Source organism: Methylobacterium mesophilicum SR1.6/6 (assembly GCF_000364445.2).
Taxonomy (GTDB): domain Bacteria; phylum Pseudomonadota; class Alphaproteobacteria; order Rhizobiales; family Beijerinckiaceae; genus Methylobacterium; species Methylobacterium mesophilicum_A.
The window spans coordinates 2,150,197-2,368,779 of the sequence record NZ_CP043538.1 but is presented as its reverse complement, the minus strand read 5'-3'; the positions used below and the strand labels follow the sequence as shown (position 1 = coordinate 2,368,779).

The 218,583-nt window shown below is 68.6% G+C and carries 235 protein-coding genes, 5 tRNA genes, 1 other RNA gene and 7 pseudogenes (1 of these 248 only partly in view); 124 read left to right on the top strand and 124 right to left on the bottom strand.

Features of this window, described 5'->3' with window-relative positions; genetic code table 11:
* Nucleotides 1–45 precede the first annotated feature (45 nt).
* Nucleotides 46–1,191: a Hint domain-containing protein gene (locus tag MMSR116_RS11330; protein WP_010683052.1), complete on the bottom strand. Its 1,146-nt coding sequence runs from the start codon at nt 1,189–1,191 to the stop codon at nt 46–48.
* A 461-nt stretch (nt 1,192–1,652) separates the two neighbouring features.
* On the opposite strand from MMSR116_RS11330, the pseudogene MMSR116_RS11325 reads away from it, so the two are divergent.
* Nucleotides 1,653–2,064, top strand: a pseudogene (locus MMSR116_RS11325) (efflux RND transporter permease subunit); the annotation flags it as partial.
* 112 nt (nt 2,065–2,176) lie between these two features.
* Here the strand turns inward: MMSR116_RS11325 and MMSR116_RS32375 are convergent.
* Nucleotides 2,177–2,311 carry a hypothetical protein gene (locus tag MMSR116_RS32375; RefSeq protein ID WP_348529358.1) on the bottom strand — a complete coding sequence of 45 codons (135 nt, stop codon included), beginning with the start codon at nt 2,309–2,311 and terminating at the stop codon, nt 2,177–2,179.
* An 81-nt stretch (nt 2,312–2,392) separates the two neighbouring features.
* On the opposite strand from MMSR116_RS32375, the pseudogene MMSR116_RS31840 reads away from it, so the two are divergent.
* From MMSR116_RS31840 to MMSR116_RS11295, 7 genes and pseudogenes are all read left to right on the top strand, one after another.
* Nucleotides 2,393–2,540: pseudogene (locus MMSR116_RS31840) on the top strand (alpha/beta hydrolase); the annotation flags it as partial.
* 587 nt (nt 2,541–3,127) lie between these two features.
* On the top strand, nt 3,128–4,414 hold the full coding sequence (locus tag MMSR116_RS11320) for an ABC transporter substrate-binding protein (RefSeq protein WP_010683055.1): 1,287 nt from the start codon (nt 3,128–3,130) through the stop codon (nt 4,412–4,414).
* A 4-nt stretch (nt 4,415–4,418) separates the two neighbouring features.
* On the top strand, nt 4,419–5,387 hold the full coding sequence (locus MMSR116_RS11315; RefSeq protein ID WP_010683056.1) for a carbohydrate ABC transporter permease: 969 nt from the start codon (nt 4,419–4,421) through the stop codon (nt 5,385–5,387).
* Nucleotide 5,388: 1 nt separating this feature from the next.
* Entirely contained in the window at nt 5,389–6,249 is an 861-nt protein-coding gene (locus MMSR116_RS11310) for a carbohydrate ABC transporter permease (RefSeq protein ID WP_010683057.1), read from the top strand.
* 9 nt (nt 6,250–6,258) lie between these two features.
* The gene (locus MMSR116_RS11305) at nt 6,259–7,422 is read left to right on the top strand and encodes an ABC transporter ATP-binding protein (RefSeq protein ID WP_010683058.1); all 1,164 of its coding nucleotides are present in this window, start codon (nt 6,259–6,261) and stop codon (nt 7,420–7,422) included.
* Nucleotides 7,419–8,426: a Gfo/Idh/MocA family protein gene (locus MMSR116_RS11300; RefSeq protein WP_010683059.1), complete on the top strand. Its 1,008-nt coding sequence runs from the start codon at nt 7,419–7,421 to the stop codon at nt 8,424–8,426. The genes MMSR116_RS11305 and MMSR116_RS11300 overlap by 4 nt, the downstream gene beginning before the upstream one ends.
* Nucleotides 8,423–9,196 carry a GntR family transcriptional regulator gene (locus tag MMSR116_RS11295; RefSeq protein ID WP_010683060.1) on the top strand — a complete coding sequence of 258 codons (774 nt, stop codon included), beginning with the start codon at nt 8,423–8,425 and terminating at the stop codon, nt 9,194–9,196. The genes MMSR116_RS11300 and MMSR116_RS11295 overlap by 4 nt, the downstream gene beginning before the upstream one ends.
* Here MMSR116_RS11295 and MMSR116_RS11290 read toward each other — a convergent pair.
* From MMSR116_RS11290 to MMSR116_RS11275, 4 genes are all read right to left on the bottom strand, one after another.
* A complete protein-coding gene (locus MMSR116_RS11290; protein WP_010683061.1) occupies nt 9,191–9,736 on the bottom strand; it encodes a peptide deformylase in 546 nt (181 codons plus the stop codon). The two genes, MMSR116_RS11295 and MMSR116_RS11290, sit on opposite strands and share 6 nt — an antisense overlap.
* 90 nt (nt 9,737–9,826) lie before the next feature.
* Nucleotides 9,827–10,717 (bottom strand): LysR family transcriptional regulator, encoded by an 891-nt coding sequence (locus MMSR116_RS11285; RefSeq protein WP_010683062.1) that lies wholly within the window; start codon nt 10,715–10,717, stop codon nt 9,827–9,829.
* 105 nt (nt 10,718–10,822) lie between these two features.
* Nucleotides 10,823–12,886 (bottom strand): pyridoxamine 5'-phosphate oxidase family protein, encoded by a 2,064-nt coding sequence (locus MMSR116_RS11280; RefSeq protein ID WP_010683063.1) that lies wholly within the window; start codon nt 12,884–12,886, stop codon nt 10,823–10,825.
* 58 nt (nt 12,887–12,944) lie between these two features.
* Entirely contained in the window at nt 12,945–13,562 is a 618-nt protein-coding gene (locus MMSR116_RS11275; RefSeq protein WP_010683064.1) for a glutathione S-transferase family protein, read from the bottom strand.
* Between the two features lie 361 nt (nt 13,563–13,923).
* Between MMSR116_RS11275 and MMSR116_RS11270 the strand changes: the two genes are divergently transcribed.
* The 3 genes from MMSR116_RS11270 (at nt 13,924) to MMSR116_RS11260 (ending at nt 15,950) form a co-directional block, all read left to right on the top strand.
* The gene (locus tag MMSR116_RS11270) at nt 13,924–14,247 is read left to right on the top strand and encodes a hypothetical protein (protein ID WP_051072128.1); all 324 of its coding nucleotides are present in this window, start codon (nt 13,924–13,926) and stop codon (nt 14,245–14,247) included.
* 715 nt (nt 14,248–14,962) lie between these two features.
* Nucleotides 14,963–15,391: a helix-turn-helix domain-containing protein gene (locus tag MMSR116_RS11265; RefSeq protein ID WP_010683066.1), complete on the top strand. Its 429-nt coding sequence runs from the start codon at nt 14,963–14,965 to the stop codon at nt 15,389–15,391.
* A 283-nt stretch (nt 15,392–15,674) separates the two neighbouring features.
* The gene (locus tag MMSR116_RS11260; protein WP_158168850.1) at nt 15,675–15,950 is read left to right on the top strand and encodes a hypothetical protein; all 276 of its coding nucleotides are present in this window, start codon (nt 15,675–15,677) and stop codon (nt 15,948–15,950) included.
* A 116-nt stretch (nt 15,951–16,066) separates the two neighbouring features.
* Here the strand turns inward: MMSR116_RS11260 and MMSR116_RS11255 are convergent, their stop codons facing one another.
* The gene (locus tag MMSR116_RS11255) at nt 16,067–16,408 is read right to left on the bottom strand and encodes a DUF1236 domain-containing protein (protein WP_010683068.1); all 342 of its coding nucleotides are present in this window, start codon (nt 16,406–16,408) and stop codon (nt 16,067–16,069) included.
* Nucleotides 16,409–16,479: 71 nt separating this feature from the next.
* Nucleotides 16,480–17,343 carry a formyltransferase family protein gene (locus MMSR116_RS11250; RefSeq protein ID WP_010683069.1) on the bottom strand — a complete coding sequence of 288 codons (864 nt, stop codon included), beginning with the start codon at nt 17,341–17,343 and terminating at the stop codon, nt 16,480–16,482.
* 114 nt (nt 17,344–17,457) lie between these two features.
* On the opposite strand from MMSR116_RS11250, the gene MMSR116_RS11245 reads away from it, so the two are divergent.
* Together MMSR116_RS11245 and MMSR116_RS11240 are read left to right on the top strand one after the other, a co-directional pair.
* The gene (locus MMSR116_RS11245) at nt 17,458–18,192 is read left to right on the top strand and encodes an SDR family NAD(P)-dependent oxidoreductase (RefSeq protein ID WP_010683070.1); all 735 of its coding nucleotides are present in this window, start codon (nt 17,458–17,460) and stop codon (nt 18,190–18,192) included.
* A 4-nt stretch (nt 18,193–18,196) separates the two neighbouring features.
* On the top strand, nt 18,197–19,774 hold the full coding sequence (locus MMSR116_RS11240) for a cryptochrome/photolyase family protein (protein ID WP_010683071.1): 1,578 nt from the start codon (nt 18,197–18,199) through the stop codon (nt 19,772–19,774).
* Here the strand turns inward: MMSR116_RS11240 and bcsS are convergent.
* Nucleotides 19,741–20,457, bottom strand: a complete 717-nt coding sequence (bcsS, locus tag MMSR116_RS11235; RefSeq protein WP_010683072.1) for a cellulose biosynthesis protein BcsS — start codon at nt 20,455–20,457, stop codon at nt 19,741–19,743. The genes MMSR116_RS11240 and bcsS overlap by 34 nt on opposite strands.
* 303 nt (nt 20,458–20,760) lie before the next feature.
* Between bcsS and MMSR116_RS11230 the strand changes: the two genes are divergently transcribed.
* Nucleotides 20,761–21,363 carry an exopolysaccharide biosynthesis protein gene (locus MMSR116_RS11230; RefSeq protein ID WP_432419893.1) on the top strand — a complete coding sequence of 201 codons (603 nt, stop codon included), beginning with the start codon at nt 20,761–20,763 and terminating at the stop codon, nt 21,361–21,363.
* 7 nt (nt 21,364–21,370) lie between these two features.
* On the opposite strand, the gene ldtR is transcribed toward MMSR116_RS11230, so the two are convergent.
* Both ldtR and MMSR116_RS11220 read right to left on the bottom strand, forming a co-directional pair.
* Nucleotides 21,371–21,883, bottom strand: a complete 513-nt coding sequence (gene ldtR / locus MMSR116_RS11225) for a transcriptional regulator LdtR (protein ID WP_010683074.1) — start codon at nt 21,881–21,883, stop codon at nt 21,371–21,373.
* 161 nt (nt 21,884–22,044) lie between these two features.
* Nucleotides 22,045–22,485, bottom strand: coding sequence for a DUF6163 family protein (locus MMSR116_RS11220; protein WP_010683075.1), 441 nt, complete (start codon nt 22,483–22,485; stop codon nt 22,045–22,047).
* Between the two features lie 229 nt (nt 22,486–22,714).
* On the opposite strand from MMSR116_RS11220, the gene hemB reads away from it, so the two are divergent.
* From hemB to MMSR116_RS11175, 9 genes are all read left to right on the top strand, one after another.
* Nucleotides 22,715–23,773 carry a porphobilinogen synthase gene (hemB, locus tag MMSR116_RS11215; protein ID WP_010683076.1) on the top strand — a complete coding sequence of 353 codons (1,059 nt, stop codon included), beginning with the start codon at nt 22,715–22,717 and terminating at the stop codon, nt 23,771–23,773.
* Nucleotides 23,770–24,138, top strand: coding sequence for a hypothetical protein (locus MMSR116_RS11210; RefSeq protein ID WP_039892439.1), 369 nt, complete (start codon nt 23,770–23,772; stop codon nt 24,136–24,138). Before hemB ends, MMSR116_RS11210 begins: the two co-directional genes overlap by 4 nt.
* Nucleotides 24,139–24,225: 87 nt before the next feature.
* Entirely contained in the window at nt 24,226–24,717 is a 492-nt protein-coding gene (locus MMSR116_RS11205) for an RDD family protein (protein ID WP_010683078.1), read from the top strand.
* Nucleotides 24,718–24,842: 125 nt separating this feature from the next.
* On the top strand, nt 24,843–25,589 hold the full coding sequence (locus MMSR116_RS11200; protein WP_010683079.1) for an arginyltransferase: 747 nt from the start codon (nt 24,843–24,845) through the stop codon (nt 25,587–25,589).
* Between the two features lie 104 nt (nt 25,590–25,693).
* Nucleotides 25,694–27,001: an adenylosuccinate lyase gene (gene purB / locus MMSR116_RS11195; RefSeq protein ID WP_010683080.1), complete on the top strand. Its 1,308-nt coding sequence runs from the start codon at nt 25,694–25,696 to the stop codon at nt 26,999–27,001.
* A 54-nt stretch (nt 27,002–27,055) separates the two neighbouring features.
* Nucleotides 27,056–27,913 carry a D-amino-acid transaminase gene (locus MMSR116_RS11190; RefSeq protein ID WP_010683081.1) on the top strand — a complete coding sequence of 286 codons (858 nt, stop codon included), beginning with the start codon at nt 27,056–27,058 and terminating at the stop codon, nt 27,911–27,913.
* Nucleotides 27,914–28,192: 279 nt separating this feature from the next.
* A complete protein-coding gene (locus MMSR116_RS11185) occupies nt 28,193–28,462 on the top strand; it encodes a hypothetical protein (protein ID WP_010683082.1) in 270 nt (89 codons plus the stop codon).
* Nucleotides 28,463–28,604: 142 nt separating this feature from the next.
* Nucleotides 28,605–29,897 carry an adenylosuccinate synthase gene (locus MMSR116_RS11180; RefSeq protein WP_039892720.1) on the top strand — a complete coding sequence of 431 codons (1,293 nt, stop codon included), beginning with the start codon at nt 28,605–28,607 and terminating at the stop codon, nt 29,895–29,897.
* A gap of 270 nt (nt 29,898–30,167) precedes the next feature.
* Nucleotides 30,168–31,571, top strand: a complete 1,404-nt coding sequence (locus MMSR116_RS11175; protein ID WP_010683084.1) for a signal transduction histidine kinase — start codon at nt 30,168–30,170, stop codon at nt 31,569–31,571.
* A 57-nt stretch (nt 31,572–31,628) separates the two neighbouring features.
* Here MMSR116_RS11175 and rpoH read toward each other — a convergent pair whose 3' ends face one another.
* Together rpoH and MMSR116_RS11165 are read right to left on the bottom strand one after the other, a co-directional pair.
* Nucleotides 31,629–32,522, bottom strand: a complete 894-nt coding sequence (rpoH, locus tag MMSR116_RS11170) for an RNA polymerase sigma factor RpoH (RefSeq protein ID WP_010683085.1) — start codon at nt 32,520–32,522, stop codon at nt 31,629–31,631.
* A 259-nt stretch (nt 32,523–32,781) separates the two neighbouring features.
* A complete protein-coding gene (locus MMSR116_RS11165) occupies nt 32,782–33,876 on the bottom strand; it encodes an RluA family pseudouridine synthase (protein ID WP_010683086.1) in 1,095 nt (364 codons plus the stop codon).
* Between MMSR116_RS11165 and MMSR116_RS11160 the strand changes: the two genes are divergently transcribed.
* Together MMSR116_RS11160 and MMSR116_RS32520 are read left to right on the top strand one after the other, a co-directional pair.
* A tRNA-Glu gene (locus MMSR116_RS11160) sits at nt 33,869–33,944 on the top strand. The genes MMSR116_RS11165 and MMSR116_RS11160 overlap by 8 nt on opposite strands.
* Nucleotides 33,945–35,222: 1,278 nt before the next feature.
* Entirely contained in the window at nt 35,223–35,498 is a 276-nt protein-coding gene (locus MMSR116_RS32520; RefSeq protein WP_432419892.1) for a PilZ domain-containing protein, read from the top strand.
* 362 nt (nt 35,499–35,860) lie between these two features.
* On the opposite strand, the gene MMSR116_RS11150 is transcribed toward MMSR116_RS32520, so the two are convergent.
* The gene (locus MMSR116_RS11150) at nt 35,861–36,178 is read right to left on the bottom strand and encodes a hypothetical protein (RefSeq protein WP_158168846.1); all 318 of its coding nucleotides are present in this window, start codon (nt 36,176–36,178) and stop codon (nt 35,861–35,863) included.
* A gap of 206 nt (nt 36,179–36,384) precedes the next feature.
* Here MMSR116_RS11150 and MMSR116_RS11145 point away from each other — a divergent pair, with 206 nt between their 5' ends.
* Nucleotides 36,385–36,642: a hypothetical protein gene (locus MMSR116_RS11145; protein WP_010683089.1), complete on the top strand. Its 258-nt coding sequence runs from the start codon at nt 36,385–36,387 to the stop codon at nt 36,640–36,642.
* A 106-nt stretch (nt 36,643–36,748) separates the two neighbouring features.
* A complete protein-coding gene (locus MMSR116_RS11140) occupies nt 36,749–37,015 on the top strand; it encodes a hypothetical protein (protein ID WP_010683090.1) in 267 nt (88 codons plus the stop codon).
* 219 nt (nt 37,016–37,234) lie between these two features.
* Here MMSR116_RS11140 and MMSR116_RS11135 read toward each other — a convergent pair whose 3' ends face one another.
* Nucleotides 37,235–37,390 (bottom strand): hypothetical protein, encoded by a 156-nt coding sequence (locus MMSR116_RS11135; protein WP_158168844.1) that lies wholly within the window; start codon nt 37,388–37,390, stop codon nt 37,235–37,237.
* 678 nt (nt 37,391–38,068) lie between these two features.
* Here MMSR116_RS11135 and MMSR116_RS11130 point away from each other — a divergent pair.
* Both MMSR116_RS11130 and MMSR116_RS11125 read left to right on the top strand, forming a co-directional pair.
* Nucleotides 38,069–38,389 carry a Rap1a/Tai family immunity protein gene (locus MMSR116_RS11130; RefSeq protein WP_039892450.1) on the top strand — a complete coding sequence of 107 codons (321 nt, stop codon included), beginning with the start codon at nt 38,069–38,071 and terminating at the stop codon, nt 38,387–38,389.
* Between the two features lie 828 nt (nt 38,390–39,217).
* The gene (locus MMSR116_RS11125; protein WP_158168842.1) at nt 39,218–39,367 is read left to right on the top strand and encodes a hypothetical protein; all 150 of its coding nucleotides are present in this window, start codon (nt 39,218–39,220) and stop codon (nt 39,365–39,367) included.
* Between the two features lie 460 nt (nt 39,368–39,827).
* Here MMSR116_RS11125 and ssrA read toward each other — a convergent pair.
* Nucleotides 39,828–40,000, bottom strand: a transfer-messenger RNA (tmRNA) gene (gene ssrA, locus MMSR116_RS32515).
* 213 nt (nt 40,001–40,213) lie between these two features.
* Entirely contained in the window at nt 40,214–40,456 is a 243-nt protein-coding gene (locus tag MMSR116_RS11115; RefSeq protein WP_158168840.1) for a hypothetical protein, read from the bottom strand.
* Between the two features lie 1,043 nt (nt 40,457–41,499).
* Between MMSR116_RS11115 and MMSR116_RS11110 the strand changes: the two genes are divergently transcribed.
* The 8 genes from MMSR116_RS11110 to MMSR116_RS11075 all read left to right on the top strand — a co-directional run bounded on the left by MMSR116_RS11110 (nt 41,500) and on the right by MMSR116_RS11075 (nt 47,599).
* Nucleotides 41,500–42,960 (top strand): PAS domain S-box protein, encoded by a 1,461-nt coding sequence (locus tag MMSR116_RS11110; protein WP_010683096.1) that lies wholly within the window; start codon nt 41,500–41,502, stop codon nt 42,958–42,960.
* 95 nt (nt 42,961–43,055) lie between these two features.
* Nucleotides 43,056–43,229, top strand: a complete 174-nt coding sequence (locus MMSR116_RS11105; RefSeq protein WP_085988021.1) for a CsbD family protein — start codon at nt 43,056–43,058, stop codon at nt 43,227–43,229.
* 66 nt (nt 43,230–43,295) lie between these two features.
* Nucleotides 43,296–43,736, top strand: a complete 441-nt coding sequence (locus MMSR116_RS11100) for a CsbD family protein (protein WP_010683098.1) — start codon at nt 43,296–43,298, stop codon at nt 43,734–43,736.
* 60 nt (nt 43,737–43,796) lie between these two features.
* Entirely contained in the window at nt 43,797–44,720 is a 924-nt protein-coding gene (locus tag MMSR116_RS11095) for a hypothetical protein (RefSeq protein WP_010683099.1), read from the top strand.
* A gap of 101 nt (nt 44,721–44,821) precedes the next feature.
* Nucleotides 44,822–45,025, top strand: a complete 204-nt coding sequence (locus tag MMSR116_RS11090; protein ID WP_010683100.1) for a CsbD family protein — start codon at nt 44,822–44,824, stop codon at nt 45,023–45,025.
* Nucleotides 45,026–45,109: 84 nt separating this feature from the next.
* Nucleotides 45,110–45,493 carry a CsbD family protein gene (locus MMSR116_RS11085; protein WP_010683101.1) on the top strand — a complete coding sequence of 128 codons (384 nt, stop codon included), beginning with the start codon at nt 45,110–45,112 and terminating at the stop codon, nt 45,491–45,493.
* 143 nt (nt 45,494–45,636) lie between these two features.
* Complete coding sequence (locus tag MMSR116_RS11080) at nt 45,637–47,046, top strand: TAXI family TRAP transporter solute-binding subunit (protein ID WP_010683103.1); 1,410 nt, start codon at nt 45,637–45,639, stop codon at nt 47,044–47,046.
* A gap of 67 nt (nt 47,047–47,113) precedes the next feature.
* A complete protein-coding gene (locus tag MMSR116_RS11075) occupies nt 47,114–47,599 on the top strand; it encodes a YidB family protein (protein ID WP_039892455.1) in 486 nt (161 codons plus the stop codon).
* 408 nt (nt 47,600–48,007) lie between these two features.
* On the opposite strand, the gene MMSR116_RS11070 is transcribed toward MMSR116_RS11075, so the two are convergent.
* The 6 genes from MMSR116_RS11070 to MMSR116_RS11045 all read right to left on the bottom strand — a co-directional run bounded on the left by MMSR116_RS11070 (nt 48,008) and on the right by MMSR116_RS11045 (nt 55,546).
* Entirely contained in the window at nt 48,008–48,994 is a 987-nt protein-coding gene (locus MMSR116_RS11070) for an ABC transporter substrate-binding protein (protein ID WP_010683105.1), read from the bottom strand.
* Nucleotides 48,995–49,103: 109 nt separating this feature from the next.
* Entirely contained in the window at nt 49,104–50,369 is a 1,266-nt protein-coding gene (locus tag MMSR116_RS11065) for an adenylate/guanylate cyclase domain-containing protein (protein WP_010683106.1), read from the bottom strand.
* Complete coding sequence (locus MMSR116_RS11060) at nt 50,366–50,764, bottom strand: response regulator (protein WP_010683107.1); 399 nt, start codon at nt 50,762–50,764, stop codon at nt 50,366–50,368. Before MMSR116_RS11060 ends, MMSR116_RS11065 begins: the two co-directional genes overlap by 4 nt.
* Nucleotides 50,761–52,791, bottom strand: a complete 2,031-nt coding sequence (locus MMSR116_RS11055) for a sensor histidine kinase (protein WP_051072130.1) — start codon at nt 52,789–52,791, stop codon at nt 50,761–50,763. The genes MMSR116_RS11060 and MMSR116_RS11055 overlap by 4 nt, the downstream gene beginning before the upstream one ends.
* Nucleotides 52,788–53,765 (bottom strand): ABC transporter substrate-binding protein, encoded by a 978-nt coding sequence (locus MMSR116_RS11050; RefSeq protein WP_039892456.1) that lies wholly within the window; start codon nt 53,763–53,765, stop codon nt 52,788–52,790. Before MMSR116_RS11050 ends, MMSR116_RS11055 begins: the two co-directional genes overlap by 4 nt.
* A 146-nt stretch (nt 53,766–53,911) precedes the next feature.
* Nucleotides 53,912–55,546: a long-chain-fatty-acid--CoA ligase gene (locus tag MMSR116_RS11045; RefSeq protein WP_010683110.1), complete on the bottom strand. Its 1,635-nt coding sequence runs from the start codon at nt 55,544–55,546 to the stop codon at nt 53,912–53,914.
* 537 nt (nt 55,547–56,083) lie between these two features.
* Here MMSR116_RS11045 and MMSR116_RS11040 point away from each other — a divergent pair.
* The 8 genes from MMSR116_RS11040 (at nt 56,084) to MMSR116_RS11005 (ending at nt 60,307) form a co-directional block, all read left to right on the top strand.
* Nucleotides 56,084–56,341 carry a hypothetical protein gene (locus tag MMSR116_RS11040; RefSeq protein ID WP_010683111.1) on the top strand — a complete coding sequence of 86 codons (258 nt, stop codon included), beginning with the start codon at nt 56,084–56,086 and terminating at the stop codon, nt 56,339–56,341.
* Nucleotides 56,338–56,526, top strand: a complete 189-nt coding sequence (locus tag MMSR116_RS11035; RefSeq protein WP_010683112.1) for a hypothetical protein — start codon at nt 56,338–56,340, stop codon at nt 56,524–56,526. Before MMSR116_RS11040 ends, MMSR116_RS11035 begins: the two co-directional genes overlap by 4 nt.
* Nucleotides 56,527–56,535: 9 nt before the next feature.
* Nucleotides 56,536–56,781, top strand: coding sequence for a hypothetical protein (locus tag MMSR116_RS11030; RefSeq protein WP_010683113.1), 246 nt, complete (start codon nt 56,536–56,538; stop codon nt 56,779–56,781).
* Between the two features lie 2 nt (nt 56,782–56,783).
* Nucleotides 56,784–56,990: a hypothetical protein gene (locus tag MMSR116_RS11025; RefSeq protein WP_010683114.1), complete on the top strand. Its 207-nt coding sequence runs from the start codon at nt 56,784–56,786 to the stop codon at nt 56,988–56,990.
* Between the two features lie 459 nt (nt 56,991–57,449).
* A complete protein-coding gene (locus MMSR116_RS11020) occupies nt 57,450–57,863 on the top strand; it encodes a hypothetical protein (protein ID WP_158168838.1) in 414 nt (137 codons plus the stop codon).
* Nucleotides 57,864–58,225: 362 nt separating this feature from the next.
* Nucleotides 58,226–58,426 (top strand): hypothetical protein, encoded by a 201-nt coding sequence (locus MMSR116_RS11015; RefSeq protein WP_158168836.1) that lies wholly within the window; start codon nt 58,226–58,228, stop codon nt 58,424–58,426.
* Entirely contained in the window at nt 58,389–59,249 is an 861-nt protein-coding gene (locus tag MMSR116_RS11010; RefSeq protein WP_010683117.1) for a hypothetical protein, read from the top strand. Before MMSR116_RS11015 ends, MMSR116_RS11010 begins: the two co-directional genes overlap by 38 nt.
* A gap of 449 nt (nt 59,250–59,698) precedes the next feature.
* Nucleotides 59,699–60,307 (top strand): hypothetical protein, encoded by a 609-nt coding sequence (locus tag MMSR116_RS11005; RefSeq protein ID WP_158168834.1) that lies wholly within the window; start codon nt 59,699–59,701, stop codon nt 60,305–60,307.
* Between the two features lie 325 nt (nt 60,308–60,632).
* Here the strand turns inward: MMSR116_RS11005 and MMSR116_RS11000 are convergent, their stop codons facing one another.
* The 17 genes from MMSR116_RS11000 to MMSR116_RS10920 all read right to left on the bottom strand — a co-directional run bounded on the left by MMSR116_RS11000 (nt 60,633) and on the right by MMSR116_RS10920 (nt 69,377).
* Nucleotides 60,633–60,917: a hypothetical protein gene (locus MMSR116_RS11000; protein WP_010683119.1), complete on the bottom strand. Its 285-nt coding sequence runs from the start codon at nt 60,915–60,917 to the stop codon at nt 60,633–60,635.
* Complete coding sequence (locus MMSR116_RS10995) at nt 60,914–61,273, bottom strand: hypothetical protein (protein ID WP_010683120.1); 360 nt, start codon at nt 61,271–61,273, stop codon at nt 60,914–60,916. The genes MMSR116_RS11000 and MMSR116_RS10995 overlap by 4 nt, the downstream gene beginning before the upstream one ends.
* A 2-nt stretch (nt 61,274–61,275) precedes the next feature.
* Nucleotides 61,276–61,659, bottom strand: a complete 384-nt coding sequence (locus MMSR116_RS10990) for a hypothetical protein (protein WP_010683121.1) — start codon at nt 61,657–61,659, stop codon at nt 61,276–61,278.
* Nucleotides 61,656–62,144, bottom strand: coding sequence for a hypothetical protein (locus MMSR116_RS10985; protein WP_010683122.1), 489 nt, complete (start codon nt 62,142–62,144; stop codon nt 61,656–61,658). Before MMSR116_RS10985 ends, MMSR116_RS10990 begins: the two co-directional genes overlap by 4 nt.
* A gap of 19 nt (nt 62,145–62,163) precedes the next feature.
* Nucleotides 62,164–62,355 (bottom strand): hypothetical protein, encoded by a 192-nt coding sequence (locus MMSR116_RS10980; RefSeq protein ID WP_010683123.1) that lies wholly within the window; start codon nt 62,353–62,355, stop codon nt 62,164–62,166.
* On the bottom strand, nt 62,352–62,600 hold the full coding sequence (locus MMSR116_RS10975; protein ID WP_010683124.1) for a hypothetical protein: 249 nt from the start codon (nt 62,598–62,600) through the stop codon (nt 62,352–62,354). Before MMSR116_RS10975 ends, MMSR116_RS10980 begins: the two co-directional genes overlap by 4 nt.
* On the bottom strand, nt 62,600–63,163 hold the full coding sequence (locus MMSR116_RS10970; protein ID WP_010683125.1) for a hypothetical protein: 564 nt from the start codon (nt 63,161–63,163) through the stop codon (nt 62,600–62,602). Before MMSR116_RS10970 ends, MMSR116_RS10975 begins: the two co-directional genes overlap by 1 nt.
* Before the next feature lie 80 nt (nt 63,164–63,243).
* On the bottom strand, nt 63,244–63,384 hold the full coding sequence (locus MMSR116_RS10965) for a hypothetical protein (RefSeq protein ID WP_158168832.1): 141 nt from the start codon (nt 63,382–63,384) through the stop codon (nt 63,244–63,246).
* Nucleotides 63,384–64,280, bottom strand: coding sequence for an HK97 family phage prohead protease (locus tag MMSR116_RS10960; RefSeq protein ID WP_010683126.1), 897 nt, complete (start codon nt 64,278–64,280; stop codon nt 63,384–63,386). The genes MMSR116_RS10965 and MMSR116_RS10960 overlap by 1 nt, the downstream gene beginning before the upstream one ends.
* Nucleotides 64,280–65,710, bottom strand: coding sequence for a phage portal protein (locus MMSR116_RS10955; protein WP_010683127.1), 1,431 nt, complete (start codon nt 65,708–65,710; stop codon nt 64,280–64,282). Before MMSR116_RS10955 ends, MMSR116_RS10960 begins: the two co-directional genes overlap by 1 nt.
* Before the next feature lie 36 nt (nt 65,711–65,746).
* On the bottom strand, nt 65,747–66,835 hold the full coding sequence (locus MMSR116_RS10950; RefSeq protein WP_010683128.1) for a terminase TerL endonuclease subunit: 1,089 nt from the start codon (nt 66,833–66,835) through the stop codon (nt 65,747–65,749).
* A 10-nt stretch (nt 66,836–66,845) separates the two neighbouring features.
* Nucleotides 66,846–67,316, bottom strand: coding sequence for a DUF2312 domain-containing protein (locus tag MMSR116_RS10945; RefSeq protein WP_010683129.1), 471 nt, complete (start codon nt 67,314–67,316; stop codon nt 66,846–66,848).
* A 79-nt stretch (nt 67,317–67,395) separates the two neighbouring features.
* The gene (locus MMSR116_RS10940; protein ID WP_010683130.1) at nt 67,396–67,860 is read right to left on the bottom strand and encodes a MucR family transcriptional regulator; all 465 of its coding nucleotides are present in this window, start codon (nt 67,858–67,860) and stop codon (nt 67,396–67,398) included.
* A 47-nt stretch (nt 67,861–67,907) separates the two neighbouring features.
* Nucleotides 67,908–68,141 (bottom strand): hypothetical protein, encoded by a 234-nt coding sequence (locus tag MMSR116_RS10935; RefSeq protein WP_010683131.1) that lies wholly within the window; start codon nt 68,139–68,141, stop codon nt 67,908–67,910.
* Nucleotides 68,138–68,434 (bottom strand): hypothetical protein, encoded by a 297-nt coding sequence (locus MMSR116_RS10930; RefSeq protein WP_244625641.1) that lies wholly within the window; start codon nt 68,432–68,434, stop codon nt 68,138–68,140. Before MMSR116_RS10930 ends, MMSR116_RS10935 begins: the two co-directional genes overlap by 4 nt.
* 370 nt (nt 68,435–68,804) lie before the next feature.
* Nucleotides 68,805–68,984, bottom strand: a complete 180-nt coding sequence (locus MMSR116_RS10925) for a hypothetical protein (protein WP_158168830.1) — start codon at nt 68,982–68,984, stop codon at nt 68,805–68,807.
* A gap of 120 nt (nt 68,985–69,104) precedes the next feature.
* The gene (locus tag MMSR116_RS10920; protein WP_244625640.1) at nt 69,105–69,377 is read right to left on the bottom strand and encodes a hypothetical protein; all 273 of its coding nucleotides are present in this window, start codon (nt 69,375–69,377) and stop codon (nt 69,105–69,107) included.
* A gap of 64 nt (nt 69,378–69,441) precedes the next feature.
* Here MMSR116_RS10920 and MMSR116_RS10915 point away from each other — a divergent pair, with 64 nt between their 5' ends.
* The 14 genes from MMSR116_RS10915 (at nt 69,442) to MMSR116_RS10850 (ending at nt 76,740) form a co-directional block, all read left to right on the top strand.
* A complete protein-coding gene (locus MMSR116_RS10915; RefSeq protein ID WP_010683136.1) occupies nt 69,442–70,050 on the top strand; it encodes a LexA family transcriptional regulator in 609 nt (202 codons plus the stop codon).
* Nucleotides 70,051–70,552: 502 nt separating this feature from the next.
* The gene (locus tag MMSR116_RS10910) at nt 70,553–70,702 is read left to right on the top strand and encodes a hypothetical protein (protein WP_010683137.1); all 150 of its coding nucleotides are present in this window, start codon (nt 70,553–70,555) and stop codon (nt 70,700–70,702) included.
* Complete coding sequence (locus tag MMSR116_RS10905; protein ID WP_010683138.1) at nt 70,702–71,037, top strand: YdaS family helix-turn-helix protein; 336 nt, start codon at nt 70,702–70,704, stop codon at nt 71,035–71,037. The genes MMSR116_RS10910 and MMSR116_RS10905 overlap by 1 nt, the downstream gene beginning before the upstream one ends.
* The gene (locus MMSR116_RS10900) at nt 71,037–71,273 is read left to right on the top strand and encodes a hypothetical protein (RefSeq protein ID WP_010683139.1); all 237 of its coding nucleotides are present in this window, start codon (nt 71,037–71,039) and stop codon (nt 71,271–71,273) included. The genes MMSR116_RS10905 and MMSR116_RS10900 overlap by 1 nt, the downstream gene beginning before the upstream one ends.
* Nucleotides 71,273–71,575 carry a hypothetical protein gene (locus tag MMSR116_RS10895; protein ID WP_010683140.1) on the top strand — a complete coding sequence of 101 codons (303 nt, stop codon included), beginning with the start codon at nt 71,273–71,275 and terminating at the stop codon, nt 71,573–71,575. The genes MMSR116_RS10900 and MMSR116_RS10895 overlap by 1 nt, the downstream gene beginning before the upstream one ends.
* Complete coding sequence (locus MMSR116_RS10890; RefSeq protein WP_010683141.1) at nt 71,572–71,991, top strand: helix-turn-helix domain-containing protein; 420 nt, start codon at nt 71,572–71,574, stop codon at nt 71,989–71,991. Before MMSR116_RS10895 ends, MMSR116_RS10890 begins: the two co-directional genes overlap by 4 nt.
* A complete protein-coding gene (locus MMSR116_RS10885) occupies nt 71,988–72,422 on the top strand; it encodes a hypothetical protein (protein ID WP_244625639.1) in 435 nt (144 codons plus the stop codon). Before MMSR116_RS10890 ends, MMSR116_RS10885 begins: the two co-directional genes overlap by 4 nt.
* Before the next feature lie 5 nt (nt 72,423–72,427).
* A complete protein-coding gene (locus tag MMSR116_RS10880) occupies nt 72,428–73,150 on the top strand; it encodes a lambda exonuclease family protein (RefSeq protein WP_010683143.1) in 723 nt (240 codons plus the stop codon).
* The gene (locus MMSR116_RS10875) at nt 73,147–73,800 is read left to right on the top strand and encodes a hypothetical protein (RefSeq protein WP_010683144.1); all 654 of its coding nucleotides are present in this window, start codon (nt 73,147–73,149) and stop codon (nt 73,798–73,800) included. The genes MMSR116_RS10880 and MMSR116_RS10875 overlap by 4 nt, the downstream gene beginning before the upstream one ends.
* Nucleotides 73,800–74,138, top strand: coding sequence for a hypothetical protein (locus MMSR116_RS10870; RefSeq protein WP_010683145.1), 339 nt, complete (start codon nt 73,800–73,802; stop codon nt 74,136–74,138). The genes MMSR116_RS10875 and MMSR116_RS10870 overlap by 1 nt, the downstream gene beginning before the upstream one ends.
* Before the next feature lie 280 nt (nt 74,139–74,418).
* The gene (locus MMSR116_RS10865; protein WP_039892462.1) at nt 74,419–74,697 is read left to right on the top strand and encodes a hypothetical protein; all 279 of its coding nucleotides are present in this window, start codon (nt 74,419–74,421) and stop codon (nt 74,695–74,697) included.
* Nucleotides 74,698–75,343: 646 nt separating this feature from the next.
* Entirely contained in the window at nt 75,344–75,544 is a 201-nt protein-coding gene (locus MMSR116_RS10860; RefSeq protein ID WP_010683148.1) for a hypothetical protein, read from the top strand.
* Nucleotides 75,537–75,947 carry a hypothetical protein gene (locus MMSR116_RS10855; RefSeq protein ID WP_010683149.1) on the top strand — a complete coding sequence of 137 codons (411 nt, stop codon included), beginning with the start codon at nt 75,537–75,539 and terminating at the stop codon, nt 75,945–75,947. The genes MMSR116_RS10860 and MMSR116_RS10855 overlap by 8 nt, the downstream gene beginning before the upstream one ends.
* A gap of 571 nt (nt 75,948–76,518) precedes the next feature.
* Nucleotides 76,519–76,740: a hypothetical protein gene (locus MMSR116_RS10850; protein WP_010683150.1), complete on the top strand. Its 222-nt coding sequence runs from the start codon at nt 76,519–76,521 to the stop codon at nt 76,738–76,740.
* A 9-nt stretch (nt 76,741–76,749) separates the two neighbouring features.
* On the opposite strand, the gene MMSR116_RS10845 is transcribed toward MMSR116_RS10850, so the two are convergent.
* Complete coding sequence (locus MMSR116_RS10845) at nt 76,750–77,001, bottom strand: hypothetical protein (RefSeq protein WP_158168828.1); 252 nt, start codon at nt 76,999–77,001, stop codon at nt 76,750–76,752.
* A 111-nt stretch (nt 77,002–77,112) separates the two neighbouring features.
* On the opposite strand from MMSR116_RS10845, the gene MMSR116_RS10840 reads away from it, so the two are divergent.
* The 3 genes from MMSR116_RS10840 (at nt 77,113) to MMSR116_RS10830 (ending at nt 78,882) form a co-directional block, all read left to right on the top strand.
* On the top strand, nt 77,113–77,538 hold the full coding sequence (locus tag MMSR116_RS10840) for a hypothetical protein (protein ID WP_039892464.1): 426 nt from the start codon (nt 77,113–77,115) through the stop codon (nt 77,536–77,538).
* Between the two features lie 124 nt (nt 77,539–77,662).
* Entirely contained in the window at nt 77,663–77,815 is a 153-nt protein-coding gene (locus MMSR116_RS10835) for a hypothetical protein (RefSeq protein WP_158168826.1), read from the top strand.
* The gene (locus MMSR116_RS10830) at nt 77,812–78,882 is read left to right on the top strand and encodes a tyrosine-type recombinase/integrase (RefSeq protein WP_010683153.1); all 1,071 of its coding nucleotides are present in this window, start codon (nt 77,812–77,814) and stop codon (nt 78,880–78,882) included. Before MMSR116_RS10835 ends, MMSR116_RS10830 begins: the two co-directional genes overlap by 4 nt.
* A gap of 36 nt (nt 78,883–78,918) precedes the next feature.
* Here MMSR116_RS10830 and MMSR116_RS10825 read toward each other — a convergent pair.
* Nucleotides 78,919–78,992, bottom strand: a tRNA-Gln gene (locus tag MMSR116_RS10825).
* Between the two features lie 177 nt (nt 78,993–79,169).
* Between MMSR116_RS10825 and MMSR116_RS10820 the strand changes: the two genes are divergently transcribed.
* From MMSR116_RS10820 to MMSR116_RS10810, 3 genes are all read left to right on the top strand, one after another.
* Nucleotides 79,170–79,259: transfer RNA gene (locus MMSR116_RS10820), tRNA-Ser, on the top strand.
* 76 nt (nt 79,260–79,335) lie between these two features.
* On the top strand, nt 79,336–79,593 hold the full coding sequence (locus tag MMSR116_RS10815; RefSeq protein WP_010683154.1) for a hypothetical protein: 258 nt from the start codon (nt 79,336–79,338) through the stop codon (nt 79,591–79,593).
* A gap of 481 nt (nt 79,594–80,074) precedes the next feature.
* Nucleotides 80,075–80,323 (top strand): hypothetical protein, encoded by a 249-nt coding sequence (locus MMSR116_RS10810; RefSeq protein ID WP_158168824.1) that lies wholly within the window; start codon nt 80,075–80,077, stop codon nt 80,321–80,323.
* Between the two features lie 68 nt (nt 80,324–80,391).
* Here the strand turns inward: MMSR116_RS10810 and MMSR116_RS10805 are convergent, their stop codons facing one another.
* From MMSR116_RS10805 to MMSR116_RS10790, 4 genes are all read right to left on the bottom strand, one after another.
* Nucleotides 80,392–80,832, bottom strand: coding sequence for a hypothetical protein (locus MMSR116_RS10805; RefSeq protein ID WP_158168822.1), 441 nt, complete (start codon nt 80,830–80,832; stop codon nt 80,392–80,394).
* Nucleotides 80,833–80,969: 137 nt separating this feature from the next.
* Nucleotides 80,970–81,197 (bottom strand): hypothetical protein, encoded by a 228-nt coding sequence (locus tag MMSR116_RS10800; protein WP_244625638.1) that lies wholly within the window; start codon nt 81,195–81,197, stop codon nt 80,970–80,972.
* A gap of 91 nt (nt 81,198–81,288) precedes the next feature.
* Complete coding sequence (locus MMSR116_RS10795; RefSeq protein WP_010683158.1) at nt 81,289–81,615, bottom strand: Arm DNA-binding domain-containing protein; 327 nt, start codon at nt 81,613–81,615, stop codon at nt 81,289–81,291.
* A gap of 260 nt (nt 81,616–81,875) precedes the next feature.
* Nucleotides 81,876–82,067, bottom strand: a complete 192-nt coding sequence (locus MMSR116_RS10790) for a hypothetical protein (RefSeq protein ID WP_010683159.1) — start codon at nt 82,065–82,067, stop codon at nt 81,876–81,878.
* Between the two features lie 92 nt (nt 82,068–82,159).
* Here MMSR116_RS10790 and MMSR116_RS10785 point away from each other — a divergent pair.
* Nucleotides 82,160–82,273: pseudogene (locus tag MMSR116_RS10785) on the top strand (IS5/IS1182 family transposase); the annotation flags it as partial.
* A gap of 209 nt (nt 82,274–82,482) precedes the next feature.
* Nucleotides 82,483–83,184, top strand: coding sequence for a peptidase inhibitor family I36 protein (locus tag MMSR116_RS10780; protein ID WP_244625637.1), 702 nt, complete (start codon nt 82,483–82,485; stop codon nt 83,182–83,184).
* A gap of 419 nt (nt 83,185–83,603) precedes the next feature.
* Here MMSR116_RS10780 and MMSR116_RS10775 read toward each other — a convergent pair whose 3' ends face one another.
* Together MMSR116_RS10775 and MMSR116_RS10770 are read right to left on the bottom strand one after the other, a co-directional pair.
* A complete protein-coding gene (locus MMSR116_RS10775) occupies nt 83,604–83,855 on the bottom strand; it encodes a hypothetical protein (protein WP_158168820.1) in 252 nt (83 codons plus the stop codon).
* Nucleotides 83,856–83,930: 75 nt separating this feature from the next.
* Nucleotides 83,931–84,875 (bottom strand): alginate O-acetyltransferase AlgX-related protein, encoded by a 945-nt coding sequence (locus MMSR116_RS10770; protein WP_158168818.1) that lies wholly within the window; start codon nt 84,873–84,875, stop codon nt 83,931–83,933.
* A 356-nt stretch (nt 84,876–85,231) separates the two neighbouring features.
* On the opposite strand from MMSR116_RS10770, the gene MMSR116_RS10765 reads away from it, so the two are divergent.
* Nucleotides 85,232–85,411 carry a hypothetical protein gene (locus tag MMSR116_RS10765; RefSeq protein WP_158168816.1) on the top strand — a complete coding sequence of 60 codons (180 nt, stop codon included), beginning with the start codon at nt 85,232–85,234 and terminating at the stop codon, nt 85,409–85,411.
* A gap of 8 nt (nt 85,412–85,419) precedes the next feature.
* On the opposite strand, the gene MMSR116_RS10760 is transcribed toward MMSR116_RS10765, so the two are convergent.
* The gene (locus MMSR116_RS10760; protein ID WP_158168814.1) at nt 85,420–85,710 is read right to left on the bottom strand and encodes a PilZ domain-containing protein; all 291 of its coding nucleotides are present in this window, start codon (nt 85,708–85,710) and stop codon (nt 85,420–85,422) included.
* A 341-nt stretch (nt 85,711–86,051) separates the two neighbouring features.
* On the opposite strand from MMSR116_RS10760, the gene MMSR116_RS10755 reads away from it, so the two are divergent.
* Complete coding sequence (locus MMSR116_RS10755) at nt 86,052–87,086, top strand: hypothetical protein (RefSeq protein ID WP_158168812.1); 1,035 nt, start codon at nt 86,052–86,054, stop codon at nt 87,084–87,086.
* Nucleotides 87,087–87,469: 383 nt separating this feature from the next.
* Here the strand turns inward: MMSR116_RS10755 and MMSR116_RS10750 are convergent, their stop codons facing one another.
* Together MMSR116_RS10750 and MMSR116_RS10745 are read right to left on the bottom strand one after the other, a co-directional pair.
* Complete coding sequence (locus MMSR116_RS10750; RefSeq protein WP_158168810.1) at nt 87,470–89,920, bottom strand: bifunctional diguanylate cyclase/phosphodiesterase; 2,451 nt, start codon at nt 89,918–89,920, stop codon at nt 87,470–87,472.
* Between the two features lie 296 nt (nt 89,921–90,216).
* The gene (locus MMSR116_RS10745; protein WP_158168808.1) at nt 90,217–90,612 is read right to left on the bottom strand and encodes a helix-turn-helix domain-containing protein; all 396 of its coding nucleotides are present in this window, start codon (nt 90,610–90,612) and stop codon (nt 90,217–90,219) included.
* Between the two features lie 999 nt (nt 90,613–91,611).
* On the opposite strand from MMSR116_RS10745, the gene MMSR116_RS10740 reads away from it, so the two are divergent.
* Nucleotides 91,612–93,000, top strand: a complete 1,389-nt coding sequence (locus MMSR116_RS10740) for a hypothetical protein (protein WP_244625636.1) — start codon at nt 91,612–91,614, stop codon at nt 92,998–93,000.
* Between the two features lie 75 nt (nt 93,001–93,075).
* On the opposite strand, the gene MMSR116_RS10735 is transcribed toward MMSR116_RS10740, so the two are convergent.
* The gene (locus MMSR116_RS10735; protein ID WP_158168804.1) at nt 93,076–93,381 is read right to left on the bottom strand and encodes a hypothetical protein; all 306 of its coding nucleotides are present in this window, start codon (nt 93,379–93,381) and stop codon (nt 93,076–93,078) included.
* A 157-nt stretch (nt 93,382–93,538) separates the two neighbouring features.
* On the opposite strand from MMSR116_RS10735, the gene MMSR116_RS10730 reads away from it, so the two are divergent.
* Entirely contained in the window at nt 93,539–94,126 is a 588-nt protein-coding gene (locus MMSR116_RS10730) for a PAS domain-containing protein (protein WP_244625635.1), read from the top strand.
* Between the two features lie 50 nt (nt 94,127–94,176).
* Here MMSR116_RS10730 and MMSR116_RS10725 read toward each other — a convergent pair whose 3' ends face one another.
* From MMSR116_RS10725 to MMSR116_RS10705, 5 genes are all read right to left on the bottom strand, one after another.
* Nucleotides 94,177–94,497 carry a hypothetical protein gene (locus MMSR116_RS10725; RefSeq protein ID WP_158168800.1) on the bottom strand — a complete coding sequence of 107 codons (321 nt, stop codon included), beginning with the start codon at nt 94,495–94,497 and terminating at the stop codon, nt 94,177–94,179.
* Between the two features lie 551 nt (nt 94,498–95,048).
* Entirely contained in the window at nt 95,049–96,728 is a 1,680-nt protein-coding gene (locus tag MMSR116_RS10720; protein WP_158168798.1) for a TadG family pilus assembly protein, read from the bottom strand.
* Complete coding sequence (locus tag MMSR116_RS10715; RefSeq protein WP_158168796.1) at nt 96,725–97,171, bottom strand: TadE/TadG family type IV pilus assembly protein; 447 nt, start codon at nt 97,169–97,171, stop codon at nt 96,725–96,727. The genes MMSR116_RS10720 and MMSR116_RS10715 overlap by 4 nt, the downstream gene beginning before the upstream one ends.
* 441 nt (nt 97,172–97,612) lie before the next feature.
* Complete coding sequence (locus MMSR116_RS10710) at nt 97,613–98,167, bottom strand: PAS domain-containing protein (protein ID WP_158168794.1); 555 nt, start codon at nt 98,165–98,167, stop codon at nt 97,613–97,615.
* 310 nt (nt 98,168–98,477) lie between these two features.
* Entirely contained in the window at nt 98,478–99,086 is a 609-nt protein-coding gene (locus tag MMSR116_RS10705) for a PAS domain-containing protein (RefSeq protein ID WP_158168792.1), read from the bottom strand.
* 372 nt (nt 99,087–99,458) lie between these two features.
* On the opposite strand from MMSR116_RS10705, the gene MMSR116_RS10700 reads away from it, so the two are divergent.
* A complete protein-coding gene (locus tag MMSR116_RS10700; protein ID WP_158168790.1) occupies nt 99,459–100,403 on the top strand; it encodes a DMT family transporter in 945 nt (314 codons plus the stop codon).
* On the opposite strand, the gene MMSR116_RS10695 is transcribed toward MMSR116_RS10700, so the two are convergent.
* The gene (locus MMSR116_RS10695; protein ID WP_158168788.1) at nt 100,360–100,647 is read right to left on the bottom strand and encodes a hypothetical protein; all 288 of its coding nucleotides are present in this window, start codon (nt 100,645–100,647) and stop codon (nt 100,360–100,362) included. The two genes, MMSR116_RS10700 and MMSR116_RS10695, sit on opposite strands and share 44 nt — an antisense overlap.
* Before the next feature lie 327 nt (nt 100,648–100,974).
* Here MMSR116_RS10695 and MMSR116_RS10690 point away from each other — a divergent pair, with 327 nt between their 5' ends.
* A complete protein-coding gene (locus MMSR116_RS10690; protein WP_158168786.1) occupies nt 100,975–102,009 on the top strand; it encodes an alpha/beta fold hydrolase in 1,035 nt (344 codons plus the stop codon).
* A gap of 135 nt (nt 102,010–102,144) precedes the next feature.
* Nucleotides 102,145–103,175: pseudogene (locus tag MMSR116_RS10685) on the top strand (aldo/keto reductase).
* A 228-nt stretch (nt 103,176–103,403) separates the two neighbouring features.
* On the opposite strand, the gene MMSR116_RS10680 reads toward MMSR116_RS10685, so the two are convergent.
* The 4 genes from MMSR116_RS10680 to MMSR116_RS10665 all read right to left on the bottom strand — a co-directional run bounded on the left by MMSR116_RS10680 (nt 103,404) and on the right by MMSR116_RS10665 (nt 108,522).
* Entirely contained in the window at nt 103,404–104,462 is a 1,059-nt protein-coding gene (locus tag MMSR116_RS10680; protein WP_158168784.1) for an SLAC1 anion channel family protein, read from the bottom strand.
* A gap of 159 nt (nt 104,463–104,621) precedes the next feature.
* Complete coding sequence (locus tag MMSR116_RS10675) at nt 104,622–106,904, bottom strand: xanthine dehydrogenase family protein molybdopterin-binding subunit (protein WP_158168782.1); 2,283 nt, start codon at nt 106,902–106,904, stop codon at nt 104,622–104,624.
* A gap of 10 nt (nt 106,905–106,914) precedes the next feature.
* Nucleotides 106,915–107,361 carry a (2Fe-2S)-binding protein gene (locus MMSR116_RS10670; RefSeq protein WP_158168780.1) on the bottom strand — a complete coding sequence of 149 codons (447 nt, stop codon included), beginning with the start codon at nt 107,359–107,361 and terminating at the stop codon, nt 106,915–106,917.
* 204 nt (nt 107,362–107,565) lie between these two features.
* Nucleotides 107,566–108,522 (bottom strand): GlxA family transcriptional regulator, encoded by a 957-nt coding sequence (locus tag MMSR116_RS10665; protein ID WP_158168775.1) that lies wholly within the window; start codon nt 108,520–108,522, stop codon nt 107,566–107,568.
* 268 nt (nt 108,523–108,790) lie between these two features.
* Between MMSR116_RS10665 and MMSR116_RS10660 the strand changes: the two genes are divergently transcribed.
* A complete protein-coding gene (locus MMSR116_RS10660; RefSeq protein WP_158168773.1) occupies nt 108,791–109,573 on the top strand; it encodes an SDR family NAD(P)-dependent oxidoreductase in 783 nt (260 codons plus the stop codon).
* A 16-nt stretch (nt 109,574–109,589) separates the two neighbouring features.
* On the opposite strand, the gene MMSR116_RS10655 is transcribed toward MMSR116_RS10660, so the two are convergent.
* From MMSR116_RS10655 to MMSR116_RS10640, 4 genes are all read right to left on the bottom strand, one after another.
* Complete coding sequence (locus tag MMSR116_RS10655) at nt 109,590–110,165, bottom strand: PilZ domain-containing protein (protein WP_244625686.1); 576 nt, start codon at nt 110,163–110,165, stop codon at nt 109,590–109,592.
* Nucleotides 110,166–110,593: 428 nt separating this feature from the next.
* Entirely contained in the window at nt 110,594–112,264 is a 1,671-nt protein-coding gene (locus MMSR116_RS10650; RefSeq protein ID WP_158168769.1) for a putative bifunctional diguanylate cyclase/phosphodiesterase, read from the bottom strand.
* Between the two features lie 2 nt (nt 112,265–112,266).
* Nucleotides 112,267–114,033 carry an ATP-binding protein gene (locus tag MMSR116_RS10645; protein WP_432419905.1) on the bottom strand — a complete coding sequence of 589 codons (1,767 nt, stop codon included), beginning with the start codon at nt 114,031–114,033 and terminating at the stop codon, nt 112,267–112,269.
* A 339-nt stretch (nt 114,034–114,372) separates the two neighbouring features.
* Nucleotides 114,373–114,564 carry a hypothetical protein gene (locus MMSR116_RS10640; RefSeq protein WP_158168767.1) on the bottom strand — a complete coding sequence of 64 codons (192 nt, stop codon included), beginning with the start codon at nt 114,562–114,564 and terminating at the stop codon, nt 114,373–114,375.
* Nucleotides 114,565–114,737: 173 nt separating this feature from the next.
* On the opposite strand from MMSR116_RS10640, the gene MMSR116_RS10635 reads away from it, so the two are divergent.
* The 3 genes from MMSR116_RS10635 (at nt 114,738) to MMSR116_RS10625 (ending at nt 116,573) form a co-directional block, all read left to right on the top strand.
* Nucleotides 114,738–114,980: a hypothetical protein gene (locus MMSR116_RS10635; protein ID WP_158168765.1), complete on the top strand. Its 243-nt coding sequence runs from the start codon at nt 114,738–114,740 to the stop codon at nt 114,978–114,980.
* Nucleotides 114,981–115,005: 25 nt separating this feature from the next.
* Complete coding sequence (locus MMSR116_RS10630) at nt 115,006–115,221, top strand: hypothetical protein (RefSeq protein WP_158168763.1); 216 nt, start codon at nt 115,006–115,008, stop codon at nt 115,219–115,221.
* 71 nt (nt 115,222–115,292) lie between these two features.
* Nucleotides 115,293–116,573 (top strand): O-acetylhomoserine aminocarboxypropyltransferase, encoded by a 1,281-nt coding sequence (locus MMSR116_RS10625; RefSeq protein WP_158168761.1) that lies wholly within the window; start codon nt 115,293–115,295, stop codon nt 116,571–116,573.
* Between the two features lie 67 nt (nt 116,574–116,640).
* Here MMSR116_RS10625 and MMSR116_RS10620 read toward each other — a convergent pair whose 3' ends face one another.
* Nucleotides 116,641–118,428 (bottom strand): acyl-CoA dehydrogenase C-terminal domain-containing protein, encoded by a 1,788-nt coding sequence (locus tag MMSR116_RS10620; RefSeq protein ID WP_158168758.1) that lies wholly within the window; start codon nt 118,426–118,428, stop codon nt 116,641–116,643.
* A 296-nt stretch (nt 118,429–118,724) separates the two neighbouring features.
* Between MMSR116_RS10620 and MMSR116_RS10615 the strand changes: the two genes are divergently transcribed.
* Together MMSR116_RS10615 and MMSR116_RS10610 are read left to right on the top strand one after the other, a co-directional pair.
* Nucleotides 118,725–122,000 (top strand): SEL1-like repeat protein, encoded by a 3,276-nt coding sequence (locus MMSR116_RS10615; RefSeq protein WP_158168756.1) that lies wholly within the window; start codon nt 118,725–118,727, stop codon nt 121,998–122,000.
* Between the two features lie 148 nt (nt 122,001–122,148).
* Nucleotides 122,149–122,586, top strand: a complete 438-nt coding sequence (locus tag MMSR116_RS10610) for a DUF3429 domain-containing protein (protein ID WP_158168754.1) — start codon at nt 122,149–122,151, stop codon at nt 122,584–122,586.
* Nucleotides 122,587–122,606: 20 nt separating this feature from the next.
* Here MMSR116_RS10610 and MMSR116_RS10605 read toward each other — a convergent pair whose 3' ends face one another.
* Nucleotides 122,607–122,837 (bottom strand): hypothetical protein, encoded by a 231-nt coding sequence (locus MMSR116_RS10605; RefSeq protein ID WP_158168752.1) that lies wholly within the window; start codon nt 122,835–122,837, stop codon nt 122,607–122,609.
* A gap of 150 nt (nt 122,838–122,987) precedes the next feature.
* Between MMSR116_RS10605 and MMSR116_RS10600 the strand changes: the two genes are divergently transcribed.
* From MMSR116_RS10600 to MMSR116_RS10590, 3 genes are all read left to right on the top strand, one after another.
* Nucleotides 122,988–123,716 (top strand): LuxR family transcriptional regulator, encoded by a 729-nt coding sequence (locus MMSR116_RS10600; RefSeq protein ID WP_158168750.1) that lies wholly within the window; start codon nt 122,988–122,990, stop codon nt 123,714–123,716.
* A 175-nt stretch (nt 123,717–123,891) separates the two neighbouring features.
* Nucleotides 123,892–124,515, top strand: a complete 624-nt coding sequence (locus MMSR116_RS10595) for an acyl-homoserine-lactone synthase (protein WP_158168748.1) — start codon at nt 123,892–123,894, stop codon at nt 124,513–124,515.
* Nucleotides 124,516–124,517: 2 nt separating this feature from the next.
* Nucleotides 124,518–124,697 carry a hypothetical protein gene (locus MMSR116_RS10590; protein ID WP_158168746.1) on the top strand — a complete coding sequence of 60 codons (180 nt, stop codon included), beginning with the start codon at nt 124,518–124,520 and terminating at the stop codon, nt 124,695–124,697.
* A 77-nt stretch (nt 124,698–124,774) separates the two neighbouring features.
* Here the strand turns inward: MMSR116_RS10590 and MMSR116_RS10585 are convergent, their stop codons facing one another.
* Nucleotides 124,775–125,989 (bottom strand): NADP-dependent isocitrate dehydrogenase, encoded by a 1,215-nt coding sequence (locus MMSR116_RS10585; protein ID WP_158168744.1) that lies wholly within the window; start codon nt 125,987–125,989, stop codon nt 124,775–124,777.
* A 206-nt stretch (nt 125,990–126,195) separates the two neighbouring features.
* Here MMSR116_RS10585 and MMSR116_RS10580 point away from each other — a divergent pair, with 206 nt between their 5' ends.
* A complete protein-coding gene (locus MMSR116_RS10580; protein WP_158168742.1) occupies nt 126,196–126,969 on the top strand; it encodes an RNA methyltransferase in 774 nt (257 codons plus the stop codon).
* On the opposite strand, the gene MMSR116_RS10575 is transcribed toward MMSR116_RS10580, so the two are convergent.
* A complete protein-coding gene (locus tag MMSR116_RS10575) occupies nt 126,970–127,155 on the bottom strand; it encodes a hypothetical protein (protein WP_158168741.1) in 186 nt (61 codons plus the stop codon). It abuts the gene before it with no gap.
* 126 nt (nt 127,156–127,281) lie between these two features.
* Between MMSR116_RS10575 and ccmA the strand changes: the two genes are divergently transcribed.
* The 7 genes from ccmA to MMSR116_RS10540 all read left to right on the top strand — a co-directional run bounded on the left by ccmA (nt 127,282) and on the right by MMSR116_RS10540 (nt 134,200).
* The gene (gene ccmA, locus MMSR116_RS10570) at nt 127,282–127,920 is read left to right on the top strand and encodes a heme ABC exporter ATP-binding protein CcmA (RefSeq protein WP_158168739.1); all 639 of its coding nucleotides are present in this window, start codon (nt 127,282–127,284) and stop codon (nt 127,918–127,920) included.
* Nucleotides 127,917–128,585 carry a heme exporter protein CcmB gene (gene ccmB, locus MMSR116_RS10565; protein WP_158168737.1) on the top strand — a complete coding sequence of 223 codons (669 nt, stop codon included), beginning with the start codon at nt 127,917–127,919 and terminating at the stop codon, nt 128,583–128,585. Before ccmA ends, ccmB begins: the two co-directional genes overlap by 4 nt.
* A 785-nt stretch (nt 128,586–129,370) precedes the next feature.
* Nucleotides 129,371–129,526, top strand: coding sequence for a hypothetical protein (locus MMSR116_RS10560; RefSeq protein ID WP_158168735.1), 156 nt, complete (start codon nt 129,371–129,373; stop codon nt 129,524–129,526).
* A 321-nt stretch (nt 129,527–129,847) separates the two neighbouring features.
* Nucleotides 129,848–130,114 carry a 30S ribosomal protein S20 gene (gene rpsT, locus MMSR116_RS10555; protein WP_007561677.1) on the top strand — a complete coding sequence of 89 codons (267 nt, stop codon included), beginning with the start codon at nt 129,848–129,850 and terminating at the stop codon, nt 130,112–130,114.
* A 486-nt stretch (nt 130,115–130,600) separates the two neighbouring features.
* The gene (dnaA, locus tag MMSR116_RS10550; protein ID WP_010681825.1) at nt 130,601–132,094 is read left to right on the top strand and encodes a chromosomal replication initiator protein DnaA; all 1,494 of its coding nucleotides are present in this window, start codon (nt 130,601–130,603) and stop codon (nt 132,092–132,094) included.
* Nucleotides 132,095–132,365: 271 nt separating this feature from the next.
* Nucleotides 132,366–133,574 carry an acetyl-CoA C-acetyltransferase gene (locus MMSR116_RS10545; protein WP_010681826.1) on the top strand — a complete coding sequence of 403 codons (1,209 nt, stop codon included), beginning with the start codon at nt 132,366–132,368 and terminating at the stop codon, nt 133,572–133,574.
* 119 nt (nt 133,575–133,693) lie between these two features.
* The gene (locus MMSR116_RS10540; protein ID WP_010681827.1) at nt 133,694–134,200 is read left to right on the top strand and encodes a hypothetical protein; all 507 of its coding nucleotides are present in this window, start codon (nt 133,694–133,696) and stop codon (nt 134,198–134,200) included.
* A 112-nt stretch (nt 134,201–134,312) separates the two neighbouring features.
* Here MMSR116_RS10540 and MMSR116_RS10535 read toward each other — a convergent pair whose 3' ends face one another.
* Entirely contained in the window at nt 134,313–134,609 is a 297-nt protein-coding gene (locus MMSR116_RS10535; protein WP_010681828.1) for an EAL domain-containing protein, read from the bottom strand.
* A 177-nt stretch (nt 134,610–134,786) separates the two neighbouring features.
* Here MMSR116_RS10535 and MMSR116_RS10530 point away from each other — a divergent pair, with 177 nt between their 5' ends.
* Nucleotides 134,787–136,988, top strand: coding sequence for a 3-hydroxyacyl-CoA dehydrogenase NAD-binding domain-containing protein (locus MMSR116_RS10530; RefSeq protein WP_010681829.1), 2,202 nt, complete (start codon nt 134,787–134,789; stop codon nt 136,986–136,988).
* A 161-nt stretch (nt 136,989–137,149) separates the two neighbouring features.
* Here the strand turns inward: MMSR116_RS10530 and MMSR116_RS10525 are convergent, their stop codons facing one another.
* From MMSR116_RS10525 to MMSR116_RS10515, 3 genes are all read right to left on the bottom strand, one after another.
* Nucleotides 137,150–138,019: a 3'-5' exonuclease gene (locus MMSR116_RS10525; protein ID WP_010681830.1), complete on the bottom strand. Its 870-nt coding sequence runs from the start codon at nt 138,017–138,019 to the stop codon at nt 137,150–137,152.
* Between the two features lie 72 nt (nt 138,020–138,091).
* A complete protein-coding gene (ligA, locus tag MMSR116_RS10520; protein ID WP_010681831.1) occupies nt 138,092–140,542 on the bottom strand; it encodes an NAD-dependent DNA ligase LigA in 2,451 nt (816 codons plus the stop codon).
* Nucleotides 140,543–140,606: 64 nt separating this feature from the next.
* Complete coding sequence (locus MMSR116_RS10515) at nt 140,607–141,902, bottom strand: MFS transporter (RefSeq protein WP_010681832.1); 1,296 nt, start codon at nt 141,900–141,902, stop codon at nt 140,607–140,609.
* 190 nt (nt 141,903–142,092) lie between these two features.
* On the opposite strand from MMSR116_RS10515, the gene MMSR116_RS10510 reads away from it, so the two are divergent.
* From MMSR116_RS10510 to MMSR116_RS10500, 3 genes are all read left to right on the top strand, one after another.
* Nucleotides 142,093–142,791, top strand: a complete 699-nt coding sequence (locus tag MMSR116_RS10510; protein WP_010681833.1) for a 4'-phosphopantetheinyl transferase family protein — start codon at nt 142,093–142,095, stop codon at nt 142,789–142,791.
* A gap of 84 nt (nt 142,792–142,875) precedes the next feature.
* Nucleotides 142,876–142,952, top strand: a tRNA-Pro gene (locus MMSR116_RS10505).
* 127 nt (nt 142,953–143,079) lie between these two features.
* Nucleotides 143,080–144,132, top strand: coding sequence for a hypothetical protein (locus MMSR116_RS10500; RefSeq protein WP_010681834.1), 1,053 nt, complete (start codon nt 143,080–143,082; stop codon nt 144,130–144,132).
* A gap of 6 nt (nt 144,133–144,138) precedes the next feature.
* Here MMSR116_RS10500 and tgt read toward each other — a convergent pair whose 3' ends face one another.
* Complete coding sequence (gene tgt / locus MMSR116_RS10495; protein ID WP_010681835.1) at nt 144,139–145,284, bottom strand: tRNA guanosine(34) transglycosylase Tgt; 1,146 nt, start codon at nt 145,282–145,284, stop codon at nt 144,139–144,141.
* A complete protein-coding gene (queA, locus tag MMSR116_RS10490; protein WP_010681836.1) occupies nt 145,281–146,345 on the bottom strand; it encodes a tRNA preQ1(34) S-adenosylmethionine ribosyltransferase-isomerase QueA in 1,065 nt (354 codons plus the stop codon). Before queA ends, tgt begins: the two co-directional genes overlap by 4 nt.
* 98 nt (nt 146,346–146,443) lie before the next feature.
* Between queA and MMSR116_RS10485 the strand changes: the two genes are divergently transcribed.
* The 3 genes from MMSR116_RS10485 (at nt 146,444) to MMSR116_RS10475 (ending at nt 147,940) form a co-directional block, all read left to right on the top strand.
* On the top strand, nt 146,444–146,692 hold the full coding sequence (locus MMSR116_RS10485; protein WP_010681837.1) for a hypothetical protein: 249 nt from the start codon (nt 146,444–146,446) through the stop codon (nt 146,690–146,692).
* 5 nt (nt 146,693–146,697) lie between these two features.
* Complete coding sequence (locus MMSR116_RS10480) at nt 146,698–146,955, top strand: hypothetical protein (RefSeq protein WP_010681838.1); 258 nt, start codon at nt 146,698–146,700, stop codon at nt 146,953–146,955.
* Between the two features lie 97 nt (nt 146,956–147,052).
* Entirely contained in the window at nt 147,053–147,940 is an 888-nt protein-coding gene (locus tag MMSR116_RS10475) for a cation diffusion facilitator family transporter (RefSeq protein WP_010681839.1), read from the top strand.
* A gap of 37 nt (nt 147,941–147,977) precedes the next feature.
* Here MMSR116_RS10475 and MMSR116_RS10470 read toward each other — a convergent pair whose 3' ends face one another.
* The 10 genes from MMSR116_RS10470 to coxB form a co-directional block, all read right to left on the bottom strand.
* The gene (locus MMSR116_RS10470; RefSeq protein ID WP_010681840.1) at nt 147,978–149,234 is read right to left on the bottom strand and encodes an SfnB family sulfur acquisition oxidoreductase; all 1,257 of its coding nucleotides are present in this window, start codon (nt 149,232–149,234) and stop codon (nt 147,978–147,980) included.
* 44 nt (nt 149,235–149,278) lie between these two features.
* Nucleotides 149,279–150,394 carry a dimethylsulfone monooxygenase SfnG gene (gene sfnG / locus MMSR116_RS10465; protein ID WP_010681841.1) on the bottom strand — a complete coding sequence of 372 codons (1,116 nt, stop codon included), beginning with the start codon at nt 150,392–150,394 and terminating at the stop codon, nt 149,279–149,281.
* Between the two features lie 212 nt (nt 150,395–150,606).
* Nucleotides 150,607–151,371 (bottom strand): SURF1 family cytochrome oxidase biogenesis protein, encoded by a 765-nt coding sequence (locus MMSR116_RS10460; RefSeq protein WP_010681842.1) that lies wholly within the window; start codon nt 151,369–151,371, stop codon nt 150,607–150,609.
* Nucleotides 151,368–151,742 (bottom strand): DUF983 domain-containing protein, encoded by a 375-nt coding sequence (locus tag MMSR116_RS10455; RefSeq protein WP_010681843.1) that lies wholly within the window; start codon nt 151,740–151,742, stop codon nt 151,368–151,370. Before MMSR116_RS10455 ends, MMSR116_RS10460 begins: the two co-directional genes overlap by 4 nt.
* A gap of 148 nt (nt 151,743–151,890) precedes the next feature.
* On the bottom strand, nt 151,891–152,754 hold the full coding sequence (locus tag MMSR116_RS10450; RefSeq protein WP_010681844.1) for a cytochrome c oxidase subunit 3: 864 nt from the start codon (nt 152,752–152,754) through the stop codon (nt 151,891–151,893).
* A gap of 147 nt (nt 152,755–152,901) precedes the next feature.
* Entirely contained in the window at nt 152,902–153,513 is a 612-nt protein-coding gene (locus MMSR116_RS10445) for a cytochrome c oxidase assembly protein (protein WP_010681845.1), read from the bottom strand.
* A gap of 10 nt (nt 153,514–153,523) precedes the next feature.
* The gene (locus MMSR116_RS31350) at nt 153,524–153,688 is read right to left on the bottom strand and encodes a hypothetical protein (protein ID WP_010681846.1); all 165 of its coding nucleotides are present in this window, start codon (nt 153,686–153,688) and stop codon (nt 153,524–153,526) included.
* 4 nt (nt 153,689–153,692) lie between these two features.
* A complete protein-coding gene (locus tag MMSR116_RS10440; protein WP_010681847.1) occupies nt 153,693–154,643 on the bottom strand; it encodes a heme o synthase in 951 nt (316 codons plus the stop codon).
* Between the two features lie 212 nt (nt 154,644–154,855).
* A complete protein-coding gene (gene ctaD, locus MMSR116_RS10435) occupies nt 154,856–156,484 on the bottom strand; it encodes a cytochrome c oxidase subunit I (RefSeq protein WP_010681848.1) in 1,629 nt (542 codons plus the stop codon).
* A gap of 50 nt (nt 156,485–156,534) precedes the next feature.
* On the bottom strand, nt 156,535–157,374 hold the full coding sequence (coxB, locus tag MMSR116_RS10430; RefSeq protein ID WP_010681849.1) for a cytochrome c oxidase subunit II: 840 nt from the start codon (nt 157,372–157,374) through the stop codon (nt 156,535–156,537).
* Nucleotides 157,375–157,671: 297 nt separating this feature from the next.
* On the opposite strand from coxB, the gene fdhD reads away from it, so the two are divergent.
* Nucleotides 157,672–158,514, top strand: a complete 843-nt coding sequence (gene fdhD, locus MMSR116_RS10425) for a formate dehydrogenase accessory sulfurtransferase FdhD (protein ID WP_010681850.1) — start codon at nt 157,672–157,674, stop codon at nt 158,512–158,514.
* Between the two features lie 2 nt (nt 158,515–158,516).
* On the opposite strand, the gene MMSR116_RS10420 is transcribed toward fdhD, so the two are convergent.
* A complete protein-coding gene (locus MMSR116_RS10420) occupies nt 158,517–159,392 on the bottom strand; it encodes a hypothetical protein (protein WP_191991891.1) in 876 nt (291 codons plus the stop codon).
* A 541-nt stretch (nt 159,393–159,933) separates the two neighbouring features.
* Between MMSR116_RS10420 and gltB the strand changes: the two genes are divergently transcribed.
* Both gltB and MMSR116_RS10410 read left to right on the top strand, forming a co-directional pair.
* Entirely contained in the window at nt 159,934–164,649 is a 4,716-nt protein-coding gene (gltB, locus tag MMSR116_RS10415; protein ID WP_010681852.1) for a glutamate synthase large subunit, read from the top strand.
* Nucleotides 164,650–164,750: 101 nt separating this feature from the next.
* Nucleotides 164,751–166,184 carry a glutamate synthase subunit beta gene (locus MMSR116_RS10410; RefSeq protein ID WP_010681853.1) on the top strand — a complete coding sequence of 478 codons (1,434 nt, stop codon included), beginning with the start codon at nt 164,751–164,753 and terminating at the stop codon, nt 166,182–166,184.
* A 16-nt stretch (nt 166,185–166,200) separates the two neighbouring features.
* Here MMSR116_RS10410 and MMSR116_RS10405 read toward each other — a convergent pair whose 3' ends face one another.
* The 3 genes from MMSR116_RS10405 to galE all read right to left on the bottom strand — a co-directional run bounded on the left by MMSR116_RS10405 (nt 166,201) and on the right by galE (nt 169,918).
* On the bottom strand, nt 166,201–167,634 hold the full coding sequence (locus MMSR116_RS10405; protein ID WP_010681854.1) for a DUF459 domain-containing protein: 1,434 nt from the start codon (nt 167,632–167,634) through the stop codon (nt 166,201–166,203).
* 84 nt (nt 167,635–167,718) lie between these two features.
* The gene (locus tag MMSR116_RS10400; RefSeq protein WP_010681855.1) at nt 167,719–168,921 is read right to left on the bottom strand and encodes a lytic murein transglycosylase; all 1,203 of its coding nucleotides are present in this window, start codon (nt 168,919–168,921) and stop codon (nt 167,719–167,721) included.
* 4 nt (nt 168,922–168,925) lie between these two features.
* Complete coding sequence (gene galE, locus MMSR116_RS10395; RefSeq protein WP_010681856.1) at nt 168,926–169,918, bottom strand: UDP-glucose 4-epimerase GalE; 993 nt, start codon at nt 169,916–169,918, stop codon at nt 168,926–168,928.
* Between the two features lie 175 nt (nt 169,919–170,093).
* Between galE and galU the strand changes: the two genes are divergently transcribed.
* Complete coding sequence (gene galU / locus MMSR116_RS10390) at nt 170,094–170,963, top strand: UTP--glucose-1-phosphate uridylyltransferase GalU (protein WP_010681857.1); 870 nt, start codon at nt 170,094–170,096, stop codon at nt 170,961–170,963.
* 243 nt (nt 170,964–171,206) lie between these two features.
* Here the strand turns inward: galU and MMSR116_RS10385 are convergent, their stop codons facing one another.
* Nucleotides 171,207–172,109, bottom strand: a complete 903-nt coding sequence (locus tag MMSR116_RS10385) for an N-formylglutamate amidohydrolase (RefSeq protein WP_010681858.1) — start codon at nt 172,107–172,109, stop codon at nt 171,207–171,209.
* A 206-nt stretch (nt 172,110–172,315) separates the two neighbouring features.
* Between MMSR116_RS10385 and cpdR the strand changes: the two genes are divergently transcribed.
* The 4 genes from cpdR to MMSR116_RS10365 all read left to right on the top strand — a co-directional run bounded on the left by cpdR (nt 172,316) and on the right by MMSR116_RS10365 (nt 174,406).
* A complete protein-coding gene (gene cpdR / locus MMSR116_RS10380; RefSeq protein WP_003603128.1) occupies nt 172,316–172,672 on the top strand; it encodes a cell cycle two-component system response regulator CpdR in 357 nt (118 codons plus the stop codon).
* Between the two features lie 138 nt (nt 172,673–172,810).
* Entirely contained in the window at nt 172,811–173,080 is a 270-nt protein-coding gene (grxC, locus tag MMSR116_RS10375; RefSeq protein ID WP_010681859.1) for a glutaredoxin 3, read from the top strand.
* Nucleotides 173,073–173,930 (top strand): carbon-nitrogen hydrolase family protein, encoded by an 858-nt coding sequence (locus MMSR116_RS10370; protein WP_010681860.1) that lies wholly within the window; start codon nt 173,073–173,075, stop codon nt 173,928–173,930. Before grxC ends, MMSR116_RS10370 begins: the two co-directional genes overlap by 8 nt.
* A 20-nt stretch (nt 173,931–173,950) precedes the next feature.
* On the top strand, nt 173,951–174,406 hold the full coding sequence (locus tag MMSR116_RS10365) for a DUF1178 family protein (protein ID WP_010681861.1): 456 nt from the start codon (nt 173,951–173,953) through the stop codon (nt 174,404–174,406).
* Nucleotides 174,407–174,443: 37 nt separating this feature from the next.
* Here MMSR116_RS10365 and MMSR116_RS10360 read toward each other — a convergent pair whose 3' ends face one another.
* Nucleotides 174,444–174,932 carry a disulfide bond formation protein B gene (locus MMSR116_RS10360; RefSeq protein WP_010681862.1) on the bottom strand — a complete coding sequence of 163 codons (489 nt, stop codon included), beginning with the start codon at nt 174,930–174,932 and terminating at the stop codon, nt 174,444–174,446.
* A gap of 2 nt (nt 174,933–174,934) precedes the next feature.
* The gene (locus MMSR116_RS10355) at nt 174,935–175,516 is read right to left on the bottom strand and encodes a YqaA family protein (protein WP_010681863.1); all 582 of its coding nucleotides are present in this window, start codon (nt 175,514–175,516) and stop codon (nt 174,935–174,937) included.
* A gap of 294 nt (nt 175,517–175,810) precedes the next feature.
* Between MMSR116_RS10355 and MMSR116_RS10350 the strand changes: the two genes are divergently transcribed.
* Nucleotides 175,811–175,895: transfer RNA gene (locus MMSR116_RS10350), tRNA-Leu, on the top strand.
* 256 nt (nt 175,896–176,151) lie between these two features.
* Here MMSR116_RS10350 and MMSR116_RS10345 read toward each other — a convergent pair.
* Entirely contained in the window at nt 176,152–176,904 is a 753-nt protein-coding gene (locus MMSR116_RS10345) for a Crp/Fnr family transcriptional regulator (RefSeq protein ID WP_039892098.1), read from the bottom strand.
* A 370-nt stretch (nt 176,905–177,274) separates the two neighbouring features.
* Here MMSR116_RS10345 and MMSR116_RS10340 point away from each other — a divergent pair, with 370 nt between their 5' ends.
* The gene (locus MMSR116_RS10340; protein ID WP_010681865.1) at nt 177,275–178,264 is read left to right on the top strand and encodes a phosphoribosylaminoimidazolesuccinocarboxamide synthase; all 990 of its coding nucleotides are present in this window, start codon (nt 177,275–177,277) and stop codon (nt 178,262–178,264) included.
* Nucleotides 178,265–178,307: 43 nt separating this feature from the next.
* On the opposite strand, the gene MMSR116_RS10335 is transcribed toward MMSR116_RS10340, so the two are convergent.
* The 3 genes from MMSR116_RS10335 to MMSR116_RS10325 all read right to left on the bottom strand — a co-directional run bounded on the left by MMSR116_RS10335 (nt 178,308) and on the right by MMSR116_RS10325 (nt 181,275).
* Nucleotides 178,308–178,589, bottom strand: a complete 282-nt coding sequence (locus MMSR116_RS10335; RefSeq protein WP_010681866.1) for a DUF2312 domain-containing protein — start codon at nt 178,587–178,589, stop codon at nt 178,308–178,310.
* 55 nt (nt 178,590–178,644) lie between these two features.
* Nucleotides 178,645–179,823, bottom strand: a complete 1,179-nt coding sequence (locus MMSR116_RS10330; protein ID WP_010681867.1) for an alpha/beta hydrolase — start codon at nt 179,821–179,823, stop codon at nt 178,645–178,647.
* An 84-nt stretch (nt 179,824–179,907) separates the two neighbouring features.
* Nucleotides 179,908–181,275 carry an MFS family transporter gene (locus MMSR116_RS10325; RefSeq protein WP_010681868.1) on the bottom strand — a complete coding sequence of 456 codons (1,368 nt, stop codon included), beginning with the start codon at nt 181,273–181,275 and terminating at the stop codon, nt 179,908–179,910.
* Nucleotides 181,276–181,576: 301 nt separating this feature from the next.
* On the opposite strand from MMSR116_RS10325, the pseudogene MMSR116_RS32510 reads away from it, so the two are divergent.
* Nucleotides 181,577–181,811 (top strand): annotated as a pseudogene (locus tag MMSR116_RS32510) (A/G-specific adenine glycosylase); the annotation flags it as partial.
* On the opposite strand, the pseudogene MMSR116_RS10315 reads toward MMSR116_RS32510, so the two are convergent.
* Nucleotides 181,794–181,922: pseudogene (locus MMSR116_RS10315) on the bottom strand (GTP-binding protein); the annotation flags it as partial. The pseudogenes MMSR116_RS32510 and MMSR116_RS10315 overlap by 18 nt on opposite strands.
* A gap of 312 nt (nt 181,923–182,234) precedes the next feature.
* Between MMSR116_RS10315 and MMSR116_RS10310 the strand changes: the two are divergent.
* Nucleotides 182,235–183,083, top strand: a complete 849-nt coding sequence (locus tag MMSR116_RS10310; protein WP_158168733.1) for an outer membrane protein — start codon at nt 182,235–182,237, stop codon at nt 183,081–183,083.
* Nucleotides 183,084–183,172: 89 nt separating this feature from the next.
* Here MMSR116_RS10310 and phnN read toward each other — a convergent pair whose 3' ends face one another.
* The 8 genes from phnN to phnG all read right to left on the bottom strand — a co-directional run bounded on the left by phnN (nt 183,173) and on the right by phnG (nt 189,558).
* A complete protein-coding gene (phnN, locus tag MMSR116_RS10305) occupies nt 183,173–183,703 on the bottom strand; it encodes a phosphonate metabolism protein/1,5-bisphosphokinase (PRPP-forming) PhnN (RefSeq protein WP_191991890.1) in 531 nt (176 codons plus the stop codon).
* Nucleotides 183,703–184,839: an alpha-D-ribose 1-methylphosphonate 5-triphosphate diphosphatase gene (locus MMSR116_RS10300; protein WP_158168731.1), complete on the bottom strand. Its 1,137-nt coding sequence runs from the start codon at nt 184,837–184,839 to the stop codon at nt 183,703–183,705. The genes phnN and MMSR116_RS10300 overlap by 1 nt, the downstream gene beginning before the upstream one ends.
* A gap of 11 nt (nt 184,840–184,850) precedes the next feature.
* Entirely contained in the window at nt 184,851–185,558 is a 708-nt protein-coding gene (phnL, locus tag MMSR116_RS10295; protein ID WP_158168729.1) for a phosphonate C-P lyase system protein PhnL, read from the bottom strand.
* Nucleotides 185,555–186,328, bottom strand: coding sequence for a phosphonate C-P lyase system protein PhnK (gene phnK / locus MMSR116_RS10290; RefSeq protein ID WP_158168727.1), 774 nt, complete (start codon nt 186,326–186,328; stop codon nt 185,555–185,557). Before phnK ends, phnL begins: the two co-directional genes overlap by 4 nt.
* Nucleotides 186,325–187,116 (bottom strand): alpha-D-ribose 1-methylphosphonate 5-phosphate C-P-lyase PhnJ, encoded by a 792-nt coding sequence (locus MMSR116_RS10285; protein ID WP_158168725.1) that lies wholly within the window; start codon nt 187,114–187,116, stop codon nt 186,325–186,327. Before MMSR116_RS10285 ends, phnK begins: the two co-directional genes overlap by 4 nt.
* Before the next feature lie 268 nt (nt 187,117–187,384).
* Nucleotides 187,385–188,503 (bottom strand): carbon-phosphorus lyase complex subunit PhnI, encoded by a 1,119-nt coding sequence (locus MMSR116_RS10280; RefSeq protein WP_158168723.1) that lies wholly within the window; start codon nt 188,501–188,503, stop codon nt 187,385–187,387.
* 3 nt (nt 188,504–188,506) lie between these two features.
* Entirely contained in the window at nt 188,507–189,094 is a 588-nt protein-coding gene (phnH, locus tag MMSR116_RS10275) for a phosphonate C-P lyase system protein PhnH (RefSeq protein WP_158168721.1), read from the bottom strand.
* 2 nt (nt 189,095–189,096) lie between these two features.
* On the bottom strand, nt 189,097–189,558 hold the full coding sequence (gene phnG, locus MMSR116_RS10270; RefSeq protein WP_158168719.1) for a phosphonate C-P lyase system protein PhnG: 462 nt from the start codon (nt 189,556–189,558) through the stop codon (nt 189,097–189,099).
* Between the two features lie 79 nt (nt 189,559–189,637).
* Here phnG and phnF point away from each other — a divergent pair, with 79 nt between their 5' ends.
* Entirely contained in the window at nt 189,638–190,381 is a 744-nt protein-coding gene (phnF, locus tag MMSR116_RS10265) for a phosphonate metabolism transcriptional regulator PhnF (protein WP_158168717.1), read from the top strand.
* Nucleotides 190,382–190,551: 170 nt separating this feature from the next.
* On the opposite strand, the gene phnE (MMSR116_RS10260) is transcribed toward phnF, so the two are convergent.
* The 7 genes from phnE (MMSR116_RS10260) to MMSR116_RS10230 form a co-directional block, all read right to left on the bottom strand.
* Nucleotides 190,552–191,421, bottom strand: coding sequence for a phosphonate ABC transporter, permease protein PhnE (phnE, locus tag MMSR116_RS10260; RefSeq protein ID WP_158168715.1), 870 nt, complete (start codon nt 191,419–191,421; stop codon nt 190,552–190,554).
* On the bottom strand, nt 191,418–192,296 hold the full coding sequence (gene phnE / locus MMSR116_RS10255; RefSeq protein WP_158168713.1) for a phosphonate ABC transporter, permease protein PhnE: 879 nt from the start codon (nt 192,294–192,296) through the stop codon (nt 191,418–191,420). The genes phnE (MMSR116_RS10260) and phnE (MMSR116_RS10255) overlap by 4 nt, the downstream gene beginning before the upstream one ends.
* Nucleotides 192,297–192,323: 27 nt before the next feature.
* Nucleotides 192,324–193,250, bottom strand: coding sequence for a phosphonate ABC transporter substrate-binding protein (gene phnD / locus MMSR116_RS10250; protein ID WP_158168710.1), 927 nt, complete (start codon nt 193,248–193,250; stop codon nt 192,324–192,326).
* Between the two features lie 82 nt (nt 193,251–193,332).
* The gene (gene phnC, locus MMSR116_RS10245) at nt 193,333–194,181 is read right to left on the bottom strand and encodes a phosphonate ABC transporter ATP-binding protein (RefSeq protein ID WP_158168708.1); all 849 of its coding nucleotides are present in this window, start codon (nt 194,179–194,181) and stop codon (nt 193,333–193,335) included.
* 89 nt (nt 194,182–194,270) lie between these two features.
* On the bottom strand, nt 194,271–194,924 hold the full coding sequence (locus MMSR116_RS10240) for a chloramphenicol acetyltransferase (RefSeq protein WP_158168706.1): 654 nt from the start codon (nt 194,922–194,924) through the stop codon (nt 194,271–194,273).
* Nucleotides 194,917–195,615: a DUF1045 domain-containing protein gene (locus MMSR116_RS10235; RefSeq protein WP_158168704.1), complete on the bottom strand. Its 699-nt coding sequence runs from the start codon at nt 195,613–195,615 to the stop codon at nt 194,917–194,919. The genes MMSR116_RS10240 and MMSR116_RS10235 overlap by 8 nt, the downstream gene beginning before the upstream one ends.
* Before the next feature lie 24 nt (nt 195,616–195,639).
* The gene (locus tag MMSR116_RS10230; RefSeq protein WP_158168702.1) at nt 195,640–196,788 is read right to left on the bottom strand and encodes a ceramide glucosyltransferase; all 1,149 of its coding nucleotides are present in this window, start codon (nt 196,786–196,788) and stop codon (nt 195,640–195,642) included.
* Nucleotides 196,789–197,039: 251 nt separating this feature from the next.
* Between MMSR116_RS10230 and MMSR116_RS10225 the strand changes: the two genes are divergently transcribed.
* The gene (locus MMSR116_RS10225; RefSeq protein WP_158168700.1) at nt 197,040–198,668 is read left to right on the top strand and encodes an inorganic phosphate transporter; all 1,629 of its coding nucleotides are present in this window, start codon (nt 197,040–197,042) and stop codon (nt 198,666–198,668) included.
* A gap of 82 nt (nt 198,669–198,750) precedes the next feature.
* Here the strand turns inward: MMSR116_RS10225 and MMSR116_RS10220 are convergent, their stop codons facing one another.
* Together MMSR116_RS10220 and MMSR116_RS10215 are read right to left on the bottom strand one after the other, a co-directional pair.
* Nucleotides 198,751–198,996 carry a hypothetical protein gene (locus MMSR116_RS10220; RefSeq protein ID WP_244625634.1) on the bottom strand — a complete coding sequence of 82 codons (246 nt, stop codon included), beginning with the start codon at nt 198,994–198,996 and terminating at the stop codon, nt 198,751–198,753.
* A gap of 6 nt (nt 198,997–199,002) precedes the next feature.
* Entirely contained in the window at nt 199,003–199,410 is a 408-nt protein-coding gene (locus MMSR116_RS10215) for a MucR family transcriptional regulator (RefSeq protein ID WP_158168698.1), read from the bottom strand.
* Between the two features lie 573 nt (nt 199,411–199,983).
* Here MMSR116_RS10215 and MMSR116_RS10210 point away from each other — a divergent pair.
* On the top strand, nt 199,984–200,196 hold the full coding sequence (locus tag MMSR116_RS10210; protein ID WP_158168696.1) for a hypothetical protein: 213 nt from the start codon (nt 199,984–199,986) through the stop codon (nt 200,194–200,196).
* A 6-nt stretch (nt 200,197–200,202) separates the two neighbouring features.
* The gene (locus tag MMSR116_RS10205) at nt 200,203–201,159 is read left to right on the top strand and encodes a helix-turn-helix domain-containing protein (protein WP_158168694.1); all 957 of its coding nucleotides are present in this window, start codon (nt 200,203–200,205) and stop codon (nt 201,157–201,159) included.
* A gap of 36 nt (nt 201,160–201,195) precedes the next feature.
* Here MMSR116_RS10205 and MMSR116_RS10200 read toward each other — a convergent pair whose 3' ends face one another.
* The 5 genes from MMSR116_RS10200 to MMSR116_RS10180 all read right to left on the bottom strand — a co-directional run bounded on the left by MMSR116_RS10200 (nt 201,196) and on the right by MMSR116_RS10180 (nt 206,488).
* On the bottom strand, nt 201,196–202,524 hold the full coding sequence (locus MMSR116_RS10200; RefSeq protein ID WP_158168692.1) for an MFS transporter: 1,329 nt from the start codon (nt 202,522–202,524) through the stop codon (nt 201,196–201,198).
* 176 nt (nt 202,525–202,700) lie between these two features.
* The gene (locus tag MMSR116_RS10195) at nt 202,701–203,627 is read right to left on the bottom strand and encodes a hydroxymethylglutaryl-CoA lyase (RefSeq protein ID WP_158168690.1); all 927 of its coding nucleotides are present in this window, start codon (nt 203,625–203,627) and stop codon (nt 202,701–202,703) included.
* A complete protein-coding gene (locus tag MMSR116_RS10190) occupies nt 203,624–204,817 on the bottom strand; it encodes a CaiB/BaiF CoA transferase family protein (RefSeq protein WP_158168688.1) in 1,194 nt (397 codons plus the stop codon). The genes MMSR116_RS10195 and MMSR116_RS10190 overlap by 4 nt, the downstream gene beginning before the upstream one ends.
* A gap of 341 nt (nt 204,818–205,158) precedes the next feature.
* On the bottom strand, nt 205,159–206,088 hold the full coding sequence (locus MMSR116_RS10185; RefSeq protein WP_158168686.1) for a LysR substrate-binding domain-containing protein: 930 nt from the start codon (nt 206,086–206,088) through the stop codon (nt 205,159–205,161).
* A gap of 25 nt (nt 206,089–206,113) precedes the next feature.
* Nucleotides 206,114–206,488 carry a hypothetical protein gene (locus MMSR116_RS10180; protein WP_158168684.1) on the bottom strand — a complete coding sequence of 125 codons (375 nt, stop codon included), beginning with the start codon at nt 206,486–206,488 and terminating at the stop codon, nt 206,114–206,116.
* 239 nt (nt 206,489–206,727) lie between these two features.
* On the opposite strand from MMSR116_RS10180, the gene MMSR116_RS10175 reads away from it, so the two are divergent.
* From MMSR116_RS10175 to MMSR116_RS10145, 7 genes and pseudogenes are all read left to right on the top strand, one after another.
* Nucleotides 206,728–207,318 (top strand): LemA family protein, encoded by a 591-nt coding sequence (locus tag MMSR116_RS10175; protein ID WP_191991950.1) that lies wholly within the window; start codon nt 206,728–206,730, stop codon nt 207,316–207,318.
* Between the two features lie 33 nt (nt 207,319–207,351).
* Entirely contained in the window at nt 207,352–208,131 is a 780-nt protein-coding gene (locus MMSR116_RS10170) for a TPM domain-containing protein (protein WP_432419904.1), read from the top strand.
* Nucleotides 208,121–208,753, top strand: a complete 633-nt coding sequence (locus MMSR116_RS10165) for a TPM domain-containing protein (RefSeq protein WP_158168678.1) — start codon at nt 208,121–208,123, stop codon at nt 208,751–208,753. Before MMSR116_RS10170 ends, MMSR116_RS10165 begins: the two co-directional genes overlap by 11 nt.
* Nucleotides 208,754–209,069: 316 nt before the next feature.
* Nucleotides 209,070–210,397 (top strand): annotated as a pseudogene (locus MMSR116_RS10160) (nucleotide disphospho-sugar-binding domain-containing protein).
* A gap of 35 nt (nt 210,398–210,432) precedes the next feature.
* Entirely contained in the window at nt 210,433–210,645 is a 213-nt protein-coding gene (locus MMSR116_RS10155) for a ferredoxin (protein WP_158169401.1), read from the top strand.
* Nucleotides 210,642–211,967, top strand: a complete 1,326-nt coding sequence (locus tag MMSR116_RS10150; protein WP_158168676.1) for an NAD(P)/FAD-dependent oxidoreductase — start codon at nt 210,642–210,644, stop codon at nt 211,965–211,967. The genes MMSR116_RS10155 and MMSR116_RS10150 overlap by 4 nt, the downstream gene beginning before the upstream one ends.
* Nucleotides 211,960–213,198: a cytochrome P450 gene (locus MMSR116_RS10145; protein ID WP_158168674.1), complete on the top strand. Its 1,239-nt coding sequence runs from the start codon at nt 211,960–211,962 to the stop codon at nt 213,196–213,198. Before MMSR116_RS10150 ends, MMSR116_RS10145 begins: the two co-directional genes overlap by 8 nt.
* 244 nt (nt 213,199–213,442) lie before the next feature.
* Here the strand turns inward: MMSR116_RS10145 and MMSR116_RS10140 are convergent, their stop codons facing one another.
* Nucleotides 213,443–214,555, bottom strand: a complete 1,113-nt coding sequence (locus MMSR116_RS10140) for an alkene reductase (protein WP_158168672.1) — start codon at nt 214,553–214,555, stop codon at nt 213,443–213,445.
* A gap of 277 nt (nt 214,556–214,832) precedes the next feature.
* Between MMSR116_RS10140 and MMSR116_RS10135 the strand changes: the two genes are divergently transcribed.
* Entirely contained in the window at nt 214,833–216,005 is a 1,173-nt protein-coding gene (locus tag MMSR116_RS10135) for a zinc-dependent alcohol dehydrogenase (RefSeq protein ID WP_158168670.1), read from the top strand.
* A 216-nt stretch (nt 216,006–216,221) separates the two neighbouring features.
* Entirely contained in the window at nt 216,222–216,890 is a 669-nt protein-coding gene (locus tag MMSR116_RS10130; protein WP_158168668.1) for an SOS response-associated peptidase, read from the top strand.
* A gap of 19 nt (nt 216,891–216,909) precedes the next feature.
* On the opposite strand, the gene MMSR116_RS10125 is transcribed toward MMSR116_RS10130, so the two are convergent.
* The 3 genes from MMSR116_RS10125 to MMSR116_RS10115 form a co-directional block, all read right to left on the bottom strand.
* Nucleotides 216,910–217,662, bottom strand: a complete 753-nt coding sequence (locus MMSR116_RS10125; RefSeq protein WP_158168666.1) for a lytic transglycosylase domain-containing protein — start codon at nt 217,660–217,662, stop codon at nt 216,910–216,912.
* A gap of 97 nt (nt 217,663–217,759) precedes the next feature.
* Nucleotides 217,760–218,020 carry a hypothetical protein gene (locus tag MMSR116_RS10120; protein ID WP_158168664.1) on the bottom strand — a complete coding sequence of 87 codons (261 nt, stop codon included), beginning with the start codon at nt 218,018–218,020 and terminating at the stop codon, nt 217,760–217,762.
* A 57-nt stretch (nt 218,021–218,077) separates the two neighbouring features.
* On the bottom strand, nt 218,078–218,383 hold the full coding sequence (locus MMSR116_RS10115; RefSeq protein ID WP_244625633.1) for a hypothetical protein: 306 nt from the start codon (nt 218,381–218,383) through the stop codon (nt 218,078–218,080).
* Nucleotides 218,384–218,508: 125 nt separating this feature from the next.
* Between MMSR116_RS10115 and MMSR116_RS10110 the strand changes: the two genes are divergently transcribed.
* Nucleotides 218,509–218,583, top strand: the 5' portion of a protein-coding gene (locus MMSR116_RS10110) for a hypothetical protein (protein ID WP_158168662.1). 177 nt of this gene lie beyond the right edge of the window; the window shows 75 of its 252 coding nt (coding positions 1–75); it begins with the start codon at nt 218,509–218,511; the stop codon falls past the right edge of the window.

The following is a 218,583-nucleotide window of genomic DNA, read 5'->3' as shown; positions in this document are numbered from 1 at the left end:
GCTGACGCGGCCCCCATCGACGCTGACGACCGCGGCAGGTGTGACTCAGGCCGCCAGTAACGGCGTCCATGCGCCCGCCGCATCGATCTGCTTGGCGCAGACCAGGGCTCCGTCGGCGGACCGCCGCACCTCGACGACGTGCGACATCCCGGGAGACAGCCTGACATCCACGCCGAGGTCGAAGCCGTGGCTGCCATCGCCCATCCCGGCGGCGGCGAGGTCGGCCCGGAGCTCGTTCGCCACGGTGAACGCGACGATTGCCCCGTCGACCACGAGATCCAGGCACACCGGGACATTGGGTCGGGTCACATCCTGCGCCCAGCCGCCCATGTGCAGCACGTCGTCGGCTCCGATCAGGCACCGGTCCAACCATGCCCGTACGGGGCCGAGGTCGCTGGCCTCCCGCGCGGCGGTGGCGCGACGGGCGAGCCGTCCGCGCAGTGCCGCGAGTTCAGGACCGAGCCCTGCCCGCATGGCATAAGCCTTGGGCGCCGAGCCCGCATCCGAGGTCTGCACCGCGTCGAAGCCCGCTCGCACGCCCGGGGATGCTAGGAAGCTCTCGGCCGGCATGTTCTCGGCCAGAAGGAGGTCGTGGCTGTCCAACTCGATGTGCCAGTAGGTCAGGTCCGCCATCGCCTCGCCGCGCGTGATACTCGTGCCGTTGACCAGGTGCCCGGCGGCCGCGAGCAGACCGTCGACGAACAGCGCGTGATCGGGCGAGACCAGCAGATCGCGACAGGGCACGCCATCGGCAATGGCGTTCGCCCGGACACGCACGGGTCGGTCAGCGGCCGGCGCAGAAAGCCCCCTATAGTGCCTCGAGCCGATCCAACGGATGGGACGAAACTCGCCGGCTTGCGTGACGACCATGTCTCCGACTGCCATGCGCTCTACGGCGAACGGTCCGCCATGCGTCGAGATCGATGTCCCCGCGACAAAGCAAGGAACTCTGCCAACAGGATCGATCCCGGCAGCGTCCGACGCCGCTCTTGTTTCCGTGACCGTAAGTTCTCGATTGAAGGTCTGGGAGACCGTGAAAATGTCGTTGGATCTCGGCAAAAAAGCGATGCCGATCGTGTTCGGGTCGTTCTGGCTCAGCGGGGACGTGGAGAACTCCGCCCGGAATTCCGTCGATGGCGGATAGAAATTGGCACTCTCGGGTGCGCGGAAAGCCAAAACGCCCCCCGGCATGAGCTTGGTCCGGTCTATAATTTCGTCGCCCCGACTTATCTGTATGTAGATATCGACGGGAGAATTATTAAAGAATCTTGTGTCATCCATAGCGCGCCCCGCAGAATAATTTGTTACAATCCCGTCGTCGATTGAATTTGGCCAGAGATCTGGAAGGCGACATATATGGGTTTGTTTGTGAACTAAGTCTACACAATAAGAAATCGCAGCTTTAACGAAGATCAGTAAAGTGTCCGGCTGTGATATAATTGACAGCCGGCGCGCCGTATCGGGTGGGTAGCCAGCGAGCAGGCCGAGAGGAAGGTTCTGCCGCCGGGCCCTCGCGAGCCGTTTGCGACCGGCCCTTCGATTTCAGCTCGGCCCATGGGTGCGAGGCCGATGCTGGTTCGATCGTCGCTGCGCCGTTGAACCAAGAGCGGAACTCAAAGCATCGATCGTCCTTCGGCTGCACGCCTGCCACCCAGATCGGCCTGTCCGTGCTGGTCGGCCTCTCGGCCAAGAACGCCATCCTGATCGTGGATATTCGCCCGCGAGCTGGAATTCGCCGGCCGGAGCCCGATTCAGGCGGCCATCGAGGCGAGCCGGCTGCGGCTGCGGCCGATCCTGATGACCTCGATGGCCTTCATCATGGGCGTGCTGCCGCTAATCACCGCCACCGGGGCCGGCTCGGAGATGCGCAGGGCCATGGGTGTCGCGGTCTTCTCCGGCATGATCGGCGTGACTGCCTTCGGCCTGTTCCTCACCCCGGTTTTCTACGTGCTGCTGCGCCGCCTTTCGGGCAACCGGCCGCTGAAGCAACATGGCGGCGCGTCGATCGGCTCTGAAACCACCATCGCGCAACCTGCTGCTGTCGCTGTCGCGCATAGTCATTGAAGGCTGCAGCACGGTGCGTGCGGAGCGCCGCGATGCAGACGCGCCCTACGTCCCCGCGATCGGGATGGGCTGATGCGGAGGCGTCCTGAACGTCACCGTCGAACCGGCCGGATCAGAGGTGGGCGCCCGTAACCGCGTCGACGCACTGCCCGACGATGCGCAACCGGTCGCCGCTGCGGCGTGCATCGCCCTCAAGCACGTCGCCGACGCCGAGCCTCGCGCCGACGCGGCGCACGTCAATCGCCAAGCCTTCGTCTGTGAACGCGGAGTCCCGCGATAACGAACAGGCCGGTCAGGCGCGTGAGCGCCGTGACGATCTCCTTGCACAGGCGATCCGCGAAGGCTTTCACTTCCGGCCGCCAAGATGTTCCCCGGGCGGGCTCAGCACCGCATGATTTCCATTGGCATCGGTCACAACCTTCCGCAGGAGGCCCCCGCAGGCCTTCGCGCAGGCCATGGTGGTTGTCGATGCCCTTTCACTGACGCCTCCGCGGGCGTCGCGGTTTTCTCCTGTCATGCGCCGCCCCACGCCTTCCCGTCGCGGCCGCCTGGGCGGCGGGGGAGACGGGAAATCGGTCGCGCCGATCTTCGGCATCACCAGTCCCGATGGTTGTCGCGACCGGTCGCGGGGGCTTCTGCCGTATCGGCAACGGTGTAGCGGTAGACGAAGCGCAGCACCGAACCTGCTTCGCCTGCCATGAGGCGCGCGTCGGGAGCCGGGATATGTCTTCACGCGGGACACACCCTGAGGTGCGGACGAAGCCCTAGGGCTTACGGCCTCATGAAGCGGCGCGGATGATCGCAGCATCCGTCGATGGTCGCCCACGGCGTTTGTCCGCAATGGCTCGATGATGCCCAACGGGGCTCCGCGTCCGATCAGGCCGGAGCCCTGGCTCAAGAGTGGCTGGCAGCCGCGGATCTCGGCCCGTGGCCCGATTATCGATAAAATGCGGGAAACAGGGGCCTGCATCGGTGAGTCCAGCCCGCGAGTCCGCATTTTTATTGACAACCTTCAACCGGTCGCGGACCATCCGGCACAACAACGACACGGGAGGAAGGTGTGATGCGCAGAGCGGGCACCGGGATCGCGGCCCTGTTCGGCCTGAACCTCATGGCGGCCGGGTCTGTCGCGGCGGCGGAGCCCGTTCAGATCACGATGTGGTCGAACTGGCCCGACGAGCCGGCCAAGAAGGAGTGGGTGACCGCACGCGTCCGAGACTTCGAGGCCGCGAACAAGCAGTGCGCGGTCAAGCTGAGCTTCATCCCGAAGGCCGACATCTACACGCAGGCCAAATCCGCCGTCCGCACCGGCCAGGCACCCGACGTTTTCTATCTGGAGCCCGACCAGCCCGAATTCCTGGCGGGCGGCTTCCTCGAACCGCTCGACAACTATGTCGATCTGGCAAAATTCGAGGACTGGGCCAAGCCGGCCTGGACTTCGAAAGGCAAGATCTACGGCCTACCAGTCGAGGCTTACACGGTCGAGTTATACTACAACAAGGATCTGGTCAAGAAAGTCGGGGTCGAGGTCCCGCCCTCGTTCCAGCTCACGCAGTCCGACTTCGCGGACTTGGTCAGGAAGGGTGCCGCCGCCGGCATTACGCCTGTATCGCAGGGCGTCGGCGACCGGCCATTCCCCGGCGGGTTGCTGCTCTTCGAGTCCCTCCTGCGCAAGCTCGGCACGGAGGATTACGGCAAGCTCCTGAACGGGACGCTGCCTTTCAAGGACCCGCGCGTCCTGGAGGTGATGACCTGGTTCAAGGGGCTGGTGGATGCCGGCGCCTATCCGAAGAGCTTCGCGACGCTGAAGCTCGGCGAGTCCCACTACTATTTCTACCAGAAGCCGGGAGCTCTGACATTCCCGGATCCGAGCTGGTTCACGGGCCGCGCCTTCGCGTCACCCGAGAGCGGGGGCATGCCGGCTGACTTCCCGCTCGGGATCATGCAGTTCCCGGCCATGGACCAGGGCCAGTGCCCCACCTGCAAGACGCTGGCGGTGGCCGGCAGTTTCGTGATGTACGCGCGCGGGAAGAACAAGGCCTGTGCGGGCGCGCTGCTCGACTCCATGGCCACGGCCGGCAACGGCGACAAGTGGGTCGAGCAGGTCTCCCTGCAGACCGGCCTCAGATCCGATCCGACGAAGATCAGATCAAGTCATGCGGAGTATTTCGCCGAGCTGAATGCCCGCAACAAGGGCGCCACGTACTTCTTCGGCACACCGCTCATGTACTATCGCTCCAAGTGTGCCGAGACCTACACGCAGGTCATGAACAACGCCTTCCCGGCCGGCCTGATCGGCGTGAACGAGGCCGCCGACAAGATGGATGCGGCCTGCCGCAAGGGGAGCTGACGCGGTGGCGGGCAGTGTGGCCGGCACGTCGGCCCTCGCGGCGAAGACGGGGTTGCCGGAGAGCGTGCCGGCCTCAGGTCGCGTGTCGGATCCGCGGCGGGCCTCCTGGCCGGTTCTGCTGGTCTTCCTCGCCCCCGCGCTCGTCGTCTATCTCGGCCTGACGGCTTATCCGGCCTTCCGGACGATCTACGACAGCCTGTTCACGATCGAGGAGGCGGAGCGCACCTACGTCGGGCTCGCCAACTACCGCGACCTCCTCAGTGACGAGACCTTCTGGATCGCGGTCCGCAATACCTTCGTGTGGGCCTTCGTCGCCCCGATCCTGGACGTGGCGACGGGCCTCCTTCTGGCGCTCGCCCTCTATGCCGGGGTCCCCTTCGCGCGGTTCCTCCGGGTCGCGTGGTTCACGCCCGTGCTGCTCTCCTACGTTGTCGTCGCGATCCTCTGGATGTGGATCTACAACTACGACTGGGGGGTGGTGAACGAGGGCCTCCGGGCCGTCGGGCTCGGCGCCCTGGCCCGCTCCTGGCTCGGCGACCCGAACACGGCGCTGGCGTCCCTGATCGTGACGCATGCCTGGAAGTGGGCCGGGTTCAACATGGTGGTCTGCCTCGCGGCGATCCACGCCCTGCCGTCCGAGGTGCTGGAGGCGGCCGAACTCGACAATTGCGGCTGGGCCGCGAAGCTGCGCCACGTCATCGTGCCGATGCTGCGGCCCACGCTGCTCAACCTCTACGTCCTCGCCTTCATCGGCAAGATGAAGGTCTTCGACCTCGTCTGGATCATGACCGGCGGGGGACCGCTCTGGGCGACCGAGACGGTCTCGACCTACGTCTACAAGCGCGCCTTCAACTGGAACACGTTCGATCTCGGCTACCCGTCGGCGATCGCGACGGTCTGGTTCGGCGTGGTCTGCGCCGCCGTCATCGTCCTCAACCGGATCTTCAAGTCCCGCGAACGGCTGGAGTACTGACGTGAGCGCCGACGCGACGCTGCCCAGGGCCGCCGGGCGCGGCGGCTTCCTGGCGAGCCGGACCGCCCTCGCGGTCGCCATCGCCGCCTACACCGCCTACACGCTGGGGCCGTTCCTGTGGCTGGCCACCATGTCGGTCCGAACCACGGGCGAGATCTCGGCCGACCATTACGCCTGGCCCCGCCCGTTTCACTGGGAGCAGTTCCGGATCGCCTGGGTCGATTCCGACTTCGCCACGTATTTCTGGAACTCGACCGTGGTCGTGGTCGCCGCGGTCGCGGTGGTGACGCTGGTCGGCGCCGCGGCCGCCCACGCGCTGGCCCGCTACCGCTTCCGCGGCAACCGGCTTCTCTACGGCATCCTGTTCTCGTCGATCATCTTCCCGCCGCAGATCACCCTAATCTCGCTCTATCAGATCCTGGTCGATTACGGGCTCTACAACAGCCTCCTCGGGCTGACCCTCGTCTACGTCTCGCTCCAGCTGCCGCTGACGGTGTACCTGCTGGAGGGATTCTTCGCCCGGATCCCGCAGGACCTCTTCGACGCCGCCAAGATGGACGGCTACGGCGACATCGAGATCTTCCGCCGCATCGTCCTGCCGATCGGCATGCCGGCGATCGCCACAACCCTGATCCTGAACTTCATCCAGCTCTGGAACGAGTTCCTGTTCGCGGTGGTGCTGATCACCGATCCGGACAAGCGCACCCTGCCGATCGGCATCCGGGCCTTCATGGGCGACCACTTCCAGGACATCGGCATGATCGCGGCCGGGGTCATGATCTCGGTGGTGCCGGTGATCGTCGCCTACGTCTTCTTCTCCGAGAAGCTGATCCGCGGCATGACCGCGGGCGCCGTCAAGTAAGGGGCCGGCATGGCCGTCGTTCAGCTCTCGAAGATCTGCAAGCGCTACGGCTCCGGCGGGCCTGTCGTGGTCGACAACGTCGACGTCACGATCGGGGACGGCGAGTTCATGGTGCTGCTCGGCCCGTCCGGCTGCGGCAAGTCCACGACCCTGCGCATGATCGCGGGCCTTGAGACCATCTCGTCCGGCACGCTCTCGATCAACGGGCGGACGATGAACGACGTGCCCGCCAAGGACCGCGACATCGCGATGGTGTTCCAGTCCTACGCCCTCTACCCGCACATGACGGTCGCCGAGAATCTCGCCTTCGGCCTGAAGCGCCGCAGCACGGCACCCGCCGAGATCAAGCGGCGGGTCGGCGAGACCGCGGCGATGCTGGGGCTCGTGCCCTACCTCGACCGCAAGCCCCAGGCCCTGTCGGGCGGGCAGCGCCAGCGCGTCGCCCTGGGGCGCGCGATGGTGCGCGAGCCGATGGTGTTCCTGTTCGACGAGCCTCTGTCGAACCTCGACGCGGCGCTGCGCGTCAACACGCGCAACGAGCTGATCAAGCAGCATCACCGGCTCGCCTCCACGATGATCTACGTGACCCACGACCAGGTCGAAGCGATGACCATGGGGACGCGGATCTGCGTCATGAACGGCGGGCGCGTCGCCCAGGTCGGCAGGCCGCTCGACGTCTACTGGAACCCGGCCGACACCTTCGTGGCCCGCTTCCTCGGTTCGCCGCCCATGAACCTGTTCACCGTGCCGCTGCCCGCCGGGGACCGGATCCGCACACCCGCGATCGACACCGCGCTCACGCGCTGGACGCCGGCCGCGCTGGCTCCGCTCGCCGGCCAGGAGGTCGTCCTCGGCGTCCGGGCGGAGGACCTGCACCTCGTGGCCGCCGCCACCGGAAGCGCGGAGGCGGGCCGCATCCGCGGACGGGTCTTCGCCGTCGAACCGCTCGGCGCGGAGACGCTCCTCGCCGTGGAGACGGAGGGCGGAGCCGAATGCACGGCGCGCCTGCCGCGGGACACGCGGGCCGACGTGGGCGCGGTCGTCGACCTGTTCTTCCGGCCCGACGCCGCCTTCCTGTTCGACGCGCGGACCACCGCGGCCATTCCCGCGCAGGTCATGCCCGCCGGCACCGTGCCGGCGGGCGGGCCGGCGTCTGCCGGAGCGATGCCGTGAGCGCCGTCCGGCGGATCGGCCTGATCGGGGCCGGATGGGTCGCGCAGCATCATCTGGCGGGCTGGGCTACCCTGAGGGGGCGCGCCGTGGTCGTCGCGATCGCCGACCCGTCGGCCGAGCGGCGCATGGATCGAGCCCAGGCGTTCGACATCCCGAACACCTACGCGGACGCGGGCGCGATGCTCGACGCGGGCGGGCTCGACGCGATCGATGTCGCGGCGCCCCGGGCGGTGCATGCCGAGCTCGTCCGATTGGCGGCCGAGCGCGGTCTGCCGATCCTGTGCCAGAAGCCCCTGGCCCCGACCCTCGCGGAGGCGCGGGCGCTGGTCGCCGCGGTGGAGGGCCGGGCGCGCCTGATGGTGCACGAGAACTGGCGGTTCCGCGCCTACTACCGGGAGGCCGCGGCGTGGCTGCGCGCGGGCTGCATCGGGCAGCCCTTCGCGGCGCGGCTGGAACTCGTGACGAGCGGTACCCTTCCGGATGAGGCGGGCCTGTTTCCCGCCCTGGAGCGTCAGCCGTTCATGCGCGACGAAGCCCGGATGCTCGTCGCCGAGGTCCTGATCCACCACCTCGACACGCTGCGCCTTCTGCTCGGGCCGCTGCGGGTCGTCGCCTGCGCGACCAGCCGCACTTGTTCGGACCTCGCCGGCGAGGACACGGCGCTGATCCAGCTTGCCGGCCCCGATGGGGTCGCCGTGCAGGTGTTCGCGACCTTCGCGGCTCATGGCGCTCCGCCCGCGTCCCTCGATCGCCTCGAGATCCTGGGCCGGGACGGCGCGATCCGCCTTCAGGGAGCCGAACTGTCGATGACGGGGCGGGAACCGCGGACGCGGACCTTCGACCTCGCCGCCGCCTACACCGACTCCTATGCGGCCGCGATCGCCCACTTCATCGATCGCCTGGACGACGGCGCGCCGTTCGAGACGGCACCGGCCGACAATCTCGAGACGCTGCGGCTCGTGGAGGATTGCTACCGGCTCGCGGGCCGGGCGGAGGCGCGATGACCGGCGATGGGACAGGAGATCCCGTACCGCTTCTCCGGCGCGAGGGCATCGGCGTCATCCTGGCGCGTCTGGAGGAGGACATCATCTTCGGGCGGCTGGCCCCCGGCGCCCGCCTGACCGAGGACGCCCTGATGGCCCGCTTCGGGACGTCTCGCCACTTCATCCGACAGGCTCTGGTCGAGATGGAGCGTCGGGGCGTCGTACGGCGGGAGCGGAACATCGGCGCGACGGTCCGTTCCTACTCCGCCGCGGAGGTGCGGCAGATCTACGAGGTCCGGGAGATGCTGACGCGGCAGGCGATGCTGATGATCGCGCTGCCGGCCGAGCCCGCGCTGATCGCCCAGCTGGAAGCGCTCCAGCACGCCTACCGCGACACGGTGGAGAAGCGCGACCTGCGCGGCATTCACGAGGCGAACGACGCCTTCCACGTCGCCCTGTTCGAGGCGTGCGGGAACCCGTACCTCGTGCGGACGCTCATCGACTACATGGGCCTGACCCTGGCGATGCGCGCCAAGAACCTGGCGGATGCCGAGGGTCTTCGCGTCTCCATCGATCATCATCGGACCATGATCGACCTTCTTGGCGGGCGCGACCGCTGGGCGCTCGCGCAGCTCTGCGTCGAACACATGCAGGCGAGCAAGGTCGATTACCTTGCGCGCATCGCTGACGACGCGTGCGGGCGCGCCCGGTCATCGACGCCCCCGTCGCGTGGGGCGTCCTCGACTGCGCCCGCGCGGAAGCAGTCATCGATGGTGACCCAAACCTCATGATCCGGTTTTGAGCCGTTCTCCTCCGGCTTCGAATGACCGTTCCATACTCGGTCGCACCTTGCTGAACCGCTTCAGCAGTCGCTCGCGCTTCAGGCGGGACAGGCGGTCGATCCAGAAGATGCCGTCGAGCTGATCGATCTCGTGCTGGACGACCGCAGCCAGAAATCCGTCCGCCTCAGCCTCGTGGACGGATCCGTCGAGGTCGCTGTAGCCGAACCTCACGGCGGCGGGGCGCGTGATCCGTTCACGCATGCCCGGCATGCTGACGCTGCCCTCTTCGTGCGTGGCCGTACCGGCGGACGTCCAGAGGAGCATCGGGTTGACGTAACAGTGCGGGCGCTCCTCAGGGGACATCCGGATCACCACGACACGGGCCGGAACGCCGATATGCGGGGCCGTAAGACCGATGGCGCTCGCGGCACGGAGCGTGTCCGACACATCCTCGACGAGCGCCTTCAGGCCTGCCCCGAACGTCTCAACGGGATCGGCGGGGCGAGACAGACCGGGATCGGGATAGAGAACGAGGGGGCGGGCCGGCATGGTCGGTCAGTCCAACGGCGGTGAGGCGGGATTCCGCCACTCTTATCGCAGTCCGAGGCCGAAGCGATGCCGCGCTTCCTGCTTCTCCGGTCAGTTGAGCAGAGAGCTCGCACGAAGCCGCGCAACGGCGAGGTCGACGAAGGTCCTGACCTTCGCGGGTGCCCGCCGTCCCTCCGGATACACCACGTGAATGGGCAGCGGCGGCTCCTCGAAGTCGGCGAGCACGATGCGGAGGCGGTCGTCGAGCAGATCGGACCCGATCTGGTAATGCAGGACCCGTGTGAGGCCCCAGCCGGCGCGCGCGGCCGCGATGCCGGCCTCGTTGGTGTTGCTCTGCAGGGCAGGGCGGATGGCGACGCGCTCGTCATCCGCGAAGCGCCACTCCGACGACGCGAAGGCGCCGGTCGAGACCGCGATGCGGTGATCCTTCAGGTCCGCCGGCCGTTTGGGAGTTCCGAGCCGATCGAGATAGGCGGGCGCGCCGCAGATGACGCGCCGCACGGCGCCGACCCGTACGGCGGTGAAGCCGGAATCCGAGAGATGGCCGATGCGGACGGCGACATCGATGCCTTCCTCCACGATGTTGACCTGACGATCAACGAAGAGCGTCCGCGCCGTCATGGTCGGGTAGGCGTCCAGATAGTCGATCACGATCGGCAGCACGTGGATGCGGCCGAACAGAAGTGGCGCTGTTACGGAGAGCGTTCCGGACGGCGTGGTGTAGGAACCGGCGGCCGCGGCCTCGGCCTCGGCGATATCGGTGAGGATACGCCGGCAATCCTCGTAATAGCGCCCGCCCGCCTCGGTGAGCTTCACGGACCGTGTGGTTCGAACGAACAGCCGTGCGCCAATAGCGTCCTCGAGCGCCGCCACCGCGCGCGTCACGGCCGGCGGACTCATGTGCATCAGGCGCGCAGCCTCGGCGAAACTCGCCGTCTGGGCCACCTTCGCGAAGATCCGCATGGCCTGCCAGCGGTCCATGATCGCGCTCCTGTCGGCGTCTGCTGTTCGAAGATGACGCCGTCATGTCTCTGTCGGGCTGCGGGTCAAAGGGCTAGCTCACTTCGCTCCCCGGAATGCCGGACGTCAGAGGTCGAGATGGACAGGTCCGGAGCCCTTGGCCGGAACGGCGCTGCAGATCAGCACGTCGTCCGGTCCGACCGGCGCCGTGGGCTCTCGCACGTAGGCAACCGCCCCGGCCGAAAGCTTCGTCCTGCACGTCCCGCAGCTGCCGGTCCGGCAGCTGAATTCCGGGCTGAGGCCGCGGGCCTCGGCGAGTTCCAGCAGCGTTCCGGCGTCCGGTGTCCAGCGCGCCTCCTTCGATGACTTCAGAAACGCGACCGGAATCGGCTCCTCCGACGCGGGAGGTCGCTTCGGTGCCGTCTTGGCAGCTTCCACCCGGCGCACGAGGGAGGCGGGGCCGAACGCCTCCGCGTGAATCCGGTCCTCCGCGATGTTGAGCCCGCGCAGGCCCTCGTAGAGCGCCTGCGAGAAGGTCGGCGGCCCGCAGAGATAGAAGTCGTAATCGCCGAAGGGCAAGATGCGCGCGAGCAGCGCCATGTCGACGTGTCCGGCGGTGTCGTAGTCGACGCCCTCTACGGCATCGCCCGGTCGACTCAGCACGCGCACGATCCGGACGGCGCCGCCGGCGGCCGCCGCACGTTCAGCCAATTCATCTCGGAAGGCCATGTCCTTCCCGGTGCGGGCGGCCTGGATCAGGATTGTCGGCCTGACGCGCCGGGTCCGGAGGCCCTCGTAGACGATGTGGCGCAGCATCGCGAGCAGCGGTGTGATGCCGACTCCTCCGGCGAGCAGGACGGCCGGACGCGCCGTTCGCGCGTCGATGGTGAAGGCACCGGCCGGCGCCCGCGCTTCGATCACGTCGCCGACCCGGACCCCGTCGTGCAGATGACCGGACACCACGCCGTCGCGCCTGATGCTGATCCGGTACACGGCGTCGGACGGCGCGACCGACAGGGTGTAGGTCCGGATGACCGGCGCATCGGACCCCGGCAGCGTGACGCGGATCGGCAGATGCTGCCCGGCGCGGTGCGGGATAAGACCGGAACCATCCGCCGGCTGGAGGTAGAGGGATCGAATGGATCGGCTCTCATCCACGATCCTGGTCACCCGGAGCGGACGCCATTGCGTGGCAAGGTCGGCGGCGCGCACGCGTTCGGCTGCCTGCTGCCAGTCGCCGGTCATCAGGGCGTTGGGCGACCAGCCATCCGCCCGGAAAGTCCAGCGCACCGGCAGCGCGTCCCGCCGCCGCACCACCCGGCGCGGCTTGAACGTCCAGAGTCGCTCGGCCCCCTGGAAGGCAGCGATCTCAGGCGAGGACAGGATGACCTGCGCGTCACCCGTCATTTGAAGCAGGTCGCCTGTGCCGAAATCGGCGAAGACCAGACCCGCTCGGCCGTTCGACAGGATGTTGCCCAGCGTGGCGAAGAAGAGGTTGCCGGCGAAATCCGGGACCGTGAGCGTCCCGTCGGCGGCGACGCGCACGAAGCCGGTCTTTCCGCCCCGATGGGAGACGTCGACTTGGCGCCGATCGTCGCGCTCGGCGTAGGAGGCGACGAAGAACGTGTCGGCGGCCTCGATCATGGCTCGTGCCGCCCCGTCGAGGCCGACGCTCTCTTCGACGGATCCCGCACAGGGCAAATGCGGCTCGCGGACGAAGGCGAAATCGCGCAGCTGGATGTATTGCGGACAGTTGCCGAAGCTCTGATCGACCGCGACGTGGAGGTTGCCGCCGTCCGACGCGCGGATGAGGCCGTTGACGCGGTTGCGGCGGCGCGTGTGCAGCTCGATGCCCAGAAGCCCGAGCGCATCGCCGTCGGCCATCCCCGCGCGCGCCGGGTCACCCGGATCGGGCTGGACTGCGATATCCAGTTCCCTGGAGGTCGGCGCGCGGATGAAGCCCGGCGTGCCGGCGATCAGCGTCGCCCAGGGATCGCCCTGAGGATCGACGCTGCCGGCCACGATGAAGGAGATCTGCTCATAGAATGCCCGATGCTGGTCGGGCATGTAATCCCGAACCACGCGCCGGCCGACCTCCGCCATCCGCGCGGACACGCCGACCTGCTCCTGGATGGCCGTCTCGCCCGGGTGCCACGTCGGGAGCTTCGACAGCGTCAGACCTTCGCTCATGATGCTCTCCCATCCTGCTCGGTCGGGCCGGCCGTTCGGCAGACCCGGACTCGCTCGGTCACGCGGCTGCCGTGAGCCCGGCGGGCGTCTGCGCGAAGGGCACGAAGCCCGGCAGACCTTCGATCCGACGAAGGAAGGCCTTCACGTTGGGGTAGGGCGAGAGGTCGACGTTGCCCTCGGGCGCCCGCGCCAGATAGCTGTAGAGCGCGACGTCCGCGACGGTGGGCCGCTCGGCCACCAGCCAGTGACGGCCGGCGAGATGGCTCTCCAGGCGGCCCAGCAGCGTATGCGCCCGGCCGATCACCTCCGCGGGCCGGAAATCGGCGTCGAACACCGTAACGAGTCGCGCGGCAGCCGGACCGTAGGCCAGTTCGCCGGCCGCGACGGAGAGCCAGCGCTGCACGGCCGCCGCGTCGGCCGCATCCTCCGGCAGCCAATCGGTTCTGCCGAGCTTGCGGGCGACGTAGACGAGGATCGCGTTCGAGTCGGAGACGACAGTGCCGTCGTCGTCGAGCACCGGAACTTGGCCGAACGGATTGAGCGCCAGGAATTCCGGACGCTTATGAGCGCCGGCCTTTAGATCGACCTCGATCGCGTCGTGCGGCACGCCAAGCAGCGACAGGAACAGCCGGGCCCGGTGGGCGTGGCCCGACAGCGGATGGTGATAGAGTTTCATGATCGTGCTCCCTGACGCGCCGGCCGTGATCCGTCCCGAACCGCCGTCATAGAGTGACCTTGCCGGACAAGCGGTGGAATGCTCCTTCTCGACAGTTCATTGTTGTCGACGGCGGAATAATCGTCCGTGCCGGACCGCGTCGTTGCAGGCCGATCACCCTTTCAAAGGCGCCATGAGCGGTCAGCTCTGTGCGTCCGCGGCACGACCCGGCATTTCGGAGGCGCGCCGCGCGCGTGGCCATGCTACTTGAGTTGAGTGGGTCTAAGTAATTGCAACCCTGGCGTGTGGCGCGCGATCAATTAGGACGCGAGCGAAGTTCGCTCTCGCGGGAGGCGATCACGCGCGTCCGAACGGGGGTTCCATGATGTCGAAGTCTCCGCCCCCGATCGAGTTGGACGCTGCTCGGCCGGAGGACGAATTTCCGGGCAGCGAAACCGCGCCGGCCCGCTCATCGGCAAGGCGTCTCGTGAGCCGCATCGCGAAGGTGCTGCAAGTCCCGGAGGCCGCGCTCTACGACTTGCCGAACGCGCGCCCGTCGGCTCGGTCGTCGGCGCCTGATGCGTCAGAGAGCGCCGAACGCGAGAACGAAGGCATCGCCTTGCTCGAGGCCTTTCGACGTATCGGCGACCCTGAGACGCGTCAGCGCATTTTGCGCCTCGCAGAGGCGGCAGCCGATCAGGCCTAGGCCAAACGTCAGGGAGACCGCGCGCACATTACTGTCGAGCGGAATTTTGGAGGTAGGGTCGCCTAATAACGACGACGTTTCGACTTGAAATTGCCTTCACGGCCTGTTGCTCTCTTGAACATCGAGGTGCTCAAACCGAAGAACTTCCTGCGCGGTTGTCTTTGAAATTCCGAGGCACCTGAATCCGGGCGTGATGATTCATATACTCGACATCTCTATCCCGATCGATTACCCGACCACTTGGAAACATCGGTTGGACAGCACCAATACCTGCTCGCAGCGATGCCGCTGAGTGGGAGACCCCCGTCCCGCGTCGGCCTGCCGGTCAGCCACGTCTGCAACGATTCAGCCCTGAGCGTACGCGTGCGACGGATCTTCGCCGCGCCCGGACGCGGCCCGGACATACCGTTCCTTTACCCGAATGGTGCACATGCGCCCGGAGCCTCGTTCTGGTTGGAAATCACCAACTCCGCAGCCGGCCTGCCGATGGGCTGACAGATCTGGGAGAAGCCCGGCGTCGGTCGTGCCTGCGGTGAGCCTACGAAATGGCGGATCGGAGACCGACAGGCACGGACGGATTGTGGGTAGAGGATACTTAAGCTACCTTGCTGGCGCATCTTAGGATTGTTGTGTGGTGCACAGCACAATCGCATGTTATTGAGCGTGGCCTTTCTCGACCGCGAGACGAGCCTTCTTGCAGGAAGCCTCACCCGACATGACGACGACTAATAGCCCGAAGCTCACCACCGAGGCCGACCGCACGATTGGCGGCCTGGTCGCCGCGCTGCGCAAGGCTCAGGGTCTCAGCCAGTCCGCGCTGGGTCAGGCGCTGGGCGTCAGCTTCCAGCAGGTCCAGAAGTACGAGAAAGGCCGCAACCGGATCGGGGTCGGCCGGCTGCAGGCGATCGCCGACGTGCTCCACGTGCCGGTGGAGACGTTCTTCGTCGGGCAGGCGGGGTCGGACTCCGAGGAGACGGGGACGCGCACGTTCTTCGAGGACCCGCAGGTCATGGAACTCGTCATGGCGTTCACCAGCATCGCCGACGAGACGACCCGGGCCAGCGTCCTGTCCATCGTCAAGATGGCAGCGACGCTTCGGAACGGCAGCCCCGATCCGGCGCCCGCGAACCGTTCCCTGGCCTGAACCTCGACGCGCCGTAGGTCGGTCGCGGGTCGTCCCCCTATCATCGGAACGCGTCTCCCGTGCCGCATCATAAGGATCGGCTTCGGGCAGGCCGCATTCGCGGGCAGTCAGTCGGAATGCGCAGGCAACCGCAGTTTATCAAATGATGGGTTGACACCGCGCTGCAACCGAACGCCTAGTGAAACATTCTCGCACAGGTGCTCGCAAAAGTTGTGAGCGCCGGATGGTGGGACACCGGGTGGTGTCCGTTCACATACCTCTTGCAGGTCCGGAAGTTCGTTTCGTGCCCTTTGAGCGGTCGCGTGCCTATGTCCGAACCTATACGGTCCGGAGCGCGCGGATGACCGAAAATCGAGATGGGGCCCGTAAAATCCTGCAACGCATCGCCGACGCCCTCGGAACAGACGTGGCGACGCTCTCAGATCGGCGCGCAGGCGACAGTCCCCTGCACGAGACGCTCGACCTGCTGGCAGCCTTCGACCGCGTCACTGACCGTCAGGATCGGCGCGCTTGCGTCGATTACGTCCGCTCGCTCGCCGGGCGGCAGCACCGGAACTGACGGAACACACGCGCACCGCCAGGTATGATCACGCCATCACCGGGTCTGGGTTCGTAACGCCGTCAGCGTCGAGGCGCGGCCGCGTCTCGGGACCGCCACCGACGCGCTTCAGGGCACTACCGGTCCAGGATTCGCACGACAGCTCTCGTCGCAGGGTCGACAACCACGATCTTGTCGCCGGGTGCCACGAAGTAGCCAAAGCGGCGCAGGCGCGGGTTGGGCGCTTCTGTGAAGGGGGCCAGCGCCACGTCGGCCGGCACGATGCTGCCGGGGCGCAGTGGGATCGATCCGACGATCGGCCCGGGTCCGACCGGACGGCGTACGATATAGTCGCGCACCACGACGTCGTCGTCGGGACCGAAATCGTCGGGTTCCACGATGACGGCTTGCGCCAGGGCGGAGCCGGTGAACAGCGCGGCGAACCCGAGGGCTGCGGCGAGACTTGCGCGTTTCGACATGTCGGGCTCCAGGACGTCCAAGGCCGCCGGAAACACCGCCGCGCCCGGATCGGTTCCCGGATCCGCTTCGATCAGCGCCCGATCTGCCCCACCTCCGTCAGAGCGACGGGCGACCAGCGCGTGATCTGAACATATCCGTCCATGGCGGCGATCACGACGTGCCGGCGATGGCGATGCACGACGGCGCCGGGACTGTGCTGGTGACGCTCCCGCCAACCATTGGCCTCCGACACGAACACCCGGGCGTCGCCGAGTCGTGCGATGGTCTCGACGGTCCCGAAGGCCCGCACACGCCTCAGGATGGTGTCGACCTCCTGCCGAAAGTCCAGGGTCCGATCGGCATCGCTGGCGCGCGGCCAGTATGACCCGTCGCCCTGCGGCTCGGCCCGCCGCCATCGGCTGGGTAGATCCCGCCCGAGCGGTCCCGCAGCGAGGCGTCTCGCCGCCATCTGGCACTTCGCCAGGAGCGTCTCGTGGTCCTCCTGCGGGCTCAGCGCGAACATGTCCTGGGCCAGAAGGTGCCCCGTATCGAATCCGTCAGCGAGGACATGGGCGCTGACCCCCCAGGTCTCGTAGCGGTCCAGCACGGCACGGAACAGCGGGTAGGGGCCGCGCCCGATCGGGAGCGGCGAGGGGTGGATGTTGAGGCCGTAGGCAGCCCGTCCGCGCCAGCCCCGGATCAGCCAGGGGTAGCCTGCCACCACCAAGGCCCAGTCCTTGCCGTGCTCCGCCTGAAGCGCCTCGATGTCGCGCTCGCGCATCCGCGATAGCTGGATCGGCAACCGGAGTGCGCGTGCCCGGGCGACGATGACCTCGTTGTGGTCGTAGATCCCGTCGCAAGGCCGGGTGAACAGCTTCACCGGCGTCCAGCCGGCATCCAGCAGTCCCTCGAAGACGCCGCCCAGGAAATCGATTCCGGCGAACGCGAACTTCATGCTTGCCGCCTGCGACCTTGTGGACGTGGAGGGCAGGGGCCTGCCGCCTGCCCGCCGGCGCCACCGGCCTTACCTTGATCGGGTGCGAAAGGGTAGCGGCGGGGGACGTTCCACGTGCGACGGGTGATCATCTACGGTGGGACCGGCGGCATCGGCCTCGCGACCGCGCGGGCGCTGCGGAGCCGGGGCTATGCCCTGCACCTTGTCGCGAGGGATGCCGGGCGTCTCGCCCGGGCCGCCGAAGAGCTGGGCGAGACCACGTTCAGCGCCGGCGACGTCACGGAGGCCGATCTTTTCCCGATGGCGACCGAGGCAGCGGGGTCGGAACTCGCCGGGCTCGTCTACGCGGTCGGCACGATCAACCTGCGCCCGCTGGGCCGCCTGACGCCGGGGGACGTCGAGAGCGACTTCCGGATCAACGCGCTGGGGGCCTTCATGGCCGTGCAGGCCGCCGCGAGCGCGCTCAAGGCCGGTGCCGGCGCGGCCGGCGCCGGGGTCGTGCTGTTCTCCACCGTCGCGGTGGCGCAGGGCTTCGCCGCCCACGCCTCGGTGGCGATGGCCAAGGGGGCCATCGAGGGTCTCGCCCTATCGCTTGCCGCCGAACTCGCCCCGCATGTTCGGGTCAACGTGGCGGCGCCCTCGCTGACCCGCACGCCGCTCGCCGCCGCGATCACCGGCAACGAGACGCTGGTTCAGGGCATCGCCGCCATGCACGCCCTCCAGAGGCTCGGACGGCCGGAGGATGTCGGCGCGCTCGCGGCCTTCTTAATCTCCGACGAGGCGGCCTGGATCACCGGCCAGGTGATCGGCGTTGATGGCGGCCGTTCATCCCTGCGCACGAAGGGCTGACGCGATGCCGGCGAAACGGCGGGTGCTGCGCTTCATCCTCGGTGACCAGCTCACCCGGCGGATCTCCAGCTTGGGCGATATCGATCCCGAGCACGACATCGTGCTGATGGTCGAGGTCCGGAACGAGGCGACCTACGTCCGTCACCACAAGCAGAAGATCGCATTCCTGTTCGCCGCCATGCGGCACTTCGCGGCCGAACTGGACGGCGAGGGGATCACGGTCGCGTATGTCCGTCTGACGGATCCGGACAACACGCATAGCTTCACCGGCGAGCTGGAGCGGGCGGTCGCGCGGTATCGACCCGACCGGGTGGTGGTCACGGAACCCGGCGAGTGGCGGGTCTGGCAGATGATGCAGGACTGGCGCGAGACCTTGTCGGCGACCGTGGAGATTCGCTCGGACAACCGCTTCCTCTGCCCCCGGGAGGAATTCTCACGCTGGGCCGCAGACCGCCATCATCTCCGGATGGAAACCTTCTACCGCGGCATGCGCCGCCGCACGGGCCTCCTGATGGAGGCCGGCGAGCCTGAGGGCGGCCGCTGGAACTTCGATGCCGAGAACCGGAAGCGCCTGCCCAAGGGGCACCGGCCGCCCGATCGGATCGGCTTCCAGCCGGACGCCCTGACCCGGGAGGTCATCGCCCTGGTGAATGAGGAGTTCGACGGGCATTTCGGCGATCTCGCCGGATTCTCCTGGCCGGTCACCCGGACCGATGCCCTCGCGGCCCTCCGGCACTTCATCGACCACTGCCTCCCGACATTCGGCGACTTCCAGGACGCGATGAAGACCGGCGCGCCGTTCCTGTATCACGCGCTCCTGTCGCCGGCGCTCAATGCCGGGCTCCTCACGGCGGAGGAGGTCTGCCGGGCCGCCGAGCGTGCCTATCGCGAGGGCGCGGCGCCGCTCAACTGCGCCGAAGGGTTCATCCGGCAGATCCTCGGCTGGCGGGAATATGTCCGTGGCGTCTACTGGGCGCGGATGCCGGATTATCGGGAGACCAACGCCCTCGAGGCCGGGCGCGACCTGCCGTGGTTCTACTGGTCGGGCGAGACCGCGCTCAACTGCATCGCGCAGGTCGTGGCGGATACCCGCGCCCATGCCTACGCGCACCACATCCAGCGCCTGATGGTGACCGGAAATTTCGCGCTGATCGCGGGACTGTATCCGGCGCAGGTCGAGGAATGGTACCTGATCGTTTTCGCCGACGCCTACGAGTGGGTGGAACTGCCCAACGTGCACGGCATGGTGCTGTGGGCCGACGGCGGCGTGATGGGCTCGAAGCCCTACGCGGCGTCGGGCGCCTACATCGACCGGATGTCCGATTACTGCGCCGGGTGTGCCTATGACGTGAAGCTCAAGTCGGGGCCCGACGCCTGCCCGTTCAACTATCTCTACTGGAACTTCCTCATCGAGAATGAGGATCGGCTCGTGGGCAACCAGCGGATGGCCATGCCTTACCGGACCCTGCGCGGCATGGGCGACACGCGGCGGGCGGAGATCCGCAGCGACGCTGCCACGTTCCTGGACTCGCTCGCGGGACAGTGGGCTCACCAGGGCGTCCAGGCGGAGAGCGACACGTAGGGGGCGGCCGTGCGCCGGCCGCTCTCCGTCTGCAAACCCACGGATAGGCGGGCGCTGAAGCGGCTGACGTCGAAGTCGGTGCCGTGGAGTCCGAGGGCCCACTTCCGGTAGCCGGTAGCGTCGCCATAAGCGCCCACCTCGGGACCGAGATAGGCCCCCCAGAGCCGGTAACCCCAGGCCACCCGAACCCATAGGCTGTCGCGCGCCGATCCTGCCACGGCGCTCCCCTGGACAAGCGTCGCCTCACTGGGACGCACCCAGATCTCGCCCTGCAGGCGCAGGCCGGCGTAAGGCGATGAAGGTATGAAGCCTTTCACGCCGACCAGCATGTCGGCTGTGACCTCGGGACCCGCATAGGCGGCGATCACGCCCCAGTCGAAGAACCATTGATACCCGAAGACGGCGGCCGAGCCCGCCGTATAGCGTTGGCGCGGACCTTCGGTGACACGCTCGACGCGTCGCCCCCCGCCGACACTCGCCAGGGCGACGAAGCCGTCGCGATCCAGCGAGTCGAGACCCAGTTTGGCCCCAAGGGTCAGGTACTGGGCCGCGCCGGCGTCGAGGCTGCCGAACAGCAGGGCATCGACCTCCCCAGCAGAGACGGCTTCGTTGACGGATGCGCAGGCGATAGCCTCGATCGCGATGAAGGTCGCAAATCTCCAGATCTGGGGACGGCTTGCCAAGAGATGCGCGACTCCGCCTCTGCGTGGAAGGCAGGATCGCAGATTTTATCCGGGCAATCAGCGTGTTTTAATTCATTGCTAACCAGAAAAATCTTCCGGTTTCACGGATCGTAGCGTGGCGTGGCGTACCTGACCGGATCGGAGGGTATTTTTACTTGAGATTATCTTGGGATTTTGATCGTAACCTCAGGTGCTTCGACGGTCTCGCGGTGGCCGCAGCGCGCTGTCGCAAGCCTGCCGTGCTTGGCGTGCCAGATGTTCTCGTTTAGAGCCCCCGGCAGGACAGCGAAGGTTGGCGGATCCTTGACCTCCGGTGCACGAACGTCGGACGTCCTCACGGTGCTGGCGAGCCAGGAGGGTGATCGCCTCACCGTGGGGGACATCGTCGCGGTCCTGCGGGATCGTGCCTTCGCGCTGCTCGTCGTGCTGCTCGGCTTGCCGAACTGCCTGCCGATGCCGCCGCCGATCCCGCTCATCTGCGGCCTGCTGCTGCTGCTCGTCGCGATCCAGATTGCGGCCGGGATGTCGGCGCCGTGGCTGCCGCGGATGCTGCTCGGCCGTTCCATCGCCCTGACGGATGTCCGCCGGGCCGTGACCCGCGCGGTGCCGATCCTGCGGCGGCTGGAGCGCTGGTCGCGCCCCCGTGTCAGCGTGTTCGAAACCGCGCTCGGCATGCGCGGGATGGGAATCGCCCTCCTGGCCCTCTCTCTGGCGCTGATCGTGGCCGCGCCGATCGTGGGCCAGATTCCGCTCGGGCTTGCGGTCTGTCTCGTGGGTCTCGGACTCGTCGAGCGGGACGGGCTCGTGGTGATCGGCGGACTCGTGATCGGCCTGTTCGGCGTCGCCATCAACGCCGGCTTCGCCTATGCGGTGATCGCCGGGATCGCGGGGCTCTTGAACCTCTGAGCGGCGTTCAGAGGCGGTAGCGGATCTGGTCGGTCCAGAAGCGCTCGAGGCGGCCCAGGGCCTGATTGAGCCGACCGAAATCGTCGTCCGAGATGCCGCCGATCGGCGCGATCGTCCGGGCATGCTTGTCGTAGAGGCCCTGGATGATCTCGTGCACCTGGCGGCCCTTGTCGGTCAGGCTGATTCGCACCGAGCGGCGGTCCGTCTTCGAGCGGGCGTGATGCAGGTACCCGGCCTCGACGAGTTTCTTGACGTTGTAGGAGACGTTCGAGCCGAGGTAGTAGCCCTTGGTCCGCAGCTCGCTCGCGGTGAGCTCCTTGTCGCCGATGTTGTAGAGCAGGAGCGCCTGCACGCTGTTGACGTCCTCGCGGCCGCGCCGCTCGAACTCGTCCTTGATCACGTCGAGGAGCCTGCGGTGCAGACGCTCCACCAAGTGGAGCGCTTCGAGGTAGGAGCCTTTTGCGGCTGAGGCCTCTTCGAGGGTCTCGACGTTCGCGGTTCGGGCGCTCTGGGTCTTCATCTCTGCCTCGCCATCCGATGCTGCCGTCTCCGTACAATGCGGGGCGGCTGATGTTGGTGAAGCTACGGCTCGGGAATGAAAGGCGATTTAAGCGACAGGATGAATTCGCGATTTACTCTTCGCGGTAAAGACAAACTGAAGCGAAGATGAGAAGAGTTCGTTCACCGTGCTTCCTGCGCTGCCAACCAGGACAGCAGGAAGTACAGCGCGACGACGCAGATCCCGAATACGAGGAGCGGTACCGGCATCGGCAGGAGTTGTGGTGTGAGGACCGCGAGCGTCAGCGCGGAAGTCACGGCCAGCAGCCAGATCACGCCGCCCCACGCGCTGGTCAGCCACAGCCCGATGGCGGCCGCCGCGTCGATGACGGCGAAGTACACGATCGCCGCTTGCCGGCCGAACGGTTCGACCTCGAACGGCCGGGATCCCGGCAGCACGTCGAGGATGGTCGCCCAGGCCAGGACGCTCTTCAGCAGCCACACCAGGGCGGTGAGCCGCATGAACCAGATGAGCACCGTGTCCCAGGTGCCGGGAGCCGGGCCCTGGACGCGCTCGATCCGGTCGGATGGGATCTCGCCGGGCCGCGGGCCCTTGCGCCGCATCGGAAGGTAGCCGGGCACTAAGTCGCGCTCATGGGAAGGACGATCCAGGTCACAGGCAGAAGCCGGGATCCCGATCCGGGCCCCAGGGTCGCGCCGGTTTGAAGCGGTTCCGCCCCGTCACGTCAACGGTCGGGTTTCGCCGCGCCCGCCCGGTGTGCTAGTTGGAGAGCTCCGGCGCCCGGCGCCGCGCGATCCGCGGCGACCGCCGCGCGAACGGTAGCGAACCCGCATGTCAGACACCTTGCCAGAGCCGCGCCCCATCGCCCGGGAGGCCGCCCGCGAGGGCGCCCGCGTCGAGGGCCTGAAGATCACTCAGCGCCCGCGCCGCAACCGCAAGGCCGAGTGGTCGCGCCGGCTGGTCCGCGAGCACACGCTCACGGTGGACGACCTGATCTGGCCGATGTTCGTGATCGAGGGCGAGGGCCGCAGGGAGCCGATCACCTCCATGCCGGGCGTCGAGCGGCTCTCGGTGGACGAGATCGTGCGCGATGCGGAGCGCGCGGCGCGGCTGGGCATCCCGGCCGTGGCGTTCTTCCCCTTCACCGAGGTCGCCCTGCGCGATCCGACCGGGTCGGAGGCGCTCAACGCCAACAACCTCGTCTGCCGCGCGGTGCGCGCCGTGAAGCGGGCGGTGCCCGAGGTCGGGATCATGACCGACGTGGCGCTGGACCCCTACACCAGCCACGGCCACGACGGCCTGATGAGGGACGGCGCGATCCTCAACGACGAGACGGTGGCGGTCCTCGTCGAGCAGAGCCTGATCCAGGCGGAGGCCGGGACCGACATCATCGCGCCCTCCGACATGATGGACGGACGCGTCGGTGCGATCCGTGCCGGCCTCGACAAGGCCGGTTTCCTCGACGTGCAGATCATGGCCTACGCGGCGAAGTACGCCAGCGCGTTCTACGGACCTTTCCGGGACGCGATCGGCACCAAGGCGGCCCTCGTCGGCGACAAGCGGACCTACCAGATGGATCCGGGCAACTCGGCCGAGGCGCTGCGCGAGGTCCGCCTCGACCTCGACGAGGGCGCCGACTCGGTGATGGTGAAGCCGGGACTGCCCTATCTCGACATCATCCGCCGCGTGCGGGACGAGTTCCAAGTGCCGACCTTCGCCTATCAGGTCTCCGGCGAGTACGCGATGATCGAGGCCGCCGCCCGCAACGGCTGGCTCGACGGCGACCGCGCCATGGTCGAGGCCCTGCTCGCCTTCAAGCGCGCCGGGGCCGACGGCGTCCTGACCTACCATGCTCCCCGGGTCGCCGAGCGTCTGCGCAGACAGCCGTGAGGCCAATCCACCGCTGGCTCCTGGCGGCGGCGGTGACGGCGGGGTTCCTGGGAGGTCTCGGCGCTTGCCAGGACACGCTGCGGCGGGAGCGGGTCGCCACCTGCCGTCGCGCCCTCCCGGCCGTGGCGCCGCAGGCGGATGTCCGCCTCCTGCGGGCGGCGCCAGGTCCGGCGGCCAACACGGTGCGGGTCGACTACGCCGAGGGGGATAGGCAGCGCTGGCTGACCTGTCGCTTCGATGCCGGGGCGACGCTCGTCGCCCTCGCCGCCGAGGGTTCCAACCTGTCGGGGCCCTCGCTGTACATGCTCAAGCGTTTCTATCTCGACACGCCGGACGCCGCCGCCGCCGATCCCGCCCGGCACTGAAGACCCCGGCGGGCCGGCATCCCCTTGCGAGCGCCGCCGACGGCCCCCACCTCTGCGACCGCAGCCTCGCTTGCAGGACGCGACACCATGCAGAACACCCAACCCGGTTACGCGCAGCAGCGCTTCGACATGCCCGGCTACGCGTCCGCGCTGCCGGTCCCGTTCGTGCGCGCGAGCCTCGGCGGCCGTACGGTCGCCTACCTCCTCGACATCCTGTTCATCTTCGGCTTCACCGTGCTGCTGACGCTGATGATCACGGTGGTGGGCGTCGTGACGTTCGGGCTCGGCTGGACCTTGTTCGCGATCCTGCCCGCGAGCGGCATCATCTACAGCGCCATCACGGTGGGCGGCCCGCGGCAGAGCACGATCGGCCAGCGGCTGATGGGCTTGCGCACCGTCGCGCCCGAGAGTGGCGCGCGGGTCGACATCATCACGGCGGCCGTCCACGCGCTGCTGTTCTACGTCGCGATCTCGACCTTCCTGCTCTGGTGCGTCGACATCGCCTTCGGCATCATGCGGTCGGACCGGCGGCTCGGACACGACCTGCTGCTCGGCCTCGCGGTCGTGCATGCCCGCTGAGGCGTTCAGTCACGCGTTGAAAATCGCGCGCGGGGCGACGCCGGGGCATTGAGCCCGGGCGCGCCGCCTGTACACTGGCATGCCGCGGCCGAAAGGATTGAGCCGGCCCAGGGTCAAACAAACGCGTGACCAGCCATCCCCGCGATACGCCGCAATTCTACCTCACCGCGCCCTCGCCGTGCCCCTACCTTCCGGGCCAGGAGGAGCGGAAGGTCTTCACCCATCTGGTCGGGCGCCGGGCCCGCGACCTCAACGAGATCCTGACGCAGGGCGGCTTCCGCCGATCGCAGACCATCGCGTATCGCCCCGCCTGCGAGACGTGCCGCGCCTGCGTCTCCGTGCGCGTCGTCGTTGACGAGTTCGTGCCGAGCGCCAGTCAGCGCCGCATCCTGGCGCGCAACGAGGACTGGATCGGGACGCCGGAGCCGAACCGGCCAGCCTCCGAGCAGTACGCGCTCTTCCGCCGCTACCTGGACGCCCGTCACGGCGATGGTGGCATGGTCGACATGACGGTGCTCGACTACGCCATGATGGTCGAGGACAGCCACGTGGATACGCACCTCGTGTCCTATCGGCGGCACGGGCCGGACTCGGCGATCACCGGGCGCGGCGCCGGTCCGCCATTGGCCTTCTGCCTGACGGATGTCCTCGCGGACGGTCTATCGATGGTCTACTCGTTCTACGATCCGGTCGAGGCCGGCCGCTCCCCGGGGACCTTCATGATCCTCGACCACATCCGCCGGGCCCGGCAGCTCGGGCTGCCGTACCTGTATCTCGGCTACTGGGTCGAGGGCTCGCGCAAGATGGATTACAAGTCCCGCTTCCGGCCGCAGGAACGGCTCATGGGCCAGGGCTGGGTGCGGGCCGACTGAGGCGGGGTACACCCTGTCGCACGGGCATGGCCGTTGCGCATTGAGCCGCCGGGTCGACGCATGCTACCGGCCTCGCACGCAGTTCAGCCCGTGCCGAGGCCCCGATGATCCCCCGCTACAGCCGCCCCGCGATGACGGCGATCTGGTCGCCCGAGAGCCGGTTCCGGATCTGGTTCGAGATCGAGGCGCACGCCACCACGGCGCTGGCCGAGATCGGCGTGGTGCCGAAAGCGGCCGCCGAGACGGTCTGGGCCAAGGGCAAGAATGCGGTCTTCGATGTCGCCCGCATCGACGCGATCGAGGCGGTGACCAAGCACGACGTCATCGCCTTCCTCACGCACCTCGCCGAGATCGTCGGCCCCGAGGCACGCTTCGTCCACCAGGGCATGACCTCGTCGGACGTCCTCGACACCTGCCTCAACGTGCAGCTCGTCCGTGCCGCCGACATCCTGATCGCAGACGTCGACGCGCTGCTCGGCGCCCTGAAGAATCGGGCCTTCGAGCACAAGCTCACGCCCACGATCGGGCGCTCGCACGGGATCCATGCCGAGCCGGTGACCTTCGGGCTGAAGCTCGCCCAGGCCTACGCCGAGTTCGAGCGCAACCGCGGCCGCCTGGTCGCCGCGCGGGAAGAGATCGCCACCTGCGCGATCTCGGGGGCTGTCGGCACCTTCGCCAACATCGACCCGCGCGTCGAGCAGTACGTCGCCGAGCAGATGGGCCTGACGCCCGAGCCGGTCTCCACGCAGGTCATCCCGCGCGACCGGCACGCGATGTTCTTCGCGACCCTGGGCGTCGTCGCCTCATCCCTGGAGCGGCTGGCCATCGAGATCCGCCACCTTCAGCGCACCGAGGTGCTGGAGGCGGAGGAGTTCTTCTCCGAGGGCCAGAAGGGCTCTTCGGCCATGCCGCACAAGCGCAACCCGGTGCTTACCGAGAACATCACGGGCCTCGCCCGCATGGTCCGCGGCTACGTCACGCCGGCGCTTGAGAACGTCGCACTCTGGCACGAGCGCGACATCTCGCACTCGTCCGTGGAACGGATGATCGGGCCCGACGCCACCGTGACCCTCGATTTCGCGCTGGCCCGCATGACCGGCGTCATCGAGAAGCTGCTGGTCTACCCGGCCAACATGCAGAAGAATCTCGACCGGCTCGGCGGCCTCGTCCACTCGCAGCGGGTGCTCCTGGCACTGACCCAGGCGGGCGTCTCGCGCGAGGATTCGTACCGTCTGGTCCAGCGCAACGCGATGCCGGTCTGGCGCGGGGAGGGGGACTTCCTGGCGTTGCTCAAGGCCGACCCCGAGGTGACCGCAGCGCTGTCACCGGAGCAGATCGAGGAGTGCTTCGATCTCGGCTACCACTTCAAGCACGTGGATACGATCTTCGCGCGGGTCTTCGGCGCGGCCTGAACCCTCGCCGCACGATTCCTGCTTGGGCCCGCGATGAACACAGGAAGGCAATCCGTGACCGCTTCCCGCATCGTCTACCTCAACGGCGAATTCCTCCCCTACGAGGAGGCGCGCGTGCCGATCATGGACCGCGGATTCCTGTTCGCGGATGGGATCTACGAGGTCTCGGCGATCCTCGACGGCAAGCTCGTCGACAACGCCGCCCACCTCGCGCGCCTCGACCGGTCGCTCGGCGAGATCGGCATCCGCAATCCGCACGATGCGGTTGGCTGGGAGCGCCTCCAGACCGAACTCGTTGCCCGCAATGGCGTGACCGAGGGGCTCGTCTACATGCAGGTGACCCGCGGCGTCGCCGAGCGCGACTTCGCCTTCCCGAAAGGCGACGTCGCTCCCACGGTCATGATGTTCACGCAGGCCAAGACCGTGTTGGCCAATCCTCTGGCTGAGACCGGCGCCCGCGTGATCACCGTCGAGGACCTGCGCTGGAAGCGCCGGGACATCAAGTCGGTGGCGCTCCTCGCCCAGGTGCTCGCCAAGCAGCAGGCGGCCGAGGCCGGCGTCGCCGAGGCCTGGATGGTCGAGGACGGGGCGGTGACGGAGGGCTCGTCCTCCACGGCGTTCATCGTCAGCCGCGACCGCGTGCTGGTGACCCGGCCGCTCTCGACCGCATTGCTGCCGGGCATCACCCGGGCCTCGGTGCTGCGCCTCGCCCAGGAATCGGACCTGCGAATCGAGGAGCGCCTGATACCGGTCGATGAAGCCTACGCGGCGCAGGAGGCGTTCTACACGAGCGCCTCGGCCTTCGTGATGCCGGTGGTGGAGATCGACGGGCGCAGGATCGGCGAGGGCCGACCGGGTCCGATCACCCGGCGCATGCGCGAATTGTATGTCGAGGCGGCGCGCCGGGGTTGAGGAATCCTGCAGGCGTCTGAGCGGTTTCCGGCTTGCGGGAGATCCGTGCCGCTTCACTGCTGCTGTGCGGGAAAAGGGCGGTGCAAAAGGAAGCTGAACCTTTTCCCGGGCGCGTGCAGCGTCAGCGGACGGCGACCGGGGATCCAGCGCACGATTCGCCGCGAGAGCGGCAGCCTTTGCAACCTTTGCCCGCGCTTTCGAACCGGACCGGCGCAGGAACGGATCCGATCGCCGGCTGTTCCCTCCCGAATTCGTGTCCCGAACCGGGGGAGGCCCGTCGTGCCGACTAAACTTCTGCTCGCCGCGCTCGCGGCAACCGCGCTGGCGGTGCCCGCCTGTGCCCAGACCTCCGACAAGACGCCGCCTTCGACGCAGGCTTCGCCGAAGGACCAGTCGCTGAGCGACAAGCTCCAGCAGAACGACGGGGTCATCAAGCCGCCGGACTCCGGCACGACCGGCACCGTGGTGAAACCGGATCAGTCCGGCTCCATGCCGGTGATCAAGCCGCAGGAACTACCCGGCCGGGCGCCCGGCACCGAGGCGAAATAGCCGCCTCGCGCCGGCCGAAGGGCGGCAATGCGGGCGGATTGCTTGATTTCGCTGCCCGGATCGCGGAAACGGCTCACGACGTACGCCGCCTGCACCCGTGGGCGTCGGCGTCCCGGTTTCCGTCGCGGGTAAGCAGGCAGGCATGGCCAACGTCGTCGTTGTGGGCGCCCAGTGGGGCGACGAGGGCAAGGGCAAGATCGTCGACTGGCTCTCCGAGCAGGCCGACATCGTCGTCCGCTTCCAGGGCGGACACAATGCCGGTCACACGCTCGTCATCGATGGAAAGACCTACAAGCTCGCGCTTCTGCCCTCGGGCGTCGTGCGCGGCGGCAAGCTGTCGGTGATCGGCAACGGCGTCGTGGTCGACCCGTGGCACCTCGTCGACGAGATCGAGCGCATCAAGGCGCAGGGCGTCGACGTCTCGCCCGAATCCCTGCGGATCGCCGACAACGCCACGCTGATCCTGCCGCTCCACCGCGAGCTCGATCATTTCCGCGAGACCGCCAATGCCGGCCTCAAGATCGGCACCACCAAGCGGGGCATCGGCCCGGCCTACGAGGACAAGGTCGGTCGCCGGGCGATCCGCGTCGTCGACCTCGCCGACCCTGACGCGCTGCCCGCCAAGATCGAGCGGGTGCTCACCCACCACAACGCCCTGCGGCGCGGCCTCGGGATCGACGAGGTGAACGCCGAGGCGCTGCTCGCCGAACTCAAGGCCATCGCCCCGAAGATCCTGCCCTTCGCCGACACCGTCTGGGCGCTGCTCGACGAGGAGCGCAGGGCCGGAAAGCGGATCCTGTTCGAGGGCGCGCAGGGCGCGCTCCTCGACGTCGATCACGGCACCTATCCCTTCGTCACCTCCTCCAACATCGTGGCGGCGCAGGCCGCGACGGGATCCGGCCTCGGCCCGGGGGCGATCGGCTACGTGCTGGGCATCGCCAAGGCCTACACCACCCGGGTGGGTGAGGGGCCGTTCCCTACGGAGCTGTTCGACGAGATCGGCGAGACCATCGGCAGCCGCGGACGCGAATTCGGCGTCAATACCGGCCGCAAGCGCCGCTGCGGCTGGTTCGACGCCGTGCTTGTGCGCCAGACGGTGCGAACCTCCGGCATCCACGGCATCGCGCTCACCAAGCTCGACATCCTCGACGGCTTCGAAGAGATCCGCGTCTGCACCGGCTACAAGCTGGACGGCGAGACCATCGACCACCTGCCGGCGAGCCAGGCCGCCCAGGCTCGGGTCGAGCCGATCTACGAGGTGATCCCCGGCTGGTCCGAGACGACCGCGGGCGCGCGCTCCTGGGCCGATCTGCCGGCGCAGGCGATCAAGTACGTCCGCCGGATCGAGGAGTTGATCGGCGCACCGGTGGCGCTGTTGTCGACCTCACCGGAGCGCGACGACACCATCCTCATGCACAACCCCTTCGAGGATTGACGCCGCGCGCTCTATCCCGTTGACGACACATCGTCTTGACCCATCCGCCCATATCCAGCCCGCACAAGCTTGATCTAGAAGGGGGATGCGGCCGGGCTCGCCCATGCGCCGTCATCAGGACGATCACCGGAAGGCTACGGCTCCGGACGGTGGACCAATGACATCATCGGCCGATGGCTGTGACCGACCCGACCGGGCGAACGCAGCCCTCGGTCTCCGGCCGCCGACCGGTCAGGCCGGACGGCGGTCGAAGGGGCGGACCAGGGCACGATGGCCGATTACTACCCTCTTCTGGCACGCGCGCTCGATGCGCTGCCCGATCGCACGCCTGCCTTGCGCAAGGCGGTTTACGACCGCGCGCGCAATGCCCTGATCGGCCAGCTCCGCTCGCTCGATCCGCCGCTTTCCGAAGCCGATATCGACCTTGAGCGGCGTGCCCTCGATGCGGCCATCGAGCGCCTCGAGGTGGATTACGGTGGCCTGCCCGCACCCGCCAACGACGCCGCGAACGGCGCTGAGCCGCCCAAGCCGCCAGTCAGCCCGGCCGCCGAAATCCCCGAGCCGTCACCGCCCGAGCCGGTCCTGCCGGCGGCCAAATCGCCTTTCGAGCCGCCGCGCACGCCTGACCCGAAGTCCGAGCCAGCCGTCGATGCGCGCCCGGGGCCGGAGCCGGAACCCCGCGAGGCGACGATACCCATCGCGCCCCGCCGTCCCGGCCCTGTTCCGGCCGCGCCACCCGTTGAGCCGGAGGCGCCCGGCGCCATGCCGGCTCCCGACGATACCGACCTCGCCGGTTCGACGGAGGCCGGCAACGGGCGGCAGCGGCCGCGCATCGAGGTGGTGCCGCCGCGCACCGGCCGTTCGCGCATGCTGCGCAACGTCTTTGTCGGCAGCATGCTGGCGGTGGTGATCGGCCTGATCGCGGTGGCGGCGTTCCTCCTCCGTGACCGGCCGCAGATCCTGCCCTCGACCGGAACCGAGACCGCCGACACGCAGCAGCCTGAGGGGGAGACCAAGTTCGGAGACCGCGTCGGCGGCGATGCGGCGCCGGCTCCGAAAGCCGCACCGCGCCCAGAGGGCAGCGCGCCCCCGAGAGCCGCCGCCGCGCCGTCCGATCCGAGCATAGCGGTCGCCCAGCGCGCCGAGCTGATCGAGGAGACGGCCGGGGCCGATGGCGGGCAGCCGACGAGCAGCCCGGGTCGGGTGACGTGGCGCCTAGACACGGTGAACGGCGAGCAGGGACAGCCGCTCCAGAATGCCGTGGTGGCGACGGTGACCATTCCTGAGGCGGGGCTCACGCTGGTCATGACGATCCAGCGCAATCTCGATGCGACGCTTCCGGCCTCGCATACGGTCAGCCTGGCCTTCAGCCAGACCGGCGGCACGGATCCGGTCCGCACCGTTCAGGATGTCGGGTTGCTGCAGGCGAAGGATGAGCAGAACGCCCGCGGATCGCCGGTTTCGGGACTGCCGGTCCGCGTCCGCGACAACTTGTTCCTGATCGGCCTGTCGTCCCTTCAGAACGACGTGGAGCGCAACACGGACCTGCTGCTTCACAGGAACTGGTTCGACTTGGCCCTGCGCTACACGAACGGCCGCCGGGCGGTCCTGACCTTCGAGAAGGGCTCCGCAGGCGCCCAGGTGATGCAGAGCGCCTTCGACGCGTGGCAGTGACCGCCTCCATGACCGACCGCCCGCAGGCCGACGCGCGAATGCGCGCCGGTCCCGCGTTCAGCGGGCCTCAATTCCGGCCCGGGGCAGCTCGCGGCTGGCGATGTTGCGCTTGACCGCTTCCTGAACCTTCTCGAAGGCCCGCACCTCGATCTGCCGGACGCGTTCGCGGGATACCCCGAACTCACCCGAGAGGTCTTCGAGGGTGATCGGATCTTCCGCCAGGCGGCGAGCCTCGAAGATGCGGCGCTCCCGCGGGTTCAGCACGCTCAGCGCGTCCCGCAAGGCGGAGAGGCGATTCCGGCCCTCCTGCTCGCGCGCCAGCACGGTCTCCTGGCTCGGCGCGTTGTCGACGAGCCAGTCCTGCCACTCGCCCTCGCCCTCTTCGCGCAGGGGCGCGTTGAGCGACGTGTCGCCGGACAGGCGCCGGTTCATGTCGATGACGTCCTGCTCCGGCACGCCGAGGCGGGTGGCGATCTGCTTCACCTGATCGGGCTTGAGGTCGCCCTCGTCGAGTGCCGAGATCCGACCCTTGGCTTTGCGCAGGTTGAAGAACAGCTTCTTCTGATTCGCTGTGGTGCCCATCTTCACGAGGGACCACGAGCGCAGGATATACTCCTGGATCGCGGCCTTGATCCACCACATGGCATAGGTGGCCAGCCGGAAGCCCTTGTCGGGATCGAAGCGCTTGACCGCCTGCATGAGTCCGACGTTGCCCTCGGAAACGACCTCGCCGATCGGCAGTCCGTAACCGCGGTAGCCCATGGCGATCTTGGCGACGAGGCGCAGATGCGACGTCACGAGGCGATGCGCCGCCTCGCGATCGCCGGCGTCGCGCCAGCTCTTCGCGAGGGTGAACTCCTCCGTGGGTTCCAGCATCGGAAACTTGCGGATCTCATCGAGGTAGCGCGAGAGGCCACCTTCGTTGGCGAGCACGGGAAGCGTACCGGCCATGGCATTCTCCTGGACCTAGGTCCCCCTGACGGGCGGACGCGACGGGCAACAGTGCCGTCCACTCGGGCCGCTCTTGAGCCGACCCTGCCGGCCACCCATGTCATACAGGTAAGCCGGTTGAGCCGGTAGCGATCGAGGACACTCACGTCGTCATAAACGCGCCACCGGCCGAATAGGTCGTACCATGTCACGAAGTGACGCGGTCCGCGGTGACCTTTCGCACGCGTTCAGGCCTCGGTTACAGCCGGCGGCCGACCATTCAGCCCGCCTGCAAAGCTGCGATCAGCGCGGCCATGTCGGCGGGGATGGAGCTCTCGAAGCGGAGCGTTTCACCGGTGCGAGGATGGCTGAACCCGAGCAGTTCCGCGTGGAGGGCCTGCCGGCCTAGCGTCGCCAGCGCGGCCCGCGCCGTCGGTGTGAGCCGCGCGGCCTTGGTGCGGAAGGCGCCGCCGTAGACGGCATCGCCGAGCAACGGATGGCCGCGATGGGCGAGATGAACGCGGATCTGGTGCGTCCGGCCGGTCTCCAACCGGCACCGCACCAAGCTGGCTTCCGGGTAGGCCTCTGTCACGCTGTAATGGGTGACCGCGTGCCGACCGGCCTCATCGGAGACGACCGCAATCTTCTCGCGTTGATAGCGGGAGCGCGCCAAGTTTGCCCGTATGCTGCCGGACCGAGGTTGCGGCAGCCCCCAGACGAGCGCCGCGTAGGCCCGTTCCAGGGGACCAGTGCGGCCGTGGTCGGCGAACTGGGCGGTCAATCCCTGGTGTGCCGTATCGTTCTTCGCGACGACGATGAGGCCGCTCGTGTCCTTGTCGAGGCGGTGGACAATGCCGGGTCGCCGAACACCGCCGATCCCCGACAGGCTGGCCCCGCAATGGGCGATGAGCGCGTTGACCAGGGTGCCGCTCTCGTGGCCGGGCGCCGGATGAACGACCAAGCCGGCCGGCTTGTCGATGACGATGAGGTCGTCATCCTCATAGACGATCGGCAGTTCCGCAGGCTCGGCGGCCGGAGCGGCGGGCGCTGGCGGCGGCACGCTCAGCGCGATCCGGGCTCCCGCCCCGATCTTCAGGGCCGGATCGCGAACCGAAATGCCGTCGCGCTGGACCCGTCCCTCGCGGACGAGGCTCTGCAATCGCGCACGGGAGAGATCCGGGAACAGCGCGACCAGGGCGCGGTCGAGCCGCGCGCCCCCCTCTTCCACGATCCCGAAGCGTTCTTCGGCGTCCCTGTCCACCCTGACCTCTGCACGCACGCGATCTGACCCGGCGAAGCGGATTTCCCCGCGAAGGCCCTTGCTCCTCCGGCGGGTCGTGGCTATAGCACCCCCGCGCCGCCGGAAAGCTCCCATCGTCTAGCGGTCTAGGACGTCGCCCTCTCACGGCGAAAACAGGGGTTCGATTCCCCTTGGGAGCGCCACCGGCGCATTTTTTTCAAGCTTTGACACTGTCCAGGCGCAAGTGAGTTCCGGACCCCCTTTGCGGTGAGTCCGCCGTGCCGCTTAACGAAGCGCCTCACGGCCTTGTCGACGAACCCTCCGCGCTGCGCTTCCCAGGTACACGGCTTTACCTCCTCCAGCGTCTGGCGGCCGGTGACATCCATGAGCTCATGCGGCAGGCAGCCTCGTTCCGCGAGGCGCGCAGCAGTTGCTTTGCGCAGTCGCTGCGCCGATCGATCCGACGACCCGGTCTGAGCGCATCAGTCGCTGCGCTCTCGGATCACCGGCCAAACGAAGCGCGGACGCTGCCGTGCCGATCCGCTTCGGCATCCGACCGTCGCGCACCATCTCGTCGAGCTTGGACGGGCTGACGCCGACATGGGCAGCCGCTCCGTTGCGGCGCAGCCCGCGGCGTTCCTCTCCGGGGCGGCCCGGATCCTGGCCAGCAAGGCCAGGTGCATGAAAAAGGCGTTTTGCGCCTCCCTGGAGGTACTCGCGCCGCGGCGTCTGGCGTTAGACGATCCGCAGACGATAGCCTCGGCGGCGGCGACGGGACGCTCGCGAGGGCAACCGAACCTGCAACCAGTCCTCACCGTCGTCAGTCTGCGGCAGGACGCCGGCGAAGATGCGGATCGTCCCTGGGCCCGGGCGAGCCACAGGCTGACGCGTGCCGTGCTCATATCGCCCTCGCGACGTCGTTCTGACGCCGGCGCCGGCGGCTGCCAGCGGATCGGGACGGCCCTCGAACCGGTCCGTGCCCGGATGCCCGGCTCGCCCGAAGGCAACCATCTTGAACCAGTCGCGGAAGACATCGTCTCGCGTGGACGTATCCACGTCGCAGATTCTTCGACTGCAGGCGCTGCCCCGACGAACGGCCCTTAGCGGGATGTCGCTCTGGTTATGCGCGACCTTGTCACGCCGCGCTCACACGGCCGGCGTCAGTGTCTTGTTCGCATGCCGGTGATGAGCAGCAAGAGCTTGCCCGTCCGGGCGTGACGCTTCCGGTCAGCCCGGATCGACGGCGCCGTGGTGCCCTTGAGGATCGGGACGGCCGAGCGGGAACTGCAGCCGTGGGTGATCAAAATTGCTTCCCTCCGTCGGAGTGAAAACCTGCCATTCTTGAAGACGCTGTGCGCCTGCTCTGGTGGATTTCGTTTCTTCAGCTCCCAGAAAAATCCTGGTTACTGCAAGACGTCGATGATCGATTTATGGAATCATTAGACGGTGTTTTTATATTTTAGAACCCACAGGCAGTCGCCGTGGAGGTATTGGTGGTCGATCTGAGGAGGCAGTGGCGCGTCGCGACTAGTGCGATGGTCGAGATAGTGCCGACATGCGGGCCGCCGATACCATGCAAGTTGGCGGATCTATCCGCGAACGGAGCGCGGCTGCATGTGAACAGCGTCCTCGGCATCCCTGATGTTTTCCAGATCAGGTTCATGACGACCGACGAAATACTATCGGCGCGCGTCGTCTGGAGGCGACCGAATCAAATCGGATTTGTTTTCGCTCCAGACACTGCGCTCGCGAGCTGACGTCACCACAGAACCACCGGTCTGGTCGGTCAGACGCGGACGCTTCCGTTTGCGAGGGCGGCTTGCCCGGTTTCGGCGACGATGGCGCAGCGGTCACGCATCGGGTCGTCCGGGCATCGCCGCGGAAGGCTCGCTCCGCCGTCGGCCGCATGAGGCCGCCGACGACGGCCACAGGCGTGTCGAGCACACGCCAGGTCAAGCGGAGCGTCTGCCCAACCGTCCGCGCCCCCTCCGTCTTGGCGAAGAAGGTGAGCACGCGCCGGTCGTGCTTCGCTGCGCGCCCTTTCCCACGCTTGATGGTTCGAGTCGGCCATGGCGCTCCTCGGCTCCGATACGGAGAGGCTGGAGGGGACCGCTCGAGATCACCGCATCGAGCGGTCCGTCCGCTGCCTGTTCGTCGCCGGTCGGCTTCTGCGGCCGGATCCATGGGACGTGGGCGAGCCGTGCCCTGACGTCGGCCGCGGCGATCGCGAGCGGAGCCAGCTCCCGACGGGTGTCGGCAAAGGGGACGATCGCGACATCGGCAGCGCGAGCCGGCCGGCGACGATCAGATGGTCGGTCAGCGTCGGCGTCACGGCCGGCTCCTCGCCGCCGGACGAGGCCATGGCCCGGTGCTCTTGCGCTGGGCCATTTTCGGCAAGCGACATCAGGGTCGTCTCGACGGCGTCGTCGTAGGCCAAGCGCGTTGCGGTCCGCGCGAACAAGTCGAGCCGCTTCGATCCGCCCAGAATCAAGGCGGGCATGCTCCTACCGTCGTGTCCGGCGCTGGTTCTGTGGTGAGGGAGCTGGGGGCACGGCCCGTGGCGGAGCGGCGTGAGATTTGACGCCGGTCAAAGACGCGGCTTCGGGCCGTTGAGAGCATCGGATTCTCAGCGAGGATCGAGTCATGAGCCTGAATGATCTCATCGGCCCAGCCTGCGCGGCCGCAGTCTTCACGCTTGGCGGCTATGCTGTCGTGAACGCCAATCGCAAGCACGCGGATGCGATCAGTCAAGTTCTTTGGACGGTCTTATGTATCTGCGCCTCTTTGATCCTCCTGGGTGGGCTCGCACAGATCCCGCCGAAAAGTCCACAAGAAATCCGCGGCTTTCAGAAGAGCACTGATCAACCGCCGCTGGTCTTCGCACGCGGCAGCATCGATTAGGATCGTTATTGCGTCGGCCCGCATCGCCGCTCTCCGGGACGAGCGCGGCGAGCGGCCGCTGAAGTCGATCGGCGCTCATGCCGTTGATGATGCGATGTCTGATCCGATGGTCCCGTTGATCTCGGCTGCTGCGTTCGTCGGCGTGGGATGGCTGATCATCCATGCCGGGCGCCAGTACGATGACGCGATCCGGCATACGCTGACTGTCTTCGCGCTGGTGATCGGGCTGCTGGTGACGATCGGCGTCACCGCGAAGCTGCGATCCATGATGGGCGTCGGCCGGATGTCCCACCGGATCGAGGCGCGGTCGCAGGCCGAGCGCGAAAGCCCGGTCCGCGCGGTGCGAAAGCTCGATGCGGGGCTCAACCCTTAGCGCGGCGCGTCGATGCTGCGGCTCCCGATGCTGTGTCCGTGAGCATGTGAGCCCGGGTGAGGACTGAGCCGCGGCTACGGAGAGTCGCCACGCGTAGGGGGACCGTCACCGTGCGCATGGCCCTCGTCCGCTGGTTGGCGAGGAGCGCGAGGGCCAAGCCGGCCATAATCGCGACGGCGTAGGCGGCGAAGAGCGCGCTGGAGAGGGCTGAGGCACCCATTACGCCGCTGCCATGCCCGCGATCGCTATCGCGATCTGCCAAGTGACCCACAGCATGAACCCGATCCAGCCTATCGTCGCGAGGCCGCCGATGGCCAAGCATGAGATCACCAGATGATCTCGGCCGGGACGGGTGTCCCGCTGCTGGATCGGCATCGTCTCAATCTGACCAATCATCGTGCCCGCCTCCGACCCGCAGACCAGTTCTGCGCAAGTTACGAGCCGGATCAGATCTGCTTTTAGGGCGCGCGGACGTGTCGCTACACACACGCAAACGGGGGACGCGGCGGCGACGCTCCGAAGGCTGGACGGGCTGTGTGCGTTGGCGCTCGTCGCGGCGCCCTGCGATGCGGCGTCCCGCGCGCGAGCACCGTCCCGATCAAGCGCCGCGATCCTCCTGGCTGCGTCGCCGATTGCACCGAACGGCAGGCCCAGCGGACGCCAGCAGCGCCGGCTCGCTGCGGGGAGATGGGACCGCGCAGGTAAGGCCGGCTCTCTCGTACGCCGCACCACCTCGGCGCCGCGGCTTCGGCCGGAGCGCCTTTCGTTTCCGGTGCCGGCCGGCTTAAGCCGCCGCGGCGCGCCTTCGAATTTTGGACGCACATCTTAGCCCCGCCGGCGCAGCTGCGCGGGGCTTTTTTGTAGTCCTCGGTCGCGGTAATTCTGCATTGGATCTGGCGCCCAATCCCCCCTCAGGGCACCGATCTGGGAAAGCCCGCCCGGTCCGCCGCGGCGGGCTTTTTCGGGCGCGCCGGTCACGGAACAGTTACCGCAACAGTTGCGCGTCGCACGCCATCGGCTGCCCCGCAGATGGGGGCGTGCTACAGCAGAGCTATGAAGCCCCTGGCCGCCGTTCTCGCTCTCGCTCTCCTCACGACCCCAGTCGACGCCAAAAATTTGGATGGCGAGAGGCTGCACGAGATGTGCGCGTCTCCTGACCTCAGCCTATACGTCGCCTACTACGCGGCAGGTTTGGCCCAGGGCGCGGCGCTGGCAAAACAAAATAATTTCTGCATTCCGACAACTGTGAACATGCAGCAGATGGCAGACGTCGCCTGCAAGTTCGTCGCTCTCAACCAAAATACTTGGCAGCACTCTGCCGGGACTGTTGTGACGAACTCCTTCAGCAATGCTTGGCCCTGCCCGAAGCGTTGACGGGATCATCGAGACTGCTGTCGCCCACGCGGCCGGACAAGCAGGGACCCGCGTGACGGCGCGCGACGTGACGGGCGGCAGCGGCAGGCGCGGTGTAGTCGGGTCCTTCCAGTAGAAGCGCCGCTGATCGCGGGCCATGGCTTCGGCAATGTCTTCAGCAGCCGCTGCAAATCCCGCCGATCGTCTTCTTCATCCTAGCCTCCGAAGCGCCTTGGCGCTGCATGAACGCTTTCCGGTCCCGGATCCGGGCTCGCTCGGCCGGAGATCCTTCTTCCTGGGACTCCGTGCTGGCGGGACGGGCTGGATCGGCTTTCGACTGATCGACAGTCGCAGGTGTGGGCTGCCGGTGCGCGGGAGCGGCGACAGCCGGGGTGACTAGGAGCGCCATCACGAGGGCGGATCGGATCATCGAGCTTCCTCCGGTACAAAAGCGGAAGATAGCATGCAGAATGAACAGGATTGATGATCCGCGAACACGCCGCGCAAGTCGGCCCATGCGGCGGTATGGAACGCCCGCTCTTCGACAGAGCAACGCCGGCCAAGAACAGGGTCGGTCCTGGTGCGGGTCCGCCGTCGCAATCGCATCCAAGAGCGCACGCTCGCCGCGACGGGCTTTGTCGTGACCGGTCCCGACCCGGGACGATCACCGCCGGGACGCCGCCACCGGCCGCTAACCCGCCGCGGTCATCCTGTCTCTGAGCCGCGTTGCGTATCGGCTCGGCTCACACGCTGGTGAGATCGGACGCTCCCCCGCCCCGTGAACAGATCGGGGCGGGGCCGAGCGGCTGATGTGCGTTTCCGCAACCAATCGGCCGCACCCCGCCGGCCATGTCAGACCCCCCGCCGGCCGTCGCCTGGGGGCGCGATCCAATCGAGCGCCTGTCCGAGCACGCCCTGCCGTGCCGGTATCACGCGCCGGCCGAATGGGCGGCGATCCGGACGAACGCCCTGACCTTCATCGAACGGCAATGGCGCTGAGGCGCACCGACTCGGCTGGACCGCGCCCGAGCTGTTCGGCGTGCACCCGTCGAGCGGGGCACTGCGCGGCGATTCCGACGGCGTGTTGATCCTGGGACCCGGCGCGGCCGAGACGGTTACCGCCGATCGAATCGGCTTCGGCCAGATGGCCGGCTATCACGCTACCGCGCGCCAGACGCCGACGTGCCGGTGTGGGCCTTCGCGGCTCGGGGACGCTGACCATCACCCGCAGGCTCGGCCGCGTGTGCCGATAGGCGGGCCCCGAGGCCGAAGCCTCGGGTTCTGTTGCTAGGCGTGCCCACGCCCCGGAAGATTACGCCGCGAGGCGCATCTCCATGCCGACGTTGTCGTTGGCATTTAGAGTTTTGGTCAGGTGCTCGGAACGGGGGTTGCCCGCGCCGAACCGGTCGAGTCCTTACCGAAAGCCGCATCTTACCCTGCCGGAGCAGGACAGAACTCGCGATCCCTTTACCGCCCAGTCGAACCTGTTTCGCCCCCAGCAGAAGCACCCTGGCAGCGGGCTGTCCGCAACGCCGGACGCTCGCCCTCGTCCCCGTGCGGTATCCGGGGCAGGATGCTTCTGGTGGAGGCGCCGGGTACCGCCCCCGGGTCCTGAAGCGTTATTATGAACCGGTCATCAACCTCGTGGCCACCTTACCCCGAAAGCGACGCTCTGGTCCACCGGTTACATGCGGGGCTGCGCCCCGGGGGGTGATCGAGAAGCCGAGCTTCCTCCGCGGGCACCCAGCGCAACGCCGCTCGACACGGGTAAGCTTCGCTTTCAGGAAGCGCGTCTCCTTGGAACGAAGCCGGGTCCGGCCTTCGCGCGTGCCCGGCCAATGCTCTTCAGCGATGGCGCCGATGATCGCGAAATGACGAAGGACCGTTGTTGCGGTCGCAGCCGATGCAGACGCGCGGATCCCACGGCAGATCGACGCCGAGCGGCTTCACGCTCAGTGCTTTAAGCGTCACGGAGCCCGTGTGCTCGACTGGAGCCTGGGCCATATGCGCCTCGGACGCCGGCGGGTTCGCGGGTGCCGTGGGCATCTCGTTCCCGAGGGTTGCGCAGCACGTCGCGAGCAGGACCAAGCTGCACGTCGACCAACCCGCAATCTTGCGCCGAGACGCCATCGGCTTCCTTCCGCAACCGTGGTCGTTTTTGCTCCTACAACCGGCGGGCGTACAGAGGCCCTAAGCAGTCCTCGCTGTTCAGCCCTCTCGTGCGGTTATCCGGCAACACTGATCTCGGAACACGATTTCGGCTTCTGCTCAGCCCGACCGACCCCCGTTCGACCCGATCTCGGCCAGGAGCTCGCGCCCGCCTGCCGTCAGGAACCACACGGTACGTGTTCAAGACGGCCGTGCGCGGCCTGGAGGCGGTGGAGTGGATAGCCATGGAGATCCGACCGCGAGAGGGTAGGGGACGTTGGACCGGTGCGACCTCAGAGGCAAAAAGCTGACTGATCGCCCGGACCTTAGGGGTCCCAAAGCCTCCTCAGCCACGGGTCCGTCGCGACCGGTGCAGGTTCTTGGCACAGCCAACGCGTTGATAATTCGCCTCCATCAGCTTCCGAACGGCAGCTGGGCACTACCCGCGAGGGGAGGGGCAAAGCAGTGGCTGATCCCGTATTTCCGGACCGGCGACGTCGACCAGCACACCAGGCGAGAGCGCACGGCAAGCGGCGCCCTGTCTGCACATCCCAATGGCGTGGCTTCCCGCGAAACGCATCTGTGCTTCGCCGTGCTCAGCAGCCGATCCTGCAGACCGGCATGCAGCGATCCGACATCAAATCCTTGGGTGCATAGGGCACAGTCCAACACTACTTCTGAGTAGTGTTGACGTTGGTGCGTTGGCGTCCCCCGCGTGCGCTCGCCCAGTGACCGCGCCGGGCAGCTTCGGCTCGCCCAGAGAACCGCATGGGTAGCCCGTTCCCATCGACTGAGAAGTCGGAGCCGGACACGCCCGAAGCCCGTCGGCGCCCGGGCAGCGACTTGTGGTTGGTCGTTTTCGATAGCGGCGCTGGTGCAGGTATACCAACGAAAATTCTATTTCTCACGGAACTCGCTTGCGCACGATCCGTTTGTGCCGCGCTGCCGAATGAACGGCAGCGGTGCAAAAGGACGAGGCAGGCGTGACGGCGGGCGTCGACAGGCATGAACTTCGGCAGATCATCGCCGGATTGAGCGAGGGCGTGATCCTGGTCGAGCCCGACCAGACCATCGCCTACGCCAACGAGGCCGCGCTCGCGATGCACGGCGCCGAAAGTCTCGACGAACTCGGTCAGACCGTCGACGCCTATCGGGAACGTTTCGCCCTGCGCTACCGCAACAACGTCACGCCCAACCACTATCCGATCGAGCGCGTCGTGGCGGGCGAACGGTTCCACGACGTCGTGGTCGAGGTCCGCCGCGCCGACAAGCCCGATCAGGACTTCGTGCACTCCCTGCGCAGCCTCGTGGCCACGGATCGCGAGGGCAATCCGAGCTGTCTGGCGCTGATCCTCAAGGACGTCACCGACCAGTTCGAGGCCGAGGAGCGCTTCGAGGCGACGTTCAACGCCAACCCCGCGCCGGCGGTGATCACGCGACTCTCCGATCTGCGCCACGTCAAGGTCAACCACGGCTTCCTGGAGATGACCGGACACACGCGCGATGCCGTCATCGGCCGCAGCGTCTACGAGGTCGATGTCCTGGCCGCGGCCCGGAACCGCGACCTCGCCGTCTCGCGCCTCAACGAGGGCGGCACGATCCCGCAGATGGAGGCCTGTCTCGAACTCCCCGATGGCGGTTCACGCTTCGTCATCGTGGCCGGACAGCGCATCGAGATGGGCGACGAGCCCTGCATGCTCTTCACCTTCGCCGACCTGGATCTGCGCCGGAAGGCAGAGACGGCCTTGCGCCAGAGCGAGGAGCGCTTCGCGAAGGCGTTCCGGATGACGCCGGTGCCGACCGTGCTGGCGCGCGCCGAGGATTTCCACGTCACCGGCGTCAACGAGGCGTTCAGCCGGATTTTCGGACTCGGCGAGGATCGGATCGTCGGGCGCAGCCTCACGGAGGCCGGCTTGTGGGTCTCGGATACGCAGCGCCTGCAATTCGAGGCGGCGCTGGAGCGGCACGGCTACGTCTTCGGCGTGGAGGTCTGCCTGCGCCATGACGGGGGCGGAAACCTCGACTGTTTGGTCTCGGCCGAGCGGGTCAGCATCAACGACTCCGACTTCGTCCTGCTGGTGCTGCAGGACATCACCGCCCGCAAGCACACCGAGCGCGAGCTGTTCGACGCCATCGAGGCGGTCATGGCTGACACATCCTGGTTCAGCCGTGGCCTCATCGAGAAGCTGGCCAATCTGCGCCGTCCCGGGCGGGAGCACGCGGACGGTTCGGTGCCGAACCTCACGGTGCGCGAGCGGCAGATCTTGAACCTGATCTGTTCCGGCCTCGACGACGACGCCATCGCGCGCAAGCTCGGCCTGTCGCGCAACACGGTGCGCAATCACGGCGCCGCGCTCTACCGCAAGCTCGGTATCCACAAGCGCAGCGAGGCTGTGGTCTGGGGCCGCGAGAACGGATTTCCGCTCAACCTCACAGACGCATAAAGATCAACGTACCGGTATATATGAACCATTGATAGCGCATGCTCAGCGCACATCTTCCGGTCAGTGAGGGTTTTCTCAGAAACGACGAGGCGCCCGTGACCGACGACAAATCTTCAACTTCCGTCGATCGCCGCAAGGGATCGATCAAGGAAGCCATCGGGAAGCTTACCGGCGATGTCCGGGCGGAGGCCGAGGGCAAGCGCCAGAAGCGCGCTTCCGGTCCGTCGCAACCCGCTGAGACCGAGCCCGGCGGCCGCAAGCGCGGCTGACCGAAACCTGCGGCGCCTCGCGGCGCGGCGCCACACACGTCCCACAACACATCAGAGGAGTACGACATGGTGGACACCGATCGGATCACGGGCGCGGCCCGGGAACTCGGCGGCAAGGTGCAGGGTGCGGTCGGTGACCTGACCGGCTCGAAGCGGGATTCGCTGGAAGGCCGTGCCCGCGAGGCCGCTGGACAGGCCGAGAACCTCTACGGGCGGGCCAAGGACACCGTGCGTGACACCGGCGACAGAATCCGCGACGCCGCGGGCGACGTCATCGGATCTGGCGATATCGAGGACCGATACGTGCGTGCCGAGCGTTCCGTCCGCCGAGCCGCGGATGAAGCCTACGACTACGCCGAGGACGCCTACGAGCGGGGTGGGCACTACCTGCGCCGTGGCACCCGCGAGGTCAGCCATCAGGTCGCCGAATACCCGCTCGCCTCTCTGCTCATCGCCGGCCTGGCCGGGTTCGGCCTCGGCCTGCTCGTCAGCGCCAAACGCGACTGAGCCGCGGCTGAGCCGCCACAGATCCACGACCACGAACGATTTACCAACCGGAGTGACAGCGTGACCATCCAGACGACGACCACCCCCCTGGCGACCGGAACGGCCCAGGCCGACACGCGGGCCGTGCTGCTCAACGAGGTGTCCTGGGGCGCCATCTTCGCCGGCGCCGTCACAGCCCTCGTGACCCAGGTCATCGTCAACCTCGTCGGCGTCGGGGTCGGCCTCGCCTCGGTCGGCACCACCGCCGCCGACAACCCGTCCGCCTCCACCGTCTCGATGGGCGCGGGTATCTGGTTCGTGGCCTCGGGCATCCTCGCCTCGCTGGCCGGCGGCCTGATAGCCGGACGGCTCTCGGGCAAGCCGCTGCCTGGCGCGGCCGCCCTGCACGGTCTGGTGTCCTGGGCGGTGACCACCCTCGTGGTGCTGTACCTGCTGACGTCTGCCACCAGCGGGCTGGTCGGCGGGACCTTGAGCACCGTCTCCGGCGCCCTGGGCGGGGCCGGCAACCTCGTGGGCGGCACCGTGCAGACGGCGGCCCAGGCGGCAGCGCCGTCGCTCTCGAAGATCTCGAACCCGCTCGACGGCATCGAGCAGAAGGTGCGGGAGCAGGCCGCCGGCCAGGATCCGCAGGCGGCGCGCGACGCGGCCGTAGCGGCCGTGCGCGCCGTGCTCACCGGTGACCCGGCCCAGAAGGAGCAGGCCAAGACCCGCGCCGCCGACGCACTGGCCAAGGCCCAGGGCATCGCGCCCGACCAAGCCAAGGCGCAGATCGACGACTACCAGAAGCAGTACGAGCAGGCAGTCGCCACCGCCAAGCAGAAGGCCGAGGCCGCGGCCGTGACGGCCAAGTCGGCCGCCACCCAGGGTGCGTTCTATGCCGCGCTCGCGCTGGTCCTGGGCGCCCTGGCAGCCTTCCTCGGCGGCCGCCTCGGCGCTCCGAAGCCCGCGACCCTGCTCGGCGCCTACGAGGCCCGGCGCGCCTGAGCGCCCTCACCGTTCCAACACCCGTTCATCGACCCCCGCCGGGTGGCGGGGGTCACCACCGGCCGGGGCATCCGGTCTCACGCGAAGCAGGAGTGCACACGATGAGCAGCACCACCGACAAGCTCAAGGGTCTGGCCAACGAGGCGGTTGGCAACGTGAAGCAGGCGGCCGGCAAGGCGACCGGCAACGACAAGCTCGTGGCCGAGGGCAAGGCGCAGGAGCTGAAGGGCGAGGCGCAGAAGACGGTCGGCGACGTCAAGGACGGCGCCAAAAACCTCGCCGACAAGATCACCGGCAAGCACTGAGGTGTTCCCGCGGCGTCGATCCACGCGCCGCCGCGGGAGCCGTCTCTTTCCTCTCAACCGAGCATCATCACGCAGGAGATCCGTATGAACCGCGACCAGATCCGCGGCGCGTCCCGCCACCTGAAGGGTCGCGCGCAGACCGCGCTGGGCGGCCTGACCGGCGATCCGGCCCGCCAGGTCCGCGGGGCGGTGAATCAAGTGGCCGGTGGCGCGCAGTACGCCTACGGCCGCGCCCGCGGCCGCGCCGAGACCTTCGCCGACGACGGGCGCCATCTCGCTCACGAGGCGCGGAACCGCGCCGACCACCTGATCGACGACGGACGTCACTTGGTCCGCGGCGTCGGGCGTCGCGGCGCGGATTATGGCCGGCGGGCCATGCGTTCGGTCGATGGCAACCGCACGCGCAGCCTGATGGGCCTCGCCGCGTTAGCCTTCGCGACAGGTTGGCTGGTCCGCCGCACCCGCTGAGAGGAGAAACAATCATGCTGCGCAAAATTATTGCGGCCTACATCGTGCCGAAGCTCATCGCCTATGTCGGCCGCCGCTACGGCCGCGCGCGCGGGCCCGGCCGGCCGTAAGCGCCGCCTCGTCGGCGCTCCGAGATCGCCGCGGTGAAGCCCTTCGCCGGGCTCCTCCTGCGCTGGGAGTTCATCTTCCTGGCGCTCGCCATCCTGCTCGGCGCGGGCGCCGCGGTGGCCTACTGGGCCTCGCGCGCCACGGTGCTCACGGTCGCGGTCGCGCCGCGCGACGGGACCGAGCCCGCCCTGATCCAGGCCTACGCGGATGCCGTGGCCAAGCGCCACAAGGAGATCCGCCTGCGGATCCTGCCCTTCGACGACGTGCGCGACAGCGCCGAGGCCCTGCGCGACGGCCGCGCCGACCTCGCGGTGGTGCGGCCGGACGTGGACTTACCCGACAACGGGCTGACGCTGGCCATCCTCCGTGATCAGGCGATGATCATCGCGGCGCCGGAGGTCTCGGGGATCGATCGGTTTCCCGATCTCGACCGGAAGCGTCTGGCGATTCTGGCGCACCGGGACGCCGACGAGGCGCTGATCCGCGCGCTTCTCGGCCATTACGGTTTGACGCTGGTCACGATCGATCCCGAGGCCCCGCTGGGGCTCCGCCAGGTCGCCCTAGTGGAGATGGCCGAGGCCGACCTCGCCGCCGCCTTCGCCCGCAAGCGCGTCGACGCCGTGATCTCGGTGATCGCGCCGACCGCGCCGACGGCGCAGCGCATCATCGAGACCGTCCAGGCGGCGAGCCGGAACCGGAAGGTATCGTTCGTCGACATGGAGAACGCCGACGCGTTCGTCGCCCGCATGCCGCGGCTCCAGGCCGTGACCATGCCGGCCGAGACCTTCGGCGGCAGTCCCAAGGTTCCGGAATCCGATGTCCGGACGGTCGGAGCGTCCTACCGGCTGATGGCGCGCGCGAACCTGCCGCGGTCGGTGGCGGCCGACGTGACCCAGCACCTGTTCGAGCTGCGCAGCGGCATGGCGAACGTCACGCCGGCGGCCGACTACGTCGTGGCGCCCGCCTACGACAGCACGGTCGGCGCGACGAGCGCCCGGCTTCCGATCCATCCGGGGGCGGTCGACTATTTCGAGCGCGAGCAGCAGAGCTTCATCGAGCGCTACGAGACCTGGATCTACCTGCTCGCCTTCCTGGGCGGCGGCATCGGCTCGGCCCTGGCGTGGATCGGCCAGCGCCTGTCCCGCCTGCGCCGGGAGCGCGTCGAGGAGGCGACCGACCGCCTGCTGGCGATCCGGCACGAGGCCCAGAACACGGAGGACCGCGACCGGCTGCACGCCCTGGCGCGGGAGATCGACGACTTGGCCGGGGATATCGCCAAGCACGCCCTGGAGCGCCCGACCGAGGCCCGGACCATGTCGGCCGCGTCCATCGCCATCGACGCGTCCCGCTCGACGGTCAAGCGCGCCATCGCGACCGGTCGGCACGACGACGCGTCGTCATCGGCCGAGGCGGTGGCGGCAAAGATCTCCGCGGCGGCGGAGTAATGGAGCGGCGATCGGTCGACCGCTGCGTCACCTCGGGCCGGAGAGCCCGTTCAGGGAAGGGCATACGATGAGCAAGGGATACCCCTCGATGACCGCGCTGCTGGGTCTGCTGGCCGTGGCCGGTTACCAGAACCGCGACAAGATTGCCGAATGGCTCGGCTCCCACGGCAAGGAGCCCGGCCGCTCTCCCGTGCCGCAGGTCCCGGCAGGCTCTCCGGGTGCCGGTCCGGCAATCCCGGCCAACCTCGAGCGGCTGCTCGGCGGTGCCGGCGGCGCCGGAGTGGGAGGCCTGATCGCGGGCGGTCTCGGCGAGCTGATCGAGCACTTCACGAAGGGCGGCCACGCCGAGACGGCGCAATCCTGGATCGATCACGGGCCGAACCGTGACATGCCCACCACCGACCTGGAGCGCGCCATCGGTCCCGAAACCCTAGCCGTCCTCGAGCAGCGGACCGGCCTGAGCCGCACGGAACTGCTGACGCGGCTCTCGCGCGATCTCCCCGCGGCCATCGACCGCTACTCGCCGGATGGCCGTCTCCCGGCCCTCGGCTGACGTCACCCCCGGTCGCGGCGACGTCGTTCGCCGCGACGCCCCGGTCACAGTACGCGACAGCGCCTCAGCCTTCCACGGGATGAGACGGGCTTACACCGTTCGCCGGGTTGCGCTGCTCTCCCCGCGCCCGCTTCGTCATTCCGGCGTGCCGAAGGCAAGCCCGGAAACCAGAACCGCTGACGGTTCACAGCTTTGGCGCTCGGCGGCTCTGGATCCCGGGTTCCGCTGCGCGGCCCCGGGATGACTGGGCGGGGGTCGAAGGATCAGCGTTCCCCGACCGAGATGCATGACATCCCCACGACGGCACGCGGGTGGCCTGAATTGTGGTCGTTGCTGAGGGGCGTGGCCTGAAACCGTTGCTGTGATGCCTTCCCCACGCCACGCCGATCTCCGCCTCCACGGTGCGCGCTAATCGACCAGCTCGTCAGCCTTGGCCAGCAGCGAGGGCGAGATCGTGAGCTTCAGTGCGGCGGCCGTGTGCAGGTTGATCACGGTGAGGAAGCGGTCGCTGGCCTGAACGGGCAGATTGCCGGCCGCGGCGCCCCGCAGGATCCGGTCGAGATAGCCGGCCGCCCGCTGGACGTCCTGCACGACGCTGGTCGTATAGGCGGCGAGCCCGCCCATGCGCACCTGCGCCGCGTAGGCGTAGACCGCCGGCAGCTGACAGGAAGCCGCCAGGGCGATGATCTGGGCGCCGTAGACGCCCGTGACGGCGTCGGGCAGCACGATCAGCCCCCCATGGGGCTCCCGCGCGAAGGCCGTCACAGCCTGCTCGATCTCGGCGGCGTCGTGCACGCCCGCAATTTGCGCGACCAGACCCAGCTCCGGGGCGATCCGGGCGAGTTCGACCGCGTAGCCCGCCAGCCGCGCGGGATAGTCCGGATTGATCAAGGCCAGCGCCCGGGTGACGCTCGGGCTGAGTTCCTTCAGGAGCTGCAGCCACTTCCCGACCAGCGTGAAGTCGAAGTTTGTCACGCCGGTGAGGTTGCCGCCCGGGTGTGCCAGGCTGGAGACGAAGCCGGCACCCACCGGATCCTGCAGCATCATGAACACGATCGGCGTGGTTTTCGTCGCCTGCTGGAGCGCGGTGGCGCCGACGACGCCTTGTGCCAGGACGACGTCCGGCTTTCCCGCGAGGATGGCGTCCGTCTCGCGGCGCATCCGATCCGCGTCGCCGTCGCCGAAGCGCAGGTCGACCGCGAGGTTCTCGCCCCAGATCCAGCCGGTCCGGCGCAGGCTCTCCTTCAAGGTTTCGACGATGACCGGCGTGTCGGGGTGCGTCGCGCCGTAGACCAACAGGATTCCGAGCCGACGCTGCCCGCCGGCCTGCGCCCGGCCGGCGGCAGGCCACGCGGCGGCGCCGCCCAGGCCGGCGATGACGTCGCGCCGCCTCATGCCTTCGTCTCCTGCCCGCGGGACGGCCGGGGCCCCCGCCCGGGATCGCCAACCGAGGTTCCCATCTTTCGATCATCGAGGCCTGCGGGTCGAGGCGGTCGAGCCGGTCTCAGCGGACTTCGATTCGCGTCCCGCTCGATCCATTGAGGAGGCGCTTCAGGTGGAAGGCCGCGACGCCGTCGTCGGGACGCAGGCCCACGAGGCCGGCGAAGGCCGGAAGGGCGCCGGCTTCGCCCGCTTCGAGCCGGTTGAAGGCCTCTCGGTAGCGGCCCAGCGCGTCGTCGTCGTAAGAGGCCTCGGCCAGCGGCTCGAACGCGCGCAGCGCCTCCTGCTTGCCGCGCAGGAGGAGATCGCCGAGGGGACGGCCGCGGAATTCTCCCGCACGGATCACCACGCTCTCGCTCACGCAGATGCGGGTGCCGAAGGCCTTGTTGGCGTTCTCCAGGCGGGCCGCGGTGTTGATGGTGTCGCCGTAGGCCGTGTAGTCGAAGTAGCGGCCGCCGCCGAAATTCCCCACGATCGCCGGCCCGGCATGGACGCCGATCCGAGTGGCGCCGATCTCGATCCCGCGCTCGCGCCACCGCGCCCGAAAGGCCTCGGCGGTCTGATCCAGGGCCAGGGCGCAGACCACGGCCCGGGCGGCATGGTCCGGCTGGTCACCCGGCGCCCCGAACAGGACGTGGATGGCGTCGCCCACGATCTTGGCGACCGTCCCCTCGTGGAGGAAGACCAGATCGGTAATCTCGGCGAAATAGCCGTTCAGGATCTCGGCCAGGAGTGCCGGATCGAGACTCTCGACCAAGCTGGTGAAGCCCGCGATGTCAGTGAACAGGGAGGCCACGTCGCGCCGGTGGCCGCCGAGTTCGAGGCCCGACGCGTCGCCGGCCAGCTGCTCGGCAAGGTTCGGCGAGAAGTAGCGCGCGAGGGATGCGTGCGCGCGCTCCGCCAGCGTCTGCCGCCGCCGCCCCTCGCGCAGCGCCTCCACGTGCCGCAGGGTCCGCTCGATGGTGGTCTCCAGATCGGCGAAGTCGATGGGCTTCGTCAGGAAGTCGAAGGCGCCGCGGTTCATCGCCGTGCGGATATTGGCCATGTCGCCGTAGGCCGAGACGATGATGGTCGAGGGCCTGTCCGCAAGGTCCTGGAGCTTGGCGAGCAGCGTCAGCCCGTCCATGCGCGGCATGTTGATGTCGGACACCACCAGATCGACGTCACGATGCTCGGCGAGGCGCTCCAGCGCCTCGTGCCCGTCATGCGCGAAGACGAACGTCACGAGGTTCTGGCGGATCTGACGGCGGAATTTCTGTGTGATGAGGGCTTCGAGGTCGGGCTCATCGTCGACCACCAGGATCTTGGCACTCGGCAGTCCGGGGATCATGCGGACCCCGCGATCGTTGCCAGCCGCCGGTCGATCTCGGCCTTGAGCAGGGCGAAGTCGATGGGCTTGGTGATCAGGTTGGCCGCCCCGGCGGCCCGGACCTTCTCCCGCGTCTCGGCGTCGCCGTAGGCCGTGATCATGATGACCGGCACATCGGGCCGGGCGGCGCGGACGAGCGGCAGGAGTTCCAACCCGGTCATGCCCGGCATGTTGATGTCCGAGAACATCAGGATGAGGCTCGCGCCGTCCGAGGCATTGACGCAGGCGAGCGCCTCCGGCGCCGAGTGTGCGAAGGCCATCTCGAAGCGGCCGGCACGCAGCTCGCGGCGGAACTGCTGCCGGAACAGGTCGGTCACGTCGGGTTCGTCGTCGACGACGAGGATCAGCACGGTCATGGCGGGCTCCCGGACTCGGTCGAGGTGCCCTGCTCCGGCTCAAGTACCTTGGCGCCCCGACGCGGCAGCGTCATCGTAAATTCGGTGAACGCGTTCGGCTCGGTGGTGACGTCGATCGTCCCGCCGTGCTGCTTCACCAGGATGTCGTGGCTCAGGGAGAGGCCGAGACCCGTGCCTTCGCCGGCCGGCTTGGTGGTGAAGAACGGGTCGAACATCCTGGCCTTGACGCCCTCGGGGATGCCGGTCCCGTTGTCGCGCACGCGGATCTCGACGCTGTCGCCGCGGTCCAGCGTGGCGACCGACAGGGTCGGCGCGTAGCCCGGCTCGGCGCCGGCAACCCGCTTCTCGGTCGCGTAGAACCCGTTCGACATCAGGTTCAGAAGCACCCGCGTGACCTCCTGCGGATAGATGTCGGCGATCCCGGCGGCGGGATCATAGTCGCGGACCAGGGTCACGTTGAAGCCGGGCTTGGCCGCCCGGGCCCCGTGATAGGCCAGGTTGAGGCTCTCCTCGACCAGGGCATTGATCTCGACGGGCCTGTGTTCCCCCGATCCGGTTCGCGAGTGCAGCAGCATGTTCTTGACGATCGAGTCGGCGCGCTTCCCGTGCTGGACCACCTTGTCGAGGTTGCTCTTCAGGAGGCCGGCCAGCTCGTCGACCTCCTCGCGGGTCCCAGGGTCGAGCGCTGTGGGCTTGAGCACGTCCTGCAGCTCGTCCACCAGCTCGCTCGAGAGGGACGCGAAGTTATTCACGAAGTTCAGGGGGTTCTTGATCTCGTGGGCGATGCCCGCGGTGAGCTGGCCGAGCGAGGCGAGCTTCTCGGATTGGACGAGGCGGCTCTGCGCTCTCTGGAGATCGTCGAGCGATCTGTTGAGGTCGCGGGTGCGCTCCTCGACCTTCGCTTCCAGGGTCTCGTAGGATTCCTGCACCCGGCTGGCCATGAGGTTGAACCGGCGCGCCAGGGTCTCGATCTCGTCACCGGTCCGGATCTCGATCCGCTCCGACAGGTCGCCGGCGCCGAAGCGCTCCGCGCCGTCCTGCAACTGGCGGATCGGCACGACCATGCGCCGCGCCAGGAAGGTGCCGGCAATCGCCGCCATGAGCACGCCGAGGCCCATCAGGGAGACGGTCTGGATGATGGAGTCGATCAGCGGCTCCATCGCCTCCCGCAGCGACAGCTGCACGAAGACGATCCAGTCGACCCGCGGGATAGTGGCGTGCGCGGCCAGTATCAGCCCGCCGTCGATCCCCCGGGTGATCCCGTAATCCTGGTTCCGGGCACTGCCCGGCAGGGCGGCGGCGACCTCGGGGAGGCTGGACAGGTCAGTGTCGCGGAGGACCAAGCTGAGATCGGGATGGGCGATCAGCCGACCGGTCGCCGTGGTCACGAAGGCGTAGCCGTCCGCGCCGTTCCGGATCGCACTGACAACGTCCCAGATCAGTTTCAGGTTGACCTCCGCGACGGTCACGCCCGGATCCCGCCCGGCATGCGCCACCGAGACGGTCATGTACGGCTCCGAGCCGCGCCGGAAATAGACCGGGCCGAACCACGTCTTGTCCTTGATCGCCTCGGTGAAGCGCGGCGCCGTCGCGAAATCCTTGCCGCTCGCGACCACATCGGGCTCGAGCCGCGACACGCGCAGCTGTTCCTTGCCCTGCGGATCGATATAGGCGACCTCGGTGATCGCCGGGGCCTGGCGCAGGAGCCGGATGAAATCGTAGCGCTGCTGCTCCGGCGAGACGCGGCGCCATTCGGCCCGCGTGGTCCAGCCGATCTGGTTCTCGATCTCGGAGAGGAACGCCTCGACGCGCTCGGCGGCGGCCCGGGCCTTCTCACGCTGCACCTCGATGGCGTTCCGGCGCGCCTCCTCGAAATTGAGGGTGAGGTCGACGGCGCCGTTGATGAGCAGGACGAGGGTCACCAGCCCGACGAAGGCCACGGCGAACTTCCCCGACAGCCGCAGGCGCAGCCATCGCGACGTCCTGTTCGCCTCCGGAGGCGCGGCCAAAGTGCGGGCCGCGGTCATTCCACGACCTCGTCCGCCTGCGCGAGGAGCGCCGACGTGATCGCGATGCCCAGGCTCCGCGCGGTCTTGAGATTGACGATGAAGTCGAACTTGGTCGGCGCCTGCACGGGCAGGGTCGCGGGATTGTCGCCGCGGACGATCCGATCGACGTATCCGCCCGCGCGGCGGACCGCCTCGGCCGGATCGGGGCCGTACGACATCAGGCCGCCGCGATGGGCAAAACGCCGGATGGCAAAGACCGTCGGGATCCGGTGGCTTGCGGTGAGCGCGACGATCCGGTCGCCGTTGGCCTCGCTGAAGGTGCCTGGCGCCACGATGAGCCCCGCATCGTTCAGGCTGGCCAGATCCCTGACGACCGGATCGATGGCGGCGGCGGTGTCGACCGTGACGATCGCGGAGCGAACCCCGAGGGCGGTCGCGGCGCCGGTGAAGGACGCCGCGTAGAAATTGGCGCCCGGTCCGCCGCTGCTCGGGTTCGCCAGGAGGGTGACGTGCCGGATCGACGGCACGGCCTCCTTGAGGGCCGCCAGCCACTTCCCGCCCAGGGGCGGCTCGTAGAGGGTGAACCCGGTGATGTTGCCGCCCGGGCGCTGCAGGCTCGCCACGACGCCGAATCCGACAGGGTCGGACGCGCCCACGAACACGACGGGGATCTCGCGCGTCAGCTCCGAAACGGCCGCGAGCTGGGCGCTGAGATAGGTCAGGATCGCCCGCGGCTTCGCGGCGACGAGTTCCGCCGCGAGGGCACGCGTGCGTGCGCGATCGGCCTCGCCCCAGCGGTCGTCGATTCGGAGATCGGCCTGCCCGTGCTCGCGCAGCGCAGAGCGAAACGCCGCCGCGAGGGCCCGCCCCTCGGCGTCCGCCGCGGCGAAGGGCCAGAGCGCCGCGACATGGCTCGGCGCCTGGGCGTGCGCGGCCATAGGCCGGCCCGCGAGCATCCAGGGCAGCCCAGCGATTACGGTGCGACGCCTCATCCGTTCCGAGCCCGTCCCGCCGCGATCGGCCCTGGCTGCGCGGCGCGGCGCGGCCACTCGGCTCGACCGGGCGCGTTCTGCGACGAGCTTACCGCAAGCTCGGCCTTTCCACCACGCCGAGCCGGGGCGGCGGTTATGGCGGGGTGTCAGCTCGATCCCGCGCCCGGCCATTGATAGTCGCGGAACTGCTCCCGCAACGCCGTCTTCTGGATCTTGCCCGTCGCCGTGTGGGGGATCTCCTGCACGACGACGATGTCGTCGGGCAGCCACCATTTGGCGATGCGCGGACGCATGTAGTCGAGGAGATCGGCCTTGTCCGGCGTCCGGCCATCCTTCGGCACGATGACGAGCAGCGGGCGCTCATCCCACTTGGCGTGCGCGATGCCGATCACCGCCGCCTCCGCCACATCGGGATGCCCGACCGCGAGATTTTCAAGCTCGATCGAGGAAATCCATTCGCCGCCCGACTTGATCACGTCCTTGGCCCGGTCGGTGACCGTCATGTAGCCGTTCGAATCGATGGTGGCGATGTCGCCGGTGTCGAAGAAGCCGCTCTCGTCGAGGATCGGATTCGCGTCGCGGAAGTAGGCATTGGCCACCGCTGGGCCGGCCACCTTGAGGCGACCGAATGTCGTGCCATCCCACGGTACATCCCGGCCCGCATCGTCGGTAAGGCGGAACTCCACGCCGAAGGGCGGGTAGCCCTGCTTCACCTTGAGGTCGATGCGTTCCGAGCCCTCCAGATCCGAGACTTCGGGCTTCAATGCGCAGAACGAGCCGATCGGGCTCATCTCTGTCATCCCCCAGGCATGAACCACCGTGACGCCGTAGTCGCGCTCGAAGCGCTCGATCATGGCGCGCGGGCAGGCTGAGCCGCCGATAAGCACGCGCCGCAGGCAGGTCAGTTTCGCCCCCGTGGCGTCGAGGTGCTGGAGCAGTCCCAGCCAGACGGTCGGCACCGCCGCCGTCATGGTGACGCCGGTCTCCTCCAAGAGCGCATGCAGCGATGCGCCGTCGAGACGGGGACCGGGCAGCACCAGCCCGGCACCCGCCATCGGGGCCAGAAAGGCCAGCGACCAGCTGTTGGCGTGAAACAGCGGCACGACCGGCATCGCGACGTCGCTGCTCTTGAGCCCCAGATAATCCGCGCCGTTGTTCACCAGGGCGTGGAGCACGTTCGAGCGGTGCGAGTAGAGCACGCCCTTCGGATTGCCGGTCGTGCCCGACGTGTAGCAGAGGCCCGCGGCAGCATTCTCGTCGAGGCGTGCCCAGGTGAAGTCCGCATCCGCCTCGGCGATCCACTCCTCGTACGGCACGGCGTTGCGCAGGGGCGTCGCGGGCATATGCGCGGCGTCGGTCAGGATGACGAAGCGCTCGATGCTCGGCAGGGCCGGCGCCATCCGCTCGATCAGCGGCAGGAAGGTGAGGTCGAGGAGGAGTATCCGATCTTCCGCGTGGTTGATGATGTAGGTGATCTGCTGTTCGCTCAGGCGCGGATTGACCGTGTGGTAGATCGCGCCGATGCCGGTAATTCCGTACCACGCCTCCAAGTGGCGCCACGTGTTCCAGGCCAGCGTCGCGACCCTGTCACCCGGCCGGATGCCGTCGCGGTCCAGCCGCTTCGCGAGTTGCCGCGCCCGGGCGTGGATCTGGGCGTAGGTCGTGCGATGCATCGGCCCTTCGACGGAGCGGGAGATCACCGCCCGGTTCGGGTGCTGGGCCCTGGCATAGTCGATGATGCGGTGGATGAGCAGCGGCCAGTCCTGCATCAGGCCGATCATGGCGCATTCCTCAAGTGATCAATTCTGCTGGCGACCGGTCTTCATGCCGGTTCGGCTCGGGCGCTACGCCCGTCAATGTCGAGCTTAGGCCATTTTCATGCGGCGGGGAGGGGGCGTTCGCGGGCGATGGTGTCGCCGAGCCGCGACCCTCGCCGTGAGAGGCCTCGAAAGCGCCGAGTGATGGTCTCACGAACGCGCGGACCTACATCGCGAGATGAGTACGCCGCGCCGGCCCGGATCGGCAGCCGCCGTGTCTAAACGGCACAGGCAATGAAAAACCCGCCGAGTCAGAGACTGAGCGGGCCATGTCCGGTGGCTGGGGGACCTGGATTCGAACCAGGACTAGAGGAGTCAGAGTCCAGTGTCGAAGCCAATGTTTTCAGCTACTTGGCTCGAAAAACAGCGGCAAACCGGTCACTGACAGATAAGGGTTTTCTCCGCTTTTCGACAAACCCTCCGGAGCCTAAAATAGCGCAAATCAGGGGGAGGGCGCTACCTCGCTGAATCCGTTAGATCTCGCGCGATACGCAGGCGGGCATGGCCACCAACCCCACCGTCTCCGAGCTGCGCAAGGCCGCCGAGATCTCCGATGAGGAGATCGATGCCGCGGTCGACGCGGTGCTGGCCGATCTTGCGGCCGAGGCCTATCCGCTCGCGAAGGGTTGGACCCTCGACCTCGTCGAGATGCTCCGGACGAACGAGCGCGCGGCCGAGGCGCTGAAGACCGACAACGCGGCCTGGAAGCGGAACATGGTCCGGACCGCGGTCCTGCTGGCGCACCCGGTGAAGGGATGAGCACGGACGAGCCCGACCCGGTCCCTGAGGCCGCGGAAGCGCTCCGGCTGCTCGGAAAGAAGGTCGAGCCCTGGAGCGACGATTTCGCGCTCTGGCTGGTCGACGGCGAGACGCTGACCGACAGCGACCTTTTGGCTCTGGCTATCCGTCTGGGCGTGATGGACTCGCCGGGGACGCTGCAATAGCCCGCCGGCATGCCTACCGAACCGCACGCTCCGGTCCGAGGCCTCGCGCTGAAGGCCCTACGCGCGGTGGCGGCCAATCCCGGCGGCCTCCGGCTGCAGGCTCACCCGTCCGTCATGCCGATGCTGGTCGAGATGGGGCTGGTTGAGTCGCGCGTGACCCGCGGCCCAGGACGCACGCGGTCGGCGTGGTACTTGACGCACGCCGGTCGCTACCTGCTGTCCCAGCTCGGGCGGCATGAGGTGCGGGCGGATTAGCTGTGACCGATGAGCAGAAGGGCTACCTGCAGGCGCTTTCGGATGTACGCGCCTGGCACCGCTGGCAGATCGGGCAGGCGCTCGGCGACGTCAGGGCTACGCTCGCCCACGAGAGCGCGATCGCGTGGCTCGACGAGTTGGTCGCCACGAAGAAGCGGCGCGCGGTGGAGGATGAAGCGGAGAGATGTGGGGGCAGGGCGCAATTTTGAAACTCGGCAGGCTAGGCGTCCGGCCCCTCAGGCGGCTGAAGCAAGCTCGCCCAGCACGCAACTTCAGCCTGTATCAAACTAGCATCACGGTCTCGATAACTCGCTCGGGAACCTTGCCGAACTAACGCCGCCTCGCCTAATTTAATCCCCACAGATTTACGCCAGGTGAGACGATGTCCATACCATCTGAGACAATGCCGGCATTTTTTGTTGATCTGGCGACAAATTGTTCCAGCACGAATAACATATCAAAATTGACTTTCGTTAGGACAGTTTTTGACACCGATCCAACAGGTGTTTCAACGAACCAGCCGACGGTTCAGCTCGTGATGGGCAACGATGTGCTCCTGAATTTGTACGCTTTCCTCGAAAGCAATGTGCAAAGACTTCTCGGGGATGGGGTGTATTCTCAATCCGATATTGACAATGCGCGAAAGGCAGCTGGCACTGGTGGGCCGCATGCCAACTGATATCCCGAATAGATCAACAGGCGGCGCCAACTATTCTAGCTCGTCTACGCAGCAAGGCGGGTTTAAACCCTATACAACAATATCTTCGCGGGCATCTTCCTCGTATCTCGGGAGCCAGGACGCAATGCCATCACGAGCGGGCGACGGTGATACTGGCCGCTTTAGCGTATCGGGAGTGATAGTCGCAACGGCAGGCTTATTAATTGCCGGCTTGGTGGGTGTAGTTTGGAGCAACCTATCGGGCGATGTAGGAGAGCTAAAAAAAGACCAGAAAGAAATTGTCCATTCGATTTCTGAAAGTAAGATTGATATCGTCAGAAGCGTTACTGGAGTTGAGAAACAAATCGTGCAAACCAATCAGAAACTAGACGATTTCATTGCTGAGATGCGAAAGCGGCGTTGAAAAAGGCCCCCGCTGCGGTGAACGGGTCCAGCTCTTCGGATGCGGCGCCTGGGGGAGAGCACGGCCACCTGAAGAACGAACCTTGACGCCACTGGGCAGAGAAAGGCGCCGCGCGACGGTGCCGGCACGGCGAGGTGCGTCCGGGCAGACGCTCGACTTGGCCGTGCCAGGAGGTGACGGTGGGCACGAGGTTGGCGGGTGAGGGGATGGCTGGAATAGGCAGTCCGCTTAAGGCAACGCTCGCAAAGCTCTGTGCTCAGATGTATGCAAGCGGTATGCAACATTGAGACTAATCGCCCTGCATGGCGAGATACGCTCGACGCGAGCAGTGCGGAAATGAAGGGTGGAATGGGAGCGAGCCGATGACCGAACGTGCTGGTCCGTTCGATCGCCTTTTTTCGCACTTGCTCGGCCGGGCAAGCGATGGGGCAGAAGGCTCGCCGGACAAAACGACCTTGAACGAACTCAAGAAGATTGATCGCGACGATATAAATCGCCGATCTGAGGTCAGGAAGGAGCTGGAGGATGGCGCAAGGCCAAAGCGAAGAAAATTCCGTTTATGATTTTTTTTACGTTGACACAAGAAGAATTGCTCAGTTCTCAAGCCAGTTCAATCAATATGGGCATCTCACTGGTCTGACACGTAGTGTTGCGGAAACCTCCTCTGGTGGTGGTAGTGTTGGAGTTTCAAATACTAAAGTAGATAAGTCCAAATCTGAGCAGGTCGGACAGACAAGGCAATTTGATCCACAATGGCTAAATCCATTGTCGTTTTTGGAGGAAGCCGAAGAAAGAGGCTTGGTCAATCGCGGCCTCGATGAAGCTCAGATGGGCAAGTTCGTTATTACACAAGGTCAGATGCTTATATATGATGTTGAGATGCTCCGACACTCTTGGGAAAAACCTGCCATCAAGAAACTGATGAAGAGCTCGATGGATGACGAGCCACAAGGCAATCGATCAGAAAGGCGTGCTGCCGCAAGGAATCAGTCAAACGCCACGGCATCGAATCTTGACGCTCTTCTAGAATTATTGAGCATCATGCCGCATGGTTTACAAATGAGAATGTTGGGCACCGATGTAAACGTTTGGTGCAGTCTTGAAAGTCAATTTGTCACTGGAAAAACATCTGATCTAATATTGAAGCACGGAGCTATCATAAACGGCGAATGGAACATGCTAGGTATCTATGATGCCTACCCGCATGACCCGGATCAAAAATACGACAACGATCGCGAAGAAGCAGATATCGCCGGAGATGTGGCAGGCAGCTTTGTCGGTCAGCTGGCAGCCCGTATTGGAATCATGGCGCGCAATATGGGCGGCCGACCAGGGGGTGCTCACGGCATAACTCCTCTTCTAATCTTTCGAGAAGTCACCGCCTGACCGCCGCCCGGCCCCGCCCCGATCTGCTCACGGGGCGGGGGAGCGTCCGATCTCACCAGCGTGTGAGCCGAGCCGATACGCAACGCGAGTAGCGGATCAGGATGCCCAATAGTCACGATATTTCCCGCACCTGGTCTGCCAATCCGCAGAGGCTGCCCTGCAACTTCTCGCCGTGGCTACCTCCCCAATCCGGTCATTGGTCTTCGTACAAGATCGCAGACACGCATATTCAGGTTAAGCCCAATTTTGCAGCTATTTGACATCTATAGAATTCATCTTCGTACAGGAAAATCCGAGCTTGTCAGTGCTCCGTAGGCAACACACTGCGTAGTAATTACTTATCATGAACGGAGAAGCATCATTTATCGTGCTTGGCAGGTAATTGGAGCTCTGATATCGCTCAGATCAGTGTAGGCGCGCCGTATAAGCGTCTCATTGGGGGCGAGGTGATGATTAAGTACAAAAAGGCGATATGTGCGGCTATTGGGGCAGTCATACTTAGCCTTCCGTCTGCAGCAAGGTCCGACGACACTTATAATTTCAGCATTACGACATTTGACGGTGGAAATATTTCCGCCTTCGGCAGTTTCGTTTCCAACGAGAATTCGGTAATTACGTCTGTAAATGGCACGGCAATTCTTGGATCCTATACATTTAGCTTGGGGAATGTGGCTTTTGGTAATATTTATAATTCTGGGTCGTCTGGATCAAGCTCAATGCTTGCTGGGTTTGTGACAAATGGGATTAGCAATCCTGGAGCGACCGGCGGAAACATTGTAATTCAGTCGGACACTATCAATGTTTCTCAAAATTCAATTAGCGGAAACATCAATATTCAGCAAGCATACCATCAGACCAACGGCGTCGAGGATGGGTATGTGACCGACATCGCCGGTTTCTTCCAAGCGGTGCTGGCTCCGACCGGCGGTAGCGGCTCAGGGGGTGGCGCCAACAGCGGTGGCGCTCCATCGCCAGAGGTGAACGCCTTCCTCGGCCTCGCCTTGGTCGGTGGCACTGTCGCCTTCCTGCGACGCAGGCGGACTGAGTCTGCGGCTTAACGCGAACTAGCTACGGAGGAGCACGAAAGAGCCCGCCGCGGCGAACCGGGCGGGCTGAGGTAGTCTCGTCTTGGGAATGACTTAGCAGGGATTATCGCCCGGCTGCCGCTGAATCATCCCGCAAATGGGGGATGATTTGCACGAAAAAGCCCCGCGCGGCGGTGCCGGCGGGGCGAAGTGGCTCAGGGAGGAAGACTGGGCTGTCGCAAGCGGCGGGCCAGCTACGGTGGCCCCTGCATCTGCTGCGCAATCCCCGCGATGATGACGCCGATCAGCACGCCGATCCCGACGTACATCAAGGTCTCGCCGGTATGGGTCCAAAGCATCAGGCGCCTTCGTCTGGCGCGGGTGGCATGGCGATGCCGTGCTGCAGGCAGAGCCGTTCGAGCTGCTCCGCGTAGGCCATCCACCGATCGCGGTCCCGTTCCGCTTCAGCAAGGCGCTCGCCGCTTCGACCGGCGCGGTCGGCCAGTTGAGCGAAGTCTTCCGCGCGTTTCTCCCGAAACTCTTGAAGCACGTTGGCCAGATCGGATGCGGTCTGCTGTGCCGCCGAGATCCCGGCGGGCGCAGCCGGCATGAACGCATAGATCGCCTTGCTCAACAGGTTCATGCGCGGTTACCCCTCGGCTTCGGAGGCGGGGCAGGCTCCCCGCGACGCCAGGCTGCAAGCGCATCGTCCAAGTCGCTCCGGAGATTCGAAACCACGCCCCGCAGCTTTGCGATTTCCGCGCTCTGCTTCTCGATCTGACCACCCTGTTTCTCGATCACCTGGATGAGCTGAACGCGCTCGGCCTGGAGCTCACGCACCAGGATCTGGAAGCCGGAGATGCTCGTCAGCTCCGTCTGCGCCTCGACCGCGTTGGCCTCAGCCTTGTTCTTCGGCCGGGTCGCAAGCCACGTGAAGAAGGCCCCGACGATACCCGCGAACGCCGAGATGGCAGTCGTGACGAGCGGTCCCCAATCCACAATCAGCCCCTGTCATCGCGTGCCGCACCGAAGATTCGTGTGATGGTGAGGATGGCCACCGTGGTCGTGACGGCGGCGGTGAGGCCGAGGATCACCACCTTCAGGCGGTAGATCGCGATGAACACGGTGGCGGCGCTCACCAGGAAATCGACGCCGATCAGTAGGAACATCGCCCCGTAGATCGAGCAGGCGTTGGCGCTCATCGTGAGATGCGACCAGCGCCGCCACATCAGGGTCACGCCGATCGCCAAGCAGGCCACGGACGTCGTGGACCATGCCGAGACGAAGAGCATCATCATGATGGGGTCGGAGGCGAGCGCGTAGGCGCTGGGTCGGTAGTGCCCGACGCCGAGCGCGCCGAGGATCCAGGTCAGCCAGTCGCTCATGATCCGGACACCTCGATGTCGAACTCCGCCACCGGATCCGTCCACTCGCGATTGGCGCAGTGGGAGACGATCGAGACGGAGACGTGCCAGAGGCCGGCGCGCACGGAATCGGGCAGCGGGTTGTCGGGCGCGACGTTCGGGTAGGCGCGGACCTCGTCGAGCACGGTGGGCCGGCGCACGGTGACCACGGCTGGCGACACCGGGTCGGCGCTCTCGAAGACGGTCACCACCTCGCCCGCGCAGGCCTCGTGGCGCTCGAAATCGTACACGTACCGATACCGGCCCTTGTAGGGGACACGCATCACTGGATGCGGCGGGCCCTGGCCCTCGATCCGGACGTTGCTCGCAGTGATCACCGCGTTGCGGCCGGACAGAGCCTGCACGACGACGACACCCACGCCGAGCGCGATGATGCTGATGCCGGCAACGTTGGCCCAGATCGCCCAGGCCTTCGCCAGGAACGACAGGATGCGATCTCGCGGCATTGACCGGTTCCGATGGTGATCAGCGGGCGCCGCAGGCGGAGCGGATGGCGGCGTTGTGATAGCGGAGCTGCCGACGGGTCTCCGCCGTGTCCTGACGCGAGTAGAGGATGACCTTGGCCACCTCGCACAGGCGGGCGACCGGCACGGCGGAAGCGGGCGGCAGATCGCAGTGCAGGATCGCGAGCCCAAGGGCGAAGCCGACGCAGGTCATGTCCCGTCCTCGGGTCTCAGGTCGCGGGGATCGTCGTCGTTGTCGGCGGCGGCATCGCCGGCGGCCCGGGCCTTCGCCTCGGCAGCCTCGGCCGCGGCGGTGGAGGCGTTCGCCTGCCTGGACGCGCCGAGATCGCGCTGATCCTGATCGTGACGCAGGCTGTCGACCTCCTTCACGATGACGTCCGAGAACGTCCGCGCTAGGAGGCCGAGCAGCGCACTCAGCAGGGCTGAGAAGCTGAACATCACCCGATGAGCCGGACCGGATCAGCGGTGGTCGCGCCGATCGCCGTGGGCGTGGTGTGCGCCAGCGAGGCGTCAGCATCTTGCGGGAGCAGCGCGATGATGTGGTCGCGGATCGCCGACGTGCCGCCCACCCACTTGATGAACCATTCCGGCGCATGGGCAACGGCATAGTTCAGGGCGTTGGCCAGCACGGTGCTGCGCACGTCGACCGACAGCTTCATGCCCTCGGCGGCGCCCTGGACCGTGTTGAACCCGAAGGCGATGGCGCGCTCGACGAGCTGCTGGGTGAGGATGCCCTTGATCACCGAGCCGACGGCGGCGGGCAGGCGGCGGCAGGCGAAGGCGATCAGGCCCATCACCAGCGAGACAACGATTTCCTGGATGCCGGCGGCGTAGGAGGCCAGCCACGTGCCGAGCGGCACGGTGACCACCGCGGTGTCGGTCGCGGGCTGGGCGACCGTGGCGGAGGCCTCGGCGGCATGGGCCGCCAGCGGGATCAGGGCCGGCATGGAGGCGAAGGCGAGCGCGCATGCGAGCGCGCCGCTGCGGAGGAAGCGGGTCATGTCGGGACTTTCGTTTCGGGATGCGCGGCGGGCCCGGCCGGCTCGGGTCGAACTCATTCCGGAATGGAATGGGTTGGTCGTCAGCCTCCGAAGAACGGGGCGACGAACTTGCGCCAGATCCAGTTGCCGATGCTGAAGCCGGCTGGCTGGCGGTACTTCACCGGCGGCAGCTCGGGCCGCGGCGGCAGCGGGCGTGGCTCGACGGGCTTCTCGTCATCCATCACGCCACCTTGTCGTGCGCGCCGCACTGGCAGCCGCCCGGGTGCAGCTCGCCCATCCGTGCGGTGATGGCCTTGATCCAGTCCGCCTTCACGCCCGCGTTCCTGCCCGGGCAGCGCTTATGCGTCGTCTTCGGATCGCCCGCAGCGTCCTTGAAGGCCACGAAGCGCTCGCCGCCCATCACGAACGTCTTGCGCTCGGATCCGGACTGCTGATGAGCGTCCTCGAACGCCTTGCGCGGGACGATAACGCCCTTCTCCAGGGTCCACGTGTCGAGCACATGCTCGATCGTCTCCCGGGCCAGGACGTCGCCCTCGGCCGCGGCCTTGGCCAGCGCGGCGGGATTCGCCGGCACGCAGCAGGGCGAGCACTCGTACAGCTCGGCCTCGTGGATCATGTAACCGGGGAAGAAGTAGCCGCCCTGCTGATCGTCCGGCACCTCTCGGCGCTCGATCGACAGCGGCATGAAGCCGATGGAGCAGGCGCGGATGCTGCCGGCCTGGAAGTGCACGTCAAGGCGGTCGGCCATGACGTCGCCCTTCACCAGGGTCAGCGTCCCCTCGGTGCGCTTCGGCCGGCCGCCGAGCGACTTCTCCAGATCAGACCACGTGCCCACCGGCGGATCCCCGGCGCGATGTGACCAGGGCGCGACCGGATTCTTCTCGAACTCGGAGGTGTTCAGCCCGGCCTGCACGACGATGTCGCGATCGCGGTCCTCGACCTCGGCCGACATCACGAAGCGCATGGTGCGCGCCTCCTTGTCGTACCGAGCCTTCGCGAGGCCGGACGGCGCAGCCTTGATGATCACGCCCGAGTCCCGGGCGAACTGCTTGCGCTCGACGCCGCCGTAGCCGCGCGAGTTGAGGTATTCGTCGATCGAGACGTTCTTGCTCGCCATCAGGCCGCTCCTGTCGCGTCGTAGGCGAGCCGCAGGGCGGCGCCCTTGCCCGCGTTGTTGTCGGGGCTCTCGCCCTGTCCTGCGCCCGGCTGCGTGGGGTTCTGGCCAGTGCCGGCCTGGATGACCCGGCCGTCCGCGTCGATCAGGCTCATGTTCACCGGCACCATCCGCTGGTCGCCGCCGGCCTTCAGCGGATTCCAGCGGAACGGCAGCACCTCGCGCAGCTCGTCGAAGGTGCCGAGTCCGTTCTTGGCCGCCATGTCGACGAGCTTCGACAGCGCCTCCAGATCGGTCGCCATGAGCGCGACCTGGTCAAACTGCGGCGTGTACTTCGGCCACTCGGCGCGCGGCAGCAGCGAGAGCCGGAAGCTCTCCTGGATCCCGTGCGACATTGGGTGGAGACAGTCGCTGTAATACTGGCGGTTCATCGCCGCCATGTTGTTGTAGGCGACGGCCTCTAGAGCGAAGATCTTGTGCGGCGGGCAATTCATGAGCCCGCACACGCGCATGATCTGCTGGTTGAAGCTGTCCTTGCTCTCGGCCTGCTGCGCGTTGATGGCGATCGTCTTCGCCTTCAGTCCCGCCTCCAGCAGGATCGGGTCACCGTTGGCGGTGGCCTTGCGCACGCGGTCGCTGAGCTGCTGCTTCAGGCGCCGGAACGCTGCGTCGCTCTTCTCGCCGGTGTCGAACGCCGTGTCGGTCTCGAACACGATCGGCTGCTTGCCGTCGTTGCCGAAGATGTTGGCTTGGAACTCCGCGATCGCCGAGACGAGGTCGAAGATCGGCGAGCCCAGCGCGAGGTTCGAGAGGCCATAGAGGCCGTCCCAGAGCCGCCCGCGCAGGTGCACGATCCGGTCGGCCGGCACCACCATGTAGGCGTCGCCGAGCTGCGCCTCCTCGAACATCGTGCCGGCGGAGATCTCGTAGAAGAGCTTCCCGCCGGTCGAGATCCGAGCCCGGCACCGCGCCGGCTGGATCGGGATGAGCTGCCGGACCGTGCCGTCGGTGGCGATGTCCTTGTAGGCGTAGGCGTTCTGCGCGAGCTCCAGGTGGAGCCCCATCATCCGCCAGAACTCGGACCACGTGTGCCACTCGTTCGGCCGGGTCATGAGCAGCATCGCGAACCAGTGCTGATCCGCGTCGACCATCGTCCAGCCGCGGCCGGCCCGGCGCCACAGCAGCATCTCGGCCTTGGACAGGTCGCGGGCCTTCACGTCCGCGCACTGGATCGCCAACGCGATGCCGACCGCGTCCCGGCCGTAGAAATAGCGGCCGCCGCGCGTGCCGAGGCCCAACAGGTCGCTGACATCGGACCAGCCGATCTCGTCCCAGCCCTCGGCGCTATCCGCGCGCACGGGCCCGGAAACGGTGGCCAGGTCCTGGGCAGTCATGCCCGATCGCTGCCACATCTCGGCTTCGGTCTCGGCCATCGGCGACCAATCGTTCAGAGGGTGGCGAGGCAACGGTCAGTTCGCGCCGGCGAGGCCGCGCGCGAGGTAGGGATTCGGCTTCTCGACCTTGATGCCGCCGCCGATCACGCCCGACTCGTGCGCGAGCTGCGCGGCGTTGGCATTGATCAGCGCGTCCATGCCGTCGATGGAGGCCTTCGAGCCCTTCTGGGCCTTCTTCGGCAGGACGTTGTCGTTCTCGTCGTATCGGCCGACCACGTTGCCAGCCATCCACGAGGTGATCGGGTTGGCGTCGTGCTGCAGCCGTGCCGGATCCTGATGGCGGGCAACGAGGTCATCCGTCGCCCGCGTCACGTGCGCCGCGGTCTTGGCCACCGAATAGGCCGTGTGCCCGCGCTCCTCGACCGCACCCATGATGTAGTCGGCCTGGAACCGGTCGCAGGCGAAGGCGGCCACGTTGTGCCCCTCGACCATACCGAGGATGTCGGCGAGGATCGTCGGGTGGTGGACGTGGCTGCCGCGCGTCGTCGTCAGGTGCTTCGCCCGCTCCCAGGCGATGAACTGGTCCGCGTACCGGTCGTCTTGGAACCGCGGCGAGCGTTCCGGCAGCCAGTAGCGGAACACCGCGTACATCACGTCGCCCACCACGATGATGAAGGCGGCTGCGTTCAGATCCGAGGCGCTCGCGAGGTCGACCCCCACGAACATCGGGTAGCCCTTCAGCGCGTCGAGCGTCAGCTTCGGGTCCCCGCAGGCGTCCCAGCGTTCGGTCGAGAACAGGTTGCCGGCGGCCCTGCTCCAGATGTTGAGCCGGGTGCGCTTGTACTCCTGCAGCTTCGCCTCGGACCGGCGCGCCTCCCGCGCCTCCGTCTCCAGCGAGGTCGGGTTGAGCGACACCCCGAAGAGCGGGTTCAGCTTCTCGACCACGCCCGGATCGAAGCGATTCTCCTCGTCGTCGCTGTCGCCCGCGTACATGGCGAGCCGATCCGCGATCCAGCTGACCGCGCGGCCCCAGGTGTCCTCCCAGTCGTCACCTTCGCGACGCAGCTCGGCGTCGTAGAGCCGGGGGACACCACCTGGGCGGCCCTCGCCCACTCCGGCGTTGCCAGCGAGGTCGAGCGACATGATGATGCCGGAGTAGGTCACGGCCGCCGGCTCAGTTCAGCTTGCTGATGCCGGTCGCGAGCTTCTCAGCCCCGTTCCCGGTTGAGACCGCATCCAGGGCGGCGTTGCGGTCCTTGCGCGATTGCCGGCCGGCCTTGCCGTCCTTCGATTCATCCGAGCCGGACAGGGCGGCATCGCCGAGCGGTGTGTCGGCCAGACCACCCAGCGCATGCCGGATCTGGTCGAAGCTCTCGCGATCGACAAGGTCCAGATCGTTGCGCATGTCTTCGAGCTTCCGCTCGGTGGCGCGCGCCTTGATGACCGTCCTCAGCGCCTTCTTCGGGATGTGCCAAGCGGTCTTGGCCTCCTCGTAGACGTCACCGATGTCCTCGTTGATGACCGCGCATTCGGCCATGTACGTCATGTGCAGGGCGGTCTTCTTCGCAGCGAGCGCCTCGATGCGGTCGACGCATTCCTTGGTCCGTTTCGGATCGAACCCGTTTCCGTGCTGAGCTGCAGCCATTACGCACTCCACTCGCCCGGACGCGCCCCGGGCCGGCGCCCAACCCGCAGGTGCGGGGTGGGATCAGGTCGGGGTGGGATCAGGCGACGGCGTGAAGCGGCTTGCGCTGCGCCTGACCGCCGTGCTGTCCGAGGCCGATGGCCTTGGCGAGGGCAGAGCGCTTCTCGGCGTAGCTCGCGGCCACCATCGGATAGTCGGAGGGCAGGCCGTAGCGCTCGCGGTAGGCCTTCGGGTCGAGGCCATTCGCCGTGAGGTGTCGCTTCATCGACTTGTAGGGTCGGCCGTCGATGAAACTGACGATCGCGTCCGGGCTCACGGACTTGCGGATCTGCGCCGTGGTCGGCTTGTCGAGCGCATCAGCACCGGCCGCGCGCGGCTCCGCGGCCCGGGTGAGGCCGGAAATCGCGGCGTGCACCGCGCGGATCAGGCCCGGCACGTCGGCCGCCGGCACATGATTCACCCGCAGGTAGTTCGCGACGATGTTGACGGTGTAGTCGACCGCCGTGTCGATGCCGGGCGTGAGGTCGTAGATCTCTTCGGACATGGTGCTCTCCTGGGAACAGAGCGGTGGGGAAGGGGTGGTGGGGCGCGTCACGGCCGGCGCTCCAGCGTGTCGCTGCGCGGATCCTGGCCGCGATCCCAGCGGCGCGGGTCCCACTCGGCCGGCGGGCAGATCTCATCAGCGGCGGCGCCATAACGCTGGGCGGCGGCCGCGCGGCGATCCCGGTAGGCGATCAGCGACCGGATCCGTGCGTTGGCCATCGCCTCGTCGAGCTGAGCGAGCCATTCCAGCATGCGCAGGCAATGGAAACGGAGCGGCCTCATGCGCCGGTCCTCCGCTGCCAGTCCTCAGCCAGCATGGCGTCGATCGCCTGCCGCTCGGCCAGCAGCTTCAGCTTCCGCTCTTCCCGCGCGAGGTTGTCGAGCCAGGGCAGCGGCGCCGCCATCGCGCCGACGATGAAGCCGAGCCCGTAGCGGTTCAGGATCGGGCCGACGTAGTCGACCGAGGGCTTGGCCTCGCCGCTGAACCACTTCTCGACCGTGCGCGCAGGGGCGTTGATCGATTCAGCGACGCATTGCGCAGTTTTAACCGGGTGAATCTGCCGCCACTGCGCCACCCACCTTTGGGGCTTAATCACCCATCCTTGGGTATCGTCGGACCCAGACTTCCGCATGTCGTTCCCCGATGCTGTGTGCATCGGGGGTCCGACGGAGAGACCTGTGGACATGGAGGTAGCAACCGACATCAGCAGGCCTCACAACGAGGCGAGCAGCATCCAACCGAGAGGATCAGCAGATGCAGGGGGATGCGGTACGCAGAACAATCATCCGCATTTACAGGCGCGCGCACGTCTTCGACTTGGCGGAAGAGCGACGTGTGCGTGCGAAAGGCGACCCCGCGGTGGGTCATTGCGATGACACCGCGGGGCGCTCGAGCCCCGGCGGGTCTGCCGGTGCCAGGGCGAGCTGAATGGAAAGCGGCGACGCTCACGGCCACACCGCGACGACGCATGGCGGCACGTCGCGCTCGATCATCTGACCGACAACAACGCCGGCGCCGAATACGGACAGCGCCAGGATACAGCCGAGCAGTGCGAGCGACAGGCGCCAGTCACACAGACCGCAGACGACCGCGGCTTGCGGCCCGGCACTCATCGCGAGGACCAAGGCATAGCGGGCAGCTCGCCGCGATGGGCGGCGCCACGCAGGAGGCCAAGGCCGAGGATGATCGCGGCCCAGAGGGGCACCGAGAGGGTCAAGCCAACGAGGAGGCCGCGCGTGAACATGTCAGGCGGCCGCTTCTTCGATCGAGGCGACTGAGCGGTCAGGCCGCTCGCGCATCAAGTGAGCCTGCACCAGCACGTCGTTGTCGATCGCCAGGCCTCTAGCCTGCGCGGCCTCGACGATCCTCGGCCAATAGATGACCGGAATGGACTCGCGCTGGCGCATGTCACTGCCGCGCGCAGCAGGGTTCTTGGTGAACCCGCAGATCACACCGAAGGCCGTGGGGCCCCCGAGTGCAGCGATGATTTCGGCGACGGATTCCATGGCGACGAGCAAGCTACGCCTGATGCGTAGCGCCTGTCAACGCACAATGCGTAACCCCTTGTGCGAAGCGCCGATCATGGATTCGATCGCTGAGCGCCTGCAGTACCTCCGAAAGAAGGCTGGGTTCGACACAGCCACCGATGCAGCGCGCGCGTTCGGATGGGCGGCATCTACCTACCTCGGCCACGAAAACGGAGACCGGAATCCGAGCCGGGAGACGGCAAAGCGCTATGCCGCGGCCTACAAGACCAGGTGGGAATGGATCTTGGAGGGCGGCCCTCGGCTGGACGCACCGAAGGATGACACCGTGCCGATCGTCGGCGATGTCGGGGCCGGCGCTCGCATCGTATTCAACGGAGAACCGCAAGGCGGCTATGATCGGGCCCCGCGCCCGCCTGGTTCATCCCCCGATACGGTTGCCGCTCGAGTGCGGGGCGATTCCATGCCCGGCCTCGCCGAGGACGATTGGCTCATCTACTACGACGATCGCGTGCGTGGCCTTCCCGACGAGTGGATCGGTCAGCTCTGCGTCGTGTGGATCTCCGAAGACGAGGTCTACGTGAAAAAGGTGTTTCGCGGCCGCGATGGAGGGCCATACCTCCTCGTCTCGACCGGCGGATTACCGCCGATCGAAATCGACGCCATCGAATGGTCCGCAAAGGTGGCCTGGATCAAGCCGCGCTAATAATCGTCAGTCTCCGGCACATCGCCGATCCGCGCTAAAAACGTCGGTGCTGAAAATTCATCAGCGCTGCTCGGGCCTGGGCAAGAATATGCTAGAGCGCCATCGGCCTTATGTTCTGTAACGAGGCGTTCTGCTAGGCGCTTCGCGGCATCAGCGCTTGGGCATTGCCGGATGGGCGATGCGGTAAGTGCGCCTCGGTTTCCGCGGACGAACGGTTGTACAGCATGATACTGCATGTGCGCCATCACTATACCTTGTTCCAGTCCTGACGATCAGAACCTGATCTCGAAATTAGAACACAACCAGAACAAATCTACGCCGATCTGATGCAATCGGAATCTGCGTGACTCCACCGTGGGTTGGGCTGTGCGTGTCTGTGGACAACGCCTTTTGCGCGACCGGCGGAAACCCTTATCAGGTCGCTACGCAATATGCGTTGACAATCGTTACGCACGATGCGTAGTATTAGCCATCGTCGCTCAACGAGCCGATGGAGCCGCAGATGCTCACCGCCCTCGACATCTACCTCTCGCACGCATCGACGACCTCGCTGGTCGTCTACGGATCGCTCGGCGTCCTCGGGCTGTTCGGCGCGCTCTTCAGCGCCGGTAGCCTGGTCGATCACGTCGCCGCCTACCGGGCCGCCCGCTGATGGCCGCTCGCCCCCGCTTCTCCTCGACCGCCCAGGCGGTGCGTGCCTCGGCCGCCATGCGCCGCGCCATCGCCGTCGCCGGTGGCGCCGCCCGGCTCGGTCATCAGCTCGGCCTGCACGCCGTTTCGGTGAATGCCTGGACGTTCTGCCCGGCACAGCACATCAACGCGGTGGCCGTCGCAACCGGCGTGGCGCGCAGCGACCTGCGGCCAGACCTCTTTCCGCGTGCTGACACTGCCCGGCCGCTGACGCCTGATCAGGCGATCGCCGCGCATCTTGCCGCCGGCGCGCACTTCGCCCGGACCGGCCGCTGCCTCTCGGCGGAGGTGGCGTGATGTCGGACGCGCCGCAGGGGCCGAACCAAGCTGCCCACGACCTCATCCTCCGCGCGGCTCGCGAGTCGGTGCGGGTGCAGCAGTCCGTGATCAAGCGGGCCGGGACCGCAGACACGCTGACGATCCGCGATCAGGTCCGTCGCGCCCTGGCCGACGACACGATCACCGAAGCCGCCGTCGATCGCATCCTGTCCGCGCACCGCGAGGTGCAGCGGCAACGTCGAGGAGCCGCCTGATGAACGCGCCGCACCCGATCCGCGTCCAGTACGGCGCGCTCGCTCTCGCACCCGATCCCGAGCCGCTGCCGAGCATGTCCGAGGCGATCGGGCGCTTGGAGACCTCGCTGGCGATCCTCGACCAGATCGCCGAATCCGCGCTCTCCGCGGTTCACCACCTAGGTCGCGCCACGATGGCCGGCGCCGGCCTGCGCTCTGACTGCGCGCGCCTGGAGGACGTCGCTGCAAAGCTGGCGGACGTTGCGCGGCGTACCGAGGCCGCGCGGGCGCGGGTCTCCGGAAAGCTGATGGGCGTGCCATGAGCGCCGCCTCTCGCTACGCGCAGACGCTGGACGTCGCGGCCCGGCAGCAGCTCGGCATCCGACTGCGGGATGCTCGCGAGGCAGCGCGCCTTATTGGCCGGCAGCAGTCGCCAGCGTTGCGCCGGGAGATCGGCGCCGTGCTGAAGGCCGCCCGGGACGCAGCCGGCCTGTCGCAGACCTTCGTGGCCCGTCACCTCGGCATCTCGGCGGCGATGGTCTGTTTCTTCGAGACCGGGCAGCGGCGCGTGCCGCTTGAGCGGCTCGGTGAAGTGGCCAGCATCTACGGTCTGACGCCAGAGCAGCTCGAGCAGCCGCCGGTCGTCACGCGCGACACGGACGAAGCGCAGATCGTCCTCGCGTTCCGCCACCTCGCTGATGCCGACCGCCGCGCCCTCCTGGAGCTGCTGCGGCCATGAGCAACGCCGTCTCACCGTCCCGCAACGCGTCCTTCGGAGCGACGCCCGTGCACTTCCCGCCCTTCATCCCCGCCGAGGTCGTCATGGCTCGCGCCGTCATGCCCGCTGATCACCACGTGCGTCCCGAGCCGATGTCGGCCGAGCGCGCAGCCCGGGCCCTCTACGACGCGGGCCACCGCGCCATCATGGCGAGCGCCTCCGACAGGGATCTGAGCATCGCCATCGTGCGAGCCTTCCCGCCGACCGAGCGCTTCGGCGACGCGCTGAACACGCGGTCGGCCATGCAGGCTGTCCGCTACCACCTACAGCAGATCTGCGCGGCGGCCCAGGCCGACAAGCTGGATCCGGAGCACCTCGATGCGGTGAAGCGGGAGACGGCGCGCTGCGCCCGTCAGATGGGCGACAAGCCCGCGGCCGAGGCAGCTGAGTAAGCGACATGACCCTGCTCGCCCCCGACACCATCGAGCGCTCGTCCACCGTGCGCGTTCACGCCGACCTCTACCAAGGCACGGACGAGTGGATCGCGGCCCGCTGCGGGATGCTCACCGCCAGCGAGATGTCGCTGATCCTGACCCCGACCTTGAAGGCGGCGAAGAACGAGAAGGAGCGCTCGCACCTATACGAGCTGCTCGCCCAGCGGATCACCGGCTTCGTCGAGCCGCGCTTCGTCAGCGACGACATGCTGCGCGGTCGGGATGACGAGGTCGAGGCGCTCACCCTCTACGCGCGGCACTACGCCGAGACCGAGCACGTCGGCTTCATCACCAATGACCGGTGGGGCTTCACGCTCGGCTACTCGCCGGACGCGCTGGTCGGCCGCGACGGCCTCGTGGAGTGCAAGTCTCGCCGGCAGAAGTACCAGGTCGAGACGTTCCTGGTGCACGTCGTCGAGGGCACAATCCCGTCCGATTACCTGCTTCAGATCCAGACCGGGCTCCTCGTGTCCGAGCGGTCCTGGTGCGACCTCGTCTCGTATTCCGGCGGCCTGCCCATGGCGGTGATCCGGACCTACCCGGACGAGAAGGTCCAGCAAGCGATCGTCGAGGCGGCCGGCGACTTCGAGCGCCGCATCCGGGAGGCGATGGACCGCTACCGGGCCTCCGTCGCGACCTCCGGCGCCATCCCGACGATGCGCATATTCCGGGAGATCCAGGCATGACGGACCTGTCGCAAACCATCGCGCCGAAAAGCGACCAGCTGAACGCCGACGACCTGATCGGCGGCCCGCGCACCATCAAAGTGACGCGCGTCTCCGCGATGAAGGAGCCGGATCAGCCGATCGCGATCTACTTCGAGGGCGACAACGGCAAGCCGTACAAGCCGGGCAAGTCCATGCGCCGTGTGCTGGTGCGGATCTGGGGCGTCGATGGCAGCGCCTACGCTGGCAGGCGCATGACGCTCTACCGGGACGACGCGGTGCAGTTCGGCGGCGTGGCGGTCGGCGGGATCCGGATCAGCCACATGTCCGGGCTTTCATCGGCGGTGACGATGCCGCTCACCGAGAAGCGCGCAAGCCGCCGGCCTTTCACGGTCAAGCCGCTGCCGGAGGAGCAGGCCTCGAAGCGCGAGGACGATCGCCAGCAAGGCTCGAAGCGGACGCTGGAGGACGTGGCGCGCGAGAAGGCTCGGAGCGGCCAGGAGGTCTACGATGAGTGGACCGCCCGCCTGAAGCCGGAGCAGGCCGAACGGCTCGTCGACATCCAGGACGACATCAACCGGCTTCTCGACGAAGCGGATGAACGCCGACGCGAGGAAGTCGGAGCCGACGGCTTCCCAGGCGATACGCCGGCCACCGAGAGAGCCGCGTGATGGGCGCGGACACGAGGGCGACCCTCGACCTCTCCACCATCGACCCGCTGCATCTCGCTCTGGCGGCCGAGACGGCGGCGCGAGCCAGCCTCGACGCCGCTGGCATCTTCGGCGCGTGCAGCGAGCGGCCCACCGCCCGACCGACCGTCCGCATGATCGAGCACGGCCAGGCCATGGCAACCCTCGCGCGGCTCATGGCCGTGCTGGGACAAAACTGGGAGGTGATCGAGCCGGTGCTGGAGGCCTGCCTGCGGGGCGACATCGTCGCCATCGAGGAAGCCGCGCCGGTGCGCGCTGGAAGGGACGAGCGGCCCGCGCTCGCGCTGGTGGCACGATGAGTCTCCGCTCGGCCACACTCCACGACCCCTACCTCGTCGGCAACGGCGCATGGTGCTCGTCGTGCTGCCCGGATGGGGCGCCAGCTGGCTTGGACCGGACCCGATTCCGCCGCGGCTGCAACAAGTGCGGCGGAAACGGCCGCGTCGCTTTCTCCGCCGAGATCATCGTCCGGATGACGCGCTCCGGTGGCGTCCAGCCCTATCCGCCGATCATCGCCCGCAAGTCCGGACCTGCGCGGCGCCTTGAGCGAGTGCGGCCGGTGCTGCGCAGGAGACCAGCATGAGCGCTTTCGGATGCCCCCACTGCACCCGCACGTTCGCCGACACCAACGGCCTGTTCTGCCACGTGAATGCTCGCCACGGCCGAAGGGCGGCCCGAGCTGCCGTCCCCAAGCACCCCTCTGTGATCGCCGAGAACGTCCGCACCCGCAACGCGGCGCATCGGGCGGCCAACCGCAAGGCTGAGCCCAGCATGGCCGACCTTGTGATCGAGGCGCACCTCGACCGGGCGATGGGCCTGCCCGTCGATCGCGACATCGCGGAGATGTTCGATGTCTGAGGGCCCGACCTCGCACCTCCCATGCCCCCGCTGCGCCGGCACTGGCTGGGACAGCCACGACGACCGGCGCGTCGAGATGGCCGCTGCGTGGTCTCACACGAAGTGCGGCGGCAGGATCATGGCCTGCGCTTGCACGACCAAGCTGAACGCCATGGCGGCCGTCACGACCGCGTCGACGAGGCGGCTACGCACGGTGGCTGGCTTGGTCATCGGAAGCTCCCTCGTTGCGGCCGCCGGTGATCAGCTCCGTTGGGACAGCCTTATGGCTAAGCTCAGTATCGCTAAGATTTCGTGGATTGTTGCATCGGCCGTGGCGCCTCGCACCACACCCGCCGCCGCGTTCGGGGAGCGGGTGAGCGCGGGGGAGCGGGGATGAAGCCTAACGCTTGCCACATGCTGGCCCCGGTCCCCCGCTCCGAGGCCGAGATCTACCGAAGCCTCCGCAGCACGCTCAGACGCTCACACGATCATCGCGAGCACCACCGCCACCAGGATCAGCAGCGCTGCACCAATCCAGGGCGCCCAGCGCCGAAGCTTATCCTCGCGCATAAAGCCCTCGATCTCGCCCGGCCCTGTCTCTCGCAAGCCGAGTGCCTAGCAGCGCACCGGGCTGGGCGCATCGCCTCTCGAACCGCGGAGTAGCCCCATGGCCGAAACCACAATCACGCGCGAGATGATCGAGGCGGCTGCTGCAGCGATCGCCAATGCCCGGGGCGGCCGACTCGGCGCTCCCGAGATCGTCAACGTCCTCGACATCCTGCCGGAGAAGCTCCTGGCGGAGGTCCTGGAGGATGCCGAAGCCGCTCTGAAGGCCGCCCTCGCGACGGGAGGCGCCCGTCATGGCTGAGCCTGTCAACCAGAACACCGAGCGCACAGACGGTGAAACCGGCTTAACCCAGGTTGCGCAGGTTCCAGCAGGGCCGCGCGGCTACGTGCTGGTGCCGTGCCACCCGCTGCCGGAGATGCTCGGCGCCTTCTGGCGCACGAAGAACACCGGTACGACAGAGATCGGCGGCGAGCACCAGGACAGCAGCGACGTGGCGGCCTACCGCGCCATGCTCGCCGCGGCGCCGCGGCTCGACCCAGCTTCGATCGCCGCCGCCCTCGACGCGGCAGCCGACGCAGCCGGGAAGGACGCCGTCTGGTGCTCATCCGACGAGCGCGCGATCGCACAGGCTCAGCGCGCGGCTACATACCGCCGCCTCGCCGCCGTGCTGCGCGAGCCGGGCTTCGGGGACGGGCGGTCGTGAAGCGCTATGCGAACATCACCCCGATTGAATCACGCTGTCGCCATGTCACTTGGACATCCCGGATCTCGCCGCTGTGTTTCACAACAAGAGTGAAAGTCTCGGGAATATCGTGTGGGTTTAAGACCTTGAGCTCCGCGCCTCCTTCAGAGCGACCGACCATCGTGCACGGCATCCGTCCCCTAGTCGTGAGAACATACACCAGCAAGATCGTTGCTTCACGTCGGCTGTCTGTGAAATCCTGCGTCACAATTCGATCCTATGAAGACATGGTTATATTAAATCAATACATCGACGACTCGAGCGGCCCGAGCGCTGACATTCTGCGTCGCGGGTGGGGGCGCGTGCTCCTCAATGGCGACGGGGACGAATCGCCGGCTATTGCTGGGCAGCCCTTCCCGCGCCGCCTGCAGCTGTGCCGCGCGAAGCATCGTAAAATAGTTGTCAGTCGAAACGCTGATCATGAATTGCGCCTCCACTCAAAGGCATTATTACTTTCGAGGATTAAAAGGAGCTTAAAGCCAAATTTTGACTGTAATAATGTATGTAGAGGCATAACGGCGCAGGTGCGTCGATGATCGGCCGCGCATACCTCGAAGCGGGCTCGCTCGTCCGCGTGCTGATCCGCTGGGGCAAGACCGGCGCCGGTCCGTCCGCGCCGATCGGCAAGTTGGACGGCTCCAGCTGGGGCCGCCGACGCGCCCCGCACAACGTCCTGATCGAGCGCCAGGATGGCAGCCGGGTGGTCCGACCGTTCCGTGGCCTGCGCAAGCTGCCGGAGGTTCGCCTTGGCTGAGCCCGACATTCAGGTGGCGAATTTCAGGCCGAGCTTGCGATCTTCGCGCCAAAGCACCAGGCAACGCTCGTCGAGGCGTAGCCCCTCTGAGATCAACCTAAATGTACCTGGAAGTGCCGTATCTGGGCCAATCTCGATCGTTGCTATGGATCTACCCAGATCCGAAACGAGGCAATCGCAGAAATCCTGCGGCTCACCGAAGAGTATTCTGCCGGTCTCCAATGCGGATCCGTGCCGCTCGAATCTTCGATGTTCGGCCATGACGCTCCTCCCTGGCGTCGGATCTAGCATCATCGGCGCGGGGAATAAATCTGTGTTGGCTTTGAATACATTACTCTCTACGGCCGACGCGCTCGACATCGCGGGGGCGGCATGAGCGCAGAACGCGATGAGAAGCTCGCCGAGGCGCTGGACTACCTGCGCATGCCCGAGGTGACCAAGGCCAAGTATGCCGTCGTGCCGGTGCAGGGCGATCGCCAGGCCGTGGCCATCATCGAGGGAGTGATCGCCGACATGCGGGCCGATCGCGCCCGCCTCCTCATCGCCTTCCACGACGCGATCCGCCGACCGCTCGGCGTCACGCCGGACAGCGGCGCCGAGTTCTACGATCCGCGGATGGCGGATGAGGCGGAGGGACGCCGGCGGCTCAAACAGGCCGGCGGCCGCCATGCGTACCGGCCGCACAAGCTCTACCCGCATTTCTGCGCGCAATGCGGCTACGCGCAGCGCGAGGCGCTGATGCATCTGCCGGCTGACGACGCCGGGCTGAACGAGCGGGGAGGGGGCAGTGCCGCGTAGCGTCCGTGCCTCGGAGGAAGGGAAGGGGAGAGCCGTGCCTTTGCCTGCGAGCCGATTGCTCACGCTGCCTGAGGCGGCGGCCTACTGCCGGCTTTCGGCGCCCGCCTTCGAGCGAGCCTGCCCGGTGACCCCTCTGTCGCTGTCGCCCGACGCGCGTCTCGACAAGCGGCTCCTGCGCTACGACCGCAAGGCGCTCGACCGGTGGCTCGACGGGCTGTCCGGACTCACGGACGATGCTGCAGATCCAACCGACTGGGGCGCGAAGGTATTCGGGTGACGACACGACACAAGATCGCGGGCGTGAAGCGGTTCTGGTCCGCGAAGGCCGGGAAGACCTATTACTACCACCGAGCGAGCGGTGCCCGCATCCATTCCGAGCCGGGCACGGCGGCCTTCGTTAGTGAGGTTGACCGGCTCAACCAGGCCTGGAAGGCGAAGGCCGTCGCCAAGAACACGCTGGGCCACCTTATCGCGGAATACCGGAAGACGCCGGAGTACCTGCGGCTGAAGCCCATCACGAAGGCCGACTACGAGCGCGTCCTGATTATGTTCGAGAAGGCCGGCGGCATGCCGCTCTCGGCGATCACGCGGGCGCAGGTATTCACATGGCGGAATCAGGCGTTCGCCAAGCACAAGCGTCGGTTCGCGAACTACGTGGTGCAGGTTCTCTCCCGCATGCTCGGCGTCGGCGTGAACCTCGGCCTGTTGGAGACGAACCCGGCGCTGCGCGTGGAGAAGATCCGCAAGGCGACCGGCGAGAAGCATCGGAACAGGCCCTGGACGAGCGACGAGCGTGAAGCCGTGCTCTCGGCCGCGCCGATCCAGTTGAAGGCACCGCTCGCCTTCATGCGCTATCTCGGCGCGCGATTGGGCGATGTGCGCACGATGCCGGCGGCCGCGTATCAGGACGGGATGATCACCTTCCGGACGGGGAAGGGCGACGTCGAGGTGTGCGTGCCGTGTCCGGCGCCGCTCGCTGCGATCCTCGACCAGCGCCTCCCGAGCCGGACGCACCTGTTCGTGACGTCTGAGGGCACGCCCTGGACCGATGGCGGTTGGAACGCCTCGTGGCGCAAGCTGCGCACGCGACTGGAAGATGCGGGCAAGGTGCGTCCCGGCCTCACGGCGCACGGGCTACGACACAGCGTCGCGACTGATCTGCGCGAGCTGGGAAAAACGGATCGGGAGATCGCCGACATCCTCGGCCAGCGCACAACCTACGCCACGCCGGTCTACCACCGGACCGCCGACATGAAGCGCTCAAATGCGCGCGTGATGGGCGAGTTGCACGGGGATGACCGTTCCGACGAAAAGTCAAACTCGGTGGCAAACTTGCCGAGTTGAGCAGCGGTCGATCTAGCTAAGTTATTGATTTATCGGTGGCTGGGGGACCTGGATTCGAACCAGGACTAGAGGAGTCAGAGTCCACCGTTCTACCGTTAAACTATCCCCCAAGCTATGTTCTGGCTGAGCCTTCTGACAAGCTGATCGCCAGGCACGACCCGCGTTGCATGAGCAGCCCGCGGCGTGGGCGGTGGGATAAGCGGAATGTTCCGGCAGGTCAACCGGTCGTTCAGTGGTTGACGCGGGAACGAACACGGCCCTAACCATCGCCTTGTGGATCCCGCGAAGGAAGGGTGGCCGAGTGGTTTAAGGCAGCGGTCTTGAAAACCGCCGTGGGGGCAACTCCACCGTGGGTTCGAATCCCACCCCTTCCGCCAAATTTCGTTGTTTCGACTGCATAATTCCCGGACCTGGCGCCTGTAACCCACCATCTACCCCACCAGCGTGGATTCGATGGCCACCAACCCCTCCGTCTCCGAACTGCGCAAGGCCGCCGAGATCTCCGACCAAGAGATCGATGCTGCTATCGACGCGGTGCTGGCCGACCTCGCCGCCAATGCCTATCCGCTCGCGAAGGGCTGGACGCTCGACCTAGTCGAGATGCTGCAAACAGACGAGCGCGCGGCCGATGCACCGAAGACCGACAAGGCGGCCTGGAAGCGCGACATGGGCCGGACCGCGATCCTGCTGGCGCATCCCGTGAAGGGGTGAGCGCGGACGAGCCCGACTCGATCCTTGAGGCTGTCGAAACATCGCGAGCCGCCGGGCGCAGACCCAAACCGTGCCCATGCGTTCGAGGTAAACCGTCACGCACGCGATGCGGCGGCGGTGTCGGGCCTCAGCCACGCTCGACCACAGGAGCGCACAGGCGAGCGCCAGCGCCGCGAAACAGCGGGTCATCATAGATCTCTTGGCTACACGAAGGCGATTTTACCAGCAATTCCACGCGCGAAGTGCTAAATAAGGCGGGATTATTGATTTTGTTGGGGCGATACATATTCGCCATCAGACGAGAGCCACTTGCGCAATGGAGATGTTGGTAGTTAAGGCCGGCAGCGATCGCACGCGGGGTTTTATCTACGTAAACGATGCGGATACGCTAGCGCGCATAATATATTGATCGGATCTAAACATTAGGTACCGTGTATGTTGTCTCGATTTATCGATCGCAGATTCGTTTGGGAGTCGTGAAATGAATTCGGCAAAAAAATCTTTGAGCGCCATGTCGTTCTTGGGTTTGGCCCTCTTCTCGATGCCCTCCAGCGCTCACGCCTCCTTATTGGATGTACTTTTCGGTAGTGGGGGTGGCGGTGGTCAGCAAGGAGGCGGCAATACGGGCGGAGCCCCGTCTCCAGAAGTGAATGCTATGCTCGGGTTAGTGCTGGCTGGTGGTACGGTCGCCTTCCTCAAGCGCCGGAAGAGCAAAGCCAAGGCTGAGTGAAGCGGCGCAAGAGGGGTGCGGGTCATTATCCTTGCTGATGTTCCGCAGCCCTATGCTGGCGGCGCGCATCAGTCGCTCTCCTCGGCGGAGAGGTGCAGGGTCACTGCCGAGGAAGTCGCCTGGAATGGGTCGTAGTTAGCCAGCGTGCTCAGCAGCGAGATGACCGCCGGGTTCGTGCGGCTCTCGCGGACCAAACCCGTGACGGTGATCGTCTTGTCGGCGTTCAGCGTGAGGCCGGAAAGGCGGAAGACGTAGTCCCTCGTCCCGGCGGCTTGGATCGCGTGCCGGATTACCGGCAGCACCGCGAAGTACCCGGCAGGGATGGTCGCTGAGACCACGCCGCCCACCGGCACGTTGACGGCCTTCGCCCAGGAGCCCGCCGTGATGCCTGCCGAAATGCACGCTCCAGTCCGGGGGCTGGCGCTGAAGGCTCTACGCGCAGTCGCGGCGAACCCCGGCGGCCTCCGGACGCAGGCTCGCCCGTCCATCATGCCGATTCTGGTCGACATGGGGCTGGACGAGTCGCGCGTTACCCGCGGCCCAGGGCGCGCGCGGTCGGCGTGGTACTTGATGCACGCCGGTCGCCAGCTGCTGTCCCAACTCGGGCGGCACCGAGGTGCGGGCCGACTGAGCAGCGGGTGTCCGGCTACGTGCTGGCGGTCTGCGACGGCCGCTCCCGCTTCCGCACGATCCGAGCCCGGTCGCGCGGTGTGACCATGTGCGTCGGCCATTCCTGGCACGCGGCCTCAAACGCCGCGAGCGCGAGGGCCAGCGGGTAGATCGTGGCGAGGTGCAGCTCGATGTTGCCGCCGACCTCCTTCCAGACTTCGATCGTGTAGGGCACGCCCGGCGGCACTGGCGGGATCTGCTTCACCGGCGGCGGCAGCGTGATCGCGGCGAGGCACAGGTGCTCGTATTTGCGCGCGGTGCGCAGCGTTCCGCCAAGCCCTTTCCCGGTCGGCCATCTAGGTCACGGCCACGTCGGCGAACGTGACCGGTGCCGGCAGGGGCGGGGGCGCGACCGCCGCAGCCTTCGCGTCGATCGGGTCGATGCCCTCGGCGATCTGCGCACGGGCGTCCGCGGCCATCTCGGGTGCCCGGGCCAGGGACACCGCATTTCCGGAGCCGAAGCCCCTCTCGCGACGGTTGCCTCGCACTTGGTAGAGCATCGCCCAACGCCTCGATCCGCTAGGCTCGATTACGAGGTCGAGGCCGCCGCCGTCGGCGTGCCGGCCGGGCTCGTTCAGCGTCTGGACCCTGCGAGCCGAAAGGCGGTTGAGCTCGCGCGCCATGTACCCGACCAGCTACCCCACCATTCGACGCCGATTGGCTCGGATCGTAGCGGACACCCGTGGAATTTTTTCCCGTGAGCGGCTTGCTATCGCAAGGGAAAATCGACAGTGGCGGACGTTGATGGATCGGACTTCGGCAGACACCCCTTCCGCGAGCTGGAGGTGTTCAGTCAATCAATCCGAATATCTAAAGGCTCACTACCTGTCAGAATCGACCCTATCGAAACGGTCTGAATTCTGGCTCCGTTATTTGGCGTATTCTAGTGTTTCAACAGCCTCTTTTTCGCCGGCACATGCTCGCGAACAGGCTTTGGGTCCACATATTTTACTCCCTCGGCAGGATCGAGATGGAACGATGCGCCGATGCAGTCTCGGCGGCGGTGATGATCCGCACGCGCGCAGCCAATAGAGATCATCGTCGCGATGGACTTGCCTGCCGCGCCCTCCGTCATGCTATGACCGTCCCGATACACGGCCGCGTCCGAGTTGCATGCGCGTGAGGCCACACACCGATGAGTAGGCGTCTGGCGGCGATCCTCGTGTCAACCGCTTCCGCCGCCTGCCCATCCGCTACGAGCGGCGCGGCGACATCTACGAGGCCTTCACAACCCTGGCCGCGAGCCTCATCACCCTCAAGCAGATCAAACGGTTCTGTTAGGCGCTCTTAGAAACCCGCTTCAGTAAGGCCTCGTCACGCGCGTCGTGGCGGGGCCTTGCCCGTTCCCTGACACTGGATTTTCCTCACTTCCCGATCTGATGCCGTGGCATTCGCCTCCGCCGATTGACGGAAGCGCCGCCTGTTAACTCGGTGTTAACCATTCGCGAGACGGTAATCGGTGGCTCAACACAGCAACGTTGAGTAGCGGATTGCAGCAATTCGTGATGTGGCGCCCGCGCTGCCAGCAGCAGGGGCGCGACGGGACGATCGGGGAGGACGAGATGGCGGCGGGAGCCTTGGCCGATCCGGCCGTCGATCCTCAGGTCGAAAGCCGACGCGCGCTCGCTCCGCCACTTCTGCTTGCCGTCGGGTGGATCGGCCTCTTCGCCTATTGTGCGGCTTACCTGACCGAGGATATGCCGTTCCGGAAGACGGCGACCCCGATGGTCGGTGAACCGCTGATCGACCAGACCGAGGATCTGCCGCGCCACATGATCGCGGTCGCGGCTCCCGAACCGGCCGTGCCTGCGACCCCGGCCGCGGCGACACCACCAAGCTCACAGGCCGTGATGGCGCAGGCCGCGGTGCCGGCGGCTCCGATTCGGCCGGCCCTCGCGGCAGATTATGTCGGAACCTGGGGCCCGACCGCGGAGGCCTGCGGCCTGCCCTCGCGGCGTCATGGTTACATCCAGGCGACGATCACCCCCGACCGCGCCAAAGCAGGCGACACCGTCTGCAGCTTCCGCGAGACCCACCGCGCCGGCAGCGGATGGACGATGGCGGCCGATTGCAGTGACCGCGACAAGCGCTGGTCCTCCCAGGTTCGGCTGATGGTGGATGGCGACCGCCTGACATGGTCGAGTGCCTGGGGGACCTCGGCCTATGTTCGCTGCAACCGCCGTTCCGGCTGAGCGACGGGCGCGGGGCTGCGCGAACAAGCGATACGCCGGAGGCACTCAAGCGGTCCGCGCCGCTGGGTCGTTCCTGAAAACGGACCAGTAACCTCGGCTCTTCTAAGATCCCCGCAGGATACCGTTCCCGGTCGATGCCTCCGCTGCCGCCGTCAGGGCCACACTGCGGGCGTCACGATCGGAAGGGCGAGCCGTAGCATCGATCCACAGTGCCGCCTCGCCGCGCCCTGACGAAAACGGTCGGCCGCCTTCCGGGAGCGGTGGGTCCGGGTGTCCCCTGCGTGCGGCGGTGCGAGAGGAGCCTCGACGGCTGATCGACGCGGATGCTCACGCGGCGCCGGAAGCGGCCCTGGCGGATCGTGCAGATTGTCCCGCATGATAGGCGGCTGCAGTCGTCACGCCGGGCCACGGGCTGCCTGTCAGCGGAAGCCCTGCGCCATCCTCTCGAGAGGGAGCGTCATGACCGAGACCATGAAGGGGCAGTCTGCGAACGACGCCCCGAGCTGGTGCAGCGGCCGTGTCGGGATTCCGGCTCGCGAATCCTGCGTCCGTCCGACCAGGCGCTGAACCGCGAGCCCGAGGGTGTCCTCGTAGGTCGTCCCTCCCGCGTCGCCCGCGGGCGCGTCGGCGCACAGCCTGGCGAATTCGGCGCGAAGATCGAGGTCGGGCATGGGCTCACCCTGAAAGGCTGTCGAGACCAGGGGACGCCGCCGTGGTTAACAAAGTCTTAAGCGCGCGATCGCCGCCTACCGAAGCCAGCGCTTGAGACGCTCGCGCAGGGGCGGCGTGACGGCCCGTCGCGCACGCGCTGCCGCAAAAGCGTCGATGCGGATCCGATCCGTGGGGACTTGGCGCAGGAACCGCTCGGCGATCTCGAAGAGAAACGCGTCCGGGTGCACCGCCTCGACATAGGCCCAATCGATATTCGCCGACCAAATCGCGTGCACTTCGGCGAACGTCTCCGCCAGCATGGCGGTGAGGCGCGCACCCGGGTTGTAGATGTACGAGTCGCCGAACAGCACCAACCGGCGGGGATCGGCGGCCTGAGGGTTGCGCAGCACGACCCGGGAGCCGACGAACAGCCCCCGGGGCCTGACCGTTCGACCGCTCTCACGGACATGCACCAGGGCGTTCGCGTCGATCCGTCCGGCACGCCTTGGGAAGTCGTAGGCGACGTAGTCCTCCGCGACCGCCGGGCTGAGCTTCTCGCCGAGGTCGAAGGTGAAGCGCTCCCGCGCATGTGTGCCCGCGAACACATGCTCGGCAACCGGGGCATCCAGGGCCTCGCAGAGAGCCCGGTAGGCGACGAGATACCCGCGATAGGACCAATGGGTATCGGTGCGCAGGTAGACGGGCTCTTCCGCCCGGGCTGCCAGGAGCGGCGCCATCAGGTCAACCATCGGGGTCTGCGTCAGCCGCGCCAGCCGGACCCCCGGCGGATCGTCGACACCGGGGAAGGGACGACCGAGCAGGTCCGGGTAGACCGCGAGCTTGTCGGGAACCACGGTGTGCGCGTGGCGGATCCCGAGCCGGTCCAGCCGGCGCGCGCGCCCGTCGATCAGGCGCGCCCAGCGCTGAAGGATCCGGCGGGAGGTGACGGTGTCGCCGTAGAAGGTTTCGACCTCCCGGGCCCGTCCGACCCAGTAAAGCCAGCCATCCTGCCCGACCGCTACGCCGTTGCCGCTCGTCATTCCGGGTCCATGCCTCCCGCCACTCGGCGACGCGTCGCGCGCCGGAGATCGGCCGACGGCCTCACCGGATCGCGACGGGATTGCAAGCTTAGACGGACAATGTGCGGGTGCGTCGGGCGGCGTGGAAAGGCGTCGTGCAGCACGGAAACGGATGGCGCTCATCGGTGGAGCGACGCGGGGCCGCGCCGGAAGAGACGCCATCAAAATCGGCCCCTGCGGAGTGCCAGCCCGCCCGCCGATCGCGCTGGTAGGGCGTTTTCCGGTCGCGTCCTTGCAATCCCGGGAAACCATATCGCGGTCCGCCGGGTAGTTCAGATCAGGCGCCGGGCTTCTGCGTCGCGAACCGGAGAGGGCACATGTCCGCGCTTTCGACCTTCATCGGCTGCATCCTCGTGCTGGGCGGCTTCGCGGCGGAGAAATTTGCCGAGCACCGATGGCTCGCCGCCGGCAGGCCCGCACCCCTCGACACGTTCGCCGTCCTGGCTCTGGCACTGCCTGCCGTCGGACTGACGCTGATGGCGACCCTCGCGGTCTGAGCCGTCCGTCACTCGGGCTCGGGACAGAACACGACACCGGCCGTTCGCTCCTTCCGCCAGATGAGCTTGACCGAATAGCGCGTCTCCGCGTTGGCCAAGACCAAGTCGAACGCGTCCTCCAGCATCACCGCCTGCGTGCCGAGAAATTCCAGCATCGCGCCACGATCGGAGATGTTCTTCACTTGGCAGGGAAAGCGCCACCCGTTCGCATGCTGCGCGAAAGCCAGCAGGGCGGTCGGCTTCCGCTCGGACGCGCGTCGCTCGACGAAGGTGCCGATGGACCTGCTGCTGTGGGACATGGCCGATGTTCCTGCCCCTTCCGACCAACGTGACGGGATCCCAGTCAATTTCTACTGGATTTACTAATACTTATTTTATGCTGTAGTTGGGACGAATTATTATTTTAGCGACATCGTCGAGGGGCGCCGAAGCGTCGAACTGGAACACGCGGCGAGTCCCGGCCGGTATCGGCGGCGGCCTACGAAGCGCATCGAAAGCCCGGCGCCGCCCGCGATCGCTGAATGCCTGCAGCCCGGGCGGCGCGCTCGTCCGCCCCGAAGACCGGCCTATCTTGCCGCGGGCCGGTACTTGCCGAGCCGGCGCGGGGGCTCGCGCTCCTGCAGGACATCCGGAGACGACCATGCGCAGCCGCCGAGGCCGGACGCTTCTGCCGCTTTTCGTGCTCGGGCTGGCGCCCGGCCTAGCGGTTCCCGCAGCTGCGGAGGCTCCTGGGCGGCCGCCGGACTCGGCGTCGACACCGCCATGGCCGCCAAACTTCTCCCGCGATGTCCAGGGCACCGGTCTGCCCGGACTCGACGGGGGCCACGTCTTCCTGTGGAACCGGCCACAGGTTTTCGACCCGGCCGCGACCCTGCGGGTCGACCGGCATGTGCCGGAGGGATCGGGCGAAGCCACGCACACCTACAAGGCGATCTGGGCGCTCGGCTCCACCGGCCCGCACAACGCGGGATACGAGTGGACGATCACGGGCGAGCTCCACAACCGCGCCCTCGCCAGTACCGGCGCGCAGAACGTCGCCGTCAACGGCACGATCTTCAAGGAAGCCAACGGGATCGGACCGGTCGGGCCGTCCTGGGCCGGCAACTTCAACTGCGTGGACACGACCGACGAGGCGGATCCGGTCGCCTCCTGCATCGGTGCCGAGATCGACGTCTCCGCGCAGTCGCCGACGACCGATCGCAACCGCCAGCGGGTCGGCCTGCAGATCTCCACGGGTGGCGTCGCGGGCGCCCATACCGGATACGGCATCCTGATGGGCAACCTCGCCGGCTCGATCACCGACCGCGGCCTCTCGTTTCAAGGAGAAGGAGTCTACGGCATCGGGATCGACGCCGCCGCGGCCCGTTTCACCGGCGTGCCCATCCTGCTGGGGCCGGGACAGGCGATCGGCCTCGACGGCTCGAAGGAGGGAGGCTTCTCCCGCAGCCTCGGTTTCGACGGGCGTGATCTGGTCTACGGGACGGGCGGTGGCCCGGTGTTCCGGGTGAGCGATGCCGGAGATGTCGAAGCGGCGTCCGTGCGCGAGACGCAGCCGCGGCCACCCCGCAGCAGCCGCGAACCCTGCGTGGCCGGCGACCATGCCTGGGACGAGGCCTACGAGTATCGCTGCGTCGCCACCGACCGGTGGAAGCGCGCCCCGCTCAGCGACTGGTGAGCGCCCCGAACCGCCAACCCGGCCGGGTCCCTCTGCCCGCCGGTGAGCGGCCTCGGCCGGCCGCCTCCTCGGGCCTCCAACGGTCTGGCGCCGATCCTGTGTCCGAAGCTGCAGGATGCTTTCGCGCAGCTGCGCCACACCGTCAGCCGTGCGATCGCTGCTGAAGTTCGCACCAGACGGGGGCGGGGCCGCGCGCCTTGGGTAGAGACCGGGCCGGGACGCGGTGAAGGGCGCACCGAGAGATTGGCGGTGCGGGCCGGAACAGCACTTCGGCGTGGCCTCCCTCCGATCCACGGCCAACGTCGCGGCATGTCCCGCCGTCGGGATCTGATCGGAGGCAGGGCTTCTCGCGCCACCCCCTTCGATCACGCGGCAGGTGACGCTCAGGCGACCTTGGCCGCCGGACCGGCCGGCCCGCCGCACAGGTCCGGAGCGCTGAGCATCGCCGCATAGTCGCTGATCGGACCGGGCTTGCCGAAGAGGTAGCCCTGCATCTCGCCGCAGGCTTCATCCGCCAGGAATCGGCGCTGCGCGGGGGTCTCCACGCCCTCGGCGACGACGCTCATCCGCAGGCTTCGCCCCAGGCTGAGCACGGCCCGCACGATCACCGCGGCCTGCGGGTCGGATTCGAGCTGTGCGATGAACGAGCGGTCGATCTTCATCTTGTCGAACGGGAACGCCTGGAGCGTCGCGAGCGAGGCGTAGCCGGTGCCGAAATCGTCCATGCTGATGCGGATCCCGAAGCTCTTCAGGCGGCGCAGGATTCCGATGGCCCGCGACATGTCGTTGATGATCACGCTCTCCGTGACCTCGAGCTCGAGCCGGTCCGGCGACAGCCCGGTCTCCGCCAGCACCGCCAGCACGGTCTCGGGCAGATCGGGCTTCAGCAGCTGGCGCGGTGACAGGTTCACCGAGACCTTCAATTCGGAAGCCCAGGATGCCGCCTCCCGGCACGCTTCGCGCAGCACCCAGTCACCGAGGGCGACGATGAGGCCGCTCTCTTCCGCCAAGGATACGAACACGGTCGGCGCGATCGGGCCGCGCACCGGATGGAGCCAGCGGACGAGTGCCTCGAAACCCAACAGCTTGCCCGACGCACCATCCACCTGCGGCTGGTAGTGCAGGTCGAGCGAGCCGTCCGCCAGAGCCTGCCGCAGATCGCTCTCGAGGGCATGGCGCTCTTCCGCCTCCTCGTCCATGTCGGTCGCGAAGACACGGTATGTGCCGCGGCCCTCGGCCTTGGCGCGGTACAGCGCGAGGTCGGCGCGCCGGTAGAGACATTCGGGGCTCGTCCCGTGCTCCGGCGCCAATGCGATACCGACGCTCAACCCAACGCCGATGCGAATCTCGCCGACCTGAATCGGCGCCTCGAACAGCGCGACGAGCTGCGCGGCGACATCGGCGGCTTCCTGTCGTCCTCCGGCGAGGAGGACGGCGAACTCATCGCCGCCGAGCCGCGCCACCACGCCGTCGCCGACGGCGATGCGCAGCCGGTCGGCCACGGCACACAGCAATATGTCGCCCACCTGATGGCCGAGGGTGTCGTTCACACCCTTGAAACCGTCGAGGTCGATGTACAGCACGGCGGCGGCCCCGCCCTTCGAGGCGATTTCGGACAGCCGGCGGTCGAGATGCTCGCGGAACAGGCCGCGGTTCGGCAAGCCGGTGAGGATGTCGTGCCGCGCCAGCCGCGCGATCTCCGCCTCCGCCTTCTTGCGCTGCGTGATGTCGGTGAAGGTCCGGACGAAGCCGCCCTCCGGCAGCGGGACGGTGCGGATCTCCAGCACGATGCCGTTCGGGCGCAAGCGCTCGTGGACATGCGCCTGTTCAGCGCCGCCGCGCTCGATCCAGTCTCGGAACGATCGGTCGGTCCGAATGCGCTCACGGTGACGGAGCTGGTGGCGCAGGACGGCCTTGTAGCTCGGACGATCCTGCATCATGGCGCGCGGCAGATCCAAGAGGGCCAAGGCGCGCTCGTTGCACACCTGAACGACCCCTCGAGCGTCCACCATGATGAGGCCCTGGTCCATGTTGTCCAGGGTCGCGTCCAGCAGCAGGGTCTTCTCGCGCAAGACGGTACTTTGGCGTGCCAGGGCGGCGTTGATCGTGCGCAGGTGGTCCAGCATGAGGGCGAGGGCGGCGAAGGCCAAAATCACCGCCATCAGGATCGCGATGCCGAGCGCCAGCGCACCGCGCGCAAGGCCGAGGTCCGGCGTCACCACCGCGGGATCCGGAACGGCGCGGGCCGCAGCCATGGCGAGGAAGTGCAGGCTGGCGATGGCGCCCGTGAGAACGGTGGCGGCGATGATCCGCGAACGCGCCTCCGCTCGGCGGATGTGGATCGCCAGGGCAGCTGCCGACAGGCCGCAGCCGCACAGTAGCGCCGCGCTGACCAGCGCCGGATCCCACGCGAAATGTCCTGGCAGCACCACGCCGGCGATGCCCAGGAAGTGCATGCAGGCAATGCCGCCGCCGAGGAGCAGGCCCGCGATAATCCCGGCCCAGGCCGCCCCGTGCGGAGCGGCGCGCATCAGCGCGAACGCCACCAGAGCGGCCGTGAAGGCTACGATCAGTGAGAGGAGCGTCGTCGCGGCCTCGTAGCCGATGACGACCCCTGGATCGTATCCGAGCATCCCGATGAAATGCGTGCTCCAGATGCCTGCACCGGCCGAGAAACTGGCGGCGAGGAGCCATGCCGTAGCCCAGGAGCCGCCTGACCGGACGCGCTGCTCAAGCTGGAGGGCGACACAGCAGGAGATCCAGCAGACGCAGGCCGCCAGCGGCAGCACCCACAGGGTGTGCTCGTCGGTCAGACAGGCAAGAGCGCGGTACATCGGGGGCCTCGCCGAGCGCCAAAACGCCCGGACGATATCGCCATCATACTAATTAGAAGTTGCATGTTGCTGGCGAGTTTCGCGCGGGCAGGATCCGCCGCTGTCTCATGGCGCCGGCGCGGCGCGCGTGACATTCCAGATCTCACCGAGAGCCCTGCTCCGCGCGGCACTCTCGAAACCACCCGTGCTTGGACCTACGATCCGAGGAATCCTGTCACAGCGGCGAACCACCGGCGACGGCAGATGCTGAAGCCAGATGCGATCAAGCGGGTTCGGTCAACGACGGACCGGAGGGCTCAACGCCCGGCCCGAAGGGTTGCGGCCGCCTTGACGATGGACAGGACGCTGGCCCGGGTCGTCTCGTCGGCGATGCTGGTGAACGCCATGACGAGTTCCATGACCTGCGGGTCCTCGAAGAACGTCCGCGTCAGCGTCTCCTCGGAGTCCGGCCCCGCCTGCCCGACGAAGAACGTCTCCACCGGCACGTGGAGCACGTCGGCGATCGCCTGGAGCCGGCCGACCCCGATCCGGTTGCGGCCCTTCTCGTACTTCTGGACCTGCTGGAAGCTGACGCCCAGCGCCTGACCCAGCGCGGACTGGCTGAGACCCTGAGCCTTGCGCAGTGTGGCGACCAAGCCGCCGATCGTGCGGTCGGCCTCGGTGGTGAGCTTCGGGCTGATGGTCGTCGTCATCTGGGTGAGCGCCTTCGCGTGGTCGAGGTTGCCTCATGTCAGGCGCTGTCTAACCCAATTGCGGTCAACTCAGTTTCGCACAATAGAACAACCCGAGCGTGCACCCAAGACATGCCTCCACCAGTTTGCCTGGAAATTGGGTGGAACGGTCTGCCCATCTCAGTAGTCTGCGCGGGAATGAACAATCGAGCGACAGGCGGTCGCGCCATCGACACAGGATGAAGCGAACTGTGCCGACCAATCGAAGCGAGGGGTCGCCGAACCGGACGCGCGTGATCGACGAAGCCTGTGGATCCATTTGGTGTCTGCTCCACGATACTCCGCGTGCCGATACTGTGCAGCGGGACGATTGCGCGAAAGGGACATGCTCACGCAATCCGACCGGATACAGCGCAAACAGTACGCAACCATCGATTGCAATCGAGTGACAATCCTGTCGGTCTTCGGACGAGGATGACGGCCGTGCAGAAGCAGAAACTCGATCACAGGGACCTGACGGCGATCGCGATTGCAATCGAGTGACAATCCTGTCGGTCTTCGGACTGACGGCCGTGCAGAAGCAGAAACTCGATCACAGGGACCTGACGGCGATCGCGGCCGGCGCCGCTCGTGTCGGCATCTCCCGCTGCGGCAACAGGGGCGCCGGTCGGCCGAGGGGCTGCCGGTTGTTGCGACATCGGGCTGGTTTTGCAGGGGCGCGTGACAAGGTTGGCGCACGACTGCCCGCTGCGCGCCAGCAGAGATGGTGATGCCCTCCGCCGCGCGTCCTCCGGCGCTGCGAGACGGCGAGGGCAGCGGTTGAGTAAACTCTCCGAGTACAACTTTAAGATACAATCAACCTTTCAATCAGAAGCTGTGCGCATCGGAAGTCTCTGGGCACCGGAGGCTTCACACCCAACCTCAGTAGAGGAGTTGCAGATGCGTGAAGTCGCCATCGCGTTGATGGAAGCATCGACACGAAAGAAGAGACCGATCCGCCCTCTTCGTGCTGCAGCTTATTTGGTTTGCACCGGGCTCTCGGGAGGTCTGTTCACGTCCCCAGCCCAAGCCCAGCTTCTGCGGGGCACCCTTGATACGTCCGGCGGCGGCATCCTCGGGACCGGGCTTGGGATCAGCACGAGCGCGCCGGGAAGTGGCCTTCTGGGCACTGGCCTGCAGGTCAGCACCGGTGGGACGGGACTTCTGGGTACGGGTTTAGGACTGGGCACCACTGCGCCGGGCAGCGGTGTACTCGGCACAGGCCTGCAGGTCGGCACGAGCGGGACAGGGGTTCTCGGAACCGGGCTGCTGGTCGGTACGACGGGGCCGGGCGACGGTCTGCTCGGTACGGGCCTCACGCTCGGAACCGCCGGCACGGGCGGCGGGTGCGGTACCTGCGGCGGTGGCGGGACCGGCGGTGGCGGGACCGGCGGCGGCCAGAACGTCTTCATCCTGACCGGAAACGTCACGCAGTCTCAAGGTCAGACCGTCGTGTCCGACCTGCGTCTGACCTCGTTCTCGGAGATCAGCGGCGTCGCGGCCAACAACACCAGCGGCCAGGCGGGCCCGAGCGCCACCGGCGGCGACGCGCTGGCCGTCGGATACGGCGCGAGCGCGTCCGGCACGGCCGCGACCGCCGTCGGAACCGGTGCGAGCGCGTCCAATACCGGCAGCGTCGCCCTCGGCTATGCCGCGGCCGCACAGGGCGTCGGCAGCACGGCGATTGGAACGGCCTCCGCGGCGCTCGGAGATGGGAGCACCGCCCTGGGCTTCGCTGCCGGAGCGACCGGCTCGGGATCCACGGCGATCGGCGCGGCCGCGTCGGCGGCCGGGAACAGCAGCGTCGCCCTCGGCAACGGTGCCGGCGCCGATCAGGGGAACGCGATCGCCATCGGCGCCAACGTGAAGACCACCCGGGCTGGCCAGGTCGCGATCGGCAACGCCGGCAACACCTACACGCTGGCCGGCATCGCCTCCCAGGCGAGCGCCGCGGCTCAGAGCGGTCCGACCAACTTCGTGACGACCGACGCCAACGGCAACCTCGCGGCGTCTGCCTACGGACCCTCCACCATCGCAGGATTGGGCAGCCGCATCGACTCGGTCCAGTCGCAGGTCAACAATCTGGAAGCCAAGACGGACGCCGTGCAGCGCTACGCCATCCAGACCCGCAAGGAGGCCCGGCAGGGAGTCGCCATGGCGATCGCCATGGCCACGGCCCCGATGCCCTCGGCCCCCGGCAAGACGACCTGGGCGACCAACGGGGCGACGTACCGCGGCGAGTGGGCAGGCGGCGTCGCGATCGCGCACCGGCTGCCGACCTGCTGCGTCCCGATCGCCGTCACCGCGGGTGTGGCCTATGGCGGCGACAACGCCCTCGGTGCCCGGGCCGGCCTCGCCGGCGAGTTCTGAGACGACCGTCCTGTCGCCCTGGCCCGCAGCGCTGTGGGATCGTGAGGCTGCGACAGGCCGTGCGGTGCGACTCGTTCAACCCCGCTCGGCGGTCGCCTGCACGAGTTCGAGCAGGCGACGTCGCTCGGCGGGATCCTGAATGCGGCGATAGGCGCGCAGCAACGCTGCGCATTGGCGCTCGCGGTCTTCGTCGGTGGCCGATGATCCATCTTCGGGTGGGAGCGGCCCGCGAACCGTATCGTACAGGCTGGACTCGGGCACCTGCAGTGCATCGGCGACCCGCCTCAACAACCGCACCCGGCGCGCCCGCTCGGACGCCGCGGTCCCGGTCGCCGCAACGAAGTCGGCGGCGCGCACCTTGCCGTCATCGTGCTTCGCCATTCCGGGTCCGCCGCTGGCCGTCATTGCTCGGATCGGATACCGTGGTGGCGAAGTCGCGCAAAATTGTGTTCGTGTCCTCACGTTGAACTGCGAGACAGCCGGACGGTGCATGTCCCGGAAGACACCCGGAATTACTCTGTGGTCACGGCCGCTGCCTGTGGCTTCGCTCAGCATCGGCGTCTGGGAGGCCGATCTGGAGGCGGATCGAACGCGCGGCGACGTCGTCATGGCCCGCCTGTTCGGCCTGTCGGAGGAAGAGGCTGCGGAGGGCGTCACGATCGCGCGTCTCCTGTCCGCGTTCCATCCGGACGATCTGATGCGGGATATGGAACGCCGTCGCCTCGTGCTGGAACAGGGCGGCGTCTTCGTCTGGGAACACCGGGTGGTGCCGGCGCCGGGGATCGTCCGGTGGGTCCTGGCGCGTGGCCACTACGCTCGGGATCCGCGTGGCCGGATGTTCGGGCGCGGCATCGTCATCGACGTCACCGACAGCCGGAACGACGGGCATACCGATGGGCCGGCACGCTTCCTGACCACACCGGAGCATCCGGGATCGAACTTGGAGCGCATGACCGAGCGCGCGCTGGAGATCGAGCGGATCATTCGTGATCTCGACGTCCAGGCTGCCAAGGCGCTCCGGCCGCTCATCGAGCCTCTGCTGCGCGAACTGGGTCGGCAGATTGCGGCCTCGCTGGCGGAGTCATCGATGCTGGCCGAGCCGGTGCCGGATCTCACGGTGCACTGACCGCAGCGTTCAGGCCGCATGCCTGACCTCGTCCGCAGCGGAGAAGCGTCTCAGGCTTCTTGACCGGCGGCCTCTGCGAGGGTGAGAAGGCGCTGTCGCGTCTGCGGATCACGGATACGCCTGTAGGCGTCCAGCAGAGCCAAGCAGTCATGATCGAGGTCGATGTCGGGGCTGAAGTCGTCGTCGCGGTTGGCCCGCCTGAATGACGTGACAGCCGTGGCCGGTCCGTACAGCACGACCGGCGGGACTTGAAGCGCTTCCGCGATCCGGCCCAGAAGTCGACCGCTCGCCGAATTCTTGGTCGTGACCGGACTGTGTTGGACCTCGTCCTGCCGGTGTTCCTTGTGCTCGGAGTGGGCGGACGACTGCATTTTCGACTCCACCGCGGCCTCCGTTCGTATACCCGACAACGCCACGAGGGAGCATCACCGGGCATGGTGCGATCCGCTCACTAGCGTATAACACGCCTAGGTTGCAAGTCCAAGACATCGACCACTGTGGATTTCAAAGTAACTGTCGGTACAAGGGACTGATCTGCTTTAGGGGCGCCATTCTCAGGCTCCTGAGTGTTGAAAATATTCGGGGCGCTGCGACCCGCTCAATGCGGAGCTTTCCTCAGTCATCGAGCGATAACGATAAGATCAATGGCTCGCTTCGGTGCGATGCGCGGCGATCGGGACTATTACGTTCGCGCGCTCGCGAATGGCTGCGTGAAAAAGGCGCCTTACGCACCCCTGAGACCGGCAGGACCGTTGCCCGATCGCGCCTTCATCGGATTGCTTCACGACGGACCGCCAACCTCGCCAGTCGAGAGCGGGACACCGACCCACCCTCCGGCCAGGGCATGTGCGCTCGGGTTGCGCGGGTGCAAGCGGCGGGACTGGCGCATACCGTTCGGCGCATCGTGTCGTCGCCCGCCGCTTCACTGCACGAGGACAGCCTGATCGCACCGGGTACCGTCGACCGTCACGTCTACGTAACCCAGACGGACGCCGAGCAGCTTCAGCACATTGTCGAGGATGAGGTCGAGCGTCGGCGTCACTGCCGAGAGCACGGGGAGGAGCAGCGGCTTCAGAAGCGTCAGGAGCACCAGATCCTGGCCGTCGACGCTCAGGTTGAGGCTCTGGATCAGGCTGCCGGTCAGCGACGTGGTGAGGCCGGTCGAAGTGACGGTGCGGGTGACTTGGTTGGCGATGTCGATATCCGAGAAGGTGAGGGTCTGCGGGTTCGCCGGCGCGACGGTCGTTCGCGCCAGTGCCTTGACCCAGATCAACGGCAGGTTGATCAGGGGCGCGGGTTGGGACAGGTCCGGCGTGGCTGCCCCGACCGCGATCGCGGAGTAGGGCACTTTGGCGACCGCCAGCGTGAGAAGACCCGGCTGAGCGTCGATCGTCACCTTGCGCTGGCTCGGATCCGACCAGGGGCAGGTCACCGATTTCAGCGTGGCCGTCGCTGGAGCGACCTCGGCGTAGATGGGCAGGTTGATGGTGCCCAGGCCCAGCGGCGCCGTGATCGTCACCTCGATCAGCAGGCGCGTCTGCGCGGTGTGGATGGTGGCGTTGCTGGTACCGGGCTGGACCCAGCTCGAACTCTGCCGGCGCTCGCCGACGGCGAGCGTCACCCGCGCGGAGAGAAGCCCGGCGAGGCTGGCACCGAGATCGACCGAGATCTGGCGCTGCCCGTTGGCCACTGAAGCGGCGTCGGTGATGAGGTTGAGCAGCGGGACCTTGGGGCCCGCGCTGCCGCGTGCCGGCCCGAGATTGGCGGCGTCGCCCAGGTCGACGATCTGCGCGAGCGGCACTGTCGCTCCGGCGCCTGCCGACCCGGTCAGGTTGCCGAGCAGCGTGCCGAGCGCGCTGAGGACCGGCGCCGCGTTCAGTTCGCCGCGGGCCGCGACCTGGAGAGCCGATACGACCTGACCAACACTGGCGTTCGACTGGAGGATGTCGTTGTAGCTCGCTGCCTGCAGGTTGAGGCTGGTGGCGAGCGCGTCGAGGAAGCGGAACGCATCCACGCGCGCGCCCGCGAGGGCGTTGTAATCCATCACGCTGAGCGACAACCGCGTGCCGAGCAGGGCGCCAAGCAGGGCGTTGGCGATGCCGCCGTTCAACGCGACCGTGCCTGACCCGATCGAGAAGGTGGCGAACTGCGCTTGAGCCGCCGTGCCGGTGACCCGGATCGGCACGACGGGCGCAAGGCCGAGCACGCGCGCGAAGTGGGTGCGCGCCGAGGTCTGGAGCGCCACCCGGACGGCGTTGGCTGGCGATGCGCCGGATTGGAAGCGATCGGCGGGTGCGACTTGAGCCCTCGCGGCATAAGCACCCGCCGTCACGGCGATGGGACTGCCCGTACTGTAGCCGTTGTCGGAGAGCGACTGCCGGGCCAGCGTGTCGGCCCGAGCGGGATTGGCTGCGGCAAGCATGGCGGCGACGTCGACGGCACCCTGTGCCTTGCGCCGAGCCTGGAAGACGATGCCGAGATCGATGCCGATCGCGCCCGCGCCCATCAGCAGCGCGCTGCCGAGGGCGATCAGGATTGCAACGTTGCCACCGCGCTCGGCTCCGAACCGCCAAAACCTGCGCTGCGGCCGCGCTCTGCTCATAGGCCTCCCTTCCGTACGCTCACCGTGCTGCGCAGCAGGGTGGGCAGCATCGGGAGCAGGCGCGAGAAGGCGTTGATTCCCAGGCTTGTCGTGTCGAGCGTGATGGTGACGGTGTAGATCGTGGCGTCGTTGGGATCCGGTCCGACCTGAACGGCCACGCTGCCCGGCCGGAACATCGCCCCGGAGGCGAGGTTCCGATCGACCGTGTTCTGGGCCAGGGTCGCGCGTTCCGAATCCGTGACCCCGGCCACGGAAGCACGCGCCGCCTCGGCAGCGATCTGCCGCAAGTTGTTGGCGGCCCCGAGGCAGATCCCGAACACCGTGATACCGGCGAAGAGGAGCAGGACTACGGGGGCGATCAGGGCGAATTCCACCGCCGAGCCACCCCGGTCACAGAGCCACGCCGAACGCAGGCCGCGCCGAAGCAAACGCCGCAAAGCCATGGGCCGCCCTCCGCGAATCGCGCAGCCTGCGGGCTGCACAACCCATGGTGGCGTTCAGATGCTAATCAAAAGTTGCATCAATTGACAGAAAGACAACTATTGAGCAAAGTTTTGCGAGAGCGCTCGGCTTCGGGAGCGCTCATTCTCGGGGGGCAGTACCGGTGCTGTCTCAACGCGAATTCGGCATGCATGGCACGAACATGCTCACCAATCAGAACCCGAGGATGACTGCGATTGCTGCTGCGCTTCCAGCGAGCCGGCTGAGCAGCAACGCCGTCGACACCAGTTGCTGCCACAGCAACGCGACCGCGATGAATCAGCCGACGACGGCTGCCATCGCGACGGGGATGATGCTGCTCGGGGCTCCTGCACTCGCAGGGCGTTCGAGGGGGCCAACCGACCCGAGCGAGGCGACGGGCGCGAGGCAGACCGCGATCAGCTTCAGTGGATGCGATCACTCGGGACGTCTGCGGTCATACCACGTGCCAGCAGGCGACCGGCCACCGCCAAGGCCTGTCGCAGGGTTGGCAGCAGCTCCTTGGCGCCGTCTTCCTCGATCAGCCCGTGTGCCATCAGGAGATGGTCCGCAACAGCCTCCAGGACGGAACCCGGCGGTGTCGCGGGATTCATCGGAGGCGGAACGAACCGTGCGAGTGTCCCACGGACGGTTGGAGGCATGGTGGTGTCGTGAGCCACCTCGGTGATCGAGCCGAGAAACCCGAGGAATGTCCGCGCGGGCGGCCCGTAGGACGGAACAGCCCCGATCACCACCCAGGTGTAGCTCCCATCGGTACGGCGAAGGCGGGCGTTGAGGGTGTACTCGCTCTGCTGATCGAGGGCCGTCCGCAGGAAACTCGTGGCGCCCGCGAAGTCGTCGGCGTGGAGGCAGCGAGACCAGCCATGCTCCACCGCCTCGGCGGCCGCTTGGCCCGTGAAGGCGCTCCATTCGGGGCTGACGTAACTTACTCCGCCATCGGCATTCGCCACGAAAATCATCCGGGATACTCTCGGGCGCCCAGCCGAATTGTCTGTGATCGGTCCCGCGCGCGATTGCGCTTGGATACCGTCCCTTTCAGTCTTGGACGGATGAAAAGCTTCGCCCGTTCGCCGTTCAGAACGAGGCTTGTCGGGATCGTGCGAGCCGCGTTGCAGCGACGGGCTACGATGACCTGTCGTCTACATGCGTCAAGTTCCACTGACGGTGCGTCCGCTGGCTGACCAATCGGGACGGCTGCCGGCGCACGGTCCGCGCGGGATGCGCCCTGACGATTTCTGGCGAGGCCGCTTCCTGTCGGTCGAGACGCGCTCAGTTCATGTGCCGGCGTCGGTCCTGAACCGCCCGCTGCGCCAACTTGCGGCCCAAGGCGATCAGCAGCGCATCTGCCAAGACCTTCAAGGCCGGATCCGACATCTCGGCGATCGACTGTTGTGCGGCGATGGCGTGATCGGCGGCACGATCGAGGGGCGCCTCCTCCGGAACGCTCTCCGCCTCGTTGAACGTCCCCTCGCTCATCCGCATCCGGCTGATGTCGACGAGGATCCCGCTGCCGACCAGGGGCCTGCCATCCGCATCGCTCGTGAAGCGCCCGCGCGCCAGCACCCACCGGGTGCGCCCGTCGATCGAGTTCACGCGGTACTCCGTGAGATACGTGCTCCCCTCTTGCGCGCTTCGCCGAACCAGTGCGAGGACCCGGTCTCGATCATCGGCATGGATACCATCGACGAACGACGACAGCGGGACACCATCCTCGGCTTCCTCGGGGAGCAGGTTGAACAGCAGCGCGACGAACGCATCCGAACGCACGCGATCCGTCGCGGCATCCCACGCCCACCGTCCGATGACATCGAGGGCATCGAGCGCGTGCTGGAACGTGTCCGGACTAGGCTGAACTCCGAGGGATCTGGTTTTCGGCATTGCGCCACCTGCGTCAGTCGGAAGGCCGGGATAGGTAACGGATGCGCGTTTGAAACCTCAAGAAGAAACTATGATTTATTGCAACTGTTGCGTGTGGACCACTGCCATGCGATCGCGGCGCCCATGCGCATGATCATGGCCGATGCGGCATGCGCCGTCGCCGATCTCTGCGAAGTGCACGCATCCTGCGATCGCGGAGCGCGGAACCGGTCAGGTGGTCGAATGCCGGGCATCTCCGAGGTCGGCGAGCGGCGAGCGCCCGATCCGGCGCAGCGCCGGTGGTCCGGCGGGCCGCAGACGGCCCCCGGCAGTGGCCGCAGCGCGTCGAGCCGCAGGCCTGCTCTGCTCACGTCGCGACGCTGAAGGGCGCGCATGGTCTATCGTCGACCTCCGTCGATCAAGTCGGCAGAAGGCTCTGCCGATGCGACACGCGCCTACGTGCTTCTGACGTTGACCGCCTTGGTCTGGGCTGGAAATGCCGTCGCCAGCAAATGGGCTGTCGGCCAGGTGTCACCGTTGGCACTCACGGGTTTGCGCTGGCTCGTCGCCTGCCTCGCGCTTGTCCCGCTCGCCGGTCGACGCGTTTCCCGCGAGTGGCGGATTCTGCTGCCGAGCTGGCGCCGGATCCTCCTCATGGGCGGCTGCGGCTACACCGCGTTCAACGCCCTCTTCTACGTCTCCGGGACCTACACGAGCGCGGCCAATCTCGCTCTCATCCAGGGTGCAATTCCCGTCCTTGTCTTGATCTGCAGCCGTTTCGTGTACCGGACACCGGTCGGATCCATGCAGATCGTCGGTGTCACGGTCACCCTCCTCGGGGTCGTCGTCGCAGCGTCCCACGGCGACCTTGGCGTGCTGCGCACGATGGCCTTCAACACGGGCGACGTCTTCATGCTCGTCGCCTGCGTCTTCTACGCGGGCTACACCGTGGCGTTGCGCGGTCGGCCCGCAGTCTCCGGGATCACCTTCTTCGCCGCCATGGCGGCGGTGGCGTTCGTGACGTCACTGCCCCTGGTGGCGATCGAGTGGGCTCGCGGTCACTTGGTGGCGCCGACGGCGCTGGGCTGGGTGATCGTCGTTTACGTCGGCCTCGGACCGTCACTGATCTCTCAGCTCTGGTTCATGCAAGGCGTCGAATTGATCGGTCCAAATCGAGCTGGGATCTTCGTCAACCTGCTGCCAGTCTTCGGCGCAATCCTCGCCGTCGCCCTTGTCGGCGAACCGTTCCGACTGGACAACGCCGTGGCCCTCGCGCTCGTTCTCGGCGGGATCTTCATCGCGGAACGGCAGGGACGGGGGAAGCCGCAGGCGCCCTGATGCGGCTCTGCGCAGTCGCCGCCACTCGGCCGGCCGGATCCTTCACCTCGGCGGACGGACGTGCCGCCCACCCGACATGCGATGTCGCGATCATCCGCACGCGCAGGGCGAGCAGCAGCGCCGCCGAGACGACGGCCAGATTGCCGCCCAGGGGGGCTGCTGCGAGAGCCAGAACGAAACCGTGATGCCAGCGCGCGCTGAGCGCCACGGCGCCCCCGAGAGACGCGCGCGCGATCAGGATCATGATGCGGCTCGACCGACCAGGCATCATGCAACGCCTGTCACAGGTATCACCTGCAAGTTGTAAATTGCTCGCGCAGGGCGGCGGTGCTTCCACGCCGCGGCGATCGGCTGACGGAGTCGCGCGATGAGTGAGGCGGCGTGACCTGACCAGACCGCGCCCCTTGACCGGGGTGCGTCAGCAGGCGCTCATTGAGACGATGCGCACGCGCCCCACGCTCCCCGACGACGCTCCACGCCCGACCTACCGGCTGGCGGACGCGGCACGGCGCACACGCCCCGCGGGGCGTTCGGTCTCCGGCTTCTGGGGCTCGATCCCGGGGTCGAGCCTGTGACCGGCTGGGCGACGGCGACCGGGACGTTCGACCTCGGCGATCTGCCCCTTCAATCGGGTGCGGTGTTGCCGGGCGCGCATCTGCGGTGGAAGACGCACGGGACGCTGTCCCCCGCCCGCGACAACGTCGTGCTCTACCCGACGAGCTACTCGGCCCAGCATCCGGATCTCGAATGGCTGATCGGGCCCGATGGGGTGCTCGATCCGGGTCGCTGGTTCATCGTCATCCCGGATATGTTCGGCAACGGATTGTCGTCGAGCCCGTCGAACACGCCGGACTGGCCCGGCCTCGTCACCGCCTGGGACAACGTCCACGCGCAGCGCCGCCTGCTCGCGGAGGTCTGGGGGATCAAGCGCCTGCACGCCGTCTACGGCTGGTCCATGGGGGCACAGCAGGCCTACCATTGGGCGGCCCTGTTTGCCGACGACGTCGCCCGCGCGGTGATCAACTGCGGCAGCGCCCGCACCGCCACCCACAACCGGGTCTTCCTGAAGGGGCTGATGGCGGTTCTGGAAGGGGCACCGGAGCATCGCGGCGCCGGACGCTTCGCGGCCGAGCCCGTGGCCGCGCTGCGGGCCTTTGCGCGCATCTACGCGGGCTGGGGGCTCAGCCAGGATTTCTACCGGGCGGACCTGCACCGCACCGCCTGCGGCGCGCCGGACCTCGACACCTTCCTCCGCACCGACTGGGAAGAGCGCTTCGCCCGCCGCCGCGCCGCCGACCTGTACGCGCAGCTGTGCACCTGGGAAGCGGGCGACATCAGCCGCGACCCGCGCTTCGGCGGCGACCTGACGCGGGCGCTCGGCGCGATCGCGGCCCGGCTGCTGCTGATGCCGGGGGAGACCGATCTCTATTTCCGCGTCGCCGACAACGCCGCCGAACTCCCGCACCTGCGCGATGCCATCCTGCGGCCGATCCCGAGCATCTGGGGCCACCGGGCGGGCAACCCGTCGACCAATCCGGTCGATGCCGCCTTTCTCCGCGAGACCGTGCGGACCTTCCTCGATGGGTCTGCCGGGACGGCAGACTGATCATCGGGGCTGCGACGGTGCCGGCAGCCTCCCGCGCACGGCAGGTCTGCCCCCGGCTGGGAAAACCGGGGCCTGTGACCGTGTTAGACCGTCTTGCGCACCATCCGCGGCGCGCGTGATCGCTCGGAGGACCTGATGGAATACAGGCAGTTCGGACGTTCCGGCCTCACCGTGCCGGTGCTCAGCTTCGGCACCGGCACCTTCGGCGGGACGAATGCGTTCTTCGAGCGCTGGGGCCAGACGGACGTGGCCGAGGCGACCCGCATGGTCGACCTCTGCGTCGATTCCGGCGTCAACTTCTTCGACACGGCCGACATCTACTCGGGTGGCGCGTCGGAGGAGATCCTGGGGCAGGCCCTCAAGGGAAAGCGCGAGCGGGCGCTGATCTCCACGAAGGCGACCTTCCGGTTCAGCGACGACCTGAACCAAGTGGGCTCCTCGCGCTACCATCTGGTCCGCGCCTGCGAGGCCAGCCTGAAGCGGCTCGGCACCGATCATATCGACATCTACTTCATGCACGGCTTCGACGCGGTGACCCCCGTGGACGAGACCCTGCGGGCGCTCGACGATCTCACGCGGGCGGGCAAGATCGGCTACATCGGCGCCTCGAACTTCTCGGGATGGCAGCTCATGAAGGCGCTCGCCACCTCAGAGCGCTACGGGCTGGCCCGCTACGTGGCCTATCAGGGCTACTATTCGCTGATCGGCCGCCACTACGAGTGGGAGCTGATGCCGCTCGGCATCGACCAGGGCGTCGGCCTGATGGTCTGGAGCCCGCTCGGCTGGGGCCGCCTCACCGGCAAGATCCGTCGGGGACAGGCCAACCAGAGCGGCCGCATCGCCGCCGGGGGCGCCGAGGGCGGACCGCCGGTCTCCGACGAGGCCCTTTTCAGCGTGGTGGACGCCCTCGACGCCGTGGCGGCCGAGACCGGCAAGACCGTGGCGCAGGTGGCGCTCAACTGGCTTCTGGCTCGTCCGACCGTGTGCAACATCGTGGTCAAGCCCGGACGGAGGAGCAGCTGAAGCAGAATCTCGGCGCCCTCGGCTGGAGGCTGACGCCCGAACAGGTCGCCCGCCTCGATGCGGCAAGCCAGGAGACGCCGATCTACCCCTACTGGCACCAGAAGGGGTTCGACGAGCGCAACCCGAAGCCGACGACCTGGTAGGCGCTCGACCGGGTCGCAGCGCGCCCGGAGATCGACATGCGAGCCCGCGGCGCGATCATGCGCCGTAGGCTGGTGCCGCGACCAAGCTCCGCCCGACAGCGCTGCACCTCGGAGGAGCAGACAGTCAGTGCGGGACTGCGATGCTTGCAGGCTACGGAGCTGTCGACGGTTCCTGATCCCAGGCTCGTCTTTGGGAGTTCGGAACGGAGGCTCGGGCGCGACCCGCCTCTACTGGGCCAGCGTACGCAGCTCGCCGCGGGCGAGGCCGAGCACCGTCCTGGCGAACAGCCAGAGGATGACCAGGGTGGCCAGCCCCAGCAGGGCCAGCGCGGCGGCATCCGCCAGAAGCCCCGGCATGGCGTTCGCCACGCGCAAGGCCGCCACCGATGCGGCGGCGAGGGGGAAGCTCACGCCCCACCACGACACGCGGAACGGGCAGGCCCAGCCCAGCCGGGCGAGCTTCGGCAGCAGCACCGCGAGCAGGAACAGAGCGACCGCGAAGAGCGCCTCCGCGAAGGTGTCGATCGCGCCCGTGGTCGCCACGTAGGCCGAGAACCCGACCGCGAAGGGCGCGACGAGGATCAGCAGCGACGGCTGCAGGCCGGCGGGCAGGGGCGCCTCGAACAGGAGCCGGGACAGGATCAGCGTGAACAGCGGCAGCGCGAAGAACAGGCCGACGGCGAGACCGAACATCATCACGCCGTGCATCGGCGGCAGGCCGAGGCTCGGGAGCGCCAACGGGACGTCGAGGAGGCCGACCACCGGTACGATCCAGGCCGGCGTGGCGTGGGCGACCTGCTGCCGGTCGCTCAGCCACCGCGTCACGATCAGCCACGCGAACACGCTCATGCCCACCGCGCCGACGACCCAGACAGCCTGCGCCAGGGTAAGGTTCACCCGCGCCAGCGGGATCGGCAGGAGCAGCAGGCTGATCAGCGGCGTGCCGAACAGGTTGCCGGCGATCGGGTGCTGGAACTCGGCGCGCACGGCCCGAGGCGCGATGGCGATCTTAACGGCGTAGCCCGCGGCGATCAGGACGAAGGCGGCGGAGGCGGTCAGGCCGACGACCGGCCCGATCCAGGCGGGCGCGCCGTAACGCGTCTGCGCCAGCGTCCAGGCGACGCTCAGGCCCGTCAAGCCCATGACGGCGGCGAACAGGCCGACCGGCAACGCTTCGAGCTGCCGCCATCCGCCGGGCGGCGGCGTCGCCGGGCTCGGGTCGCGATGCGCCGTCAGCGCGGCCTCGGATGCGGGGGCGCTCGGCTCGTCCCGGACGACATCCAGCATCCACGGTCTCCAACTCACGATTGCGCGGGTGCGTCCTTGCAACAGGGGCGCACTCGGATAAGGGGCGCAAAATGCTGGCGACTGCAACTTCCACGCGCCGGCCCGCGCTGCTCCGGCCGGGACCGCAACCCTCGGGCGGGCAGCCGTCCCCCCGGGCGGTCAGGCGGAGCCGAGCTTGGTGTTGGCGACTGGAAGCGCGCGGATCCGCTGGCCGGTGAGCGCCGCGATCGCGTTGAGGATCGCGGGCGGGACGCCGGGCAGCCCCGGCTCGCCGACGCCTCCCATCGGCGCGCCGCTCTCGACGATGCGCACGTGGACGGCCGGCATGTGCTCGCGCCGCAGGATCGGATAGGTGTCGTAGTTCTGCGATTGCCGGACGCCGTCGCGGTAGACGATCTGCTCGAACAGGACCGACGAGACGCCGAGCGCCGCGGCCGACTCCACCTGCGCCTTGACGATCGCCGGATTCACGACGCTTCCGGGGTCGAAGGCGATCCAGAGGTTGTGGACGCGGGCTTCTCCGCCCTCCACCGAGACCTCGGCGATCGTCGCGGTCTCCGACCCGAACGGCGAGGCCATGGCGATGCCGCGGGCCCGCATCCCGCCCTCGGCCCGGTAGGGGCCGCGCTGCCAGCCGCCCGACATCTCGGCCGCCGCCGACAACAGCGCGGTGTGGCGCGGGCTGGCCTTCACCAGAGCCATGCGCAGCGCGAAGGGATCCTGCCCTCCGGCCTGGGCGATCTCGTCGAGGAAGCTCTCGTAGAACGCGTCGTTCATCGAGTGTCCAACGGAGCGCCAGAACGCGATATTCACCGGGTGCGCGACCTTCGCGAAGGTCATGCGCCGGTTCTGGACGGCGTAGGGCTTCTCGACGATGCCCTCCACCGCGGAGGGGTCGACCGGCGTCTTCATCATCATGCCGAAGTAACGGCCGATCGGCCCCTCGCCGACGGTGCGCACGTCGATCGCGGTCGGCTGGCCGGCGGCGTCGAGGGCCGCGCGGAAGCGGCTGAAGCTCAGGGGCCGCACCGCGTCGCGGCTGAATTCCTCCTCCCGGGACCACAGGACCTTCACGGGGCGACCGGTGGCCTTCGCGAGCAGGATCGCCTGCGGGAACGGGTTGCCGGCATCGTAGGTGAAGTGCCGCCCGAAGAAGCCGCCGAGCATCGGCGAATGGATCCGCACCTGCGCCGGCTGCAGCCCCGCGACCTTGGCCGAGACGGCTTGGAAGATCTCGGGCATCTGGTTCGGCAGCCAGACATCGAGGGTCCCGTCGTCGTTGAAGCGCGCGATCGAGGAGGGCGGCTCCAGCTGCGCGTGCGCCAGATACGGGGCCTCGTAATCCGCCGCCACGACCTTGGCGGCCTTCGCGAAGGCGCCGGCCACGTCACCCTCTTCCTCGGCCACATGGCCCGGATCCGTCGAGCCCTTCAGCGCCGCGAGCATGCCCTCGGACGAGAAATCCGCCGCGACCGTGTCGATGCCGCCCGGCTTCGGCGCCGACCAGTTCACCTGGAGGGCTTCGACCGCCTTCCGGGCCCGCCACCAGCTGTCGGCGGCCACGGCCACCGCGCCCGGCAGGCGGTGCACGGAATGCACGCCCGGCAGGGTGCGGATCTCGGCCTCGTTCCTCAGCGACTCCGGCTCCGTCCCGAGATGGGGGGCGTGCTGCACGGCGGCGTAGAGCATGCCGTCCACCTTCTGGTCGATCGCGTAGATCGCCCGCCCGGTGGACTTGTCGCGCACGTCGAGGCGCGGGACGGGTTGGCGGATGTAGCGGAAGGTCTTCGGATCACGCAGCGGTACGGATTCGTTCGGCTTCAGCTTCAGCGCGTCGGCCGCCAGGTCGCCGTAGGCGATGGCGCGGTTCGTGGCCGCGTGCAGCACGACGCCGTCGCGGGTGGTGAGTTCGCCGTCCTGCACCTTGAGCCGGGCCGCCGCGGCGCGGATCATCATGTCGCGCGCGGTGGCGCCGAGGCGGCGCATGACCTCGTAGCTCGACCGCGTGGAGAAGCTGCCGCCGGTCATGCGGAGGCCGTTGACGACGGCGTAGTCGGGTCCGGGCGGCGCGCATTCCACGACGAAGCGAGACGGCGGCACGTCGAGCTCCTCGCCGACGATCTGCGCCATGCCGGTGGCGATCCCCTGGCCGCCCTCCACGAAGGGGCTCAGGAGCTTGATGGTGCCGTCCGGGTGGATCTCCAGGAAGGCGGGGACGCGCGTGCCGGGCTTGGGGGCAAGGGCGCCCGCGCCCTCCGCGGGGCCCTGGGCCTGGGCGCGGGCGCCGCGGACCGGCAGGGCGGCGCTGAGGATAAGGGCGCCGCCGGCGGTGAGCAGGCCGCGCCGGGACGGTGCCGAAAGGCCAGAACCGCCGGGGGCCGCCGTGCGGCTCGGATCGACGACGGCGATGCCGTGAGCAGCGCGTTCGAAATGCAGGTCCATGGCGGCGGCCTCAGGCTGCGGCCTGCCGCACGGCGGCGGCGATCGCGTTGTAGGTGCCGCACCGGCACAGGTTCGTCATCGCGTCGGCGATCTCGGCATCGCTCGGCCGCGGTGTCTGCTTCAGCAGCGCGGTGGCGGCCATGACCTGACCCGACTGGCAATAGCCGCATTGCGGCACCTGTACGGAGACCCAGGCCTCCACCACCTTGCGCCCGACGGCATCCTGCTCGATCGCCTCGATGGTGGTGACGGCCTGACTGCCGACGCTCTCGAGCGGAACCTGGCAGGACCGGGTCGCCTGCCCGTCGAGGAGGACGGTGCAGGCCCCGCACTGCGCGATGCCGCACCCGTACTTCGTCCCTGTCATGCCGAGCGTGTCGCGCAGGACGAACAGCAGCGGCGTGTCGGGTTCGGCATCGACCGCGTGCTGGCGGCCGTTGATCGTCAGGTTCACCATGGCCGCGACCCTTCGAAAGCGAGCGAGACAACTCAAGCTCAAGCTTAGCGGCGCTCTTCCGGGCCGGCCACGTCAAAAAAGCCGCGTTTTCGGACATGTCGCTGGATCGATTACCCGCATGGGGTTGTCCAATTCTCGACAGACGCGTGCCCGGCGGAGCGACGCGAGCGGGCTCGACTGTGGCCGAACCCGGTCCGCCTCGACTCAGATCACGGCGAGCGGCCCGGCGGCGCGGCGGATCGCCCGCGGGATCGCGCCGTGGACGCGCAGGAAGGCGCGGCGCATCCGCTCGCGGTTGGCGAAGCCGACCGCGCCGGCGATCTCCTCGATCGGCAGGCGGCTCTCCTCCAGCATGAGCCGGGCCGCCTCAACGCGCAGGGCCTCGACAGCCTTGGCCGGCGAGCTGCCGGTTTCCGCGCGGAACAACCGCGAGAACTGGCGCGGGCTGAGGCAGGCGACCGCGGCGAGGTCTTCGGTGGTCAGGGGCAAGGACAGGTTCTGCCTCGCATAGGCGAGAACGCCCTGGATGCGGTCGGTGGGGGCGTCGAACTCGAGCAGCGCCGAATGCTGGGCCTGGCCGCCGGCGCGGCGCCGCTCCATCACCAGCCCCCGCGCCACGCGCTGAGCGAGATCCCGGCCGTGATCGCGCTCGACCATGGCCACGGCGAGATCGATGCCGGCCGACATGCCCGCGGACGTCCAGAGATTGCCGTCCGTGACGTAGATCTTGTCGATGTCGAGCCTGCAGTCGGGATACCGCTCCCGGAACTGGGATGCGAAGTGCCAGTGCGTCGTCGCGCGCCGGCGGTCCAGGAGGCCGGCTTCGGCCAGGACGAAGGCGCCGAGACAGAGCCCGGCGAGGCGGCGCGTGGATCGGGCCGCCTCGCGCAGGAAATCGGTCAGCGCAGGGTTCGGCGTCGGGATGCGGATGCCGGCGGCGATCAGGATCGTGTCGAAGGCGGCGGGATCGCCCAGCGGTTCGGTGACGACCGCCGCGCCCAGGCCCGAGCGGACCAAGCCGCCGGCTTCGGACAGGATGCGGACATCGTAGGCCGTGGGCCCGGTATACTTGTTGGCGACCGCGAACGGCGACGTCACGGCCAGACCCATGAAATCGAAGTCGGGGCAGATGACGAGACCTATGCGCCGGGCATCCGCCATGGACGACAACCTCACGGGATCGCCGCCAAGATCAGGCTCTTGCCCGGCGTGAGCAAGCGGGACGGCCGGAATCGAGGCATCTAAGTCTTGGCAACCCGGGCCGGTCCCAGTTCACGCCATCCGGTTCGGGGCCGAGCGGAGACAGAATGCGCGCGCCGACACGCGGGCCGTGCCGCGCACGTTGCGCAGCCGCGGCGTGCGGGCCTACCACCCGGCGGCACGATTCCCCGCGCCGCCGGACCGCGGTCGCTATCGATGGAGATGCCCCGTGAGCCACACCGAGGATCGCACCGCCCTGGTGACGGGGGCCGCCCGGGGCATCGGCCTCGCCACGGCGGAGCGGTTCCTCGCGGACGGGTGGCGTGTCGCGCTCCTCGACATCGACGGGCCGGGCGTGGACGCCGCGACCGCGGGGCTCGGCCGCCCCGACCGCACCTTCGCGGTGACCGCGGACGTCTCCGACCCGCAAACAGTGACGGGGGCGATCCAGCAGGTCGCCGAGCGGTTCGGGCGCCTCGACGCGCTGGTCAACAACGCCGGGATCGCGATCTTCAAGCCGATCACCGAGACCACGTTCGAGGATTGGTCGCGGGTGCTCGCCGTGAACCTGTCGGGTCCGTTCCTGTGCACGCAGGCGGCCACCCCGCTGCTGGCCGAGCGCGGCGGCGCGATCGTGAACATCACGTCGATCTCCGGTCTGCGCGCCTCGACGCTGCGGACGGCCTACGGCACCAGCAAGGCGGCCCTGGCGCAGCTCACGAAGCAGCAGGCCGTCGAACTGGCCCAGTTCGGCATCCGCGTGAACGCGGTCGCCCCCGGGCCGGTGGACACGGCGATGGCCAAGGCCGTCCACACGCGCGAGATCCGCGCCGACTATCACGACGCCGTGCCCCTCGGGCGCTACGGCCTGGAGGCGGAACTAGCGGAGGCGATCGTCTTCCTCTGTTCCGAGCGCGCCTCCTTCGTCACCGGCCAGCAGCTCGCCGTCGACGGCGGCTTCGAGGGAACGGGGATCGGCCTGAAGACCCTGCGCCGGGAGCGGCGCGTCTGAGCCGGCGGCCGGCAGCTCAGAGCTTTGTGCGCGCGTCGATGGCACCCGGATCGAGCGGCGCGAGGAAAGCCGCGCCGACCCCGCCGTCGATCTGCCGGGTCACCGTCGCCCGATGCCGTCCGACCGTGATGGGCTGGCCGATCGCGAGCGGAGCCGCGATCAGCAGCGCGACGCCCGAGGCCGACAGGTTGATGATGTGCGCGTTCACCGCCTGGCCGTCGCCGAGGGTCACCTGAACGGACGTCTCGTCGGGAACGATGCGGCGGCTGACGCGGACGGAACTCGTCCTGCGCGTCTGCTCCTGGCTCAACGCGATGAGCCGTCTCGCGATCGACCCGGGCGTCGGATTCTGTCCCGTCACGCGAACGGCGAAATCGCACACGCTGGCGCGAATGACGATCGACTCGAGGCGTCCGACGCTGCGGATATTGCACGTCAGGGGATGATCGACGTGCGGGACGTGGATCGAGCGTAACTGAATGCCCGCCGCCGAGACATCGACGGTCACCGCGTGGAACTCGACGCCGTCGGCACCCCAGCAGAGGGCTGGAAGCGCTACAGGATATCGGGGGGCGGATCGGCGTTCTGTCACGGCTAATACGCCAATACGTTCGCCTTTGTTACCAAACAACCAAGATTAACAAGATCATCGAGTCATGATTGCCGCTAAAAGGTGTATCTTCGACTTCGTGCAATCGTAGGAGGTGGTGCCGCTCGTCCCGTCGGGCTCCCCGCGGTCGCCCGGACGGCGTTTCCGATGGCGTCCTCCAGTATTCCTCGTGGGCGCAGCCGCACCATCGTCACTCCGGGGCCGCGTGGCGGCGTCCGGTCCGGATGCGCGGTGTCGGGAGGATCCGTCGAAGGCCGCGGGTCCGCATCGCCCGCCCTCGACGTGCCCCTGAGGGGCCGGGCACGGCCGCGAGGCCCGGAACGACGGCGCGGCCCCGCCCAGCCACCGCAGCCAGGATTGGGGAACCCGCGCCGCGCGTCGTCCCTGCGGCACCGATGCCGGTGACGCCGCTACGCGCGCCGCAGCACACCCGGCGCGCGGAAGTCCGAGCCGCGCGCGTGCGAGGCGGTTGCCCGCGGCGCCGAAGCCCGCGGATCCGCAAGCCGGATCTGATCGATCAAGAGGGGCTTGGCGTAGTAATAGCCCTGCGCGCACCGGATCTGGGTCGCCCCCAGCAGGTAGGCGACCTCCTCGTAGGTCTCGACGCCCTCGGCGACGACCGACATGCCCAGCGCCAGGCCGAGGGATTCGATCGCCTTCAGCACGATCTGGCTGCGCGGCCTCTTGTCGATGTCGGTGATGAAGGAGCGGTCGATCTTCAACTCGTCCGCGGTGATTTCCGCCAGGGCGGCGAGGGACGAGTAGCCGACGCCGAAATCGTCGATCGAGACCCGGGCGCCGATCGCCCGGATGCGGGGCAGGACCTCGCTCTGGAACCGGTTCTTGGTGAAGAAGGCTTCCTCGGTGAGTTCGAGGACGAAGCGCCGGGCCATGCCGGTCGCGCCGAGGGCATCGCAGAAGGCCGACATGAACGGCACGTCGCAGGCCTGCTTGGCGGCGATGTTGATGCTCACGGAGACGTCCGATCCGAACAGCTCGTCGATGTCGGGCATCGCCCGCACGGTCTCGGCCAGCACCTGCAGCGTGATCTCGTTGATGAGCCCCAGTTCGATGGCGAGGCCGATGAAGTCGCCGGGAGCCTGGATCGTGCCGAGTTCGTCCCGCCAGCGCAGCAGTACCTCGACGCCGAGGACGGCATGGGTGCGCATGTCGACCTTCGGCTGGAAGGCGCAGCAGAAGCATCGGTCCCGGATCGCCAGGCGCAGGCGCTGCTCCACGGCCATGCGGGCGGTCGCGGCATGGCTCATCGTCTCCTCGAAGAGACTGACACCGCCCTTCACGCCACCCTTGACCCGGTACATGGCATTGTCGGCCTGCCGGCGCAGAACCTCGTAGGTGGTGCCGTGCTCCGGGAAGAGGCTCAGGCCGATGGAGGCGGAGGCGAAGATCTCGTGCCCATCGATGAAGAAGGGCTGCTTCAGGCGCTCCGAGATGTCGAGCACGTCCAGCAGCGTGCGGTCGCGGCTGGTGATGGGGTTCAGCAGCAGTACGAACTCGTCACCGCCGATGCGCGCCAGCAGGTCGCTCGGGCGCAAGGCGCTGCGGATCCGGTCGGCGACCTTGCGGAGCAGCGCATCGCCCGCCGCGTGGCTGTAGTAGTCGTTGATGTGCTTGAAGTTGTCGAGATCGATGAACGCGAGGGCGAAACGGTCGCCGGGCACGGCTTCGGCAACGAGTTCCTCGATGCTCTGCTCGAACATGGTCCGGTTGGGCAGGCCGGTCAGGGCATCGATGAAGGCGCGGGCGATCAGATCGCGCTGCATCCTGTGGTGGTGCGTCACATCGGCGATCGTGGTGAGCGTATAGCTCTCCCGCTCGGCGGTGACCTGCCGCGACGCGGCTTCGATCACGCGCTCGCCGATCTCCTCGACGAATGCGTGATCGGGCTGCTGCCTCATCGCCGCCGGACGATCGCGGACCGCCTCGGGGCCGAGTGACCGCGCGGCGGCATTCGCCAGGATGCAGACACCCTCCTCGTCATGAACCACGACCCCGACCGGAAGGGCCTGGATCGTCGCTTCGAGCAGGCTCCGCCGGTGGCTCGGTGAGACGTCGTTCACGCTCAGCCCTGCTGCCAGAGAGCCTTGGCGGCGCGCAGGCTGGACTCCGCCGGCGGCTCGGCGGAGTCCAGGGGGCGCCGGAGCAGGCGACGATGCACCTGGTCGAGCGCGGCCCCATTGCCCTCGCTCCCCGCCTCGCGGGTGAGGCGCGACAGCGCCGACAGGTCCGCGTCGGGCGCGCTCGCCCTGCTCATGGTCGCCCCTCGCCAGCGCTCGACGACGGCACCGACGAACGCCGCGCCGGCAACCGCTTCGCCGGCCCCGGCCGATCGCCCGCTGACGTCGTTGCGGGGCTGCCGCTCCGGGGGCAGGGCGCGGAATTTCATCCGCACCGGCATCGGCACGCCTTCGCCGAATGCGATGACCTCGCCGGTGCCGAGCGACGGGACGAAGCTCAGCAGGTTCACGGCATCCGAGACGGCCGCCGCCAGGAAGGCCTGATCGCGGTCGTTCGTCATCCGCATGGCGAACAGCGTGCTGCACTGGGACATGATGGTCGCGTCGAGTTCGGCCGGACGCTGCGTCACCAGCCCGAGATAGACGCCGTGCTTGCGGCCCTCCCGGGCGATGCGCGACAGGGCGCGCCGCGTCGGGGTGAAGCCGACCGACCGGTCCGCCGAGGCGTAGCGATGGGCCTCCTCGCAGACGAACAGCAGCGGGATCGCGCCCTCGCTCCAGATGCCGAACTCGAAGGCCAGGCGGCACAGGACGCAGACGACGGCGTCGACCACCTCCATGGGGAGCCCCGCGAGCTGCATGATCGTCATCGGGCGCCCGTCCGGATCCAGCCGGAACAGGTGCGCCAGGATCTCGCCCATCATGTCGCCGCCGACATTGGCATTCTCGAACATGAAGCCGTAGCGCGGATCGTTGCGGATCGTCTCGATCCGCGTGATCAGGCGGTGATAGTGCATCCGGGAAACCCGGTTCTCCAGGCGTCCCATCCGCTCGTCGATCAGAGAGATCAGGTCCTGCAGCACGTAGGGGACCGGCGTATCGACCGTGAAGCCGGCACCCTTGCCGATCGTCCGCTTGACGATCTGTCGGTCGCTCGCCTCCTTGTACTGAGCGTACTTGCTCTTCGCGAGCGGGATGACTTCCGCCAGGATCTCGATCTCTTCATCGACCGGGGAGCGTCCGCCGTAGATGATGTCGGCGATCTCCTCGAGGTTGAACAGCCAGAACGGGAGCTTGAGGTTGTGCGGCGCGATGACGCTCGCGCGGTCGCCGAAGCAGGACGCGTACTCGTTGTGCACGTCGAGAAGGAAGATCCGCACCGTTTCCCGCGCGTTCAAGACTTGATCGAGGATGACGGCGACGCCGCTCGACTTGCCGACCCCGGTCGTGCCGAGCACCGCGAAATGCTTCGTGAGCAGATCCTCGACCTTGATGCAGGCCGGCGTTTCGGGATCCTGGTACAGCGCGCCCACCGAGGCGGTATGCGATCCCGACACCTGATAGACGATGCGCAGGTCTCCCGGCGGCAGGAGATCGACCGCGTCTCCGATGGCGGGATAGGACGTGACCCCGCGCTGGAAGCGTTTGGCCCCATCCTCGAACACGAACTCGCCGAGCAGATCGAGGCTGGCGCAGGCGCCGGGCTGGCGGCCGTTGCTCGACGCCAGCGTCGTGATGATGCCGATGAGGGCCGCGGCTCCCGCCTGAATCCGTACGAAATTCCCGACAGTGACCCGTACGTCGGGCCGCCCGTTCTGACCGACCAGCTCCAAGTGCACCTTCGAACCCTCGATCGAGGTCACCGACCCCATCCGAGACGCGAGGCCTTCGTTCCGGCCCTCACCGTCCTCAACCCGCATCATCCGTCTCTCGGCCAACACATCGAACCGACGAGAAAATGACCTTTGCTGGATTAAAGAATCGACAAAGGCTCAAGCTGAACGATGTGATGTTTAATGATAATCAGCCGCGTATGGTCGGTAATAGGGTTGTACTTTTGGGCAAAGTACCACTTTAGCATGCATCGTCTCCGCCGAGGGCGCGCACGCCGCCCGCAGGACGCGTGCTGAGGCTCTGCGGCGTGGCGTAAAGCTGACGGGGCGTGTCGCAGATCTGTGGACGGCGCGGGGTCCCGTCCAGGCTCGGCCGCCTCAGATCTCTTCGAAGTGCTCGCGCATCCAGCACTCGCCCGAGATCCGGGCGCCGTTCGATGTCACGAAGGCGTAGGGCGACTGTTCCACGACCGCGCCGCCGCGTGTCCGGATGAGCCAGCGATAGCATCTTGGATCGTCCGCGCAGGGGACGATCTCGATCGTGTGAGCGCGCAGCGGTGACGTCGACATGGAGCCTTAACGATCCACGCGGGCTTTTCGCTCCCGCCGCCCGGTGCGGATGGTTACCGAGCGGGGCCGGCGCGACCCGCACAGGGTGCATCGGAACCTTCGGCGCCGGAGGCCGGTTCCGGCGGACACGAGCGGTCGGTCCGGGGATCGACGAGGGACGAGGCGAACGCGGTATGCCGATCAAGGCACTGAACGACCGGAAGAAATTGTCGAATGACTTCAACGACGCCCACGACGCATTCATCGACGCGGTGCTGAACGCGCTGCAATCCGGCGAGATTCCGCTGGATCTCGCCCGTGCCTATCTCGCGCATCCCGTCGCCATGATGCACACCGACGGGGCGCAGGCCGTGGCCGACTACTTCGATCGCATGCTGGCGCAGAAGCCGAACATCGACTGGACACCGGGAAGCTGACCGCCGGTCCGGAAAGGAAGCGCCGATGACCAGCGAAGAAGTCGAGGATCTGAACCGCGCCCGCGCCGCGCTCGCGCGGCAGAGGAACGCGATCGCCCGGCGCCTGGGCGGTCTCGACGTGGCGCCGATCTCCATGGCCGAGGACCTGACCCGGACGCTGCTGGCCATCGAGGCCGTGGATCGCGCGCTGGTCGATGCTGGGCAGCCGCACGTCGATCTCGGCCCCGCGCCGGACGCCTGAGGCTCCTGCGCAACCTTGCGCCGCGCTCCCGCGCGGGCTTAGACAATCCGGCGCGCCGAGGAGACCTCACGATGACCGACCGCCTGCCCGGCTTCAACACGCTGGCGATCCACGCGGGCGCGGCACCCGACGCCGCCACGGGCGCGCGGGCCACGCCGATCTACCAGACCACGAGCTTCGTCTTCGACGACGTCGACCATGCCGCGTCGCTGTTCGGCCTCCAGGCCTTCGGCAATATCTACACGCGCATCACCAACCCGACGAACGCGGTGCTGGAAGAGCGCATCGCCGCCCTCGAAGGGGGCACCGCGGCGCTCGCCGTGGCCTCCGGCCACGCCGCCGAATTCCTGACCATGCACGCGCTGATGCAGCCCGGGGACGAGTTCGTCGCCTCCAACAAGCTCTACGGCGGCTCGATCAATCAGTTCAATCACTCGTACAAGAACTTCGGATGGACGGTCGCCTGGGCCGAGAACGACGATCCGGCCTCATTCGAGGCCGCGATCACGCCCCGCACCAAGGCGATCTTCTGCGAGTCCATCGCCAATCCCGGCGGCGTCATCACCGACCTTGCGGCGCTGTCGCAGATCGCCAAGAAGCACAACGTCCCGCTCGTCGTCGACAACACCATGGCGACGCCGTACCTGATCCGCCCCTTCGAGCACGGGGCCGACATTGTGGTCCACTCAGCCACCAAGTTCCTGGGCGGCCACGGCAACTCGATTGGCGGCCTGATCGTCGACGGCGGCTCGTTCCAGTGGGCAGGCGATGCCCGCTACCCGATGATGAGCCAGCCGCGGCCGGAATATTCCGGCATGGTGCTGGCCGAGACCTTCGGCAATTTCGGCTTCGCCATCGCCTGCCGGGTTCTCGGCCTGCGCGATCTCGGTCCGGCGCTCTCGCCGTTCAACGCCTTCCTGATCCTGAACGGCATCGAGACCCTGCCGCTGCGGATGCAGCGCCACTCCGACAACGCGCTGACGGTGGCGACCCATCTCTCCAAGCATCCGGCGGTGTCGTGGGTGAGCTATCCGGGGCTGGAGAGCGACCGCTATCACCAGCTGGCCCGGCGCTACACGCCGAACGGTGCCGGGGCGGTCTTCACCTTCGGACTGAAGGGCGGCTACGAGGCCGGCGTGAAGCTGGTCTCGAACCTGCAGCTGTTCTCGCACCTCGCCAATATCGGCGACACCCGCTCGCTGATCATCCACCCGGCCTCGACCACCCACCGCCAGCTCACCGACGCGCAGAAGACCGCCGCGGGCGCCGGTCCGGACGTGGTGCGCCTGTCGATCGGCCTGGAGGATCCGGCCGACCTCATCGAGGATCTGGACGCGGCACTGGGCGACTGACGATCTCCCGCCCGACCGGGCGGTCCCGATGACGATGGCAGCGTGAGGATCTGGACCGGCGGCGCCCTCAGAACGCCTCCGCCTCCAGCGCCATCGTGCTTTCGGCCCCGGCCTTGATCCGCGCGAGGCGCAGGCCGGTCTCCGGCAGCATCCGCTCCATGAAGAACCGGCCGCTCGTGAGTTTCGACTCCCAGCGCGGGGAGGGCGCCTCGGCGTGCTTTGCCAGCGCCGCCTTGGCGATCTTGCCCCACATGTAGCCCAGGGCCACGAGGCCGAAGAGGTGCATGAAGTCGGTGGCGCCGGCGCCGGCATTGTCGGGCTTGGCGAAGGCGTTCTGCATCAGCCACATCACGGCGCCCTGGAGGTCGTTCACCCCCGCCTGCAGCGGCTTGACGAACGGCGCCATCGCCGGATCCTCGCCGTGATCCTTCAGGAAGGTCTGCACCTCGCCGAGGAACGTCATCATCGCCCGGCCGCCATCCTTCGGCAGCTTGCGGCCGATCAGGTCCATCGCCTGGATGCCGTTGGCGCCCTCGTAGATCATGGCGATGCGGGCGTCGCGCACGAACTGCGACATGCCCCATTCCTCGATGTAGCCGTGGCCACCGAGGAGCTGCTGCGCCTCGACCGCGTTGGCGAAGCCGCGATCGGTGAACACGCCCTTCACCACCGGAGTCATCAGGCCGAGATGGTCGTCGGCGGTCTGCCGCTCCTTGGCGTCCTCGGACCGATGCAGGATGTCAGCCTGGAGCGCCGTCCAGAGCATCAGCGCCCGGGCCGCCTCGTTGAAGGCGCGGATCTGCAGCAGGGTGCGACGCACGTCCGGGTGGACGATGATTGGATCGGCGGCCTTCTCGGGGGCCTTCGCGCCGGTCAGCGCTCGACCCTGGAGCCGGTCCTTCGCGTAGGCGGCGGCGTTCTGATAGGCGACCTCGGACTGGCCGAGACCCTGGACGCCCACGGCGAGCCGCGCCTCGTTCATCATCACGAACATGGCGTTCAACCCGCGATTCTCTTGTCCGACGAGCCAACCGGTGGCGCCGTCGTAGTTCATCACGCAGGTGGCGTTCCCGTGGATGCCCATCTTGTGCTCCAGGGAGCCGCAGGACACGCCGTTGCGAGCGCCCAGCGAGCCGTCCGGGTTCACGAGGAACTTCGGCACGACGAAGAGCGAGATGCCCTTCGTGCCGGCCGGCGCCCCCTCGATCCGGGCGATGACCAAGTGCACGATATTCTCGGCTAGGTCGTGCTCGCCGGCGGAGATGAAGATCTTCGTGCCGGTGAGGCTGTAGGAGCCGTCGCCGTTCGGGACCGCCTTCGTCTTCAGGAGCCCGAGATCCGTTCCGCAATGCGGCTCGGTGAGGTTCATGGTGCCGGTCCATGCGCCCTCGACCATCCTGGGCAGGTAAAGCGCCTTCTGCTCCTCGGAACCGTGGACCAGCAGGGCCGCCATCGCCCCCTGGGTCAGACCCGGATACATCCCGAAGGCGAGGTTCGCGCCGGACGCAAATTCCTGCATCGCGGTGTTGAGCGTGTGCGGCAGGCCCTGGCCGCCATAGGCTTCCGGGACCGAGAGCCCCATCCAACCGCCCTGGGCGTAGGTGTCGTAGGCGGCCTTAAAGCCGGTGGGCGTCCGCACGCTGGCGTCCGCCTCGCGGCGGCAGCCCTCGATGTCACCGGTGCGGTTGAGCGGCGCCAGCACTTCCTCGGCGAGCTTCGCACCCTCGCGGAGCACGGCCTCGACCACATCGGGAGACGCTTCGGCGAAGCCGGCGAGATTGTCGCGGGTGTGGAAGCCGAGCACATCGTTGAGCAGGAACAGCGTGTCTTCGACCGGTGCGCGGTACTGCGGCATCTCTGGCTTTCCCCCGGTTGCGGGCCCTTTCGATCGGCCCGCGGCGTTCACGCCATGTAACCGCCCAGCCGCCCTCCGAGCAACGCCCCGGCCCCGTAGCCGGCCAGCGAATCGGTCCTGCTCAGCAGCCTGTTGGTCATGACCATTACCGCGGCCAGTTCCCCTTAACCTTCTGTTTACCAAGAAAGTTAATGGTCACGCTCGAACGATCCGATGTGCGCGTTGGGTGGATACCGATCGGTGGTGACCGCCCCGCACATGCGATTGGACGCCGAACTGCCGACGATAGGCCCCCGATGACCAGCACCGCGATGCCGCAGCTCGACAGTTTCGATCCTGAGGTGCTCGACGCCGCGCGGGACGTGGCGGCGCGGGCGGGCGTTCCGCTGGAAACTTGGATCGCTTCGGTGGTCCCGCAGCCGAAGGCGGGTATGTCCGGCAATCGCCGCCAGCGCCGCCGTCACCGGGCCGAGCAGCTTCCGCCGGCGGTATCCCGTTCCGAGACGACGACCGAGGCCGAGCGGCCGGCCGGTGCGCCCAGTGCCATCGCGGAAACCTACGGTGAGGGACTGGCCGCGCTGATCCATCGCCTGGAAGGTTTGGACCGGGCGCTCGACGATGAGCGCCGCAGCGTGCAGCAGGCCGAGACGCGACGCCTCGCCGACATCGAGGCCCGCATCGAGCGCGCCCTGAAGGCCGCGCCCGTGCAGGAGGTGACCGAGCGCCTCGGGCAGATCGAGCGCCGGATGTCGCAACTCGGCGAGCAGGTCGCCGCCACCCGGCAGTCGGGCCGACGGGCGCGTCCCGCCGCCTCCGATATCCGCAACGCCGTGCAGGACATCCGCCAGCGCCAGCGGGAACTCGCGCAGGGTGGCGTGATCCAGGCTGATTCCGATGGCGGCGTCGTCGCCAGCATGCGCATGGACCTCGCGCGCCGTCTCGAGGCGCGCATCGAGGACGGCGCCGCGCCCACGGCCGCGCTGGCTGAACTCCAGGACGAGACCGTCCGCCTGCGCGAGGCGATCACGCAGCTCGCCACCAGCCGCGACATCGTCGCTCTTGAGGAGGCGGTGGTCTCGCTGGCGAGCGGCGTCGAGCGCGCGCAGATCGGGACCGACCTCACGGCGATCGCGGCGCCGATCGAGCAGGTTCGGGTGCAGGTCGAGCGCCTGGCCGAGGAGGTTGCCGAGAACGTCCACAGCCGCGTCGCGGAGGATGTCCGCCGCTTGGCCGAGCGCCTCGACAGCGTGGCGGCGACCGGCGCCGCGGATCCGGACGACCACACCCTCGCGGGGCTGTTCACGGAACTCGAGGAAATTCGTCGGCTCATCGCGGCGCTGGCCGGTCCGGAGCGGATCCAGGGGCTGGCTCTGAGCCTGCAGGCGGTCAGCGCCCAGATCGCAGAGCTTCAGCGGGTCGGCACCGATCCGGATCTGCGCCCGCTGCTCGAGGAGATCCGCAGCGACGTCAAGACCGCGGCGCCGGCAGCCCTGGCCGGTCAGATTCAGGCCCTGGCCGAGAAGGTCGACCTCCTCTGCGCGCGGGACGATCGGTCCGATTTCGGGAGTGAGGCCAATGCATCCAGACCCGGCGAGATGGCATCGATCCACGCGATGCTGCGCAGCCTTGCCGAGAAGGTCGATCAGGTCGGCAGCCGCTCCGAGCACGAGGGGCTGGACGCTCTGGAGCGGCAGGTCGTCACCCTGGCGGGCCGCCTCGACGCGCCGCACAGCGCCGATCCGGCGCTCGCCAGCCTCGAGCGCACCATGGGCGATCTGCTGCGGCAGGTCACGGCCTTGCGCGAGACGGCTCCGAGCGAGGCGACGGTGGAGCGCGCCGCGCGTGCCGCCGTGGCCGAGACACTGCAGGGATCCGGCATCGCCGCTACCGAGACCGGCGAGATCGGCCTTCTGCGCGCCAGCCTCGCGGACATGCAGGCCCGGCAGGTCGCCTCGGACCAGCGCCTCGGCGCGACGCTCGAAGGGGTGCAGTCCGCGCTGGAGCGCCTCCTCGTCCGGCTCGGACCTGTCGAGACCGCGGCGCCGCGGGCCCCCTCCCTCGACGAGCGCCTGATGTCGTCGACGAGCGCGGAGGCGGCGCTCGCCCCCGCCGAGCTGCGCGGCACGGCGCGGCGCGACGTCGCCGAGACCCCACGGATTGCTGACGATCTGCTGGAGCCCGGCAGCGGCCGTCCGGGTCGCGAGCCGCGGGCGGGACGGGACCCGTCCGCACGCCGCACGGTCAAGGAGCGCTTGGCCGACCCGGCCCGGGTCCGCCCGTCTGCGGACGCCGGCGGCGAGGCCGACATCAAGACGAGCTTCATCGCGGCGGCCCGCCGGGCCGCGCAGGCCGCGCAGGCGGAACTGGCCGCGGAGGCCCCCGCCGAGCGCCGGGACGCGCGCGCTCAGAAGGCTTCGCCGCAGCCTGCCAACTCCGCGGAGGGTCGCCTCGGCCGGCTGAAGGCCGAGATCGACCGGCGCCGCCGGCCGCTGCTCCTCGGCCTCGCCGCCATCGTGCTGGCGCTCGGCGCGCTGCAGGCGATCAGCCTGCGCAGCCCGGAGGAGCCGCGCCGTGCCGTGCCGACGAGCCAGTCCGTCCCCGCTCGCGAGGAGACGGCCAAGGATGCCGGCCGCGACGCCGCCAAGGACGTGACCAAGGATACGACCACAGAGGACGGCAAGGACGCCGGCAAGAACGCGACGGGAGACAATTCCAAGGACGGCGCGGCCGCCAAACCGCCGGTGGCCGACCCCACGACAACGCAGGCCTTGCCGAACCCGCTGCCGGCCGAGTCGCGCGCCTCCGCCGTCAAGACGTCGCTGCCTCAGGTCTCGGGGATCAACACGCTGCAGGCCGATCTCGGCAACCTGCCGCCGGCGCTGGCCAAGGTGAAGCTTGCTGCCCTCGAGGGTGACGGGTCGGCGGTCTGGGATCTCGCGACGCGGGAGGCCGATGGCCGCGGCATGCCCCGCGATCTCGCGACGGCGACCAAGCTCTACGAGAAGCTGGCCTCGGCCGGCTACGCCCCCGCCCAGTACAAGGTTGCGGGCCATTATGAGAAGGGTTCGGGCGTTGCCCGCGATCTCGAGAAGGCGAAGCTGTGGTACGGCCGCGCCGCCGAGCAGGGTCATGCCCGCTCGATGCATAATCTCGCCGTCCTCTACGCCGAAAATCCCGCCGCGAACGGCAAGCCGGATTTCGCCACGGCGGCCTCTTGGTTCCGCCAGGGCGCAGAGTTCGGCGTCCGCGACAGCCAGTACAACCTCGGCGTTCTCTACGCCCGCGGCCTCGGACTGACTCAGGATCTCGTGCAATCTTACGCGTGGTTCGCGGCGGCCGCAGCGCAGGGTGACGACGATGCCGCCAAGAAGCGGGACGACGTGGCCAACAAGCTCAGCCCGGCCGATCTCGCCAGTGCCAAGAGCCTTGCGGGAAGCTTCAAGCCGCGAAAGATTGACGCGGCGGTGAACGAGCCGCCGGCTCCGAAGGCCGTCACGGGAGCGCCGATGTCGCTCCTCGGCGCTCCAGCACCAAATTCCGTGGCTTTCTCGGCCCCGCCGCGGCGCAGCTAAGCGTCGCTCACCCGAGGACGGACTTCGAGGGCGGACGCCGCGCCCAGCTTGACCACCGTGCCGCGATGCGGGAACGCTCCGCGCGGGCGGCGTCGGGCCGATGACGGATCACGCGGATCGCCAGCCGTTGCCGCTGATCGGAGGATGGATGGCGCGCCGGAATCAAGTGCCGATCGGCGCCCTCGTGCTCGGTGTGGCCGGCCTGATCCCCTTCCTGGGATTTGCCGCGCTCGCGGTCTCCGGGTCGGACGGCGGGCTCAGCAGCATCGGGCTGTCGCCGCGCACGATTCTCTCCGCCTACGGCGCGGTGATCGCCTCGTTCCTCGGGGGCATCCGATGGGGGGCCGCCGCGGCGCGCAATGCCGGCAGCGCAGATTACCTCGTGGCAATTGTTCCGTCGCTCGTAGCCTGGGCCGCCATGGCAGCGCCCGCTCCTTGGGATCTGAGGATCCTCGGCGGCCTCGTGCTGGCCTGGGGCCTCATCGACCAGGATCTGCACCGCCGCGGCCTCGCGCCGCTCTGGCTCGGGCGTCTGCGGCTCGTCCTGTCCGGCGTCGCCGGGGCCGCGCTGCTGGTAGCGGCCTGAGACCGGGCGCCGCCGACCCGTCAGCCCTCGCGCGCCATCTCGCGCAGCAGCTTCAACACCGCGTCGCGCCGGGCCGGCGACTGGATGGCCCGGAACAACGCAGATACCTCCTCGCACTGCCGGACAAGCGGCGTCTCCGCCGCGTCCGATGGCTGGTCGGCCTGCAGGAAGTAGGTCGGGCTGACGTCCAGCGTGGCCGCGATGCGCTCCAGCAGGCGGCGCGTCAGCGGTGGTGTCCAGTCGTCCGTCATGCCCCTGAAACTCGCACTCCACCCGCCGCACCGATCGGGACGGCAGAACTCTTGCGGCTCAGCCTAGTCCTTTCGCGCTGACGATGCCATCCTCAGGTTGCGTTCGATCTGCAATTTGACGCAGAGCGTGCATCAACGCCGGGATGGGGCATGCCGCACTCGAAGCATCTGGACAGGACCTTCAACGTTCTGCGTGACCTCGACCGGGCGGCGACGCCGGACGAGATTGCACGGCTGCTGGTCGATGCCTTCGCCCGCTACGGCATCTCCTACATGATGGCGGGAATCGTTCCCGATCCTGGCCTGCCGGCTCGGCGGCATGCCGGCTTCGTCCTAGCGAGCACGATGCCGGAGGGCTGGACACGCCGGTACGTCGCGCAACGCTACGCCCTCCACGACCCCACGGTCCGCCGCCTGTGCACCAGCGCGGTGCCTTTCGATTGGAGTGCCATGCAGCCCGATACGCCGATCGCAGGCCGGGTAATGCAGGAGGCCGGCGAGTTCGGGATCCGCGCCGGCATCACCGTGCCGTTCGTGACCCTCGACGGGGAGCCTGGCGGCATCAGCGTGTCCGGGGAGCGGATCGATATCGATCCGGCGGAGCGGATCGCCGTGAACCTCGTGGCGACCTACGCGGTCGGCCAGCTGCTTCTCATGAACACGCGCCCGACTGCCAGCGAGCCGGTGCGCTTGGCGCCGCGCGAGCGCGAGGCCCTGCAATGGGCCGCCGAGGGCAAGACCGACAGCGAGATCGGCGTGGTCATGGGCATCACGGCCGCGGGCGTCGACTACCATCTGCGCTCGGCCCGGACGAAGCTCGACACCGTCAACCGGGCCCATACGGTGGCGCAGGCGCTCCGCGCCGGCTTGATAACCTAGAGGCGGCCTGTCCCGTGGCGGCGGAGGCCGGCCGCCGCGCCGGCAGATTGAAATGGCTCTGCGGCAAGCTTCTGACCCGATCGGTGGTCGGCGGCGCGGACCCTACGATTTCTCGTAGTACCCGGATCCGGTCCGAACGGGGACAACTCACGTCAGACCAACGTGAGGTTTTCTCGTGATCCACATTGTCACGCCAGCCAACGCGCATCGCTACGCCGACGCCATGGAACAGGCTTGGCGCCTGCGCCACCAGATTTTCGTCGAGGAGAAGGGCTGGACCGCGCTCGCCCGCCAGGATGGTCGGGAGATCGATCAGTTCGACACGCCGCACGCGATCCATTTCCTCGCCATGGAGGAGGACACAGTCATCGGATACAGCCGGCTGCTGCCGACGACGCGCCCGCACCTCCTGTCCGACGTCCTGCCGGAACTCTGCGAGGGCGAACGGCCCTCCGGCCCACATATCTGGGAATGGACCCGCCAGGGGGTGGCGCGCTCGCATCGAACCCGGGGTCGCGTCGTCAACCCGGTCTCGATCGCGCTCCTCACCGGCATTGTTGAGTGGGGGCTCGCGCACGGTGTCGGCAGTCTGCTCCTGCAGATGCCGACGCTGTACATGATCCATGTCATCCAGCTGCATTTCCGGGCGCAGCCCCTGGGCCTGCCGGTTCAGATCGCCGGCGAGGAGATCATGGCGGCCTCCGCCCGGTTCGACGCCCGGACCCTGGCCAAGCTTCGCGCCGTCCGTGGCGACGACCGCTCGGTCGTCGTCTCCGAGCCCGCTTATCTGGTGGCGTAACGATGATCTTCGACAGCAAGGATACTGCCCTCGACGCGCTCGCCGCGCAGTGCCTGCAGGTGCGCGATCTCATCGACACGGTCGGCGATCCGCTGATGCGCGCCGCCATCGACCTCCTGCTCATCGAGGTCGCCCGGAAGCTCGCCGAGACCTGCCCGCCCGAACTCGGCGGCAAAGGCTGACGCCGCGGGCCCTCGGAGCCGTCATGAAAACGGCGGGTGCCCGGAGGCACTCGCCGCTTCGACACCGGGTGATGGGATCAGGCGCCCATGGCGGTCTTGAGGTTCTGGTCGACCTTGTCGAGGAAGCCCGTGGTGGACAGCCACTTCTGCTCCGGCCCGACGAGGAGCGCGAGGTCCTTGGTCATGAAGCCCGACTCGACCGTGTCGACGCAGACTTTCTCCAAGGTGGCGGAGAACTTCGCCAGGTCGTCGTTGCCGTCGAGCTTGGCGCGGTGTGACAGGCCCCGGGTCCAGGCGAAGATCGACGCGATCGAGTTGGTCGAGGTCTCGCGCCCCTTCTGGTGCTCGCGGAAGTGGCGAGTGACGGTGCCGTGGGCGGCCTCGGCCTCCACGGTCTGGCCGTCCGGCGTCATCAGCACGGAGGTCATCAGGCCGAGCGAGCCGAAGCCTTGGGCAGCCGTGTCCGACTGGACGTCGCCGTCGTAGTTCTTGCAGGCCCAGACGTAGCCGCCCGACCACTTGAGGCAGGAGGCCACCATGTCGTCGATCAAGCGGTGCTCGTAGGTGATGCCGAGCGGCTTGAACTTGGCCTCGAACTCCTCCTCGTAGACCTTCTGGAACAGGTCCTTGAACCGGCCGTCATAGGCTTTGAGAATGGTGTTCTTCGTCGAAAGATAGACCGGGTACTTGCGTGCCAAGCCGTAGTTCATCGAGGCGCGGGCGAAGTCGATGATCGACTGGTCGAGGTTGTACATCGACATGGCGACGCCGGCCTCGGGGAACTTGAACACCTCCTTCTCGATGACGGTGCCGTCATCGCCCTCGAACTTGATAGTCAGGCGGCCCTTTCCGGGCACCTTGAAGTCGGTGGCGCGGTACTGGTCGCCATAGGCGTGGCGGCCGATCACGAAGGGCTGGGTCCAGCCGGGTACGAGGCGCGGCACGTTCTTGCAGATGATCGGCTCGCGGAAGATCACGCCGCCCAGGATGTTCCGGATCGTGCCGTTGGGCGAGCGCCACATCTCCTTGAGCCCGAATTCCTGCACCCGCTGCTCGTCCGGGGTGATCGTGGCGCACTTCACGCCGACGCCGTGGCGCTTGATCGCCTCGGCGGCGTCGACCGTCACCTTGTCGTTGGTGGCATCGCGATGCTCGACGCCGAGGTCGTAGTATTCGAGGTCGACGTCGAGATAGGGATGAATGAGCTTGTTCTTGATCTCGGCCCAGATGATCCGGGTCATCTCGTCGCCGTCGAGCTCGACGACGGGGTTCGCTACCTTGATCTTCGCCATGGACCGATGCCTTCCCGCGTTGTCCCCGCGCACGGCATGCAAGGGCCGTGCGGTCGTCGTCCCAAGGGCCCTGTCGGGCGGCTCGGGCCGGAATCGCCCCGCGACATAGCGCGGCCCTTCCAGCGACGGAAGGCGCGGACTGTCATCCGGGCGGCTTCGTCACCCGGCCCTCGACGGGCGAGGGGCGACCATGCCAGACGGCGCGCATGACGAGCCGAGATGCACCGGGCGACGCCCCGAGGAAGGTCACCGAGCTGCCGCCCGGAATCGCCCCGGCGGTGATTTTGGTGGAGCCGCAACTCGCCGAGAATATCGGCATGGCGGCCCGGGCCATGGCGAATTTCGGTCTCTCGGAGCTGCGCCTCGTCAACCCGAAGAACGGCTGGCCCAAGAAGGGCGTGCGGGAGGCAGCCTCCGGCGCCACCCACGTCCTCGACCGGGCGACGATCTTCGGCACCGTCGCCGAGGCCATCGCCGATTGCCACTACGTGCTCGCCACCACGGCGCGGGAGCGCGGGCAGATGAAGCGGGTCTTTGCTCCCGAGGATGGCATGGCCGAACTCGTTGCCCGCGAGGGCCAGCGCACCGCGGTGATGTTCGGCCGCGAACGGGTCGGGCTCACCAACGACGAGGTGTCGCTCGCGGACGCTATTGTGACCTTCCCGGTATCGCCGGATTTCCCTTCCCTCAACCTCGCGCAGGCGGTGCTGCTCGTCGGCTACGCCTGGCGGCAGGCGAGCGGCCGGGCGCGGCTGCCCTTCTCGGGCGAAATGCTGTCGCCGCCCGCTACCCGCGACGCGCTGGTCGCGCTGTTCGGAAGCCTGGAAACTGCCCTGGACGCAGCCGGCTTTTACCCGCCCGAGAAGAAGGAGATCATCGCCCGCAACATGCGCGACATGCTCCACCGCATGAGCCTGACCGAGCAGGACGTGCGGACCTTTCGCGGCGCGCTGCGAGCCTTGACGCGGAAGGGCGCGTGATCAGCCGGAGGCGGGCTTCATCTCCGGCGGCTTGCCGCCGCCGAAGCAGCGCCCGACCGCCTCCCAGAACGCCGCCTGCTCCTCCTGGGTGCACTGTGCCATCCGCGCCTCGACTTTGGCCCGACCGGCCAACGCGTCGGGTGTCGCGGCAACGTCCGCCTCGCTCGGGTTTCTCGCCTCAGCCATGGGCAATCCTCCGTCGCAGAACAAAGGCTGAGCTAGACTGTGGTTCCGTTATCCGCCGCATTCGGGCATGGAAGCGGCGAAGATTGATCCTGCCGCCCGCCGGCGGAGAAGAGGGCGGAGGATCGGGTGCGGCTCAGCGTGGACAATCTGGCTTGCCGCCGCTCCGGCCGCCGCATCTTCTCCAACCTGTCCTTCACCCTCGGACCCGGCGACGCCCTGGCGGTGACCGGCCGGAACGGTGCCGGCAAATCCAGCCTCCTCGCCATCCTGTCGGGCCGGCTGCGGCCGGATGCCGGGCGCATAGTCGCCGGCGATGTCGGCGAGGCGAGCCTTCCCGAAAGCCTGCACGCGGTCGGCCACCGTGACGGGCTGAAGAGTACCATGAGTGCGGGAGAAAACCTGCTGTTTGCCCAACGCCTTCTCGGCGCACCGCGCCTGACGCCCCGCGAGGCCCTGGAACGGCTCGGCCTCGGCCACGCGCACGACCTGCCGGTCGCCTATCTCTCGGCCGGGCAGCGGCGGCGCGTCGCCCTGGCGCGGCTCCTCGTCTGCGCACGGCCGCTCTGGCTCCTGGACGAGCCGACTGCTGCCCTCGACACGGCCTCACAGGCACTCCTGGCGGAGCTGATGGCGGGGCACCGGGCCGATGGCGGCCTCGTGATCGCCGCGACCCACCAAACCCTCGGGCTCGCGGGCGCGGCCGAACTGCGCATCGAGGCCGCCGCTGCGGCGCCTTTGGCGGACGTTTCGGAGGACTGGGCGTGATCCGCGCGGTGCTCGCCCTCGTCGCCCGCGACCTGCGTCTCGCCGGCCGGGTCGGCGGCTCCGGCGCGCTGTCGCTGGTCTTCTTTCTGATGATCGTCGCCCTTGTGCCGTTCGCGCTCGGGCCCGACCTCAACCTGCTCTCGCGGATCGGCCCGGCGATCCTGTGGCTCGCCGCCGTGCTGGCGACGCTGATCGGCCTCGACCGACTGTTCCAGGCCGACGAGGAGGACGGTTCCCTCGAGCTGATGACCGCCGCGCCGGTACCCCTCGAACTCGTGGTGATCGGCAAGGTCGCGGCGCACTGGCTGACCACGGGGCTGCCGCTGGCGCTCGCCGCACCCCTCTTCGGCCTCCTCGTCGCCCTCGACGGCACCGCCATGGGAGCCACGTCCCTGACGCTGCTCGCCGGCACGCCGGCGCTCAGCTTTATTGGCGCGGTGGGCGCGGCGCTGACAGCCTCGATCCGCCGGGGCGGGCTGATCCTGGCGGTGCTGGTGCTGCCGCTGATGATCCCCACGTTGATCTTCGGCGTCTCGGCCGCTCAGGCGGCGAGCGGCGGAACCGTGCCGTTCCTCGTGCCGCTGGCTGTGCTCGCCGCGCTAACGTTGATCGCCGCCGTAGTCGGAACGCTGGCGGCGGCGGCGGCTTTGCGGTGGCCGGAGTAAGACTCGACCGCCGAACGTTCTTTGCCATTGTTGTAAGAAAAACTATCTTCGCCTCGCCCTGTCAAAAGCAAATCCATAGGATGCCCAGCCAGCACCTTTAGCAAATAAACACAATATTTATCAATATTTTCGGCTTATCTGAATTTCGATATTTCGACATGATTGTCATCGAAACACTCTATTCTCGAGCCGCAATCCATAAAGTGTGGCATCGATCCTGATTGTGTCGAGTCGATCGCTGACAAGGCGAAATTTTAATCTCTCTTTTTTAAAATTTGCATGACCATGTAGACCGCTGCGGTTTCCATTGTTACGTCTCCTATTTTTGAAGCGAAGGTCGAATAAAAGCTTGCGCGCCTTTTTCGCGCCAAGATCATTAGCTTTGGCGACGGCCTTCAGGTCTAGATATCCATGTTCAAAAATTGATTAGGAAATTCTCGGTAGATACTCCCGTCGCAATGAGCTTGAAAATATGCTTGGCATGTTTCGGTCATTTGCGGATAGTTCGACCTAATAAGGAACTATCTGCTTCGCGCGTCCACTGTCCGCCGACAGGCCGGCCGGCGGATCTAGCGGCTGTTCAGGTGAATATGATTGCTCGAGAGCAAGCCGCAGCCTGGAAAGTTTAAGTTCAAGTGTGAGGCCTGTTAAAGGGCTGCGCAGCATTGTCGCTTCAGTGATTGAGGCAAGTGCAGCGTCTTTCACGGATCGCCCCTTCGTAATTACCCACGGGGTAGCTTGGTCGTCGGTTGAACGCCCGCGGCTGCGCTCCTGCCGAGCCAAGCTTGCCTCTTGCGCGGGTCGTCTCTTGCGCGGGGCGAATTTCGCTGATTCCTTCGTGGGATGCCGAGGGCGAGGCCGCCATCCGCACCGTCGTCGACACCGCGCGCCTCACAGGCAGCAGTTCCTTCGACGCCATCCTCAAAACCATCGGCGCTTGAACCCTGCCATCAAACGCGTGGGTAATTACGCCCCTTCGCCCTTCTGAAACCGAGCGAACATACATATGAAAATATACCCATAATTGAGGAAAATAAGCTAGATTTCGTGTCGAGCCTGATCGGCGTTCGCTTCTGCGATGCATGGCCGGTCTCCTCGTGCGTTGACGCGCCGCGCCCCCCTCACTATAGAGACCGCTTCGCCGAGGGGCCGCGCTTTCGCGCGCGCTGCGTCTCGGCCATCGCCAGACAACCTGACGCGACGACCGATCTCCGGCCAGGCCGGCCCGTCGGCATCGCCCGACGAAGAGAACGAGGATTTCAATGGCCAACACCGCTTCGGCCAAGAAGATGACCCGCAAAATCGCCAAGCGCACGGCGATCAACCGCTCGCGCCGCTCGCGCATGCGCACCTTCGTCCGCAAGGTCGAGGAGGCCATCGCCACCGGCAACCAGCAGGACGCGCTCGCCGCTCTCCGCGCCGCCGAGCCCGAGATGATGCGGGCCGCCCAGCACGGCATCGTTCACAAGAACAACGCTTCGCGTAAGGTCTCGCGCCTCGCCGCCCGGGTGAAGGCGCTGGCCGCCTAAACTACACCCGCAAGACCGAGACGGTTTGAAGCCCGGCCTTCGCGCCGGGCTTTTTCGTGCGCGCTGTCCGGCGTCCCGAACCTGTTGCGCGGGGACCGGGTCGGTCCGTTAACCCTGTTCAAGAATCGCTGCGATTGCAGACTCTACCGCTGACGTGTAGCTTAACAGAAACTGACGCTACACAAGCAAAGCCGAGCGATTTCGGGACTCCTACGAATCGATCTGATTCGCCAAGACTCTAGCTGCCGTGTCGAGCCCGCACGGAAACACTTGCTGAGGAGGTTCCGCGTCGTCCCCGCAAGTCCCAGTGTTAAAGGAACTGTAGGTAATTGTTGATAGGCTCTTCCAATCGGCAAAAGTTCCCCGTGGAGGGGTTGACTCCATGAGGCGGACTCTGTCCCGCCCGTTCTTGCGGGACGCTGAGGGCGTAATTCGTGCGTACGCGCGGCCTGCGGATCTCCGTGGATCGCGTCGGGAGAGCCAGTGATGCGTGTCGACGGAACGGTGGCGAGCGACGACGATGGCGGCCGCAACGGCGGAGGCGTCGATTATGGGTCCGCCTGGGCGCGGGTGAAGCGCCGGCTCCGCGCGGAACTCGGAGAGGACGTGTTCGCCAGCTGGTTCGCCCGGCTCGAACTGGAGGCGGTGGCCGGCAGCACGGCCCGGCTCACGGTCCCGACCCGCTTCCTCAAGAGCTGGATCGAGTCTCACTACCTTGATCGCGTGCTGAACACCTTCAAGGCCGAGGTGGAGGAGATCGCCCGGATCGAGGTCGGCGTCCGTGGCACCGGTGCCCCGGTCCGGCCGGTCGCCGTCGGAGCGGCCAAGCCGAACCCCGCCAGCGGACCGCTCGCCCGCCTCCACGCCGCCGGCGCGGCGGTACCGGTCGCCGCGGTGACGCCAGTACAGGAACCCCGGGCCGCGGAATCCGGTGGCGATCTCAGCGGCACGCCGCTGGATGCACGGCTGACCTTCGCGAGCTTCGTCATCGGTCGCTCCAACGCCCTGGCACACGCCGCCGCCGAGCGGGTCGCCAACCACCAGGGGGAGGGGGCGCTGTACAACCCGCTCTACCTCCATGCCGGTGTCGGCCTCGGCAAGACGCACCTGTTGCACGGGATCGGCCACGCTGCCCGGGAGGCGGGACGGCGCGTCATCTACCTGACCGCCGACCGGTTCATGTACGGTTTCGTCAACGCCCTGAAGACCCAGTCGGCTTTGGCCTATAAGGAGCGCCTGCGCGGCATCGATCTGCTGATCCTGGACGATGTCCAGTTCATCCAGGGCAAGTCGATCCAGGCCGAGTTCGGCCACACGATCAACGCCCTGATTGATGCCGGCCGTCAGGTCGTGGTCGCCTCCGACCGGCCTCCGACTGAGCTGGAAGCCCTCGACGAGCGGGTCCGCTCGCGCCTTGGCGGCGGCCTCGTGGTCGAGATCACTGCCCTTGATGAAGCCCTGCGCGTCTCGATCCTCTCAGCGCGACTCGCCGCCGTGCGGGCCTCGCATCCTGGCTTTGACGTCTCTCCGCAGGTGGCATCCTACGTGGCGCGGGCGATCACCGCTAACGGCCGCGACCTCGAAGGCGCAGTGAACCGTCTGCTCGCTCACGCCACGCTGACCGGCACCGCCGTGACGATGGAGACCGCCGAGAGTGCGATCCGCGACCTCGTGAAGAATCGCGAGCCCAAGCGGATCAAGATTGAGGACATCCAGAAGCTGGTCGCGTCGCGCTACAACGTTTCGCGGTCGGACATCCTGTCGGAGCGGCGCACCGCGGCCGTGGTGAAGCCGCGCCAGATCGCCATGTACCTCTCGAAGGTGCTGACGCTGCGATCCCTGCCCGAGATCGGCCGACGCTTCGGCGGACGCGACCACACGACAGTGCTTCACGCCGTCCGCAAGATCGAGAAGCAGATCGGCGAGGATACGGTTCTCGGCGACGAGGTCGAGCTGCTGAAGCGCATGCTTCAGGACTGACGCAGCACTCAAGTCGCCGGGATCGATGCTCTTCGAAGTCCAGCGATGATCGCCTGGTGGTCCGCGCCCGGCATGATCCGGTCGATCCTGGTCGGTGCGCCTGCCGGGTGATGCCTGCGAGATCCTCCGCGTTGCGACGCGCTCTCTGCCGGCTCCGAGGAATTCGGGGCTGGCCGAGAGCGCGCGCCCCGTGGCAGACTGGCGCGAAGGAAGACGGCCCTGTAAGGCCGCGTCGCCGACCGGCGAGGACCGACGCCCCGGGGGAGAGCTGATGACGGACGCCTTCATCTACGATCACGTTCGCACGCCGCGCGGGCGCGGGAAGGCGGACGGCTCCCTCCACGAGGTCACGGCTTTGCGTCTCGCCGAGACGGCCCTGCGCGCCCTCAAGGATCGCAACGGGCTCGATACGGCCCTGGTGGACGACGTCATCCTGGGCTGCGTCGATCCGGTGGGCGAGGCTGGCGGTGACATCGCCCGGGCCGCGGCTCTGGTGGCGGATTACGGCGCCCATGTCCCCGGCGTGCAGATCAACCGGTTCTGCGCCTCCGGCCTCGACGCCGTGAACTTCGCCGCCGCGCAGGTCATGAGCGGACAGCACGCGATGGCGGTGGGCGGCGGCGTCGAATCGATGAGTCGCATCGGCATCGGCGCTTCGGGCGGCGCGTGGCCGGTGGATCCGGCGATCGCCATCAAGTCCTATTTCATGCCGCAGGGCGTCTCGGCCGACCTGATCGCCACCAAGTACGGCTTCACCCGCGACGATTGCGATGCCTACGCGGTCCGCTCGCAGGCGCGCTCGGCGAAGTCCTGGGCCGAGGGGCTTTTCAAAGGGTCCGTGGTGCCCGTGCGCGATGTGAACGGCATCACGCTGCTCGACAGCGACGAGCACATGCGCCCCGGAACCGACATGCAGTCGCTGGCCTCCCTCAAGGCCTCCTTCGTGCAGATGGGTCAGATGGGTGGCTTCGACGCCGTGGCGACCGACGCGCACCCGGACGTGGAGACCGTCGACCACGTCCACCATGCCGGCAATTCCTCCGGCATCGTCGACGGCGCGGCTGCCGTGCTGATCGGCTCCAAAGAGGCCGGGGAGGCCGCGGGTCTGAAACCTCGCGCGCGCATCCGCGCCTTCGCCAATATCGGCTCGGATCCGGCGCTGATGCTCACCGGCCCGGTTGACGTCACCCGGAAGGTTCTGGGCCGGGCCGGGATGAGCCTCTCGAACATCGACCTGTTCGAGGTCAACGAGGCCTTCGCGGCCGTGGTGCTGCGCTTCTGCCAAGCCTTCGACCTCGACCCGGAGGCGGTCAACGTCAACGGCGGCGCCATCGCGCTTGGCCATCCGCTCGGCGCCACGGGCGCGATGATTCTCGGCACGGCGCTGGACGAGCTGGAGCGCACCGGCAAGGAGCGCGCGCTCGTGACGCTGTGCATCGGCGCCGGCATGGGCACCGCCACGATCATCGAGCGGGTCTGAGCCACCCTTGTGTGGGAGCGGCGCCACGCCGCTCCCCAAAGTCCGGGAACGCTGCTAGAGGCGCGGGCGACGATCGGCCCGCAACCGGGCCGGACGATAAAACCACGGGAGACAAGCCCTTGAACCGCCTGATCGCGACGCTGTGCCTTGGCGTCACCCTGAGCCTGCCGCTCGCAGCCCGTGCCGACGAGGCCGCGGACCGCGTCGCCGCGGCCACGACCCTCGTCAACAAGACCCTGATCAAGAACCTCCAGACCGGCTTCAACGTCGCGCTGGAGAAGACCGTGGCCCCAATGCCCGAGGCCAAGGCCGAGGCCGTCCGCAAGGAGCTCCTCACCGAATTCGACAAGCAGCGCGGCATCATGGTCGAGGGGCTGTCGAAGGATTACGCCGAGAAGTTCAGCATCGCCGAGCTGAAGCACCTCGATGAGATCTATTCGGATCCGACTTACCTCAAATTCCAGACGATGAACGCCGATCCGAATTCGTCGGTCACGGCGATCTCGCAGAACTCGGTCACCAAGCTACTGAATATGCTGGCTGTGGCTTCGGCGGCCGACAACTCGCCGACGCCCGGCATGCCGCCTGCGCCGCCGACCGCGGCGCCGGCCCCGGCCCAGAAGTAGGGTGATGACCGCCGCGCGCGCCCCGTCGGCCTCAGGCCGCGCGCGCGGCCGGCGGGCTGAACCCCTCCGCTGCGGGGAGCGCCTCCAGCTGCGGCCTGGAGAAATGGTCGTCCTACGGGAGCGTGATCCCGAGACCGCGCAGGGCGTCGAGTTCCGCCGCGGTCTCGATGCCCTCGGCCAGCACCGTCTCGCCGAGCGCCCGGGCGGTCAGCACGACACCCGCGACGATCGCGTGGCGCCCGGCGCGCGCGCTCGCCTTGCCGCGAGCAGCTTGAACGAACTGGTAGCGGTTTGCGTCGGTGACGCGGTCGAGGATCGTGCCGGCCGGCGCGCCGTTCAAACCGCGCCCCAGCGTCTCGTTTGCCCGGACGGACCCCTCCGTGAGATCGCGGATCGGCCGGAGCGCCATCGTGACGGCGACATCGAGGGTGGTGCCGGCGCGGCACGCGCGGCAGGCGGTGTCCGTCGTCAGGTCGGTCCTCCGTCGGAGCCCGCCGACCGGCCGACGGTGCTCGTCCGAGCTCGACGGACCCCTAAAGCGAGAGCCTTGGTATCTTAGCCGACAGTACCCTGGGAGGACGGCACCGTGACGCTGACCGATTTCCGCTTCGAGACCGATCCCGACGGCATCGCCATGGCGACCTGGGACATGCCCGGCCGCTCGATGAACGTGATCACCGAAGGCGTGATGGACCAGCTTGAGCAGATCATCGAGCAGGTCGCCTCCGATCCGGCGATCAAGGGCTGCGTCATCGCCACCGGCAAGGACAACTTCTCCGGCGGCGCCGACCTCACCATGCTCCAGGGGCTCGGCCGGGCCTACGAGCAGCTGAAGGCCGAACAGGGTGAGGAGGTGGCGATGCGCCACTTCTTCGAGGCCTCCCGTCGCCTCTCGCTGCTGTTCCGGCGCCTGGAGACAAGCGGCAAGCCGTTCGCGGCGGCGATCCAGGGCCTGTGCCTGGGCGGCGCCTTCGAGCTGGCGCTGTCCTGCCACTACCGGGTGGCATCGGAGGACGGGAAGACGCGCGTCGGTCTCCCGGAGATCAAGGTCGGCCTGTTCCCGGGCGGCGGCGGCACGCAGCGGGTCGCGCGCCTGATGCAGACCGGCGACGCCCTCCAGATGCTGTTCAAGGGCGAGCAGATCCGCGCGCCCATGGCCAAGGGCATGGGACTGATCCACGCGGTGGCACCCCAGGCCGAGATCGTAGAGCGCGCCAAGGCCTGGATCCGCGAGGGCGGCTCCGCGGTGGCGCCGTGGGACGTGCCGAAGTTCAAGGCGCCGTCGGGCAAGGTCTACTCGCCCGCCGGCATGATGATCTGGCCGCCCGCCAACGCCATCTACCGGCGCGAGACGCACGACAACTATCCGGCCGCGAAGGCGATCCTGGCCTCCGTGTACGAGGGCCTCCAGCTGCCGATGGACCTCGCCCTCCGGGTCGAGAGCCGGTACTTCGCGCATATCCTGCGCACCAAGGAGGCGGCGGCGATGATCCGCACGCTGTTCATCTCCATGGGCGAGCTGAACAAGGGCGCACGCCGGCCAAAGGCCGTACCGGCCACGAACCTGCGCAAGGTCGGCGTGATCGGCGCCGGCTTCATGGGCGCGGGCGTCGCCTACGTCACCGCCCAGGCCGGCATCGAGGTGGTGCTGGTCGACCAGTCGGTCGAGGCGGCCGAGAAGGGCAAGGCCTACGCCCACACGCTCATCACCGGCCAGATCAACAAGGGCCGGGCCAAGACCGTCGACCGGGACGCGCTCCTCGGACGCATCCAGGCGACCGCGGATTACGGCGCGCTCGCCGCATGCGACCTCGTGATCGAGGCGGTGTTCGAGGATCCGAAGGTGAAGGCCGAGGTGATCCGGAAGGTCGAGGCGGTGATCCGCCATGACGCGATCTTCGCCTCCAACACCTCGACCCTGCCGATCACCGGGCTGGCCATGGGTTCGCAGCGGCCGGATCAGTTCGTCGGCATCCACTTCTTCTCGCCGGTGGAGAAGATGATGCTCGTCGAGATCATCAAGGGCGAGGCGACCGGGGACGCGGCGCTCGCCACAGCCCTCGACTACGTTCGGCTGATCAAGAAGACCCCGATCGTCGTCAACGACGCCCGCGGCTTCTTCGCCAACCGCTGCGTCGGGGCCTACATCCTCGAAGGCCACAAGATGCTCGCCGAGGGCGTCCCGCCGGCCATGATCGAGAGCGCCGGCCGTCAGGCGGGCATGCCGGTCGGGCCGCTGTCGCTCAACGACGAAGTCGCCCTCGATCTCGTGTTCAAGATCGCCAAGGCCACCGAGGCCCAGGTCGGCCAGGGCGCCGTCGACCCGGCCCAGAAAGCGATCCTCGCCGAGATGGTCGAGAAGCAGGGCCGGCTCGGCCGGAAGAACCGGAAAGGCTTCTACGACTACCCCGAGGGTGCGCCGAAGCGCCTCTGGCCGGGCCTGAAGGATCTGCAGCCGAACCGCCTCGACCCGGATGCGGTCGACTTCACCGAGCTGAAGCGGCGGCTCCTGGTGGTTCAGGCGTTGGAAGCCGCCCGCACGGTGGGCGAGGGTGTCGTCACGGACCCGCGCGAGGCGGATGTGGGCTCGATCCTGGGCTTCGGCTTCGCGCCGTTCACCGGCGGTGCCTTGTCCTACATCGACTTCATGGGCGCGGCGGCCTTCGTGGATCTCGCGCGGGCACTAGAGGCGAAGCACGGCCCCCGCTTCCGGGTGCCCGACAACCTGGCCGCGATGGCGGAGCGCGGCGGCACGTTCTACGGTCAGGCCGAGAAGCGCGCGGCCTGATCGGTTCCGCTCGACGACGTGGGCTCCGCCGTCTTTGCGAGCGGAGCGAAGCGACCCAGCCAAGCGCGACGCCGTCCGACGTTCGGCTGCCCTGGGTCACTTCGCTTCGCTGGTGATGACGGGAGGGATGCGTCTTCCGAGGCGAGCCGACGGACATCGTCTCAGGCCGCGCCCGCGATCCGCGCCTTCGTGCCGAGCATCCGCGCGAGGAGCACCACATCGGCGGCATTGTCCGACATCAGGTCGGTGATGTCGCCGACTTCGAGCGCCTTCACGTGGCGGCAGCGCATGCCGTAGCGGCCGGCCGTGCAGGTGCAGCGCAGTTCCGGGCCGCCGGGCCGCTCCTCCAGACTCACGTGATACCGATTGCCGGTCGAGCCTCGCACGGCGAAGCGCAGGGCTGCCGGCGCTTCCGGGAAGGCCGCCATCGCCCGCCCGCTGATCGCCCCGGGTACGCGGCGGGGCAGGGCGGGGCCACCCACCGCCCGCGTGATCGGCAGGCCGATCACGGCGGCCAGCGCGTGGATGTCCTCGGCCTCCCGCTCGCGCATCGCCGCGAGGGCGATCGCCGCGCAGGCATAGGCGTCCTCGCCGGCATCGTGGTGCTCGAAGCGGATCCCGAGGCGCCGGGCGACCTTGCCGAGCCCGCAGCCCTCCGCCGCCGGGAAGACCCGGCGCGCCACCTGGACCGTGCACAGATACGAGAGATCCGGCACGGGCACGCCGGCCCGCGCGAGCCCGGCACGCAGCACGCCGATGTCGAAGCTCGCGTTGTGCGCCAGGATGAGCCCGCGGGCGAGATCGTCGAGGTAGGGGGCCATGACGGCCGCGAACCCCGGCGCGTCGGCGACGTTCGCCGGGAGGATGCCGTGGACCCGGATGTTGCCCGGCGCGAAGCGCATCTCGGGCGGGCGGATCAGGTGGCTCTCCTGGCGGACGATCCGGCCGTCCGCGATCCAGGCAAGCCCCACCGCGCAGGCGCTGTCGCGCCGCTCGTTGGCCGTCTCGAAGTCGAGGGCCAGGACCGTCATCGCGGATCTACCGTGCCGGGTGGGAGTTCTCGGAGCGTTCTCCCGCAGGTCTAGGCTGCCGCGACTCGGGCATCAACCCTGCGCGACCATCCCGAGCCAATCGTCTTCCGACACGACCCGGACGCCGTGCTTCTGCGCGTCCTTCAGCTTCGAGCCCGCGCCCGGACCCGCCACCACCAGATCGGTTTTGGCCGAGACCGAACCGGAGACCTTGGCGCCGAGCCGTTCGGCCACCGCCTTGGCCTCGTTGCGGGTCATCTTCTCGAGGGTGCCGGTGAACACCACGGTCTGGCCGGCGAACGCCGAGGCCGAGGCGGGGCGCTCCAGCGGCTCGACCTCCACCTCGTCGAGCAGGGCCATGACGGCGTCGGCATTGTGCGGCTCGGAGAAGAACACGATCAGCGCGTCTGTGGCCACCGGGCCGATCTCTCCGTCGTCGGCGAAGAGCCGGTAGGCATCGCCCGGTCGCTGACCCGCCGCCCGCTCGACCGCCGCGCGCACCGCGTCGGCATCACCGTAATGGGCGAGCAGGTTCTCGCGCTGGACGGCGCTCACGCGCGCACGCTCCTTGGCCGGCTCTTTGGCCTGCTCCTTGGTCGTGTCGTCCTGCGGGAAGCCCAGATCGAGCAGCCGGTCCCGGGTCGTCGCGCCGACCCGCGGCACGGCGGTCAGCTCCACCCAATCGGGCCCGGGTTGGGCGGCCGTCGCCTCACGGATCGCCGCGACGAGGGTCGGCATGTCGAGGAAGCGCTTCGCCAGCGCCTTGGCGGTCGCCTCGCCGATCTGCGGGATGCCGAGGGCGAAGAGCAGGCGATTCATCGGCACCCGCCGGCGCGCCTCGACGCCCGCGAGCAGGTTCTTGATCGCCTTGTCCTCGTCGTCGCCCTTCTTCTTGGTGGCTTTCTTCGGCGGTTCGGTCGCGCCGGATTCCGCGCGCCGCTCGGCCGAGAGCGCCTCGCGCCGCGCCACGATCGCGTCTTTCAGCTTCTCGAAGTCGAGCCGGAACAGGTCGGCGGGCTGGTGCACGAGGCCCGCCTCGAACAGCACCTCGATGTAGGTCTCGCCGAACCCCTCGATGTCGAAGCCGTTGCGCGAGACGAAGTGCTTCAGCCGCTCCACCCCCTGCGCCGGGCAGATCAGGCCGCCGGTGCAGCGGCGCACGGCGTCGGGCCGGCCCGTGCGCGGGTTGACGGCGCGGACGGCGCGGCTGCCGCAGGCCGGACAGGCCTCCGGGAAGGCGTAGGGCCGCGAATCGGCCGGGCGCTTCGACAGATCGACGTCCATCACCTTCGGGATGACATCGCCGGCCCGGACCACCGTCACCGTGTCGCCGACACGGATGTCGCGGCCGTCGCGGATCGGCTCGCCGTCCGCCCCGACGCCCTTCACATAGCCCTCGTTGTGCAGGGTGGCGTTCGACACGACCACGCCGCCGACCGTCACGGGCCGCAGCTTCGCCAGCGGGTTCAGCGAGCCGGTGCGGCCGACATTGATGACGATGTCGTCCACGACCGTCGTCGCCTCCTGCGCGGCGAATTTGTGCGCCAGCGCCCAGCGCGGCGAGCGCGAGACGAAGCCGAGCCGGCGCTGGAGCGCGAGGTCGTCGACCTTGTAGACGACGCCGTCGATGTCGTAGCCGAGCCCGGCGCGGTCGGCCTCGATGCGCCGGTAATGGGCGAGCATCGCGTCCGTGTCGGTGAAGGTCTCGGTCCGCGGGTTCACCGGCAGCCCCCAGGCGGCGAAGCGTTCCAGCGTCCCGGACTGCGTCCCGGCGATGGGTGCCGACAGCTCGCCCCAGGCATAGGCGAAGAATCGGAGCGGCCGGGACGCGGTGATCGCCGGGTCGAGCTGGCGCAGGCTGCCGGCGGCCGCGTTGCGGGGGTTGGCGAAGAGCGGTTTGCCGGCGGCCTCCTGGCGGCCGTTGATGGCGGCAAAATCGGCGTGCGACAGGTAGACCTCGCCGCGCACCTCGCAGATTGCCGGCCAGCCTGAGCCCGCGAGCGTCGCCGGGATGTCCCGCACGGTGCGGGCGTTGGTCGTGACGTTCTCGCCGATCTCGCCGTCGCCGCGGGTGGCGGCGGTCTCGAGGCGGCCGTCGACGTAGCGCAGCGACAGGGACAGGCCGTCGATCTTGGGCTCGGCCGTGAAGGCGAGAGGCGCCGCGTCGGACAGGCCGAGGAAGCGACGCACCCGGGCCACGAACTCGGCGACCTCCGCCTCGTCGAAGGCGTTTCCGAGGGAAAGCATCGGCACGGCGTGCCGCACCTTCGCGAACTTCTCCGAGGGTTTCGCACCCACCGAGGTGCTGGCCGCCCCCGTGCCGGCGAGATCGGGATAGCGGGTCTCGAAGTCCTCCAGTCGCCGGCGGAGGCGGTCGTATTCCGCGTCCGAGATCTCGGGCGCATCCTCCTGGTAGTAGAGCCGGTCGGCTTCCAGGATCGCGTCGGACAGGCGCGCGTGCTCGGCGCGCGCCTCGTCGGCGGTGAGGTCGAGATCGGACGGATCGGTTTTCGCAGCGGCCATGGCGGGGTTCTAACGCATCGGTGGCCGGCGGGGAGTCGCTTGAGGCGCGGCGTCCCCGGTTCCCTCAATCCTCCCGGTCGAGCAGATCGCCGCGGCCGGTCATCCGGAAGGCAGCCAGGAAGACGATCGCCACGAGGGCCGCCACGGCGTGCAGCGGCAGGACGGGCGCCAGCCAGCCGGCCAGGGCGGTGCCGACCACCGAGCCGAGATTCATCGCCGCCATGTAGACCTCGAACTGCGTGGCCGCCCCGGCCCGCCCGCGGCTCGCCTGGAGGAGGGTCGGCATCAGTGCGACGATCAGCAGACCGGGCAGCATGTTGGTGAGCGCGAGGATGACCGGGCCCGCCGGGCCGACGAGACCCAGGCCGATCAGCCCACCGGCGAGGACGAAGGTTGCCGCGCTCGCGAGGAGGAGGGCGCGCAGCGGGCGCACCGGCCCGGCCCTGTCCGACCAGACGCCGACCGCGACCGCCCCGGCCGTGCCGCTCGCCAGCGCCAGGGCGGCCTGGAGGCGCGACAGGGCGGCCGGGTCCCAGCCCTGTCGCTGAAGGAGATCGACCGAGAAGGGCAGCTCGAACAGGCCGAGCGCACCGTCGAGGCCGAAGCAGAGGGCGAGGAGCCTCAGCGCGCGCGGTCGCCTCAGGGATGCGGCGAGCCGCAGCAGGAAGCGCCGGAACGGGAGGGGACGCCGCGCGCCTCCGCGCCGGGCAAGCGCGACGAGTGCGTCCGTCGGTGCCTCGCGGATCAGCAGCATCGGCAGGCTGGCCAGGATGACGGCCACGAGGAGCCAGCGGACGCTCATGGCGACACCGGATGTCGCCAGCAGCCACCCGAACAGTGCGGCGCTGGTGCTGGTGCCTGCCACGAAGCCGGCCCGGGTGCAGGCGCTGACCCGCCCGAGTTCGGCCGCCGGGACGTGGTCCATGATCATGCGATCGCAGGCTGTGTCGAGCAGGGATGCGAACACGCTGTGGGCGAGGAAGATCAGGCCGAGGGCGCCGATCCCGCCGGCACCGGGGAGCAGCAGAAGCGCGAGCGCCCCGTGGCATCCGAGGATCCCCGCGACGGCGAAGGGCCGGCGCCGCCCCATCCGGAAGTCTCCGGCGCGATCGATCAGGGGTCCCCAGAGGATGGGCTGCAGGGTCCAGGGCAGACCCGCCAGGGCGAAGTGAAGCCCGATCTCGGCCGCGGAGACGCCCTGGACCGCGAGGTGGTTGGCCAGCGCCGTCAGGGAGAATCCGGCGACCAGGCCCTGATAGAGATAGGTCGCGAAGAAGACGCCGTAGCGCGCGCGGCGACCGGCGAGGCTCGGCAGGCCCCGGGCGCCGAGGGGAAGGCCTGCCGCGCCCGGCGCGTTCAACCCGGGTGCCCCTTGTCGGCCCGGTGCCGGACCGCGATGCTCGTCATGCCGTCATCACCGGGGCCGTTCGCGTGAAGCTTCACAGAGACGACGTTAGCCTGTGCCTCCCGCCGCGGCGAGCGGGCGAAGCCGCGCAGCACTGGTCGTGCGGGTCGCGAGGGGACGCGTGTCCTCTCACACAGGACATCGCGTGACCGCGGTCTCGGCTTGGCTCGTCGATCTCGCGCTTCCGCCCGCCCGGCTCGACCGCTGCAGCGAGATCCTCGACGCGGCCGAGCGCGACCGCGCCGACCGGTTCCTGCGGGCGGCGGATCGCGCGCGGTATGTGGCGAGCCACGCCGCGCTCCGGCTGATCCTCGCGGAGCAGCTCGCCCTCGACCCGACCGAGATCCGTCTCGCATCGGGACCGGGCGGCAAGCCCGAACTGGCCGGCACGGACCGGGGGATCCTGGCGTTCAACCTGTCGCATTCCGGGGACCGCGCGCTGGTCGGCCTGACGGCGGGCGCCGCGATCGGCGTCGACGTGGAGGCGATCCGGCCGATCCCGGACGCCGTGCAGATCGCGCGGGGGCATTTCGCTCCCGATGAGGCGGCAGCCTTGGCGGCACTGCCCCCGGACGCGGTCGAGCCGGCCTTCTTCGGCCTCTGGACCCGGAAGGAGGCGGTGGTGAAGGCGCTGGGAACGGGCCTGTCGCTGCCGCTCGGCCGGTTCAGCGTCACCCTGCCGCCCGCGCCGCCGCGCCTCCTGCGCATGGCGCCCGGCGGCGCCTGGACCCTGGCGGCGCTCGATCCCGGGCCGGGCTATGCCGCCACCGTCGCGGTGCGGGCGGCCGACGCGGCGATCGTGTGCCGCGGCATGGCCGCCGATTGGCCGGATCGACTTGGCTGAAACCGGCAAGACCGCGCTTGCGGCCCGGGAACGGCGCGGCTATAAGCCCGCTCACCGGCCCTGGCGGACACGCGGGACGGTCTTCGGAGTGTAGCGCAGTCTGGTAGCGCACCACGTTCGGGACGTGGGGGTCGCAGGTTCAAATCCTGCCACTCCGACCAGCTTTTCCCGAGAGCCCAATCCGAAGCTGGCAAGAGCAACAGACCCATTCGGGGCGGGCCGGCGTCGGTCCGCTCGGCGATCCGTGCCTTGCGGCGGGCTCGCGGAGGGCGTTTATGCCTCCCGCTCATGGCCGGACTCTCGCCAGAACCACGCCGCTCTCTGAACGCCTCCGCGCTCTGGGCCGCGTTCGCGCGGAGTTTCGTCACCTGCGCCATCCTTGTCGGCGCCGCGGTGCTGCTCTTCATCGCGGCGATCGACCCGTACGGCCTGCGCGCGGCGCCCGGGCGGCCTCCGGGTCCGATCATGGACGCCAACCAGCGGCTCTCCTACCCGCAGATCGCCCGCGGCGGCCCCTTCGACGCGGCCGTGTTCGGGACCTCGACCGCGCGGCTTCTCGACCCGGACGCCCTGGACGCCGCCTTCGGATACCGCTTCGCGAACCTCGCGGTGAACGCGGCGACGCCGGACGAGCAGATCCGGCTGGCGCAGCTGTTCCTGGCACACCGGACCGTTCGGGCGGTCCTGTTCGGGCTCGACGCGACGTGGTGCGCCGCGGATCCGCCGCCGCGGACCGCCAACGCCTTTCCCGACTGGCTGTACGCGGACGGTGCGCCCTGGGGCGTGCTGCGGCAGGTCAGCCTGCGATCCGTCACGGTCGCGGTGCAGGCCGGTCTCGCCCGGCTCGGCCTGACGCGCCCCCGGATCCGCCGCGACGGTTACGCGGTCTTCACGCCGCCGGAGGACCGCTACGATCCGGAGCGCGCCCGCGCCCACATCCGCGCCGGCGCCCTCGATCCGGCCGCCCGGGCGGATGCGCCCGACGAGCCCATGCCGGCGCTGGCGCGGCTCGACCTGCTCCTGACCCGGGTGCCCGCGGACGCGCTGAAGCTCCTCGTCTTCATGCCGGTCCACGCGGCCGCGCAGGGGGCTCCAGGAACGCCGGCCGGCCTTCGGGAGGAGGCCTGCAAGGCGCGCGTCGCGGCGCTCGGGGCCCGTCACGGCGCGGTGGCTGTGGATTTCCGCCGCGTGTCGCCGCTGACCAGCCAGGACGCCCATTACTGGGACGCCTTGCACTACCGCCTGCCGGTGGCGGCCCGCGTCGTGGCGGATCTCCAGGCGGCCGTCGCCCACGGAACGGACGATCCCGGCGGCGATTATCGGGTGCTCACGCCCCGTTGAGACGGCTCAGGCGGTCGTTGAGGCGGCGCGCTCGGCCCGGGCCCAGCCCTCGCGGGTGCTGCCGCAATAATCGGCGAACCGGCCGTCCCGGATGGCCGCGCGGGCGCCGGCCATCAGGTCCTGATAATAGGCGAGATTGTTCCACGTCAGCAGCATCATCCCGAGGATCTCGTTCGAGCGGACCAGATGATGCAGGTAGGCCCGGGAGTAATCCCGCGCGGCCGGACAGGACGAGGCGTCGTCCAGCGGCGCCGTATCCTCGGCGTGGCGCGCGTTGCGCAGGTTGACGCGCCCGTGCCGGGTATAGGCCAGACCGTGGCGGCCGGCGCGGGTCGGCATCACGCAGTCGAACATGTCGATGCCGCGGGCGACCGCTCCCAGAATGTCGTCCGGCGTGCCGACACCCATCAGGTACCGCGGCTTGCCCTGCGGCAGATGCGGCTCGACCGTCTCGATCATGGCGAACATCACCGCCTGCGGCTCGCCCACCGCGAGGCCGCCCACGGCGTAGCCCTTCAGGTCGAGGTCGGTCAGCGCCCGGGCGCTCTCGACCCGGAGCGCCGGCACGTCGCCGCCCTGGACGATCCCGAACATCGCCCGGCCGGGCTGCTCGCCGAAGGCGACCCGGCAGCGCTCGGCCCAGCGCAGCGACAGGTGCATCGCCTTCTCGATCGCGCCATGCTCGGCCGGCAGGCGCACGCACTCGTCGAGCTGCATCTGGATGTCGGAGCCGAGCAGACCCTGGATCTCGATCGACCGCTCCGGGCTCATGTGGTGGGCCGTGCCGTCGATATGCGAGCGGAAGGTCACGCCCTGCTCGTCGATCTTCCGCAGGGCCGAGAGCGACATGACCTGGAAGCCGCCGCTATCCGTCAGGATCGGCCGGTCCCAGTTCATGAAGCGGTGGAGACCGCCGAGGCGCGCCATGCGCTCGGCGCCCGGCCGCAGCATGAGGTGATAGGTGTTGCCGAGCACCACGTCGGCGCCCAGCTCCCGCACCTGCTCCGGATACATCGCCTTGACGGTGGCGGCCGTACCCACCGGCATGAAGGCCGGCGTGCGGATCGTGCCGCGCGGCGTGACGATCTCGCCGGTGCGAGCCGTGCCGTCCTGCGCCCGCAGGGTGAAGCCGAAGGGGACAGGGTCGGTCATGGTGCATCCGCGCCGGGGCCCGGGAAGAGCAGGCTGGCGTCGCCGTAGGAGTAGAACCGGTAGCCGCTCCGGATCGCGTGCTCGTAGGCATCCCGCATGGTCTCCAGACCCGAGAAGGCCGAGACCAGCATGAACAGCGTCGAGCGCGGCAGGTGGAAGTTGGTCACCAGGGCATCGACGGCGCGGAACCGGTAGCCGGGCGTGATGAAGATGTCGGTGGCGCCCGAGAAGGCCGACAATCTGCCGTCCGGGCTGGCGGCGCTCTCGAGGAGGCGCAGGGCGGTCGTGCCCACCGCCACGATCCGGCCGCCGGAAGCCCGGGCGGCGTTCAGCGCCTCCGCGGTCTCCGCGTCCAGGATGCCGACCTCCGCGTGCATGCGGTGACCATCCGTATCGTCCGCCTTGACGGGCAGGAAGGTGCCGGCGCCGACATGCAGGGTGACGTGATGGCGGCGCAACCCGGCGGCGTCGATCGCCGCGAGCAGCGCCTCGGAGAAGTGCAGGCCGGCGGTGGGGGCCGCGACCGCGCCGGGCCGGCGGGCATAGACCGTCTGGTAGTCGGTGGCGTCGCGCGCGTCCGTGGGGCGCTTGCCCGCGATGTAGGGCGGCAGCGGCAGGGCGCCCTCGGCCGCGATGGCCGCGTCGAGCGCGGCGCCGGCCCGGTCGAAATCGAGCACGACCTCGCCGGCCTCCGCCTTCTCGACGACCACGGCGGTCAGGCCGCCGAAGCGCAGGACGTCGGCGACGCTGAGCCGTTTGGCCGGGCGGGCGAAGGCGCGCCAGCGGGCCGGCGCCTCGCGCAGGTGCAGCATCACCTCCGTCCGCTGGCCCGGGGCGCCGGGTCGCGTCCGCACCCCGTTCAGCCGGGCCGGGATCACCCGCGTGTCGTTGAAGACGAGGACGTCGCCCGCCCGCAGCGCCCCGGGCAGGTCACGGACGTTCCTGTCCGTCGGCGGCGAGCCTGGACGCACCACGAGCAGCCGCCCGGCATCGCGCGGCTCGGCAGGACGCAGGGCGATGCTGGTTTCCGGAAGGTCGAAATCGAACAGGTCCACGCGCATCGCGGGCTGCCTGCACCGAACGGCAGCGGGTTTCAACCGCGGAACCGGTTCGGGGCCTGTCCGTTTCTCGCCTCACCGAGACGCGAGACGCCCTGCCGATGCCCTGGTACGCCGTACGACCTCGAGACGCCGCCGATCCGCGCTGGCCGCTGCCGGGAACGGAACAGATCGTCCTGAAGGCGGACGACCCGGACGGGGCACGGGTGAAGTTCGCGCAGGCCTATCCGAGCCAGCCCTTCGGCAGCCCGGCCGCACCTGTGCCCGATGCCGGCATCGGCGGCTTCCGCGCGGAACCGGACGCGCTGATCGTGTCCGAGACGGGCGAGCCGCCCGCGCCGCGGGAGTAGGGCCGGTGGCTACGGCCCGCCGACCCGGGCGGATCACCCTGGATGGCCAGCTCCTCAGTTACTGGGAGCGCGAGGCCACGCGCCTCGACGCCCTGGCCGCGGCAGCGAGCTTCGGCTGGCAGCGCCGCCGCTATCAGCGGAAGGCGGAGGCGGCCCGCGCGAAGGCGCAGCGCAGCCGAGAACGCGAGGCCGCCCGCGGCGCGGCCGGGCCGGACGCACCAAACGAGACGGAGACCCGATCGATCTCCCCGCCGGAGACTTAGCCTGGGCTAAGACATTTTCGGCTCCCTTGAACCTTTGCCGTGGCCTTGGGCGTCGATGTTCCCGTATGGGGCCGCCGACACACGAACGGCGCAGGCCATGGACCGCACCCAGAAAGCCGCTCTCCTCAGCGCTGCGATCGGCTTCGCCGTCACGGCCCTCAAGTTCTACGCCGCCTGGATCACCGGAAGCCTCGCGCTGTATTCCGACGCGCTGGAGAGCATCATCAACGTCGTCGCGGCGATCGGTGCCTTCGTGGCCCTGCGGGTGGCGGCGCGTCCCGCCGACGAGGACCATCCCTACGGCCACCACAAGGCCGAGTTCTTCTCCGCGGTGATCGAAGGCGCGCTGATCGTCGTCGCGGCGCTGATGATCCTGCGGGATGCGTATGTCGGCCTGCTCGCCCCCAAGCCCCTGGACGCGCCGGTCCTGGGCCTCACCATCAACTTCTTCGCGAGCGTCATCAACGCGGTCTGGGCCTTCGCGCTGATGCGGTGGGGCAAGACGTGGCGGTCGCCGGCCCTGATCGCCGACGCCCGGCACGTCTTCGCGGACGTGATCACCTCCTGCGGCGTGCTGGTCGGCGTCGGCGCCGTGCTGGCGACCGGCTACCCGGTTCTCGACCCTGCCGTGGCCGGATTGGTGGCGCTGCACATCCTCTGGTCGGGGTTCCGGATGGTCCGGGAATCCGTGGACGGCCTGATGGATCGCGCCGCCTCGCCGGAACTGATCGGCGAGATCCGCGCGCTGATCTCACGACACGGCGCGGGCGCCCTCGAAGCGCACGACGTGCGCACGCGCTCGGCCGGTCAGGCGACCTTCATCGATTTCCATCTGGTCGTCCCGGGGACCATGACGGTGGAGGATTCGCACGCCATCTGCGACCGTCTGGAAACCGCCCTCGAATCGACGATCTCGGGCGCCGTCGTGACGATCCATGTCGAGCCCGGGGCGGAGGCCAAGGCCCACGGATTGCCGGTTCTGTAGGCCGCCGCAGCCGGAAGCCGCGGCGGCGGGGCGGCGGTCAGCTCCAGGCATGCAGGGGCGGGTTTACGCCGTTCAGCGCGTGGTTGCCGATGATCGCGTATTTCCAGCGTAACGGATCGTGAAGTGTGTGCGTGCGGGCGTTGCGCCAGTGCCGGTCGAGATTCTCGGCCGCCAGCGTCGAGCGGGTGCCCGACAGTTCGAACAGCTTGTTGGACGCCGCCAGAGCGACCTCGGTGGTCAGGACCTTCGCCTCGGCCACGGCGAGCTGCGCCGCCGCGACGCTCTCGGCCGTGGGATGCGCCACCGCCGCGTCGAGGGCCAGACCGGCCCGGTCCAGCAGCGCCTCGGCGGCGTGCTGGCGGATCGTCAGGTCGCCGATCGCCTGGATCGTGTAGGGATCGTCCGCGGCGCGATCCTGCCCGCTGTCGATCCAGGGCCGGGCCTTCTCGCGCACGAAGCGCACCGTGTCGTCCAGAGCCTCCCGGCCGATCCCGGCATCGATCGCGGCCTGGATGATCTGGAATACGGCCCCGTCCGCGGTCGGAGCCTCGTAGCCCTTCCAGGCGGGGACGAGATGCGTCTTCGGCACCCGCACATCCTCGATCAGCACGGTGCCGCTGGCCGTGCCGCGCTGGCCGAAGCTCGACCAATCATCGATCACCGTCAGACCGGGCGCATCCCGCTCCGCGATGGCGTACCAAGCGCGCCCCTCGGCATCGAGGGCCACGATCGGCACGAGGTGGGCCAGCAGCGCCCCCGTGGCGTAGAATTTCTGGCCGCGCACGATCACGGCGTCGCCGGCATCGGTGAAGCGGGTGTCGAACTCGGCTGCCCGCTTGGTGCCCCGCTCCGAGAAGGCGTTGCCGAACCGCGTGCCGCGGAGCACCTCACCGAACAGGAACTGCCTCTGCGCCGCGTCCGAAACCGTCCGTATCGCCGCCACGATACCGAGGTGGTTCTGCGCGATCTGCGCGATGGCAGGGTCGGCCGCCGCGAGGATCGCGATCACCTGCGCCAGGGTGCGGTACGAGACCTCGGGACCACCCTGGGCCCGCGGCACGTTGATCGACCACAGACCGCTCTGTGAGAACGCGTCGAGTTCCGCCAGCGGGCGCGCGGAGGCGCGGTCGCGCTCCGAGGCGCCGGTACGAAACGCGGCCGCGAGCCGTTGGGCCACGGCGAGCGCCTCGTCATCGTCCTGGATGACGTGCGCGGGGGAGGGTGGGCGCGCGGGTCCGGGGACACCCTGGCGGCGCTCCGGTTCAAGCGTGCGCGCATCGACGGCGATGTTCATGGCTCAACCCCAGCAGGACAGGATCTACGGCCCGACGGCGGCGCTCAGGCCGCCTCGGCCCGGCTCTGGCGGCCGGCTTCCAGAGCGCGGACGCGGGGGATCACGTGTTCGCCGAAATACGCCACGTCCTCCTGGAAATGCAGGAAGGCCAGCAGCGCGAGGTCGGCGCCCGCGTCCTTGAGGGCGAGGATCCGCTCGGCGATCTGGTCGGGCGTCCCGATCAGGTTGGTCTTGAACCCGTCATTGTACTGGACGAGATCCTCGAAGCTGGATTTCGCCCAGTTGCCCTCGCCCTCCGGCGAAGCCTTGCCGGCATTCTTCACCTCGTGGCCGAAGGCCTTCACGGCCTCCGGATCGGCGTGGTCGATGATTTCCTGGAGGACGGCACGGGCTTCCTCCTCGGTGTCCCGGGCGATCACGAAGGCATTCACCCCGATCCGCGGCCGGTTGCCGGTCTCGGCCGCCTTGGCCCGGATGTCATCCACCTGAAGGCGGATGTTCTCCGGCGTATTGCCGTTGGTGAAGTACCAGTCGGACACGCGCGCGGCCATGTCGCGCGCCGCGCGCGACGAGCCGCCCTGGAAGATCTCCGGCAGGGGCTCCGCGGGTTTCGGCTTCAGGCTGTAGTCACGGTAGCGGTAGAAGTCGCCCCGGAACGTGAAGCTGTCCTGGGTCCAGATCCCCCGCAGGCTGCGGATGAACTCCTCCGACCGGCGGTAACGCTCGTCATGGTCGAGCCACGGTTCGCCGATGGCGCGGAACTCGCCCGAGAACCATCCCGAGACGATGTTGACCGCGATGCGGCCCTCCGTGAGCTGCGAGATCGTCGCGATCTGCTTGGCGGCCAGGGTCGGGTTCCACGGCCCCGGAAGGAGCGCCGCGATGACCTTCAGCCGCGTGGTCGCCGCCAGCAGCGCGTGACTGAACGCCACCGATTCGTGCTGGTACTCCGCGCCGTAGCCGGCGGTGAAGCGGATCTGCGTCAGGCCGTAGTCGAACCCCGCCGCCTCGGCGATCTGCGCCAGGCGCCGGTTGTACTCGGCGTCCCATCTCGTCCGCTGCGGGATCTTGCTGATCACGAGGCCGCCCGACACGTTGGGGACCCAGTAGGCGAAGCGGATCGGCTCAGGCCGTGCTGCGGGGGGATGGGGGCTGGTCATCTGGCGCTACCTCGCATGTCCGACGCTGGCGCGCCGTGTCTTCTGCGGGAGATCGCCCTGAACTGAATACAACATGCAGAACCTGGGCGATCACTGAAGAACACCGAAAGTATTTCGGCGTGATCGCGTCGGGTCAAAGGAACGCGCTGCTGTTTTTCAGGCCTAATCGACGGCGCTGTCCTTCGCGGCGGCGTCTTCGCTGCTCGTTTGTTCTATGTCGCCCGCGCAGGCTCCGAATCGTGCAGGCGCCGCCACGCGAAGACCGAGAAGACGCCGATCAGGCACGCGGCGAGGCCGAACCACGTGAACGCGTATTGCAGATGGTTGTTGGGGAGGTCGACCCGCAGCTGGCCGCCCCGCGGCCACGTGGTCTGGCCCGGAACGGCATCGGCCTCGATCAGGTAGGGAGCCGCATCCTTGAGGCCCCGTGCGGCCGCGATGCCGGGGATGTCACGATTGAACCATTCGCCGCGGGCTGGATCCGGCTCCGGCACGAACAGGCCCCTGACTTCGCTGGCGCGGAGAATGCCGGTGACGGTGGTCTCGCCCTCGATCAGGCCGTCCCGGCGATCGCCCTGTGCCTTCAGCTCGGTCGGGACGAAGCCGCGGTTGATCAGCACCGTGCCGCCTTCCGGGCGGACGAGCGGGGTGAGGACATAGTAACCCTGGAGCGCGCGGCCCGGCGTCTCGCCCGGAGCGAGCCCGTGGACCAGGGTCTCGCGGTCGTTGAGGAAGCGCCCGGTGACGCGGACATGGCGGAACTCGTCCCGGGCCGGGTCCCAGGCGTCGGGCGCCGGGGGTGCCACCGGCTCGGCGCGGCTCTGACGCAGGATCCGGGCGATCAGATCCTCCTTCCAGGCCCGGCGCTCGAGCTGCCACGTTCCGAGGCTGAGGAGGATGGTGAGCGCGACGAGCGAGGCGAGGCCCGGCGCGATCAGGTCGCGCCACGCTTGCCGCGATGTTGCCGACAAGGTCACCGCTCGAAGCGTCCTTCCTCGGCCTTGTTGCTGTACTGGAGCGCGATGAGCATGCCTTTGAGCGGGCGAACCAGGATCAGGCTGAGTCCGATCGAGAGGGTCGCCGCCACAACGGCGTGAACCCAGATCGGCGGCTCGTAGGTGATCTCCATCCAGAGGGCGAGCCCGACCACGATCAGGCCGACGATGGACATCACGAAGAAGGCCGGCCCGTCGGCCGAATCGAAGCTGGCGTAGTCCAGGCCGCAGACCTCGCAGGAGGGCCGGAGGGTCAGGTACCCCTTGAACAGGTGGCCCTCACCGCAGCGCGGGCATCGACCGCGCAGGCCCGTTGGGACCGGAGGCGGGCTCGTGTAGGTGCGTTGGTCCACGGGCGAACTCCAGACCGATCCGGGATACCGCGCACGGGCGGCGCCCGACGCGTCCTATCGATATGGGGATTTGGTCGGGTCGGCACGAAAAAGGGCGGCCGGAGCCGCCCTTCGCACAGCCGCCATGCGCTGGCGGGATGGATCGGCCTCAGTGGGCGCCGCCGCCGTGGAAGACGCCCGAGCCCCACACGTAGATGGCGGCGAACAGGAACAGCCACACGACATCGACGAAGTGCCAGTACCAGGCGGCGAACTCGAAGCCGAGGTGCTGGCGCGGCGTGAACTGGCCGGCATAGGCCCGGAACAGGCAGACCGCGAGGAAGATCGTGCCGATGATCACGTGGGCGCCGTGGAAGCCCGTCGCCATGAAGAAGGTCGACGAGTAGATGCTGCCCGAGAAGCCGAACTCGGCGTGGCTGTACTCGTAGGCTTGGCAGGCGGTGAACAGCACGCCGAGGATGATGGTCAGCCACAGGCCGTACTTCAGGCCCTTGCGGTCGCCCTCCAGCAGCGCGTGGTGCGCCCAGGTCACCGTGGTGCCCGAGGTCAGCAGGATCAGGGTGTTCAGAAGGGGCAGGTGCCAGGGATCGAACGCCTCGATGCCCTTGGGCGGCCAGACGCCGCCGGTGAACTCCACGCGCGAGACCTGGATCGGGTCGGCGGTGTAGAGGGCGGCCTCGAAGTAGGCCCAGAACCACGCGACGAAGAACATCACCTCGGAGGCGATGAACATCATCATGCCGTAGCGGTGATGGAGCTGGACGACCCGGGTGTGGTCGCCGGAATTGGCCTCGTGCGCCACGTCCTTCCACCACGAGAACATGGTGTAGAGGACGCCGATCGTGCCGGCGCCGAAGATATAGGGGCCCGGGGACAGTGTGCCGATCTGGAGGCTCTTCATCCAGAAGACGGCGCCGAACGCCATCAGGAAGCCCGAGAAGGCGCCGATCAGCGGCCATGGACTCGGGTTCAGGATGTGAAAGTCGTGATTCTTGGCGTGCGCCTCGGCCATCGTCCCGTCGCTCCTCACCCTCGCGCCCTGCGCCGTTCCCGGCTTACGGCCTTACGCTGCTTGCTGTTGGCCGGGCGCGGCACGGACCACGCCCAAGCTTGTCGGCACCTTTAGTCGCTGCGGCCCCGTGTTGTCACGGTCCCGCGATCACAAATCGCCCTTCGTGCCCGAAGACGCCGAATTCGCCACAGGTCCCGTCACCGGCTGGCCGTTCTTGGCGGCGAAGTAGGTGTAGGACAGGGTCATCTCCGAGAGATGCGCAGTGTTCGAATCGTCCCGGACCGCCGGATCGACATAGAACACCACGGGCACGTCCAGAGTCTCGCCGGGCTGCAGCGTCTGCTCGTTGAAGCAGAAGCAGGCGATCTTGACGAAGTAACCGCCCATGAGGCCGGGCTGGACGTTGAAGGTCGCTACGCCCGTCGACGGCTTCGTGCCGGTGTTCTGCACCCGGAAGAACACGGTCTTGGTCTCACCGAGCTTCGCTTCGACGCGGTTCGCCTCCGGCGCGAACTTCCAAGACAGGCCCGGAGCGACGTTCGTGTCGAAATGAACGACCATGCTGTCGTCGCTGCGCGCCGCGGACGCCGCGAGGGCGGGGCCCTGGCGGGGGGTCCCGTCGTAGCCGGTCGCCTTGCAGAACGCGTCGTAGAGCGGGACCGACGCGAAGGCGAGCCCGACCATGCCGACGGCGAGGCCCCCGCAGGCGAAGGCGGTCCGCATGGCGCCGCGTCCGAGGTCGGCACGGGGAGCGGTCATCGCGGTCTCCTCATAACGGCCGGCTGAGGATCTGCGGCCCGAGCTTGACGATCGTCAGCACGAAGAACAGCAGGACCCAGGCGCCGAGCGCCAGCGCGATGGCGATCGACCGCTTGCGGCGGCGCGCCTCTTCCGCGGGCGTGAGCGGACGGTACTGGACCTCGTTATCCGCCATCGCGTCAGCCCATGACCGGACGGAACAGGCCGAAACTCTGCTCCGCCAGCAGCGCCGAGAACAGCGCGAACAGGTAGAGGATCGAGAAGCCGAACATCCCCATGGCGGCCTTCTTCTCGGCCTCGCCTTCGCGGTTCCGGAGGACGCGGATGCTGAAGGCGACCATGCCGAGGCCACCGACGACGCCGATCACCGCGTAGATCAGGCCGCCGAAACCGAGCGCCACGGGCACGAGCCCGAGCGGCGCGAGGAGCAGCGAGTACCATACGATCTGGCGGCGGGTAGAGGACGGCCCGGCGACGTTTGGCATCATCGGGATACCGGCTCGGGCGTACTCGTCGGCCTTGATCAGGGCGAGCGCCCAGAAATGTGGCGGCGTCCAGATGAAGATGATCGCGAACAGAATCAGCGACTCGACGCCGATCGATCCGGTCACGACGGCCTGACCGATGACCGGCGGCAGGGCCCCGGCGGCGCCGCCGATGACGATGTTCTGCGCGGTCGCCCGCTTCAGCCACATCGAGTAGACCACCGCGTAGAACACGATGGTGAAGGCGAGGAGCGCGGCAGCCAGGAGGTTGGCGGCGAGCCCCAGCACCACCACCGAGGCGACGGAGAGGAACAGCCCGAAACCCAGCGCCTCCTCGGAGGTGATCCGGCCCGACGGGATCGGCCGGGTCGCGGTCCGGCTCATGACCGCGTCGATGTCGGCGTCCCACCACATGTTGAGGCAGCCGGACGCTCCGGCACCGACCGCGATGGCGAGGAGCGAGATCGCGCCGATCGCCGGCTGGACGTGGCCCTGCGAGACCACCATCCCGACCAGCGCCGTGAAGATCACGAGGACCATCACCCGCGGCTTCAGCAGGGCGAAGTAGTCCGGAACGTCTCCGCCTGCCGCCGTGAGGGCCGGGGCCGGACCGTCCCGGCCGATGCTGTTCGTCAGGCTCGTCATCGCGTCTGCTGCTGCTGTGTCGGCGCCCGGCCACGCGCGTCACGGCCGGGTCGAGTCTCGAATTCGAAATGTTCCAAGAGACGGCGTGAGCGGGGCCCAGGATCTACCCGGGCCCGTGCGGATCGCCCTCAACGCTCGCCCTTGCCGGGAGGCCAACACCTGGCCTCCGGGGAAGGGCGAGGGCCGCCGATGCGGCCCTCGCGGGGTTTGTATCAGTGCACGCCCGGCTCGTCGACGATGCGGGGCAGCGTCTCGAACTGGTGGAAGGGCGGCGGGGAGGGAAGCGTCCACTCGAGGGTGGTGGCGCCTTCGCCCCACGGGTTGTCGGCGGCCCGCTCCTTGGAGCGGAAGGCCAGGACCACGCCGATCACGAACACGAACATGCCGAGGCCGAAGATGTGGCCGCCATAGGTCGAGACCTTGTGCCACTGGGCGAAGGCGTCCGGGTAGTCGGCGTAGCGGCGCGGCATGCCGGCGAGCCCGAGGAAGTGCATCGGGAAGAACAGGACGTTCGCGCCGATGAAGGCCAGCCAGAAGTGCAGCTTGCCGGCCCATTCCGGGATGATGTGACCGGTCATCTTCGGGAACCAGTAGTAGACACCGGCGAAGATGATGAACACGGCACCCAGGGACAGGACGTAGTGGAAGTGCGCAACCACGTAGTAGGTGTCGTGCAGGTACTTATCGACCGCCGAGTTGGCGAGGACGACGCCGGTGACGCCACCGACGGTGAACAGGAAGATGAAGCCCACCGCCCAGTGCATCGCGGCGGTGAAGCGGATCGAGCCGCCCCACATCGTGGCGATCCACGAGAAGATCTTCACGCCGGTCGGGACCGCGATCACCATGGTGGCGAACACGAAGTAGGACTGCGTCTGGAGCGACAGGCCGACCGTGTACATGTGGTGGGCCCACACGACGAAGCCGACCACGCCGATCGCCACCATGGCGTAGGCCATCGCGAGGTAGCCGAAGACCGGCTTGCGCGAGAACGTGGCGATGATGTGCGACACGATGCCGAAGGCCGGCAGGATCATGATGTACACTTCGGGGTGACCGAAGAACCAGAACAGGTGCTGGTACAGGATCGGGTCACCGCCGCCGGCCGGGTCGAAGAAGGTGGTGCCGAAATTGCGGTCGGTCAGCAGCATCGTGATGGCGCCCGCGAGCACCGGCAGCGACAGGAGCAGCAGGAACGCGGTCACAAGCTCGGCCCAGGCGAAGAGCGGCATCTTGTGCAGCGTCATGCCGGGGGCGCGCATGTTCAGGATGGTGGTGATGAAGTTGATGGCGCCGAGGATCGAGCCCGCGCCCGAGAGGTGCAGGGCGAAGATCGCGAAGTCGACGGCCGGGCCGGGATGGCCGGCGGTCGAGAGCGGCGGGTAGACGGTCCAGCCGGTGCCGGCGCCGGACGCGCCGGGGGCGCCTTCGACGAACAGCGAGCACAGCAGGGAGCAGAAGCCCGCCACCGTCAGCCAGAACGAGATGTTGTTCATGCGCGGGAACGCCATGTCGGGCGCGCCGATCATGAGGGGCACGAACCAGTTGCCGAAGCCGCCGATCAGCGCCGGCATCACCATGAAGAACACCATGATGAGGCCGTGGCCCGTGACGAACACGTTGTAGGTCGCGGGGTTCGAGAAGTACTGCAGGCCCGGCTGCTCCATCTCCATCCGGATACCGAAGGAGAGGAAGGCGCCGATCATGCCGGCGCAGAAGGCGAAGAGCAGATAGAGGGTGCCGATGTCCTTGTGGTTCGTCGACAGGAACCAGCGGGCGAAGAACGACGGCTTGTGGTCGTGGACCTCGTGGGCCTCGGCATGGGCTGCGGCTGTAGCCATGGATTCGGGTGCCTTGTGAGTCGGATGGGTTCTGTTCGGTCAGCCGGGGCTCAGCGCGCCTCGGCGAAGCTCGTGCCGTTGTCGATGCGGGCGTACTTGGTCTTCGCCTCCTTCAGCCAGTCGGCGTAGGCCTGCTCGCTCACGACGCGGACCACGATCGGCATGTAGGCGTGGCGCTGGCCGCACAGCTCGGAGCACTGGCCGTGGAAGGTGCCTTCCTTGTCGGCCTTGAACCACATCTGGTTCAGGCGGCCGGGCACGGCGTCGATCTTGAAGCCGAAGGCCGGCATGGCCCAGGAATGCAGCACGTCGGCGGCGGTGACCTGGATCTTCACGATCTTGCCGACCGGGACGACCATCTCGTTGTCGGTCTGGAGCAGGCGGGGCTGCTTGTCCTCGTCGATGTTGGCATCGAAGGTGAAGCCGCCGCCCGCCTCGGTCTGCGGGTACTCGTAGGACCAGTACCACGCGTGGCCGATGACCTTGACGATCATGTCGGCCTTCGGGTCCGAGAGCTGCGTGCGCAGCAGGCGGAAGGACGGGATCGCCACCGCGACGAGGATCAGCACCGGCACGATCGTCCAGGCGACCTCGATGGCGGTGTTGTGGGTGGTGCGCGAGGGGGTGGGGTTCCGCTTCTCGCCGAAGCGGAAGATGCACCACAGGATCAGGCCCAGCACGAAGACCGAGATCGCCAGCGACAGCCAGTGCAGGCCGACCTCGAAGCTGAGGATGTCGCGCGCGTTCTCGGTGACCGGGATCTGCCGGCTCATCTCCCATGGCACCGGCTGGCCGAAACCCGCGGCCTGCGCGCCTGTTAACGGAAAGAGCGAGGCGCCGAGAGCGGCGAGGCTCCAGAGTGACCGGTTGATCGTCCGCACCGTCCGCATCTGCCTCTCGTGGCTCCCCAAAACTGTCTGGCGGCTGCCGGACCGTCCCGTCTTGATCGCGTGCGGGATCGTACCGACGTGACGGAGTACCGGTTGTGTCACCCGGCATTATCCGACCGGCGCTTCAGACCACAAGGGCCGTCGAGGTGCAACCGCACAAGCGTCGCATGAGGCGCTTTCCCGACAGTTCCCCGCGCCTCGTGGCGTGTTCGCACCGCGAGGGTTCGGTAATTTTCGACCCGATTGCCCGACGGACCTGGCGGCGGATAGGAGTTCTTCCGCACATTGGAGCGCTGAATGCCGACCGCCCCGGAGAGCCCATCCCAGGACCTGCCCCCTGCCTCGGTGCGGGTGCCCATGCAGGTCGTAGCCTATACGGGATCCGAGCCGCGGCTGGATGCGCGAGCCCTCGCCGCGGAGGTGCCGGTCAACCTCGTGTACGGCAGCGTGCCGCATGCCGTGATGATGTGCACGCCCGCAGATCTCGAGGATTTCGCCTACGGGTTCAGCCTCACGGAGGGCATCGTCGAGGCTGCGGAGGAGATCCGCGAAACGCGGGTGGAGACCGTCGCCGACGGGCTGCGCCTCCATATCGAGCTGGCGCCCGGACGGCTTCGCGAGCACCTCGCGCGCAAGCGCGCCATCAGCGGCCGCACCGGGTGCGGCGTCTGCGGCATCGAGGACCTGAAGGAACTGCCCCGCACGGATCGGCGGATGGATTCGGAGGTGCGGGTCGCCGTCTCGGCGATCGCCCGGGCCCTGTCTGCCCTGGACGAGGCCCAGCGGCTCGGAGCCGAGACCCGGGCCGTCCACGCCGCCGCCTGGGCGCGGCTCGACGGCACACTGGTCGCCGTCCGGGAGGATGTCGGCCGTCACAACGCGCTGGATAAGCTGATCGGTGCACTGATGCGGTCCGGCGCCGACACGCGGGCCGGCTTCCTGGTGATCACCAGCCGCTGCTCCTTCGAGATGGTCGAGAAGGCGGCACGTCTGGGTGCCGCGATCGTGGTGGCGATCTCGGCGCCGACGGCTCTGGCTCTGGACCGTGCCCGCGCCCACGCCATGACGCTCTGCGCCATCGCGCGGGCCGATACCGTCACGGTCTTCGCCGGCGCGGATCGGCTGATCACCGCCGGGTAGGGCTACTGAGCGGCGCCCGGTTCCTTCTCGACGGTACCGGGGACGATGGTCGCCCCGCCGATGACCCGCACGGGCTTCTTGTCCGTGGGCGGATCCTTCCAATCCTTGGAGTCCGGCTTGGGCGCTTCGGCCACGACCTTCTCTGCGGGCTTCTCCGCGGTGGGCGCCGGGGACGTCGCCGGCTGCGCCTTCTCGATCGACGCGTCCCGCGTCTCCGGCTTGCCGCCCGTCTTGGTGTCAGCCTTCGCGTCCGTTCTTCCCGAATCGGCGGGAACGGCCTTCGGCGCGGGGACCTCGGGGCTGTTCCGGAGCGCCGGGCGCAGATCGGCCGGCCGCGCCGGCGCCGCGCGCGCGACCTTGCGCGGAGGGGCGGTCCGGCCGACGCTATCGGGATTGACGCCGTCCGGATTCGGCTCCGGCCTCAGGGCTTCACCGGCGGGCCTGCGCTGAAGCCTCAGGGCCGGCGGCTCGTCGAAGGGCGAGGGCCGCACGACCCGACGGGGCGCGGCGTCATCCTCGGTCCAGCCGAAGCCGGGCGCCGGGCGTTCCAGCCGCGCGTAGGTCTCCGGGGCGCCGACTCGCTGCCGGCCGATGATCGCGCCGCCCGTGGGATCAACGAGCAGGCGGACCGGGATGCCGGCCGGGTTGACCGCGTCGACAACGTAGACACGCCCGTCGAAGCGCGGACGGCTCAGGCCGGTGAACCCGCGGTCGGCGAGGCGCCACGCCACCACGCGCGGCGGCAGGATCTCCTCCTCGAAGGCGAATTGCGCGCTGGCATGGCCGCCGAGACCCAGAAGGGCGCCGCCTGCCACGACGGAGGCGCAGAGCGCGCGGGTCATCGTGGTGCGGAGGCGCGCGGTCGATCTGCTCGTCATCGTCACTCTTGTGCGTTCTCGGTCTGGAGACCCGGCAGAGTGTCCGGTTCCGGCATGGTCCGGGCCGGTGAACCCGGACCTCGACCATGCCGGCGAGGTCGTTGCCCCGCATGCCGCTTGTGCTCGGCCCGTCGGGTAGACCGTGAGATTCGGGCGACATTGCGGAAGATGCGGAGCCGCGCTGGCCCGCGATCGGCAGCATCCTTGACGCAGTGGACGGCAGTCACTTGCTGAAAGGATTGCGATCTGGCAATTTCGCGACTTAGGACAGCACAACTGTCCCATCGGCCGTGCATCCCGGCCGTCGCCGTCTCGCGCGCGGGCGAGAAATACGGCAGACGGACACGGGCACGCCAGCGCACCGTTCCCGGAGCGGTCCGGGTCCTCGACGAATGCAGGCCGGCGGACGCGTCCCGAGCGGGACCGACCGGACGGCCTGCGACACGAGGTCGGAGCGCGGGGCGCCGACGACCCGTGGGCATGAAACATGCTGGCGGGTTCAGCGGCGGCGGACGGTATCGAGGGAAGGACGAGACGAAGCATGTCACAGCGCAGACCCGCCGACGAGTTTGCTGCTTCCACGGTCCAGGCTGCCGCGCCCCGCGGCGGCGCGATGCCGCTCATCGTGCGCGATCCCGCTTTGCCGAAAGCGCAGGGCGCCTACGATCCGGCCCAGGAGCGCGACGCGTGCGGCGTCGGGTTCATCGCCGACATGCACGATCGCCGCACCCACGCCATCGTCGAGCAGGGTCTGAAGATCCTGGAGAATCTCGACCATCGCGGCGCCGTGGGCGCCGACCCGAAGATGGGCGACGGCTGCGGTATCCTCACGCAGATCCCGCACGGCTTCTTCGCCGAGGAATGCTCGCGCCTCGGATTCGAGCTGCCGCCGGCCGGGGACTACGCCATCGGCCAGTTCTTCATGCCGAAGGCCGAGGAGCCGCGGGCGATCATCCAGGAGATCGTCGAATCGTCCCTGGCTGCCGAGGGGCTGCCGCTCCTCGGCTGGCGCGACGTGCCGGTGGATCCCGAGGATCTCGGCGAGGCCGTGAAGGCGACCGAGCCGCATCACCGCCAGGTCTTCATCGGCCGTCCGGCGTCGGTCTCCGACCAGGACGCGTTCGAGCGCCGGGTCTACGTCGCCCGCAAGATGATCTCCAACAAGGTCTACGGGCTCGAAGACCCGCGGGTGAAGGAGTTCTATCCCGTCTCGGTCTCGACCCGGACCATCGTCTACAAGGGCATGGTGCTGGTCACGCAGCTCGGGAACTATTTCCTCGACCTGAGGGACGAGCGCTTCGTCTCGGCGATCGCCCTCGTCCACCAGCGCTTCGCCACCAACACCTTCCCGACTTGGCGCCTGTCGCACCCGTACCGGATGGTCGCCCATAACGGGGAGATCAACACGCTGCGCGGCAACGTCAACTGGATGGCGGCCCGTCAGGCGAGCGTCGATTCGGATCTCTTCGGCAACGACATCTCGAAGTTGTGGCCGATCTCCTACGAGGGGCAGTCGGACACCGCCTGCTTCGACAACGCCCTCGAGTTCCTCGTGCAGGGCGGCTACCCGCTCGCCCACGCGATGATGATGCTCATCCCGGAGGCCTGGGCCGGCAACCCGCTGATGAGCGAGGAGCGGCGCGCCTTCTACGAGTATCACGCCGCCCTGATGGAGCCGTGGGACGGCCCGGCCGCCGTGGCGTTCACCGACGGCCGCCAGATCGGCGCGACGCTGGACCGCAACGGCCTGCGCCCGGCCCGCTACATCGTCACGGACGACGGCCTCGTCGTGCTCGCCTCCGAGATGGGCACCCTGCCGATCCCGGACGAGAAGATCGTACAGTCCTGGCGCCTCCAGCCGGGCCGCATGCTGCTGATCGACCTGCAGAAGGGCCGCATCGTTTCCGACGAGGAGATCAAGGGCGAGCTCGCCGCCGCGCACCCCTACGCCGACTGGGTCAAGAACACCCAGATCGTCCTGGAGGACCTGCGCCCGGTGCAGCCGCGGGAATCGCGCGGCGATGTCGACCTGCTCGATCGCCAGCAGGCGTTCGGCTACACGCAGGAAGACCTCAAGCTGCTGATGCAGCCCATGGCCGTCACCGGCCAGGAGGCGGTCGGCTCGATGGGCACGGACACGCCGCTCTCGGCCCTCTCCGAGAAGTCGAAGCTGCTCTACACCTACTTCAAGCAGAACTTCGCGCAGGTCACGAACCCGCCGATCGACCCGATCCGCGAGGAGGCCGTGATGAGCCTCGTCTCGTTCATCGGGCCGCGGCCGAACCTGCTCGACATGGAGGGCGCGTCACGGCGCAAGCGCCTCGAGGTCCGCCAGCCGATCCTCACCAATGCCGACTTGGAGAAGATCCGCTCGATCGGTCATTTCGAGGACCGGTTCGACACCAAGACCCTCGACATGACCTACCCGGCCGAGACCGGCGCGGCGGCCATGGACGGGGCGCTCGACCGCCTCTGCGACCGCGCCGAGGCGGCGGTGCGCGGCGGCTACAACATCATCGTGCTCACCGACCGGGCGGTCGGGCCGGACCGGATCCCGATCCCGGCGCTGCTCGCCACGGCGTCCGTGCACAATTACCTGATCCGCAAGGGGCTCCGGACATCGGTCGGCCTCGTGGTCGAGTCGGGCGAGCCGCGCGAGGTGCACCACTTCGCGTGCCTCGCCGGCTACGGCGCCGAGGCGGTGAACCCCTACCTCGCCTTCGAGACGCTGCTCGCCATGAAGGACGAGTTCCCGCCGGACCTCACCGATGACGAGATCATCTACCGCTACATCAAGGCGATCGATAAGGGCCTGCTCAAGGTGATGTCCAAGATGGGCATCTCCACCTACCAGTCCTATTGCGGCGCCCAGATCTTCGACGCGGTCGGCCTGAACTCGACCTTCGTGGGCCGCGATTTCTTCGGCACGGCGACGACCATCGAGGGCGTCGGCATGGCGGAGATCGCCGAGGAGACCGCGCGCCGTCACCGCGACGCCTTCGGCGACGCGCCGGTCTACCGCAACGCGCTCGATGTCGGCGGCGAGTACGCGTACCGGCTGCGCGGCGAGACCCACACCTGGACGCCCGACACGGTGGCGACGCTGCAGCACGCGGTGCGCCTCAACGTGCCGGAGCGCTACCGGGAATATGCCGAGCTGGTGAACCGGCAGGAGCACCAGCTGAAGACGCTGCGCGGCCTGTTCCGGATCAAGTCCGCCGCCGAGCTCGGCCGCGCGCCGGTCCCGCTCGACTCGGTCGAGCCGGCCTCCGAGATCGTCAAGCGCTTCGCCACGGGCGCGATGTCGTACGGCTCCATCTCCAAGGAGGCGCACGAGACGCTCGCGATCGCGCTCAACTCGTTCGGCGGCCGGTCGAACTCGGGCGAGGGCGGCGAGGAGGTCGAGCGGTTCAAGCCGCTGCCGGACGGGCGCTCGCGCCGGTCCGCGATCAAGCAGGTCGCGTCCGGCCGCTTCGGCGTCACGACCGAGTATCTCGTCAATTCCGACATGATGCAGATCAAGGTCGCGCAGGGCGCCAAGCCCGGCGAAGGCGGCCAGCTGCCCGGCCACAAGGTCGACGCCAAGATCGCCAAGGTCCGCTACGCCACCCCGGGCGTCGGCCTGATCTCGCCGCCGCCGCATCACGACATCTACTCGATCGAGGATCTGGCCCAGCTGATCTTCGACCTGAAGAACGTGAACCCGTCGGCGGACGTCTCGGTGAAGCTCGTCTCCGAGGTCGGCGTCGGCACGGTCGCGGCCGGTGTCGCCAAGGCGCGCGCCGACCACATCACGATCTCGGGCTTCGACGGCGGCACCGGTGCGGCGCCGCTGACCTCGCTCAAGCACGCGGGCGGACCCTGGGAGACCGGGCTGGCCGAGACCCAGCAGACGCTGGTGCTCAACAACCTGCGCGGGCGCGTCGCCCTCCAGGCCGATGGCGGCATTCGCACCGGACGGGACGTGATCATCGCGGCGCTGCTCGGCGCCGACCAGATGGGCTTCTCCACGGCCCCGCTGATCGCGGCCGGCTGCATCATGATGCGCAAGTGCCACCTGAACACATGCCCGGTGGGCGTCGCCACCCAGGATCCGGTGCTGCGCAAGCGCTTCAAGGGCACGCCCGAGCACGTGGTGAACTACTTCTTCTTCGTGGCCGAGGAGGTCCGGGAGATCCTGGCGTCGCTCGGCTTCATGAAGCTGGAGGAGGCGGTCGGCCGCTCCGACGTGCTCGACAAGGTCGAGGCGATCGCCCACTGGAAGGCGCGCGGGCTCGATTTTACGAAGCTGTTCCACCGGCCGAAGGTGGCCGAGGGCACGGCGATCCGCCACGTCGATGTGCAGCACCACCCGATCGACACGGTTCTCGACCGGCGGCTGATCGAGAAGGCGCAGCACGCCATCGAGACCGGCGAGCCGGTGATCATCGCCGACACGATCCGGAACTCGGACCGGGCGGCGGGCGCCATGCTCTCCGGCGCGGTGGCGAAGGCGCACGGCCACGAGGGCCTGCCCGACGACACGATCGTGGTGAAGCTCGCCGGCACCGCTGGCCAGAGCTTCGGAGCGTGGGTGGCGGCCGGCGTCACCATCGAGCTAACGGGCCACGGCAACGACTACGTCGGCAAGGGCCTGTCGGGCGGCAAGCTGATCATCCGGCCGAGCGACGCGCTGAGGTCGCCGCAGGATCGGACCATCATGGTCGGCAACACCGTTCTGTACGGGGCGATCGCCGGCGAGTGCTACATCCGCGGCTCCGCGGGCGAACGCTTCGCGGTGCGCAACTCCGGCGCCATCACGGTGGTCGAGGGCATGGGCGACCACGGCTGCGAGTACATGACCGGCGGCGTCGTCGTGTCGATCGGCGACACCGGGCGCAACTTCGCGGCCGGCATGTCGGGCGGAATCGCCTACGTGCTCGACGAGGACGGCTCGTTCTCGGCGCGCTGCAACCTGTCGATGGTCGATTTGGAGCCGGTCGAGGAGGAGGACGACCTGATGCGCCGCTTCCACCAGGACGGCGACCTCGAGACCAAGGGGCGGGTGGACATCCTGGCCGACATGTCGGGCCACGACGAGGAGCGGCTGACGCAACTCATCAAGAACCATCTGAAATACACGGGCAGCCCGCGCGCCAAGGCGATCCTCGACGATTGGTCGGCCTATCGGACCAAGTTCGTGAAGGTGATGCCGGTGGAGTACCGCCGGGCGCTGCGCGAGATGGAGATGGCGCGGATGCCGGTCGCGGCGGAGTAGCCGGCCTTCAGGACCGGGCGGTCTGCCGCCCGGTCACGCACACGCGATACAAGACGACGCGGGCAGCGCAGTCAGAGACTGGCCGGCCCAGGGGCTGACCAATGGGCAAGATCACAGGCTTCCTCGAATTCGACCGGCAGGAGCAGAAGTACCAGCTCGCCGCCGACCGAGTCCGGCATTTCCGCGAGTTCACGCTGCCGCTCGACGAGCATGATCTCACGAAGCAGGCCGCGCGCTGCATGGATTGCGGCATCCCGTTCTGCCACGGCCCGACCGGCTGTCCGGTTCACAACCAGATCCCGGACTGGAACGACCTCGTTTTCCAATCGGATTGGGAAGAGGCTTCGCGCAACCTGCACTCGACAAACAACTTTCCGGAATTCACCGGCCGCATCTGCCCCGCGCCCTGCGAGGAAGCCTGCACGCTGAACCTGGAGAACCAGCCGGTCGCCATCAAGACGATCGAGCAGGCCATCGCCGACCGCGCCTGGAACATGGGCTGGGTCAAGCCCGAGCCGTCCGCGACGCGCACCGGCAAGCGGGTGGCGATCGTCGGCTCGGGCCCGGCCGGCATGGCGGCGGCGCAGCAGCTCGCCCGCGTGGGCCACGATGTCCACGTCTTCGAGCGCGAGCCGAAGGCCGGCGGCCTGCTCCGCTACGGCATTCCCGACTTCAAGATGGAGAAGCGCCACATCGAGCGGCGCGTGCGCCAGATGGAGGCCGAGGGCGTCGTCTTTCACTACAACCAGAACATCGGGGTGACGAAGCCCGTCGACGAGCTGAAGGCCGAGTTCGACGCCGTGATGTTCTGCGGCGGTGCCGAGGATCCCCGTAATCCGCAGCTGCCCGGTCAGGACCTGGAAGGCGTGCACTACGCCATGCCCTATCTCGTCCAGTCCAACCGGCGCGTGAACAACGAGCCGATGCGCGGCAACGGCGAATTGCCGATTCTCGCCAGCGGCAAGAACGTCGTGGTGATCGGCGGCGGCGACACGGCCTCCGACTGCGTCGGCACGGCCTTCCGGCAGGGTGCCCTGTCGGTGACGCAGCTCGACATCCGCCCGCGGCCCCCGGAGCGGGAGGACAAGCTGACGGTGTGGCCGTATTGGCCGACCAAGATGCGCACCTCCTCCAGCCAGGCCGAGGGCGCGGAGCGCGAGTTCCAGGCCGCCACTTTGCGGGTCGAAGGCAACAAGAAGGGCCACGTCACCGGCGTCGTCTGCGCCCGGGTCGATGCCAAGCGCCAGCCGATCGCAGGTTCCGAGTTCGTCCTGCCCGCCGACCTCGTCTTCATGGCGATCGGCTTCGCCGGCTCCGTGCAGAAGGGCCTCCTCGAGCAGTCCGGCATCGGCGTGAGCAAGCGCGGCAACGTCGAGGCGAACGAAGAGGATTACCGCACCTCCGACCCGAAGATCTGGGCGGCAGGCGATATGCGGCGCGGCCAGTCGCTCGTGGTCTGGGCGATCCGTGAAGGCCGACAGGCCGCGCGCGCCATCGACGAGGCGCTGATGGGCGCGACCGTCCTGCCGCGGTAGGACGGACCTTCGGACGTCAGCCGGGCGGCCAGCGGAAATCGTCGGCGCGCCCGGGCTGCGGCATCGGCGCGTTTCCGCGCAGCAGCGTCCGATCGGTGGTGCCCAGATTGTCGGCGTCCCGCGGCCGTCCGCTCAGCAACGTGCCGCCGGGTGAAACTTCCGTGCGGCTCAAGGGCACGACTGGGCCGGCCGCCGGCTTGACCGGCAGCGCCGGTACGCCCGGCGGCTCGGGCAGGCTCGGCAGCATCGCGGTGATCTGCCGGTCGATGGCGGCGGTGTCGTTGAGCTGGCCGCTGCCATCCAGGCTCGGCCCCGAAGCGGAGGGCGGGGCGAGGGGCGCCACGGTCGCTGCCGGCGGCTGGTCGGCCGAAGGGGCCGTTGTCCCCATCAGGCGCTTCAGCTCGACATCCGCGAAGTGCGCCAATTTCCGGTCGCCGGCCTTCGTGAAGTGGACACCGTCCGCGGTGCGGAGCTTCGCGATCTGACCTTCCGGATCGGGGCCGGAGGCGGCGTAGCGATCGCGATCGTCGACGAAGCCCGGCCAGATATCGACGTAGGTTGCGCCGGCCTTCGTGACGCTGTCGCGGATCATGTCGTTCATCGACGCGAGATCGCGGCTGAGCCCCTCGCTCTGCATCGGCGGAAGGCCGACCCAGATCAGCGGCACCTTGCGGTCGGTGAAGACCTTGATCAGCGCCTCGATCCGCGCCCGGTACAGAGCGCGCCACCGGTCGGTCAGCGGGTCGGCCGTCTCGTCGCCCTCGCGGATCGGCTGACGGTCGTTGGCACCGAGCATCACCAGGGCATAGCGCACTTTCGGATTGGCCTGCAGATAGTCCTGCGCCACCTTCGGCCAATCCACCACGTCCTTGCGGACGAGGCCGCTATCCCCCTTCGCGCGGTCGATGACCGCGACGTCGGCATTGTCCTCGAACACATCGTCGAGGCCCTTCGCGAGGTGGTCGGCGAGGGAATCGCCGAAGACCGCGATCTGGACACTCGGCTCGCTCTTGGCGACGGCCGGCTTCGGGGCGGCCGGGGCGCGGGCCGGGCGGACGCGGCGCTTGATCGCCGGCGGCGGGCGCTGGGCTTCGGTGGCGCCGTACGGGATGCGTTGACGCGGGGCGCGATAGGTCCGCTCCGGCTGAGGCGCGACGGGCTGGGGCCTGTCCTCCCAGGGCCAGTAGAACTGGCGCGGCGCCTCCTGCTGGGGCGCGTAGCGCGGCTGGCGCGCGGCGGATCCATCGTCACGATAGTAGGCGTCCCGCGGTCGCCGACGCGGGGGCGCCTCGTAGTAATTGCCGTTGCCGGGCTGCTGGTAGCCGTCACCCCACTGCGCCTGCGCGGGGAGGCTGCCCGACAGCGCCGAGCCGGCGATCCACAGGATGGCCGCAAGCCCGAACAGCGGCGGGTGCCCCGAGGCACGGCGACCGGCGACTCTCATGCGCATTCCGCACTCTCTTGCCGGGCAGAGGCCGTCCGGCGCGGACGTATTATAGGGGAAGCGGTCGACAGGTCGAAATGCCGTCTTCCGTCAGGGCCGGGACCCTGAACGGTCCTTGATCCGCGACAGGAGAGCCGGCGTGGCGTAGCCGTCGGCCGGCAGATCAGCGCTGATCTGGTAGCGTCGCACCGCCTCGCGCAGCCGGGGACCGGCGCGGCCATCCTGCGGACCTTCATAGAAGCCGCCGGCCGCGAGAGCGGACTGAAGCTCCCGCAATCCGGGCCCGTCGAGGCGGGCTCCCGCCGCAGGCCAGGGAGCGGCCAGAGGCGGACCACCATCGAGGCGGTCCGCGAGGTGGCCCACCGCGAGCGCGTAGGAATCCGAGGTGTTGTAGCCGCGAATGACCTCGAAGTTGTCGGTGATCAGGAAGACGGGTGCCCCCGATCCGCCGGGTAGGAACAAGCTGGCGCGCCCGTGCCCGGGGAGCGGCTTGCCGTCCGTCCGTCGGACCCCGCGCTTGGCGAAGTCGTCGATGTCCGCCGCGTAGCGCGACAGGTCGAAGCCTTCCGGCAGGGCTACCTCGTAGCCCCACGAGACCGCCGGATCCCAGCCGAGATCCTTGAGGTAGGCGGCGATCGAGGCCAGCGAATCCGAGTCGCTCGACCAGATGTCCCGGCGGCCGTCGCCGTCGAAGTCGACGGCGTGCGCCAGGTACGTGGACGGCAGGAACTGGACCTGGCCCATCGCTCCGGCCCAACTGCCGCTCATCCGCGCGGGCGTGACGTCGCCGCGCTGGAGGATCGTGAGTGCGGCGAGGAGCTCGTCGCGGAACAGGCTGCCGCGGTGTCGCGCCTCGGCCAGGGTCGCGAGAGCCCGGACCGTCGGAACACTGCCCGCGCTGGCGCCGAAATCGGACTCGATGCCCCAGAGCGCGAGGAGGACCGGCGCCGGAACGCCGTAGCGGTTGCGGATCTCCGCCAGGGTGGGCGCGAGGGCGGCGGCCCGCGCCCGCCCGCGCACGATCCGACCGTCCGAGACGGCGCCGACGAGGTAGTCCCACACGGGCCGCACGAACTCGCTCTGTTGGCGGATCCGCGCCAGCACAGCGGCGTCCGGCCCCGAGACGCCCCGGAATGCCGCGTCGAACGTCGCTGCAGAGACGCCCCGCGCGGCGGCATCGGGGCGCAGCGACTCGATGAAGCCGCGGAACGCGCCGGATCCGCCCGTCGCCGCATGGGCCGGGACGACGGCCAGGCACAGCGCCGCGGCACAGACGGCTCTCCGGGATTGCATCCGATCAGATCCGGTTGCGCTTGCCCAGCTGATCTTCCCAGGCGAGCGCCTGCGCGACGATGGCGTCGAGGTCGTCGTGCTCGGGCGTCCAGCCGAGCCGCTCTCGGATGAGCCCGGCCTCGGCCACGATCCGGGCCGGGTCCCCGGCGCGCCGGGGACAGAGGCGGACCTCGAAGTCGCGCCCCGAGATCCGCTTCACCACCTCGATCACTTCGAGCACCGAGTATCCGCGTCCGTAGCCGCAATTAAGCGTGAGGCTCTCGCCGCCCGCGCGCAGATGGTCGAGGGCGACCCGGTGTGCCGCGGCGAGGTCCGACACCTGGATGTAGTCGCGCAGGCACGAACCGTCCGGGGTCGGGTAATCGGTCCCGTACACGTCGAGCCGCGCGCGCTGCCCCAGGGCAGCCTGCGTGGCGACCTTGATCAGGTGCGTGGCGTTCGGCGTCGACTGACCGGTGCGCCCCTTGGGATCTGCGCCCGCGACATTGAAGTAGCGCAGGATCACGTACGAGAACCCGTGCGCGGCGGCGGCGTCGGCGATCATCCACTCGCTCATGAGCTTCGAGCGGCCGTAGGGATTGATCGGCGCGAGCGGCAGCGTCTCGGGCACCGGAACGACCTCCGGTTCTCCGTAGACGGCCGCCGTCGACGAGAAGATCACGTGCCTGACGCCCGCTCGCACCGACGCCTCGATCAGCGAACGGGTCTTCACGGTGTTGGCGAGATAGTAGCCCAGCGGGTCGGAGACCGACTCGGGCACCACGATCTTGGCGGCGAAGTGGGCGAGGGCGTCGATCCTGTGCTGGAGGATCGTCTGAGTCACGAGGGCTTGGTCGGCCACGTCACCGACCACGAGCTTGACACCTTCCGGAACGGCCCAGTCGAAACCCGTGGAGAGATCGTCCAGGACGACGACCTCCTCGTGGCCCGCGTCGAGCAGGGCCAGAACCATGTGGCTGCCGATGTAGCCGGCGCCCCCCGTCACAAGAACCGCCATCTCACCTCCCGAAGGTCGCCATCCACAATAACCACTTAGACGTGCGCAGACGGTATATTTACGGCACTCTGCCTCATAGTATCGGCGCACAGGCCTTGCGGCAGCAGGCCTCAGCCTGTCTCACTCGCCGCATCGTCGACCACGTCGTTTCAACCAGTGCCGGGGTTACCGTCCGATGAAACCCATCCGCAAGGCCGTCCTGCCCGTGGCGGGGCTTGGCACGCGCTTCCTGCCCGCGACGAAAGCGGTCCCGAAGGAGATGCTCACGGTCGTCGACCGGCCGGTTGTCCAGCATGTGGTCGATGAGGCGCGGGAGGCCGGCATCGAACACTTCATCTTCGTGACAGGCCGCGGCAAAGCGGTGATCGAGGATCATTTCGATATTGCCTTCGAGCTGGATCACACCCTGCAGGAACGGGGCAAGACGGCCGCCTACGAAGAACTCAAGAAGGATCTGCCCAAGGCCGGCCAGACAAGCTTCACCCGCCAGCAGGCTCCGCTCGGCCTCGGACATGCGGTCTGGTGCGCCCGCGAGATCGTCGGCGACGAGCCCTTCGCGGTGCTGCTCCCGGACATGCTCAGCCGCGGCTGCATGCAGCAGATGCTGTCGGCCTATGAGCGGCATGGCGGCAACATCATCGCCGTCGAGGAAGTGGCACCCGAGGACACGCACCAGTACGGAATCGTCAGCGTCGGTGAGACCTACGGTCAATCCTTTCAGATCACCGGAATGGTCGAGAAGCCGAAACAGGGCACGGCGCCGTCGAACTTCATCATCTCCGGGCGTTACATCCTGCAGCCCGAAATCTTCGGGATCCTCGAACACGGGAAGAAGGGCGCAGGCGGTGAGATCCAGCTCACCGACGCGATGATCGACCTGATGGAGAAGCAGGATTTCTTCGGCATGCACTTCGATGGCCGGACTTATGACACCGGTTCGAAGATCGGCTTCCTCACCGCCAACCTCGCCTATGCGCTGGAACGGCAGGATCTGGCAGGACCCTTGAAGGCCGAGATCGCCAAGCTCCTGAAGTCCCACGGCTGAGGGGGCGCACGGCGCTCGCGATAGGCCGGCGTGAATCAGGTATGCACGGCGCGCAGGCGAGACGCCGATTTCGGCCTTGCATCTTGTGCGCCGCACTTTAATTTGTGCGTTGCGAGATCGCGATGGCGTCGCGGTCTCGCTGCCCTTCTTGGGCGTTTCCTCCCTAGACTTCGGGCCGCTCCTTCGGGAGTGGCCTTTTTTGTTTCGATTGCGGGCGCGATATCGGCCGTGGCGAGCGGATGCCTACTCCGCGGCCATCCGGCTCGGCGTGAGATCGCCGAGGTCGGCCGCCACCTCCGCGATGATGGACTCGAGCGCGGCGACGAGGCTGGGAAAGCCGGCTGCGATCGCGAGGCTCACCTCGTTCATGTAGAGCGCCCGATTGACCTCGATCTGGAGCGCGTGCCTGCCGAAATTCGGCTCTCCATAATGCTCCGTGATGAAGCCGCCCGCGTACGGCTTGTTGCGCACGACGCGAAAGCCTCGTGCGCGGAAAGCCACCTCGACGCTGTCGATCAGGCTCGGCGCGCAGGCGGTGCCGTAGCGGTCTCCGAGCACGACATCGGCCTTACTGTCCGTGTCGCGGCCCAGGCTCGTCGACGGCATCGAATGGCAATCGATGAGGACACAGTGACCATGGCTCCGCACCGTGCGCTGGATGAGGCCGCGCAGCGTGCGGTGGTACGGTTTGTAGAGACCGTCGATGCGCGACGTGGCCTCACCCACCGGCAGGCGTCGGGCGTAGATCTCCTGCCCGTCGGCGACCACGCGCGGGACCGTGCCCAAGCCGCCCGCGACCCGCATCGACCGGGTGTTGGCGAAGGGCGGCAGCCGCCCCTCGAACATCCGCGGGTCGAGTTCGAACGGCTCCCGATTGACGTCCAGGAAGGCGCGGGGGAAGTTCGCGCGCAGGAGCGGCGCACCCAGCGTCACCACTGGGGCAAACAGGCGATCGACGTGGGCGTCCTCCGAGCGCCGGAGGGCGAGGGCGTCGAGCCGGGAGGCGGCGATGAAGTCCGGGGGGTAGACGGCTCCGGAATGGCCGGTATTGAAGACGAAGGGCAGGGTGTGCGCCGCCGGTTCATCGACCGCGAAGGCCGGGGCGAATCCGAAGGCGTCTGGCTTGACCGGTTCAGGCGCAGTCATCGGCTGGTGGACACCCCGGCGGTTGGGCGAGCGCGGCAGACCCGCACTGTGGTGCGCGATCGGCCGCCTGTCCACTCCATGGCTGGCGGCTCAGGCAGCCGCCTCGGGCATCGCGGTTCATTCTGCGGTTGCCATCCTAACACCTTGTTTACCATCGCCTCCCTTTATGGGATCAACTTCTCGACTCGAAGGCTCGGATCCGGCCGATGAAAATCCTGCTGGCGGAAGACGACAACGATATGCGCCGGTTCCTGGCCAAGGCGCTGCAAAACGCGGGCTACGACGTCCTGTCGTTCGACAACGGGCTCTCGGCGTACAACCGGCTGCGCGAGGAGCCGTTCGAGCTTCTGCTGACCGATATCGTCATGCCCGAGATGGACGGCATCGAACTCGCTCGCCGGGCGACCGAACTCGACCCCGACATCAAGGTCATGTTCATCACGGGATTCGCGGCCGTCGCGCTCAACCCCGATTCCAAGGCGCCGAAGGACGCGAAGGTGCTGTCGAAGCCCTTCCATCTGCGCGATCTCGTCAACGAGGTCGAGAAGCTTCTCGCTGCCTGACCGGATTCCTCGGACGATCTCGAAGCGCCGCGACCGGAGCATCGCTCGCGGAGTGCTGGCCTGTGACCACGCGGGCATAGGAATTTGCTGTCGCGCGCTCCTATATGAGCGGAGTTGAGGCGCGAGACGACCTATTCCATGCAGCCGGTCACCATCTATACGACGGCCTGGTGTCCCTATTGCTCGGCGGCGAAGAGCCTGCTGAAAGAGAAGGGGGCGTCCTTCCAAGAGATCGACGTCGAGCGCGTGCAGGGCGCGCGCGCCACGATGGTCGACCGCGCCAGAGGACGGACGAGCGTCCCGCAGATCTTCATCGGCGACACCCATGTGGGCGGCTGCGACGATCTTTACGCCCTCGACCGTGCCGGCAAGCTCGACCCGCTCTTGAGGGATACGGCCGATGCCTGAGTCGCGCTTCACCGCTGCCTGTGTCCAGATGCGTTCGGGCCGGAACCCGGAGGCGAACCGCGACGCGGCAGTCGCAGGCGTGCGGGAAGCGGCGGGCCGCGGTGCGGCGTTCGTGCAGACGCCCGAGATGACGTCCCTGGTGGAGCGGAGCCGGGAACGGCTGTTCGCCGAGGTCACCACTGAGGCGCAGGATCGAACGCTGGCGGCTGTGCGCGAGGTCGCGCGCGAGACCGGCGTCGTCGTGCAGATCGGCTCGATCGCGGTGCGGTCGGGCGACAAGATCGCCAACCGAGCCTACCTGATCGGCAGCGACGGTGACGTCGTCGCCTCTTACGACAAGTTGCACCTGTTCGATGTCGATCTGCCGAGCGGCGAGCGCTGGCGTGAATCCGCGACCTATACGGGCGGGGCCTGCGCGGTGGTCGCGCCCACCCCGTGGGCGATGCTCGGGTTGACGATCTGCTACGATATCCGCTTTCCCGGCCTGTACCGGGCGCTCGCCGAAGCCGGGGCCGAGATCCTCACTGCGCCCGCGTGCTTCACCCGCCAGACGGGCGAGGCGCATTGGCATGTTCTCCAGAGAGCACGGGCGATCGAGACGGGATCCTTCGTCATCTCCGCGGCGCAGGGCGGCCTGCACGAGGATGGGCGGGAGACGTTCGGCCATTCCGTGATCGTCGATCCCTGGGGTCGGGTGCTGGCCGACGCGGGCGGATCCGAGCCGTGCGTCATCCTGGCGGAGATCGACGTGGCGCAGGTCGCCGACGCGCGCGCGCGCATCCCGTCGCTCCAGCACGGGCGCCCCTTCACCGTTGAACGCGTCGGTCCGAAGATCCAGGCCGCGCAGTAAGCAGCACAGCAAGTTCCATCATGATCCGGTACAGTCTCGTCTGCGAGGCCGGCCACGGCTTCGAGAGCTGGTTCCCCTCGTCCGACTCCTATGATGCGCAAGTCGCCCGTGGGCTCGTCGCCTGCCCGGTCTGCGATACCGCGAAAGTCGGCAAGGCGCTGATGGCTCCGAGCGTCGCGCGCACCGATGGGGAGCGTCAGCCCGCTCACCCGCCCGCGCAAGCCGCCGCACCCGTGACCCTGGTGGCCGAGCCGGAGCGGCAGGTGCGGGCGATGCTCCGTGCCCTGCGCGAGCACCTCGTGGCCAATTCCGAGCATGTCGGCGCGCGCTTTCCCGAAGAGGCGCGCAAGATCCATTACGGCGAGGCGGAAGGCCGCGCGATCTACGGCGACGCGAGTCCCGCGGAAGCGCGCGCGCTGATCGACGAGGGTATCGACGTGGCCGCCCTGCCTCTGCTGCCCGACGACCGCAACTGAGACCTTGTGCCAGCTTGCTCCGGACGGCCCGCCCCGGTCAGGCCCGTGCGGCCGCGCTGCCGGCCAGGGAGGCCAGGACAAAGGACGCCAGGGCGTTCCACCCGGCGAGGGAGACCCCGAGGACCCGCAGCGCCGCCACCGAGCAGTCGACCACCTTGGTCGATTGGAGCGCGTTGAGGAATTCGCCGATCTGCCCCGGATTGGCGCCGGTGCCGCCCCCGCAATCGGCGGGCCCCGGCCAGAAGCCCCATTCGGCTCCGGCATGGTAGATCCCGATGCCGGTCCCGTAGAGGAAGCCCAGCGCCGCGAGCCCGAGAGCGATCCGCCCAAGACGCTCGGGCGCGAACAGCGCGATCAGGCCCAGCGGCACGGCGGCGTAGTAGGGGAGGCGCTCGGTGAGGCACAGCTTGCAGGGCGCGTAGCCGTATCCGTACTGCATCACGAGGACGGCGCCCACGATCAGGCCGGCCAGGATCGCGAGCCAGAGGCCCGCCGTCTTCACACGCAGTGCAGCCGCCGTGTTCATCGCTACAGGATCACCTTGAAGAGCAGGAAGCCGAGGATGATGACCGCGACGGAAATCGCCGCCACGGCATTTAGATGCCGGTCGAGCACGCCGCGGATCTGAACGCCGTATCGACCGAGCAATCCGGCGAGGATGAAGAACCGCGCGCCTCGGGTGAGGATCGACAGCACCGTGAACCAGAACAGGCTGTAATGGGCGAAGCCCGACGTGATGGTGACGAGCTTGTAGGGGATCGGCGTCAGGCCCTTTAGCAGGATGACCCAGTGCCCGTACTGGGCATACGATTCCTGGAAGGTGGCCGCGGAGTTCTGCAGGCCGTAGAGGCGGATCAGCCACGCACCGACGGAATCGAACAGAAGCGCCCCGATGGCGTAGCCGACGAGACCGCCCAGCACCGACGCCACCGTCGCGATCGTCGCGTAGAACCAGACGCGATCGGGACGGCTCACCGCCATGGGCACGAGCATGGCGTCGGGCGGCACCGGGAAGAATGAACTCTCGGCGAAGGCCACTGCGCCGAGCGCGTAGGGCGCAGAGGGCCTGCCGCTGAGGGCCAGGATCCACGCGTAGAGCCGGCGGAGCATTCAACCTACCGTATCGAACAACCGGCCGCCCTTTGAGCATAGGCGCCTCGCCTTGGCCAGATCGGCTCACTGGACAACCGAGCCGTTCGGTCCCTTCAGCCCTCTCCCGACGTGCGCCGAGCAACATCCTGCCGACCTCGCGGCGGATTCCGGCGCCGCCATAGTGCGGCGGTCGAGCGACCGGCGAAGCTTCTGCCTCCAGTGTAAGGCGAGACGCCGATCGCAGCTCGTGGCGGGACTCCCGGTCGGAGGCAAACTGCGCTAGGAGCAATCGGGTCGCCAACGCGACTCGATGCGGGTGTGGTGGAATTGGTAGACGCGCCGGACTCAAAATCCGGTTCCGCAAGGAGTGTCGGTTCGAGTCCGACCACCCGCACCATCAGTCCCGGCCCAGGAACCAAGCGCCGCATCGGCCATGACGCGCCTCTCGCTGCGCGAACGCGCGGATTTCTTTCCCGGTCGGCGAGCTTGAGAATTCCGCTACCGCTGGGTCGCCCCAGGTTCGGACCTGCTGACCTCGGCTCCTGGCGGAGTCCCGCGACCGCGTTCGCTACGGGCAGAGCGGCCGCGGACTACCTTGACCGACTGACTCACCTGACGGAGAGGGCCTCAGCGTCAAGCGCGCAGCCGGCGGTCTACGACGCGTCCTGATCGCGGCAGTGCAGGTAGGTGGGGTCGAACTCCGCCGCCGATACCAGTCCATTCCAGTCGTGAACCGTGAGGCGGCGGCTGCGTAGCGTGATCAGGCCGGCGGCCTTGAGGTCCCGGATGGTCCGGTTCACATGGACCGGCGTGATGCCGAGGGCGTCCGCGAGTTCCGGCTGGGTCATGGGGATGTCACAGGTCCGGTCCGGAGCGAGCCCGACCGCGCCGAGGCGGATCACCAGTTCGCAGAACAGGTGGGCCATGCGGGCGAAGGCTTCCCGCCGGCCCGTATTGAGCATCCACTCCCGCACGATGGCGGCGTCGATCAGCGTCGCGCGCCAGAACACGTCGTTGAGCCGTGGGTGCGCGCGCAGCATGGCGCGCGCCGCTTCGTGCTGAACGAAGCCGAGGCGGCATGCGCTGACTGTGGCGATGCTGATGTCGAGGGTTTCCAGGTGGAGGCTCAGGAAGTCCGGCACGTCGCCGGGCACGTGATAGCCCATGACCTGTCGTTTTCCGGACCGCGTCGACTTGTACGTGCAGGCGATGCCCTCCAAGACCGCGAAGCAGCGGGACGGGCGGTCACCTTCCCGGACGATGTCCCGGTTAGCCTCGATCGTCGCCATCTGCATGGGCAGAGCATTCAAGGCCGCGAGCTCCGCCTCGCTCGGTCTGAACAGGGCGAGGCTCTCGATTTTGCGCAGGAACGGATGCCTGCTCGACTGATGCGTTGATCCTGTCATCGGGCCTCGGCTGTCAGGCGGCGTCGCCCGTCCCCGCGGCCACCCGGATGCCTACAATGTGCAGTGGTCAGTAGGATAGGGCCGGGTCTCGAGCCCGACTAGTATGTTTCAACCGGTCAAGCAGCGGGCTCGGAACGGTACGGCACCGGCCGCGGCTCCGCCCTATACCGACGACACTGAGCGGCGGAACGGGCGTCGAAACCCGATCGACCAAGCCGCCGGCCAGTCCGGACGCGGGACATGGTGCCGGCACCAAGCCGGAATCTTGCCGCAGATGTCCGCGGTGCCCGCCGGGGACTGGAAATCTCCGGTCGCTCCGCGCACACAGGCGCGGCGGCGTGATCGCCGCGCAGTCTGACGGACAGCCCCGATGAACACGGCCGACCTCGTTCCGCACGCACATCAAGTTCTGCGTGAGGCGACCCTGCCCGAACTGCCGAACCACTACCGGGGCAAGGTGCGGGACAATTACGACCTGCCGGACGGGCGGCGCGTGCTCATCACCTCGGACCGTATCAGTGCCTTCGACCGCGCGCTGGCCGCGATCCCCTTCAAGGGGCAGGTGCTGACCCAGACCGCGCGCTACTGGTTCGAGAAGACGGCCGATATCTGCCCGAACCACGTGATCGCCTATCCGGACCCGAACGTGGTGGTCGGCCGTCGCCTGGAGATCCTGCCGGTCGAGGTGGTGGTGCGCGGCTACCTCGCGGGCACCACATCGACCTCGATCCTGACACGGTACCGGGCGGGCGAGCGCGACATGTACGGTCACCGCTTCCCGGAGGGCATGCGGCCGAACGAGCGCCTGCCCCGGGCCATCATCACGCCGACCACGAAGGCGTTCGACGGCGGCCACGATGAGCCCCTGACCGAGGGCGAGATCCTGGAGCGCGGGCTGCTGACGCCTGAGCAGTGGCGAACGGTGTCGGAGGCGGCGCTGGCGCTGTTCGCCCGCGGGCAAGCCCTCGCGGGGGAGCGCGGGTTGATCCTTGCCGACACGAAGTACGAGTTCGGCACCGATCCGGACGGCCGCATCGTCCTGGCCGACGAGATCCACACGCCGGACAGCAGTCGCTACTGGTTCGCCCAGAGCTATCCCGAACGCTTCGCGTCCGGCGCGGCCCCGGAGAGTTTCGACAAGGATTTCGTGCGGAACTGGGTCGTCGCGCGCTGCGATCCCTACACGGACCCGATCCCGGAGATCCCTGCCGACGTCGTTCTGGAAACGGCCGCGGTCTACATCCGCGCCTACGAGACCATCACGGGCGCGCGCTTCGTGCTGCCCGATCCCGCCGAGGAGCCGCTCGCCCGCATCCGGCGCAATCTCGCGGCCTATCTCGGGACGCCCTCACGCGCCTGACAGGGATGGGGCGGCGCGCCGGGCGCCGCCCCCTGGCTCTGTCTCAGGCCGCTTGCGCGATCGGCGCCGGGGAGGGGGCATCCATGGCGCGAAGGTAGACGTCGAGCAGGGTTTCCTGCTCGTCCCGCTCGTCCTTGTCCTGCTTGCGGATCTTCAGGATCTCCTTGAGCACCTTGACGTCCAGCCCTTCGCCCTTCGCCTCGGCGAAGACCTCCTTCTTGGCCTCCATCAGGTCCTTGATCTCCTCCTCCAGCCGCTCCACGCGCTCGATGATCGAGCGGATGCGGTCGCCCGCAACGCCTACGGTGTCGGTCATGTCGGTCATGCGTTCCCTCGTCGGATGACCGGATCACCCTCGCCGGGACAGGGTAAGCGGCGGGTTAAGGCCGGCGCTTCCCGGGCTGTGCGCCGGTCCGGGCTTCGATCCAGCCGACGATCGCGTCCGCCACTGCGTCGCTGTTCGACTCCAGCATCATCATATGGCCGTTGCCGTGGATGCCCTGCTCGGCCAGCGCCAACCGGTCGGGCTTGGCCCCAGCCTGCGTCAGGAAGGCGGCGGTGCAGTCATCCATCGTGGCGCGGAACGACGCCTCGGCCGTCACGATCACGGCCGGCACCCTGGCGAGGTTCGGGAGGGTCCGCGCCGGCTCGGCCTGCAGCCAGCAGCGGATCTGATCCGGACGCGCTGGCTGATCGGCCTGGACCACCGTGAGGTCCGCGGGACCGCTCACGGGCGGCTCGAAGTGCAGCGGAACCCGGGTGATGCCGTAGGGCCGGGCGCGGGCGTCGCCGACGCGCTCGTACCAATCTGTCCCGCCCTTGAACCGGATATCGTAGAAGGTCGGTCCGTTAGGCTCCACGGCGACATGCGCCTTCACGAGGTCGGGCCGCTGATCGGAGACGGCCCAGCCGAACACGCCGGCCTGGGAGTGGGTCAGCAGGATCGCCGGCCCGATCTTTTCCAGGAGCGCGATCAGCGCCGGATCGACCAGTTCCTCACTCCTGAGGGCGCTCGCGATGTAGGGCACCTGCGACTGGTAGAACTGGTCGAAGGCGCCGTTGCCGCGCATGCCCGGTCCGCCGGGCCACTGCGTGTGCAGCTTGGCCTGCGGATAGAGGGAGAACCGCTCCTGTCCGGTGAAGACGGTCTCCAGATCCTCGACCGGCAGGCGGGCGTAGGGACCGTAGGTCTCCGCGTCGCCGCCTGATCGGCCGCGGCCGACCTGATCGATCACGTAGGTCGCGAATCCCTTGGCGGCGAAGCGGTCCGCCCAGCCGGGCCGCCCGTCGGGCGTGCCGAGGAAATTGGTCCCGGTCTGCGCGGTGCCGTGCACGAGGACGATCGGGTAAGGCTGCGTGATCCGCGCGGGCGCGCGGTACTCCACGAACATCTGCCCGCGGGCGAATGTCTTGTCCTTCGCCGTCTCGTAGCGGCCGCCGACGAAGAGATAACCGGCGGGTTGCGTCGGCCTGAACGGCGCCGCGTCCTCCGCGCGGGTTTTGCTGGTCGCGACGAGACCGAGGATGGTCAGGGCGCCGACCGCGGCGATCTTGAGCATCGTATCCTCCCGCGGGCGTCTGGCGCGCCCGACAGGAGGCATATCATCGGGAAATGCCGCACCGGTCCAGCCGGGCGGCCCCACTCAGGCGTGGGCGAGGCGCGGCTTCTTGCCGAGCGCCTCCTCGACGGTCCCGGCGCCGTCGAGATAGCCGTGGACCTTCGGGTTCGGCATGATCAGCGAGGCCACGAAGGCGATCGCCATCAGCACGGTCACGTACCAGAAGAACGTGCTTTCCATGCCGTTGTCCTTGAACCACAGCGCCACGAACTCGGCCGTGCCGCCGAAGGTGGCGTTGGCCACCGCGTAGGACAGGCCGACGCCGAGCGCGCGCACGTTGGTGGGGAACAGCTCCGCCTTCACGATGCCGCTGATGCCCGTGTAGAACGACACCACCGCGAGCCCGAGCGTGATCAGCGCGAAGGCGAGATAAGGGTCCTTGTTGGTGCCGAGCGCCGTCATCAGCGGCACCACCATGAGCGTGCCCAGCCCGCTGTAGAGCAGCATGTTGGCCTTGCGGCCGATTTTGTCCGACAGCGCGCCGAAGATCGGCTGGATCGCCATGTAGACGAACAGAACCACGGTCATCACCTGCGAGGCCGAGGTCTTGGGCATGCCGGCGGTGTTGACGAGGTATTTCTGCATGTAGGTCGTGAAGGTGTAGAAGCTCAGGCTGCCGCCGGCGGTATAGGCCACCACCACCAGGAAGGCGCGCCAGTGCTTGGACAGCTCGGCGAAGGTGCCGGCGTTCTCCTTGTCGCTGCTGTCCTTGGTCTCGGCCAGAGAGCGGCGCAGGTAGAGCGCAACGACGGCGAGTCCCGCGCCGATAAAGAACGGGATGCGCCAGCCCCAGGCGGTGAGTTCCGGTCCGCTCATCACGGTCTGGAGCAGGACCAGGACCAGCGAGGCGAGCAGCTGGCCGCCGATCAGCGTGACGTACTGGAACGAGGCGAAGAAACCGCGTTTACCCTTGATGGCGACCTCGCTCATGTAGGTCGCCGAGGTGCCGTACTCGCCGCCCACCGACAGGCCCTGGAGCATGCGCGCGAGAAGCAGCAGGACGGGCGCGAGGGTGCCGACATGCTCGTAGGTCGGCAGGATGCCGATCAGCAGCGAGCCGAAGCACATCATCAGGACGGAGATGACCATCGAGGTCCGGCGCCCGACGCGGTCGGCGATGCGTCCGAACAGCCAGCCGCCGATCGGGCGCATGAAGAAGCCGACCGCGAAGATTCCGGCGGTCTGCAGCAGCTGGCTGGTGGAGTCGCCCTTGGGGAAGAAGGCCGGCGCGAAGTAGAGCGCGAAGAAGGCGTAGCAGTAGAAATCGTACCACTCGACGAGATTGCCCGAAGACGAGCCGACGATCGCCCAGATCCGGCGCTTCCGGTCCGCGGCCTCGTCGAGCGCGCTCGTCGGCGCGATACCGATCGTGTCGTTTCGCGGGGCGGACATGGCGTCTCCGTCGATCAGTATCGGCGCCGGCAGCGGCCGGGCTCTTCTTCGTGCGGCGGGACGTTACAGAGGCCGCTCCTGATCGCAAGTCCGTGATGGCGCTTTGCCGAGGACAGAGCACGACGGTGTCATCCCGTCTGTTTGGGCCTCCCGACGGAACGGTTTGGCCCGAGGGCCCGTTGCGGCCCGGCGCGGGCGTCGCAGGCGCTCCCACAATGCGCTCCCACAATCGCAGGAGGAGAGGCCATGAAGCGGATACTCAGGGACACGGTCGCGGCCGTCATCGTCGTCGCGGGCGCGGCGACCGCGTTCGCGCAGGGCGGCCCGGGCGGCGGTGGCGGCGCGGGCGGCGGTTTCCCGACACGGCCAGGGCCTGCGCAAACTGCCGGGCGATCGGCGCCTACACGGCGGGGGCCATCGCGGCGATCGCCTTCGACCGGCCTGAGGCCGCCGTCGACGGTAACGTCGAGCGGGTCTTAAGCCGCGCTTACGCGGTGGAGACGCCGCTCCCGGGCAGCCGTCGCCCCGCCCGTCTCCGCCAGAACCTTCGTGATCGCCGCCGTCAGCGACGTCTTGCCGTGGTCAACGTGCCCAATCGTGCCGATGTTGCAGTGCGGCTTGGTGCGGGAGAACTTTTCCTTGCCCATGATTCCCATTCCTGCGGCGGGGACCACACGGGGGCCCCGGATCCTGGTCGGCCGCCCCGAACTCGGAAAAAGGGGCGCAAAACGCGGTCCGCTTAGAGGGTCGGCCGCCTTGGATCAAGGTCCGGCGCGCACGGGGGCGCCCCGCGCGGCGTCGCTGTCAAGCCACATCGGTCGATCATGAACCGGCGGAATACCAATGCCCCAGAGTAACCGGTCGCTTTCAAGTCACGGTGTGGCACGCAGGGCATAGCGAAACGGGCGCTGCGGAGCTTAACTGTTCGCAACATCGCCCAAGCTCCGGATTCCCGCCCCATGTTCAAGAAGCTCCTCCTCGCCAGCGCCGCGACGGCTCTGGTCACGACGGCTGCCTCGGCCGCCGACCTGCCGCGCCGGGCCGCCCCGCCGCCGGTCTTCACCCCCGTGCCGGTCTTCACCTGGACGGGCTTCTACGGCGGTCTGGAGACCTCCTACGTCTTCACCGACAGGCAGCGGATCAACACCCTCGGCATCTCGCCGGTCAACGCGTCCAATGTGGCGACCGGCGCCCGCCCGGCGGCGACCTCGATCTCCGATGACGGCTTCGCCAACATCGGCGGCACGGTCGGCTACAACTATCAGTTCACCCCCGGCTCGGGCATCGTCGTCGGCGTCGCCAACAGCGTCGACTGGACCGATCTGAACCGCCGGCGGTACTACCTGGGCACCACCAACGCGCTGAGCGCCTTCCGCCAGAGCACCGACTGGGTCGGCACCCTCGTCGGCCGCGTCGGCTACGCCTTCGATCGCGTGATGGTGTACGGCATGGGCGGCCTCGCCTACGGCGGCGTCCTCTACGACGCGCGCTTCTTCACCCCGGGCGGCGCCCTCGCCTTCGCCGGCCGCCGCGACGACGTGGAGACCGGATTTGCCTACGGTGGTGGTATCGAGTTCGCGCTGCCGACCGACAGCTTCCTGAACACCTTCGCGATCGGCCGCTACCTGGGCCTGCGCTACGATGCCCTGACCATCAAGGCCGAGTACATCCACTACGACCTCGGCAGCAAGAACGTGCTGGTCGGCTCGGTCCCGGGCGTCGGCGCCGGCACCGGCTACGTGTCGCGCTTCCGCACCGAGGGCGACATCGTCCGCGCCGGCTTCAATTACAAGTTCGGCGGGCTCTGAGGCTCGCGGACGTCCGGGATCGAACCTCCCGGACCGGTTTTCTGAAGGCGCGCACCGGGACCGGTGCGCGCCTTTCTCGTGCCGGGCGCTCAGCAGGCGCGCAGATGCGCGATGAGCCGATCCGCCGCGGTCTGCGGCGCCCCGACATTGACGAGGGACAGGTCGGCGTCGACCTGCCCCTCGCGGGCGAGACGGGCGGCGAGGTCGCCGTCCTCCGCACGACCACGGGCCTCGAGGCGCCGAGCCAGGATCTCGGCGGGCGCCGTGATCTCGACGACGCTGACCCGGGGGATGGCCGCGCGCGCCTGAGCGACGACGCGGCGCGAGACGTTGCAGACCACCACATGGCCGCGGGCCGCCAGCACTCCCGCCTCGGCCGGCAGGGCATAGCCGAGGCCGTGCGCGCGCCAGCTCAGAGTGAAGCGTCCCGCCGCGTGACCGGCCGCGAAGGCGGCCTCGTCGATCTCCGCGTTGTCCTCGTCGGCCGAGGGGGGCCGCGTCACGAGGCGGCGGGGGAAGACGTAGCGCGGGTCGTCGGCCAGGGCCGCCCGGGCGAGCCGGATCAACGTGTCCTTGCCGGCGCCGCTCGGACCGACCACGAGGACGAGGCAGCCCGGCATCAGGCCACACGCCGCCCGGTGCGCCAGACCTCGCGCACCACCGGCACGCCCTCGGCGAGCTGCACGCGCACGAGGTCGGCCCGCAGGCCGGTCTGCAAGGCGCCGCGGTCGGTCAGGCCGGTGGCCTGGGCGGGGTTGGCCGTGACGGTGGCGAGCGCCTCCGGGAGCGTGATCGACGGCGCCTGCTCGGGCAGCAGGAAGGCCGCCATCAGCAGGCTCGCCGGCACGTAGTCCGACGACAGGATGTCGAGATGGCCGGCCTCGGCCAGCGCCAGCGCCGCGACATTGCCGGAATGCGAACCGCCGCGGATCAGGTTGGGCGCCCCCATCATGACGGTGATGCCGCGCCCGTGCGCGGCCCGGGCCGCCTCCAGGGTAGTGGGGAACTCGGCGAGCCGCACGCCCTCGCCGACCGCCAGTTCCACGTCCGCCAGGGTGGTGTCGTCGTGGCTGGCCAGCGGGATGTTCATCTCCCGCGCGAAGTGAACGAGGGCCGGGCGATTCCGCGCATTCAGCGCCTGGCCGTCGCGGATCTTGCGCTCGGTGTTGGCGCGGATCTCGTCCATCGGCCGGCCGCCGCGGGTGGCGTACGTGTAGTACTTCGCCATGTCGCGGAACTGCCTCTGGCCCGGGGTGTGATCCATCAGCGAGATCAGCCCGACGGGATAGCGGGCCACGAACTCCGCCACCGTGTCGAGCACGTCGGTGGACGGCAATTCGCAGCGCAGGTGCGTGAAGTGCTCGGCCCGGAACAGGTCCCGGTCCCGGGCGGCGGCGATGGCGCCGGCGAGCTGCTCCAGCTCGGAGCCGAGGCCGCTGCCGTCGGGATCGCTGCCGGCACGCAGGGAGTCGAACACCGTGGTGATGCCCGAGGCGGTGATCTGCGCGTCGTAGGCCAGGACCGCGCCGAGCGGGTGCCAGCGCACCTTCGGGCGCGGCGCGTAGTGGCTCTCCAGGTGATCGGTGTGCAGCTCGATCAGGCCGGGAATCAGGTGATCGCCGCCGAGATCGAGGCCGCGGGCGGGCGGGCGGCCCTCGCCGATCTCCGCGATGGCCCCGTCGGAGACCGCGAGCCAGCCGCGCTGCACCCGGTCGGGCAGGACCAGGGTCGCGTTCTCGATGATGAAATCGTCCATCGCGTCGGTCCTCAGGCTGCCCGGGCGTGCGGTGCGAAGCGGGTGACGTCGACCACCCGAGTCGCCACAGCATCGCGCATCTCGCTGTCGTGGAAGATGCCGAGCACGCCAGCTCCGGCCGTCAGCTTCTCGCGTACGAGGTCGGCCACCACCGCGCGGTTCTGCGCGTCGAGGGAGGCGGTGGGCTCGTCCAGCAGAAGCAGCGGCCGGTCGGCGATCAACCCGCGGGCGATGTTGACCCGCTGCTGCTCGCCACCCGAGAAGGTGGCCGGCGGCAGGCCCCAGAGCCGCTCCGGCAGGTTGAGCCGGGCCAGCAGGTCCCTGGCCCGGGCGCGCGCCGTCTCGGCGTCGAGCCCGCCCTCGCGGCCGGCGGCCTCGACCACGTCGAGGGCGGCGACCCGCGGGATCACCCGCAGGAACTGGGACACGTAGGCGATGACCCGCGCCCGCAGCGCCAGGACCGCCCGCGGGTCCGCCCGGACGACGTCGACGACCGCGTCGCCGTCGCGGACCAGGATGGCGCCCGCGTCGCAGCGGTAATTGCCGTAGGCCATCTTGAGGAGCGAAGATTTGCCGGCTCCCGACGGGCCGCCCAGCACCACGCACTCGCCGGGCTCCACGGACAGGCTGACGCCGCTGACCACCGGCAGCACGATCCCGCCGCGCAGGTGCAGGGTGAAGCTCTTGGCGACGTCCCGGAAGGTGAGGAGCGCAGTCATGCGGCGAGCACCGAGGAGACGAGGAGCTGGGTGTAGGCGTGCTCGGGATCGTCGAGCACCCGGTCGGTGAGGCCGGTCTCGATCACCCGGCCCGCCCGCATCACGGCGATCCGGTGCGAGAGCAGCCGCGCCACCGCGAGGTCGTGGGTGACGATGATCACGGCGAGCCGGAGTTCCGCCGAGAGGCGCCGGATCAGGTCGAGGAGCCGGGCCTGGACCGAGACGTCGAGGCCGGAGGTCGGCTCGTCCATCAGCACCAGCCGCGGCCCGGTGACGAGGTTGCGGGCGATCTGGAGCCGCTGGCGCATGCCGCCGGAGAACTGGCTCGGCGGATCGTCCACGCGGCCCGCCTCGATCTCCACCCGCCCGAGCCAGTCCAGCGCCTGGCCGCGGATGCGGCCGTAATGGCGCTCGCCCATTCCCATCAGCCGCTCGCCGACATTGCCGCCGGCCGAGACCGCCATGCGCAGGCCCTGGCGGGCATCCTGCCGGACGAAGCCCCAATCGGTGCGCATCAGCCGCCGGAGGTCCGCCGGACCGAGATCCGCGAGGCTGCGGGTCTGCCCATCGCGCAGCCGGTAGCGGACCGCGCCCGAATCAGGCGCCAGCTCGCCGGCGAGCAGCGACAGGAGCGTCGACTTGCCCGAGCCCGATTCGCCCACGATGGCCAGCACCTCGCCCTCGGTGACGTCGAGGTCGATGCCGGCACAGGCGAGCCGGCTGCCGTAGGCCTTGGTCAGGCCGTGCGCGGAGAGGAGCGGTGCGCTCATCGGGCCGCCTCCGCGACGCGGGTCTCGCAGATGTCGGTGTCGGAGCAGATGAACATCCGGCCGCCGACATCGTCGGTGACCACCTCGTCGAGGTAGTGGCCGCGCGCCCCGCACAGGGCGCAAGGATGCGTGAATTCCTGCACGCGGAACGGGTGGTCCTCGAAATCGAGGCTGCGCACCCGCGTGTGGGGCGGCACCGCGTAGATCCGCCGCTCGCGGCCCGCGCCGAAGAGCTGGAGCGCCGGGCAATCGTCCATCTTGGGATTGTCGAATTTCGGCGTCGGCGACGGGTCCATCACGTAGCGGCCGGCGACCTCCACCGGGTACGCGTAGGTGGTGGCGATGTGGCCGTGGCGGCTGATGTCCTCGTAGAGCTTCACGTGCATGGCGCCGTACTCGGCCAGCGCGTGGAGCTGCCGCGTCTCGGTCTCGCGGGGTTCGAGGAAGCGCAGCGGCTCGGGGATCGGCACCTGGTAGACCAGCGTCTGGCCCTCGGTCAGCGGCGTCTCGGGGATGCGGTGGCGGGTCTGGATGACCGTCGCCTGCGTGGTGCGCGTGGTGGTGGCGACGCCGGACGTCTTTGCGAAGAAGCGGCGGATCGAGACCGCGTTGGTGGTGTCGTCGGCGCCCTGGTCGATGACCTTGAGCACGTCCGACCGGCCGAGGATCGCCGCCGTGACCTGCACGCCGCCGGTGCCCCAGCCGTACGGCATCGGCATCTCGCGGGAGGCGAAGGGCACCTGGTAGCCCGGCACCGCGATCGCCTTGAGGATGGCCCGGCGGATCATCCGCTTCGTGCCCTCGTCGAGATAGGCGAAGTTGTAGCCGGATTGCGGGGCGGTCGGCTCCGCTTCTCCCCCTCCCCCTCTGCGGGGGAGGGTGGCCCCTGCGTCAGCAGGGGTCGGGAGAGGGGAGCGACGTGTCCGGAAAGCTCGCGCCGGGAGCCGAAACCCACATCGTCGCGCTGCCCCTCTTGCGGGACTACGTCCCGACCCGACCCCCTCCGCGGGCCACCCTCCCCCGGAGAGGGGGGAGGGAGAACCGTGTGCGTCGCGCTCATTCCGCGGCCTCCTGCATCTCGACGAATTCGGATTTCCGCGCGAACTCGGCGCGTAGCCGGCGAACCAGTTCCAGCTCGGCCTGGAAGTCGACATAGTGGGGCAGCTTCAGGTGCTCGACGAAGCCAGTCGCCTGGAGGCTGTCGCAATGGGCCAGGACGAATTCCTGGTCCTGGGCCGGGCTCGCCACCGGCTCGCCGAGTTCCTCAGCGCGCAACGCCCGGTCGACGAGGGCCATCGCCATGGCCTTGCGCTCGCTCTGCCCGAAACTCAGCCCGTAACCCCGCGTGAATTGCGGCGGCGCCGCCCCCGAGCCCTTGAACTGATTGACCATCTGGCACTCGGTGAGCCGGACCCGGCCGAGCGGCACCGCGAAGCCCAGCTCCTCCGGCACGAACGCCACCGCCACCTCGCCGACCCGGATCTCGCCGACGAACGGGTGGGTGCGGCCGTAGCCGCGCTGGGTCGAGTAGGCGAGGCTCAGGATGAAGCCCTCGTCGCCCCGGGCGAGGGCCTGGAGGCGCAGGGCCCGGTCGGCCGGGTAATCCACCGGCTCGCGGGTGAGGTCGCCGACGGGCGCGCCATCCTCCTGGGGCGAGGGCTCGATCAGACCGTCCTGCGCCAGCAGGTCGGTGACCCGGGGGCAATATCCGGCATCGGCCCGCGGCTCGGCCTCGGCGGCGGTCTCGACGGGGCCCTCTCCATCCTCCCCGGCGGCCAGCGCGAAATCGATCAGCCGGTGCGTGTAGTCGAAGGTCGGCCCGAGCACCTGCCCGCCCGGCAGATCCTTGAAGGTGGCGGAGACCCGCCGCTCCACCGCCATGGCGCCGGTCTCCACCGGCGCCGAGGTCCCGAACCGGGGCAGCGTCGTCCGGTAGGCGCGGACCAGGAACACCGCCTCGACCACGTCGCCGCGGGCCTGCTTGAGGGCGAGCGCCGCGAGGTCGGGGTCGTAGAGCGAGCCCTCGGTCATGACCCGGTCGACCAGCAGCGCCATCTGCTCGCGGATCTGCGCGACCGAGAGGTCCGGCACGGCGGGGTCGCCCCGGCGCGCCTCGGCGAGGAGGCGGTGGGCGTTGTCGATGGCGGCCTCGCCGCCCTTCACGGCCACGTACATCGGCTAACCCTCCGTCACGACGGTGGAGCGCGGCAGGCCGGCGACGCGGCCCGGTGCGGTGAGGATCAGGTCGACGCCCAGGGGAAAATCCGCGCGGTTCTCGGCGAGCTGCGCCACGAAGTCCGCCGGCACGGGCTCGGGCGCCACGCGGGCAGCGCCCCGGATGCCCGGGCCCGACAGGTGCAGCCCCTCCCCCGGAATGAGGGAGTCGAGGGCCAGCACCAGCGTCGTGGAGGTATCGGGATAGGCCGGCGTGCCCGGCGCGAAGCGGCGGAGCGGCGGGCAGCGCGCGGGCTCGCGGACGAGCGCGAAGGCCGCTCGGGCCGGGTCGTCGGTGAGCGGCGCCCCGGTGTGGAAGCGCAGATACGCCGCGACGTCCGGCACGGCCGCCAGCGCCGCGTCGAGCCAGACCGGCGTGTCGGCGTCGGTGAGCGTCAGCGCGACGGCGGCGAGTTCCGGTGTCAGGGGCGCGGGCGGCGCGAGGCCGGGGACGAGCGGCCGCGGCTGCCCGGGTCGGGCCAGCGCGTCCATCACGGCCCGGAAGGTCCCCTGCGCGTCGTGGACCGGATCGGCGAAGCCGGGGGCGAGCATGCTCAATCCTCCCCGCGGGCGAGGGTCAGGAAGTCGACCCGGGTCGCGGCGGTGCGCCGGGCGGCCTGCCGGCGCGCGGCCTCGATCCGCCGGGCGACCGGCGCGAGCGCCTCCTCGACCCGGCCGCGCCGGCCCGGATCCTGCCAGAGACCATCGAGGATCGCGGCGAGCCGCGCCTTCGCGCGGTCACGGCCGAGATGGTAGGCGAACCCCGTGCCGACCCCGTCGAGCCGGATCGCGGCCCGCGTCACGCTGACCTCACCCAGGTTGAAGGACCGCCCGTCGCCGCCGATCCGGCCGGTGGCCATGACCAGCCCGGTCTCCGGGGGCCGCAGATCCTCGGCCGCCGGGACCTCGAGCGTCGCGACCGCAGCCTCGAGATCGTCCCGCCCGGCGTCGGCGCAGAGCGCCATCATGTCCTGTCGCGCGGCGATCTCGCCGACCGATCCCCTGCTCGTCGTCATCGCGAATCTCTCCGCCCCGCGGTTGTCTAATCGTGTAGACAACTGGCGTAAGGGGCGCAAATGAAGTTTGGATGACGGGATGGATGCGCAGCTGCAGACACCCGGCCTCGTCCGGGGCGAGGGGCTGACGGCGTGGCGGCAGATCGCCGACGCGCTGACGGCCGACATCGCGGCGGGGCTTTACGCGGCGGGCCAGCAGCTCCCGACCGAGTCCGCCCTGGCGGCGCGCTTCTCCGTCAACCGCCACACGGTGCGCCGGGCGCTCGCCGCGCTCGCGGAGGGTGGCTTGGTACGCGCCAGCCAGGGCCGCGGCACGTTCGTGGAGGGGGCGCCGCTGTCCTACCCGATCGGGACGCGCACCCGCTTCTCCGAGATCGTCTCCGGGGCGGGGCGCGAAGCCTGGGGCGACCTGCTCGCGGCCGCCACCGTGCCGGCCGCGCCCGAACAGGCGCTGGCGCTGGCGCTGACGCCCGGCGCGCCGGTCTTGGAACTCCACACCGTCCACCGGGCGGACGGCGCCCCGCTGTCGACGGCGCTGACGTGGCTGCCGCTGCCGCGGTTCGCCGGTTTCGGCGAGGCCTATGCGGCGCGCGGCTCGATCACCCGGGCCTTCGCCGAGTGCGGCGTTCCCGACTACACCCGGATGTCGACGCGCGTCCGCGCCCGCCCGGCCGACGCCCAGGAGGCAAGCCGGCTCGACATCACGCCGGGACGGGTCGTCCTCGTAGTGTCGAGCGTCAACGTCGATCCCGCGGGCGTACCGATCCAGGCGAACCGGACCCTGTTCGCCGCCGACCGGGTGGAGCTGGTGATCGGCGGGTGACGCTGCGGCGGCCGTCTCATCCCACCCCCTCATCCTGAGGCGCCGCAGCGCCGCGAAGGCCTCGAAGGAGGGCTCCAGGGATCGCGGCAGTGTCTGGAGGGCTCCTTCGAGGCGGCTGCGCCGCACCACAGGATGAGGTCGCGGGTCGGAGGCGAGCTCGGCCGGCGTCCTCAGCGCGCCGCGGGCCCGATGATCGCCCGGCGCAGGCGGGTCGAGACCCAGTCGATCGCCGCGACGGTGGCGAGGATCATCAGCACCAGGAAGGCGACCTGCCGCAGCTCCAGCACGCGGATCAGTTCGGTGAGATACTGGCCGATCCCGCCGGCCCCGACGATGCCGATGATCGTGGCCGAGCGGGTGTTCGACTCGAAGAAGTACAGAACCTGGCTCGCCAGGACCGGCAGGACCCCGGGGATCAGTCCGAAGCGGATGCGGTGGAGGGCCGAGCCGCCCGAGGCGACGACGCCCTCGCCGGCGCGGCGGTCGCAGGTCTCGATCGCCTCGGAGAACAGCTTGCCCAGCGCGCCGACGTCCGAACACGCGATGGCGAGCATGCCGGCGAAGGGGCCGAGCCCGACGACGTTGATCCAGATGAGCGCCCAGATCAGCACGTCCACCGAGCGCAGGACGTCGAGGCCGCGGCGGACCGCGAAGCGCGCGAACGGGTTGGGCACGACGTTGCGGGCGGCCAGGAACGCCACCGGGAAGGCCAGGAATGCCGCCGTGAGCGTGCCGAGGAAGGCGATACCCAGGGTCTCGCAGAGCGCGTGCAGGAAGGTCCAGAGATGGCCCTCGGGAGACGGCGGCAGCATCAGCACCGCGAAGGAGCCGAGCCGCCCGAGCCCGTGGAGGATCCGCGCCGCCGACATGTCGAGGCGCCAGCACGCCAGGACGGTGAGCGCGATGAGGGCGCCGAGTGCGAGGACCCGCCGCGCCCGCGCCGGCCGGTCCGCGCGGAACTGGGCCGGGTAGCGGGCGCGCAGCCGCGGGAGGTCGGCCCGGGCCGCCGCCCGCAGGGCCCCTGTGCGCGCCGCGCTCATCGCGCCACCTCCCCGATGAGCCGGTGGCGGACCCGCTCGGTGGCGAGGTCGATGCAGAACACCGTCAGGATGATCAGCACGAGAATCGCGCTCTCGTCCGCGTAGTAGAAGTTGCGGATCGCCGCCAAAAACTCCTGGCCGATGCCGCCCGCGCCCACGAAGCCGAGTACAGCTGCGCCGCGCACGTTGATCTCGAAGCGCAGCAGGCCGTAGGAGGCGAAGTTCGACAGCACCTGCGGCAGCACCGCGAAACGCACCGTCTCGACCCAGCTGGCGCCCGAGGCGGAGAGCCCCTCGACGGGGCGCATGTCGATGTTCTCGACCACTTCGGAGAACAGCTTGCCCAGCGCCCCCGTGGTGTGGATCGCGATGGCCAGCACGCCCACCATCGGCCCGAGGCCGAAGGCGATCACGAAGAGCAGCGCGAACACCACGTCCGGGACGGTGCGGCACACCTCCAGGACGCGCTTGGCGAGGATCCGCAGCAGCCGCGACCGCACGAGATTGACCGCGGCGACGAAGCTGAGGGCGAAGCCCGCAAGCGCCCCCAGCAGCGTGCCGAGATAGGCCATCAGCAGGGTCTCGCCCAGCAGCGCCAGCCAGTGCGGCAGCCCCCAGTACCAGGCGCGCACGTCCTCGACCGGGTGGTCGAGGCCGACCGGCGGCAGGATCTGCCGGATGTAGGCGGTGAACGTGCCGATGTTCTCGGCAAGGACCAGCGGCCGCACCTCGGCGGCGAGCCCGGCGAGCACCGCCAGGCCGGCGACCACCGCGAAGCCCGCGAGCGTCCGGCGGCGCGCGGCGCCGGTCGCCGCCGCGTAGAGGCCGGAGAGGGTCGCTGCCCGCTCCGGCGGCAGCTTCGTCAGGCCGCGCATGGTCGGGGCCGGATGGCCGCGTCCCGATCAGGACTTCTTGCGCTGCTCGTCGTTGAACCGGAGCATGTCGATGATCGGCTGGTAGTCCTTGAGGGTCACCGGGGTGAGGCCCAGGTCCTTGCCGTCGGAGAGCCGGTCGAAGGCGGCCTTGTCGTCCTTCGGCAGGGCGACGAAGGCCGCGCGCAGCTTCGCCTTCAGGTCGTCCGGCAGGGTGGCCAGCATGGCGTAGGGCCCTTCCGGCAGGAAGTCGGACTTGAACACCACCCGGAAGTCGGAGGCCTGCATCGGCGTGCCGTCGGGCTTCTTCAGCAGGCCCTTGGTGATCATGCGGGTGACGATGGTGTCGGTCTCGGAGTTCCAGAGGTTGGCGGCGGCCTCGACCGTCCCCTGGGTCAGCGCCAGGACGGCGTTCTCGTGGCTGCCGGCGAAGACCGCCTTGCCGAAGAACCTGTCCACGTCGTAGCCGGCCCGCTTCAGGAAGAAGCGCGGCGCCTGGTTGCCGGAGGTGGAGTTGGGATCGACCAGGGCGAGGTTCTTGCCCTTCAGATCCTCGATGCTCTTGTACGGGCTGGAGGCCAGCGCGTAGATCACCGAGTAATAGCCCGCGGCGCCGGTCTCGTGCTGCGGGCTGACGATCGGCTCGACCTTCACGCCGGTCATCGCGGCGCGGGCGACGGAGGCCGGGCCGTAGAAGGCGAGCTGGATGTTGCCGGCCCGCTGGCCCTCGATCACCGCGGCGTAGTCGCTGGCAACCCGCAGCTTCACCGGCACGCCGACCGCCTTGGTCAGGTAAGCCGCCAGCGGCGTGTAGCGGTCGACGGTGCCGCTGGCGTTCTCCATCGGGATCACCGCCAGGGTCAGCTCGGGATACTGCGCCTTCCAGTCCTGCGCGGCGGCCGGCAGGCCGAGGAGGGCGAGCGCCGCGGCGGCGGCGAGGGTGCGTCGGGTGATCATGGTCTCATCCTTCGTATCGGCGTCTGCCGCGTGCTCGGCCGACCTTCGGCCGGGCGCATTCCGGTCTGTCTCTGGTCGCGGCTCAGGCGCTGAGGGCGGCTTCCCCGACCGGGCGCGCCGGCACGAAGCCGGGACGACCCGGCATCGCCGCCCGCTGCTCGGCCTCGCGCTGCGCCGCATCGTCGAGCACCTCGCCGGCCTCCAGGCCGTAGAGCCGGCGCGCGACCTCCTCGGTGAGATCGAACGGGCCGCCCTCGAACACCACGCGGCCGGCGCTCAACCCAACGAGGCGGTCGCAATAGGCGCGGGCGAGATCGAGGGAGTGCAGGTTGCACAGCACCGTGATGCCGTAGCGCCGGTTCACGTCCGCGAGCGCGTCCATCACGAGGCGCGTGTTGCGGGGATCGAGGGAGGCGACCGGCTCGTCGGCGAGCAGGATCTCGGGCTCCTGCACGAGGGCGCGGGCGATGGCCACGCGCTGCTGCTGCCCGCCCGACAGGCCGTCCGCCCGCTGGCCGGCGAACTCGCCCATGTCGAAGCTCTCCAGGGCGGCGAGCGCCATGGCCCGGTCCTCCTCGGACCAGAGGCGCAGGAGCGACCGGTGGCTCGGTACGTGGCTGAGCCGGCCCATCAGCACGTTGGTCATCACGTCGAGCCGGCCGACGAGGTTGAACTGCTGGAAGATCATCGCGCAGCGGGTGCGCCAATCCCGCAGGGCGCGGCCCCGCAGGCGCGTCACGTCGCGTCCGTCATGGAGAATGCGCCCGGATGTCGGATCCGCCAGCCGGTTGACGAGCCGGAGCAGCGTCGATTTGCCGGCGCCGGACCGGCCGATCACGCCGACGAAGCTGCCGGGCTCGATCTGCAGCGAGACGCCGTCCACGGCACGGCGGGCGCCGTACTGTCGCGTCAGATCTTCGATGACCAGCATGCATCCATCCGCCGGGGAATGGCCGCAGCTAAACGCGTCTTACACGACGATTGGATGACGAATACGACGCAATAATGTTTGCCGGCGCATTATCTACTTCGGGAGATCTGCCCGGTCCCGGCCCCGCCCTCGTACAGGTCGAGGAACGCCTCGACGGGCAGAGCGCGGAAATCCGGGAGCGCGGCGCGAAGCCTCGTGTGCTCCCAGTCCCACCAGGCGAGGCGCTCCAGCCGTGCCGCGACCGGCTCGGGGAAGCGGCGGCGCACGGGCCTGGCCGGGTTACCGACCACGATCGTGTAGGGCTCGATATCGCGGGTGACGATCGCGCCCGCGCCCACCACCGCGCCGGTGCCGATGGTCCGGCCGGGCAGCACCACCACGCCGTGGCCGATCCAGACGTCGTGGCCGATCGTGACCGGACTCGCCCGGCGCCGGTCGAAGAAGGCCGGCTCGTCCGCCTCCTCGGGCCAGTAGGCGCGCGCCCGGTAGGTGAAATGTGCCTGGGACGCCCGCTCCATCGGATGGTTGCCCGGGTTGATCCGGACGCTGGCGGCGATGGAGCAGAACTTGCCGATGGTGGTGTAGATCACCTCGCCGTCCTGGGCGATGTAGGAATAGTCGTCCAGAATCGACTCGGTCAGGCGGGTGCGGGCGCCGATCTCGGTGTAGCGGCCGAGCCGACATGCCTCGATCCGCGCGCTGGGATCGACGGCCGGTTCGAGGCCGAGGGCGCGCTCAGTCACGGGTGCTGCCTCCGCCTGCTGCGAAGGGCAGGCGCGCCAGGAGCCGGAACCGCCCGGACCCGTCCTGGGCCAGGAGGCACACGGCGTCGATCGTCACGGGCTCCGGCGCGGTGGCGGCATAGGCCTCAGACAGGCGCGCGAGCCAGGTCTCGCGCTCGGCCTCCAGCAGGGCGTCGGTCAGTGTCATGTGGAACCGGAAAGCCTCGAAGACGAACGGATAGCCCCAACGGTCGAGCAGCGCCCGTCCGCGCGCGTCGAGGCGGTCCGGGCGGCGTTTCGCCCGCTCGGCCTCGGTGAGCGGCGCGCGGAACGGGTCGAGGGCCGCCACGCACTCGGCGGCCAGCAGGCCGAGCGACGTCGGCGGGGCCTCCGGCACGAGGGCGAGGAACGGCCCGAGCGCCGCGACCCGCAAGGGGCCGACGGCCACCGGCGGGTGCGCGGCCGCGAGGTCCCGGGCAGCGCCGACGAGGTCGGCCTCCGTGCCGCCGGCGGCGAGGCGCAGCGGCGCCTTGAGGGTGGCGTGGAAGCCGTAGACCCGGGCTCCCCCGGTGACGGCGGCGAGGCCGCTCAGATCCGCCGGATGCGCCACCGCCTCCCCCGAGACGGTGTCGTAGCCGAGCACGGCCCGGCCGAAGGCTTCGAGGCGGGAGCCCGGGGCGGGCAGCCAGTACAGGGCGTAGCGGCGGGTCACGTCTCGGCCTCCGGGGTGCCGCGGTCAGGCTGACCGCGCGTAGGGACGGTCATCGGCCGCCCGGCGCGGGCGCACATCCATGGCGTTGCCGCGCCACACGATGGCGCTCTGGACCCAGGCGCCCAGCCAGATCGCCGGGATCAGGGCGTCGCGCACCAGGAAGGCCGCCAGCATCCGCGGCGAACGGTGCCAGCCCGCGCGGGCGGCGAGCCGGTCCTCGGCGCCATAGCACAGGCCGGCCAGCACCGCAGCGCCCGCGAGTCCCGTCAGGCTGCCGGCCCAGAGGGCCACCAGCAGCGCCGGCAGCAGGACGCCGCTGCCGATCTCCGGGGCGAAGAACAACGGGAAGGTCACCCGCCGCAGCCGCGCCCAGCGGAGCTGCCGCGCCCAGACCTCCCGGAGGCAGCGCGGCCCGAGCGGCTGCTCGAACGGACTCGCCACGAGGTGGACGCGCTTGCCGGCGGCACGCACGAGCTTGGTGGCGGCCGCGTCCTCGGCGATCTCGGCGGCGAGGGCCTGGAGGCCGCCCCGCCGATCCAGGAACGGCTTGTGCCACAGCATGCTCTTGCCCTGCGCGAAGCCGAGACCGAAGGCCTCGGCGGCGTATTGCCAGCGCGCCTGCAGGGAATTGAGGAAGGCGCACTCCACCTCGGCCATGAAGCTTCCGGGGCGTGCGCCGGCCGGCGTCGAGCAGACCACGCCGGTGTCGTCCCGCCACGCCGCCTGAAGGCGCTGGAGGTAGTCCGGCGGCATCGCCACGTTGGAATCGGCCAGGACCAGCCACTCGTGGGCGGCGGCGCGCCAGCCGCGCAGGCAGTTGTTCAGCTTGGGGTTCTCGCTGATCCGCTCGTCGCCGACGATCAGGCGGGCGGGCACGTGCGGGTGGGCGGCGATCAGGCGCCGCACCGTCGGCACGATCGGATCGCCCGGATCGGCAACGCAGAAAATCAGCTCGTAAGCCGGGTAATCGAGGTGGAAGCTGCGGGTGAGCATCTCCTCGCTGTAGGCCTCCAACCCGTGGAGCGGCCGCACCAGCGAGACCGGGGCCCCCGCCGGGAACCGCGACGGCCCGTCGATCCGGCCCAGGCGCCGCCCCGCGATGACGATGCTGCCGATCTGGACGAGGGCCAGGAGCGCACCGAACGACAGGGCCGGAACCAGGGCGTCACTCATGCGGGTCTCTCGTTGGCCGTCGCGCGGCCCGGTCGCTAGCGGCCGGACCGCGTCAGTCGTGTGACAGCCGGCCTGCCCCGGCGGCGGATGCGGCGGTCGCGAGGGGAGCGCGTGACCGTTGATGGCCTTCGTCGGAATCCCGCGGGCCGGATGCTGATACCAGGCGGACAACGGGGCGTTGCGTCACCGGACCGTCATGCGCGCATTTTAATCCCGCCTTCACCATCAGATTTGATTCCGCGCGAGGCTGCATGTCCGATTCCGCCGTCATGCCCTCGGGCCTCGCGCGAGGCCGGCCCGGAGGCGGCCCCCGGCTCGACCACGGGATGCACCTGGGGGGCGTCGTCGCCTTCCTGCTCGTGCTGGTGGCGGGGCTCGGCTACGCGGTCGTGAGCCTCATCGCCGACATGAACGCGGTCGGCGAGGCGCCGCTGGCCTACGGCGCCTTCGCGCTCCTGGGGCTCGCCCTGCTGATCGCGCTGGCCTTCGAGTTCGTGAACGGCTTCCACGATACCGCCAACGCGGTCGCCACGGTGATCTACACGCACTCCATGCCGCCGCTCGTGGCGGTGGTGTGGTCCGGCTTCTTCAACTTCCTCGGCGTGATGCTCTCCTCCGGCGCCGTGGCCTACGCCATCGTGACGCTGCTTCCGGTGGAGCTGATCCTGAATGTCGGATCGGGAGCCGGCTACGCGATGATCTTCGCGCTGCTCCTGGCCGCGATCCTCTGGAATCTCGGGACCTGGGCCTTCGGCCTGCCGAACTCCTCGTCCCACGCGCTGATCGGCTCTGTGCTCGGCGTCGGCCTTGCCAACCAGCTGATGAACGGCGGCGACGGCACCGCGGGCGTCGACTGGAATCAGGCGCTCAACGTGTTCAAGGCGCTGCTGTTCTCCCCGGTCTGCGGCTTTGTGCTGGCGGCCCTGCTGCTGCTCGCCCTGAAATTCGCGGTGCGCCGGAAGGATCTCTACGAGGCCCCCAAGGGTGATACGCCCCCGCCGCTCTGGATCCGCGGCCTGCTGATCCTCACCTGCACGCTGGTCTCCTTCTTCCACGGCGGCAACGACGGGCAGAAGGGCATGGGCCTGATCATGCTGATCCTGATCGGCGCCGCCCCGACCGCCTACGCGCTGAACCGCACCATGGCGGACGACACGACCCCCGCGTTCGTGCAGGCCTCGACGGCGGCGAGCCAGATCTTCTCCGCCCGGGCCGCCGGCACGCCGCAGCCCGAGGCCGCGCAGGCGCGCCGGACCGTCACGGAGGCGCTGAAATCCAAGGACCTCAATCAGCCGCCGGTCTACGCCGCCCTCGCGGCGCTCTCGAACGACATCGCCGCCAGCGTGAAGAATTACGGCGCGATCCGCACCGTGCCGGCCGCCCAGACGCAGAACCTGCGCAGCGACATGTACCTCGCCGCGGACGCGGTGCGGCTGCTCCCGGGCGCCGGGGCGGAGCTCTCGGAGGCCGACAAGGGCACGCTCAAGAGCTATTCCGGGTTGCTCAATGCCGGTACCCGCTACATCCCGGGCTGGGTCAAGATCTGCGTCGCGCTGGCCCTCGGGCTCGGCACGATGGTCGGCTGGAAGCGCATCGTGGTGACGGTGGGCGAGAAGATCGGCAAGACCCATCTCACCTACGCGCAGGGCGCCTCGGCCGAGATCGTGGCCGCCGGCACGATCGGGCTGGCCGAACTCTACGGCCTGCCGGTCTCGACCACCCACATCCTGTCGTCGGGCGTCGCCGGGACGATGGCCGCCAACGGCTCCGGGCTGCAGGCCTCCACCGTCCGCAACATGGCGCTGGCCTGGATCCTCACCCTGCCGGCCGCCATCACCCTCGCCGCGGCGCTGTTCTTCGTCCTGCGCCACGTGTTCTGATGCGGCCGGGCGGGCAGCGCGTCCTCCGCCCCGGGTCGGAAGGGGCGGCGCCCGGCCCGGCCTCCTGAGGTGCCCCCGCCCCTCAGGAACTCGCCATTGCCCGGACGAAAGCCAGGCACGTGCGGCGCGCGGCCGGGCTCGTGATCGCCGCGAAGGCGGCGACGAGATCGGCGGCCTGCGCGACGGTCGTGTCAGACTGATCCCGATCGGGGAAGAAGCTCGCGATCGGCACGCCGAGGGTCCTGGCGATACGCTCCAGGGCCTCCGGTTGTGCCGGCTCCGGGCCGAGCGTCGCCGCCGGAGCCAGGGTGTGCGATTGACCGGGCATCGCCAGTCAGGCGGCCTTGTGGCCGAGCTGGATCGCCTTGGCGATCTGCGAGCGCCGGGCGGCGTAGCCGGGGGCGACCATCGGGTAGTCGGCCGGCAGGCCGTACTGGGCCCGGTAGCGCTCGGGGGTGAGCCCGTGCGCCGTGAGGTGGCGCTTCAGGGTCTTGTAGGACCGGCCGTCGATGAAGCTGATCAGGCCGTCCTGATGGATCGAGGCCTCGACCTCCGCTGCGGACAGGCCCGATCCGTAGGCGCCTCCCGGCGGGTCCTTCAGGACCGCGATGGCCATGTGAACCTGATCGATCAGGCTCGGCAGTTCCGCGACACCGATCGCGTTCCTGGACACGTAGGCGGCGACGATGGCGCCGACCTGCTGCAACAGGGAAGGCGCGGAGATTTCGTTCAGGTGGTTCATGTTCGGCTTCACTGTCTAAGAATGCGCTGCGGCACACCGGCAGCTACTGCGCGATCGACCCGATCGCCCCTTGGGAAATGGGCCGAACTGGAAGCCCCACGCGACGCGCAGGACCAATCTTACCTCAAGTTGCCCCCTCGGCAGTTCTTGAGCTTGCAGATAATATACAATATGGGAGCGGCAGCGTTTGTCCGGCGGCGCGAGGTTTTTTGCCCGGCCGCGCGACCGGCGCGCTGAAGGCAAAAATTTACCAATGCAGGCCCGGTTTTCGTTCGCCAGCACCGAACTCCGAAACAGTTTCCAGGGTCGGCCCGATGTGGCGGGCAGCCCGACTGCAGCGGTTCGCATCCCTCCCGCCGGGCCGAGCGGAGCGTGCCCGCCGCATCCAGCCAGCCGGACAGCCCGGCCCTATCGGTCCGTGGCTGGACGCTCCCCACCTCAGGGCGCGCTCCAGCGGATCGGTCAGCGCAGGCCGACCGTTCCCGCCTCCGCAAACCGCGCGCCGAACCTCTGCCGATCGACCCGGCCGCCGCTCGGCACGCGGACGCGCGGTACGAGACAGGGCGGCGGCTGATGCTGCCGCTGTTCTCGACATCCGGACGTCCCGCTCGGAACCGCTTCAAAGCCTGGCGTGAGGGGCTGTTCGAGCGGCTGGTCCCCGTCGGGATCGAGCAGCGCGACGACCCATCCTTCGCGGGCCGACGGGACGTGACTGCGATCGCGGTCCTCACCGTCTCCCGGGTCTCGCAGGATGCACTGCGCTGCGAGACGACGCCGGACACATAGCGGCCGATGCGGACGCTCTTCTCGACGGACGGGATCCATCCCCGAAGCGCCTTCCGCCGCTGGCGGGACATGATGTGCGATCAGATGGTGCCGAACGAGATCCGGAACCTCGCGGCGGGACCGTTCCAGGGCCGGATCGAACTGGCCGCGTTCGGATGTCTGCCGATCACGCGGAGCGTTCAAAGCTCCACGCGCACGGAGGTGACGCCCGACGCGGTTCGACGAAACGGCCGGGGCGACCGCCTGTACGCGGTCTTCACCCAATCCGGTCGCCACGCTGTGCAGCAGAACGACCGCGCGGCGGTGGCCCGATCCGGCGACTTCGTCATCCTCGATCATCGTCCGGGCGTCAGCGAGATCGAGACCGGCAGCTCGCTGATCCTTGACCTGCCGCGCGCGCGCCTGGAGGGCGTGCTGGGTCCATCCCGTCTGTTCACCGCCCTCACGATCGGGGCCGACCTCGCCTCCACGACCCTGGCGAACACCTATATCGCGGAGCTGATCCGGGTGGGCGATCAGCTCAGCCCCGGCAGCGCCGCGCGCATGTCGTTGATCGGGGTCGATCTGATCGTTGCCAGCCTCGCGGAGCGGCTGGCGCGGGAGGTGCCGCGCTCCGTCCACGGCAATGCCACGGTCCAGCGGGCCAAGGCCTATGTCGAGGCCAATCTCGGCGATCCGACCCTCGACCCGCCGCATCTCGCCGCCGCGGTCGGCGTGTCGCTGCGCCGGCTGCAGGAGCTGTTCCACGAGCGCGGCCGGCACATCTCGGACTACATCTGGGAGCGCCGCCTCGAGGCTGCCGCTGCGCGGCTGGCCGACCCGGCCTGTGCCCACCTGTCGATCGGGATGCTGGCCTATGGCTGCGGCTTCCAGAGCCAGGCTCATTTCGCCCGTCGCTTCAAGGACCGCCACGGCCTGACGCCGCGGGAACACCGCCAGGCCGCCTTCGGAGGCGCTCCGTGATCCGCCGCCCCGGTCGCACCGGGGCGGCGGCCCGTCTCACGCCACACGGTCGCTGCGGCGCAGGCTCGCCGGCATGGCGAAGAGCGCGAGCCCGGCGGCGACCAGGCAGAGCACACCGATCCCGTAGAGGGCCGGCGTGGTCGAGCCGGTGAGGTCCTTGACCCAGCCGACCATCACGGGGCTGACGATGCCGCCGAACTGGCCGAGCGTGTTGATCAGCGCGATGCCACCCGCGGCGCCCACGCCGGTGACGAGCTTGGCCGGCAGCGTCCAGAAGGTCGGGATCGACGCCACGATGCCGGCGCCCAGCAAGGCCAGGGCAAACATCAGCGGCACGATGTGCTTGTCGAACAGGCCGGCGCCGAAGAAGCCGAGCGCCGCCGCGATCGCGAGGCCCGCGACGAATTTCGGCCGCTCGCCGGAGGCGTCGGACAGGCGCCCGATCACCACCATGCTGATCGCCCCGCAGATGTAGGGGATTGCCGTCAGGAAGCCCACGGACGCGGCCTGCCCGCCGCTCGCGGTCTTGATCAGGTCCGGTCCCCAGAAGTTCAGCCCGTAGGAGCCGATCTGCAGCAGGAAGTAGATCAGCGCGATCATCAGGAAGCCCGGCTGCTTGATCGCCCCGAGGAGCGAGTGGTCGCCGATGTCCCGATTGTGGTGGGCGATGCGACTCGACAGGAGATCCTTCTCGGGCTGGGACAGCCAGCGGGCGTCGGAGATCCGGTCGTCGAGGCGGGTCAGCACGAGGATGCCGAGCACGAGGCAGGGCAGGCCGCCCGCCAGGAACAGCCACTGCCAGCCGGCGAGGTCCCAGACGCCGTTCAGACCGCCGAGGATCAGGCCCGCCACCGGCGCGCCGAAGATGCCCGAGAAGGCCGAGGCCACGAACATGAACGAGGTGATCCGCCCGCGGTGCGAAGCCGGGAACCACAGGGTCAGGTAATAGAGGATGCCCGGCGCGAAGCCCGCCTCCATGGCGCCGATCAGGAAGCGCAGCGCGTAGAAGTGCCACTCGCTGCGGATGAAGATCATCAGCGCGGTGGCGATGCCCCAGGAGATCATGATGCGGGCGATCCAGCGGCGCGCCCCGACCCGGTAGAGGAAGAGGTTCGAGGGCACCTCGAAGATGACGTAGCCGATCACGAACATGCTCGCGCCGAGGCCGTAGGCGACGTTGCTGAAGCCGAGGTCGCTCTGGAGCTGGAACTTGGCGAAGCTGATGTTGATGCGGTCGAAGAACGCGAACATGTAGCAGATCATGATCAGCGGCATGAGCCGCCACGCGACCTTGCGGACGACGGCGTTCTCCGTCACCGCGCCGGCCTCGACGGCCGCCGGCGCGCCCGACAGGACTGCGGTCATGGGTTTCCTCCGTCTTCTTGGGATTGGGGGAGCAGTGCCGCCTTCGGGTGGGCGGCTTTTCGCGGTGAACAAAGGCGATGGACCGGTCGCGGCGCGTCTCCCCCCCTCTGCGGGGAGGGAGCGCGGCGCGTTCGTCAGAGCCGTCGGCGCTTGAGTGTCGCGGTGATGGCCGCGGCTCACGCCGCCCTGGCGGGCGCCGGATGCAGGTCGCAGGGGCGTCCGGCCTTGGCGACCTGACCGGGAACGTCGTGCCCCACGAGGCGGGGCAGGTCCCGCGACAGTCCGATCAGCGCCGGCAGATCGAGGCCCGTGGGCACGCCAATCTCGTGGGCCATGCTGACGAGGTCCTCGGTACAGATGTTGCCGGTGGCACCCGGCGCGAACGGGCAGCCGCCGAGGCCGCCGAGCGCCGCGTCGAAGCGCCGGGCGCCGGTGTCGAAGGCGGCCAGCACGTTGGCGAGGCCGAGGCCGCGGGTGTTGTGGAAGTGGAGCGTCAGGCGCCCGGCGCCGACGAGCGGCAGCACGCGGGCGACGAGGCGCGCCACCTGTCGGGGGTTGGCCATGCCGGTGGTGTCGGCGAGCGTCACCCCGTCGACGCCGAGCGACAGGTAGCGCTCCACCTGCGCCACCACCGTGTCGACCGGCTGGTCACCCTCGAAGGGGCAGCCGAAGGCGGTGGCCACCGTGGCGTTGGTGCTGACGGGCGCGCCGCGCACCGAATCCATGATCCGCGCGAAGCCGGCGATGGAGTCGGCCGGGCTCATGCCCATGTTGGCGCGGTTGTGGGTCTCGCTCACCGAGGCGACGAGGTTGATCTCGTCGACCTTGGCGGCGAGCGCCCGCTCGGCACCCTTGGGGTTCGGCACCAGGGCGACGTAGACCGTGCCGGGCCGGCGCCGGATCCCTGAAAAAACCTCGGCCGCGTCGGCGAGCGCCGGAACAGCCTTCGGCGACACGAAGGACGAGACCTCGATGCGGCTGAAGCCGGCCTCCGAGAGCGCGTCGATCAGGCGGATCTTCTCCGCCGTCGCCACGAAGACGGGCTCGATCTGGAAGCCGTCGCGGGTGGCGACCTCCTGGACGATCATGGCGTCGCCGCTCATGCCACCGCTCCCTTCTCGCGCAAGGCGGCGATGCGGTCGGCGTCGAGGCCGAGCTCGCCGAGCACCGAATCCGTGTGGGCGCCGAGCGCCGGACCCTGCCAGCGCACCGCGCCGGGGGTGTCGGACAGCTTCGGCACGATGCCGGGCATCTTGACCTGGGTCCCGCCGGGCAGCTCCGCCTGCAGGATCATGTCGCGCGCCTGATAGTGCGGGTCGGCGACGATGTCGGCCACCGAGTAGATCCGGCCGGCCGGCACGTCGGCCGCGTCGAGGGCGGCGAGCGCCTCCTCGACGGTCTTGGTCCTCGACCAGTCGGCGATGAGGCCGTCCAGCATCGCGGATTGCTTGGAGCGGCCCTCGTTGTTGCGCAGCGCCGGGTCGTCCGCGAGGTCGGGACGGCCGATCGCCGTCATCAGGCGGCGGAAGATCGGGTCGCTGTTGCCGGCGATGACCACGTAACCGCCGTCCCGCGTGGGATAGGTATTCGAGGGCGTGATGCCCGGCAGCGCGCCGCCGGTGCGGGTGCGGACCTCGCCCAGCAGGTCGTATTCGGGGACGAGGCTCTCCATCACGTTGAACACGCTCTCCACCAGGGAGACGTCGATCACCTGCCCGGCGCCCTGCCCGGTCTTGACCCGCAGGAGCGCCATCAGCGCGCCGATCACGCCGTGGAGGGAGGCCAGGGTGTCGCCGATGCTGACGCCGACGCGGGCCGGGGGCGCCTCCGGGCTGCCGGTGGTGAAGCGGATACCGCCCATCGACTCGCCGATGGCGCCGAAGCCGGGACGGTCGCGGTAGGGGCCGGTCTGGCCGTAGCCCGAGATGCGGACCATCACGAGGTTGGGGTTCAGTGCCGAGAGCACGTCCCAGCCGAGGCCGAGCTTCTCCAGGCCGCCGGGTCGGAAGTTCTCCACCACCACGTCGGCGCTCGTGGCGAGCTGCTTGACGACGTCGAGACCCTCTGGAGACTTCAGATTGACGGCGATCGACTTCTTGTTGCGCGACTGCAGGTACCACCAGAGGGACGTGCCCTCGTGCATCTTGCGCCACTTGCGCAGGGGATCGCCCTCGCCCGGGGGCTCGACCTTGATCACCTCGGCGCCGAACTCGGCCATCAGGCGCGTCGCGAACGGCGCGGCGATCAGCTGACCCAGTTCAAGAACACGGATACCGCTGAGCGGACCGGACATTCTCTCCTCCATGACTTATTGATTGTATGAATACTGTCGTTCGGCATTTTAAGTCCAAAACGCCATGCACTAACGTGCGTTCGCGAGCGGAGAACGCAGCTCCCCAGGACGCGGCGGATCGCGAGCTTATGTGACCGCGATAAGCCTGCGCCTCGAAGCATCCATCCCGTCCTTCCGGGGCCCCGAAGGCGAGCCCGGACTCCAGAGCCGCAGGCAGCAGCCGAGCAAGGCACCCGTCGCGGTTCTGGAGTCCGGGTCCTGCGGCGCAGTCCCGGAATGACGGTGCGGGTGCGGTGTTGCAATCGACGCCAAGAGGCGGCGCGATCTGTCATCATGAATCCTCAGCCCTGCTGGATGCAGCCCCCCCGAAGATGGTCCAGCAACAGCGTCGCGGCGGGCGTCAGGGACCCCGGCCGGACCACGAGGCGCAGGGTGCGCCGCGCCCAGGGATCCGTGAGCGGGACGGCCGCGAGGCGCATCGGCGGTCCCAGCAGGGCGTAGACATGCTCCGGGACAGTGCCGAGTCCCATCCCGACCTGGGCCATCCGGCAGATCGCGTCGAAGCTCGGCACGTGCATCCGCAGCCGCAGGGGACGGCCGAGGCGCCGCGCCTCGTCCCGCAACGCCGCGTAGATCGAGCTCGCCGCGTGCATCCCGACATGGTCGTAGTCGAGGGTGTCGGCCAGGGCGACGGCGTCCCGGCCGCTCAGGGGATGGTCCGCCGGCATCACCAGGACGAGGCGGTCGGACCGATACGGATGGGCCGAGAGGGACCGGGTCTCGGTGCCGCCCGCGCAGATGCCGAGATCCGCGAGCCCCTCCTCGACCCCCGCCACGACGCCGCCGCTCGGACGCTCCTCCAGATCGAGCCGGATCGCGGGCTGCACCGCCAGAAAGGCCTGCAGATCCTCGGGCAGGAATTCCACGATGGCCGAGAGGTTGGCGAGCACCCGCACGAAGCCGCGCACGCCCCGGGCATGCTCGGCGAGTTCCAGGGCGATCTGCTCGGCGCTCGCCAGCATGCGGCGCGTGTGATGCAGCAGCGTCTCGCCCGCGGGCGTCGGGCGCATGCCCCGGGGCTCCCGGGTGAGCAGGGTGCAGCCGAGGGCGTGCTCCAGTTCCGCGAGACGCTTGCTCACCGCCGATGGGGCGATGGCCGCGCGACGGGCCGCGCCGTTGAGCGTGCCCTCCTCGCAGATCGCCGCGAACAGGCGCAGCGTCTTGAGATCGAGGCGGCTCAGAATCGCGGCGGCGGGCAGATCGGCGGACACGGGCTTCGCGCTCGACGGCCGCGGCTCAGTCCCGGGACCCGACCGGCTGGCCATGGGTGCCGTAGCCCAACTTCGCGGCCTTGCGGTTGACCACACCGAAGCGCAGCACAGCCCGCTCCAGGCCGTCGATCGCCGACACGAGGCGCGCGCGCGCCGCCGCGATCTCGTCCTCGCCCTCGTCGAGGGGGGTCTCGGCGAGCTTCACGGCGGCGATCAGGACCTGATCGCGCTCGTCCTCGAGCCGTGGATCCCGCTCCACGTGGCCGCGCACCACGGCGTCGTACGCCTCGATCACCGACCAGGGCAGCGCGTCCTTGCCGGAGGGCGCCACGAAGGCCAGGGCGTGACGCCGCGCGACCGCTGTCGCGGCCCTGAGGTGACCGGCGAGTTCTGCTTCCATCCCTGGGCTCCGCGCATCCGCGCCTGTCGGCTCGACCCGTGTCGAACGCGCACCCGTCCGAGCCGTTGCGCCGCGCATGTCCCGACGGTTCTCGCGGCACGCCGCGCGGAGGGCTTAACCGTAGGCGTTGCGGGACCTATCTCTCGGATCTGTGATCGTTGGGCCGGGCGTGTCCCGGCCGGGAGGGGCACGACATGAATCCGAGTCTGTATGCCGGCAACCTGCGCCGGCCGCCCGCGATGGCCCGCCTCCTCGCGGTGCTGACGATGATCCTGGTGGCCACGGGGCTCTCGGGCTGCGGCGCCATCAACCGGGTGCCGACGCTGCAGGAGCAGGCGAAGTCCGCCTGGAGCGAGGTGCAGAACCAGTACCAGCGCCGCGCCGACCTGATCCCCAACCTCGTCGAGACCGTGAAGGGCTACGCCCAGCAGGAGAAGGACGTGCTGATCGGCGTGACCGAGGCGCGCGCGAAGGCCTCGAGCGTGAAGGTCGACGCTTCCACGGTGAGCGACCCGCAGAAGTTCAAGGAGTACCAGGACGCCCAGAACCAGCTCTCCGGCGCCCTCGGGCGCCTGCTGGTGACGGTGGAGAAGTATCCGGATCTCAAATCGAACCAGAATTTCCTGGCCCTGCAATCCCAGCTCGAGGGCACCGAGAACCGGATCGCGGTGGCGCGGCGCGACTATATCGGGGCCGTCCAGGCCTACAACACCGAGGTGCGCACGATTCCGGGCCGCTGGATCGCGGCGTTCCTCTATCCCGACGCCAAGCCCATGGAGACCTTCACGGCCACGCCGAACGCCGACCGGCCGCCGAACGTGAAGTTCTAGGGTCGGCCCGTGGGCTGGAGCATCCCCGTACGGGTGCGGCTTGCCCTGGCGCTCGCCGTCATCGCCGCGTGTCTCGCGGTCTACGCGGTCGGCGCGCTGGCGGCGGAGCTGAGCTTCCCGACCCTCACCGGCCGCGTGGTCGACGCGGCCGGGATCCTCACGCCCGATCAGCGCGGCGCGCTCGAAGCCAAGCTGAAGGCGCATGAGGACAAGACCTCGGATCAGGTGGTCGTGGCGACGGTCCCGAACCTCCAGGGCACGACCGTCGAGGACTACGCCAACCGTCTGTTCCGCGCGTGGAAGCTCGGGCAGGCCAAGACCAACAACGGCGTCCTCCTCTTGGTGGCGCCGAGCGAGCGCAAGGTCCGGATCGAGGTCGGCTACGGGCTCGAAGGCGCGCTGACCGACGCGCTCTCGCGGGTGATCATCGCGAGCGCGATCACCCCGCGCTTCAAGACCGGCGACTATTACGGCGGGCTGGACGCGGGGGTCGACGGCATCCTGTCGATCCTGGCGGGCGACGCGCAGGAGTGGCAGCGCAAGCCGCAGGTGCGCACCGACGAGGTCGATCCCGCGCAGGTCGCGCTGTTCATCGGTCTGTTCCTGATCGTCCTGTTCGTCGCGTGGCGCATGAACCGGGCCGGCGGACGGGCCGGGTTCGGGCGCCGCGGCGGCGTCGTGATCCTGCCGGGCCCCGGCTCGGGCGGATGGGGCGGCGGCTTCTCCGACGGCGGATCATCCGGCGGCTTCGGCGGTGGATTTTCCGGCGGGGGCGGCTCGTCGGGCGGCGGGGGAGCATCCGGTGACTGGTAGGAGCGCCGACGTGCTGACAGCCGATGCGCAGGCGCGCCTCGCCCGGGTGGTGGCGCGGGCCGAGGCCGGCACCTCCGGCGAGATCGTCGTGATGGTGTGCCGGCAGGCGGGCGCCTATCGCTCGGTGGTGCTGCTGGCTGTGCTGGTGGCCGCGCTGATTCTGCCCTGGCCCCTGATCGCGCTGACCGCCTGGAGCGCGGCCTCGATCCTGCTCGCCCAGGCGGCCCTGGTCGCCTTCCTGCTCCTGGCGAGCCAGCAGGAGCGGCTGCGCCTCGCCCTGGTGCCGCGGAGCCTGCGCCGCGCCCGCGCCCGGGAGGCGGCCCGCCGCGCCTTCTGGTCCCGCGGCCTGAGCCGGACCCGCGCCCGCACCGGCGTGCTGCTCTACCTGTCGCTCGCCGAACGGCACGCCGAGATCGTCGCCGATCTCGGCGTTCTGGGACGGATCCCGCAGGAGGTCTGGGACGGCGTCCTGAACGACCTCGTGCCGGCCCTCGGGCGCGGCGAGGTCGAAGCCGGACTGACGGTGGCGGTGGAACGGGTTGGCGCCCGCTTGGCGGACCATCTCCCGGCCGGGCCGGACGATCCGGACGAGTTGCCGAACCGGGTGATCGTGGTCGATTGACGCCGCCGGTCGCAGCAGCGCCCCCTCATCGCGTGCGGAGCGGAGCGGCCGAGGGAGGCGCGGAAGCGCGGCGGAAGGCGCCCGCCGGCTGGCTTCGCTCCGCTCCGCAAAGTCGGCGGCGCGACACGATCGAAGGCCACCTCCAGCGGCCCGAATTGTGCGTCGCCGCACGAAGCCTGTGTCCGGGCGTAACCATGTATCTTGGCGTGCGATTGCTCTGTTGAGGCCGCCGCGGGCGCGCCTCAGGCGCCGGACGGCGCCAGGACCATGACGAGGAGCCAGGCCGGCCCCGCTGGCCTCGCTCGAGGAGCCCGAGATGAAGATCCTGATCGCCGCATCCCCCCTCACCGGCCACGTGAACCCGCTGCTCGCCATCGGCCGGGCCGCCGCCGCGCGGGGCGACACCGTCCTGATGCTGAGTGATGCGGCGTTCCGCGGGAAGATCGAGGCGGCGGGCCTGCGCTTCACGGATTATCCGGACAACCGGTCCGCGGAATACCGCGAGACCGAGCTGCCCGCCGGCCCGGAGCGCTACCGGCGCGAGTTCGAGCGGCGCTTCGTCGATCCCATGCCGGTGCAGGCTGCGACCCTCCGGCGCCTGATCGCCGAGGAGGCGCCGGACGTGATCGTCGCCGGCAGCATGTTCCTCGGCGTGCTGCCGCTCCTCCTCGACACGGCGCCGCGGCCGCCCATCGTGACCGTCAACGTCAGCTTCCTGTTCCTGGAACGGCCCGACCACGCTCCGATCGGCCTCGGCCTCCCCCCGCCGGCGACCAGGCCGAGCGGGTCCGCTACGCGGCCATGAAGGCCGGCATGGATGCGGCCTTCGCCAACCCGGTCCGCGCCTACGCCGACGGCCAGCTCGCCAAGCTCGGCCTGCCGCCGCTGCCGGCCTCGCTGCCGCACTCCATCGTGGTGCTGCCCGACCTGTTCCTCCAGCCCACCGTGCCGGGCTTCGAGTACGATTACGGCGCGTTGCCGCCGGGCGTACGCTTCATCGGGCTGCTGGAGCCGCCCGCGCCGCCGGCTCCCTTGCCGGATTGGTGGCCGGAGCTGGAGGCGGCGAATGCGGCGGGCCGGCCCGTCATCCTGGTGACGCAGGGGACCTTGGCCAACGCGGATTTCGGCGAGCTGGTCGAGCCGACTCTCGCCGCCCTGGCGGGTCGCGACGACCTCCTCGTCCTGGCCACCACCGGCGGGCGCCCCGTCGACGCCCTGCGCGGGCCGATCCCGGCCAACACCCGCGTCTCCGAGTTCCTGCCGTTCCGCGATCTGCTGCCGCGGGTCAGCGTGCTCGTGACCAACGGCGGCTACGGCAGCGTCTCGCAGGCGCTCGCCGCCGGCGTCCCGATCGTCTCCGCCGGCCTCACCGAGGACAAGGCGGAGGTGAACGCGCGCATCGGCTGGTCCGGCGTCGGCCTCAACCTCGCGACCAACACGCCGAGTTCGGACGCGATCGGCGCGGCGGTGGCGCGGGTGCTCGACGAGCCCGGCTTCCGGCAGCGCGCCGGTACGATGCGCGACGCCTTCGCGGCCCGGGACGCCATGGCCGGCATCATGACGGCGATCGACGACCTTGCAGGCACGGGCCCGGTGCGCGGCATCGGTGCGGGTCTCGCGGTGCCGCTGATGAGGTCGGCGTGAGCGCGCCGTCCGGTCCCGGGGTCGGGGGCGGGCCCCTGCGCGTCGTCGTCGATCTCAACCGCTGCCAGGGCTATGCCCAGTGCTGCTACGCGGCCCCCGACGCATTCGTGCTGCACGGCCACGAGATCCTGTTCTACGATCCCGCGCCGCCGGCCGAGCGGCGCGGGGCGATCGAGCGGGCGGTCCAGGCCTGCCCGGTCCGTGCCATCCGCCTCCAGGCCGGCGCGGATGACGGAGAGACGCCGTGACCCCTGAGCCTGCCGGCATCGTCGTGGTTGGCGCCTCGCTGGCGGGCCTGCGCGGCGCGGAGGCCCTCCGGCAGGGCGGCTACGACGGCCCCCTGACCCTCGTGGGTGCCGAGCCCTACCGCCCGTACGACCGTCCGCCCCTGTCGAAGCACGTCCTCGCCGGCAAGCTGGAGGCCGGGGCGACGCGGCTGCCGGAACTCGCCCCCCTGCGGGCCCGCTGGCGGCTCGGGAGCGCCGCCGTGTCCCTTGATCGCGAGGCCCGCACGATCCGGCTCGCCGACGGTTCCGCCCTGGCATACGAGAAGCTCCTCATCACGACGGGAGCCGAGGCGCGGTCGTGGCCGACCGAGGCCGGGGGCGACCTCGCTGGCATCCACACGCTCCGGGGCCGCGACGATGCGGCGGCTTTGCGGGCGGCCCTGGCCGCCGGCCCGCGCCGGGTTCTCATCGTCGGCGGCGGCCTGATCGGGTGCGAGGCCGCCTCGTGCCTGCGGGACCTCGGCCTACCCGTGACCCTGATCGACCCGAACCCGACGCCCCTGGCCAACGCGCTGGGACTCTATGTCGGACGCGTGATCGCCGAATGCTTGCGCGATTCCGGCGCGGATTTCCGTCCCGGCGCGATGGTCCGGGCCTTCGAGGGCGATGCCGCGGGCCGGGTGGCGCGCGCCCGGCTGGCGGACGGACAGGCCCTCGAGACCGACCTCGTCATCGCGGCCCTGGGCGCAACCCGGGCCACGGGCTGGCTCAGCGGCGCCGGCCTCATGGCAGATCCCGGCGGCGTGACCTGCGACGAGGCCTGCCGGGCCCGCGATGCGGGCGGCACGCCCTGCCCCGACATCTACGTGGCCGGCGACGTCGCACGCTGGCCGATCCGGCTCTACGGCGGGCGATCGGTCTCGGTGGAGCATTGGAGCAACGCCGTCGAGCAGGCCGCTCACGCCGCCCGCAACATGCTGGCCGGCCCCGGAGACCAGCGCGCCTACGAGCACCTGCCGGCCTTCTGGTCGAGCCAGTTCGGCATCAACATCAAGCTGGTCGGCTTGGCCGGAGGCGCGGATTCGGTCGCCGTGGTGCAGGGCTCGCGGGCGTCCCGGCGCTTCCTCGCGGTCTACGGCCGCGCGGGGCGCAGCATCGGGGCCGTGTCCTTCGATCAGGCCCGCTGGCTGCCGGCCTACGCGGAGGCGATCCGGGTCGGCGCCGCGTTTCCGCCGATCGCGGACGCCACCGACCAGCCCCGCATCGAGACCGCCGTCCCCGGCTTCCCGGTGCCGCGGGCGACCGTTCCGGCGGCGCTTCCCGCCGAGGTCACGCATGCCTGACGACACGCTCTTCTCCGCCGTAATGGACCCGGCCAACCGGGCCGACCCATACCCGCTCTACGCACGCCTGCGGGAACGACCGGTCGCCCGCCAGCGCGACGGCAGCTACGTGGTGAGCACGCATGCGGCGATCCGCACCGTGCTCTTCGATCCGCGGCTCAGTTCGGAGGATCTACCGCCGTTCAAGCGCCCCCCCACCGGCAATCCCATCCGCGACTGGATCCTCAACCCGATCCGCAGTCGCATCGCCACCGCGCACCGGCCGCTGATCTTCCGCGATCCGCCGGACCACGACACTCTGCGCGCGGCGGTGATGCGGGAGTTCACCATCCCGCGCGTCCAGGGCCTGCGCGATCGTGTGGCCCGGGAGGTGGACGGCCTCCTCGATGCATGCCGCGGCCGCAGCGAGATCTGTCTCGTGGACCACCTGTCCTATCCGCTGCCCGTCTCGGTGATCTGCGAACTGCTCGGCGTGCCGGAATCCGACGAGCCCCGATTCCAGTCCTGGGCGACGCAGCTCGCCACGGCCCTCGAGCCGGACGCGCGCGGCGACGTCGAGACCCGCCGACGCACGGTGGCGGCCTTCGACGCGATCTCCGGCTACATGCGCGATCTCATCCGCGAGAAGCGCCGGCATCCGGCCGCCGACATGCTGAGCGGGCTCGCCGCGCCCGGGCCTGGCGGCCGGAAGCAGATGAGCGACTTCGACCTGATCGCCACCGCGATCCTGCTGCTGGTCGCCGGCCATGAGACGACGGTGAATCTGATCACCAACGCGATGCTGACCCTGCTGCGCCACCCTGCGGAGCTGGAGCGCCTGCGCGCCGATCCCGAGCGGGCCCCGCGGCTGATCGAGGAGGTCCTGCGATACGAGCCCCCGGTGCATTTCCGGACCCGGAAGGCTCTCGGGGCGATCCCGCTCGCGGGGGAGACGATCCCGAAGGGCGCGCCGGTCATTCTGCTTTTCGCCGCGGCGAACCGCGACCCCGCCCGGTTCGACCGGCCCGACCGGTTCGATCCCGATCGCCCGGACATCGAGCATTTCGGTTTCGGCGGCGGCCTGCACTACTGCGTCGGCGCGCCCCTCGCGCGGATCGAGGCCGAGATCGCCCTCGTGGCGCTGAGCCGCCGTCTCGTCGCGCCGCGGCTGATGCGGGATCCGCCCTACCGGCCCGGTGCCTCCCTCCGCGGTCCCGAACAGCTTCATATCGGCATCGACGGGATCGCCTGACAGGGCATCCGTCGACGGGCTGAACCGACGCCATCGGGGAAACGGGATCGATCTCCGTCCCCTCGCCCTGGTCGAGGTGGCACCCCGGCTTGCTTCGTGCCGCTCGCGAAAACGGCGATGCCGCGATCCGGGTGCGCCACCGGGCCTGGTCGAAGCAGCCTCTTTGGTAAACCCGACGTGAATGGCGACGTTTCACGTGAAACATTCGTAAACCATTCGGCCGGGAGCGGACCGTGTCCGCCGATCAACGGCGCACCGGCACCGGCCCGTGCAGGCCGGGCCAATCGGAATAACCGTTCGCGCCGCCGCCGTACCAGTACGCCTTCGGCGCCTCCGCGATCGGCGCGCCGGTTGCGAAGCGCTCCACGAGGTCCGGATTGGCGAGATACGGCCGACCGAAGCTGAACAGGTCGGCCCGGCCTTCCGTCAGCTCCTTCTCGGCCAGATCCAGGGTCAGGCCGTTATTGCCGATATAGGCGCCCTTGAACCTGCGACGCAGAGCGGTGAGATCGACGCCGTCCGGCGCGTCGCGGGTCTGCTGCGTCACACCCTCGATCGCGTGGACGTAGAGCAGGCCGAACCCGTTGAGCGCGTCGAGATAGGCGCCGTAGGTGGCATTCGGATTGGAATCGAGGGGCGTCTCGCCCGGCTGCGTGGTGGTCGGTGAGATCCGGATGCCGACGCGCTCACCGCCGCCCCAGACTTCGGTGACGGCCCGAACCACCTCCAACGGGAAGCGCAGGCGGTTCTCGACAGAGCCGCCGTATTGATCGGTGCGCCGGTTCGTCGAATCGCGCACGAATTGCTCGAGCAGGTAGTTGTTGGCGGAGTGGATCTCCACGCCGTCGAACCCGGCGCGCTTGGCGTTCTCGGCGGCCCGGCGATAATCGGCCACGATGCCCGGGATCTCGTCGGTCTCCAGCGCCCGGGGCGTGACATGCGCCTTCATGCCCGCGCGAGTGAAGGCGGTGCCTTCGGGCCGGATCGCCGAGGCCGAGACCGGCACACCGCCGCCCGGCTGGAGGTCGGGGTGCGAGATCCGCCCGGTATGCCAGAGCTGGAGAAAGATCAGCCCGTCGTTGGCGTGGACCGTCCGGACGATCCGGGTCCAACTCTCGACCTGCGCGTCGGACCAGATCCCCGGCGTGAAGGCGTAGCCCGCGGCCTGGGGCGAGATGTTGGTCGCCTCCGCGACGATCAGGCCGGCGCTCGCCCGCTGCCCATAATAGTCAGCGGCGAAGTCAGGCGGCACGCCCGCGTCGTCGGAGCGGCTGCGCGTCAGGGGCGCCATCACGACCCGGTTCTTCAGGTTCAGCGCGCCGATCGTGACGGGCTGGAGGACAGGGCTGCTCGGCATGGGGACTCGCGGGAGGATGGATCGGATCGTCGGGACCGCGCGGCGCGCCCTGGGACGCTGGGGTCTGGGACCCAAACGCGATCGGCAAGCGCGAGCGCGCGGCGGCCCGCCGGGCTGATAACCGGCGATGGCGACGGTCGGGTCCCGCATGGACCGGCTCGGGCAGGGGACTGCCGTCGCGCCCGCATCGGCCGGAACTTGGCCGTGCCGAGCCGGGCTTACTCCGTGAGATGGCTGGCTCCCAGCCATGGCATGATGACCTCTGGAGACGCCTGCCATGAAGGCCCTGTGCTGGCACGGACGGAACGATATCCGCTGCGACACGGTCCCGGACCCCGTCATCGAGGATGCCCGCGACGTGATCATCAAGGTGACGAGCTGCGCGATCTGCGGCTCGGACCTGCACCTGATGGACGGGCTCATGCCCACCATGGAGAGCGGCGACGTCCTCGGCCACGAGTTCATGGGCGAGGTGGTCGAGGTCGGTCAGGGCTTCACCAAGTTCAAGAAGGGCGACCGGATCATCGTGCCCTTCAACATCAACTGCGGCGCGTGCCGCCAGTGCAAGCTCGGCAACTACTCGGTGTGCGAGCGCTCGAATCGCAACGCCGAGATGGCCGCCGCGCAGTTCGGCTACACCACCGCCGGCCTGTTCGGCTACTCGCACCTCACCGGCGGCTACGCGGGCGGCCAGGCCGAGTACGTGCGCGTGCCGATGGCCGACGTGGCGCCCATGAAGGTGCCCGACGGCATGGACGACGAGTCGGTCCTGTTCCTCACCGACATCCTGCCCACCGGCTGGCAGGCCGCCGAGCATTGCGAGATCCAGGGCGGCGAGACCATCGCAATCTGGGGCGCCGGGCCGGTCGGCATCTTCACCATCCAGTCGGCCAAGATCATGGGCGCCGAGCGGATCATCGTCATCGAGACGGTGCCCGAGCGCATCGCCCTGGCGAGGAAGGTCGGCGCCACCGACATCATCGACTTCATGAATGAGGATGTCTTCGAGCGGATCAAGGACATCACCAAGGGCCAGGGCGCCGACGCGGTGATCGACTGCGTCGGCATGGAGGCGAGCGCCGGCCATGGCGGCATCACCGGCATGCTGTCCACCGTCCAGGAGAAGCTGACCGCCACCGAGCGGCCCTACGCGCTCGCCGAGGCGATCAAGGCGGTACGGCCCTGCGGCATCGTCTCGGTGCCTGGCGTCTACGGCGGTCCGCTGCCGGTCAACATGGGTTCGATCGTGCAGAAGGGGCTGACCATCAAGAGCGGCCAGACCCACGTGAAGCGCTTTCTGGAGACGCTGACCAAGCTAATCCAGGAGGGCAAGTTCGACATGACCTCCCTGATCACGCACCGATCCGAGAACCTTGCGGACGGCCCAGACCTCTACAAGACCTTCCGCGACAAGAAGGACGGCTGCGTGAAGGTGGTGTTTCACCTCTGAGGTGCGGCCGGGCGGTCGCACGCCGCCTGGCCTTACCGAGCCCCCGGGATGTCCGAAGCCCCGACAGGCTTGTGGGCACGCCCGGAGTTTGGTTGGGCGTGGGCCGCCGACCGGCGGCTGAGCCGATCATGGAGCGACGTTGACGCTTCGGCCGTCCGCGCCGAGAACGGCATCGAAGCTTGGCGCACGGCTGCGCCCGGATCGGCGGACGGTGCCATGTGCAACCTCTACAGCCTGCGGACCGGACCGGCGGATCTGCGCCGGGCCTTCGGGATCACAGAGGACCGCACCGGAAACCTGCCGTTGTTGCCGGCTATCTTTCCGGACCAGCTGGCACCCGTGGTGCTGAACGGCGCGTCCGGCCGGGATCTCGTCATGATGCGCTGGGGCATGCCGGGGCCGAAGGCGTTCGGCGAGCATCCGGTCACCAACGTGCGCAACGTGGCGAGCCCGCACTGGCGCCCGTGGCTCGGGGTCGCCCACCGCTGCCTCGTGCCGGTGACCGCCTTCAGCGAATACGCCGACACCAAGCCGCGCAAGACGCCGGTCTGGTTCGCCCTGGACGTGGATCGGCCGCTCTTCGCCTTCGCGGGGATCTGGCGCCCGTGGACGGGCGTGCGCGGGACGAAGCGCGAGAACCCCGACCGGGTCGCCGAGGAGCACCGGCTGTTCTCCTTCCTGACGACGGAGGCGAACGGCGTCGTCGGTCCGGTCCATCCCAAGGCGATGCCGGTGCTGCTCACGAAGCCCGAGGAGTGGGCGACCTGGCTCGAAGCCCCCACCGCCGAGGCCCTCCGCCTCCAGCGCCCGCTGCCGGATCTGGAGATGCGGGAGGTGGCCCGGGGGGCGCGGTCGGACGAACCGGAGCCGCAGCCCGCGGATTGAGCCGGGCCGATCCGCGCCGTCAGCCGCCCGCGCGCTCCGTCGCCAGCGCGGCCGCGGCGCCGCTCGGCGCCCATCCGCGTGCCCGCCAGCGCGCCACGACGGCGGTGTTGAGCCGGGCGATGCGGGCCCGATGAACCTCCCAGAACGAACGCGGGGCCGCCGGAGCAGGCGCCGCCCGGCCGTGCCGCGGGTCGGCCGCAGCCACGGCGGCGAGCCGCACCGGAACGGCCGACCGGCCGGGGCCGAGGCGCCCCTCGGAGTCGGACAGGATCGCCTGGGCGCGGGCGCAGTAGAGCTGCGACAGGCGCGACATCACCTCCGACCCATGGCCCGCCCGGTACTTCATCAGCGCGCGGCACAGGTCGCCGTCGGCCCGGCGCCATGCCTCCGCCAGGTAGCGCACGCCGTAGCGGACGTTGATCTCCGGCGCCGCCAGGTCCGCCACCGTGCCGCGGAATCCCAGCATCGCCGCGGTGGTGGGCCGGACCTGCATCAGCCCGACCTCGCCGACGCTGCCCACCAGCGCCGGATCGTAGCCGCTCTCGATCCGGGCGACGGCATCGGCCACGGCGACCGGAAGGCCGGTACCCGCGGCCTCGCGGGCGATGAGCGGGAGGAAGCGGGTACGCCCCTCCGGCACTGGCGCGGCGTGCGGCGGGACCGACGGCAGCGCCGCCATGCCGAGGGCATGCACCGCCAGGAAGGTCGCGGGCCGGGCCTGCGCGGGCGCGCCGGCAGCCAGCAGCACGAGGAGGACGGGAGAAGCGCGCATCGGCCGCCACGCGGGAAGGGCGGCGTCAGGGTTACGCGCGGCGTCTCAACGAAGCCTTAGCGCGCGGAGGCATCGGATCCCGGAGGATCGACCCCGGTCACTGAACCGCACCGCCATCCCGCGCCTGCAGCAGGCGCAGAGCCTCCCCCAGCACGGAGTGAAGATCCGCGACGCCCTGCGGCGAGAGGGGCAGACCCACGCGCTGGCCGTGTATCGTGTCGAGCACCACGACGGCGAGATCCTCGCCGACCAGCAGGCTGGGCCGTGGCAGGCAGAGCGGGAGGACGAAATCGCCCTCGGTCTCGCCGAGGGCATCCACCGCGTCCGTGGCGCGGAAGGGCGGCTTCGGATCGGTCATCGCACCCTGTCCTCGCGTTCGCCTCCGGGGCGGCGGCCCGGCAAGCGTGCCCTGGGGTCAATCCTGCTGCGGCGTGCGCAGCGACCGCACCGTGAGCGTGTCGATCTCCAGCGATCCGACCTTCAACGACCCGACCTCCAGGGAACCGACCCGGGCACGCGCCACCGACAGGCGGCCGATCGCGAAGGCGCCCAGCGCCACCGCGCCGATGGCCGCGACCCCGACGGCGAGCGCCCCCAGCGCCGAGGCGCCCAGGGCTCCCGCGCCGACGGCGCCCGACCCGAGCGCCGCACTCTCACGGGTCGCCACCGACCCGGGCGGGATCGCGCCAACCGCCTCCTCGGGGATCCTGGACGCGCTCATACAAGGTCCTTCAACACCCGACTCGCATAACGATGCTATACCCGACGTTAACCGCGTTTTCACGCCGCCCGCGGACGATCCAGGCCGGCCCGGACAGGCTTCCGCGGCCCGAGAGGACGGCGCCCGTGCAGCATCTGTTTCAGGCCATCACGATCTTCGCCTGCGGCTGCGTGCTGATCCATGCCGGGCGCGCCTATGCC

Excerpts from the sequence above, each read along its gene's own strand:
- MMSR116_RS10860 (WP_010683148.1), top strand. The coding sequence starts at position 75,344 with ATGGCCGAAACCACAATCACGCGCGAGATGATCGAGGCGGCTGCTGCA.
- MMSR116_RS11030 (WP_010683113.1), top strand. The coding sequence starts at position 56,536 with ATGCCTACCGAACCGCACGCTCCGGTCCGAGGCCTCGCGCTGAAGGCC.
- MMSR116_RS11220 (WP_010683075.1), bottom strand. The coding sequence starts at position 22,485 with ATGCGGCGCAAGGGCCCGCGGCCCGGCGAGATCCCATCCGACCGGATC.
- MMSR116_RS10890 (WP_010683141.1), top strand. The coding sequence starts at position 71,572 with ATGAGCGCCGCCTCTCGCTACGCGCAGACGCTGGACGTCGCGGCCCGG.
- hemB (WP_010683076.1), top strand. The coding sequence starts at position 22,715 with ATGTCAGACACCTTGCCAGAGCCGCGCCCCATCGCCCGGGAGGCCGCC.
- MMSR116_RS10475 (WP_010681839.1), top strand. The coding sequence starts at position 147,053 with ATGGACCGCACCCAGAAAGCCGCTCTCCTCAGCGCTGCGATCGGCTTC.
- MMSR116_RS10735 (WP_158168804.1), bottom strand. The coding sequence starts at position 93,381 with ATGGCGAAGCACGATGACGGCAAGGTGCGCGCCGCCGACTTCGTTGCG.
- rpsT (WP_007561677.1), top strand. The coding sequence starts at position 129,848 with ATGGCCAACACCGCTTCGGCCAAGAAGATGACCCGCAAAATCGCCAAG.
- phnC (WP_158168708.1), bottom strand. The coding sequence starts at position 194,181 with ATGCTGGTCATCGAAGATCTGACGCGACAGTACGGCGCCCGCCGTGCC.
- MMSR116_RS10280 (WP_158168723.1), bottom strand. The coding sequence starts at position 188,503 with ATGTACGTGGCCGTGAAGGGCGGCGAGGCCGCCATCGACAACGCCCAC.
- MMSR116_RS11320 (WP_010683055.1), top strand. The coding sequence starts at position 3,128 with ATGCGCAGAGCGGGCACCGGGATCGCGGCCCTGTTCGGCCTGAACCTC.
- MMSR116_RS10625 (WP_158168761.1), top strand. The coding sequence starts at position 115,293 with ATGACCGACCGCCTGCCCGGCTTCAACACGCTGGCGATCCACGCGGGC.
- fdhD (WP_010681850.1), top strand. The coding sequence starts at position 157,672 with ATGCCGACCGCCCCGGAGAGCCCATCCCAGGACCTGCCCCCTGCCTCG.
- dnaA (WP_010681825.1), top strand. The coding sequence starts at position 130,601 with ATGCGTGTCGACGGAACGGTGGCGAGCGACGACGATGGCGGCCGCAAC.
- phnL (WP_158168729.1), bottom strand. The coding sequence starts at position 185,558 with ATGACTGCGCTCCTCACCTTCCGGGACGTCGCCAAGAGCTTCACCCTG.
- MMSR116_RS10810 (WP_158168824.1), top strand. The coding sequence starts at position 80,075 with ATGAATTCGGCAAAAAAATCTTTGAGCGCCATGTCGTTCTTGGGTTTG.
- MMSR116_RS10900 (WP_010683139.1), top strand. The coding sequence starts at position 71,037 with ATGTCGGACGCGCCGCAGGGGCCGAACCAAGCTGCCCACGACCTCATC.
- MMSR116_RS10955 (WP_010683127.1), bottom strand. The coding sequence starts at position 65,710 with ATGGCCGAGACCGAAGCCGAGATGTGGCAGCGATCGGGCATGACTGCC.
- MMSR116_RS10360 (WP_010681862.1), bottom strand. The coding sequence starts at position 174,932 with ATGAACACGGCGGCTGCACTGCGTGTGAAGACGGCGGGCCTCTGGCTC.
- MMSR116_RS10775 (WP_158168820.1), bottom strand. The coding sequence starts at position 83,855 with ATGCCCGACCTCGATCTTCGCGCCGAATTCGCCAGGCTGTGCGCCGAC.
- MMSR116_RS11140 (WP_010683090.1), top strand. The coding sequence starts at position 36,749 with ATGGTCCCGTTGATCTCGGCTGCTGCGTTCGTCGGCGTGGGATGGCTG.
- MMSR116_RS10975 (WP_010683124.1), bottom strand. The coding sequence starts at position 62,600 with ATGTTCAGCTTCTCAGCCCTGCTGAGTGCGCTGCTCGGCCTCCTAGCG.
- MMSR116_RS10445 (WP_010681845.1), bottom strand. The coding sequence starts at position 153,513 with ATGACCGCTCCCCGTGCCGACCTCGGACGCGGCGCCATGCGGACCGCC.
- MMSR116_RS10590 (WP_158168746.1), top strand. The coding sequence starts at position 124,518 with ATGATCTTCGACAGCAAGGATACTGCCCTCGACGCGCTCGCCGCGCAG.
- MMSR116_RS10605 (WP_158168752.1), bottom strand. The coding sequence starts at position 122,837 with ATGACGGACGACTGGACACCACCGCTGACGCGCCGCCTGCTGGAGCGC.
- MMSR116_RS10675 (WP_158168782.1), bottom strand. The coding sequence starts at position 106,904 with ATGGACCTGCATTTCGAACGCGCTGCTCACGGCATCGCCGTCGTCGAT.
- MMSR116_RS10965 (WP_158168832.1), bottom strand. The coding sequence starts at position 63,384 with ATGGATGACGAGAAGCCCGTCGAGCCACGCCCGCTGCCGCCGCGGCCC.
- MMSR116_RS10635 (WP_158168765.1), top strand. The coding sequence starts at position 114,738 with ATGCCGATCAAGGCACTGAACGACCGGAAGAAATTGTCGAATGACTTC.
- MMSR116_RS10895 (WP_010683140.1), top strand. The coding sequence starts at position 71,273 with ATGAACGCGCCGCACCCGATCCGCGTCCAGTACGGCGCGCTCGCTCTC.
- MMSR116_RS10210 (WP_158168696.1), top strand. The coding sequence starts at position 199,984 with ATGCTGCCGCTGTTCTCGACATCCGGACGTCCCGCTCGGAACCGCTTC.
- phnF (WP_158168717.1), top strand. The coding sequence starts at position 189,638 with ATGGATGCGCAGCTGCAGACACCCGGCCTCGTCCGGGGCGAGGGGCTG.
- MMSR116_RS11165 (WP_010683086.1), bottom strand. The coding sequence starts at position 33,876 with ATGGGAGCTTTCCGGCGGCGCGGGGGTGCTATAGCCACGACCCGCCGG.
- MMSR116_RS11275 (WP_010683064.1), bottom strand. The coding sequence starts at position 13,562 with ATGAAACTCTATCACCATCCGCTGTCGGGCCACGCCCACCGGGCCCGG.
- ligA (WP_010681831.1), bottom strand. The coding sequence starts at position 140,542 with ATGGCCGCTGCGAAAACCGATCCGTCCGATCTCGACCTCACCGCCGAC.
- MMSR116_RS10355 (WP_010681863.1), bottom strand. The coding sequence starts at position 175,516 with ATGCTCCGCCGGCTCTACGCGTGGATCCTGGCCCTCAGCGGCAGGCCC.
- MMSR116_RS10405 (WP_010681854.1), bottom strand. The coding sequence starts at position 167,634 with ATGCGCATGAGAGTCGCCGGTCGCCGTGCCTCGGGGCACCCGCCGCTG.
- MMSR116_RS10340 (WP_010681865.1), top strand. The coding sequence starts at position 177,275 with ATGAACACGGCCGACCTCGTTCCGCACGCACATCAAGTTCTGCGTGAG.
- MMSR116_RS10120 (WP_158168664.1), bottom strand. The coding sequence starts at position 218,020 with ATGACCGATCCGAAGCCGCCCTTCCGCGCCACGGACGCGGTGGATGCC.
- MMSR116_RS11280 (WP_010683063.1), bottom strand. The coding sequence starts at position 12,886 with ATGAGCGAAGGTCTGACGCTGTCGAAGCTCCCGACGTGGCACCCGGGC.
- grxC (WP_010681859.1), top strand. The coding sequence starts at position 172,811 with ATGCAGCCGGTCACCATCTATACGACGGCCTGGTGTCCCTATTGCTCG.
- MMSR116_RS10940 (WP_010683130.1), bottom strand. The coding sequence starts at position 67,860 with ATGTCCGAAGAGATCTACGACCTCACGCCCGGCATCGACACGGCGGTC.
- MMSR116_RS10585 (WP_158168744.1), bottom strand. The coding sequence starts at position 125,989 with ATGGCGAAGATCAAGGTAGCGAACCCCGTCGTCGAGCTCGACGGCGAC.
- cpdR (WP_003603128.1), top strand. The coding sequence starts at position 172,316 with ATGAAAATCCTGCTGGCGGAAGACGACAACGATATGCGCCGGTTCCTG.
- MMSR116_RS10765 (WP_158168816.1), top strand. The coding sequence starts at position 85,232 with ATGTCCGCGCTTTCGACCTTCATCGGCTGCATCCTCGTGCTGGGCGGC.
- MMSR116_RS10535 (WP_010681828.1), bottom strand. The coding sequence starts at position 134,609 with ATGGCGCTCCGGCCGATCCGCGATCTCACGGAGGGGTCCGTCCGGGCA.
- MMSR116_RS11035 (WP_010683112.1), top strand. The coding sequence starts at position 56,338 with ATGAGCACGGACGAGCCCGACCCGGTCCCTGAGGCCGCGGAAGCGCTC.
- MMSR116_RS11015 (WP_158168836.1), top strand. The coding sequence starts at position 58,226 with ATGACCGAACGTGCTGGTCCGTTCGATCGCCTTTTTTCGCACTTGCTC.
- MMSR116_RS10330 (WP_010681867.1), bottom strand. The coding sequence starts at position 179,823 with ATGCTCAAGATCGCCGCGGTCGGCGCCCTGACCATCCTCGGTCTCGTC.
- MMSR116_RS10130 (WP_158168668.1), top strand. The coding sequence starts at position 216,222 with ATGTGCAACCTCTACAGCCTGCGGACCGGACCGGCGGATCTGCGCCGG.
- MMSR116_RS10230 (WP_158168702.1), bottom strand. The coding sequence starts at position 196,788 with ATGAGTGACGCCCTGGTTCCGGCCCTGTCGTTCGGTGCGCTCCTGGCC.
- MMSR116_RS11295 (WP_010683060.1), top strand. The coding sequence starts at position 8,423 with ATGACCGGCGATGGGACAGGAGATCCCGTACCGCTTCTCCGGCGCGAG.
- MMSR116_RS10750 (WP_158168810.1), bottom strand. The coding sequence starts at position 89,920 with ATGTACCGCGCTCTTGCCTGTCTGACCGACGAGCACACCCTGTGGGTG.
- MMSR116_RS10845 (WP_158168828.1), bottom strand. The coding sequence starts at position 77,001 with ATGGCCGAACATCGAAGATTCGAGCGGCACGGATCCGCATTGGAGACC.
- MMSR116_RS10620 (WP_158168758.1), bottom strand. The coding sequence starts at position 118,428 with ATGCCGCAGTACCGCGCACCGGTCGAAGACACGCTGTTCCTGCTCAAC.
- MMSR116_RS10945 (WP_010683129.1), bottom strand. The coding sequence starts at position 67,316 with ATGGCTGCAGCTCAGCACGGAAACGGGTTCGATCCGAAACGGACCAAG.
- MMSR116_RS10840 (WP_039892464.1), top strand. The coding sequence starts at position 77,113 with ATGAGCGCAGAACGCGATGAGAAGCTCGCCGAGGCGCTGGACTACCTG.
- MMSR116_RS11240 (WP_010683071.1), top strand. The coding sequence starts at position 18,197 with ATGCCGGCGAAACGGCGGGTGCTGCGCTTCATCCTCGGTGACCAGCTC.
- MMSR116_RS11330 (WP_010683052.1), bottom strand. The coding sequence starts at position 1,191 with ATGCCGGGGGGCGTTTTGGCTTTCCGCGCACCCGAGAGTGCCAATTTC.
- MMSR116_RS10855 (WP_010683149.1), top strand. The coding sequence starts at position 75,537 with ATGGCTGAGCCTGTCAACCAGAACACCGAGCGCACAGACGGTGAAACC.
- MMSR116_RS10410 (WP_010681853.1), top strand. The coding sequence starts at position 164,751 with ATGGGCAAGATCACAGGCTTCCTCGAATTCGACCGGCAGGAGCAGAAG.
- purB (WP_010683080.1), top strand. The coding sequence starts at position 25,694 with ATGATCCCCCGCTACAGCCGCCCCGCGATGACGGCGATCTGGTCGCCC.
- MMSR116_RS11000 (WP_010683119.1), bottom strand. The coding sequence starts at position 60,917 with ATGAACCTGTTGAGCAAGGCGATCTATGCGTTCATGCCGGCTGCGCCC.
- MMSR116_RS10285 (WP_158168725.1), bottom strand. The coding sequence starts at position 187,116 with ATGATCCGCCGGGCCATCCTCAAGGCGATCGCGGTGCCGGGCTACCAG.
- rpoH (WP_010683085.1), bottom strand. The coding sequence starts at position 32,522 with ATGGCCGGTACGCTTCCCGTGCTCGCCAACGAAGGTGGCCTCTCGCGC.
- MMSR116_RS10970 (WP_010683125.1), bottom strand. The coding sequence starts at position 63,163 with ATGACCCGCTTCCTCCGCAGCGGCGCGCTCGCATGCGCGCTCGCCTTC.
- MMSR116_RS11065 (WP_010683106.1), bottom strand. The coding sequence starts at position 50,369 with ATGATCCCCGGACTGCCGAGTGCCAAGATCCTGGTGGTCGACGATGAG.
- MMSR116_RS10645 (WP_432419905.1), bottom strand. The coding sequence starts at position 114,033 with ATGGGGTCGGTGACCTCGATCGAGGGTTCGAAGGTGCACTTGGAGCTG.
- MMSR116_RS10345 (WP_039892098.1), bottom strand. The coding sequence starts at position 176,904 with ATGACAGGATCAACGCATCAGTCGAGCAGGCATCCGTTCCTGCGCAAA.
- MMSR116_RS10180 (WP_158168684.1), bottom strand. The coding sequence starts at position 206,488 with ATGGAAGCAGAACTCGCCGGTCACCTCAGGGCCGCGACAGCGGTCGCG.
- MMSR116_RS11265 (WP_010683066.1), top strand. The coding sequence starts at position 14,963 with ATGACGACGACTAATAGCCCGAAGCTCACCACCGAGGCCGACCGCACG.
- MMSR116_RS11100 (WP_010683098.1), top strand. The coding sequence starts at position 43,296 with ATGGTGGACACCGATCGGATCACGGGCGCGGCCCGGGAACTCGGCGGC.
- sfnG (WP_010681841.1), bottom strand. The coding sequence starts at position 150,394 with ATGACCAGCCCCCATCCCCCCGCAGCACGGCCTGAGCCGATCCGCTTC.
- MMSR116_RS11305 (WP_010683058.1), top strand. The coding sequence starts at position 6,259 with ATGGCCGTCGTTCAGCTCTCGAAGATCTGCAAGCGCTACGGCTCCGGC.
- MMSR116_RS10630 (WP_158168763.1), top strand. The coding sequence starts at position 115,006 with ATGACCAGCGAAGAAGTCGAGGATCTGAACCGCGCCCGCGCCGCGCTC.
- MMSR116_RS10790 (WP_010683159.1), bottom strand. The coding sequence starts at position 82,067 with ATGACGGAGGGCGCGGCAGGCAAGTCCATCGCGACGATGATCTCTATT.
- MMSR116_RS11075 (WP_039892455.1), top strand. The coding sequence starts at position 47,114 with ATGAGCAAGGGATACCCCTCGATGACCGCGCTGCTGGGTCTGCTGGCC.
- MMSR116_RS10725 (WP_158168800.1), bottom strand. The coding sequence starts at position 94,497 with ATGCAGTCGTCCGCCCACTCCGAGCACAAGGAACACCGGCAGGACGAG.
- MMSR116_RS11145 (WP_010683089.1), top strand. The coding sequence starts at position 36,385 with ATGAGCCTGAATGATCTCATCGGCCCAGCCTGCGCGGCCGCAGTCTTC.
- MMSR116_RS11090 (WP_010683100.1), top strand. The coding sequence starts at position 44,822 with ATGAGCAGCACCACCGACAAGCTCAAGGGTCTGGCCAACGAGGCGGTT.
- ctaD (WP_010681848.1), bottom strand. The coding sequence starts at position 156,484 with ATGGCTACAGCCGCAGCCCATGCCGAGGCCCACGAGGTCCACGACCAC.
- MMSR116_RS31350 (WP_010681846.1), bottom strand. The coding sequence starts at position 153,688 with ATGGCGGATAACGAGGTCCAGTACCGTCCGCTCACGCCCGCGGAAGAG.
- MMSR116_RS10335 (WP_010681866.1), bottom strand. The coding sequence starts at position 178,589 with ATGACCGACATGACCGACACCGTAGGCGTTGCGGGCGACCGCATCCGC.
- MMSR116_RS10695 (WP_158168788.1), bottom strand. The coding sequence starts at position 100,647 with ATGATCCTGATCGCGCGCGCGTCTCTCGGGGGCGCCGTGGCGCTCAGC.
- phnH (WP_158168721.1), bottom strand. The coding sequence starts at position 189,094 with ATGCTCGCCCCCGGCTTCGCCGATCCGGTCCACGACGCGCAGGGGACC.
- MMSR116_RS11125 (WP_158168842.1), top strand. The coding sequence starts at position 39,218 with ATGTCAGACCCCCCGCCGGCCGTCGCCTGGGGGCGCGATCCAATCGAG.
- MMSR116_RS10715 (WP_158168796.1), bottom strand. The coding sequence starts at position 97,171 with ATGGCTTTGCGGCGTTTGCTTCGGCGCGGCCTGCGTTCGGCGTGGCTC.
- gltB (WP_010681852.1), top strand. The coding sequence starts at position 159,934 with ATGTCACAGCGCAGACCCGCCGACGAGTTTGCTGCTTCCACGGTCCAG.
- MMSR116_RS10850 (WP_010683150.1), top strand. The coding sequence starts at position 76,519 with ATGATCGGCCGCGCATACCTCGAAGCGGGCTCGCTCGTCCGCGTGCTG.
- MMSR116_RS10145 (WP_158168674.1), top strand. The coding sequence starts at position 211,960 with ATGCCTGACGACACGCTCTTCTCCGCCGTAATGGACCCGGCCAACCGG.
- MMSR116_RS10910 (WP_010683137.1), top strand. The coding sequence starts at position 70,553 with ATGCTCACCGCCCTCGACATCTACCTCTCGCACGCATCGACGACCTCG.
- MMSR116_RS11040 (WP_010683111.1), top strand. The coding sequence starts at position 56,084 with ATGGCCACCAACCCCACCGTCTCCGAGCTGCGCAAGGCCGCCGAGATC.
- MMSR116_RS11290 (WP_010683061.1), bottom strand. The coding sequence starts at position 9,736 with ATGCCGGCCCGCCCCCTCGTTCTCTATCCCGATCCCGGTCTGTCTCGC.
- MMSR116_RS11285 (WP_010683062.1), bottom strand. The coding sequence starts at position 10,717 with ATGGACCGCTGGCAGGCCATGCGGATCTTCGCGAAGGTGGCCCAGACG.
- MMSR116_RS10125 (WP_158168666.1), bottom strand. The coding sequence starts at position 217,662 with ATGCGCGCTTCTCCCGTCCTCCTCGTGCTGCTGGCTGCCGGCGCGCCC.
- MMSR116_RS11085 (WP_010683101.1), top strand. The coding sequence starts at position 45,110 with ATGAACCGCGACCAGATCCGCGGCGCGTCCCGCCACCTGAAGGGTCGC.
- MMSR116_RS10870 (WP_010683145.1), top strand. The coding sequence starts at position 73,800 with ATGGGCGCGGACACGAGGGCGACCCTCGACCTCTCCACCATCGACCCG.
- MMSR116_RS10580 (WP_158168742.1), top strand. The coding sequence starts at position 126,196 with ATGACGAGCCGAGATGCACCGGGCGACGCCCCGAGGAAGGTCACCGAG.
- MMSR116_RS10575 (WP_158168741.1), bottom strand. The coding sequence starts at position 127,155 with ATGGCTGAGGCGAGAAACCCGAGCGAGGCGGACGTTGCCGCGACACCC.
- MMSR116_RS10440 (WP_010681847.1), bottom strand. The coding sequence starts at position 154,643 with ATGACGAGCCTGACGAACAGCATCGGCCGGGACGGTCCGGCCCCGGCC.
- MMSR116_RS10610 (WP_158168754.1), top strand. The coding sequence starts at position 122,149 with ATGGCGCGCCGGAATCAAGTGCCGATCGGCGCCCTCGTGCTCGGTGTG.
- MMSR116_RS11250 (WP_010683069.1), bottom strand. The coding sequence starts at position 17,343 with ATGAAGTTCGCGTTCGCCGGAATCGATTTCCTGGGCGGCGTCTTCGAG.
- MMSR116_RS10615 (WP_158168756.1), top strand. The coding sequence starts at position 118,725 with ATGACCAGCACCGCGATGCCGCAGCTCGACAGTTTCGATCCTGAGGTG.
- MMSR116_RS10795 (WP_010683158.1), bottom strand. The coding sequence starts at position 81,615 with ATGGCGCGCGAGCTCAACCGCCTTTCGGCTCGCAGGGTCCAGACGCTG.
- MMSR116_RS10600 (WP_158168750.1), top strand. The coding sequence starts at position 122,988 with ATGCCGCACTCGAAGCATCTGGACAGGACCTTCAACGTTCTGCGTGAC.
- phnK (WP_158168727.1), bottom strand. The coding sequence starts at position 186,328 with ATGAGCGCACCGCTCCTCTCCGCGCACGGCCTGACCAAGGCCTACGGC.
- MMSR116_RS11050 (WP_039892456.1), bottom strand. The coding sequence starts at position 53,765 with ATGAGGCGTCGCACCGTAATCGCTGGGCTGCCCTGGATGCTCGCGGGC.
- MMSR116_RS11270 (WP_051072128.1), top strand. The coding sequence starts at position 13,924 with ATGATGTCGAAGTCTCCGCCCCCGATCGAGTTGGACGCTGCTCGGCCG.
- MMSR116_RS10880 (WP_010683143.1), top strand. The coding sequence starts at position 72,428 with ATGACCCTGCTCGCCCCCGACACCATCGAGCGCTCGTCCACCGTGCGC.
- MMSR116_RS10680 (WP_158168784.1), bottom strand. The coding sequence starts at position 104,462 with ATGCTGGATGTCGTCCGGGACGAGCCGAGCGCCCCCGCATCCGAGGCC.
- MMSR116_RS10220 (WP_244625634.1), bottom strand. The coding sequence starts at position 198,996 with ATGCCCGGTCAATCGCACACCCTGGCTCCGGCGGCGACGCTCGGCCCG.
- MMSR116_RS10365 (WP_010681861.1), top strand. The coding sequence starts at position 173,951 with ATGATCCGGTACAGTCTCGTCTGCGAGGCCGGCCACGGCTTCGAGAGC.
- MMSR116_RS10115 (WP_244625633.1), bottom strand. The coding sequence starts at position 218,383 with ATGAGCGCGTCCAGGATCCCCGAGGAGGCGGTTGGCGCGATCCCGCCC.
- MMSR116_RS10960 (WP_010683126.1), bottom strand. The coding sequence starts at position 64,280 with ATGGCGAGCAAGAACGTCTCGATCGACGAATACCTCAACTCGCGCGGC.
- MMSR116_RS10200 (WP_158168692.1), bottom strand. The coding sequence starts at position 202,524 with ATGACCGCAGTCCTGTCGGGCGCGCCGGCGGCCGTCGAGGCCGGCGCG.
- phnN (WP_191991890.1), bottom strand. The coding sequence starts at position 183,703 with ATGCCGGGCTGCCTCGTCCTCGTGGTCGGTCCGAGCGGCGCCGGCAAG.
- phnG (WP_158168719.1), bottom strand. The coding sequence starts at position 189,558 with ATGACGACGAGCAGGGGATCGGTCGGCGAGATCGCCGCGCGACAGGAC.
- MMSR116_RS11070 (WP_010683105.1), bottom strand. The coding sequence starts at position 48,994 with ATGAGGCGGCGCGACGTCATCGCCGGCCTGGGCGGCGCCGCCGCGTGG.
- MMSR116_RS10700 (WP_158168790.1), top strand. The coding sequence starts at position 99,459 with ATGGTCTATCGTCGACCTCCGTCGATCAAGTCGGCAGAAGGCTCTGCC.
- MMSR116_RS11005 (WP_158168834.1), top strand. The coding sequence starts at position 59,699 with ATGATTAAGTACAAAAAGGCGATATGTGCGGCTATTGGGGCAGTCATA.
- MMSR116_RS10640 (WP_158168767.1), bottom strand. The coding sequence starts at position 114,564 with ATGTCGACGTCACCGCTGCGCGCTCACACGATCGAGATCGTCCCCTGC.
- MMSR116_RS11020 (WP_158168838.1), top strand. The coding sequence starts at position 57,450 with ATGCCAACTGATATCCCGAATAGATCAACAGGCGGCGCCAACTATTCT.
- MMSR116_RS10875 (WP_010683144.1), top strand. The coding sequence starts at position 73,147 with ATGACGGACCTGTCGCAAACCATCGCGCCGAAAAGCGACCAGCTGAAC.
- MMSR116_RS10885 (WP_244625639.1), top strand. The coding sequence starts at position 71,988 with ATGAGCAACGCCGTCTCACCGTCCCGCAACGCGTCCTTCGGAGCGACG.
- MMSR116_RS10195 (WP_158168690.1), bottom strand. The coding sequence starts at position 203,627 with ATGAGCGGCGACGCCATGATCGTCCAGGAGGTCGCCACCCGCGACGGC.
- MMSR116_RS10755 (WP_158168812.1), top strand. The coding sequence starts at position 86,052 with ATGCGCAGCCGCCGAGGCCGGACGCTTCTGCCGCTTTTCGTGCTCGGG.
- MMSR116_RS11010 (WP_010683117.1), top strand. The coding sequence starts at position 58,389 with ATGGCGCAAGGCCAAAGCGAAGAAAATTCCGTTTATGATTTTTTTTAC.
- MMSR116_RS10990 (WP_010683121.1), bottom strand. The coding sequence starts at position 61,659 with ATGAGCGACTGGCTGACCTGGATCCTCGGCGCGCTCGGCGTCGGGCAC.
- MMSR116_RS10485 (WP_010681837.1), top strand. The coding sequence starts at position 146,444 with ATGCCCTGGTACGCCGTACGACCTCGAGACGCCGCCGATCCGCGCTGG.
- MMSR116_RS10805 (WP_158168822.1), bottom strand. The coding sequence starts at position 80,832 with ATGTCGACCAGAATCGGCATGATGGACGGGCGAGCCTGCGTCCGGAGG.
- MMSR116_RS11055 (WP_051072130.1), bottom strand. The coding sequence starts at position 52,791 with ATGACCGCGGCCCGCACTTTGGCCGCGCCTCCGGAGGCGAACAGGACG.
- MMSR116_RS10720 (WP_158168798.1), bottom strand. The coding sequence starts at position 96,728 with ATGAGCAGAGCGCGGCCGCAGCGCAGGTTTTGGCGGTTCGGAGCCGAG.
- MMSR116_RS10400 (WP_010681855.1), bottom strand. The coding sequence starts at position 168,921 with ATGCAATCCCGGAGAGCCGTCTGTGCCGCGGCGCTGTGCCTGGCCGTC.
- MMSR116_RS10190 (WP_158168688.1), bottom strand. The coding sequence starts at position 204,817 with ATGTCCGGTCCGCTCAGCGGTATCCGTGTTCTTGAACTGGGTCAGCTG.
- MMSR116_RS10815 (WP_010683154.1), top strand. The coding sequence starts at position 79,336 with ATGGCCACCAACCCCTCCGTCTCCGAACTGCGCAAGGCCGCCGAGATC.
- MMSR116_RS10370 (WP_010681860.1), top strand. The coding sequence starts at position 173,073 with ATGCCTGAGTCGCGCTTCACCGCTGCCTGTGTCCAGATGCGTTCGGGC.
- queA (WP_010681836.1), bottom strand. The coding sequence starts at position 146,345 with ATGCGCGTGGACCTGTTCGATTTCGACCTTCCGGAAACCAGCATCGCC.
- MMSR116_RS10705 (WP_158168792.1), bottom strand. The coding sequence starts at position 99,086 with ATGCCGAAAACCAGATCCCTCGGAGTTCAGCCTAGTCCGGACACGTTC.
- galE (WP_010681856.1), bottom strand. The coding sequence starts at position 169,918 with ATGGCGGTTCTTGTGACGGGGGGCGCCGGCTACATCGGCAGCCACATG.
- MMSR116_RS10865 (WP_039892462.1), top strand. The coding sequence starts at position 74,419 with ATGAGCGCTTTCGGATGCCCCCACTGCACCCGCACGTTCGCCGACACC.
- MMSR116_RS10985 (WP_010683122.1), bottom strand. The coding sequence starts at position 62,144 with ATGCCGCGAGATCGCATCCTGTCGTTCCTGGCGAAGGCCTGGGCGATC.
- MMSR116_RS10915 (WP_010683136.1), top strand. The coding sequence starts at position 69,442 with ATGGATTCGATCGCTGAGCGCCTGCAGTACCTCCGAAAGAAGGCTGGG.
- phnE (WP_158168715.1), bottom strand. The coding sequence starts at position 191,421 with ATGAGCGCGGCGCGCACAGGGGCCCTGCGGGCGGCGGCCCGGGCCGAC.
- MMSR116_RS11130 (WP_039892450.1), top strand. The coding sequence starts at position 38,069 with ATGAAGCCCCTGGCCGCCGTTCTCGCTCTCGCTCTCCTCACGACCCCA.
- MMSR116_RS11205 (WP_010683078.1), top strand. The coding sequence starts at position 24,226 with ATGCAGAACACCCAACCCGGTTACGCGCAGCAGCGCTTCGACATGCCC.
- MMSR116_RS10310 (WP_158168733.1), top strand. The coding sequence starts at position 182,235 with ATGTTCAAGAAGCTCCTCCTCGCCAGCGCCGCGACGGCTCTGGTCACG.
- MMSR116_RS10325 (WP_010681868.1), bottom strand. The coding sequence starts at position 181,275 with ATGTCCGCCCCGCGAAACGACACGATCGGTATCGCGCCGACGAGCGCG.
- MMSR116_RS11180 (WP_039892720.1), top strand. The coding sequence starts at position 28,605 with ATGGCCAACGTCGTCGTTGTGGGCGCCCAGTGGGGCGACGAGGGCAAG.
- MMSR116_RS10205 (WP_158168694.1), top strand. The coding sequence starts at position 200,203 with ATGCGGACGCTCTTCTCGACGGACGGGATCCATCCCCGAAGCGCCTTC.
- MMSR116_RS10525 (WP_010681830.1), bottom strand. The coding sequence starts at position 138,019 with ATGACGGTCCTGGCCCTCGACTTCGAGACGGCCAACGAGCGGCGCGAC.
- MMSR116_RS11135 (WP_158168844.1), bottom strand. The coding sequence starts at position 37,390 with ATGCCGATCCAGCAGCGGGACACCCGTCCCGGCCGAGATCATCTGGTG.
- MMSR116_RS10935 (WP_010683131.1), bottom strand. The coding sequence starts at position 68,141 with ATGAGGCCGCTCCGTTTCCATTGCCTGCGCATGCTGGAATGGCTCGCT.
- MMSR116_RS11060 (WP_010683107.1), bottom strand. The coding sequence starts at position 50,764 with ATGACCGTGCTGATCCTCGTCGTCGACGACGAACCCGACGTGACCGAC.
- MMSR116_RS10710 (WP_158168794.1), bottom strand. The coding sequence starts at position 98,167 with ATGATTTTCGTGGCGAATGCCGATGGCGGAGTAAGTTACGTCAGCCCC.
- MMSR116_RS10135 (WP_158168670.1), top strand. The coding sequence starts at position 214,833 with ATGAAGGCCCTGTGCTGGCACGGACGGAACGATATCCGCTGCGACACG.
- MMSR116_RS10545 (WP_010681826.1), top strand. The coding sequence starts at position 132,366 with ATGACGGACGCCTTCATCTACGATCACGTTCGCACGCCGCGCGGGCGC.
- MMSR116_RS10420 (WP_191991891.1), bottom strand. The coding sequence starts at position 159,392 with ATGACGAGCAGATCGACCGCGCGCCTCCGCACCACGATGACCCGCGCG.
- coxB (WP_010681849.1), bottom strand. The coding sequence starts at position 157,374 with ATGCGGACGGTGCGGACGATCAACCGGTCACTCTGGAGCCTCGCCGCT.
- phnE (WP_158168713.1), bottom strand. The coding sequence starts at position 192,296 with ATGCGCGGCCTGACGAAGCTGCCGCCGGAGCGGGCAGCGACCCTCTCC.
- ldtR (WP_010683074.1), bottom strand. The coding sequence starts at position 21,883 with ATGAAGACCCAGAGCGCCCGAACCGCGAACGTCGAGACCCTCGAAGAG.
- MMSR116_RS10905 (WP_010683138.1), top strand. The coding sequence starts at position 70,702 with ATGGCCGCTCGCCCCCGCTTCTCCTCGACCGCCCAGGCGGTGCGTGCC.
- MMSR116_RS10670 (WP_158168780.1), bottom strand. The coding sequence starts at position 107,361 with ATGGTGAACCTGACGATCAACGGCCGCCAGCACGCGGTCGATGCCGAA.
- MMSR116_RS11255 (WP_010683068.1), bottom strand. The coding sequence starts at position 16,408 with ATGTCGAAACGCGCAAGTCTCGCCGCAGCCCTCGGGTTCGCCGCGCTG.
- MMSR116_RS11045 (WP_010683110.1), bottom strand. The coding sequence starts at position 55,546 with ATGATCGGCCTGATGCAGGACTGGCCGCTGCTCATCCACCGCATCATC.
- MMSR116_RS10140 (WP_158168672.1), bottom strand. The coding sequence starts at position 214,555 with ATGCCGAGCAGCCCTGTCCTCCAGCCCGTCACGATCGGCGCGCTGAAC.
- MMSR116_RS10215 (WP_158168698.1), bottom strand. The coding sequence starts at position 199,410 with ATGAACCACCTGAACGAAATCTCCGCGCCTTCCCTGTTGCAGCAGGTC.
- MMSR116_RS11175 (WP_010683084.1), top strand. The coding sequence starts at position 30,168 with ATGGCCGATTACTACCCTCTTCTGGCACGCGCGCTCGATGCGCTGCCC.
- MMSR116_RS10770 (WP_158168818.1), bottom strand. The coding sequence starts at position 84,875 with ATGACGAGCGGCAACGGCGTAGCGGTCGGGCAGGATGGCTGGCTTTAC.
- MMSR116_RS10500 (WP_010681834.1), top strand. The coding sequence starts at position 143,080 with ATGGCCGGACTCTCGCCAGAACCACGCCGCTCTCTGAACGCCTCCGCG.
- MMSR116_RS10300 (WP_158168731.1), bottom strand. The coding sequence starts at position 184,839 with ATGGACGATTTCATCATCGAGAACGCGACCCTGGTCCTGCCCGACCGG.
- MMSR116_RS10175 (WP_191991950.1), top strand. The coding sequence starts at position 206,728 with ATGGCCCGCCTCCTCGCGGTGCTGACGATGATCCTGGTGGCCACGGGG.
- MMSR116_RS10450 (WP_010681844.1), bottom strand. The coding sequence starts at position 152,754 with ATGGCCGAGGCGCACGCCAAGAATCACGACTTTCACATCCTGAACCCG.
- tgt (WP_010681835.1), bottom strand. The coding sequence starts at position 145,284 with ATGACCGACCCTGTCCCCTTCGGCTTCACCCTGCGGGCGCAGGACGGC.
- MMSR116_RS10665 (WP_158168775.1), bottom strand. The coding sequence starts at position 108,522 with ATGGCGGATGCCCGGCGCATAGGTCTCGTCATCTGCCCCGACTTCGAT.
- MMSR116_RS10470 (WP_010681840.1), bottom strand. The coding sequence starts at position 149,234 with ATGAACATCGCCGTCGATGCGCGCACGCTTGAACCGGAGCGCCGCCAG.
- MMSR116_RS10225 (WP_158168700.1), top strand. The coding sequence starts at position 197,040 with ATGTCCGATTCCGCCGTCATGCCCTCGGGCCTCGCGCGAGGCCGGCCC.
- MMSR116_RS10745 (WP_158168808.1), bottom strand. The coding sequence starts at position 90,612 with ATGACGACGACCATCAGCCCGAAGCTCACCACCGAGGCCGACCGCACG.
- MMSR116_RS10980 (WP_010683123.1), bottom strand. The coding sequence starts at position 62,355 with ATGACCTGCGTCGGCTTCGCCCTTGGGCTCGCGATCCTGCACTGCGAT.
- phnD (WP_158168710.1), bottom strand. The coding sequence starts at position 193,250 with ATGATCACCCGACGCACCCTCGCCGCCGCCGCGGCGCTCGCCCTCCTC.
- galU (WP_010681857.1), top strand. The coding sequence starts at position 170,094 with ATGAAACCCATCCGCAAGGCCGTCCTGCCCGTGGCGGGGCTTGGCACG.
- MMSR116_RS10760 (WP_158168814.1), bottom strand. The coding sequence starts at position 85,710 with ATGTCCCACAGCAGCAGGTCCATCGGCACCTTCGTCGAGCGACGCGCG.
- MMSR116_RS10385 (WP_010681858.1), bottom strand. The coding sequence starts at position 172,109 with ATGACTGCGCCTGAACCGGTCAAGCCAGACGCCTTCGGATTCGCCCCG.